Genomic DNA, 225,337 nt, shown 5'->3' with positions numbered 1-225,337 from the left:
CGCCCGGAGCTCACCGGCGAGGCGATCCGCCTGACCCGGCTGGTGCGGGGCCTCTTCGCCGTGGGCACGCCTGAACGCGCTGAGGCCACGGGACTGCTGGCGCTGATGCTGCTCACGGAAGCCAGGGCCACCGCCCGGATCTCGGCCAGCGGCGAGCTCGTGCGCCTCGACGAGCAGGACCGCGGTGCGTGGGACACGGGCATGATCGCCGAGGGACTCTCGCTCGTCGCCGACATCTCCAGCGGCCCGATCGGGCGCTACGGGCTGGCCGCGGCGATCTCCGCCGAGCACGCTTCGGCGCCGCACGCCCGCGACACCGACTGGGCCGCGATCGTCGTGCTCTAAGACAGGCTCCGGGTCGTCGACCCGAGCCCGGTGGTCGCGCTCAACCGCGCGATCGCACTCGCGGAGTACGACTCGCCCGACGTCGGCCTCGCGCTGGTGGAGCGGCTCGGCGATCAGTTGGGAGGGCACCACGCGTTCCACGCGGCGCGCGCCGAACTGCTTCGGCTCGTCGGCCGCGCGGGCGAGGCGCGCGACGCCTACGACCGGGCGATCTCGCTCGCCGGCAACGGCGCCGAGACCGCCCACCTGAGCCGCCGCCGGGATCAGCTGGTGGTACCCACAGAGAACGGAGCACGACCATGACCGAGAAGTTCCTCGTCATCCACATGACCGAGTCGACCGGAACCCCGATCCCCGAGGACGAAGACAGGCGGATGCTCGATGCCTGGGCACAAGCCGGGCGCGACAGGCTCGGGCAGGGCTCGATGGTCGGCGGCCCTGAGCAGGCGAAGTCGGTGATGGTGCGCGAAGGGCGCACCATCGTCACGGACGGCCCGTTCCCGGAGTTCAAGGAGTGGTTCGCCGGCTTCGACCTCGTCGACGGGGAGTCGGTCGAGGACGTCGCCGCCTACATGGCCCAGCACCCTTCGGCGCCGCAGGGGCGCATCCTCGTGCTCCCGCTCGTCGAGCACCCCTGGGAATAGGGCGCGCCGATCAGTCGAGCTGCTCGCCGAGCTCGAGCCAGCGCCCCTCGAGGTCGTCGATCTCCGCCTGCAGGTCGCGCAAGCGGTCGTTGAGCTTCGTGAGCCCGTCGAAGTCGCCGTGGTCGTGCGCCGCCATGTCGTCGTGCGTTGCGGCCACCTTCTTCTGCAGGTTCTCGATCTTGCGCTCGAGCGACGACAGCTCCTTCTCGAGCGCGCGGCGCTCGGCCCCTGACATCGCGGCGGCACCGGAAGTCGCGGCGCCGGCTCCGGGCGCCGACGATCCGGAGGCCGTCGACGACGCGGGGCCGGACGCTCCCGCGCCGGCCGCGTCTCGCCGGGCATCCTGCTCGGCACGCAGCGTCAGGTACTGGTCGACGCCGCCCGGGAGGTGGCGCAGCCGGGCGTCGAGGATCGCGTACTGCTGGTCGGTGACCCGCTCGAGCAGGTAGCGGTCGTGCGAGACGACGAGCAGCGTGCCCGGCCACGAGTCGAGCAGGTCCTCCATCGCCGCGAGCATGTCGGTGTCGAGGTCGTTGCTCGGCTCGTCGAGGATCAGCACGTTCGGCTCGTCGAGCAGCACGAGCAACAGCTGCAGGCGGCGCTTCTGGCCGCCCGAGAGGTCCTTGACCGGCGTCGAGAGCTCGCTCGAGCGGAAGCCGAGCCGCTCCAGCAGCTGCGACGGCGTCATCTCCTTGCCGCCGGCGACGTAGCTCGCCTTCTGCTCGGCGAGCACCTCGCGCACCCGCAGATGCGACACGGCGTCGAGCTCGGCGAGGCGCTGGTCGAGGTACGCCACGCGCACCGTCTTGCCGCGTTTGACGCGCCCGCTCGTCGGCTCGACGGTGCCGGACACGAGGCCGAGCAGCGTCGACTTGCCCGCACCGTTCTGGCCGAGGATGCCGGTGCGCTCGCCGGGGGCGATGCGCCACTCCACGTCGCGCAGCACGTCGCGGCCGTCGTAGGCGACGCCTGCGCCGAGCAGGTCGACGACGTCCTTACCGAGGCGCGCCGTCGCCATCTGCGCGAGCTCGACGGTGTCGCGCACCGGCGGCTCGTCGGCGATCAGCGTGTTGGCCGCCTCGATCCGGAACTTCGGCTTCGACGTGCGGGCCGGGGCCCCGCGGCGCAGCCACGCGAGCTCCTTGCGCATCAGGTTCTGCCGCTTCTCCTCCACGACGGCGGCCTGGCGCTGGCGCTCGACGCGCTGGAGCACGTAGGCTGCGTACCCGCCCTCGAACGGGTCGACGATTCCGTCGTGCACCTCCCACATCCGGGTGCAGACGGCGTCGAGGAACCACCTGTCGTGGGTGACGAGCAGCAGTGCGCCCTGGTTCTGGGCCCAGCGGGTGCGCAGGTGCTCGGCGAGCCAGGTGATGCCCTCGACGTCGAGGTGGTTGGTCGGCTCGTCGAGCGCGATCACGTCCCACTCGGAGACGAGCAGCTTCGCGAGAGCCACGCGGCGGCGCTGGCCTCCGGAGAGCGTGGACACGGGAGCCGCGAGGTCGAGGTCGCGCACGAGGCCGTGCAGGATGCCCCGGATGCGTGCGTCGCCGCGCCACGTGTGCTCCGCGTCGTCGCCGACGACGGCGTGCTGCACGGAGTCGCTGCCGGTGAGCTCGTCGGTCTGCGTGAGCATGCCGACGCGCAGATCGCGGCGCCGTGTCACGCGCCCCGCATCCGGTTCCGACAGCCCCGTCATGATCCGCATCAGCGTCGACTTCCCGTCGCCGTTGCGACCGACGATGCCGACGCGGTCGCCGTCGGCGAGCCCGACAGTGACGTTCTCGAGCACGACCTTGGCGGGGAACTCCTGGTGCAGGCCCTCCGCTCCGAGCAGATGCGCCATCAGGCGCCCTCGACGCTGACGCTGAGGTGGCGGAGGAGCGCGGCCAGGCGGGTGCGCTCGGTGGGGGACAGGGAGTTCAGCAAGTCGGCCTCGGCATCGATGAGTCGGGTGATGGCCGCGTCCACGCGGGTGCGGCCGGTTCTGGTCAGGGTGACGAGCACGCTGCGCCCGTCGCCGGGGGAGGCTTCGCGGCGCACGAGCCCGCGGTCGACGAGCTTGTCGATGCGGTTCGTCATGGTGCCGGAGGACACGAGCGTCTGCTGCAGCAGCTGCTTGGGGCTGAGCTGGTACGGTTCGCCCGCACGGCGCAGGGCCGAGAGCACGTCCCACTCCCACGGCTCGATGTCACTGCGGCCGAACGCGGCGCGCCGGGCGTGCTCGAGATGATGGGAGAGCCGGTCGACGCGCGAGAGCACCTCCATCGGTGAGAAATCGAGGTCGGGGCGCTCGGTGCGCCACGCGCCGACGATGCGGTCGACCTCGTCTTCTTCAGCCATCCGTCCATTATCGCCCCTGGGGGACATGGCAGACTGGACGGGCGGTCCATCCGGAACGCATTCCGCCATGGTGTAATGGCAGCACGACAGCCTTTGGAGCTGTGAGGTCTAGGTTCGAATCCTGGTGGCGGAGCGTGATGCACGACGATCTGGCGATTGTGATCCTGGCGGCAGGCCAGGGCACCCGAATGAAGTCGAAGCTCCCCAAAGTGCTTCATCCCATCGGAGGGCGACCCCTCGTCGGCCACGTCCTGCACACGGCCGATGTGCTCGAGGCGGCCGTCATCGAGATCGTGGTGCGCCACGACCGCGACCGCGTAGTCGAGGCGATCGGCGACCACCCCGGCCTCGTCGTCGTCGACCAGGACGCGGTGCCCGGTACCGGCCGCGCGGTGCAGCTCGCCGTCGACGCCCTGCCGGACGGCTTCGCGGGCGACGTGCTCGTGCTCTCGGGGGATGTGCCGCTGCTCGAGGCCGACGCGCTCGCCGCGCTCGTCGCGGCGCATCGCGACGCAGAAGCCGAGGCCACCATTCTCTCCGCGGTGCTCGACGATGCGACGGGCTACGGCCGCATCATCCGCGACGCCGACGGCACGGTGCACCGCATCGTCGAGCACAAGGACGCGTCGGACGACGAGCGCGCCGTGAGCGAGATCAACGCGGGCGTCTACGTGTTCCGAGCGGCGGCCCTGCGCGAGCACCTCCCGAACCTCTCGGCGGAGAACGCCCAGGGCGAGCTCTACGTCACCGACGTCATCCGGATGATCCGGGATGCCGGCCGCATCGTCGCCGCGAGCGCCGCACCGGATGCGCGCGTCGCGCTCGGCGTGAACGACAGGGTGCAGCTGGCCGAAGCCGGCCGCATCCTGAACGAGCGGATCGTGCGCCGCTGGCAGCGCGAGGGCGTGACGGTGCAGGACCCGGCGACCACGTGGATCGACGACACCGTGACGCTGGCGCCGGATGTCACGCTGCTGCCGAACACGCACATCCGGGGCGCGACCTCGGTCGCCGAGGACGCCGTGATCGGTCCGGACACGACCCTCGTCGACTGCGAGGTCGGCCGCGGTGCCGTCATCAAGCGCTCCGACGCGACGCTCGCAGATTTCGGCGCGGAGAGCACCGTCGGCCCGTTCGCGTACGTGCGGGCGGGAACGACGCTCGGCGACGGCGGCAAGATCGGAACCTTCGTCGAGTCGAAGAACTCCCAGATCGGCGACGGCAGCAAGGTGCCGCACCTGTCGTACATCGGCGATGCGACGATCGGCGAGCGCGCCAACATCGGCGGCGGCGCGATCACCGCGAACTACGACGACGTGAACAAGCACCGCACCGAGATCGGTGACGAGGTGCACACGGGCACGCACAACGACTTCGTCGCCCCCGTCAGGATCGGGGACGGCGCGAAGACCGGGGCAGGGGCCGTCGTCCGCAAGGACGTGCCGCCCGGTGCCCTCGCCCTGACGGTCGCGCCGCAGCGCAACGTCGAGGGCTGGGTAGAGAAGAACAGGGCGGGTACCCGTGCGGCCGAAGCGGCCGCTCGGGCCCGTCGAACGGAAGAGGCGGCCGGTGGGTCAGAAGCAGAAGCGCATTGAGCTCGACCGCGACAGGGGCATCGCGCCCGGTGTCGTGTCGAAGACGAAGAAGCGGCTGGTGGTGGTCGCGGGGCGTTCCCACCCCGCGCTCGCCGCGGCGGTAGCGGAGCACCTCGGCATCGAGGTCGCCCCGACCGAGCACCGCACCTTCGCGTCGGGCGAGATCTACACCCGCTTCGAGGTGTCGATGCGCGGCAGCGACGTGTTCCTCATCCAGTCGTTCTCCCAGAACGTCAACGAGGAGCTCATGGAGCTGCTCATCATGCTCGATGCGCTGAAGCGCGCGTCGGCCAAGCGCGTCACGGTCGTCGTGCCGTACTACCCGTACTCACGCCAGGACAAGAAGGGCCGCGGCCGCGAACCGATCTCGGCCCGCCTCGTCACCGACCTCATCGCGCAGGCGGGCGCCGACCGCATCATGAGCGTCGACCTGCACGCTTCGCAGATCCAGGGCTTCTTCAACGGCCCTGTCGACCACCTGTTCGCCAAGCCGGTGCTGCTGAATCACTTCCGCGACTCGTTCACCGATGACGAGGCCGAGACCCTGACGGTGGTCTCACCCGACATGGGCCGCGTGCGCGTCGCCGACCAGTGGTCGGAGGAGCTGGGCGCGCCGCTCGCGATCATCCACAAGCGCCGCGACCCGAAGGTCGCCAACCAGGTCGAGGTGCGCGAGATCGTCGGTCAGGTCGAGGGGCGCACGTGCCTCCTCGTCGACGACATGATCGACACCGCCGGCACGATCACGAAGGCGGCCCGCGCCCTGAAGGCGAACGGCGCGAAGAAGGTCATCGTTGGTGCGACGCACGCGATCTTCAGCGACCCCGCCGTCGAGCGGCTGCAGGACGAGGCGATCGATCGCGTCGTCGTCACGGACACGGTGCCGGTGCCCGAGGAGCGCCGCTTCCCGACCCTCACGGTGCTCTCGAGCGCGCCGTTGCTCGCCCGCGCGATCCGCGAGATCTTCGACGAGGGATCGGTCACGAGCATGTTCGACGGCGCCGCGTAGGCGCGCACCGGCCCCCGGCGACGAGGGCGTGTCCGCCTGCCGCGCAGGACGGCTGCGCCGCGGCGGGGCTGCGGCGCGTGCCGGGTGAACGGCGCCGGCGACGGTCGGCGGCCGCGGCGACGAGGGCGTGTCCGCTCAGAGCGGCTTCGCCGGAAGCCGGATCTCGAAGGTCGTGTCGCCCGGCTCGCTCCGCACCTCGATCGTTCCGTGGTGCGCTTCGACGATCGCCTTCGCGATCGCGAGCCCCAGGCCCGTGCCGCCCGTCTTCCGCGCGCGGGAGACGTCGCCGCGGGCGAACCGCGAGAACATCTCGGCCTGCAGTTCGGGTGAGATGCCGGGCCCGTTGTCGTGCACCTGCACGACGGCCCGCGTCGCGCTGCCCGAACCCTCGCGCCGCACCCGGAGCGTGACCTCCGTCCCCGCCGGGGTGTGCGTGCGGGCGTTGGCGAGCAGGTTCACGAACACCTGGCTGAGGCGGCCGGAGTCGCCCGCGACGATCAGCGGCTCCTCGTCGGCCTCGACGCTCCACACGTGTTCGGGGGCGGCCACCTGTTGGTCGCCGAGCGCGTCGACGGCCACCTGGGTGAGGTCGACCGCATCGATCTGCACCTCGCGGCCCTCGTCGAGACGCGCCAGCAGCAGCAGGTCCTCGACGAGGCCCGTCATCCGGATCGACTGCGCCTGGATGCGCTCGAGCGACTGCTCGGTCGTATCGGACAGAGTCCTGTCGCGCAGCGAGAGCTCGGAATACCCCCGGATGGATGCGAGCGGCGTGCGCAGCTCGTGGCTGGCGTCGGCGACGAAGCGCCGCATGGTCGCCTCGTTGCGCTCGCGCGCCGCGAGCGAGTGCTCGACGTGGTCGAGGAGGGTGTTCAGCGAGGCCCCCACCTGGCCGACCTCCGTCGAGGGGTCGGCCTGCTCGGGCGGCACGCGCTCGGTGATGGAGACGGCGCCCTGGTCGAGCTTCTGCCTCGACACGCGCGCGGCCGTCTCGGTGATGTCGCGCAGGGGCCGGAGTCCTCGCCGGATGACGATCGTCGTCGCGACGCCCAGCCCGATCATGCCCCCGACCGTCACGAGCGCGATCGACCACAGCATGCGAGCGAGGGTCTGACTCTCCGTCACGTTCTCGAGCCCCATCACGCCGATGGCGCTGCCGGATGAGCGCTCGATGAGCGCTTGCACGCGGAACGTCCCGAGGTCGGTGACGTTCACCGTGTGCGGGCCGCTGTCGGTGACTCCCGTGAGGATCTGCGTGATCTGCCGGCGGCTCAGCGGCTCGACCTCGTACTCGTGATCGACGTAGGCGCCCGTCGCCGTGCCCGGGTCCGTGCCGAACAGCAGCACGGTGCCAGGGGCGGCCCGAGACTCCTGCAGCTGCCCGACCGCGTCGCCCGTCGCTGCGTGCAGGCCGAACTCGGGGCCGAGCGATTTGACTGTTTCCTCGAGCCGATCGTCGAGCGTCTGGTTCAGCACCGTCGTCAGCAGCGCGCTCGTCACGAGCGAGACGACGAGCAGGATCGCGGCGACGATCGCGAACACCGTCGCCATGAGCCGCGCCTGCAGGCTCGTACGACCCGTCATGGCGACGGCGGGCGCCGTGCCGGTCGCGGGACCCGCCTCGTCGGGCGCCGGTTCCCCATCGGTGGGGAGGGGGCCGCTCGCGGGCGCTGGTCGCGCGGCATCGGGGGCGGGCGCGCTCACGATTCCTTCTGGGGAGCCTTGATCATGTATCCGGCGCCGCGCACCGTGTGGATCAGGGGCTCTGCTCCGGCGTCGATCTTCTTGCGCAGGTAGGAGATGTACAGCTCGACGACGCTGGAGCGGCCGCCGAAGTCGTAGTTCCAGACGCGATCGAGGATCTGGGCCTTGCTGAGCACGCGGCGGGGGTTGCGCATCAGGAAGCGGAGCAGCTCGAACTCAGTGGCGGTGAGTTCGATCTCGCGGCCGTCGCGGATCACCTCGTGGCTGTCCTCGTTCAGGCTGAGGTCGCCGACGCGGAGGACGGGGTCATCCTCTGCCGACTGCACCCCGGTGCGGCGCATCAGGGCGCGCAGGCGAGCGACGACCTCCTCGAGGCTGAACGGCTTCGTGACGTAGTCGTCGCCGCCAGCGGTCAGGCCGGCGACGCGGTCGGCAACGGCGTCCTTCGCCGTGAGGAAGAGGATCGGCACGTCGTCGCCCGACTGGCGCAGCCTCTGCATCACGGCCATGCCGTCGAGGTCGGGCATCATGATGTCGAGCACGATCGCGTCGGGCGCGAACTCCTGGGCGGCGCGCAGGGCGTCGAAGCCGGCGGCCTCGGTGCGCACCTCCCAGCCCTCCATCTTCAGCGCCATGGAGAGCAGGTCGGTCAGCATCTGCTCGTCGTCGACGACGAGCACGCGGACGGGGGAGCCGTCAGGGCGGACGAGGGGAGCGTGCGGATCGGTCATTCCCCCATTGTGCGCCCGAACCTATGTGGTTTCTATGCCGCGCGCTATGCGGCGGCTGTGAATGCGGCGTCGGCCGGGAGCGTCCGGGGCCCGCCCGGCCTCGGAACGCGGAACGGGCCGCTCCGGATGATCCGGAGCGGCCCGTCGAAGGCGTCGATCAGTGCGTGTCCTCGGCCTCGACCTCGGTGCGGTCGCCCGACCACAGCGTGTGGAAGGTGCCCTCCTTGTCGATGCGCTTGTACGTGTGCGCGCCGAAGAAGTCGCGCTGGCCCTGCACGAGTGCGGCCGGCAGGCGGTCGGCGCGGATGCCGTCGTAGTACGCGAGCGACGAGCTGAACGCCGGCGAGGGGATGCCGGCCTGTGCCGCCGCGACGACGACGCGGCGCCACGCCGCCTGGCCGCGCGTGAGCGCGTCCGCGAAGTACGGGGCGGCCGCGAGCACGGGCAGCTCCGGATGCTCGGCGTAGGCATCGGCGATCCGGTTCAGGAACTGGGCCCGGATGATGCAGCCGGCGCGCCAGATCTTCGAGACGGCGCCGAGGTCGATCGTCCAGTCGTACTCGGCGGCGCCGGCGCGGATCTCGTCGAAGCCCTGCGAGTAGGCGATGATCTTCGAGGCGAACAGGGCCTGGGCGACGTCCGCGATGAACGCGTCGGCGTCGTCGACGGCGAACTCGGTGTCGGGGCCGGGGAGCGCGGCCGCGACGGCGCGCTGCTCGGGGTGGCTCGACAGCGAGCGGGCGAAGGTGGCCTCGGCGATGCCGGAGACGGGGACGCCCAGGGAGAGCGCGGTCTGCACCGTCCAAGCGCCGGTGCCCTTGGCTCCCGCCTGGTCGAGGATCACGTCGACGAGCGGCTTGCCGGTGGACGCGTCGACCTGGCGGAGGACCTCGGCGGTGATCTCGATGAGGTAGCTCTCGAGCTCGCCGGTGTTCCACTCGGCGAAGATGTCGGCGATCTCGGCCGGGGTCTTGCCCGTGCCGCGGCGGATCAGGTCGTACGCCTCGGCGGTGAGCTGCATGTCGGCGTACTCGATGCCGTTGTGCACCATCTTGACGAAGTGGCCGGCGCCGTTGTGGCCGACGTGGGTCACGCAGGGCTCGCCCTCGGCGACCGCGGCGATCGACTTCAGGATCGGGCCGAGGGTCACCCACGACTCGTCGGAGCCGCCCGGCATGATCGACGGGCCGAGGAGCGCGCCCTCTTCGCCGCCGGAGATGCCGGCGCCGACGAAGTTGATGCCCGTCTCGCGGACCGCCTTCTCGCGGCGGATCGTGTCGGGGAAGTAGGCATTGCCGCCGTCGACGATGATGTCGCCGGGTTCGAACACCTTGACGAGCTCGTCGATCACAGCGTCGGTGCCGCGGCCAGCCTTCACCATGATGATTGCGGTGCGCGGCTTCGACAGGCTGGCCGCGAACTCCTCGTAGGAGAAGGCGGGCACGAAGCCGGCCTCCGGGTGATCGGCGACCAGCTGGTCGGTCTTCTCGCGGCTGCGGTTGTACACAGCAACGGTGTTGCCCTCGCGGCTGGCGAGGTTGCGGGCCAGGTTGGACCCCATGACGGCAAGGCCGACGACTCCGATATTCGCACTCATGCCCTCTAGGCTAGCGGCCCACGGGGGTGCCTCCGCGCGCAGCCGGAACAGTAGGTAATGCACCGCGCGTCATCCGGAGCCGTCTTCGGGTAGGATGGGGGTCGACCTCGGCGAGGGACGGCTACGGCCTCCGTTATCGACGCGGGTGTGTGAGCCGCCGCGCTCTCCTCACGTGTTGCGTTCGAGTCGAGAAACTTCACCCAGCGGCCGTCACATGCCGCGCATACGAGGAGCATCATGAGCGACAACATCACCCTCGCGGCGTCCGTCCGCACCGAGTTCGGCAAGGGCTACGCGCGCCGCCTGCGCGCCGCCGGCCAGATCCCCGCCGTCATCTACGGGCACGGCGAGGAGCCGACGCACGTCGCGCTGCCGGCCCACGAGACCGGCCTGATCGTGCGCCACGCGAACGCCGTCATCGACCTCGACATCGAGGGCAAGAGCCAGCTCGTGCTCGTGAAGGACGTCCAGCGCAACCCCGTGACGTGGATCATCGAGCACATGGACCTCGTCATCGTCAAGCGCGGCGAGAAGATGCAGGTCTCGGTGCCGTTCACGATCGAGGGCGAGAGCTTCGCCGGCACGATCCACACGCAGTCGGCCGCCTCCATCACGGTCGAGGCCGACGCCATGAGCATCCCGGAGCACCTCACGGTGTCGATCGAGGGCCTCGAGGACGGCGCGCTCGTGCACGCCGGCGACGTCGAGCTGCCCAAGGGCGTCACGCTCGTCGACGACGCCGACCTGCTCGTCGTCGCCATCTCGACGCCGCGCGGCGACGTCGAGGAGGAGACCGAGGGCGAGGGCGCCGAGGACGAGTCGGCCGAGGAGTCGGCCGAGTAATCCCGTTCCGAGTTCCGCGAGGGGGTGCGACGATGGTCGCGCCCCCTCGCGCTCTCTGCGGCGCACGGATCGGGGCCGCTGATCAGGCATCCGGCCGCGGCCGCGCGGCCCGTTTCGCGAAAGGAACCGCATGGCAGCCACGTGGCTGATCGTGGGGCTCGGGAACCCGGGGCCCCGATACGAACTGACCCGCCACAATGTCGGGCAGATGGTGATCGACGAGCTCGCCTCGCGGCGCGGTGAGGGGTTCTCGCAGCACAAGGCGAACGCGCGCGTCGCCGAGACCTGGCTGCGGCCGGGCGGGGCGAAGCTCGTCCTGGCGAAGCCGAACTCGTTCATGAACGTCTCGGGAGGGCCGGTGTCCTCGCTCGCGAAGTTCTTCTCCGTCGCGCCCGAGAACGTCATCGTGATCCATGACGAACTCGACATCCCCTTCGACTCGCTGAAGCTGAAGTCGGGCGGAGGACACGGCGGCCACAACGGCGTCCGAGACGTGGCGAAGGCTCTCGGTACGCCTGAGTTCGCCCGCGTGCGCGTCGGTGTCGGGCGTCCCCCGGGGCGACAGGACCCCGCTGATTGGGTGCTGTCGCCGTTCTCGGCGACCGAGCGACGGACGCTCGGCGTCCTGCTGTCCGACGCCGCCGACGCGGCGGAGCAGATCGTCGACGAGGGCCTCACCGCTGCGCAGCAGCGCGCCCACGCGCCGCGCGCCTGAGGCGCCCCGCCTCGGCCGCGCGCGCCGCGAACACGGAGAACCGCCGCACGATCCTCGTGATCGTGCGGCGGTTCTCCGTGTTCCGGGCGGAGCCGGCCGGTACTACATGCTGTCCATCGGGATCGAGCCGATGAACGTGATGCCGTAGGTGATCATGACCGGGACGAAGCCGACGACCGAGACGACGATCGCCGTGATGCCCCACGCGCGGCCGCGGTTGAGCACGGTCGCGAAGATGCCCTGGATCAGGCCCCAGAGCGCGAGGATCCCGTAGACGGCGAAGCCGGCGAAGACACCGCCCAGGTAGGGCAGGAACGCGGTGTCGTCGAACGTCGCGTACTCGTCGTACTCGTACGAGTCGCTCATGCCGTTCATGGTGGCATCACCGATGTACTGGCCGAGCGCGGAGGCCGAGGCCCCGACGATGATGCAGCCGGCGATCACGCCGACGATCGCGGCGATCGCGGCGACGATGCCGAGCGTCGGCTTGCCCTTGGGGCGGGGCTGCTTCTGGTACGGGGCGGGGTAGCCGGCCGCCGGGTAGCCCTGGCCGGGCGGGTAGCCGGGGCCGCCCTGCGCGGCGTACGGCGGCTGACCCTGCGGCGGGTATGCCGGCGGCGCGTTCTCGCCGTAGGCGGGCTGGCCGTACGCGGGCTGCTGGCCCTCGCCGGGCTGGCCGGCGGGCGGCGGGACCGGTGGGTTCGACATGGTGTCTCCTGTTCGGCGGCCGCTGCGGCGGCCGGTGCGGTGCGGCACCCGCGGTGCGGGGCAGCGGTCATCGGTGTTCGGTTGTGCAGGGGGTCAGCGGGGCGGCGCAGGGGAGAGCGCGAGCAGCGCCGTGTCGGGGGCGACGCCATCGGCCGGTGCGCCGATGGCCGATGCGACGGCGCCGAAGGTCAGCGCCGTCAGCAGCAGGGGAGCGGCCGCCGCAACGACGATCGCCCAGACGGCGGCAGTGCGGCCGACGGGGCGCCGTGCCGCGACGATGCCCTGCACGAGCGCCCAGAGGCCCAGAACCGTGCCGAGCCAGAACCCGACCTCGGCGGCGATGACGGCGGAGCGAGCGGGTGCCAGCACGGCCCAGCTCCACACGCCGGCGTCGAGCACGCCGCTCGCTCCGACGGCGGCGCCGGATGCGCGGCCGGCGAACCAGAGGGGGACGGCCGCGATCGCGAGGGCGCCGATCGCGAGGACGAGCGCGATGCGCGCGGCCGCCGCGGTACGGCGCTTGCGCTGCGGGTCGGCGATCGACGCGAAGCGCGGGTCGACGGGCGCGCTGTACGGCGCCGCGTACCCGCCCCCGTTCGTCATACCTCTCATCGTACGGAATCACCGCGCCTCGCGGGGGCGACCACCCATCGTTCGCCGGGAGGCGCGAGCATCGCGCACGCCGCCCGGCGCGGGGCAGGGGCGGCGCGGCCCGCCCTGGGTGGCCGCATGCTCCGCGCGCCGCCCGGCCGACCCCGTCGACCAGGAAGGCCTAGACTGACTCGGTGACAGTTCACGGGATTCTGCGCGCCCTGGAACGCTCCGAGAGCTACCGCGACGCGCTCGCGGAGTCGGCCGTCGACGCCGAGCTCTCGTGCGCCTCCGGCCTGGACGCGCCGCTGTTGGCCGCCCTGCTGGAGCGCCGACGCGCCGCCGGCCACCCACCGGCCCTGCTCGCGATCGCGCCGACGGGGCGTCGCGCCGACGCGCTGGGCGCCGCGCTCGCGTCGCTCATGCCGGACGCGACCGTGCTCGACTTCCCTGCATGGGAGACGCTGCCCCACGAGCGGCTCAGCCCGAGCCCCGAGACGGTGGGGCGCCGCATCACGGCGCTGCGCACCGTCGCCGCGTGGGACGGTGCGGCGCCGCTCGTGGTCGTCGCCTCGGTGCGTGCCGCGGTGCAGCCGATCGCGCCGGGCCTCGCCGACATCCCGTCGATCGAGCTCCGAGTCGGTCAGCGGGCGCTCGACCTCGACGACCTCGTCGCCGGCCTCGTCGAGCGCGCCTACGCCCGCGTCGACATGGTCACGCGCCGCGGCGAGTTCGCCGTGCGCGGCGGAATCGTCGACGTCTTCCCACCGGTCGCGGACCACCCGTACCGCATCGAACTGTTCGGCGACGAGGTCGATCAGATCCGCGCTTTCGCCGTCTCCGACCAGCGCTCGCTGCCGGAGCCCGTCGAGCGCGTCGAGCTCGTGCCGAGCAGAGAGCTGCTGCTCACCGATGCGGTGCGCGAGCGCGCGCTCGAGCTGCAGTCGTCGATGCCGGGCATCGCGCAGATGCTCGAGAAGATGGCCGAGGGCATCCCCGTCGAGGGCATGGAGTCGCTGAGCCCCGTCGTCGCGGGCCCGCTGGTGTCGCTCGCCGCGTATATGCCTCTGGGCGCATCCGTCGCCATGGTCGACCCCGAGCGCGCACTCACGCGCGCCCTGACGCTGGGGGAGACGAACCGCGAGTTCCTCGAGGCGGCCTGGGCAGCAGCGACGGGCGGCGGTGACGCGCCCGTCGACCTCGACGCCGGCGATTTCCTGCCGATCTCGCGGCTGCGCGACGACGCACGCTCCGCCGGTGGCGTCTGGTGGTCGCTCAGCCCGTTCGACACGGGCCTCGCCGAAATCGGTGCCGAGCTCGCCGAGGCGGGCGACGCCGCCGTGCCGATGGGCGGCGGCCACCGCGTGCGGGCGGACGCGGTTCCGTCGTTCCAGGGCAACGTCGACGGCGCGACGGGCCACATTGCCGATCGGGTCTCGTCCGGCTGGACGGTCGTCGTCGCCGCGGAGGGTGCGGGCCTTGTGGAGCGCGCTCGCGACGTGCTGAGCGAGCGGGGCGTCGCGGCGCGCATCGTCGATGAGCTGACGGAGGCGCCGGAGCCGGGCATCGCGACGCTCGTGCGTGCGTCGCTCGAGAACGGCTTCGAATCGGCGGAGGCGGAGCTCGCCGTCCTGACCGAGAACGAGTTCTACGGCCGCACGGTCGGCGGGGGGAACCGCGGCCAGAAGAAGCTCGCGTCCCGCAGGCGCAACGTCGTCGACCCTTTGCAGCTCAAGAAGGGCGACTACGTCGTGCACGCCACGCACGGAATCGGCCGCTTCGTAGAGATGGTCAAGCGGGAGGTCTCGTCGGGAGGCCGCAACGCCGTCAAGAGCGAGCGCGAGTACCTGGTGCTCGAGTACGCGTCGGCGAAGCGCGGCCGCCCCGCCGACAAGCTGCACGTGCCGACCGACCAGCTCGACCAGCTGTCGAAGTACGTCGGCGGCGAGGACCCGCAGCTGTCGAAGATGGGCGGCAGCGACTGGGCGCAGGCGAAGAGCAAGGCGCGCCGCGCCGTGCGGGACATCGCCGTGGAACTCGTGAAGCTGTACTCCGCGCGGATGGCGGCCAAGGGCCACGCCTTCGCACCGGACACTCCATGGCAGCGCGAACTCGAGGAGGCGTTCCCCTTCGCGGAGACGCAGGACCAGCTGCAGACGATCGACGAGATCAAGCGCGACATGGAGAGCCCGCAGCCGATGGACCGACTGCTCTCGGGCGACGTCGGCTTCGGCAAGACCGAGGTCGCCGTTCGGGCGGCGTTCAAGGCGATCCAGGACGGCAAGCAGGTCGCGATGCTCGTGCCGACCACGCTGCTCGTGAAGCAGCATTTCGAGACGTTCTCGGAGCGCTTCGCCGGCTTCCCCGTGAACGTGCGCGCCCTCAGCCGCTTCCAGACGCCGAAGCAGGCGCGCGACGTCGTCGCGGGCCTGGCCGACGGCTCGATCGATATGGTCATCGGAACGCACCGCATCCTGACCGAGGCCGTGACGTTCAAGGACCTCGGCCTCATGATCATCGACGAGGAGCAGCGCTTCGGCGTCGAGCACAAGGACGCGCTCAAGAAGCTCAAGACGAACGTCGACATCCTCGCGATGAGTGCGACTCCGATCCCGCGCACGCTCGAGATGGCGGTCACGGGCATCCGGGAGATGTCGACGCTGCAGACGCCGCCGGAGGACAGGCATCCGATCCTGTCGTACGTCGGTCCGCGCAACGACAAGCAGCTCACGGCGGCCATCCGGCGCGAGCTGCTGCGCGAGGGCCAGGTGTTCTACGTGCACAACCGCGTGCAGTCGATCCAACAGGTCGCGAGCCACCTCGCGGAGCTCGTGCCGGAGGCGCGCATCGCGGTCGCGCACGGCCGGATGGGCGAGAACCAGCTCGAGCAGGTCGTCGACGACTTCTGGGAGCGCAAGTTCGACGTGCTCGTGTGCACGACGATCATCGAGACCGGCATGGATATCACGAACGCCAACACGATCATCATCGATCGCGCGGACAAATACGGCCTCGCGCAGCTGCACCAGCTGCGCGGGCGCGTCGGCCGCGGCCGCGAGCGCGCGTACGCGTACTTCGTGTACGACGAGATGAAGCCGCTCAGCGAGACGGCCGCCGACCGGCTCGAGACGATCGCGGTGCACAACGACCTCGGCTCCGGCACGCAGGTGGCGATGAAGGACCTGGAGCTGCGCGGAGCGGGCAATCTGCTCGGAGCCGAGCAGGCGGGGCACATCGCCGGCGTCGGGTTCGACCTCTACCTCCGGATGATCGGGGAGGCGGTCGCGACCTTCCGCGGCGACGAGGTCGAGGGCCCGACGGAACTCCGGCTGGAGCTGCCCGTCGATGCGCGCGTTCCCGAGTCGTACATCGACAGCGAGCGGCTGCGCCTCGAGGCGTATCAGAAGCTCTCCGCGGCGGCCGCAGTGACGGCCGACGACGACGCGATCGACCTCGTCGTCGAGGAGCTCACCGACCGGTACGGCGAGCCGCCCGCCGAGGTGGCAGGCCTCGTGCAGGTCGCGCGCCTGCGCAGGCGCGCCTCCCGCAGCGGGCTCAGCGACGTCGTCGCGATGGGCAAGAACCTCAGGATCGCGCCTGCCGACCTGCCGGACTCGATGCAGGTGCGGCTGAAGAGGCTGTATCCGCAGTCGAAGCTGCTCGCGGGCGGCGAGGCGATGGTCGTCCCGCTCCCGACGAAGATCGCACCGGGTCAGGACGCCGCGCTGATCGCCTGGGTCGAGCAGCTGCTCGATGCGCTCTTCCCCCTCCCGAAGGCCGAGGCTCCGGATGAGGCACAGCCGGCCGCGACGTGAGCGGGCCCTCGTCGCGCCGCCCGTGCGCCCATCCGGCGCCGCGACACTCCGCTCCGCTCCGCCGTCGGCCGACCCCGTAGGATGGTTCACCGGTGTGCCGGGAAGTCTGGTCGGCGTCTCCGGCCGACCGCCGGTGGCTAGAATGCTGACCGAAAGGACCCGATGAAGCTTCTCCGCTCCGAGCGCTTCCCTGCCTTCCTGCTCCTCGGCGCCGCGGCGCTGGGCCTGATCCTCGCGAACCTGTCGTTCGGTGAGGAGATCATCGAATGGAGCCATACCGAGATCGGCCCCGAGGCACTCGGCCTGCACCTGTCGATCTCGCACTGGGTGGCCGACCTGCTGCTCGCCGTGTTCTTCTTCACGGCGTCCGTCGAACTCCAGTTCGAGCTGACCAAGGGCCAGCTGAACACCGTCAAGAAGGCAGTCAAGCCCGCCATCGCGGCCTTCGGCGGCGTGCTCGTCCCGATCATCTTCTACCTGCTGATCGCGCACGAGCGCGATACGATCAACGGCTGGCCGATCCCGACCGCGACCGATATCGCCTTCGCCCTCGGCGTCCTGGCGATGTTCGGCAAGGGCCTGCCCAAGAAGGTCCGCGTCTTCCTGCTCGCGCTCGCGATCATCGACGACATCGTCGGCATCCTGTTCATCGCCTTCCTGTTCACGAGCGACGTGAACCTGCTGAACCTCGTCATCGCGGCGGCTCTGATCGTCGCCTTCGCCGTCCTCAGCCGCATCCGGAGCGAGAAGAACAACGTTCCGGTCGTCATCCTGATGGTGATCGTCGCGCTCGCCGCGTGGTCGTTCGTCTACCTCTCGGGCGTGCACGCGACGATCGCGGGCGTGGCGCTCGGCCTCGTCATCCGGCAGTCCGAGGGCCTGCGCACCAGCCACGTGCTCGAGCCGTGGGTCAACGGCGTGATCCTGCCGATCTTCGCCTTCTTCTCCGCGCTCGTGCTCATCCCGCAGGTGCCGTTGAACGAGCTGTCGCCCGCGATGTTCGCGATCATCGTCGCGCTGCCGCTCGGCAAGCTGGTCGGGATCACGCTCTTCGGGTGGATCGCGAACTTCATCGGGCGCGACGAGAACGGCAAGCCGGAGCTCAGCGTCGCTGACATTCTGCCGGCGGCCGCGCTCGGAGGCATCGGCTTCACGGTGTCGCTGCTGCTGAGCCGGCTCGCGTTCTCGGACAACCCCGTGGTCGCCGATGAGGCCGTGCTCGGCGTGCTGATCGGCTCCGGCATCTCGCTCGTCGCTTCCGCGTTCATCGTCACGGCGCGCGCCCGCCACTACAGGCGCCTCGCCGCCCAGGGCGTCGCGATCGACGACTGACGCGCTCCGCACGCCTCCGCCGAACCCGCGCACGCTGCGTCAGGGTTCGGCGGAGGCGTTCGCGCTCGGGCGCGGGAGATCCGGCACGGCGATGAGAGGATGAGCGCGTGACGGAATCCGGCGAGGGGCTGCTGCGCGCGGCCGAGGTGATGGACAGGGTGCACGCCGAATGCGTCTGGTCGCGGGCGATGACGCACGAAGAGCTCGCGCCGTACCTCCAGGAGGAATCGGCCGAGCTGATCGACGCGATCGAGACGGGCGACAGGGCGGGGCTCCGCGAGGAGCTCGGCGACGTGCTGTGGCAGGTGCTGTTCCACTCCGCGGTCGCCGACGACTTCACGCTCGACGACGTCGCCGGTGACCTCGCCGACAAGATGGTGCGCCGCCACCCGCACGTGTTCGCGGGGGAGACCGCCGAGACGCCCGAGAGGGTGCTCGAACTGTGGGGTGCGGCGAAGGCCCTCGAGAAGCGGCGGCGGACCTCCGTGCTCGACGGCGTCTCGCACGCCATGCCCGCCCTCGCCCTCGGGCAGAAGGTGCTCGGCAAGGCAGAGCAGGTCGGTGTCGGCCTCGAGCTCGTCGAGGAGATCCAGGCGGCCGAGGCGCTCGAGGACCACGCGGAGGAGTCGCTGCTCCCCGCGAGCGAGGAGGAGCTCGGCGAGACGCTGCTCGGCCTCGTCGCGCTGGCACGTGCCCGCGGGTGGGACGCCGAGCGCGCCCTTCGTGCGCAGGTCCGCGGCGTCGAGGCCGAGATCCGCAACGCCGAGGCGTAGGCGGCGGCCCCTCAGGTACGCGTGCTTGTGGGACGTAGGCGGCGCTCTACCCGCAGATCGTCGCACCTGACCGGATGGTGCACCGCTCAGGTGCGGCCTGTTGTGGGTCGTGGGCGCTGACACCCGCACGTCGCGGCGCGTGAGGGGCGCACAGCTTCGGCCGGGGAAACTGGGTGCCCGGGCGTTCTGGGATAATCGGAGTGCTATGGCTTCCGTAAACGCCCCGCGCGGGATGCGCGACTTCCTGCCCTCCGACAAGAACCGCCGCGAGCGGGTGCTCTCGATCATCCGGGATCGCTACCGCGCGCACGGTTTCGACGAGATCGAGACCCCCGTCATGGAGGAGTACTCGCGCCTGCACGCCGGCATCGGCGGCGACAACGAGAAGCTCGCGTTCAACGTGCTGCGCCGGGGCCTGACGCCCGAGAAGGTCGCCGCGGCGGCCGACGACCAGGCGGGGCTGACCGACCTCGGCCTGCGCTACGACCTGACCGTGCCGCTGTCGCGGTTCTACGCGTCGAACCGCGGCTCGCTGCCCGGCGTGTTCCGATCGATCCAGATCGCCCCGGTCTGGCGGGCGGAGCGCCCGCAGAAGGGCCGCTACCGCCAGTTCGTGCAGTGCGACATCGACATCATCGGCGACGCCACCGCCCGCGCCGAGGTCGAGCTGCTCGCCGCCTCGCTCGACGTGTTCGACGCGCTGGGCCTCACGGGCGCCGTCATCCGGGTCAACGACCGCCGCGCGCTCGACGCGATGCTCGACGTGTTCGGCTTCGACCCGGACGAGCGCCCGGGTGTGCTCATCACGATCGACAAGCTCGACAAGATCGGCCCCGAGGGCGTCGCCGCGGAGCTGCGCGAGCGCGGGGCGTCGGCCGCGGCCGTCGACGCGTTCGAGGCGTTCCTCGGCCGCGATCGGGCTGAGCCGGACGGCTTCGGCGAGCGGCAGATCCGCGCCGCGCTCCCGGAGGGCGTTCCGGATGACGTGGTCGCGCACCTCGTCGGCATCGGTGAGGCCGTGGGCGCCGCGAGCCTCGAGTTCGACCCTTTCCTCGTGCGGGGCATGGGCTACTACACCGGCACGATCTTCGAGGTCGCGCATCCGTCGGTGTCGTACTCGCTGGGCGGGGGCGGTCGCTACGACGGCATGATCGGGCGCTTCCTCGGCCAGGAAGTGCCCGCCGTCGGCTTCTCGATCGGCTTCGAGCGCGTCGTCGACCTCGTGGAGATCGCCGAGGGCGAGGCGGCCGAGGCCGTCGTGCTCGTGCACGACAAGGACGTGCCGCTGCCCGAGCTGCTCCACGCCAAGGCGGCGCTCGTGGCGGAGGGCAAGCGCGTGCGGCTCGAACAGCGGCCGAAGAACCTCAAGAACCTGCTCGCCCAGGCCGAAGCCGACGGCTACGCGGCTTTCGCGGCGCTCCGCGCGGGCCAGGCGCTCGCCGACCTGGAGCTGAAGCCGCTCGGCTGAGCCCCCTGAGTCGAGGTTCCGGGCCGGCACGGTGCCCAGAGCCTAGGAGGATTCCTCGAGGGTAGGCTTTTTCGGCCTGGTGTTGCCTAATTTCGGGGAATCCCCTACAGCCGATGCGCCGCTCAGCGCGCGGCGCGCAGCCGGATGAGGCGGTACGTGAGCCCGAGCGCGACGACGCCCGCGCCGCCCGCGATGCTCTGCCACGGCAGGCTCGCCGCCAGCACGACGCAGAGCGCCGCGCCGAGCACCTGCAGCCACCGCGGGTAGCGGCGGGCGTCGCCCTGGCGGAACGCGGCGAGGTTGGCGACCAGGTAGTACAGCAGCACGCCGAAGGACGAGAAGCCGATCGCTCCGCGCAGGTCGACCGTCGCGACCAGGGCGATCACGACGAGAGCGACGGCGATCTCGGCGCGGTGGGGGACCTGCGTGCGCGGGGACACGGCGGCGAACCAGCGGGGCACGTCGCCGTCGCGGGCCATCGCGAGGCCCGTGCGGCCGAGCCCGGCGAACAGAGCGAGCATCGCCCCGAGCGAGGCGAGCGCGGCGCCGACGCGCACGACGGGTTCGGCCCACGCCCATCCGGCCGCGCCCACGACGTCCGCCAGAGGCGCGTGCGAAGCGGCGGCGGCCTCGGGGCCGAGCGTCCAGAGCACGACAACGGCGAGTACGGCGTAGATCACGACGGCGGCGGAGAGGGCGAAGACGATCGCGCGCGGGATCGTGCGCCGCGGGTCGCGCACTTCCTCACCCATCGTCGCGATGCGCGCGTAGCCGGCGAATGCGAAGAACAGCAGGCCGGCCGATTGCAGGATGCCGTGCCACCCGGATGCGAGCAGGCCGCCGAGAGCGGACCCACCAGCGGCCGCGGCTGAGGAATCGACGGCGCCCGTGGGCGAGGCGACGGCGAGCGCAGCCTCAGCGCTGCCGGGGGACGACGCGACGATGCCGGCGGCGACGACAACGGCGAGCACGGTGAGCACCAGGGCGACGATGACCTTCGTCGCGAGTGCCGTGCGAGTGACGCCGGCGAGGTTGATCGCGCACAGCGCGGCGACGGCGGCGATGGCGACCGGCCGCTCGAATCCGGGCGCGGCGTACGCCGCGAACGTGAGGGTCATGGCGGCGCAGCTCGCCGTCTTGCCCACGAGGAAGCACCAACCCGCGAGGAAGCCCCACCACTCGTTCAGCTCGGCCCTGCCGTAGGCGTAGCTGCCGCCCGAGACCGGATGGACGGCCGCCAGCTGCGCCGAGCTCGTCGCGTTCGCGAAGGCCACCAGCGCAGCCAGGGCGAGGCCGATCAGCATGCCGGCGCCTGCGGCGGCCGCCGCGGGGGCGAACACCGAGAACACGCCGGCGCCGACCATGGAGCCGAGCCCGATCGCGACGGCGTCACCGAGCCCGAGCCGGCGCGCGAGGGTCGTCATGCGGGCGAGTATAGGGCGCCCGGGTGGCGCGCCGGCCACGGCCGCGGCCGGAGGGGTGCCGGCGCGGTGCCCCTGGCGCCGGGATGACCACCCCGCGGTGTCAGAATTCTCACTCCGCGGTGTCAAGATTCTCGCTGCGATCGGGGATTTTAGTGCGGAATCTGCGACCTCGGTGGTGGAGTGGGAGATCGCGACCGGTCGGGATATTGGATGTACTATTCTAGTTCATATAGAATAAGAGCATGCTGATCCGGATCGATCCGACGCGCGAGGTGCCCGTCTTCGCGCAGATCGCGGCGTCGATTCGGGCCGACGTCGTCGCGGGATCGGTCGGCCCGGGCGACCGGCTGCCCTCGGCGAAGCAGGTGGCTGCCTCGCTCGGCGTGAACCTGCACACCGTGCTGCACGCCTATCAGCAGCTGCGCGAGGAGGGGCTCGTCGACATGCGCCCCGGCAGGGGAGCGGTCGTCGCGGCCGCGGCGGGCCCGGCGGCGGAGCTGCGCGACGACATCGGGCGGATCGTGGCGCGTGCCGCCTCGCTGGGCATCTCGCGCGACGCGCTCGCGAACCTGGTGCGCGATGCATCCGGAGGTGCCGGGCCGGGTGGCGCGCGCGGCGAGGCGCGGACGGGGTTCGAACCCGCGGCGCACATACGCCCACCCATCGGAGCCGCCTCGGGCGACGCCCTCGGCGCCGCGCCGGATGAGGGCGTTTTGAGAGCCGAGGGTGCGCACGCGACAGGAGGAGTGCGATGACGACGTATGAGGCGGAGCGGCGGCGGGCGGTCAGGCGCTTCCGGTGGGTGGGGCTGTACGCGCCGCTGGCGGTGTTCGTCATGCTCACGGCCGCGCAGTTCGCGATGCTGCCTGCGATGCCCGACCCCGCCGCGACGCACTGGGGCTTCACGGGCGGGCCCGACGGCTTCGGCCCGCAGTGGGTGCTCCCCGTCACGACGATCGCGGTCGGCGGCGGCATCACGCTGCTCCTCGCTCTGCTCGCGCTGTCGGGGCTCAGGACGAACTCCGGACGGGCCATGTCGTACCGGGTCATCGCCGCGGCCATCTGGTTCGAGGTCGGCCTGCTCGGCGTCGGGCAGTTCCTCACCGCGGCGATGCAGGTCGGCTACGACGACGCGCGCGACGTGCCGAACGCCGGACCGGCCCTCCTGATCGGGGCGGCGATCGGGGTCGTCGCCGGCTTCCTCGCGTGGAAGGGAGCGCTCAATGTTCCCGCGGATCCGGACGAGCGTGCCGCCGCGCCCGAGGCCGTCGACCTGGCTCCGGGCGAGCGCGCGGTCTGGATCCGCTCGGTGTCGCTATCGCGCTCGGCGCTCATCGTGCTCGGCGCGCTGGTCCTCATCACCCTGGGGATTGCGCTGACGACTGCGGTTCTCGATGTCCAGCTCACGGGCAGTCTGTCCGCGGGGGCGTGGGCCGCCATCGGGAGCGGCGTGCTCGCGACAGCGGCCGTGCTGCTCGCCGCGAGGTTCGTGGTGCGCGTCGATGCGGACGGTCTGACGGTCCGCGCGCCCCTCGGGTGGCCCCGCAAACACATCGCCGCTGGCGACATCCGCTCGGCCGAGGTGGTGCAGGTCAGCCCCATGGGGGAGTTCGGGGGCTGGGGCTGGCGCTACGGCGTCGCCGGCGCGGGCATGGGCATCGTGATGCGTGCGGGGGAGGGCATTCGGGTCACAACCAATGCTGGCAAGCTCGTCACCGTCACGGTCGACGACGCTGAGACGGCGGTGGCGCTGCTGCGGGGCCTCACCTCGGCCGCGAATCCGCGAGAGGACGGTGGTCGCGATGAGCGCTGAACAGCAGGCAGGCGCACGCCCCGGCCGGGTGCCGTGGGCCGCGGTCGTCGTCTTCTCCGTCGTCGCGACAGGGCTCGCGTGGGTCGTCGCGCTCCCGCTCTGGCTCGGGGAGCTGCCGCCGCTGCTCGCACAGGCCGTCGTGTCGGCGATGATGTTCACGCCCGCCCTGGCCGTGCTCGTCGTGGTGCTGGTGCTGAGGGCGCCGCGTCGCGGTGCCGTGCGGTTCCTGGGTCTGTGGCCGCTGCGGCCCGTCGGCCGCACGATCTGGTTCTGCGTGCTCGGCCTGCTCGCCCCGCTCGTGCTGACGTTCGCGGGCATCGCGGTCTCGGCCGCGTTCGGCTGGGTCGAGCTCGACCTCGCGGGCCTGTCGGGCTTCGTCGCCGCGAATGAGGCCGCAGGGGCCGACCTGAGCGGCATCGACCCGTGGCTCCTGGTCTCGGTGCAGCTCGTGATGGTGCCTTTCGCCGCCGTGATCCCGAACGCGATCCTGGCGTTCGGCGAGGAGATCGGGTGGCGGGGCTGGCTGCTCCCGTCGCTGCGCCCGCTCGGCGTGTGGCCCGCCCTGCTCATCACGGGCGCGGTCTGGGGCGTGTGGCATGCGCCCGTACTGCTCCTCGGGCAGAACTACGCGCGCACAGATGTCACCGGCGTGCTGTTCATGGTCGTCGCGTGCGTGCTCCTCGGCGTCTTCTTCGGGTGGCTCCGCCTGCGCACGGGATCGGTGTGGCCCGCCGTGTTCGCCCACGGCGGGCTGAACGCCGTCGGAAGCGCGACCCTGCTGTTCAGCGCCGCCGGCAGCACGCCGGACCCCGTGCTGATGGCGCCAATGGGGGTGCCGATGTGGATCGTCCTCGGCGCCGTCATCGCGGTCCTCGCGCTGTGCGGCCAGTTCCGCGCCGCACGCCTCGTCGGCTTCGCGCCGCGTCCTGCGGGCTGACACGGGGGCATCGCTCCGGTTCCGCGCGCCGTCCGGCGTTCGCAGCCGCCGGCGCGCCCCAGCGCCCGGGGTCGCGGGACACCGGAGCCCGCGGCGCGCCGCGCGGCCGTGCGCGGTCGATCCTGCCGATGACTTCCGGATGAACCTCCGCCGAACTCGCCGGGCGCCGGCGGTCGAGCGGCGACCGGATGATGGTCCCGACGCGCACTGACGCTAGGCTGGGCGCGAGCCCGGACCGCGTTCGTGCGGAACCTGCGGCCGGACCAAGACCACTTTGCGAAGGAGTCCTCCGTGGCAGAAATCGAAGCTGTAGGCGCTCGCGAGATCCTTGACTCGCGCGGCAACCCGACCGTCGAGGTGGAGGTTCTCCTCACCGACGGGATCGTGCAGCGTGCGGCTGTGCCTTCCGGCGCATCGACCGGCGCGTTCGAGGCGTACGAGCTGCGCGACGGCGACAAGGCCCGCTACGGCGGCAAGGGCGTCCTGAAGGCCGTCGACGCCGTCCTCGACGAACTCGGCCCGGCGGTCGAGGGCCTCGACGCGAGCGACCAGCGCCTCGTCGACGCGACCCTGAACCAGACCGACGGCACCACGAACAAGCAGCGCACTGGCGCCAACGCCATCCTCGGCATCAGCCTCGCCGTCGCCAAGGCGGCGGCCGACAGCGCCGACCTCCCGCTGTTCCGCTACCTCGGCGGCCCGAACGCGCACGTGCTGCCCGTTCCGGCGCTCAACGTCATCAACGGCGGTGAGCACGCCGACAACGGCATCGAGATGCAGGAGTTCTTCCTCGTGCCGCACGGCGCCGAGTCGTTCTCGGAGTCGATCCGCTGGGGTGCTGAGACGTACCAGGTGCTGAAGAAGGAGCTGCTCGCCGGCGGCTTCGCCACGGGCCTCGGCGACGAGGGCGGCTTCGCGCCGGACCTGCCGAACAACCGTGAGGCGCTCGACTTCCTGATGGCATCGATCGAGAAGGCCGGCTTCACGCCCGGCAAGGACATCGCGGTCGGCCTGGACGTCGCGTCGACCGAGTTCTTCAAGGACGGCAAGTACCACTTCGAGGGCAAGCAGATGTCCGCGGAGGAGCTGACGAAGTACTACGAGGAGCTCGTCGCGAACTACCCGCTCGTCACGATCGAGGACGCGCTGGCCGAGGACGACTGGGAGGGCTGGACCGCCCTCACCGCCGCCATCGGCGACAAGGTGCAGCTCGTCGGCGACGACCTGTTCGTCACGAACCCGGAGCGCCTCGCGCGCGGGATCGAGGCGGGCGTCGCGAACTCGCTGCTCGTCAAGGTGAACCAGATCGGAACGCTCACCGAGACGTTCGACGCGGTGTCGATGGCTCACAACGCCGGCTACACGGCGATGATGTCGCACCGCTCGGGCGAGACCGAGGACACGACGATCGCCGACCTCGCCGTCGCCGTGAACTGCGGTCAGATCAAGTCGGGCGCGCCCGCGCGCAGCGACCGCGTCGCGAAGTACAATCAGCTTCTGCGCATCGAAGAGGAGCTCGGTGAGGCGGCGGTCTTCGCCGGCAGCCGCGCCTACCCGCGCTTCAAGGCGTAACAGCTGACATCACGACGGAAGGGGGAGCAGATGGGAACATCGGCTCCCCCTTCCCGCGCGTCCGCGAGCGAGTGGCTCGGCGGCATCCGGTTCTCGGGGTTCACCGTGATCATCCTGGGCGTGATCGTGTTCGCCGCGTTCATGCTCGTGCCGACCATCTCGACCTTCGTCGACCAGCGCCAGAAGATCGCGGCGCTCGAGGATTCGGTGCGCGTCACGCAGAGCGAGATCGCCGAGCTCGAGGCGGAGCAGGAGCGCTGGGGAGACGAGGCATACATCGCCGCGCAGGCCCGGGAGCGGCTCTACTACACGAAGCCGGGCGAGGTTCCGTACCTCATCGTCAACGACCTCGACGCGTCGGAGCAGCCGCGCGACGCGGAGCCCGTCAGCGACGAGGTCGAGGAGGCTGACGACGAGTGGGCGGGGAGCCTTCTGCGCTCGCTCACCGAGGCGGGCATGGCGGAGCGTGCGGCGCCGGCCGAGTGACGCGACCCGGATGACCGGGCCGAGCGGGCGCCCGCCGCTTTCTCAGACGTTCCTTATAGCCTGAGCGGGTGACGACACCGCCTTTCGCCCCCGTGACCGCCGCCGACGTCCGCGTCGTCTCCGAGCAGCTCGGCCGCGAAGCGCGCGACGTCGTCGGCATCGCCGCGCGGTGCGCCTGCGGCAACCCGACCGTCGTATCGACGAAGCCGCGCCTGTCGAACGGAACGCCGTTCCCCACGTTCTACTACCTCACGCACCCCGCCGCGACGGCGGAGATGTCCCGGCTCGAGGCCGGTCAGGTCATGGTCGAGATGAACCAGCGGCTCGCGGACGGCGCCGAGGTGCGCGCGCAGTACGCGGCGGCGCACGAGGCCTTCCTCGCCGACCGTACGGCGTTCGGCGAGGTCCCCGAGATCGACGGCATCTCGGCCGGCGGCATGCCGACCCGCGTCAAGTGCCTGCACGCGCTCGCGGGGCACGCGCTCGCCGCGGGCGAGGGTGTGAACCCGCTCGGCGACGAGGCGCTGCGCCGCTCGGCATGGTCGCCCGAGCGCTGCGAGTGCGTCGACCCCGGCGCCGCTCTGCGCGAGGAAGGCTCCGCCGCCTGATGCGCGGCGCGCTCGCGAAGCGGGTGCCCGTGGTGATCGCGGGCGCCATCACGGCCGTGCTCCTGCTGAGCGGGGCCGCGGCGACGAGCGCGGACGACGAGGGCTCGAAGGAGCCGGACGAGAAGAAGACCGAGCAGCGGGACGGCGACGAGTCGAAGCCGGATGACGGCGAGAAGACGAAGAAGAAGGACCCGGTCCGCGCCGCCGAGTACTGGCTCGAGGACTACGGCATCAAGGATGCGTGGGAGACCACGAAGGGCGAGGGCGCGACCATCGCGGTGATCGACACGGGGATCGGCGACGGGGCCGACGAGCTCGAGGGCGCTGTCGTCGACGGCACCGATGTGTCGGGCAACGGGGCGGATGACGGGCGCACGCCGGTCGGCATCATCGACCGCGAGCACGGTTCGCTCGTCGGCTCGGTCGCCGCGGCCCGCGGCACGGCACCGGGCAAGGGCTTCGTCGGCGTCGCGCCCGAGGCCGACCTCCTGTCGATCTCCGTCGGCTTCGGAGCGTCGGCATCCGTTCCCTTCGTCGACCAGGTGCCCGAGGCGATGCGCTGGGCGGTCGACCACGGCGCCGACGTGATCAACCTGTCGTGGACGACGAACACGCTCGGCTGGGACGAATCGTGGGACGACGCGTTCCTCTACGCCTTCGAGAACGACGTCGTGGTCGTCGTCGCGGCCGGGAACCGGGGCAGCGGCACCGATTCGGTCGGCGCCCCGGCGACCATCCCCGGGGTCCTCGCCGTCGGCGGCGTCGACGAGGACGGCAAGATCAGCAAGGACGCGTCGACGCAGGGCATCACGATCGGGGTCTCCGGCCCGAGCGAACCGATGCTCGGCCTCGCCTCCGACGGAACGCTGATGTCGTGGGAGGGCACGAGCGCCGCCGCGCCCGTGGTCTCGGGCGTCGCAGCGCTCATCCGGAGTGCGCACCCGCAGCTCGATGCGGACAACGTCATCAATCGCATCGTGAAGACCGCCAGGGGCGTCGACGGGGTGGAGCTCCCTGACGCCGACTACGGCTACGGTCTCGTCGACGCGGAAGCGGCCGTCGAGGAAGACGTCGACATCGTCGGCGCGAACCCCGTCTCGGACACGACGCTTGAGGAATGGGTGAGGCTCTACCGGCGGGCCGATTCGCCGCCGGACGAGGAGCGGCCGGAGGTCGGCGAGGTCGAGCTGCCCGCACTGCCCCCCGCGGACCCCCCGACGGAGGCCGGTTCGCCGTGGCTCCCGACGCCCGAGTCCCTGCGGGAGGGGACCCTGCCGATCGTGGCGTTCACGGGCGCTGGTATTCTTTTAGCGCTGGGCCTCATTGCCGTCGTCCGACGCACTCGATCCGCGCGCTCCGAGCGCCGTATGTCCAGCAGATCCGATTGAAGGAGTTCTTCCCCCGTGCCCAAGATTCTCATCGTCGGCGGCGGCTACGCCGGTTTCTACACCGCCTGGAAACTCGAGAAGCACCTGCGCAAGGGTGAGGCGGAGATCGTCGTCGTCGACCCGCTGCCCTACATGACGTACCTGCCGTTCCTGCCCGAGGTGGCAGCCGGTTCGATCGAGCCCCGGCACTCGGTGGTGTCGCTGCGCCGCCACCTCAAGCGCACGCGGGTGATCGCGGCCAAGGTCACGGGTATCGACCACGCGAACAAGACTGCGATGATCGCGCCGAACGGCGGGGAGGCGTACGACTTCGACTACGACCAGATCGTCGTCACGGCCGGCTCGGTGTCGCGCACGTTCCCGATCCCCGGCATCGCCGACAACGCCATCGGGCTGAAGTCGATCGAGGAAGCCGTCGCCGTGCGCGACCGCCTGATCGCGAACTTCGAGCAGGCGGCGTCGCTGCCCAAGGACAGCGAGCTGCGCAAGCGCCTGCTCACGGTCGTCGTCGTCGGCGGCGGTTTCGCGGGCATCGAGACGTTCGGCGAGCTCCGCTCCGCAGCGTCGGCGCTCCTCGCGAAGTTCCCGGAGATCTCGTTCGACGAGACCCAGTTCCACCTCATCGAGGCGATGGGTCGCATCATGCCCGAGGTCTCGCTCGAGACCAGCAAGTGGGTGCTGAAGGACCTCGCCAAGCGCGGCGCGTACGTGCACCTCGACACGCAGGTCGCCGACGCGACCGACGGCGTCGTCAAGACGAACACGGGCGAGGAGTACCCGAGCGACCTGATCATCTGGACCGCGGGCGTCATGGCGAACCCGCAGGTCGTCGGCGGCAGCGACCTGCCGCGCGAACCCCGCGGCCGGATCACGACGCAGGCGGACCTGCGCGTGATCGACGCCGACGGCAACGTGCTCGAGGGTGCGTGGGCCGCAGGTGACGTGGCGGCCGTCCCCGACAAGACGGGCGGGCTGCCCGACGGCACCTGCGTGCCGAACGCACAGCACGCGGTGCGCCAGGCCAAGCGCCTCGCGAAGAACCTCGCCGCCGTGCTGCGCGGCGAGGCGACGGTGGATTACTTCCACAAGAACCTGGGCGCCGTCGCGGGTCTCGGCATCGGCACCGGCGTGTTCCAGTCGGGCAAGTTCGCGCTGAAGGGCTTCCTCGCATGGGGCGCCCACCGCGGCTACCACGGCCTGGCCATGCCGACGTGGGAGCGCAAGTGGCGCGTCCTGTGGGGCTGGTGGCACAACTTCTTCCTGGGCCGCGACCAGGTGCAGCTCCAGACGACGCAGGAGCCGCGGGCGTTCTTCGAGGCGTACGCCTCGCGCCCCAAGCCCAAGGTTGAGGAGGCGCCCGCCGCCGAGGCGCCGAAGGCCGACTCGACCGCCAAGGTCGAGGCTGAGGCGAAGTAAGCGCGCCGATCGCCGAGGGCGCCCCACCCGTTACCGTGGTGGGGCGCCCTCGGCGCATCCCCCCTTAGCCCAATCGGCAGAGGCATCCGACTTAAAATCGGCTCAGTGCGGGTTCGAGTCCCGCAGGGGGGACTCGCGGAACCGCCGGAGTCCGCCGCACGGGCGGATCGAGCCCCGGTACGGTCCGCGACGACGCCGTGCCGTGAGGAAGACGAACGAGGGGATCGGATGGCCAGGCTCCGCGCCGAACGCGTGCTGCCGCCGCGCGATGGGATCGCTGCGGCGCGCATCAGCGCGCCGGGCGGCACGCGCACGCACGCCGCTGCGGGCGACCCCGTTCCCGCCAGCGTGCGGGACTGGCTCCGCGACGTCGTCATCCCGAACACTCTCGGCCGGGAGCAGGCGATCGCGCCGCTGCGGCCCGAGTACTTCGTCGACGAGGGCGAGCTCACGACCGAGCACGGGCGGCGGGTGTCCCTCGACGACCCCGTTGCGCCCGGCGGCTTCTACTTCTTCCACAAACCGTACCCCGCGGAGCCCCGCGTGCCGTTCGAGATCGGGGTCGTGCACTCCGACCGCGACCTGCTCGTCATCGACAAGCCGCACTTCCTCGCCTCGACGCCGAACGGGCGCTTCGTACGGGAGTCCGCGGTGACCAGGCTGCGCGTCGAGCACGGCGAGGACGACCTCGTCGCGATCCATCGCCTCGACCGCGTGACCGCCGGGCTGCTGGTGCTCTCGCGCCGGCCGGCCACGCGGGGGCTGTACCAGGTGCTGTTCCAGCAGCGGCGCATCCGGAAGACCTACCGCGCCCTGGCGTGGCTCCCGGATGAGCTGCCGCTCGGGATCGAGCCGGGAGGAGCGCCCGTCGATGTCCGCAACCGCCTCGAGAAATCCGGTGGCGTGCGCGCCGTTCAGGTGGTGCCGGGCGAACCGAACGCGCTCACGTCGATCCGGATGCTGCGCGCGGGGAGCGTGGGCGGCCGCGCTGCCGGCGAGTTCGAGCTGACGCCGCACACAGGCAAGACACACCAGCTCCGCGTGCACATGAACGCGCTCGGCATGCCGCTCGTCGGCGATCCGGTCTACCCGCGCGACCTCGAGCCCGACGCCTACGACTTCTCGGAGCCGCTGCAGCTGCTGGCCGCGGAGCTGCGCTTCGACGACCCGATCACGGGCGCCCCTCGCGCGTTCGCGTCGCGGATGTCTCTCTCCGACCTCGGCTGACGGGCTGGCGGAGCCGCTCCCGCCCTCCGAAAGGACGTCGCGGCGTTCGGCGATCTCGCCGACGCCTCACGGGTCGTGCCAGGAAATCCTCCGTAGACTGGGGCCATATCCAAGGGGGTTCAATCACATGGAATGGCTCATTCCGGTCGGGATCGTCGTGGTCCTGCTGCTCGCCATCGGCATCTACCTGTGGGCGACGTACAACTCGCTCGTGCAGTTGGGCGTGCGCGTCGACGAGGCGTGGAGCGACATCACGGTGCAGCTCAAGCGCCGAGTCGACCTGATACCGAACCTGATCGAGACCGTGAAGGGCTATGCGGCGCACGAGAAGGCCGTCTTCGAGAACGTCACCCGTGCGCGCGCCGAGGCTCTGCAGGCATCGTCGCCGCAGGAAGCCGGCAAGGCCGAGGGGCAGATCGAGCAGGCGCTGAAGAGCCTGTTCGCGGTCGCCGAGGGCTACCCGCAGCTGCAGGCGAGCCAGAACTACCTCCAGCTGCAGAGCGAGCTGGTCGACACGGAGGACAAGATCCAGGCCTCGCGCCGCTTCTACAACGGCGGTGTGCGCGACCTGAACACCAAGATCAAGGTGTTCCCGAACAACATGTTCGCCCGCGGCCTCGGGTTCACGGAGCGGGAGTTCTTCGAGGTGATCGGCGGCGCCGCCATCGCCGAGCCGCCCCGCGTGCAGTTCTGAGGCACGAGAAGAACGGTCCCGACATCCAACCGGATGTCGGGACCGTTCTTCTCGGTCGCGGTCAGACCGTGCGGGTGAAGGCGTCGCGGCTGATGCCCTCCGCGGCGATCGCGGCGGCCCACTCCTTCGCGCCGTGCAGGCTGTGGTCGCGGTAATTGCCGCACTCGACGGCGCTGACGCCGGGCACGTCGTCCCACGTCGCCTCTTCGGCGATGAAGCGCAGGGCGTCCGCGAGCGCTGCCGCGACGTCCTCGACGCTCGGCTCGCCCCATGTGATGAGGTGGAAGCCCGTGCGGCACCCGAACGGCGAGCAGTCGATGACCCCCGTCAGGCGGTCACGCAGCAGGCTCGCGAGCATGTGCTCGATCGAGTGCAGGGCCGCCGTCGGGATTTCCTGTTCGTTCGGTTGCGTGAGCCGCAGATCGAAGTTCGTGATCGCGTCGCCTGCCGGTCCGTTCTCGACGGCGATGCGCCGCACGTACGGCGCGCGGACGGCGGTGTGGTCGAGCGTGAAGCTCTCGACGTCTGCCATGGGGTCTCCTCGCTTCGGTGTCGCTCGCGCTCGGACAGGGCTCCGGGCACCCTCCCATCTTCCCGCATCCGGGCGGTCGCGCATGACTGTTGCGGCATGGGACAAGCCCTAGACTGTCTGGGATGAGCGAGGGTACGCCGCGGCGCGGGTTCTGGGATCTTCTGCGCGCGCGTCCCGTGCCGCCCGAGCAGACCGCCGAGCCCGCGCGGCGCGGCGACTCGGGCGATGTTCCCGCGGGCCTGCGCATCGGCGCCGCGTACTCCTGGCGGCTGCTGCTCATCATGGCCGTCGCCGCCGTGGCCATCGCGCTGATCATCGTCTTCAAGGCGCTCGTCATCCCGATCCTGATCGCGATCCTGCTCTCGGCGCTCGTGTGGCCCGTGTACGAGCCGCTGCGCCGGCTCGTGCGGGCGCGCGCGATCGCGATCACCATCACGGTCGTCGGCCTCATCGCGATCGTCGCCGCGCTGCTGACGCTCGTGATCTGGCAGATCACGCAGGAAGCGCCCGAGGTGCGCGACGAGGCGACGCAGATGGTCGACGACGCGCACGCCTGGCTCCTCACGACGGGCTTCGTCACCGACGCCCAGATCGACGAGTTCTTCGCGGCGACCACCGACTTCATCCGAGCCCAGGCCGACTTCCTGCTCAGCGGCGCGATCAGCGTCGGCAGCACACTCGGCACGATCGTGGCCGGAGCGCTCATCGCTGTCTTCGTGCTCGTGTGCCTGCTGGCCGACGGCGAGCCGATCTGGAAGTGGACGCTCAAGCTGTTCCCGCGCACGGCGCGCCCCGCGGTCGACGCCGCCGCGCGCAACGGCTGGCACACGCTCATCAACTACGCCCGCACGCAGCTCATGGTCGCCACGATCGACGCGATCGGCATCGGCATCGGCGCGTTCCTCCTCGGGGTCCCGCTGGCATGGCCGATCGCCGTGCTCGTGTTCCTCGGAGCGTTCGTGCCGTTCGTCGGTGCGATCGTCACCGGTGCGATCGCGAGCGTGCTCGCGCTGTTCACGGGCGGCATCTGGCTGGGCCTCGCGATGCTCGCGGTCGTGCTGCTCGTGCAGCAGATCGAGAGCAACGTGCTGCAGCCTCTGCTGATGGGCTCCGCCGTCAAGGTCCACCCCATCGCCGTCGTCCTCGTCGTCACCGGCGGTTCGATGATCGGCGGCATCGCCGGTGCGCTGTTCGCCGTCCCGGTCGCCGCATTCGTCAACGTCGCCGCGATCACCATCTCGAGCGGTTCGTGGCGCACGGGTCGCGAGCCCGAGGCGGACCTGCTGTGGAGCACGGTGCCGCGCAAGATCATGAGGGTCCGAGACCCGAGAGAGGGGAAGAAGGCATGACCACCGTCGAACCGGAGCACCAGGCGGCCCAGCGGATTCCCTCGCTGGCGGAGATCGAGGAGGCCGCCGCCAGCCTCGTCGGCGTGATCGAGCACACGCCCACGCAGAACTCGCTGCACCTCACCGAGATCCTCGGCGCACCCGTGAGTCTGAAGCTCGAGAACCTGCAGCGCACCGGCTCGTTCAAGGTGCGCGGCGCGACGTACCGTCTCTCGCGCCTGACGCCGGAGGAGCGCGCCAGGGGAGTGGTCGCGGCATCGGCCGGCAACCACGCCCAGGGCGTCGCGCTCGCGGCTCAGGAGCTCGGCGTCCCGGCCACTATCTACATGCCGCTCGGCGTCCCGGTGCCGAAGCTCCTCGCGACGCGCGGCTACGGCGCCGAGGTCGTCCTCCAGGGCGAGACGGTCGCCGAGCCCCTGCGCCTCGCCGCGGAGCACGCTGAGCGCACCGGCGCGATACTGATCCACCCGTTCGACCACAGCGACATCGTGATCGGGCAGGGAACGCTCGGCCTCGAGGTGATGGACGATGTTCCGGATGTCGAGACGATCATCGTCGGCATCGGCGGCGGCGGCCTGATCGCCGGCGTCGCCGCCGCGGCCAAGGCCCGCGCGGCGGCCGAGGGGCGGCAGGTCCGCATCATCGGCGTGCAGGCCGAGAACGCGGCTCCCGTGCCGCTCTCGCTGGAGGCGGGGCACCCCGTCGAGATCACGACGAGGCCGACGATCGCGGACGGCATCCTCGTGGCGCGCCCGGGCGAGATCCCGTTCGACACCATCCGGAACTACGTCGACGAGGTCGTCACGGTCTCGGATGACGACATCGCCCGCGCCGTGCTCGCGCTGCTCGAGCGCGCGAAGGTCGTCGTCGAGCCGGCGGGCGCCGTCGGCGTCGCCGCGATCATGGCGGGCAAGATCCACTCGCACGGCAGGACCGTCGCGATCCTCTCGGGAGGCAACATCGACCCGCTCCTGCTCCAGCGCATCGTCTCTCGCGGTCTCGCGGCGTCCGGTCGCTACATGACGGTGCGCATCCCGCTGCCCGACCGCCCCGGCCAGCTCGTAATGGTCTCGCAGGTCATCGCGGGCGCCGGCGGCAACGTCACGGAGGTCCTGCACACCCGCCACGGCCAGGGCCTGCAGATCGGCGACGTCAACCTGCAGGTGTCGGTCGAACTCCGCGGCACCGAGCACCGCGAGCTCGTGCTCCAGGCGCTGCGCGACGCGGGCTTCCGCCCGGAGGTCATGCCCGACTGAGCGGCGGGCATGACGCGAGCGGCCCCGGACGTCCTGAAGGAAGTCCGGGGCCGCTCGCGTGCGGGGTCAGCCCTCGAAGGACTCTACCCTGATCACCTTGACGGGGATCTTCTTGCCGTTGGGGGCTTCGTACGACGTCTCCTCGCCCTCCTTGAGGCCGAGGATCGCGGCGCCCAGGGGGCTCTTCTCGCTGTAGACATCGAGGTCGGTGCCGCCCGCGATCTCGCGGCTGCCGAGCAGGAAGCGCTCTTCGTCGCCGAGCACCTCTGCCGTGACGACCGTGCCGGACTGCACGGTGCCGTTCAGCTCGGGCGCCTCGCCGACGACGGCGTCCTTCAGCAGGGCCTGGAGCGTGCGGATGCGCGCCTCCTGCTTGCCCTGCTCGTCCTTGGCAGCGTGGTACCCGCCGTTCTCGCGGAGGTCGCCCTCTTCGCGGGCGGCCTCGATGCGCTTGGCGATCTCCTCGCGTCCGGTCGTCGAGAGCTCCTCGAGCTCGGCGGCGAGGCGGTCGTAGGCGTCCTGGGTGAGGAAGGTGGCGTCAGACACGGCATTTTCCTTCGTGCGATCGGATGTGAAAGACGCCCCGGCAACGTGGCCGAGGCGTCGAGCGTGAGCTTCAGACGAGCTTAGAGCACCCAGCAGGACTTCACCAAACCGGTCGTGGCCTCGGCGATCGTGGGAACGAGCTCCTCCTGGCGGTGCGGCATGCGCTCCTCGGAACGGTACTCGAAGACCTTCCAGCCGACGGTGCCGAACTCCTCGTCGAGGGCCTCGACCACGCAGGCGACGTCGGTCTCGGCCGGCGCTGTGAACTGGAACGCCACGCGCGTGGTGCTCTCGTCGACGACGGTGAAGCCGAGGTCGTCGGCCTTGACCGAGTCCGCCGACGTCGTGACGGTGTTCCACGCGAAGTACCCGACGACGGCAGCGGCCACCACGACGACCGTGATCCACGCGGCTCGGATGCGGCCCCGGCGCCGCGTGCGGCCGTAGCGGTCGTCGAGCATCTGCTGAGTGGTCGTCACAAGGTTCTCCAGGCCGGCGCGGCATAGGCTGATGCCACAAGACTACGCGGCTCAGAAGGGCGCAACATGTATGTACTCCTGGCGGTCGTCACGCCAGAACCGACGCCCACGCCGACGATGACGGTGGACCCCGATTCTGTGACGCCGGGCCCGGGCGGGTTCATCGTCATCGCGCTTCTCGCGCTCGCCGTCGCGCTTCTCGCGATCGACATGATGCGCCGTGTCCGCCGCGCCCGCTACCGCGAAGAGGCCCGCCTGGCGATCGACGCAGAGGAGGCCGCCGCGCGCGACGCGGCCGCCGGCGAGGCGCCCGAAGGCGCCCGGGATGTCGACGGGCCGTCGGTCGCAGACGACACCGACTCGCGCGGCGACCGCGGCGCCTGACGCTTCCCCTCGCTTCCGGCATCGCTGCGCGGGGTCGGGGATCCGCGCCGCCGTCGGGCCCTGGCGCGCTTGTTGATCGACGATGACCCAGGCCCGTGTCGCATCGGCAGCGAGGCGGGCCTGGGTCAGCCCGTCGGCCCGTGGAAGGGCGGGTCGATCGCGAGCAACAGCGCCGCCGTCCAGTGGCACAGGAACGCCAGGACGGTGCAGACGTGGAAGATCTCGTGGAAGCCGAAGTGCCTGGGCGAGGGATTCGGCCGCTTCATCGCGTACACGACGGCGCCGCCGGAGTAGAGCACGCCGCCGACGATCACGAGCACCATGACGGCGAGATTGGCGGCCAGCAGCTGCGGCAGGTACATCACGGCCGCCCAGCCCAGCGCGAGGTAGAGCGCGACATAGAGCCATCGGGGCGCGCCGATCCAGAGCACGCGGAACAGGATGCCGAGGATCGCACCCGTCCATACGATGCTGAGCAGGATCACGCCCTGCTGTGTGGGGAGCGCGAGCACGCCGATCGGAGTGTAGGTCCCCGCGATCAGCAGCAGGATGTTGGCGTGGTCGATGCGCTTGAGCACCGACTTCGTCTTCGGCCCCCAGTCGAAGCGGTGGTACAGCGCGGAGTTGCCGAACAGCATGAGCGATGACGCCATGAACACGGCGGAGGCCCATTTCGCGGGGGCGCCCTGTGCGAGGCAGATCAGAACGATTCCGGCGGCGAGCGCCACGGGGAACGTGCCGGCATGGATCCAGCCGCGCCAGGACGGTTTGGACTCCGCGACCGGTGCGTTCGATCCCGCATCGATCAGTGGCAGCTGGGGGACGTCGCGCTTGCGATCGGAGCGGGCCATCCCAGAAGCCTACGCACCTTCGCATGCCGCGACACGTACACGGAGACAACAGTGCGCGACGAGTACGGTAGATCCGTGACGAGTCAGCGGTCGACCGAGGGGCGGGGCCTCCTCTACCGGCTCTACAACGCGCGCCTGAAGCGCCAGATCGACAGGGCGACGGTGCCTCACCACGTCGCCATGATCATCGACGGCAACCGCCGCTGGGCGAAGCAGCTGGGCTTCGACTCGGCGGCTCATGGCCATCGGGCCGGCGCGAAGAAGATGGAGGAGTTCCTCGCCTGGTGCGATGACATCGGCGTCGAGGTCGTGACGCTGTACCTGCTCTCGAACGACAACGTCGTCAAGCGCGACGAAGCCGAGCTCACGGACCTGATCGAGATCATCGCCGGTCTCGCCGGGCGGCTCTCGAAGCGCGGTGACTGGCGCGTGCAGCAGGTGGGGCGCTCGGACAATCTGCCGGAGCACCTCGTCGGCGCGCTGCGCGATGCGGAAGCACATACGGCGGACAACTCCGGCCTGCATGTGAACCTCGCCGTGGGGTACGGCGGCCGCTACGAGATCGTCGACGCGGTGCGGCAGATCATCCGGAAGCACGCGACGGACGGCGGGAGCATCGAGGATCTCTCCGACCGGCTCACGCCCGACGAGATCGGTGCACACCTCTACACGAGGGGCCAGCCGGACCCCGATCTGGTCATCCGGACGAGCGGCGAGCAGCGGCTGAGCGACTTCCTCGTCTGGCAGAGCGCGCACAGCGAGTTCTACTTCGTCGAGGCGCTCGGCCCCGACCTGCGAGAGATCGACTTCCTGCGGGCGATCCGCGACTACACGACGCGCGAACGCCGCTTCGGGAAGTAGGCGCCGCGGCGGGGAGCAGACGCCGCGGGGCGGCCGGCGGGTCTCGGCGGCCCCGCTGCAGTCGGCTCTCGACCCGCACCGTCGCGGATCCGGGTGATCCCGAGGCGCAAGCGCGGGGTGCAGCCGAGGCCGCCTGCGCTGTGCACGGTGGCGTCACGCTCCGTTCACGGAACCGTTACGCCGAACCCGCGGTTCGCGTTGCCGGAATCGCGCGAGCGGGCGTAGCGTCACAGGCAACGGGCAAGGTGCCCGTTCGGGTCGGCCTCACGGAAGCGACTCGCGGACCCACGGTCGACTCGATGAAGCCGGGATGCGGTTCCCGGGGCGGGAGTGGGTTGTGACCACGATGAGCACGCAGCAGTCCTCGCGCACGCAGGGCACTCGAGCACACGACGACGCGGCCGGTCAGCGGTTGCGGACGTACGTGCTCGACACGTCCGTCCTGCTGAGCGATCCACGTGCGCTGTTCCGTTTCGCCGAGCATTCGCTCGTCATCCCAGTCGTCGTCGTCAGCGAGCTCGAGGGCAAGCGGCACGACCCTGAGCTGGGCTACTTCGCCCGGCAGGCGCTGCGGCACCTCGACGACCTGCGGGTCGAGCACGGCAGGCTCGACTTCCCGGTCGCGGTCGGGGAGGGCACGCTCCGCGTCGAGCTGAACAACGTCGACCAGGAGGTTCTGCCCCGCGGCATCCGTCTCGCCGACAACGACAGCCGCATCCTGGCGGTCGCCTCGCACCTCCAGCAGGAGGGGCAGGACGTCACGGTCGTGTCGAAGGACCTGCCGATGCGCGTGAAGGCGGCGTCGATCGGCCTGCAGGCCGAGGAGTACCTCGCAGAGCAGGCGGTCGACTCCGGATGGACGGGCGTCGCGACGCTCGCGCTCTCGGGTGACGACATGGCTGACCTCTACGATGCCGAGCTCGGCGTCCACGAGGACGTCACGGGCCTCCCCGTGAACACGGGGCTCGTCATCCAGTCGGAGCGGGGCTCCGCTCTCGGCCGCGTGACGGGCGACGGCGAGTTCAAGCTCGTGCGCGGCGACGGCGACGTCTTCGGCCTGCACGGGCGCTCGGCCGAGCAGCGCATCGCGATCGATGTGCTGCAGGACCCGGATGTCGGCATCGTCTCGCTCGGAGGCAAGGCGGGAACCGGCAAATCGGCGCTCGCCCTGTGCGCCGGCCTCGAGAACGTGCTGGAGCGTCAGCAGCAGAAGAAGATCATCGTGTTCCGGCCGCTGTTCGCGGTCGGCGGCCAGGAGCTCGGCTACCTGCCCGGCGACCAGGGCGAGAAGATGAACCCCTGGGGCCAGGCGGTGTACGACACGCTCGGCTCCGTGGTCTCGGAGAACGTGATCGACGAGGTGATGGCCCGCGGGCTGATCGAGGTCCTGCCGCTCACGCACATCCGGGGCCGTTCCCTCCACGACTCGTACGTGATCGTCGATGAGGCGCAGTCGCTCGAGCGCAACGTGCTGCTGACCGTGCTCAGCCGCATCGGCCAGAACTCGAAGGTCGTGCTGACGCACGACGTGCAGCAGCGCGACAACCTGCGCGTCGGTCGGCACGACGGCATCGCGAGCGTCATCGAGACGCTGAAGGGCCACAGCCTGTTCGCCCACGTCACGCTGACGCGCTCGGAGCGCAGCGCGATCGCGGCGCTCGTGACCGACCTGCTCGAGACCGGCGAGCTGTCGTAGGCGCGAGAGCGCGCACAACCGAGAGACGCCTGCACGACCCGAATCCCGTTCGGGTCGTGCAGGCGTCCTGGGGTGCTCCGCTCAGCCCGGGTGTTCGGCGCTGTGCGCCTCCGACCCGGGGTCGCTCGTCGAGTGAGCGCGAGCGCTCACTCTCCTCGCTCAGCCCGGGTGCCCGATGCTACGCATCGGGACCCTCCATCGCTCGGCATGAGAGCGCGAGCGCTCTCCGCCTCGCTCAGCCCGGGTGCGTCATCGAGAGCAGGTCGAGCTTCTCGTCGAGCTGTTCCTCGGTCAGCTCGCCGCGCTCGACGTAGCCGAGGTCGATGACGGCTTCGCGGACCGTGATGCCCTTCGCGACCGAGTGCTTCGCGATCTTCGCGGCCGCTTCGTAGCCGATCAGCTTGTTCAGCGGCGTGACGATCGAGGGGCTCATGCCGGCGAGGGCCGTGACGCGCTCCTCGTTGACCTTCAGGCCGTCGACCGTCTTGTCGGCGAGGGTGCGCGAAGCGTTCGCGAGCAGGCGGATCGACTCCAGCAGCGCCGTGCCCATCACGGGGATGGCGACGTTGAGCTCGAACGCGCCGGATGCACCGGCCCAGGCGACCGTCGCGTCGTTGCCGATCACGCGGGCGGCGACCATGAGCGTGGCCTCCGGGATCACGGGGTTGACCTTGCCGGGCATGATCGACGAGCCCGGCTGCAGGTCGGGCAGGTGGATCTCGCCGAGGCCCGTGTTGGGGCCGGAGCCCATCCAGCGCAGGTCGTTGTTGATCTTCGTGAGCGAGACCGCGATGGTGCGCAGGGCGCCCGAGGCTTCGACGAGGCCGTCGCGGTTGGCCTGGGCCTCGAAGTGATCGACGGCCTCGGTCAGCGGCAGGCCCGTCTCGTTGACGAGGTTCGCGATGACCTTCTGCGGGAAGCCCTTCGGCGTGTTGATGCCGGTGCCGGTCGCCGTGCCGCCCTGGGGCACTTCGGCGACGCGCGCGATCGTGGCCTCGACGCGCTCGATGCCGAGGCGCATCTGGCGGGCGTAGCCGCCGAACTCCTGGCCGAGCGTGACGGGGGTGGCGTCCATGAGGTGTGTGCGGCCCGGCTTCACGACGGTCTTCCACGCCTCGGCCTTCGCCTCGAACGCCTGTGCGAGGTGATCGAGGGCCGGGACGAGGTCCTGCAGCAGGGCCTCGGTGACGGCGACGTGGACGGAGGTGGGGAAGACGTCGTTCGACGACTGCGACGCGTTCACGTGGTCGTTCGGGTGCACCTCGCTGCCCAGCTTCTGGGTCGCGAGCGTCGACAGCACCTCGTTCATGTTCATGTTCGAGCTGGTACCCGAACCGGTCTGGTACGTGTCGACGGGGAACTCGGCGTCGTATCCGCCCGCGACGACCTGGTCGGCCGCCCACGCGATCGCGTCGGCGATGCCGGCGTCGAGGGTGCCGAGGTCCTTGTTGGCCAGGGCGGCGGCCTTCTTGATGCGCGCGAGCGCGGCGATGTGGCGCGACTCGAGTCCCTTGCCCGAGATGGGGAAGTTCTCGACGGCGCGCTGGGTCTGGGCGCGGTACAGGGCGTCCTTGGGAACGCGCACCTCACCCATGGTGTCGTGCTCGATCCGGTACTCGGTCTCGGACATCTCTCTCCTCATATCAGGCCGCAGTCGTCGCGGCGCGAAGCGGGTCGGTGTAGGTGTTCAGGCCTCGATGCCGATGGCGACGCGCTGTTCGACGCGTCCCTCAGCGAGGCGGTAGTTCGCGCCGACGATGCCGACCGTTCCGGCGGCGACGGCGTCGCTGATCATCTCGGAGTGCCGCAGGATCTGCGCGACCGTCTGCTCGAGGTGACGGCGGCCGACGTTCTCGGCGCTGATGTTCTCGAGGGTGTTGCTCTCCGCCGCGCGCAGCTCGTGCTGCACCGCCGGCACGATCGGCGAGATCAGGCGCCAGATGTGCGGCGGCAGGGGGTCGCTGTCGGGGCCGAGGCTGTCGATCGCGGCGCGCACGGCTCCGCACTCGTCGTGGCTGAGCACGACGATGAGCGGGACGTTCAGCACGCCGACGGCATACTCGATCGACCCCATGATCGACTCGCCCGTGACCTGGCCGGCGTTGCGCACGACGAAGAGGTCGCCGAGCCCCATGTCGAAGATGATCTCGGCCGCGAGGCGCGAGTCGGAGCAGCCGAACAGCACGGCCTGCGGCTTCTGAGCGGCGGCGAGGCGGTGGCGTCGGTCGGCGTCCTGGTGCGGGTGCTCGGGCGCCCCCTCGACGAAGCGGGCGTTGCCCGCCGTCATGCGCTCCCAGGCCTGTGCCGGCGATTGCGTCGTCATTCCGCGTTCTCCTCCGCATCGTGGGCCCCGTCGGAGCCCTGTGTGATCTGATCCGACATCGCGGCGGCGACGTCGGCCGTCGTCTCCGCCGACGCCGAGCCGTACAGGAGCACGAAGCCGTCGGCGGTCGCGGCGCCGATCGCATACTCGTAACCCGCGTCGCGCTGCCCGGACCCGATCTCGTACTCGGTCCACTCGACGCCGTCGATCGTCGTCGTGCCCTCGGGCGCCGCGCCGTCGAGCTTCTGCGATGCCCACGCCTCGTCACCGCCGAAGCCTTCGAGCATCGTGACGTAGTCGCTCTCGTCCGGCGTGAGGTAGGTGACCCGCCACGTCACGACCTGCTCGGGCGTCACCTCCGCGAAGTTCACGCGCCAGTCGTCGGACAGATCGGGGACGAGCGGCTCGACGTCGTACGCATCGGCCGTATCGGCGGCGATCTGCGCGACATCGATGTCGGGCTGCTCGGCGGGGGTGCCGCGGGGCACGCCCCACACGACGACGACCACGATGAGGAGCGTGACGCCGAGGGCGATCAGCAGGTTCCGGACGGTCTGGCTGCTGCGGTACGCCGCAGACCGCGCGGCCTTCTGCGCCGCGATGTCCTCCGCCGATTGCTCGGAGAGGGGGCTGCGCGCCATCACTCCGCCTCTGCCGACTCGGGGCGTGCGGCCTCCAGCCGGCTCTTCGCGCCGCGCAGCCACTCCTCGCATCGGGCGGCGAGGGCCTCGCCGCGCTCCCACAGAGCCAGCGAATGCTCGAGCGTGGCGGCGCCCTGTTCGAGCTCCGACACGACGCGGACGAGTTCATCGCGCGCCTGCTCGAACGAGAGCGAGGCGACGTCTGCGGGGGCGGGCTGATCCGTCATCGCTTCCATCCTATTCTTCCGCCGTTCCGGTGTGTCTGAAAGGTCAGGGCGTCAGCGCCCCCGCGCATCACGGGTCGGCCCGGCCGGTGCCGTCGGCCGGCTCCGCCCCGGTCCCGTCGCCCACCGCGCCGTGCGAAACTGCGGCGATCACGCCGTGTTCGATCGTGACGACGAGCCGGGCGCCCGTGGGTGCCTGGTCGGCTTTGCGCACGATGGCGCCGTCGTCCGTCTGCGCGATCGCGTAGCCGCGCGCGAGGGTCGATGCGGGGGAGAGGGCGCGCAGCGAGGCACGCAGCTCGCCCGTTCGCGCCTCCGCCAGCTGCAGCGAGCGGCCCACGGCGTCGCGGCCGCGGGAGACCTGCAGGAAGACGTCCTGCGCGCGCTCCCGGATGATCCGCTCCGGCTCGCGCAGCGCCGGCCGTGAGCGTAGTTGCTCCAGCTGGGTGAGGTCGCTCGCGACGCGCTGCGTGAGCCGGAGCCTAGCGCGCGACCGCAGCTCGGCGATCAGGGCTCGCTGCTCGCCGACATCCGGCACGACCCGCTTGGCGGCGTCGGTGGGGGTCGATGCGCGCATGTCGGCGACGTCGTCGAGCAGGGGGTGATCGTTCTCATGGCCGATCGCGCTCACGACGGGCTTGCGCGCGGCCGCGACGGCACGCAGCAGCCGCTCGTCGCTGAAGCCGAGGAGCGTCTGCGGGTCGCCCCCGCCGCGCGCGATCACGATGACGTCGACTGCGTCGTCGGCGTCGAGGCGCTCGAGGGCGGCGAGCACCTCTGCGACCGAGCGGTCGCCCTGCACCGCCGCGTATTCGGTGCGGAACGCCACCTCCGGCCAGCGCAGCTCCGCGTTGCGGCGCACGTCGCGCTCGGCGTCGCTGCGCTCGCCCGTGACCAGGCCGATCGTGCCGGGCAGGAACGGAAGCTGCTTCTTGCGCGCGGGGTCGAACAGGCCCTCCGACTTCAGCTGCGCGCGCAGGCGCTCGAGCCGCTCGAGCTGGTCGCCCAGGCCGACGTGGCGCATCGACGACACCTGGAACGCCAGGTCGCCTCCCTTGACCCAGTAGTCGGTCTTCACGTTGGCGACCACGTGGTCGCCGACCTTCAGGTCAGCGGGCATCCGCCCGCGAACGCTCGACCAGATGCGCAGGGAGATCTGCGCGTCGGTCTCCAGGTCCTTCAGCCGCCCGAAGGTCGCGCCCGCCCGCACGTTCCACGACGTGATCTCTCCCTCGACCCAGACGGCGCCCCACCGCTCGATGAAGCCCCGGATGGTGCGGCCGAGGCGCTCGACCGACGTCGGGGCCTCGGCGGTCGAAGCGTTCGGAGCCACGCTGTCGGGCGGCGGGGCCTGCCCCGGCACCCGCTCGGCGCTGAAGGTGGTCATCTCTGCCTCTCGTCGCATCCGGCCGACGCACAACCGCCGGACATACGATGGATACGTGAGTTCCACCGCCATCTCGCTACCCGTGCCGCGCGTTCCTGCGCGCCGGGAGCGCCTCCAGGATAACGATGTGCGCGGACATAAGCGCGTGCTCCTCGCCGCCCCCCGCGGGTACTGCGCCGGGGTGGACAGGGCGGTCATCACCGTCGAGAAGGCGCTCGACCGCTACGGCGCGCCCGTGTACGTGCGCAAGCAGATCGTGCACAACATCCACGTGGTGCGCGAGCTCGAGGCCCGCGGCGCGATCTTCGTCGAGGAGGTCGACGAGGTGCCGGAGGGCGCGCACGTCGTGTTCAGCGCGCATGGCGTCTCGCCGGCCGTCGTGGACGCCGCTTCCGACCGCGGCCTCCAGGCGATCGACGCCTCGTGCCCGCTCGTGACGAAGGTGCACCGCGAGGCGAAGCGATTCGCGCGCGACGACTACCAGATCCTCCTCGTCGGCCACGAGGGCCACGAGGAGGTCGAGGGCACGGCGGGCGAGGCCCCGGACAGCGTCACGATCGTGAACAACCCGGATGAGGCCGACACGATCGAGGTCGACGACCCCTCGAAGCTCGTGTGGCTGTCGCAGACCACGCTCTCGGTCGACGAGACGATGGAGACCGTGCGGCGCCTGCGGGAGCGCTTCCCGAACCTGCAGGATCCGCCGAGCGACGACATCTGCTATGCGACGCAGAACCGCCAGGTGGCGATCAAGAAGGTCGCGGCGGATGCCGACCTCGTGATCGTCGTCGGCTCGGCCAATTCCTCGAACAGCGTGCGCCTCGTCGAGGTCGCGCTCGAGTACGGGGCGAAGGCCGCCTACCGCGTCGACTACGCGGACGAGGTCCGGCAGGAGTGGCTCGAGGGCGTCGAGACCGTCGGCATCACGTCGGGCGCGTCGGTGCCGGACGTGCTCGTGCAGCAGCTGCTCGGCGAGCTCGCCGATGCCGGATACCGCGATGTCGAGGAGGTGCGCACGGCCGAGGAGGACCTCATCTTCTCGCTGCCGAAGGAGCTCCGCGGCGAGGGCGGTGCGCGCGGCGGCCGTTCGGGGGTCGCGGCATGAGCGACCAGCGCCCGGCATACGGCGAGTACGCGACACCGGAGGAACAGCAGCGGCGGATCGCGCAGAACGCGGTGCCCGGCGCCGCGCCGGCTCAAGCCGCGCCGGCCCCAGCCCCGCCCGCTGCGCCGCGGCACGCGACGCCGCCGGCGGCAAGGCCCGATGCGCCAGCCGACGGCCGCAAGCCGTTCCTGCCCGCACTCTCCGGCCGGCGCCGCGTCGACCGCATCTTCGGCTTCGTGTTCGTGCTCTGGGGCCTGCTGTCCGTCGTGCAGACGATGCCGCAGCTGACGAACCTGGCCGCGTACATCTACGACTCGTTCGAGGTCCTCGGCGTCGACGCGGAGCTCGCCGACCCGTCCGGCGCACGGGGCTGGGGCATCGCTGCGGCCGCCGTGCTCGGTGTGGCCTGGCTGCTCACCGCGGTGTGGTCGTGGCGCCGGGCCCGCGCCGGCAGGATTTTCTTCTGGGTGCCGATCGTCGGCGCCGTGGCAGGGACGGTCGTCGTCGCCTTCCTCATCAGCGTCCCGCTCGCGGGCGACCCCGCCCTGCTGCAGTCGATCATGGATCAGATGCCGCAGCTCTGATCATCCGGCCCCGGCCGAGCGGGGCCCGGGCGTCCGGATACGAGGAAGGCTTCGGGAACCGTGCGGTTCCCGAAGCCTTCCTCGTCGGTGCGATCAGCCCTTGGTCTGGCCGAACGAGCCGAGCTGCTTGGTGGCCTCCACGACGCGGGCGGCCATGGCCGACTCGGCGACCTTGCCCCACGCGCGCGGGTCGTACTTCTTCTTGTTGCCGACCTCGCCGTCGAGCTTCAGCACCTCGTCGTAGTTGCTGAGCATGTAGCCGGCGATCGAACGCGTGAACGCGTACTGCGTGTCGGTGTCGATGTTCATCTTGATGACGCCGTTCGCGACGGCCGTCGCGATCTCGTCGTCGGTCGAGCCGCTGCCGCCGTGGAAGACGAGGTCGAGAGGCTTCGCGCCCGTGCCGAACTTCTCGGCGATGCCGGCCTGGATCTCGCCCAGGAGCTCGGGCCGCAGCTTGACGTTGCCCGGCTTGTACACACCGTGCACGTTGCCGAAGGTGAGGGCCGAGAGGTACCGGCCCTTCTCGCCGAGGCCGAGGGCCTCGACGGCCTTCGTCACATCGCCGACGGTCGTGTAGAGCGCCTCGTTGGAGCCCTCGTGCTTCACGCCGTCCTCTTCGCCGCCCACGACGCCGATCTCGACCTCGAGGATGCCGCCGATGTTCTTGACGCGGGGGAGGAGCTCGCTCGCGATCTGCACGTTCTCGTCGAGCGGCACGGCCGAGCCGTCCCACATGTGCGACTGGAAGATGGGCTCGTTGCCGGCCTTGACCTCTTCCTCACTGGCCTCGAGGAGCGGCAGCAGGAACGAGTCCAGCGCATCCTTCGGGCAGTGGTCGGTGTGCACGGCGACCGTGATGGGGTAGTTCTTCGCGACCTCGCGCACGTAGCGCGCCATGGCGATCGCTCCGGTCGCGCGGGCCTTCACGGTGTGGCCGGCGAAGTAGTCGGCGCCGCCCGTCGTGACCTGGAGGATGCCGTCGGAGCCGGCCTCGGTCAGGCCCTGGAGGACGGCGTTGATGGTCTGCGAGCTCGAGACGTTGATCGCCGGGTAGGCGAAGGCACCGGCCTTCGCGCGGTCGATCATCTCGGCGTACTGGTCGGGGGTGGCGACGGCCATGGGGCTTCCTTCGCGTTCGACGGATGGAACGCCCCCACTCTATCCAGTGGCGACCGCCGCCGTCGCGGCGCCGGTGCGTCGGACGTTCCCGGCGGCCGTACGGGACGCGAAAGAAACCGAGAACTTTCGTCGACCGAGCCCGACAAAACAGCTCTGCTGGCGCGGGAGCCGCAATAGGGTCGAAGCATGACAGGCACCGAAGACATGATCCCGCTCCGCCCCGACCGCAACATCGCGCTCGAACTCGTGCGCGCCACGGAGGCGGCGGCGATCCGCTCGGTGCCCTTCATCGGCCGCGGGCAGAAGGAGAGGGCCGACGGTGCGGCCGTCGACGCCATGCGCGCCTTCCTCTCGACCGTCGAGTTCGACGGGACCGTCGTCATCGGCGAGGGGGAGAAGGACGAGGCGCCGATGCTGTTCAACGGCGAACGCGTCGGCACGGGCAAGGGTCGCGCGTACGACATCGCGGTCGACCCGATCGACGGGACCTCCCTCACGGCGGCGGGGCGGCAGAACGCGCTCAGCATGATCGCGCTGAGCGACCGCGGAACGATGCTCGACGCGTCCAGCGTCTTCTACATGGACAAGCTCGTGACGGGGCCCGCGGGCGTTGGCGTCGTCGACATCCGGAAGCCGATCGGCGAGAACATCCGGCTCCTCGCCAAGGAGCTGGGCAAGCCCGTGGACGAGATGGTCGTGTCGGTGCTGAACCGGCCGCGCCACGAGCAGCTCATCCAGGAGATCCGCGAAGCGGGCGCCGGGACGCGCCTGATGAGCGACGGCGACGTCGCCGGCGGCATCAACGCCGCGCGCCACGGGGCCCGCATCGACATGTGCGTCGGCGTCGGCGGCAGCCCCGAGGGGATCGTCACGGCGTGCGCGATCAAGGCGCTCGGCGGCCACATCCAGGGCCGGATGTGGCCGCGCGACGACGAGGAGCGCGAGCGGGGCCTCGCGGCCGGCCTGAAGATGGATCACGTGTACGAGGCCGACGAACTGGTGAGCGGGAAGAACACGATCTTCGTCGCGACGGGCGTGACCGACGGACAGCTGGTCGCGGGCGTCGTGCGCGAGGGCGGCTATGTCATGACGGAATCGGTCGTGCTGCGCGGCCACTCGGGCACGCTGCGCCGCGTGTCTTCGGAGCACCTCGTCGAGAAGTGGCTCTGACCGCGCCCGCGTGCGCACAGACGTTCGCATCCGGATCGTGACCTGCTGCCCGGGGAAAGGGTGCAACAATGGTCGCGGCGGAGGAGGGGCCGTGCCGTGCGGTCGCCGCCGGAGCTAGGACTATGACGACTGAGAATACCGCGAGCCCGATCACCGGTGCGCAGGCTGTTGTGAGCGACGCGCAGGACCCAGCGCGTCGGCCCGACGTCCTTTTCCGCGTGCGTCGCGCACCGGGCCAGGAAGTCAGCCCCTGGTGGAACATCGGCGCTTTCGTCGTGTTCTCCGGCGCCGTGCTCGGCGTCCTCAGCTTCCTTCCCTGAACGCGCGCGGCGCGCTGTACAGCCGTCGACGCGTGTGAGAGCGGCGGACCGGACTCGGGCGCGGCGCTGTCACGGCCCCGCCCCGACACGGTCGGCGGGTCGACGGCTCAGCGTGCGTCTGCGGCCGCGTCGTCAGGGGCGATGAGCTCCGGTGCCGTGAGCCGCCGCGGCGTCTCGTCGATCGGCTCGAGCTCCGAGGCCTGTGCGAGCTTCGATTGGTCGATGCCGGGGAACTTGCGGGCCGTCGTCAGAACGCGGCCCTCGAGAGAGCCGATCAGCTTGTTGTACGCGTCGACGGTCCGCTCGATCGCGCGCCGCATGCCGTCCGCGTGGCCCGAGAGCGTGCCGAGCCGTTCGTAGAGCTCGTTGCCGAGCCGGAACAGCGTGCGCGCCTCCTCCGAAACCTCCTGCTGCGTCCACGAGTACGCGACGGTCTTCAGCACAGCCCACAGGTTCACGGGAGACGCGAGCGCGACGCGGCGCGAGAACGCGTACTCCAGCAGCGCCGGGTCGGCGCTGAGCGCGGCGGCGAGCACCGACTCGCTCGGGATGAAGCACACGACGAACTCCGGGCTCTGCTCGAGGCCCGCCCAGTACGCCTTCTTCGAGAGCGCGTCGACGTGTGCGCGCACCGCCCTGACATGCTTCGTCATGAGCTCGGTGCGGCGGTCGGCGTCGGGCCCCGCAGCGGTGTCGGGGATCGCGCTGGCGTCGAGGAAAGCGTCGAGCGGCGCTTTGGCGTCGACGGCGATCGCTTTCCCACCGGGCAGGCGCACGACCATGTCGGGCCGGCCCGACCCCGAATCCGATGACACGGGAACCTGCAGGTCGAAGTCGACGCGCTCGATCAGTCCTGCCTCCTCGACGATGCGGCGCAGCTGCGCCTCGCCCCAGGTGCCGCGCGCCGTGGTCGAGCGCAGCGCGCCCGCCAGCGACTGCGTCGTGCGGCGGAGCTGCTCGTCGGATTGGTGCGCGACACGGAGCTGCTCGGCGACCTGGCCGAACTGCTCCTGGCGCTCCTTCTCCATCGCCCCGACGCGTTGCTGCATGCGCGCAAGCGTCTCCTGCACGGGAGCGAGAGCTTGGAGCACGGCGCTCTCACGTTTCTGGCGCTCGGTCGCCTCTGCGCGCTCGGTGCGCTCGCGCTCCGCGGCGTCGCGCTGGGCCTCCTGCTGGCGCGCCACCGTGTCGCGGAGCATCTCCGATTCGGCCTGTGCCCGTGCGAGATCGGCGGTGAGCGACGCCGTTGCCTCGGTGACCTGCTGCTGCGCTCGCACCTGGGCGGACTGCAGCGCCTGCGCGTTCGCGCTCTCGGCCCGCGCCGCGCGCCCTGCGCGGGCGAACCAGCCGACGGCGGCGCCCGCGACGAGCGTGATCAGTGCGATGACGACGGTCAGTGCATCCATGCGTCCATCCTGTCGCGGGGGTGTGACATTCGTGCTCCGCCGACATCGTCCGCCGAAGGTGACCGATGGGGCCTGCGCCTCGCGCTCGGCGCGCACGCGGGTCTAGGTTCGAGCCATGAGCACCACTCAGGGGGGTCGTGCGGGCGACCGCGAGGACGCGCGCTTCTTCGGGCAGCCGCTGGCGCTGGCCCACATCTTCGGCGTCGAGATGTGGGAGCGCTTCAGCTTCTACGGCATGCAGGGCATCCTGCTCATCTACATGTACTTCTCCGTCACCGACGGCGGGTTGGGTATGGACAGGGGCGTCGCCACCGGGATCGTCGGCGCGTACGGCGGCATGGTGTACCTGTTCACGATCGTCGGGGCCTGGCTGGCCGACCGCGTGCTCGGGTCGGAGCGGGTGCTCTACTTCAGCGCGTGGGTCATCATGGCCGGCCACGTCGCTCTCGCCGTGCTGCCCAACGTGATGGGCCTGGCGGTCGGCCTGATCCTCGTGGCGATCGGGTCGGGCGGGCTCAAAGCGAACGCCACGGCCGTCGTCGGCACGCTGTACGCGCCGGAGGACATCCGCCGCGACGCCGGCTTCTCGCTCTTCTACCTCGGCATCAACCTCGGCGCGTTCCTCGGGCCGCTGATCACCGGCTTCCTGCAGGACAGCGTCGGCTTCCACTGGGGCTTCGGCGCCGCCGCGATCGGCATGGCGGCGGGGCTGGTGCAGTATTCGTTCGGACGCAGGCAGCTGCCGTCGGAGTCGCGCGCTGTCGCGAACCCGCTGCCGCCGAGCCGCTACGGGTTGGCGATCGGTGCCGCGGCGGCAGGAATCGCCCTGATCGTCGTGCTCATCCTCACCGGCGTCATCCGGGCGGACAACTTGTCCGGCATCGTGATCGCGATCACGGCGCTCGCCGCCGTCGCGTACTTCGTCGTCATCATCGGGTCGCGTGAGATCGGCCGGGACGCGCGTTCGCGCGTCGTCTCGTTCATCCCGCTGTTCGTCGTGAACGTCGGGTTCTGGTCGCTGTACCAGCAGCAGTTCACTGTGCTGACGATCTACTCCGACGAGCGCCTCGACAGGAGCATCGGCGGCTGGGAGATGCCCATCTCGTGGATCAATTCGATCGCCCCGGTGTTCGTGATCATCCTGTCGGGCACCTTCGCCGCGATCTGGACGAAGCTCGGCCGCCGTGCGCCGTCGGCGCCGGCGAAGTTCGGCATCGGCACCGCGATCATGGGCCTCGCCTTCCTGCTGTTCCTGCCGTGGGCGAACGGTGCACCGAACTCGACGCCGGTGCTCGCGATCGTGCTGATCCTCTTCGTCTTCACGCTGGGCGAGCTGTTCATCTCCCCGCCCGGCCTGTCGGTGACGACCAAGCTCGCCCCGCAGAAGTTCCACACCCAGATGGTCTCGCTGTACTTCCTGTCGGTCGCGCTCGGAACGGCCATCGCCGGGTGGCTCGCGCAGTTCTACGACCCGACCGACGAGGTGCCCTATTTCTCGGTCCTCGGCGTGATCGCCATCGTCATCGGCGCCGCGATGCTGATGTGCGTGAAGCCGGTGCTCGCACTCATGAAGGGCGTTCGCTGACCGACGCCACGACCCGACACGCGGCGCGACGCTGGCACGCGATCGCCGACGTTGTCGCAGTACGGGCATCCGGATGACGGGGAGGGGCGAGCCTGCTCCGTCGGCCTCCGGTCATGCGGGCGGTTTGTCGGCCGCCCCACGTAGACTGTGCTCCCGTGGCTTTGACTATCGGAATCGTGGGGCTGCCGAACGTCGGCAAGTCGACCCTCTTCAACGCGCTGACCAAGAACACCGTGCTCGCGGCGAACTACCCGTTCGCGACGATCGAGCCGAACGTCGGCGTCGTCGAGCTTCCGGACAAGCGCCTCGATCGGCTCACGGAGATCTTCTCGTCGCAGAAGATCCTTCCGGCGCCCGTGTCGTTCGTCGACATCGCGGGCATCGTCCGCGGGGCGAGCGAGGGTGAGGGCCTCGGCAACCAGTTCCTCGCGAACATCCGCGAAGCCGATGCGATCGCGCAGGTCGTGCGCGGGTTCACCGACGGCGACGTCGTGCACGTCGACGGCAAGGTCGACCCCGCCGGCGACATGGAGACGATCAACACCGAGCTGATCCTGGCCGACATGCAGACGTTGGAGAAGGCCGTGCCGCGCCTCGAGAAGGAGGTCAAGGGCAAGAAGGTCGACCCGGCGGTGCTCGCGGCGGCCAAGGAGGCCCAGGAGATCCTCGAGACCGGGAAGACCCTGTTCCAGGCCGGCTTCGACACGACGCCTGTCAAGGAGCTCGGCCTGCTCACGGCGAAGCCCACGCTGTTCGTATTCAACGTCGACGAAGGCGTGCTCACGGACGAGGCCCGGATGGCGGAGCTCGCCGCGCTCGTGGCCCCGGCGAAGGCGGTGTTCCTCGACGCCAAGGTCGAGTCGGAGCTGATCGACCTCGACCCGGAAGAGGCCATCGAGCTGCTGCAGTCGCTCGGCCAGGAGGAGTCGGGCCTCGACCAGCTCGCGCGCGTCGGCTTCGAGACCCTCGGCCTGCAGACGTACCTGACCGCCGGCCCGAAGGAAGCCCGCGCGTGGACGGTCCGCCAGGGCGCAACCGCGCCCCAGGCGGCCGGCGTCATCCACACCGACTTCGAGCGCGGCTTCATCAAGGCGGAGATCGTGTCGTTCGAGGACATCGACAAGTACGGCTCGATGAACGAGGCGAAGGCCGCCGGTCGCGTCCGCATGGAGGGCAAGGACTACGTCATGCAGGACGGCGACGTGGTGGAGTTCAGGTTTAACGTCTAGCGTTAATGACGTTCTTCGTTATACACTGATCTCGTGATCAGATCGTTCGGCAGCAAGGAGACCGAACGGCTGTGGGGTCGTGAGCGCGTACGGTCGATAGATCCGAGGATCCATCGAGTCGCATTACGCAAGCTTCTTCAGGTGGGATCGGCGGAAGTCCTCGAGGATCTACGCGTCCCGCCCGGCAATCGTCTCGAAGCTCCGAAGAGCGATCGAGCTGGGCAGCACAGTATCAGGATCAACGACCAATGGCGCATCTGCTTCGTGTGGACAGACGCCGGACCGGAGGAGGTGGAGATCGTTGACTACCACTGGCAAGATCGCCCCGATCCACCCGGGAGAGGTCCTCATGGAGGACTTCATCGAGGGCTTCGGGATCACTCAGAATAAGCTCGCCGTGTCCATCGGTGTCCCACCTCGGCGGATCAACGAGATCGTGCACGGCAAGCGTGGGATCACTGCGGACACCGCGTTGCGGCTGGCGAAGTACTTCGGCACGTCGGCGGAGTTCTGGATCAACCTGCAGAGCCACTACGAGCTGGATCGTGCCGGGGACCTCGCGAACGAGCAGATCGCAGCGATCAGGCCTCTTCGGTCGGCATGAGTGGCGCGGACTCGACGCTCGTCGGCTCCGAGGGCTCTCGGCTGATCATCATCCGCGGCAACTCCGGCAGTGGGAAGTCGAGTCTGGCCAAAGCCATTCGGGCGGCTCGACCACGTGGGATCGCGATCGTCGGGCACGACGCGCTGCGTCGCGAGATCCTTCACGTCCGTGATCGACCGGAAGCCCTAAGCGTCCCCTACATGGATCTGTCTGCTCGATTCGCGCTCGAGCATGGGCTGCACGTGGTCATCGAGGGGATCCTTCACTCCGAGATCTACGGTGAGATGCTCGCGCGTCTGCAGTCCGATCATCGCGGTGTGACACGCTCCTACTGCTACGAACTCGCACTGGCCGAGACGCTGAGGCGACATCGCACCAAACCTCTGGCCGAGGAGGTATCCGTCGACACGGTGGCATCCTGGTATCGCAGTGCTGACCGCGTGCGTGAACTGGACGAGGTCGTTTTTGACGAGTCAGTCAGTGCCCGTGAGTCGCTCGAGCGGGTTCTCGCGGACGTCGGGTGGAGTGCGTCCGATGCATCTGGGGCAGCATCGTCCAGTTCATCATGATGGTTGTATGTACCGGAACTCGGTCGAGTTCCGCTTCAACGTCTGACTTTTGGGTGAACCGCGGTAGGCGAGTGGTCCCCGTCGATCGAAGCGGAATCAGTCACCTCTCGCCCTGAAGCGCGGGGCGGTGCTTGCTGGCACCGCGTCGCTGGTGGTCGGTGGGTGCGCGATGGGCCTGGCCTGGGGTGTCTGGGGCGTGTTCGTGGCAGTGAGCGCTCTGACGGTGGTGGGGTCGACGGCCCCGGGCCTGCTGCTTCTGCCGCGGTCTGCGGTGACGCGGATGCTGGTCATGCAGGTGGCGTCGTGTGCGATGTGGTTCATGCTCATCGGATGGGGGCTGGTCATGCTGCTGTACCCCGAGTACACCGTCGGGTGGCGAACTCCGGGGAAGAGCGGCGGCGGCATGCGCGTGGAAGAAGTGGAGGATGCACAATGGATCGGTTGGTCCGTGCTCGGCATGGGGGTCTTCTGTGCGGCACTGATCATCACGGTCGAGATACTCCCGAGCATCCGCAGGGCACGAGCGGAGCAGTGACGTCGGGAGCGTCGTGGCCTGCCTCGTGCTGTCCGCCGATCCTGTGGCCTCGGCACCAGCGCGTGAAGACCCGGGTGCGAACCCGCCCGAGGGCGCCCGGTGCGCGAGGTGAAGGGCGCGCTCAGCCGCAGTCGCGACCGGATGGAGGCTGCTCTCCGGAACGGGTACGGCGGCCCATCGCGACCCTGGGCGTGCTCAGCTGACGGAGACGACGTGTCGGTTTCTCAGACAGGCCTGGCACCGGTGTGCAGACGTGCACCTTCGTCCGGTCGGACGAGCACCGTGATCGGTGTGCGCGTCGAGGGCCCCGGCTACGCTGTCCTGGTGCGCCACCAGCAGATCCTCGACAAGCTCGCAGTGGGAGCGGTGGCTCCGACCGCGCGAGACGAAGTGCGGATCCTGGCGCAGAAGGGCTTCTACTCGGCAAGGCACCAGGGCCTGGAAGGCGCTCAGCACGCCGACGTCGTGCCCGCCGTGAAGGAGCGGTGGCACCTCGTGCTCGACGCGGCCCGCCCGGGGGCGGACGCCTCCGAGAGCGACCGGATGAACGCCTACAAGGTCGCGATCGCCCTGGCCACCGCATTGCACGAGGTCGGATTGACCGATCCTGAGCTCACGGAGCTGGCCGTCTACGGAATCCACGAGCTGAACGACGCCGTGTGGCTGGGGGAGGACTTCCTGCGCCGAACGGACGACATGATCGCGCTGCTGCGGTCCTCCCCGGCCCCGCTCACCAGGAAGCCGACCACGCGGGAGACCATCACGTTCACCCGCGGTGGCGATCTCCTCGCGATCCGGGTGCGCAGGCGTTGGGTGGTCGGGCATGTCCACGTCGTCGATGGTCCGAACGCGCATCCGCATATCGAGCTGTACGAGCGCACCTTCGCTCGTCGGCCCGACGCTTCCGAGGTCGTGGGATCTCGCGCGTGGGGGTATGCGTATCTCGGCCGCGACCAGGCGAACGTCACCCGCCTCATCGTGTCGGGGCTGCGCCACCTGCCGGATCCGGCAGAGCAGATCCACCTCATCGCGAGCGGAGTCACGGTACCGCCGGACAACGCCCATCTGCATGACGAGCAGATCATCGGCACCCATGTCGACCTGTTCGAGCTGCTCGAGATGGCGCGATCCGTAGGCGGCGAGACGGAGCTCTGACGCCGTCGCACGCGGTTTCCGCCATCGGCGGAATTGCAACCTGCGCCGCGCGCCGCGAGGGTCGATCTCGACGGCCCGACGTGATGGTTCCAGCCGTGGAGACGTGGTGGAGTTCCGGTTCAACGTGTGACTTCTGGGAGCAAGAGATGAGCGTTGTCCCCGTGTACAGCATCGCCAAGGCCTACACGGCAGTTGCGGTGCTTCGCTCCTTCGACGTCGATGGTCAGATCGGTGAGCTGGTGCCTGATCTGCCGGAGGCCCTTCGCCCGGTGACGGTGCGGGCCCTGCTGAGCCATACCTCGGGGCTCAACGACTACTTCGGGTGGGCGGACTACCGTGCCGCGGTGGGAGCGCGCGAGGACGCATGGGAGGTCGACCGTGTTCTCGCCGGAGCGGTCGTTGATCGTGCTGGCCGGTTCCGGTACTCCAATATCGGCTTCGCGGTGCTGCGACTCGCTCTTGAGCGCGACGAATCCGCAGACTACTTCACCGCCATCGCCCGACGGGTCCTGGCCCCGCTGGGTGTGGAGGCGTTCCCCTTCGCGTCCCGGGGTGACTGGCTCGCCTGCACGCACGAGTCCATCGGCGAAGAGCTTCGCGCCTACGATCCGGGATGGGTCTTCACCGGTACCTTCGCTGCTGAGCCTGACGAAGCGGCGCGCGGAATCGCGGCCGTCATGCGTGGCGAGCTCGGGGATGATATCCCGCGCCTGATGATGCAGTCGGTCGCCGCCGACGCTCCGGCCGGGCACCCGCTGTCGCCCTCTGCCGGTTATGGCCTCGGGGTCATGACGAAGGGGCAGCCGGTGGCGGTCGTCGGACACGGCGGGCAGGGGCCGGGCTTCAACCTGTTCGCCGCCGTGAGCGCTGATGGACGCCGGTGGAGCGGACGGGTCGCGGAGGGCGAAGGGGAAGATCTAGCTCTCATCCAGGCATGCGTCGATGATGTCGAGCGGCGCAACGTCGGCGCCGTGGAGTCCCGTTACTCGAGTTGAGCTTTTGGGCATCGTAGGGGCGTCTGGCGGCATGTGAACGGGCGACGGTGCCGACGCTAGAGTTGCTGGCATGGTGGATTCTGTACGGTTGATCCGTTCGGAGGAACTCTCCGATGTTGCTGAGTACGCATATGCGGCAACCGCCCCGAAGGACGCTCGGCTGATATTCCTGGCGGGCTCCTGCCCTTTGGACGGGGCTGGGGAAACCGTCGCCGTCGGCGACTACGCGGGCCAGGCGGCTGCTTGCGTGCGAACGATGAAGGGCGCGCTGGCGGCTGCTGGCGCGACGCTCACCGATGTGATCAGCACTCGCGTTCTCGTGGCATCCTCGGAGCAAGCTGATCTCGTCGCTGCATGGGAGGTGGTGCGCGATGCGTTCGGAGCACACGACGTGCCGAGCACGCTCCTGGGTGTGACGGTCCTCGGGTACGACGACCAACTCGTAGAGATCGAGGCGGTCGCCGCGGTCGTCGACTGACCGCGTTGCAACGGTTGGTCTGTGCGGCCACGCAGCGAGGCTTCGATTCGACGTCTAGCGTTGACGACGGCATTCGTTTCGCACTCGTCATCCGCGCCAACGCGAAACGGCGCCTCTGCTTCGTCTGGAGATAGGGAGGTGCGGACAATGTCGAACTCGCCGACGAGCAATCAGCGCGACCTGATCGGGGCGGTCCACCCGGGGGAGATCCTGATGGAGGATTTCCTCGAGGGCTTCGGGATCACGCAGAACAAGCTGCCCGTGTCGATCGGTGTGGCGCCGAACCGGACCAACGAGATCGTGTACAGGAAGCGGGAGACACCGCTGACGGGGCGATCCGTCTGGCGCGATACTTCGGGACGTCCGAGGAGTTCTGGCGGAACCCGCAGACGAACGACGAGCTGCGTCTGGAGCGCCGGACGCTGCGCGACAAGGTCGCTGCGATCGCGCCGCTGAGGTCTGCGTGAGCGCAGACCTGCCTCAGACGCTTCTCCTGATCATCGACGCGCAGCAAGGCGTTGTGCCGGGTTGCTTCAATGCGAACGGCGTGACGGAACGCACCGAGCCGCCCTGGGCCCTGTTCCGGCCGTGACGTGTGCATGCATCCCACCAGCACCATGAGGTCCTCGTTCGTCATCCCGTCGCCGGAAGCGAGCTCGATCCGTGAGCGCAACTCCAATGGGCGACGTCTTGAGCCGTCGGCGCTGCGAGCCAACTGCTCGCGCTCGTCATCGGTGACAACCAGCCCGATCGGCGGGCATCGTGTACACGGCCTGCCGAGCAGGACGCTGACGAAACGAATCCACCGATCGGGGCGCTACGCGCGCGTTTCAGTCAGCGAACCGACCGTGAGCGCTTCCGCTGATCGGCGTGAAGAAGTTGATGAGGTTGCCGTCCGGGTCCCTGGCGAGCAGCGAGCGGTTTCCCCAGGGCATGTCGGTCGGCGCGTTGACGAACACGTCGACGACGCCCTGAAGATCCCGGTAGGTCGCGTCGACGTCGTCGACGAGGAAGTCCAAGGTGACGCTGCGATTCGCGCGAGCCTCGGCGGCGTTGTCTCCGAGCAGCGGCACGGTGGCGGAGCTCGCGATGGCCAGCGTGCCGGATGGCGTGCGGAGCTCGGCGAACATCGGGTGAAGCCGTTCGGCGGTGATGCCGGTGGCCGTCTCGTAGAACGTGGCGAGCGCGTCGACGTCATCGGTGATGATGCGGGTGGCTGCGAGCTGCATGGCTCTCTCCTTCTGTCATGAGTGCGGCCCAGGTTTCGGCCGCGGACATCACGGTACGACTGATACCGGGCGGGAACTGTCCTGTATATAGACGACAATGGCTGTCATGTCCGATACGACCGCTCGCGCGCTGCGGTTGATCGAGCTCCTGCAGTCCGCGCAGCAGCGCACTGTCGCCGAGTTGGCAGATCGACTCGACGTCGACGAGCGGACCATCCGCAGAGATATGGCGCGGCTCGTCGATCTGGGGCTGCCCGTGGAGACGTTGCGGGGGCGCTACGGCGGCTATCGGCTCGCGCCCGGACGTCGTGTCCTCCCGCTCATGTTCAGCGCAGAGGAGGCCGTCGCGGTCTATCTCGGGCTCGCCCGCGCGCAGGCGGCGTCGCGCGAGCCCGAGCTCGCGGCGCAGACCGCCCTGTCCAAGATCAGGCGAGCGCTGCCGATCGCCGATGCGCAACGAGTCGACGACCTGCTCAGTGCGATGACGCGCACCTCCCCGCACGGCGACACTGCTCCCGACCCCGCCGTGATGCTGACCTTGGCGGAGGCCGTCGTGCGCCGACAGGGACTCGACCTGCGCTACGTCAGCCGTGCGGGCGCCTCGTCCAGGCGTGCGGTCCACCCGTACGGCCTGGTCGCGCACTCGGATCGGTGGTATCTCGTCGCCCTCGATACGGACCAACAGGAGGAGCGGACGTTCCGGGTCGACAGGATTCGATCGGTCCGATCCCTGCGCGAGACCTTCACCCCGCCCCAGCGCCCGGATGCGGAAGCGCATCTGCTCGACCTGTTCGCAGCTGCGCAGTACCGGTGGCACGTGGTGCTGCGCATCCGAACGAGCGAGGAGCGCATCCGGGGTCACCTGCCGCGGAGCGTGGCCCGGCTCGAACTGGTGGACCGCGGCGAGACCGATGCGGGCGACGCTGGTCTGCCCTGGTATCGGGCCGAGATCCATGCCGAGAGCCTCGACTGGCTGCCGCCGGTGATCGCGGCTCTCGACTGCGAGGTGACGATCGAGGGGCCGGACGAGCTCCGAGACCGCGTCAGGGATGCAGCGGCGAGGATGCTGCACGCGACGGACGATGGGACGAGGTCGCCAAGATCATGACTCGGTGTTCCGATTCACCGTCTGATCAACGAATCGCATTGTCGCCGTAAGGTTCCGTCGGGCCGCTCGCGGGCCTGCGAACCTGATCGTTCTCGACCTAGCATGACCATGTGATGGAGCACTTCGACAGACTCGTCGCGCTGGGAGAATCGGCAGACGTGTCCGGTTGGGATTTCTCATGGCTCGACGGGCGCGCAACCGAAGAGCGGCCGCCGTGGGGCTACGCTCGGCAGCTCTCGCAGCGACTGGGTCGCGCGCACGCGAGCCTCGACATCCAAACGGGCGGGGGAGAGGTTCTCGCCGAGGCAGAGGCCTTCCCTCGTACAGCGGTGGCGACCGAGTCGTGGCCGCCCAACGTTGCGAAGGCGGCGCAGAAGCTGCATCCGCGCGGCGTCGCGGTGGTCGCTGATCCTGATGAGCCTCCCCTTCCGTTCGCCGACGACGCGTTCGATCTCGTGACGAGCAGGCATCCGGCGACGATCTGGTGGGCTGAGCTCGCGCGAGTCCTGCGCCCGGGCGGCACCTACTTCGCCCAGCACGTCGGGCCGGCGAGCGTCTTCGAGCTGATCGAGTTCTTCCTGGGGCCGCAGCCGGAAGCGCGACGCGGCCGCCGCCCCGAAGATGAGGCCGCCGATGCCGTCGCAGCGGGGCTCGACATCGTCGACCTGCGTACGGCGACGCTTCGCATCGAGATCCGTGACGTCGCGGCCGTCGTCTATCTGCTTCGGAAAGTGATCTGGTGGGTGCCGGGATTCACTGTCGAGAGGTATCGAGGGCGGCTGCGCGACCTGCATGAGCTCATCGAACGGCAGGGGCCGTTCATCGCTCATTCGACACGCCATCTCATCGAAGCACGAAAGCCGCAGTCGTGAACCGATCTGGTATCACGACTAACGAGCGCAGGGACCTGCGGTTCGCCACGCCTCACGCGGCGACGTCTCGCCGCGCACCGAGACGAATAGGGTGAGATCGGCGATCGTCGCGCCGTTCTCGCGGGCGGTCGTGCCGGCTCGGCCCGCCGATCCGCCTGACCGGCCCGGAATGTCGTACGCCATCACTCGGAACCCCGTGGGCGAGACGAGCGGGCCGAAGACCGGCCCTGCGCCCACGACCCATTCCCGGCGGATCCGTCGAGGAGCTTGGCGCCGGAAGGTGCCGCGTGCTCGCGGGATGCCTTCGCGCGTACCGGCACGCGCTCATCCGGGATCGGCTTGCGGGGTGTGAGAGTCACGCCGGTCTGGGAGTCGTGATCGGTGAACGTGGCCGTACCCGCCATCGTCGCGAAACGGCCGAGGTGCCACCAGCGTCACCCGCCGGTGACGGCCCGTCCCAGGGGTGGAGCCGCGCGATCCGACGGGACGCGCGGGCTCGGGTGCGGAGAAGCGTGAGACCTGTATGCGCACAGGCGCGTTCTGAGTGTCGAGAACGGCGGAACGGTCGGGCCCGGGGCGGGAGGGCGATGTACGGTGGCGTCATGCAGAAGATCGGCCTGATCGGCGGAATGAGCTGGGAGAGCTCGGCGCTGTACTACCGACTCCTCAACGAGCAGGTCCGTGATCGACTCGGCGGCCTGCACTCTGCCGCGTGCATCATGACCTCTGTCGATTTCGCAGAGATCGAACGGATGCAGTCGTCGGGGCAGTGGGACGCCGCGGGCGACCTGCTCGCACGGGAAGCGCGCGCGCTTCAGTCCGCGGGAGCGGACATCGTCGTGCTGTGCACGAACACGATGCACAAAGTCGCGAGGTATATCGAGGACGCACTCGATGTGCCGTTCCTCCACCTCGTCGACACCACTGCTGACGCGATTCGCTCGGCAGGCGTTTCGAAGGTTCTCCTGCTCGGCACCCGCTTCACGATGGAAGAGCCGTTCTACCGTGAGCGTATGGAAGCGCGTGGCGTGAGCGTGATCGTTCCGTCCGATCCGGATCGGGCGGTGATCAACCGCGTGATCTATGACGAGTTGGTCCTCGGCGACGTGAACGATGCGTCGCGGCGTGCGTTCCGGCGCGTCATCGCGGCTGGTGTACGCGATGGCGCAGAGGGCGTCATCCTCGGATGCACAGAGATCGAGCTGTTGATCAGCCAGGGCGACGCCGAGGTGCCGGTCTTCGCATCAACGTCCTTGCACGCGACAGCGGCCGTCGACGCAGCTTTCTCTCACGCGCGCTGAAGATCCACGTGTGCCCGATCTCGAATCGTGCGACCGGGCACGATCGTGCCGTTACGACGACATCCGGATCGCCTGGTCGGGGTCGCTTCGGATGACAGTGTTGACTCTGACACCGTGTCAGCCCGTGGGATGGAGGAGTCATGTTGAGAATCGGAGACTTCGCGAGGTTGGTCGGGGTGTCGGTGCGCATGCTGCGGCACTACGACCAGCTGGGCCTGCTGAAGCCCGCGCGCATCGACGAGTTCACCGGATATCGCTCCTACGAGGCCGCTCAGTTGGATCGGGCGAATCACCTGATTGCGATGAAGGAGCTCGGCTTCACCCTCGACGAGGTCGGGGAGCTGCTCCGCGATGAGCTCGGCGACGATCGGGTGATCGAGATGCTTCGTGAGCGCGAGAATTCGCTGACGTCGCAGATCGATGCCGACCAGCGCAGGTTGCGACGGGTTCGGGCGAGGCTCCGTTCGCTGGAGAAAGGAAGCACCATGCCCACGAACACATTCACAGAGACGAGCCTGCCCGCGGTGCGGCTCGTGCAATTGGCTGCCTCGGCGTCGTCGATGGAGGAGATCGAACCCTGGATCGGGCCCATGTTCGGGCGCGTGAACCAGGCGATCGACGACGAGGGGTTGGTCCGAACGGGGCCGGGAATCGCGCACTACACGGTGACGGAAGCGGGGGTGCTCGCCGCCGTCGGCGAACAGGTCGGCGACTCCGCTCCGCCGGAAGGCCTCGAGGCGACAGAACTCGCTTCTGCACCGCGTGCCCTCGCGATGACCTACGAGGGCGGTGGGATCGACGGGATCCAGGCGGCCTGGCAGTCGCTCGTGATCGAGGTCGAGGCGCGCGGCCTGACCCCGACCGGAGTCTGCCGGGAGGTGTATCACGAGACGCCGCTCGACCCGGATGGCGAGAAGTGGGTGATCGAGCTGCAGCAGCCCATCGAGTGATGGGCGGGCTTGGTTCGACCAATGAGATCCGGCGTAGGAACGCCGGGGCGGTCGAGCGAGTGCTCTGACTCATCGACCGACTGCCGCCGTTTCAGGTACGGTGGGCGCATCTGCGGTCGCACGACGAGTCGTGCAACGATCGGCGCGTGCTGCGTGACGCATTCTCGGGGACCGCGCCGCGTCAGGGAGACTTGGGGGGATTGCGTGGAGCAGCGCGTCAGTTTCATCACGCTCGCGGTTTCGGATGTTCGCCGGAGCCGAGAGTTCTACGTCGGCGGTTTGGGATGGAAGCCGATCTACGAGGACGATGACGTGCTGATGCTTCCCGTGGGGGAGCATCTGATCCTGTCGCTGTGGAGTGTGGACGGGTTCACTGCCGAGGTCGGCCATGCGCCGGCATCGGGAATCGCTCCGATCGCCCTTGCGCACAACGTGCCGACCGAATCGGGCGTGGATGAGGTACTGGCGCTGGCGGAGTCCCTGGGAGCGGAGACGAGCGCCGGGCAGCCACGCGAGTGGGGCGGATACTCCGGCTACTTCGCCGACCCGGACGGCTTCCGGTGGGAGATCGCGATGAACCCCGGCCCCACCGGGGACTACGTGCTGCCGTAGAACCGTCTCCGTGATTGCACTCGGTTGAGTATCGGGCGACCGTCTGAATCGCGTCCGGAACCAGGTGCGAGGATGAGACCCACGACGGACCCCTTGAGACGCGCCACATCACATTGAGTCTGGAGCACGCGGTACATGCCGGCATCACTTCTGCACCTCGGCGAGCGCAGGCCGCCCGGCAGTGCGCGCAAGCGCATCACCTGGACGATCGTCACGCTCGTGCCGCTCGGCGCGATCGCCGGGCTGCTGGCGTTCGGAGCCATCGCGAACTGGGCGTTGAGAGCGCGAGGGGAGGTCCCGGCGCCGGATCTGGGAGACACGATCTGGATGACCGTGCTCGCGACGCTGATGCGGGTGACGTTCGTCCTTTCGCTCGTGATCGGGATGGTCCGCGTTCGCGAGGACCGCGCCGTGGAACGCGAGCGCGCACGCTCCTCCAACATGCGAACATCGAGGCGTTGACGCTCGGCATCCCGTGACGGTCGCGGATGCGGCCGGGGTGTTCGATCGTGAAGAGCGCGCTGAGCGGGCCATCGAGTGCCTGCCGTACACCGGAGGCATTGCGGCGCTACCGTGTGCCGGGCACGTGTGACACGCGGCCCGCGACGTCCGCGGCGAGCACCGCCGGCCAGCGGTGCACGTCGGTGGGCGTCGATGCCACCTGCAGCGTCGCGCTCGGCATGAGCGCGACCAGCGCCTCGGCCGTCGACACCGGATGGGCGGGGTCGCCGACCCAGGCGAGCACGGTTGTCGGCTGCGTAAGCGCCGAGATCCGCTCCGGATCGGGGAGATCGCTCAGCGCGGCCCCGCGGTACACCGCCGGCAGCAGAGCCTCGGTGACGTGCGGGGCGCCGTCGGGATCGCCGACCGACGCTGGCGGGAGGGGCTGGCCCCGACCGGCGTCTATCAGGGCCTCGATGCCGTGCTCTTCGACGAGCGCCGCGGCGCGCCGGTACTCGTCGGCCTTCGCCGCGCGCGTTCCCCACGCGGTGGGCGGGAGCAGCAGCGTGAAGCCGCTGAACCGGTCCGGCTCGCGCACCGCGGCGTGCAGGAGCGTTCCGGTTCCCATCGACGGCCCGACGCCATGCACCGATTCGCCGGGAAACCAGACGTCGAGCATCCGGAGCAGGTCGTCGGCGAGCGTCGTCCAGCGGTAGTCGTCGGGGAGCGGGCGTCCGCTGGAGTGGCCATGCCCGCGCGCGTCGTAGCGGAGCAGTCGCGTGCCGGACAGGCCGCGCCCCAGATCGAGGTCGAGCACGCGGTCGCGGGAGCGGCTCGAGGTCAGGCCGTGCAGCTGGACCACGGGGCATCCGGATTCGTCGCTGAACGCCCACGCGATCCGGGCCCCCGGAACCTCGATCCTGTGCATGTATCCGCCGCCTCCGGGTCGCTGTGATGGCGCTTACGCTAACACCATGCGCCTCACCCACGTCTCGTACCTGAGCCTGCCGTTCGGCCCCCTGCTCAGTTACGAGATCGAGGCATCGCCCACAGGGCGGAAGCTGCCGCCGTCGTTCGACCAGGGCCGGCACGTCGGTTCGGGCGACCGCCCGGGCTCGTGGATGGGCCTGGCCTTCCGGCTCCCGGCACCGGTCGATCGCGACGCGCTCGCCTCGGCATGGAGGGCCGTGGTCGAGACGCACGGCACGCTCCGAACGACCTTCGGCACCAATGGCCGCGGGGAGCTCGAACTCGACGAGATCTCGGTCGGGCGCGGGCGCTGGGTCGAGCACGAGATCGGGCAGGGGCAAGCGATGAACGCCGCGCTGCAGACCGTGCTCGACGAGACCTGCCGCCCGTTCTCCCGCCCCTCGCACCGGCTCTGCCTGATCGAGACCGCCGACGGCCCGGCCGTGGTCGTGGCGGCGGATCACGCCCACGTCGACATGTGGTCGATGCTCATCATCGTGCGCGATCTGCTCGACGCGCTGCAGGAGGTGCGCAGCGGGAGGCCACCGGCCGTGAAGCCCGTGCCCTCCTTCGCCGAGCACACTCAGGCGCTCCGGGATCGCCCAGCCGCGCCGCCGGAGGTCCACGATCGATGGCACCAGGTGATCGAGGCAGGCGGGGGTGGCATGCCGCGGTTCCCGCTTCCGCTCGGCGACCCCGCGCCCCAGCCCGAGCGGGTCGAACTCCGCGACGTGCTCGACCCGGATGGGCTGGCCGCGTTCGCGGAGCGTGCCCGCGAGAGCGGGGTGTCGACCCTCGCACTCACGGTCTCGGCGATGACGCGCACGACGCGCGAGCTCGCCGACACCGACCTGCGGGCCGTGTTCCCCGTGCACAGCCGGTACGAGGCGCGCTGGCACGGCTCGGTCGGCTGGTTCATCACCAACTCCGTCCTCGAAGCCTGCGATCCCGATCCGGTCGCCTGCGCCGCGGCGATCAAGGAGGCGCTGCGCCTGGGCTCGCATCCGCTCGCCGAGATCATGGCACCGTGGGGCGGCATGCCCGAGGTGCCGGGAATGCTCGCCGTATCGTGGTTGGACACGCGCCGGCTGCCGGTGTCGATCGATTCCCACGGCCTCGATGCGCAGTACTTCAGCGCCGCGATCCGCACCGATGGCGTGATGATCTGGTTCACGACCGACCACGCCGGCATCCGCCTCCGGTGTCGGTACCCCGACACGGCCGAGGCGCGCCGGAACGTCGGCGCGTGGCTCGATGACCTCGTCCGGCGCATGCGCGGCGAGGCGGGCGGTCGCCGCCGTGTGAGCGGCTTGCGCCCGGGAGCCTCGTAGACTTCCCGGATGATGAGCATGCGGGGGACGGTCCGGCCGGACGCTCCGATCGAGCTGCGCATCGGCGGGCACACCCGGCGCGAGCTGGTCGATTCCCTGGCGTCGGCCGGCGTGAGGACGAACGCATTCGCAGAGGTGCTCCTGGCGGACCCCGCATTCGATCGCGCGGAGAGCCGAACACTTCTGGTCGCCGCCCGCGAGGTGCGTGCGCTGGGGCTTCCGGACGGCGGAACTCTGCCGGAGGTCTTCGCCGCGGCCAGCGCTGATGGCTTCGACCTCCTGCCTCTCGAAGCAGGCCCGTACGCGCGGCTGGCGCTGCTCGCGCAGGAGGCCGCTCCGGATTCGGTGCTCTCGACCGGACGCGCTCCGAGCGCGGCGATCCACGTCGCGTCGGAGCCGATCAGCGAGGACGACGAGCAGCCCAAGGGGTTCTACCTGCGCGTCGTCGACGGTGAGCCGTGGCTGCGCGGGTACCGCTGCGACAACGCCTACGCGTTCCCGCCGGAGGCTGTATTCCTCTTCGCATCCGGCCGCCGCTGACGGCGGGGTATCGCCCGCGGGAGCGATCCGTCGACGGCTCCGGGCGCCAGCACGCTCAGCGCGGCTCGCGGCCGACAGGGCTCCTGCGGCCGGCTGCGGGTGCGCACCCGTGCTCGGTCCTGCGAGGATCGGGGCATGAGACTTTCGCGACGGGTCTCCGCCAGCGTTACGGGCTCACGGCGGACGGAGCCGACGGCGTGCGCGCCCGACCCTGAACCGCGGCGGCCCGTTCGGCACGCGGCGCGGCCCGGTCGGTGACGCGGTGATGCGTCCGTCTCGGCCCCCGCGGCGCATCGGTCTGTTCGTGCTGCTCGTCGTGCCCGCTGCCGCGTGGGGGATCGGCGGCAGCGTCGTGCTCGGCGGGGTCGCCGGCCTGTGGGGGCTGCTGTGGTCCGCCGTGTGGACGCTGCTCGCGATCACCGCGTCGAATCTGCCGCTGTGGTCGGAGCGCGTGATCCGGAGGTGGTGCATCGTCGGCGCCGGCGTGAGCGCCTTTTCGCTGGCGACGATCGCGGTTCTCGCGTCGTCCGGATCCGGGAGCACGGGCGTGTGGGTCCCATTCGTGCCGGCTCTGGGGCTCTTCGTGATCGGAGCGGTTCGCCCGGGCTCCTTGGGCGAGCCGGAATGATCACTTGAACCGGGTGCGGCACGGACCAGGGAGGTGACCCGGCGGCGATGCCGTAGACGCGCCCGCCCGCGCTGCGGGACCGGGCGGTCATTCGCCCCGGAATGCGCCCGCGTGGTCGCGCGCGAAATCCGCGAAGCGGCGAGCAGGGCGCTCCAGCAGGTCGGGGACGGCCGTCGAGACCTCGGCGGCCTCGCCGCGGGCGTAGTGCGCGTAGTCCTCGAGCAGGCCGTCGACCTGCCACGTCGGGAGCAGGCCCGTGAGCATCTCGCGGAACCGCTCGGGTGAGACGTCGTCGAAGCGGATGTCGGTCTCGGCGGCTTCAGAGAGCCGTGCGGCCAGTTCCGCATGAGTGAGCGATTCGGGGCCGGTGAGGGTCTGGATGCCGAGGGGTTCCGCAGCGGTGAGCGCGAGGGCGGCGACCTCACCGATGTCGCGAACATCGACGAGGCTCACGCGCGCGTCGCCGATGGGGGCGGGGAGAGCGCCCGTGGCGCGCACGGCGCCGGCAACGGCGAGGAGGCCCTGCATGAACAGGTTGGGGCGCAGAGCGGTGACCCCGATGCCCGATCCGAACGCGTGGCGTTCGACGGCGGCGTGATAGCGCAGGAACCGGACGGGCGAATCCGCGACGGATCCGAGCTGTGACAGCAGCACGAGGTGACGGACGCCCGCTGCCGCCGCGAGGTCGACGAACTGCTTCTGCTGCGCCTCGGCCCGTTCGCTCGACGGCGTAACGAGGTACGCCGCGCGCACCCCGTCGAGGGCGGAGCGGATGCTCGCGGCGTCGTCGAGGTCCGCGCGCACGGAGAAGTCGGCCGAGGACGCCCGGCGGGACAGAGGACGGAACGCCACTCCGTTCGCGGTCAGTGCGTCGGCGACGGCTCGCCCCGTGGATCCGGTGGCGCCGGTGACGAGGATGTCGGGGGCGTCGGTCATGGATCTCTCCTTCAGTTCGTGGGGTGGCGGAGGCCGTCGGTGAGGATGCGGGACCAGTCGTCGTCGACGTCGGCGATTCCGGATGTCACGGCGAGATGGCAGAGCTGCCCGTACGCGATGAAGCGCTGCACTTCGCGGTCGTCGGCACCCGAGTGCTGTTTCGCGAACCGGACGATCCGTGCGAGTCCCGCTCTCAGCGCGTCGCCGATGGCGGGGATCGCTGCGACGGACTGCGCATGCACCTGGATGAGCAGCAGCGTCCGATCGGCGATGAGGCCAGCGTAGGCGGCGCCCAGCGCATCCAGGACCTCGGCGGGGGAACCGATCGCGTGCGCGTCGACGAGCGTGCGTTCGATGCGATCGAAGCATGCGTTCAGCGCAGCGATGAACAGCGCCTCCTTTCCGCCGAACAGCTTGAGCACGTAGGCGCTGGAGATCCCCGCCTCGCGCGCGACATCGGTCACGGTGGTCCCGCCGTATCCGCCTCGGGAGAAAGCGACGAGCGCAGCATCGATGATCTCGGGTCGGCGGGCGTCGGCAGAGGAAAGCGTTCTCGACGGCATGTGAGTGACTATACACTCACTTTTAGCGTTCGCAAGCTCGAAGGTGATGCGCTGTTCCACATCCGTATTGCGCGCGGTCGAGTCGGAGCACGTGTCGCGCGTGCACCGTTGCCGTGCCGTGTACGTCACATTCCGCGCCGAGATGCGTGCTCGCGGTAGATCTTCACCGCCGATGCGACGCGCGGGTGGCGGTCGCCCGAGAGAGCGTCCGCGATCTGCAACCCGCGCGCCACGTCAGCGTCGGTTCCCTTCTTGATGAACCACAGCGGCGCGGTGATCGCCGATCTGCGCCGCAGCGGTTCGTCGGATCGCGCGAGCTCCTCGAGTATCGCGAAGTCGGCAGCGCCGATCAGTATCGGCCAGCCGAGCACGCGCGGCGCCGCGCGATCCACCATGTCCCAGGATGTGATGGCGTCGTGATGGTCGAGGTACGCGGCGGCGAGTGTCGCACGCTCGTCGTCGGTGAGGCGTCGGCGCGCGCGGAAGTCGAGGATGCAGAACGCCGCGAGACGAGGCTCGTAGGCGGGATGAGCGAAGAGGCTCTGAAGTTCCGCCAGCGGGAGATCGGTCGCGCGCTTCGCCACCGCGAACAGGGTTCCCATCCGAACGCCGAAGACGGGCTCGTCGTCCGCGACCCGGCGACGAATCTGCTCGACCTCACCCGGCTCGGCTGCGTCGTGCAGCGCCGTGACGAGACCGCGCGCCGTCGTGAGGGGATCGCCCATGCCCCGATGCTAGCGAGGGCGCGACCGGTGCGGAACGCCGATGAGCGCCTCTCGCGCTGCACCGGTCGGTGGTCATAGACGGGGTCTACGGTGTGTCAGGGCGCGGTGGGACGCCCGCAGAGGGTCGAACGCGAGCGGTGCGGCCCACGAGCGCACAAGGATGCGGCATCCTTTGCTTGAGGCATCGCCTCCGATGCTCTCCCGGTGAAGCCGGTTCCGCGATGACGAGGAAGTGAAATGCGCCGTTCGACCGATGAAGTGCACAGATTCGAACCTCACGCGCCTGACGCGGAACTCGATGACTTGCGGGCGCGGCTCGCGGTGGCACGACTGCCCGAGACGGAAACGTCCTACCGTCCCGCACCCGATGCGCGCCGATGGGAGCAAGGCGTCCCTCTCGCCGACCTCGTCGACGTCGTGCAGTACTGGCGTTCCGAGTACGTCTGGCGCGACTTCGAGGATCGGCTGAATCGCGTCGGGCAGTACCGGACGGAGATCGACGGATTGGGGATCCATTTCCTGCACCGGCGCTCCTCGCGAGCCGATGCCACTCCACTGGTGCTCACGCACGGCTGGCCGGGCAGCGTCGCCGAGTTCGTCGACGTGATCGATGAGTTGGTGGATCCCGCAGATGCGACGGCGCCGGCCTTCCACGTCGTGGCGCCATCGCTCCCGGGCTTCGGATACAGCGACAGGCCGGCACAGACGGGGTGGGGCGTCGGGAAGATCGCGCGAGCCTGGGTCGAGCTCATGGGTCGACTCGGCTACACGAGGTTCGTCGCCCACGGCGGGGACTGGGGCGGCGTCATCACCACGGTCATCGGGGGCATGTTCCCGGACCGGGTGCTCGGCATCCACACGACGGTGGCACAGGCGCCGCCGGGGCAGACCCTGAGCGGGCTGACCGCGGCGGAGCGAGCATGGGTCGAAGAGACCGACGACTTCTGGCGATACCGGGCGGCGTACGCGAAGCAGCAGGCGACCCGACCGCAGACGATCGGATACTCACTCGCCGACTCACCCGTCGGCCTTCTCGCGTGGATCCTCGACAAGTTCGCCGAATGGACGGACACCGAAGACAGCCCGTTCGAGACCATTCCGGTCGACAAGATCCTCGACGATGTGACGCTCTACTGGTTGACGCGCACGGGCGCATCAGCCGCGCGCATCTACTTCGAGAGCCACGGCGGCGTGAACCGATTCGATCAGGCGCTCCGGGTCGACGTGCCCTCGGCGATCAGCGTGTATCCCCGCGACATCGAGAAGTGTCCTCGCGCATGGGCGGAACGAAGGTATCGCCGCATCGTCAGGTGGGGAACGCCGCAGCGCGGAGGGCATTTCCCGTCGCTCGAGGTTCCGGAGTACTTCGTGAGCGATCTGCAACGGGGCGCGGCGGCGATCCTCGCAGCCGGCGACGGCGCGTGAGCGTGCGGAGGGGTGTCGGCGACCGCGTTGCGGGGTTCCTCGGTATGGAACGCCGCGGGGCTCATCCTGAGGCAGACCGCTCGGTCGGTGTCGCCGGATCGGGGAGCACGCCGCGCGTGCGCCGGTAGACGAGGGCGACGAGCAGTGCGTCCGCGGCGATCCAGGTCGCCCAGGAGACGGCCATGTAGCCCCAGTAAGCGCCGGTCGAGGCCTCGGGCAGGGGTTCCATGAAGTTGTACTGGAGCATCTGGAACAGGTTGTTGAACAGCGCGTGCGCGAAGACGGCCGGCCAGACGCTGCCCGAGAGGTAGCGCAGGGCGCTGACGAGCACGGCGGCGAGGAGGAGATCGACAGTCTTCGAGACGACGTCGCGCGTCGCGATCTCACCGGCGTGGGCGAGCGCGACGGTGAGGGGCAGATGCCACAGGGCCCAGAGGCCACCGATCAGAGCGGTCGTCGCGAGGAAACCGCGCGGGGCGAGCAGCGTCGTCAGGTAGCCGCGCCAGGCGAGCTCCTCGCCCGCGACCGGGATCATGAACACGAGCACGACGGGCAGCGTCGCGAGCGCCGCCATCGTCGCCCCGTCGGCCCAACGCAGGTCGACCAGACCGACGGCGCCCGAGAGCAGCAGCGGCACGACGCCGACGAAGAGGAGGGCACCGAGCGCGAGCAGGCATGCCCGCAGGATCGGGGCGATGCGACCCCGGACGCGGGCCCCGGACGCGGTCCAGACGGTCCAGGTCCCGGCCGTCTTCGGGGCGGCGCGGTGACGCGATCGATGGATGGCGTGCAGTGCGATGACCGCCAGGAACGGCACCCACTGGAACACGGGGGTGAGGATCGTCAGGTATGCGGGATCGGCGCCGGCGTACACCGGGGCAGTCGCGGCCACGACGGCGACCAGGACGATGACGGCGAAAGCAGCGAGGAACGGGCCGGTGCGGGGGCGTTCGGCCGCTCGGGTCGTGCGCTGTGCGGATTCCATGGTCCCCACGGTAGGAACGGCGAAAAGACGGGGATATGGGGATAACCGGAGAAGAACCGGACGCAGCCGTGCGCCCGGATGCGGGCCGCCGCCTGCGGGTGAACGCCTGTTGAACGAAGTCGAGATCCCCGCGGGGCGGCGGATCTGCTCGATACGCTCGGAACATGGACAGCGAGTTCGCGCCCGTCGGGAGCGGCCTGCTCGTCGCGATACTCCTCCTTCTGGGCGGGATGCTGCTCTTCTTCGCGTTGTCGGCTCGACGAGGAAAGCCCGAACGGAACTACGCCACGGCCGATGGGCAGGACCTGCGGAGCGTGATCTGGACCTCCGAGGCGACGTGGCGCGCCGCGCACCGGGCGAACGCACCCTGGCTGTTCGCGGCATCGGGCGGGGCGTTCGCCGGTGGAGCGGCGATGATCGGAGCGATGATCGTTCTGGGTGCGGGAGAGGCCGCCTCGATCGTCCTGTCCGTGCTCTGTGTCGCGCTCGGGTGGGTGATCGTGTGCGGCACGTGCGCCGGGATCGCGGGGCGGGCAGCCGCGAAGCGCGCTCGCGCGCAGGAAGCGGCAGAGAGCCCGGACTGACCGGGAGCCGGCGGCGCCCGGTTCGGAGCCGGCAGAGCTCAGCCCTCCGTGCGCCGGCAGCGCATCGGGACGATCCGTGGTGCCTGGCAGATGCCCGCGTCCGAGGGAGTCTCATAGGATCTCGGTATGGCGACGATGCAGATGATGTCCGCTGCCGGTCGACGCGCTCTTGGGGCGTTGGCGCTGGCAGGAGCACTGGTGGTGACGGGCTGCAGCAGCGGCCCGTCGGCTGACTCGATCGGTGAGACCACGGCGGATGCGATCCGCGACGCCGGGACGGTGCAGTTCACGATGACCTCAGGGGAGGAGACCTTCGAAGGCGCTGCGGTGTACGAGGAAGGCGACCTGAGCGAGCTGCGCGTGGAGACGACCACGCCGGGCGAGGAACGCTCTGAATGGGTCGTCGACGGCGAGTACTGGCGCGCGCCGGGAACAGCACGCCCGGAGCGCAGCGGCAGCGTCGACCCCGAGGAGTTCGTCGCGGCATGGGATTGGGCACAGGTGCAGGAGGACATGGCGGCCGCGGCGACGAGCATCGAGGCGGTCGAAGCGCGCGAGATCGACGGCCTCGAGACCCACGGTTTCGAGCTCGTGTCCGAGGAGCGGACCGAGACGTGGTGGGTCGATGACGATGGGCGGCTGCGCGAGTATGAGTTCGAGTTCGCCGACGGTCAGTCCGGTGGAGGCACACTGTTCGGCTACGGCGACGACGTCCGCATCTTCGAACCGTAAGGTCACTGCGTGAGCGGCCGACCGGCAGGACCCAGCGGAGCGTGATCCGAGCGTCCGAGGCGATGCGGCGCGGTGCACGCCGAGCGCACGCTCTGTGGCTCTCCGCCGCCGGTCATGTCGTGCGCCGGTAGTGCGTCGCGACGGCGCCGTTGCGCAGCGGCTCCGCCGAGATCAGTTCGAGCTGTCGCGTGCGCGGGAGGCCCGCCTGGTACAGGGTCGGCCCGTGCCCGGATATCTGCGGGTGGACCATGAACCGGTACTCGTCGATCAGGCCCAGGCGGTCCAGCGCGACCGCGAGGGTGCCGCTGCCGAGGAGCACGCCATCCGGGGTCTCGTCCTTCAGGCGCTGCACTTCGGCGCTCAGATCGCCCGAGATGAGGTGGCTGTTCGTCCACGGGAAGTCGGTGCGCGTGGTCGAGACGACGTACTTCGGCTTCGTCTCGAGCGCCAGCGCCCACTCGCGCATCGACGGCGGCGCGGGCTCGGAGCCGTCGGCGACCGCCGGCCAGGAGCTCTCCATCATCTCGTAGGTCACACGACCCCACAGCATCGCCCCGCAGTCGATCAGGAGGCGGGTGTAGAAGCCGTGCGTCTCGTCATCGGCGATGCCCTCCCGGTGGTCGACGCAGCCGTCGAGGGTCACGTTGATGCTGAAGGTCAGGAGCCCCATGCGGCGAGCGTAGTCTTCGGAGCATTCCCGCGACAGGCACCCGACAGAATCGAACCCGGATGATCGGGCGCGCGTCGCGGCCGCTCGACGAGAGTGGAACGCGAAGGGAGCAGCCATGATCGAGAACCTCAATCGCCTGGTCGACGAGATCGAGCGGCGGATCGGTGACGAGATCGACGTCGACGCGCTCGCCGCCTCGATGGGTACGACGGGCTATCACGCGCGCCGGATGTTCTCGTCGCTCGCGGGCATGCCTCTGTCGGAATACGTACGGCGGCGGCGGATGACCGTCGCGGCGTCCGACGTGATCGGCGACGACGATCTGCTGACGATCGCCACGCGCTTCGGATACGGGTCGGTCGAGGCCTTCGGCCGCGCGTTCCGATCGGTGCACGGCGCCAGCCACGGCGATGTCCGCCGCGACGGCGGCCCCCTTCGCACTCAACCCACCCTCAGGTTCCGCCTGACCGTCGAAGGGAGCGCCGCAATGGACGCCAGAATCATCGAACGACCCGCCTTCCGCCTCGTCGGCCACGCCGCCCGCGTGCCGCTGATCCACGAAGGCATCAACCCGCACATCCAGCAGCACATCGCGTCGCTGCCGGTCGAAGAGCACGGCCGGCTCAAGGCGCTGAGCACGACGGAGCCGCGCGGCCTCCTGCAGGTGAGCGCGGATGTCGACCCCGACTACGCCGAGGGGAGCGAGCTGACGTACCTGCACGGCGCGGCGTGCGGTGCCGACGCGGACGTCCCCGCCGATCTCGACGCCATCGATGTCGACGCGGGCGCGTGGGTGGTGTTCCGCACATCCGGCCCGCACCCGGCCGCGCTCCAGGAGGCGTACGCGTCGTCAGCGGCGGACTGGTTCCCGTCGAACCCGTGGCGGCTGCGCGAGGGGCCGTCGATCGTCGCGATCCTCGATCGCGCGGAGGATTTCAGCACGGCCACGTGCGAGCTGTGGTTCCCGATCGAACGGGAGTGACGTCGCAGCGGTCAGGGCCGGAGCTCCGGGCCCTGGCCGCTCCCGATCGTCCTCCCTCGGGCAGCCGTGCACGCGGACACGCTGACGATCGGTGCCTCGGATCCAACGGAGAACTCGACGCCTACATGGGAACCGGCCGCGCGTCAGAGCGCCAGCCCGGCGAAGTAGTCCGCGAGGGTGTGCGTGCCGTGCGGTTCGCCGACGGAGTCGGTCTGCATGCCGTCGAGGAAGAAGCGGGTCAGCGAGCCGGCCCGCGGGCTGATCCGATCGGCCGCCCAGACGGCCGAGGACGCCAGGGGGCGGGGGACCCGCGTGTACCGCGGCTTCCTGCCCACCGCTTCGAACGCGGTCCGTACGACGTCTCGGTAGGTGAGCACCTCGGGGCCGCCGACATCCCACGTGCCGGCGGCGCCGTCGAGGCGGGAGACGCAGAAGTCCGCGAGGTCGGCGCCGTGGATGGGGGAGAGGCGCACGCTCCCGTCTCCCAGGCCGAACGCCATGCCGCGGCGTGCGAGGTCGTAGATCTCGGTCAGGTCGGAGAAGTAGCCGGACGGGTTCACGATCTGCGGCGCCACGCGGGATCGTCGCAGGGCCTCCATGAAGGCATGCTTGGCGCGGCTGACGGCGGACGTGCCGCTCGCGGCGTTCATGACGCCGACGTACAGGAACGATGACGCGCCCTGGCGCTCGGCGAGCTCCAGGTATCGGAGGTTCAGGTGGAAGTCGATCGTCCAGGGGTCGGCCTTCTGGCGGGTCACGCCGAGCGCAGAGACGACGTGATCGACACCCGACATCATCTGCGGGTCCAGGTCCTCCGCGCCGCCGGGCGCGACGACCCAATCGTCGACGAGCCCGTCGAGGGACGGCGCGCCGTATGCGCCGGGCGCGGCGGCGCGAGCCCTGTCCCGCACCACCGCGCGCACGACGTGGCCTTCGTCGTGCAGTCGCGCGACGATGTGGCGGCCGACGTATCCGGTGGCTCCGGCGACGAGAACGCGCTTCCGGCTGTCTGTCATGATGTGCTCCTTCGTGAGGGGTCGTCCGGGTCGGTGCTCGCGGCGAGTCCGCGCAGGGCGGCGATCGCCGCGTCGAGGGGAGCGTCGTCGTCCAGGGCCCTGTGCAGCAGGAGCCCGTCGAGCACGGCGGCGATGAGCGCGGCGGCGCCCGTGATGCGCTCCGCCGGCCATTGCGGTCGCTGCCGACCGAGCCATTCGGCGATGGCGGCGCGCGCGCCGCGGAGATTCTGTCGGAACGCGGCGCCCAGCTCCGGGTCCTGGCCGGCGCCGGCGATCAGCTGGGTCGCGAGTCGGATGCGCCGGTCGTCGGCGACCAGCCCTGCGATTCCGTCCTGCAGGGCGCTGATCGCCGCATCGAAGTCTCCGCTCCGCAGGATGGGCCCGATGAGCGGGCCGATCGCGTCAGCGCTCGCACGCTCCGCGAGCGCCGTGCGCAGGCCGGGGAGCCCGCCGAAGTGATAGTGGATGAGGCCCGCGTTCGATCCGGCGCGCGCTGCCGCCGCGCGGGTCGTCACGGCCTCCCAGCCGCCCTCCGCGAGCAGGTCGATGCCCGCGGTGATGAGGGCGTCCCGCGTCCGCTCGCTTCGTGCGGAACGCGGTCGATCGCCAGAATTAGTCACATGACTAATATACGCCATGTGGAGGGCGGATCGCGCGGCTCCGCCGAGGCGCCGGCGTCAGTGGACGCGGTGGTAGCTCAGGGCACCGGGAACCCTCCCCGAATCGCCGAGGTCCTCTCCGCGGGCGAACCGCCCCCAGACCTCCCGCACGCGCTTCGCCGCGGCATCGAGATCGGCCCAGCGTGCGCCTGCGACCAGATCCGCCCGTTGCCAGGTGCCCTCATCGCCGAACAGCAGGGGCAGGTCGACGGTGTGTGCGGCCCGCCACGGGTTGCCGGGCGCCGCCCACGACACCACGTAGTGATGGGCACTGCCCCCGGCGCGCGCGTGTCGGCGGGCGAAGCGCCTGCTGCCCGCACCGTAGATGATCCGCGTCAGCGCGGCCACGGCGCCTCTCGACAGCACGCGGCCGATCAGGGGCAGGCGGGCGAGTCGCTGCAACGCGGGAATGCGCGGAACGAAGAGGGTCGCCTCCTGGGCGGTGTGCCCGATCAGCACATCGACATCCGGCGCGTGCCTGTGCCATGCCGCATCGATGTCCTCCTCGGCGGGCAGCGGCGGCTGGCCGTACTGCGTGCCGAAGGGCGTCGCGCGGCGCAGGCCGAAGCCGGATGCCGCCTTCTCGACGGCCGGCTGCGCGTCGAGCACGTCCTGCATCGAATCGTCGGCCGTGATCCCTCGGGCGGCTTCGTTCATCGCCTCGACCATCGCGGCACGTCGCCGCGCAAGCGCGAACGGCGCGCTCTGGATGATCGCGCGCCGGAACAGTCCTGAGGCATCCGGGGTCGCCATCAGGTGCGCGACGGCGTCGCCGCCGGCGGACTGGCCGAACACCGTGACCCGTTCGGGGTCGCCGCCGAACGCCGCGATGTTGCGCCGCACCCATCGCAGCGCCTCGAGCTGATCGAACAGCCCGAGGTTCGCCGGTTTCCCGGCGACGCCGCCGAGGTATCCGAACAGGCCGAGCCGGTAGGTGACCGTGACCGCGATGACCCGCTGCTCCGCCACGAGCGGCGCGGGGTCCATGATCGGCACGTCGCCGGCGCCTGACGTGTACGAACCGCCGTGGAGCCACACCATCACGGGCAGTCCATCGCCAGGCCCCGCGTCCCGCGGAGCCGTCACAGACAGCCGCTGGCAGTGTTCGTCGGCTTCGAGGCCCTCGACGGAGCCGCCCAAGACGGCGTCCAGGAACGGCACGGGCCGCTGCGGGCACGCGGGCGACCAGTCGGTGGCGACGAGCGTTCCGTCTCGGTCCGCGACGGGGCGCGGCTCCTCGAAGCGGTCGCTCATCGCGTACGGGATGCCGGTCGCGCGGGCCACCGAACCGTCGATCCACCCCCGGATCGGCCCGCTCGGCGGTGTGAAGACAGCGTCAGTCGGCATGCGGAGCGTCCCTTTCCGGTCCTCGGGCTCGGGCGGGCGCGGCGCGTGCTCGTGGCCGACGCGGCCCGCCCGCGAACACTACGCCCGTCTCCTGAACCCGCTCGGCAGAGGGGGAGGAGCGGGTGCGGAAGGCTCCGAGGCGCTGTCAGTCACGTATGCAAGGCTCGAGGGTTCCCATCGCCATCAGATCCAGGAGGATCAATGAGCTCACTGTCCCAGGCCGCCGGCTCCGTGGTCGCATCGCTTCAGCTGTCGGAAGAGCTGCGGCGCATGCACGTCGCGATCACCGAGCGGAACTTGTCGGTTCCGCTGCGCGACGACTTCTACGAGCAGTGCGAGGCGCTGGAGCAGTCGGTCGGAGGGGACGAGTTCCGGCGCGCGCACCGGCGCGTTCGCCTGGCGAACGCGCTGTCGGGGTTCCTGGCCGTTCCGGTGCTGATCGTCGTCGCCGTGCTCGTCGGGATGGGGTACTTCGTCGACGGCTTCGACCCGATCGACTGGGTCGTCGGCAACCTCTGGGTGGTGACTCTGGCGGCCGCGCTCATCGTCGCCGTCCTCGTGCTGGCACTCGTGCACAGCGCAGCGCGGCGCCGGCTGCTCCGCGTCGAGTACCCGGCGCTGCTCGCCCGTATCGGCCTCTGAGCCCGGATGCTCGCGGTCGGCCGAGCACCCGGGGCCGAGGGCTCAGCCGCGGCCGCGAGCCGCGGACGTGGCGAGATCGCTCTTGGGCAGCGCCTCGCCCGACCGGAGGGCGGCGTCCCAGCCCGAGGTGTCGGTCACGGCGGCCCAGTTCGAGTGGAGCAGCGCCATGAGCGTCTCGTGCACCTGCCTCGCGGGGGCGGCGCCCGCGTCGTTGGCCAGGTCGATCGCGCCGGTCGCATCGGAGAGCACTTCGACGGCGAAGCCCAGCGGCTCGGCCTCGGCGGCGGAAGCGAGCACGCAGTTGTTGGTCATGTACCCGACGAGGGTGACGGTGTCGATGTCGCGCTCACGCAGCCAGGATGCGAGATCCGTGTCCGCGAACACGCTCGAGTACTGCTTGCTGACGCGCTTGGCCGCGTCGTCCTCGGCCGCCGCGACGGCGGGGTGATTGCGCCAGGTCGCCGACCCTGACGCGAAGACGGGCGCCTCGGCCGGCAGCTCGTGCTGGACGAGGACGACGGGTGTGCCCGTCTGCTCGGCGGCGTCGATGGCGTCCTGGATGCGCAGGATCGAGTCGCTGCGGTCGGGGTACTGGATCGGGAGCGCGCCTTCGAAGTACTCCTGCTGGGCGTCGATGACGATGAGGGCTCGGCGTGGTGCGGTCATGGGGTTCTTCTCCTGTTCGTGCGTTCGGTTCGTGCCGCCAGGGCGATGCGGCGCGCGGAATCTGCGGTGTCAGCGGTCGGAAGCGAGCGCGGTTCGAACGGCCGCGGCCGTGTGGCGGGGCGTCTGGGCAGGGCGATGCTCATGGAAGATGAACAAGTTCGGCGTGAGGCCAGCGTAGCAAAGATCTCACGGCAAAACGCGGATGATAGCGTTAGGCGTGTGAAAGGCGAGTCGGGGGCCGCAGTACCGGGGAGCGACGTGCACCCGAGTATCGCCCTGGTGAACAGCGCGACGGAATCAGTCGGCGGTCGGCGGGTCGACGCGCTCGACAGCCCTGAGAGCGTGCGGGCCTGGCTTCTCGCGCGAGACCTGATCGACTCGGATGGCGTGCTGTACGAGTACTGCCAGGGTCGCATCGTGGCGCTGCGGGAGAACCTGCGGGAGCTCTTCACGGCCAGGGTCGGTGGTGAGGAACCCCCACCCGAAACGGTCGACGCCGTTAACCGCGCTCTGACGAGCGCCCCGGGGGCGCTGCTGCTGCGCTTCGACGCTGGTCAGGGGTTCACCCGCCGTGCGGATCATCCGGCGACGCAGGTGATCGAACACGTGTCGGCCGTCGTCGCGGAGGATGCGGCCGCGCTCCTCGCTGGCGAGGACGCGTCCATCCTCGCGCAGTGCGAAGCGGATGGCTGTCGCCGCTTCTTCCTCCGTACGCACGCGCGCCGGCAATGGTGCTCGACGCGATGCGGCGACAGGGTCCGCGCCGCGAGGGCCTACGCGCGCCGACGCGCCGCGGGCAGTCGTTGAGCCTGCGCAGATCTGCGAAGCGGGCGATGCGCGCCGTGCACTTAGCCCGGGTTTCGAGGTCGAGGCGGGTCATGCGCCTTTGTCGAGCACGAGCCGAGTCGCCTCGGTCACCAGCACGGGGACGCGCTTGACCACAGCCATCCGGCGCGGGAACATCACCGCATGAGCGATTACCAGGTGGCCCAGCTGGGCGCCCTCGACGAATGGCGCGACTTCGTCGGCGGCTTCCGGCCGGAGACGACCAAGGCCGGCCGGCGCGTCGTCGACCACGAGCTGCCGCTGCGGTGGATCGGGATGACGGCGAACGCCATGGCTCCGGGGGAGGAGGCCGGGTACTGGCACGCGCATTCCCGCGACGAGGAGCTCTACGTGTTCCTCGCGGGGCGCGGGCAGATGGCGCTCGACGACGAGGTGGTCGATGTCGGGCCGGGCACGACCGTCCGCGTCGGCACGGGCGTTCGGCGCACGTGGCGATGCGCCCCGGACGGCGCTGAGCTGCTGCGCTGGCTCTGCATCCGCGCCGGGCCGAACGAACTGACGCGCGTGGCCGACGACGCGACCCCCGACCGCGAATCGCCGATGCCCTGGTGAGGCGCGGCGCACGCACCGAGGAAGGACCGCCATGGCCGAGATCGTTCTCTTCCACCACGCGCAGGGCCTCACGGAGGGCGTGCGCGCATTCGCGGGCGAGCTGATCGCGAACGGGCATACGGTGCACGTTCCCGACCTGTTCGACGGGCGGACGTTCGACACCGTTGAGGCCGGGGTCGCGCACGCCGAGAGCATCGGGTTCGACACGGTGCTCGCGCGGGGAGTCGCGGCCGCAGAGCGCCTGCCGCGTCGGATCGTCTATGCGGGTTTCTCGCTCGGCGTGATCCCGGCGCAGTGCCTGGCGCAGACGCGGGAGGGCGGAACGGGCGCGCTCTTCTTCGACGGCTGCCTGCCCGTGTCGGAGTTCGGGCCGTGGCCGGAGGGCGTCCCCGTGCAGATCCATGCGGGCGCCGACGACGAATGGTTCGGCGAAGACCTGGCATCGGCGCGCGAGCTGGCCGACTCCGTTCCGGATGCCGCGCTCTTCCTCTACGACGGCACGGAGCACCTGTTCGCGGACTCGTCGCTCGCGTCGTACGACCCGGATGCCACGGGGCAGCTGATGGGGCGGGTCGCGGCGTTCCTCGCGGTGCTCTGAGCCGATCTCGGCGTCAGGCGTCCGGTGCGTCGGCGCCCGGCCGTCCGCCCGCCGACGTGAGCTCGGCGGCGTAGGCGCGCATCGAGCGCTGGTACTGGGGGAGCGCGTCGATCTGCGCCTCGAGCGCCACGCGGAGGGCCTCGTCCTTGCGACCGGCGCTGTGCAGCGCCAGGGCCAGCACGATGCGCGGGGCGGTACCGGTGGACTCGTGGGCCGGCGCCGCGCGCAGCACCGCGATCGCCTCTTCGAGGCGGCCGAGGTTGCGCAGCGTCGAGCCGTACTGCACCGCGAGCTGGGCGTGCCTGGCGTCGTCGAGGCCGAGCGAGAGGGCCCGCTCGTACTCGGCCGCCGCTTCCGCCTCGAGGTCCTGCGAGTCGTACATGCCGGCGAGCTCGAACGCCGCCCGTCCGTCGCCCGCCGGGCAGGCGTCCGAGAGCCCGCGCATGGCGGCGACGCCCTCCTCCGTCGTGAGGGAGTCGCAGCGCTCCCAGAGGTCGGTGACCGCCGCTTCCCATTCGTCGATCGTCATTCGTCGATCTTCCCACGGCTGCCGATCGCGGAGAGCAGGCGCGACTGCCCCGGCTCCCGCCGCAGCGGGGGCCGGGGCAGTCGCCGATTCAGGCGCGTTCGACGAGGTACGCGGCGTACGCCTTGGTCGTCAGGAACGGCGAGAATGTGTTCGACAGGGCGACGTCCCGGAACACGCCGGCCGCCTCGTCGAACCTGTCGCCGTCCGAGCGCTCGACGGAGGCGAGCACGTCGTCGACGATCCCCGACACCAGCTCCTGCGTGATGGGCGTCCCCTCCTCGGTTTCGCGGTCCTGGCGGATCCACTGCCAGATCTGCGAGCGGGAGATCTCCGCGGTCGCCGCGTCCTCCATCAGCCCGTTGATCGCGACCGCGCCCTGTCCGCGCAGCCAGGCCTCGATGTACCGGATCGCGACGTCGACGTTGCCCCGAACCCCCGCGTCGGTGATCCCGCGCCCGATCGTGAGGTCGAGCAGATGGCGCTCGCGCACGTGCACGTCGTCGCGCTGACGATCGAGTTGGTGCGGGCGATCGCCGAGCACCGCATCGAACGCCGCCTGGGCGATCGGGATGAGGTCCGGATGCGCCACCCAGGTGCCGTCGAAGCCGTCGCCCGCCTCGCGCTCCTTGTCCGAGGAGACCTTCTCCACGGCGTTGTCGTTCGCGGCCGCGTCGTGCCGCGAGGGGATGAAGGCGCTCATGCCGCCGATCGCGTAGGCGCCGCGCTTGTGGCACGTCTTCACGAGGAGCTCCGTGTAGGCCCTCATGAAGCCGACCGTCATGGTCACCTCGTTGCGGTCTGGCAGCACGAACCGCGAGCCGCGGCCCCGGTACGTCTTGATGATCGAGAAGATGTAGTCCCATCGCCCGGCGTTGAGGCCCGCGCAGTGATCCCTCAGCTCGTAGAGGATCTCCTCCATCTGGAACGCGGCCGGCAGCGTCTCGATGAGCACCGTGGCGCGGATCGTGCCGTGAGCGATCGCCAAATACTGCTCGGTGAAGGTGAACACCTGGTCCCACAGCCTCGCCTCCTCGGCCTGCTCGATCTTGGGCAGGTAGAAGTACGGCCCGCGCCCGCGCCTGATCAGCTCGTGCGCGTTGTGGAAGGCGTACAGCCCGAAGTCGACGAGCGATCCGGATGCGGTCATGGTGCGGCCGTGCACGTCGGTGAACAGGAGGTGGTGCTCCTCGAGGTGCCAGCCGCGCGGGCGCATCACGATCGTCGGCGCGTCCTCATTCGTCACCGCGTAGTGCTTGCCGTTCGGCGCCGTGTGCTCGAGCTCGCCCCGGATGGCGTCGAACAGCGACAGCTGGCCGCCGATGACGTTCGCCCACGTGGGGCTGGTCGCGTCCTCCTGATCCGCGAGCCACACCTTCGCGCTCGAGTTCAGGGCATTGATCGTCATGCGCGGGTCCGTCGGCCCCGTGATCTCGACGCGGCGGTCCTCGAGGCCGGGGCCTGCGCCGGCGACGCGCCAGTCCGATCGTTCGCGGATGTGCCGGGTGTCCTCGCGGAACCGGGGGTTCATTCCCGTGCCGATCTCGTACCCGTGCGCCATCCGCGCGGCGAGGCGGTCGAAGCGCGGCCCGGCGAACAGCTGGTGCAGTTGGGCCAGGAATGCGAGCGCGTCGGGTGTGAGGATCCGCTCGTAGCGGTCGCGCATCGGGCCCGCGACGGTGATCACGGGCAGGATGCGGTCGCGTTCGTCGGAGCGTTCGGCTGTCGTGCTGATGAGGGTCATGATGTGCCTCCTGGTCTGTTCTGCGGACGGCGGAGCCGGATCCGCCGTTGGGATCTGGGTGTCGTCGTTCTTGCGGCGACGGGATTGCGAGCGGACGGCGGAGCCGGATCCGCCGTTGGGATCTGGGTCTCGTCGCTCATTCGGCGACGAGATTCAGAACTGCTGGGCCTCGGTGGAGGCAGCGAGGGCGAGGGTCGAGGCGTCCGGGTTGAGCGCCTGCGACACGTGATCGAAGTATCCGGTTCCCACTTCGCGCTGGTGCCTGGTGGCGGTGTAGCCGTCGGCCTCAGCCGCGAACTCGGCGTTCTGCAGCTCGACGTACGCGGTCATCGCGCTTTCGGCGTAGCCGCGGGCGAGCTGGAACATCGAGTGGTTGAGGGCGTGGAAACCCGCCAGGGTGATGAACTGGAATCGGTAGCCCAGCTCGGCCAGCTCCTCCTGGAAGCTCGCGATCCGGCGGTCGTCGAGCGCCGCCGACCAGTTGAAGCTCGGAGAGCAGTTGTACGCGAGCATCTTGCCCGGGTATTCGGCGTGCACCGCCGAGGCGAACTCGCGGGCGAGCTCGATGTCGGGCGTCCCGGTCTCGACCCAGAGCAGGTCGGCGTACGGGGCGTATGCGAGCCCGCGCGAGACGACGGGGTCGATGCCGCTGCGCACCCTGTAGAAGCCCTCGCTCGAGCGTTCGCCCGTGAGGAACGCGCGATCGCGCTCGTCGATATCACTGGTGAGCAGGTCGGCCGCGAGGGCATCGGTGCGCGCGATCTGGATCGTCGGGACCCCGGCGACGTCTGCCGCCAGCCGGGCGGCGTTGAGGGTGCGGATATGCTGACCGGTCGGCACGAGGACCTTGCCGCCGAGGTGCCCGCACTTCTTCTCGCTCGCGAGCTGGTCCTCCCAGTGGATTCCCGCCGCGCCGGCCTGGATCATCCCGTGCGCGAGTTCGTACGCGTTGAGCGGGCCGCCGAAGCCGGCCTCCGCATCGGCGACGATCGGTGCCAGCCAATCGCGGGAGAGGGCGCCGTCGGCCGACTCCAGCTGGTCCTGCCGCATCAGAGCGTTGTTGATCCGGCGCACGACCGCCGGCACCGAGTTCGCGGGGTACAGCGACTGGTCGGGGTAGGTCTGCCCCGAGAGGTTGGCGTCGGCCGCGACCTGCCAGCCCGACAGGTAGATGGCCTCGAGGCCCGCGCGCACCTGCTGCACCGCCTGGTTGCCGGTGAGCGCGCCGAGCGCCCTGACGTAGTCGCCGGTCGTGAGGCGTTCCCACAAGCGCTCGGCGCCGCGGCGCGCGAGAGTCGGCTCTTCCCGCACGCTGCCTCGGATCCGGATGACGTCGGCGGCCGTGTAGTCGCGGGCGACGCCGCTCCAGCGCGGGTCGGCGTCCCATTCGAGCTGCAGCTCCTCGGCGGTCTGCGTCTGCGAACCGGGGCGGTTGGAGGTGGTGGCCATCGTCGATCTCCTCACTGTGGGCGGCGGTGCCGCGGTGGCTGTTACGACCACCGTGGGTGAAGAAACGGCCCGGCGGATCATCCTGGCGAGGAGAAGATCCGCGGAAGTTCTGCAGAACGGATCGATGTGGCAGGATCTGCGCCATGGCCACTCTCGAAGACGAGACGGAAGACGGTGCCGACGCGATCGCGGTCGGCCGGCGCATCCGCGCGCTGCGCACAAGGCGCGGAATGCGCCTCGCGCAGCTGGCGGAGCAGGTGGGGCGCGCGCCGAGCCAGCTGTCGATGATCGAGAACGGCCGCAGGGAGCCGCGGCTGTCGATGCTGCGGGCGATCGCGCAGGCGCTCGAGGTCTCGCCGGAGCAGCTGTTCTCCGCCGGCGATCTCGATCCGCGCACCGAGCTTGAGGTCGCGCTCGAACGCGAGATGCGCTCGCCGCGGTTCCGAGAGCTGGGGGTCGAACCGTTCCGGATCCCGAAGGGCATGCCGGACGAGGCGCTCGCCGCGATCCTGCGGCTGTCGGGGGAGATCGACCGCCTCCGCGACGAGCGCCAGGCCACGCCCGAGGAGGCGCGCCGCGCGAACCTCGAACTGCGTCACCTGATGCGAGCGCAGGACAACTACTTCCCTGAGCTCGAGAAGACCGCGCACGAGCTCCTCACTGCGATCGATCATCCGGGCGGCCCCCTCACGCAGCGCGCCGCCGGCGACATCGCCGCGCACGTCGGCGTCACGCTGCACTACGTGCCCGATCTGCCGCAGTCCACGCGCAGCGTGCTCGATCTGCGCAACGGTCGCCTCTACCTGCCGAATCGCGCCGCGACGGACCCGAGGGGGCCCATGCTGCAGGCGCTCGCCAGCCGCGTCCTGGGGCATTCCGAACCCGCCTCCTACGCGGAGTTCCTGCGGCAGCGGGTCGAGCAGAACTACCTCGCGGGCGCGCTGCTGATCCCCGAGCGGCGCGCGGTCGCCGCGCTGGGCGAGGCGAAGCGGCGCAGGGCGATCTCGATCGAAGACCTGCGCGACGCGTACTCGGTGTCGTACGAGACGGCCGCGCACCGGTTCACGAACCTCGCGACCCGGCACCTCGGCATCCGGGTGCACTTCCTGAAGGTGCACGAGTCGGGCACGATCACCAAGGCGTACGAGAACGACGACGTGAACTTCCCGACGGATCGGCTCGGCTCGATCGAGGGGCAGATGTGCTGCCGGCGCTGGACGAGCCGCGTCGTGTTCGACGTGGACGACCGCTTCAACCCGTACTTCCAGTACACCGACACGGGCAACGGCACGTACTGGTGCACAGCGCGCGTCGAGCAGTCGAGCCAGGGCGCCCACTCGGTGAGCGTGGGGGTGCAGTTCGACGACACCAAGTGGTTCGTCGGCCGCGACACGCTCAGCCGAGGCGTGTCGCGCCACGCGGACGAGGTGTGCTGCCGGCGCCCTCCTGAGGAGCTCGCCGCGCGCTGGCGCGATGGTGCGTGGCCGAACGTCGCCACGCCGCGCACCCTGTTGGCGACGCTGCCGACCGGATCGTTCCCGGGCGTCGACGCGACTGACGTGTACGAGTTCCTCGAGCAGCACGCGCCGTCGTGAGCGCTGAAAAGCGTCAGTGAACTCTGTATAGTCAGCGTGTGCTGACCTCAACGACCCGCGCTGACGCGATGACCCGTCTCGGTCGGGCCATGGCAGACCCGACGCGATCCCGCATCCTGCTCGAGCTCCTCTCCGCGCCGGGCTACCCGGCGCGGCTCGCGCGCGAGCTCGGTCTGACACGCACGAACGTGTCGAACCATCTCGCGTGCCTGCGCGGATGCGGAATCGTCGTCGCCGAGCCCGAAGGGCGCCAGACCCGCTACGAGATCGCGGATCCGCACCTCACGGCAGCGCTCACAGCGCTCGTCGATGTCACCCTCGCCGTAGACGAGGACCAGCCGTGCATCGATCCGGACTGCGCCGTTCCCGGGCACTGCGGGATCGAGCAGTGACACGGGTAGGAGCCGATGAGCGCGCGTCGGTGCTGCGCCGTCGCATTCGGATCGTGGTGTCCGTCACGATCGCCTGGAACGTGATCGAGGCGATCGTGGCGCTCGTCGCCGGCGGCGCCGCTTCGTCCGCCGCGCTGATCGGCTTCGGGCTGGATTCGGTGGTCGAGGTGCTCTCCGCGGCCGCCGTCGCCTGGCAGTTCGCGGCGCCGGATCCGGGCACGCGCGAGCGGGCGGCGCTCCGCATCATCTCGGTATCGTTCTTCGCCCTCGCGGCCTACGTCACGGTGGACGCCGCGCTGTCGCTGCTTGGGCTGCGGGAGCCCGAGCACTCTCCGGTCGGCATCGCGATCGCTGCGCTGAGCCTCGTGGCGATGCCTTTCCTGAGCTGGTTCGAACGACGCACGGGGCGCGAACTCGGCTCGGCCTCGGCGGTCGCCGACTCCAAGCAGACGCTGATCTGCACCTATCTCTCGGCGGCGCTGCTGGTCGGGCTCGTGCTGAACAGCCTGCTCGGCTGGGCGTGGGCCGATGCCGTCGCGGCGCTGATCATCGCCGCGTTCGCCGTGCGCGAGGGCATCGAGGCCTGGAAGGGTGATGCCTGCTGCGCCGCCCCCGTCGCCGTCCTCACGGGGGAGCGGGGCTCCGAGCACTGTGAGGACGACTGCTGCTCTTCGGGATGACCGTGGGACCCCTGCAGGGGACCGTCGTATCCTCGGGGCATGGACAGCAATGAGCGCGTCGCCCGGATGCTCTTCGCGAAGGTGTATCCCCTCTACGTCGAGAAGGTCGAGAAGAAGGGGCGCAGCGAGGCCGAGCTGCGCGAGATCATCTCGTGGCTCACGGGGTTCGACGGTGCTCAGCTCGATGCGCAGATCGCGAGCGAGACGTCGTTCGCCGAGTTCTTCGCCGCAGCGGACATGCCGCCGGAATCGTCGCTCATCACGGGGGTCATCTGCGGCGTGCGCGTGCAGGAGATCGAGGACCCGCTGATGCAGAAGGTCCGCTATCTCGACAAGATCGTCGACGAGCTGGCCAAGGGCAAGGCGGTCGAGAAGATCATCCGGACGGCTTAGCACCGTCGGGCGCCGCGCCCGTCAGTCCCCGCCCGGCCGCCTCCTGGCCCGCTTCACATCGCCGCGGCGCTTCTTCGCGTCGAGCCGGCGGCGCTGAGAGCCGCGGGTCGGCTTCGTCGCCCTCCGCGGCACGTCGGGCGCGATCGCCCCGCGCAGCAGCGAGGCGAGGCGCTCCCGAGCCGCGGCGCGGTTCTGACGCTGCGAACGCTCGTCCGTGACCGCGACGGTCAGCACGGTGCCGCTCATCCGGGGCGCGAGGCGCGCGATGACGCGGGCGCGCTGAGCGTCGTCGAGCCCGGACGCGGTGGCCAGGTCGACGCTGAGCTGCACGCGGGAGTCCGTCGTGTTCACGCCCTGCCCGCCGGGGCCGGACGAGCGCGAGAACCGCTCGACGAGGTCGGCGGCGGGCACGACGAGGCCGCGGGGCGCGCCGGGGCCCGGGGCGACGTGCAGATCTCGCATGCTCCCATTGTCCCGCGCGCCGGCGGGCGAACCGGCTCGACCGCCCCCTTGGCACGCCACCCGGATGGTGCCATCCTCGGGAGAGGACGCCGCTGGCCGAACGGACGCGGCTCCGCCCGGGAGACCGAGGAGGAGACATGGCGCTCGCCGCCGTCAGGAGATACGTGCTCGCCGCGGGTGATCCCGCCGCGGCGTATGCGCGGTTCGTCGACGGCATCGGCACGTGGTGGCCCGTCGAGGAGTTCGGTGATTTCGGCGCCGGTGCGCGCGTCGACTTCGACGGCACCCGGTTCGTCGAGACGGGCGCGGACGGTCGCACGCAGTCGTGGGGAACGATCATGCACGCCGACCCGCCGCGGGAGGTGGGCTTCACCTGGCACCCGGGGCGGCCGCCCGAGAGCGCGGGCCGGATCCGCGTTGCCTTCACACCGGTCGCGGCCGGCGTGACGCTCGTCGAGCTCGAACACGACGGCTGGGAGGCGCACGACGACCCCGCTGCGGCCCGCGCCGGCTATGACGCCGGTTGGTACGGCTTGCTCGCGGCGTTCGTCGGGCCCGCGCCGAGCGACGCCGACGCGATCTGGTTCGTGCTCGAGCACACGGCCGCCGGCGGCGTCGCCGGCCGCGTCTTCGAGCATCCGGATTTCGCCCTGCACGCGGAGTTCCTCGGCACGCTCGCGGACCACGGGGCGCTCGTCGCGGCCGGCCCCCTGCCCGATGCGCCCGGCACAGGGATGACGATCGTCCGTGCGCAGGATGCCCAGACGGCGCGCGAGGTCATCGAGGCGGCGCAGCGGGAGGACGGCGCCGTCACGAGCGGCCTGCTCGAGGTGCGCATCCGCCCCTGGCACGTCGTGATGAGCGCGGGGTGAGCATCCGGCGCTCGCCCTGGCGCGGTCTGGTTGGATGGAGTCGAACCTCTAGCGGGCGCCCGCCCGCGCGGAACCTGATGACACAGCAGAACGGACCACTGTGACCCAGAACATCTTCGAGCCGGATGGCCGCGCCGTACCGTATTTCGTCGAGGGCTCGGACGACGGCCCGACCCTCGTCCTGATCCCCGGCCGCGGGCACGACGCCGAGGCTCTCGGCACGGTGTCGGCGATCCTGGAGGAGGAGGGCTTCCGGATCGTCCGGGTCGGCTACCGCGCCGACGCCGGCGACGCGACCCCCGCCGAGCTCGCGGGCGACGTGCTCGCCGTCATCGACGAGGTCGGCCTCGAGCACACGTGGGTCGGCGGCCACGGCTTCGGCGGCACCGTCGCTCGCGAGCTCGGCCTCGCGCACCACGAGCGCATCAATGGCGTGCTCCTGCTCGGCGTCGAGGACGTCGACATCGCGCTCGCGCCCGACCTTCCCGTGCTCATCTTCCAGGGATCCGACGACGACGTGACCCCGCCGGCCAACGCCGAGGCGCTGCGCCAGAAGGCACCCGAGCGCGTCAGCATCACGACGGTGCAGGGCGCCGGCCATCTCTTCCCGGCGACGCACCCGCTCGAGACGGCGGAGGACATCGCCGAGTACCTCGACTGGGACTGACCCGCCCAGTTCACGCGGCCACGGCGGAACCCGGCAGAATAGTCGGGTGCGATCGGACGAACCTCCCGCGGCCGAACGGCCGCCCGGCTGGCGCAGGCGCGAGGTCGCGGCTGGTCTCAAGGCCTCGCTCGCGGCGGGCCTCGGCATGTTCCCCCTCGGAATGGCCTTCGGCCTCCTCGTCGTGCAGTCGGGGCTGCCGTGGTGGGTCGCGCCCGGCCTGTCGGTCTTCGGCTATGCCGGCTCGCTCGAGCTGCTCCTGATCGGGCTGATGACGGCGGGCACCGCGCTGCCGACGATCGCGCTGACGACCCTGCTGGTGAACTTCCGGCACGTCTTCTACGCGTTCTCGTTCCCGCTGAAGGCCATCCGGAATCCGGTCGCGAAGGCGTACTCGGTGTACGCGCTCACGGACGAGGCCTACGCCGTCACGGCCGCGCGCCCGGAGACGTGGACGGCGCCGCGCCTGCTCGCGGTGCAGATCGCCTTCCAGTGCTACTGGGTCGGCGGCGGGCTGCTCGGGGTGCTGATCGCCTCGTTCATCCCGTTCCGGATCGAGGGGCTCGAGTTCGCGCTCTGCGCGCTGTTCATCACGCTGACGCTCGACGCCTGTCGCACCCGTGCGGAACTGCCGTCACTGCTGCTCGGCGCCGTGAGCTTCGTCACCGCGCTCCTGATCGTGCCGGGTCAGGCGCTGTTCGCGGCGATGGTGATCTTCCTGGCGCTGCTGGGCATCCGTTTCGTCGTGGCGCGGCAGAAGGGGACGATCGCGTGACACCGTCACTGTGGTACATCGTGGCCGTGTTCGCGATCATCTTCGCGATCACGCTCGCGCTCCGCGCCGTGCCGTTCCTCATCCTGAAGCCGCTGCGCGAGTCGCGCATCGTGCGCGCGCTGAGCGTGTGGATGCCCGTCGGCATCCTGGCGATCCTTGCGGGCGCGACGTTCCGATCCACGATCGTCGAGCACGCCGGCTACCTCGTGCCCGCGCTGATCGCCGCCGCCGTCACGGTCGCGGCGCACCTGCTCGGCGGCCGCCGGACCCTGCTGAGCGTCGGCCTCGGCACCGTCACCTTCGTCGTGCTGGTGAACCTTCCGATCTTCTGATTGCGGTGCCGAAGGCGCTGAGCAGGAGCAGACTGGACGTGTTCATCCACACGAAGGAGGCAGGCTGTCATGCAACAGGTCACGGTGCTCGGGACGGGCGTTCTCGGTTCGCAGATCATCTTCCAGGCCGCGTATTCGGGCAAGGACGTCGTCGCGTACGACATCAGCGACGAGATCCTCGTGAAGCTGCCCGAGCGGTGGGAGTACCTGAAGCCGCTCTACCTGCGCGACCTCCCCGACGCGACGCCTGAGAAGCTCGACGCGGCCGTGTCGCGGATCCGCGCCACGAGCGACCTCGCCGACGCGGTCTCCGACGCAGACCTCGTCATCGAGGCGGTGCCGGAGCGGCTCGACATCAAGCGCGACACATGGGCGAAGGTGTCGGCGGCCGCGCCCGGCAAGACGGTGTTCGCGACGAACTCGTCGACGCTGCTGCCCAGCGACATCGTCAGCGCCGTCGACCGGCCGGCGAAGTTCCTCGCCCTGCACTTCGCCAACGAGGTCTGGCGCAACAACACCGGTGAGGTGATGGCGCAGGAGCACACCGATCCCGACGTCTTCGAGCAGGTCGCGACGTTCGCCGAGGAGATCGGCATGGTCGCCATCCGGGTCAAGAAGGAGCAGCCCGGCTACGTGCTGAACTCGCTGCTCGTGCCGCTGCTCGACGCCGCGACCGACCTGTGGGTGCGCGGCGTGGCGGATTTCGAGACGATCGACCTGACCTGGCGCAAGGCCACGGGTGCGCCCCTCGGGCCGTTCCAGATCTACGACGTCGTCGGCATGCCGACGCCGTACAACCTGAACAAGGACAGCGACGACCCCGTCAAGCGCGAGTTCGCCGAGACGCTGAAGCGCGACTACATCGACCAGGGCCGCCTCGGCGTCGCCGTGGGCAAGGGGTTCTACGACTACGCGTGACCCCGCCGGGAACGCAGAAGGCGGCCGACTCCATCGGGAGCCGGCCGCCTTCTCGTGCATCAGTGGGCCGCGACGGGAGGGGCGTCCTCCTCGACCGGCTTCCGGATGAAGAAGGCCAGCACGATCGGCACGAGGGCGATGATGCCCGCGACGAGGAACGCCGCGTGTGTGCCCGGCGCACCCGCCTCGGCCGTCGATAGGCCCTCGGCCTCGCCGGTGTGCAGGATCGACGAGTAGATCGACACCAACAGGGCGGTGCCTGCCGCGCCCGCGACCTGCTGCATGGTGTTCAGCGCCGCAGAGCCGTGCGAGTACAGGTGGCGATCGAGCGAGCCGAGCGACGCCGAGAACAGCGGGGTGAACGAACCCGCGAGGCCGAGCGACATGATGATCTGCACGCCCACCAGCGCCCAGAACGGCGTGTTCTGGTCGACCGTGGAGTAGATGAACATCGACAGCGCGATCATGATGCTGCCGGGGATGAGCAGCGTCCGGGGGCCGCGCGCGTCGTAGATCCGGCCCATCACCGGGCCGAGCAGGCCCATGATCACGGAACCGGGCAGCAGGACGAGGCCCGATTCGAGCGAGCTGAGGCCGGCGACGGTCTGCAGGTAGAGCGGGAGCACCGCGAACGTGCCGAGCATCGAGAACGCCACGACGGCCATGATGATGACCGACAGCGTGAAGTTGCTCGAGCGGAACACGCGCAGGTCGAGCAGTGCGTCGTCCTTGCGCTGGAGTACGATCTGGCGCCAGGCGAACAGGGCGAGCGACACGATGCCGACCGCGATCATGACCCAGGGGGTCGCGCCGCCGCTGCCGCCGCCGGTGCCGCCGTGGCCGCCGCCGAGCTGGCTGAGGCCGAACACGACGCCGCCGAAGCCGAAGGCCGACAGGACGATCGACAGCACATCGATCGGCGCGTGCGTCGTCTCACCGAGGTTGGTCATCCACTTCGCGCCGAGCACGAGGGCCACGACCGCGATCGGCAGGATGATGGCGAACAGCCAGCGCCAGCTGAGGGTCTCCAGCACGGCGCCCGAGACCGTCGGGCCGAGCGCCGGCGCGAGCGACATGACGAGGCCGACGCGGCCCATCATGCGGCCGCGCGAGTGGGCGGGGACCACGTTCATCATGGTGGTCATCAGCAGCGGCATCATCACGCCCGTACCCGCGGCCTGCACGATCCGGCCGGCGAGGAGCAGCGGGAAGCCCGGTGCGACGAGGCAGAGCAGAGTGCCGAGCGTGAACGCGCTCATGGCGGCGATGAACACCTGGCGGGTCGTGAACCGCAGCAGCAGGAAGCCCGTCGTCGGGATGACGACGGCCATCGTGAGCAGGAACGCGCTCGTGAGCCACTGGCCGAGCTCCGGCGGCAGGCCGAGGTCCTCGTTCAGGTGGGGGATGGCGATCGCCATCGTCGTCTCGTTCAGGATCGCGACGAACGCGGCGACCAGGAGCAGCCAGATCACGCGCATGCCGCGCGGATCGATGCCATTGGTGTGGGCGGGAGGGACGGTGACGTTCCCGGTTGTCGGAGGGGCGGCCATGGAAGGGGCTCCTAGGGTGGTGGACGTGCCGCTCACGGTAATGAACACGGCGGGCCGTCGGCGCTGAGCGCCGAGAACGGCCGAAGGCGCTGCGGTGCGGAACCGCAGCAGATAAGACTAACCCCAGTATCGTGATGAACATTCCGAGAAGGCCGATATTCGCTGCGGCGAGACCGGATGTCACGGGGTGGTCATGCACCGGACGCGCCGGCGCAACGTGCGGGGGCGTGTCGCACCCCGCTCATCCGGGCGGGAGGCACAGCCCGCCTGTCCGATCCTGAAGTGCATCCGCGATCGGCCGTCTCCGGCATCCGGAGCCCTCGCGGCGGCCGCGCCATAGGCTGGCCCGGTGAGCATGGGCAGAGGAATGGGCGGCGCGCGCGGCATGCGCGGCGTCGACGAGCGCGCACTGCGTGAGCAGAACGCGCAGGCGCCGGAGGTGCGGGACCTCGGGCGCCGCGTCATCGCGCTGTTCACGCCGTACCGCGGCAAGATCGCCGTCACCGCGGCTCTCGTCATCGCGGGGGCGGCCGTCGCCGTTGTGCCGCCGCTCATGATCCAGAGGGTCTTCGACGAGGCGCTCTTCCCGCAGTCAGGTGTCGTCGACGTGCCCCTGCTGGCGTGGCTCGTCTGCGGAATGGTCGGACTGTATGTGCTCGGCGCCGGCATCAGCGCCGTGCAGACGTGGTTCACCTCGACGGTAGGCAATCAGGTCACGGGCGACCTGCGCGTACGGATGTTCGAGCACCTGCAGTCGATGGAGCTCGGCTTCTTCACACGGACGAAGACGGGCGCGATCCAGTCGCGGCTGCAGAACGACGTCGGCGGAGTCTCCGGCGTCCTCACCAACACCGTCACGAGCATCCTGGGCAACGCTGTCACCGTGATCGCGTCGCTCGTCGCGATGATCCTGATCGACTGGCGGCTGACGCTGATCTCGCTCGTGATCATGCCACCCCTCGTGATCGTGCAGCGTCGCGTCGGCCAGATGCGCGCCCGCATCGCCGCCGAGACGCAGCGCTCGCTGAGCGAATTGACCGCGATCACGCAGGAGACGCTGAGCGTCTCGGGCATCATGCTGTCGAAGGCGTTCAATCGGCAGCGGACGGAATCGGAGCGGTACGCGGGAGAGAATCGCAACCAGGTGCGGCTGCAGGTGCGCCAGGCGATGAGCGGGCAGGTGTTCTTCGCCGTCGTGCATGTGCTGATCGCGAGCGTGCCCGCCGCAATCTATCTGGTCGCGGGCTTCCTGCTGACAGCGGATGCCGGTTCGATCACGGCCGGGGCGATCGTCGCCTTCACGACGGTGCAGGCGCGTCTGCTGCAGCCGCTGACGAGCCTGATGCGGGTCGCTCTCGAGATCCAGACGTCGCGGGCCCTGTTCGCGCGCATCTTCGAGTACCTCGACCTGCAACCGGCGATCATGGACGCACCAGACGCGATCGCTGCGACCGACGCCGCAGGACCGCTCGGCAGCGTCGAGTTCCGCGAGGTGACGTTCCGGTACCCCGACGCCTCGCCCGATTCCCGCCCGACGCTCGACAGCGCGTCGTTCGCCGTCGACCCCGGCCAGCACGTCGCGTTCGTCGGGCCGAGCGGCGCGGGCAAGACGACGGTGCTGTACCTGGCGCCCCGGATGTACGAGGCCTCGAGCGGTGAGGTCCGCTTCGCCGGCGCGGACGTGCGCACGCTGACGCAGGAGTCGATCATCGACCATGTCGGCATCGTGTCTCAGGAGACCTACCTGTTCCACGCCACGGTCGCCGAGAACCTCCGCTACGCGAAGCCCGATGCCACCGACGAGGAGCTCGTCGACGCGTGCCGGCGTGCGAACATCCATCACGTGATCGCCTCGTTCGAGAAGGGCTACGACACCGTCGTCGGCGAACGCGGGTATCGGCTCTCGGGCGGCGAGAAGCAGCGCATCGCGATCGCCCGCGTGCTGCTGAAGGACCCGCCCGTCCTCCTCCTCGACGAGGCGACGAGCGCGCTCGACACGGTGAGCGAGCGCATCGTGCAGGAGGCGCTCGACCATGCGGCGCGCGGTCGCACGACCCTGTCGGTGGCGCACCGCCTGTCGACCGTGATCGACGCCGACGTGATCCACGTCGTCGACGCCGGGCGGATCGCGGAATCGGGCACGCACGCGGAGCTGATGGCCCGCGGCGGCCTGTACGCCGCGCTCGCCGCCGAGCAGCTCGGCCGCTGACGCCCGCCCAGGGCACCACGGCCTCCGGATCGTCCGGGAATCACCCGCCGAGGTCGCAGATTCCGCGTCAAAATCCCCGGTCAAAGGGTGAAATTTGCGACCGCGGCGATGTTTCTCGCGGGCGTCGCCGGGGCATCCGGGGCCCGGTCAGGCCGCGCTGAGCTCCGCGTCGTACCGATACAGGCGGGCGGGGCGGTGCTTGCCCGTGCGGAACTCCTCGGTCGGGATGAGGTCCTCCGACGTCTCGATGAGCCTGCGGAAGTTCGATGGATCGAGGCGGCGGCCGAGCACCAGTTCGTAGACCTCGCGCAGCTCTGTGAGCGTGAAGCGATCGGGGAGGAGGCCCGCCGCGATGCGGCTGTAGCCGACCTTGTTCCGCAGGCGCCAGACGGCGTAGTCGACGATCCGGTTGTGGTCGAAGGCGAGCTCCGGCAACCCGTCGACGTCGAACCACTCGACGTTGGGGGCGGGCGCCGCCGCCGCGCGCTGCTCCTCGACGTGGTCCTGGCGCAGCATCGCCCAGTACACGACCGAGACGACGCGCGTCGGGGAGCGGTCGACATCGCCGAACGCGTAGAGCTGCTCGAGATAGCTCGGCGTCAGCGCCGTCGTCTCCTCGAGCGTGCGGGACGCCGCGGAGTCGAGCCCCTCGGCGGCGCCGAGCCACCCGCCGGGGAGAGCCCATCGGTCGAGGAACGGCTCGCGCGTGCGCCGCACCAGCGGGAGCATCAGGGAGTCGCCCCCCGGCCCGCTCCGGATGGAGAAGATCGCGGTCGACACGGCGACGCGGATCGGCTCGGTCTCGGCGGAATTCACGCACCCGAGCCTACCGACCGGCGCCCGGATGCCCGCGCCGAGCGCGCCGGACGCCCGGTGTGCGCCGCCGAACGCGGTGCCGTAGGCTCGCGGAGAAGACACGGGGTGTCCCCACCGGGGACTGAGAACACACCCGCAGAACCTGATCTCGTTCACGCGAGCGGAGGGATGTCCATCATGACGCAGACCAGTGCGCCCGTCACCGGGGCGGAGCCGATTCCGAACGTCCTGTCGATCGCGGGCTCGGACCCGTCGGGCGGCGCCGGCATCCAGGCCGATCTGAAAGCGATCCAGGCGACGGGCGGTTACGGCATGGCCGCGCTGACGGCGCTGACGGCGCAGAACACGCAGGGCGTCACCGGCGTTCACCCCGTGCCGCCCGCGTTCGTGGTGCAGCAGCTGGACGCCGTCGCCGCGGACATCCGGATCGACGCGATCAAGATCGGGATGCTCGGCAGCGCCGACACGGCGTCGGCGGTCGCCGACTGGCTCGAGAGGCTCGACGAGCGGCCTGTGACCGTGCTCGACCCCGTCATGGTCGCGACGAGCGGCGATCGGCTGCTCGACCCGGATGCTGAGCGGACCCTCCTCCGGATCGCGGGCCTCGCCGACGTCGTCACGCCGAACCTTCCCGAGCTCGCCGTCCTCGCGGGCGAGCCGGTCGCCGACTCCTGGCGGGGTGCGCTCGCCCAGGCCCGAGCGGTCGCGGCGCGGATCGGCGCCCTCGTGCTCGCGAAGGGCGGCCACCTCGGCGGCGCTGGCTGCCCGGATGCGCTCGTCGGCGCCTCCGGGGTCGTCGCGCAGTTCGACGGCGCACGGATCGAGACGACGAGCACGCACGGCACCGGGTGCACGCTGTCGTCGGCGCTCGCGGCCATCCACGCGCGGCGGATGCGCACGCCGGGGGAGGCCGCGTCCGGCGCTCACGCCGATTGGGCGTGGTCGGTCGCGCTCGCGCGCGATGTCGTCCGAGGCGCGATCCGCGCGGCGAGCGCGCTCGATGTCGGCACGCCCGGCGGGCACGGGCCGCTCGACCACGGCTGGTCGCAGCGCGCGGGCGTCCTGCCGCCCCGCCGGTCCGCCGAGCTCGACGCCTGGTGGGAGGACATCCTCGAGATCCGCGAAGGGATCATGCGCGACGACTTCGTCAGCTCGCTAGCCGACGGCACGCTCGATCGCGAGCGATTCCGCATCTATCTCACCCAGGACGCGGTGTACCTGCGCCGCTATGCGTCCGTGATGTCGCGGGCCGCCGACCTCGCGCCGACCGCCGAGGAGCGGGAGTTCTGGCGCGCGGCGTCGCGGAGCTGCGTCGAGACGGAGATGGCGCTGCACCGCGCGCACGGGGCCGACCGCGACGCGCCGCCGTCGCCGCAGACGGCGGCGTACCTCGCCCACCTGACGGACGCGGCTGACGCCGGCGACTATGCCGTGCTCACCGCGGCGGTGCTGCCGTGCTTCTGGATCTACGACGACGTCGGGCGGCAGCTGGTCGCCGGGAACCACGATGGTCACCCGTACGGCGACTGGCTCGAGACCTACGCCGATCCGGCGTTCGCGGAGGCCGCGAGGCGGGCGCGGGAGTTCGCTCAGCGGGCGGCGCGTCGTGCCCAGGCCCCGACGCTGGCCCGCATGCGCCGGGCGTTCGACGTCGCCTCGCAGCTCGAACGCGACTTCTTCGCGCAGGCGCAGGGCGTCCGCGTCGCGGTCTAGCGAGTCAGCCGCACGGGGCCGGCGAGGGAGGCGAGCTTCTCCGGGTTGCGCACGTAGTATGCCGCCCGGATCCTCGGGCCGTCGAACCCGAACGAGACCGCGCCGTCGAGCGCGCCGTCGACCATCACGCGCAGGCCGGGGCCGCCGTTCACGGCCGCCGGCTCGAGCCGCGTGTCGGGGTACTGCGCGAGGAGCCCCTCCATGAAGCGCAGCACCCGGTCGACGCCCACGACGGGGCGGCGTGCGGCCGTGACGCGGCCGCCGCCGTCGGAGAGGAACACGACGTCGGGCGCCAGCACGTCGACGAGCGCCTGCACGTCGCCCGTCGACGCCGCGACCCTGAAGCGCTCGACGGCCTCCGCGGCCTCGCCAGGCGTCACCTCGACCCTCGGGCGCCGCGCCTCGACGTGGGCGCGCGCCCGCCGGGCGATCTGCCGCACGGCATCCGTTCGGCGATCGACCGCGCCGGCGATCTCGTCGTAGTCGAAGGCGAACACCTCGTGCAGCACGAACACGGCGCGCTCGAGCGGTCCGAGGGTCTCGAGCACGAGGAGCATCGCCGTCGAGACGCTCTCCGCGAGCACCGTGTCGTCGGCGATGTCCCGCGTCGTGAGGATCGGTTCGGGCAGCCACGGCCCGACGTAGTCCTCGCGGCGCCGGCTCACGGTGCGCACGCGGTTGAGCGCCTGCCTGGTCACGACGCGCGCGAGGTAGGCGCGCACGTCGCGCACCGACGCCCGGTCCGCGTCGTTCCAGCGGATCCACGACTCCTGCACGACGTCCTCCGCGTCGGAGACGGAGCCGAGGATCTCGTACGCGATCGTGAACAGCAGCCCCCTGTGCTGTGTGAAGCCGTCGTCGCCCATGCGCCCGACGCTACGCGGCCGCGGAACGCGTCGCGAGGGGGAGCTCGCACACGTCGGAGAAGCCCTGGCTCTCCAGCCCCACGGCCGAGTTGAACCGCGACCGCATGTTCTCGAGCGCGACGAGCTGCGTCAGCTCGACCATGGCGGGTGCGCCGAGGGCGTCGAGCAGGCGCGCCGAGAGCTCGTCCGTGACGACGGGCGGTGTGACCGTCATCGCCTCGGCGTACTCCAGAACGTCGCGCTCGAGGGGCGTGAACACGTCGCTCTCGCGCCACCGAGGCACCTCGCGCACCTTCGCGAGGTCGAGGCCCGCGTTGTGCGCCTCGAAGTAGCCGTAGTCGAGGCACCAGCTGCAGCCGATGGAGCCGGCCGCGGCCATCGTCGCGTATGACGACAGGTTCGCGTCGAGCGCGTTCCACCTGGCGGCACTGCGCTCGATGCCGAGCACGCCGTTCATCACACGGCGGTTGTGCCAGAGCACGTAGCCGTTGTCGGGGATCTCGCCCCCCGTCATCCGCTTCGCGATCGCTTTCACGACGGCGCCGTACGCGCCGGTGATGCGGGCCTTGGGGATCCGGAACCTGCTGGGCATCTGTCTCACTCCTCGCGCTGCGGGTGCGCGTGCCGCACCCTCTCGCCCATACGACACCGGCGAGGCCCCGGACGTGACACGTCGGTGCGATCCGCGTTCTGCCGCTCCCGCCGCGGTGACAGATGACGCGCGAAGATCTCGAAGAACGGCGCTTCGTCTGCGACCGGGGCGGCGGGGCGCGGCCGGGAGACAGCACCGTCAGCGCCGGGGGTATCGGCGGGCGCACCTCCTGTCGTACGCTTTCCGCAACGGCCGCCGCTGGCGGCGGACAACTGAATATCGGCCCTTGGGCCTCCGACGCCGCCTACGGCGTCCGGCGCCCAGGGTCTGCCGCGGGAGAGCCCGGATGAACCGGGCACCGAAGGAGCAAGCTCCCCGCCAATCTCTCAGGTACAGATACCGCAGCAGACCAGGCCGCTCTGAAAAGCGGATCGCGCTGCGCTCGGGCGCCGCCGGTCCCGCCGAAGGTGCAAGGCGAATACGCCGAAGCTCTCAGGCCCATGACAGAGGGGGTCCCGCACGGCGCACCCGCGTCGGGCGTGTGACCGCATTCGCACAGGGGAGCCCCGGATGACCGAAGCGCAGGAGCCGCGCCAGACGCCGCTGGCGGCCGAGCACGAGGCGCTCGGCGCGGCATTCACCGACTTCGCCGGGTGGCGGATGCCCGTCCGGTACGGCTCCGATCTCGCCGAGCACGCCGCCGTGCGGGAGGCCGCCGGCCTGTTCGACCTGTCGCACATGGGGGAGATCTTCGTGCACGGCGCCGACGCGGCGGGCTTCCTCGACTACGCGCTCGCCGGCCGGCTGTCCGCCGTGGCATCCGGCCGAGCGAAGTACACGATGATCCTCGCCGAGGACGGCGGCGTCATCGACGACCTCGTCGTCTATCGCCTCGGCGACGATCGCTTCCTCGTGATCGCGAACGCCGGCAACCGAGGAGCGGTGAGGGACGCGATGGCCGAGCGCGCCGGCGCGTTTCGGCAGGGTCCGGACGGCGCCGTCGACGTCGAGGACGTCTCGGACGACTACGCCCTCATCGCGGTGCAGGGCCCAGCGGCGCAGGCGATCGCCGAGCGCACCGAGGGCATCGAGGCGCTCGGTGCGCCGTGGGCGGAGCAGCGGGGCTACGGCTGGACCGACGCCTCGTTCGGGGGAGCGCCGCTCCTGATCGCACGCACGGGCTACACGGGCGAGGACGGCTTCGAGCTGCTCATCGAGAACGGCATGGCGAGTTCGCTCTGGCGGGCGCTCCTCGCGGCGGGCGAGGGGCACGGCCTCGTCCCCGCCGGGCTCGGCGCCCGGGACACGCTCCGGCTCGAGGCGGGCATGCCGCTGTACGGCCACGAGCTCACGCGCGACGTCGTGCCGGCGCAGGCGGGGCTGGGCCGGGTCATCCCCGAGGGCAAGACCGGCTTCGTCGGCGAGGCGGGCGCGGAACCGCGACCGGGCGCCCGCGTGCTCGTCGGGCTGTCGCTCCCCGGCCGCCGGGCGGCGCGCGCGGGCGCCCCCGTGCTGCTTGGCGGGAAGGCCGTCGGGGAGGTCACGAGCGGTGCGCTCGGCCCGACGCTCGGGCACCCCATTGCGATGGCGTACGTCGACCCAGCCGCGGCGGAAGCGTCAGCCGGGCCGAGCGCTCAGCCGGACAGAAACGCGCCGAGCGCGGGCGGCGCGCCCGCCGGCGAGCTCGCCGTCGACGTGCGCGGAACGCGCATCCCCGCAGTGATCACGCCCATGCCGTTCTACCGGAGGAAGAAATGACCGATCTCAGCGCGCTGCGATACACCAGCGAACACGAGTGGGTGCTCATCGACGGCGACATCGCGACCGTCGGCATCACGGACCACGCCGTCGAGCAGCTCGGCGACATCGTCTACGTCGACATGCCTGCCGACGATGCGACGCTCGCGGCCGGCCACGTCATGGGCGAGGTCGAATCGACCAAGTCGGTCTCCGAGCTGTACGCCCCCGTCGACGGCCAGGTCATCGAGCTCAACGGGGCGGTCGACGCCGACCCCTCGCTCGTGAACAGAGACCCGTTCGGAGACGGCTGGCTCATCCGGGTCCGCCTGTCCGGCCAGCCCCTCACCGGGCTGATGGACCGCGACGCGTACCTCGAGCTGACGGGCGGCGGCGCGTGACGGGCTTCGCGGACCGCCACATCGGGCCGGCTCCGGATGAGCGGGCCGCGTTGGCTGAGGCGATCGGCACCCGGCCGGGCCTCGTCATGGACGAGGCCCTCCCCGACGCGATCCGGGCCGCGGGCGGTGCGGCGGGCGACGGCGCGCCGATGCGCGCGGACGCTGGGGCCGATGCCGCCGAGCGCGCCGGCGGCGGGGGCGGAGCCCGCGACGGGAGGGCTCGCCGCCTCCCGCGGCACGGCGTCTCGGAGGCGCAGGCGCTCGCCGAGCTGCGCGCGCTCGCCGCGGAGAATACGGTGCTGACACCGATGATCGGGCTCGGCTACAGCGATGCGGTGACGCCCGCCGTGATCCAGCGCAACGTGTTCGAGAACCCGTCCTGGTACACCGCGTACACGCCGTACCAGCCGGAGATCTCGCAGGGGCGGTTGGAGGCGCTGCTGAACTTCCAGACGGTCGTCTCCGACCTGACCGGGCTCCCCGTCGCGGGTGCGTCGATGCTCGACGAGGCGACGGCGGCGGCCGAGGCGATGCTGCTCGCCAGGCGGGCCGTGCGGGGGCAGAGCGACGTCTTCGTGGTCGACGCCGACGCGCTGCCGCAGACGAAGGCCGTGCTCCGCGTGCGCGCCGCGGCCGTCGGCATCGAGATCGTCGAGCGCGACCTGGCCGCGGGGGAGACGCTGCCCGACGCCCCTTTCGGGGTGCTCGTGCAGTACCCCGGCGCATCCGGGCGGGTCAGCGACCCGACCCCGGCGATCGGGGCGGCGCACACCGCGGGCGCGCAGGCGATCGTCGCCGCGGACATCCTGGCGCTCGCCCTGCTGCGCTCGCCGGGGGCGTGCGGAGCCGACATCGCCGTGGGCTCGACGCAGCGCTTCGGCGTGCCGCTCGGCTTCGGCGGCCCGCACGCGGGGTACATGTCGGTGCGCCAGGGGCTCGAGCGCCAGCTGCCCGGCCGGCTCGTCGGCGTCTCCGTCGACGCGGACGGGCGCACCGCCTACCGGCTCGCGCTCCAGACGCGCGAGCAGCACATCCGGCGCGAGCGCGCGACGAGCAACATCTGCACGGCACAGGTGCTCCTCGCCGTGATGGCGGCGATGTATGCGGTGCACCACGGGCCCGACGGGCTCCGTGCGATCGCCGTGTCCGTCGCGGGGCGCGCGCACCGGATGGCGCAGGCGCTCGCCGCGGCCGGGCACGCGCACGTGCACGCCGAGTTCTTCGACACCGTCCGCGTGCGCGTGCCCGGCCGCGCCGCCGACGTCGTGGCGAACGCCCGCGACCGCGGTGTGCTCCTGCACCTCGCCGACCCCGATACGGTCGGGATCTCGGTCGGCGAGGCGACGACGGACGCCGACATCGAGGCCGTGCTCGCCGCGTTCGGCGCCGAGGACGGGGCCGGCCGGGACACGGCGGGCTCGACCGCGCTCCCGCCGGAGCTGCGGCGCGACGACGAGATCCTCGCCCACCCGGTGTTCCACGAGCACCGCTCGGAGACCGCGATGATGCGCTACCTCAAGCGACTCGCCGACCGCGACTACGCGCTCGACCGCGGGATGATCCCGCTGGGCTCCTGCACCATGAAGCTCAACGCCGCCGCCACGCTGCAGGCCTCGTCCTGGGCCGAGTTCGCGCGCATCCACCCGTTCGCTCCCGTCGACTCCGTCGCGGGGCACCTCGAGCTCATCGACCAGCTCGAGGGCTGGCTCGCCGACATCACGGGCTACGACGCCGTCTCGCTGCAGCCGAACGCCGGTTCGCAGGGGGAAATGGCCGGCCTGCTGGCGATCAGGGGGTATCACGCCTCGCGCGGCGAGAGCGGGCGGGACGTCTGCCTGATCCCGTCCTCGGCGCACGGCACGAACGCCGCCAGCGCGGTGCTGGCCGGGATGCGCGTCGTGGTCGTGGCATGCGACGAGCGCGGTGACGTCGACCTCGCCGACCTGCGGGCGAAGATCGACGAGCACGCCTCGGGCCTCGGCGCGCTGATGATCACCTACCCGTCGACGCACGGGGTCTACGAGGCCGGTGTCCTCGACATCACGGAAGCCGTGCACGACGCGGGCGGGCAGGTGTACATCGACGGCGCGAACTTGAATGCGCTCGTCGGCCGGGCGACGTTCGGCGACCTCGGCGGCGACGTGTCGCACCTCAACCTGCACAAGACGTTCGCGATCCCGCACGGCGGCGGAGGCCCGGGCGTCGGCCCTGTCGCGGCCAAGGCGCATCTCGCGCCGTTCCTGCCCTCGCACGCGTCGGCGCAGCGCCCCCGCGACGGCATCGGCCCCGTTGCGGCGGCGCCGTACGGCTCGCCCGGCATCCTGCCGATCACGTGGGCCTACATCCGGATGCTCGGGGCCGACGGCCTCGCCGCGGCGACGGATGCGGCGGTGCTGAACGCGAACTACCTCGCGAGCAGGCTCGGAGAGGCGTTCCCGATCCTGTACCGGGGGGAGCGCGGCCGGGTCGCGCACGAGTGCATCGTCGATCTGCGCCCCCTGCGCGCCGAGACCGGCGTGACGGTCGACGACGTCGCCAAGCGCCTGGTCGACTACGGCTTCCACGCGCCGACGATGTCGTTCCCCGTCGCCGGCACGCTCATGGTCGAGCCGACGGAATCGGAGGACCGCGCCGAGCTCGACCGGTTCGCCGACGCCATGATCGCGATTCGGGCGGAGGCCGCGGCGGTGGGCGCGGGGGAGTGGCCCGCCGACGACAACCCCCTCGTGAACGCCCCGCACACCGCCGAGTCGCTCACGCGCGAGTGGGCCCACCCGTACTCGCGCGCGCAAGCCGTGTTCCCTGCGGGCCCCGCGCAGCCGGCCGCGAAGTACTGGCCGCCCGTCGCCCGCGTCGACCAGGCCTACGGCGACCGCAACCTCGTCTGCGCATGTCCGCCGCCGGAAGCGTTCGTGTAGTCCGCGTCCGAACCTTCATTTCTGGCACATCTCCGGTGGTGTCTACCACCGGAGATGTGCCAGAAATGAAGAGTTGCACGTCGGTGAGCGGCGGACGCGAGCCGCTTCGGGAATGTGGATCTTCGCGTGCGGGTGGCGGCGGTGGAGCGGACGACCCGGCCGAGCACAGAGGCGCGACCCGCACGCAATCCCGCGGATATGATCGCCGGGTGAGTTTCACCTCCACGCCCACGCTGGAGAACGACAGGATCCGTCTCGAGCCGCTCGCGCTTGCCCACGCAGGAGCACTCGCGGAAGCGACTGCGGAGGGAGAGCTCTGGCGCGCCTGGTACACGTCGATTCCGGATGCAGCTGGCATGTCCGACGAGATCGAGCGCCGGCTCGCCCGGCAACGAGCCGACGACATGGCGCCATGGGCGATCGTCGACCCTGCGACCGATCGCGCGATCGGGATGACGACCTTCTGCGATGTCGACGAGTCCAACCTTCGTCTCGAGATCGGGTACACCTGGCTTGCGCGTGCTGCGCACGGCACCGGCGTCAACCCAGCCGTCAAGCTGCTGCTCCTGTCGCGTGCGTTCGATGATCTCGGCTGCATCCGAGTGCAGTTCTGCACCCACTGGCACAACCGGCAGTCGCGCGCGGCCATCGAGCGTCTCGGCGCGAAACAGGAAGGCGTGCTGCGCAGTCATCGCGTGATGCCGGACGGCCACCTCCGTGACACTGTCGTATATTCGATCCTCGACACGGAGTGGCCAGCCGTCCGCCGCGGACTCCAGGCAAGGCTCGACAGCAAGCGCTGAACGGTAGCCGTTGCTGTCCAGCGTCGAGCGCATGCGAACGCGGCTACAGGATCGCCGCGAGCATTCTCAGCAGTTCCCGTTGCGGTGCCCGCACCTCGGACAGACCAGCTCCGCGGAGGATTTGTTCCAATTGTTCCGGGCGACGAATCGCATCCCACGTCCACCGGACGAATCCGGCGGCGCTGCCTCGCAGAGCATCCTCGCGGAGTTTCTCCGCCCAGACCGCCTCCTCAGCGGCCCGCCCGTCCATCACGTACTTGGCCCGCCCGTCCGCCTCGCCGATGATTCCGCATCGCCGCCAGAAGAAGTCAACGCGATACTCCGCTCCGTCGGCGGCACGGATGCTGATCTGCAGGTCCGGGGTCTCGAAACCGAGCCACTCGATGACGAGGAGCGACAGCGTTTCGAACGCCGACTCGGGCGTCGGCGTCGCGGTCGACAGCGGCCAGCGCGCCGCGGCGCGTCCGCGCTTGCTGCTGCGCGCTTCGTTTGCGTGCAGCAGGGCGTCGGATGTGCAGTCACCGATACGCAACAAGGCGTCCGCCGCGACCCGTGCCACAGCCGGATGACGGCATCTTGCCAGATTGACGACGGTCTCGATCGGGTCAGTGACGGTCGCACGCTGCGCCGTGACGACCTCCAACCTGTCCACCAGGTGGTGCCATTGGACGTCTCCCGTGAGACGCGCATCCCCCGATCGCGGCGCGATCGCGTGGACGTGCGGCTGCGATCCGACGAGCGGTAGGCCCCAGAGCGCTGCCGCGGATTCGTTCGTCAGAACCGCGTGCGGACGCTTGAGCGCGAATGCGTGGACGCGCGCGAGGTAGCGCTCCCAAGGCGGAAGCGAATCCCAGGCGTCCGCACGTGTGTAGATCCCGCTGCGAATTCGTCGGAGATCGCCCCTGCGCAGCGCGTGGTCGAATCGCGTTCCGTTCGCGGTGCGGCGAATCAGCGGCACCGGGCACGGACACAGGGCGAGGGAAGGCCGCGAGGGAGCAATTGACGTCATGCGACGATCGTGCCGCGCTCGCAGGAAGATCTCGCGGAATGTGGGGAAGTCCCGCGACCCGCGGGGCTGTGGACGAGGACACGACGGCCTGCGTAACTCTTCATTTCTGGCACATCTCCCGTGGTGTGTGCGTGCGGAGATGTGCCAGAAATGAAGAGTTAGGGGAGGAAGGGCGCGGCGAGGGGGTAGCCGACGAACGCGATCGTGTCGATGAACGCGTGCGCGAGGACGAGCGGCATCGTGCGGCGCCACCGCAGGAAGCACCAGCCGAACACGAGGCCCATCACGACGTTGCCGAGCGCCATCGCCGGGCCCTGGTACAGGTGGTAGGCGCCGCGCAGCAGCGCGACGGCGACGAGGACGACCCACGGGCGCCGCCACAGCGCGCCGAGCCGCGTGACGAGGTAGCCGTTCAGGATGACCTCCTCGAGCAGGCCCGCGCGGGCGGCCGAGAGCAGCAGGAGCGGCACCGTCCAGAGGGCCTGGTCGAGGTCGCCGGCCTGCACCTCCACCGTCATGCCGAACATGCGACTGACGGCATACAGCCCGAGGCCGGGGATGCCGATCGCCGCGACGAGCGCGACGCCGAGCCCCGCATCTCGCCAGAAGCGCGAGAAGTCGAGGCCGATGCGGCGGAACGCGCTGCGCCCCGGCTCCCAGAGCAGGTAGATCACGAGCGCGACCAGACACAGGTCGAAGAACACGTCGAGCACGCGGTACACCGCATCCCACACCGCTTCCTCGGCCTGCTGCGGGTTCAGCGACGCGGTCTGATCGGCGAGCGGCGCGCGCAGGGCGGCCCGGATGAGCGACAGCAGCGAGTACAGCGCCGTCTGTCCGAGCGAGAGGGCGACGACGATGCCCACCTCCCAGCCGAGGCGGCGGCGGGCGTATCGAGTGTCGGGATGCACGGTATCGCTCACCCCGACAGGGTACGCGCGGCCCCGATGCGGCCTGGGCGGGCGCCGCGCCGACCTGGCGTGCGATCCATCCGGCGCGGTCGGGCTCGGAGGGGGCATGGGCTGCCTCGGGCCCCAACGCCCGAACTGAGCGAGAGCCCCAGACACACCCGGCAACGCCTGGGCAGATTGCGCAATCTGCCCAGCGGAGCGTGTAAATCCTGTGTAACGGTTCTGCAGATGGCTTTGCCGGATTCCTTGCGAGCGCATAGAGTCACGGGGCAGTCCGAGGTGCGCACCCGTTCACTTCGGACGTATCCATCCCTTCCACAAGGAGTAACTGTGAAGCGCAACAAGTTTGCCCTCGCGGGCCTCGGTGTGATCGGTGTCGGCGCTCTGGCGCTCACCGGTTGCGGCCCCGCGGAAGAAGAAGGCGGCAACGAAGCCGCTGCGGGCCCCGAGTTCGGGATTGCGTACAACGCCGACGGCGGCCACCAGGCCTGGGTCGACGCGGTCGCCAACTCGATCTCGGGCACGCTCGGCATCAACGCGGTCGGCGTTCCGTACCCGGACTTCGCCGGTCTGCGCGAAGAGGTCACGAACCGCGAGATCGACAGCGCATTCCGCACCGGCTGGCAGGCCGACTACCCGGGCCTGTACAACTTCCTCGGCCCGCTCTACGCGACCAACGCCGGCTCGAACGACGGCGACTACTCGTCGGAGGAGTTCGACTCGCTGATCGAGCAGGGCATCAGCACGACCGACCCCGCTGAGGCCAACGAGTTCTACAAGCAGGCGCAGGAGGTCCTCCTGCAGGACCTGCCCGCGATCCCGCTGTGGTACCAGAACTCCGTCGCCGGCTGGAGCGAGAACGTCGAGAACGTCGCGATCAACTGGAAGTCGGTCCCGGCCTACGAGGAGATCACGAAGTCGACGGACGGCCCCGTCACGGTCAACGGCTCGGAGCCCCAGAACCCGCTGATCCCGACCAACACGAACGAGACCGGCGGCGGCAACGTCCTCGACGCGCTCTTCACCGGCCTCGTGAACTACGAGACCGAGACCGGCGCGGTCCAGAACGACGTGGCCGAGTCGATCGATCAGGACTCGCCGACCCACCTCACGATCAAGATCCGCGAGGGCCTGGAGTTCAGCAACGGTGAGGAGATCACCGCCGACAACTTCATCAAGGCGTGGAACTACGGCGCCGCGCTCGACAACGCCCAGCTCAGCAGCTACTTCTTCGAGGACATCGAGGGCTTCAGCTGGGACGAGAACGTCGAGGAGCTGTCGGGTCTGAACCAGATCGACGACTACACCTTCGAGGTCACGCTGAACAAGCCGGCCGCCGACTTCGCTCAGCGCCTCGGCTACTCGGCGTACTACCCGCTCCCCGACGTGGCGTTCGAGGACATGGAGGCGTTCGGCGAGAACCCGATCGGCAACGGCCCGTACAAGATGGCGGAGGACGGCTGGCAGCACGACATCCAGATCGACCTCGTCAAGAACGACGCGTACGACGGCCCGCGCCCGCAGGAGAACGACGCGCTCCGCTTCGTGTTCTACGCCACGTTCGACGCGGCGTACAGCGACCTGCTCGCGAACAACCTCGACGTGCTCGACACGCTGCCCGACTCGGCGTTCGAGACCTACGAGGACGAGCTGGGCGACCGCTCGGTGAACCAGGCCTCGGCGCTGTTCCAGTCGTTCACCATCGGTGAGTACCAGGAGCACTTCGGCGCCGACGAGGAGGGCCAGCTGCGCCGCCAAGCCATCTCGATGGCGATCAACCGCGAGGAGATCACCGACGTGATCTTCCAGGGCACCCGCACCCCGGCGAGTGACTTCACGTCGCCCGTGATCGATGGCTGGACCGACGAGCTCGAGGGCGAAGAGGTCCTGGAGTACAACCCCGAGAAGGCCGTGGAGCTCTGGGAGCAGGCCAACGAGATCAGCCCCTGGGAGTAAGCTCCCTCGGACCGACCGCTGACTGATACGAGGCGGTGGCTCACAGCCACCGCCTCGTATCATGCTCGGTTGGACCAAATCATCCGATTAAGGAGGATCGAGGGTGCTGTTTTACATCCTCAAGCGGATCCTGCAGGTCATCCCCGTTTTCCTCGGGGCGACGCTGCTGATCTACTTCATGGTGTTCGCCATGCCAGGCGACCCGATTGCCGCGTTGTTCGGCGACAAGCAACCACCGCAGGCGCTGCTCGATGAGATCCGGGAGCAGTACGCCCTCGATCAGCCGTTCATCATCCAGTACTTCAACTACCTGGGCGGGATCTTCCGCCTGGACTTCGGCACGACCTTCAGCGGTCAGGACGTCGGCGAGGTGCTTGCACGCACCTTCCCCGTCACGCTCCGGCTCGCGATCGAGGCGATCGTCCTGGCGGCCGTGCTCGCCGTCGTGATCGGTTCGCTCTCGGCGTTCTTCAAGAACAGTTGGTTCGACCACACGATGCTCGTGATCGCGCTGATCTTCATCGCCGTCCCGGTGTTCGTCGTCGGCTTCTTCGCACAGTACGTCTTCGGCGTGGTGCTCGGTTGGGCGAGCCCGACCGTCGGTGAGAACAACGGCTGGCTCGGCCTGCTGCTGCCCGCCTCGACTCTCGCGGTCAGCGTGTATGCGACGAGCATGCGCCTCATGCGTTCGTCGACGATCGAGACGATCGGCCAGGACTGGGTGCGCACCGCCTACGGCAAGGGCCTCCCGCGCCGCCGCGTCATCCCCGTGCACGTGCTGCGCAACTCGTTCATCCCCATGGTGACGGATCTCGGCACGACGTTCGGGATCCTGATGGTCGGCGCGACCGTCACGGAGGGCATCTTCAACATCCCCGGCGTCGGGAACACGCTCTACCAGGCGATCCTCAAGCACGAGGCGCCGACGATCGTGTCGTTCGTGACCGTGTTCGTCGTGGTCTACGTGTTCATCAACCTGCTGATCGACCTGCTGTACGGTCTGCTCGACCCGAGGATCCGCTATGTCTCGTAACGCTCACTTCGTGGCGCCCGCGCAGGCGGCCGACCTGGTCGTGGACCAGGTCCGAGTCAGTGCGAAGCGCAGCAATCTCTGGCTCGACGCGTGGCGCGATATGCGCCGCCGACCGATGTTCTGGATCGCCGCCGCTGTCGCCCTGCTCACCGTCGTCATGGCGGCCTTCCCGTACCTGTTCACGAACGTCGCCCCGTCGGGCGGCGCGTGTCAGCTCATGAACAGCAACGGCGGCCCGGAGGCCGGCCACCCGCTCGGCTACACCCGCCAGGGCTGCGACGTCTGGTCGCGCATCGTCTTCGGCGCCCGCACCTCGGTCGTTGTGGGCCTGCTCGCGACGCTCATCGGCACGGTGATCGGCCTCGTCATGGGTTCGCTCGCCGGCTTCTACGGCGGATGGGTCGACTCGGTGCTGTCGCGCGTCGGCGACATCTTCTTCACGATCCCCTACATCATCGCGGCGATCGTCGTGATGACGGTGATTCCGCAGCAGGACCGCACGATGCTCACGCTCGCCTTCGCGATCGGCGGCTTCAGCTGGGCGAGCATCGCCCGCATCGTGCGCGCCGAAGTGCTGCGCGTGAAGCAGTCCGACTTCGTGACTGCGTCGCTGGCACTCGGGATGAGTCGGTTCAAGACCCTGCTCGTGCACGTCCTGCCGAACTCGATCGCGCCGCTCATCGTCGTCGCGACCATCGGCCTCGGCAACAACATGGTCGCGGAGTCCGTGCTGTCGTTCCTCGGCGTGGGCCTCGGCGGTGACACCGTGTCGTGGGGTGCCGATATCAGTCAGGCGCAGACGACCATCCGCACTTCGCCGATGGCGCTCGTGTGGCCGTCGACGGCGCTGACGCTGGCGGTGCTGTCATTCATCATGCTGGGCGAGACCATGCGCGACGCCCTTGACCCGAAGGCGAGGGCAGAACGATGAGCGAGAAGACTCTCCTGAGCGTCCGCGATCTGAAGATCTCGTTCGGAACAGGCAAGAAGCAGCGCGAGGTCGTGCACGGCGTCAGCTTCGACGTGCACGAGGGCGAGACGGTTGCGATCGTCGGTGAGTCGGGCTCCGGCAAGTCGACGACGGCGACCGCCATCATCGACCTGCTGCCCGGCACCGGCGCGGTCACCGGCGGCTCCGTCGCCCTCGACGGCCGCGAGCTCACCGGGCTCAAGCGCGCCGACATGGAGCGCCTGCGCGGCCGCGAGATCGGCTACGTTCCGCAGGACCCGATGTCGAACCTCAACCCCGTGTGGTCGATCGGCTTCCAGGTCAAGGAGACCGTCAAGGCCAACGGCCTGGCGCACAGCCGCAAGGACGTGCACCGGGTCGCGGTCGAGATGCTGCAGAACGCCGGCCTCGCCGACGCCGAGCGCCGGATGCACCAGTACCCGCACCAGTTCTCGGGCGGCATGCGCCAGCGAGCGCTGATCGGCATCGGCCTCGCGGCCGACCCGAAGCTGCTCATCGCCGACGAGCCGACGAGCGCGCTCGACGTGACAGTGCAGAAGGTCATCCTCGATCACCTGGCGTCGCTCACGCGCGACAAGGGCACCTCGGTGCTGTTCATCACCCACGACCTGGGGCTCGCCGCCGAGCGCGCCGACCGGATCATCGTGATGAGCCGCGGCGAGATCGTCGAGTCGGGCCCGAGCCGCGAGATCCTCGAGGCACCGCAGCACCCGTACACCCAGCGCCTCGTCGCGGCGGCCCCGAGCCTCGCGTCGAAGCGCATCCAGGCGGAGGTCTCCGAGCCGACGCCGACCACGGCGCTGCAGACCGAGGCGCCCGTCGTCGAGGTCCGCGACCTCGTCAAGGAGTACTCGATCCGCAAGGGCGGGTTCCGCAGCGAACCGTTCCGCGCCGTCGACGGCATCTCCTTCCAGATCCCGAAGGGCAAGACCCTCGCCCTGGTGGGGGAGTCGGGCTCCGGCAAGTCGACCGCCGCGAAGATGGTGCTCCAGCTCGAGAAGCCGACGAGCGGCTCCGTGCTGATCGAGGGCCGCGACACGACGGAGATGAGCCGCAAGGACGTCTTCAGCCTGCGCGGTCGGATGCAGCCGGTGTTCCAGGACCCGTACGGGTCGCTCGACCCGATGCGCTCGCTCGGCACCCTGATCGCGGAGCCGCTCAAGCTCCACGGCGTCGGCGACGCGAAGTCGCGGCAGGAGCGGGTCTATGAGCTGCTCGACCAGGTGGCGCTGCCGCGCGAGCTGGCCGACCGCTACCCGAACGAGCTCTCCGGCGGCCAGCGCCAGCGCATCGCGATCGCGCGTGCGCTCGCGCTCAAGCCATCGATCGTGGTGCTCGACGAGGCCGTGTCGGCGCTCGACGTGCTGGTGCAGGACCAGATCCTGCAGCTGCTCAGCGAACTGCAGAGCGAGCTCGACCTGACCTACCTGTTCATCACCCACGACCTCGCGGTCGTGCGCGTCGCCGCCGACCTGGTGGCCGTGATGGAGCAGGGGAGGATCGTCGAGCACGGCACGGTCGACCGCGTCTTCGACGCGCCGCAGGAGGCGTACACGCAGCGCCTGCTCGACGCGATCCCGGGGCGCGACCTCGCGCTCGGCGCCGGCTGAGCGCGCAGAGAACGATCCGGATGCCGGGCGGCCGCAGGCCGCCCGGCATCCGTCTATAGGGTGGAGACCATGCCAGCATCTTCCGGAGCCCCCGAGCGGGTCGTGTTCCGCTCCGTCGCGGGGTTGGTGTGGATGTGGGTCGCCGCTGGCGTGTGCGTCCTGCTCCTCGGCGACCTCCTCATCCGGGGCTCGCTCGAACAAGCGGGGATGGTGACGCCGTGGCTCCTCGCGCTGGTGTGGTTCGTGTACGCCTTCCTGTACGCGCCGCGGATCGTGGCCAGCCCCGACGGCGTCGAGGTGCACAACGTGCTGCGCACGACGACCCTCAGCTGGGGCGCCATCGAGTCGATCACCGCCCGCTGGCAGATCGAGTTCCGGATGGTCCCGGCCGTCGGCGGCAAACCGCTGCAGGCCTGGGGCGCTCCGACGCAGCACCGGAGGCGATCGACCAAGCGCGACCACCCCAGCGAGAGCCAGCTCGAACGCCTCCGCACGATGCTCGAGGAGGCTCCGCGCGGAGAAGCGTCGCGGTCTGCTCGGTGGGACGTGCTCGGCGTCGCGTCCGGCATCGTGATCGCCTTCTGGCTTGTCGTCGCGATCGGTTTCGCCCTCTGAGCGGGGCCGCAGGGGTCGCGTACCTGACCAGCGGCTGACCGGCGCGACACCTTGCGGCTATAGGATGGATCGTCCCGCTCTCGGGGCGATACACCACTCACGGCAAGGAACCCCATGGCGCACGCCCTCCGTACTGACCTGAGAAACGTCGCGATCGTCGCGCACGTCGACCACGGCAAGACCACGCTGGTCGATGCCATGCTCCGTCAGACGGGGTCCTTCGGCGAGCACGAGCACGTCGACGAGCGCGCGATGGACTCGAACGACCTCGAGCGCGAGAAGGGCATCACGATCCTCGCCAAGAACACGGCGATCACCTACAACGGTGAGCACACGGATCAGCCCATCACGATCAACGTCATCGACACCCCCGGCCACGCCGACTTCGGCGGCGAGGTCGAGCGCGGCCTGTCGATGGTGCACGGCGTCGTGCTCCTCGTCGACGCGAGCGAGGGCCCGCTGCCGCAGACCCGCTTCGTCCTGCGCAAGGCGCTCGAGGCGAAGCTCCCCGTGATCCTCGTGATCAACAAGACCGACCGCCCGGATGCGCGCATCGAGGAGGTCGAGGGCGAGGCCCAGGACCTGCTGCTCGGCCTCGCGGGCGACCTGGCGGACGACGTGCCCGACCTCGACGTCGACGCGCTGCTCGACGTTCCGGTCGTGTACGCCTCCGGCCGCGCCGGCGTCGCGAGCGCGACGCGCCCCGCCGACGGCGCGCTGCCCGACAGCGAGAACCTCGAGCCGCTGTTCGAGGCGATCCTGGAGCACGTCCCGGCCCCGTCGTACGACGACGAGGCACCCCTGCAGGCGTGGGTCACCAACCTCGACTCCTCGTCGTTCCTCGGCCGCCTCGCCCTGCTGCGCGTCTTCAACGGCACGCTCAAGAAGGGCCAGACCGTGGCCTGGGTGCGCAGCGACGGCACGACCCAGAACGCGCGCATCACCGAGCTGATGATGACGAAGGCGCTCGACCGCTACCCGGCCGAGTCCGCCGGCCCCGGCGATATCGCCGTGATCGCGGGCTTCGAGGACATCATGATCGGCGAGACGATCGCCGACCCGACCGACGTGCGCCCGCTGCCGCAGATCACGATCGACGAGCCCAGCATCTCGATGACGATCGGCACGAACACGTCGCCGCTCGTCGGCAAGGTCAAGGGCCACAAGCTCACCGCGCGCATGGTGAAGGACCGCCTCGATCGTGAGCTGATCGGCAACATGTCGATCCGCGTCAACGACATCGGCCGCCCCGACGCGTGGGAGGTGCAGGGCCGCGGCGAGCTGCAGCTCGCGATCCTCGTCGAGAACATGCGCCGCGAGGGCTTCGAGCTCACGGTCGGCAAGCCCCAGGTCGTCACGCGCCGCGACGAGAACGGCACGCTCACCGAGCCGTTCGAGCACCTCACGATCGACGCACCCGAGGAGTACCTCGGCGCCATCACGCAGCTCCTCGCGGCACGGAAGGGCCGCATGGAGGGCATGACCAACCACGGCACCGGCTGGATCCGGATGGAGTTCATCATCCCCAGCCGCGGCCTCATCGGCTTCCGCACGCAGTTCCTGTCGATCACGCGCGGCACCGGGATCGCCAACGCCCTGTCGCACGGCTACGGCCCGTGGGCCGGCGCCGTCGAGGCCCGTTCGCAGGGCTCGATCGTCGCCGACCGCGCCGGCGTCGTCACGCCGTTCGCCATGATCGCCCTGCAGGAGCGCATGTCGTTCTTCGTGAAGCCGACCGAAGAGGTCTACGAGGGTATGGTCGTGGGCGAGAACACCCGCGCAGACGACATGGACGTGAACATCACCAAGGAGAAGAAGCTCACGAACATGCGTTCGGCGAACGCCGACTCCTTCGAGTCGCTGACGCCGCCGCGCACGCTCTCGCTCGAGGAGAGCCTCGAGTTCGCCGCCGATGACGAGTGCGTCGAGGTGACGCCCGAGACGGTGCGCATCCGCAAGGTCGTGCTCGACGCGACCACGCGCGGCCGCGACGCCTCGCGCCGCAAGCGCCAGGACGCCAACGCCTGATCGGATCCCCGCGAAGGCCCCGACCCGCCCCGTGCGGTTCGGGGCCTTCGCGCATCCGGGTCGGTTCGCGTCGCCGCGTCCGCACCGCGGACGCGAGCCGCGCTGCGGAATCCGAGACGTCGGCGCTCCTGGCACCCGGATGGGCCGCTCAGCGCGCGCGCGTAGGCTGGCGGCATGCAGTGGGTGATGAGGGCGCTGACCTGGCTCGGCGCGGCGGTGGCGGGCGCGGTCTTCGGCATCGCAGGCACGATCTGCTACGCCTCGCTCGTCGTCACCCCCGTGATCGGTGGCGTCGCGATCCCCCTTCCCTTCGGCCTGCTGATCTCGGGCGTCGCATGCCTCGGGCTCATGCTCGCGGTGCGCCTCCTGGCCGATGACCGCATCGCGGTGCTCGCGACGGGGCTCGGGATGCTCCTCGCGCTCTTCCTCTTCTCCGGCCGCGGCCCCGGCGGCTCGGTCGTCGTGCCGCAGGCGGCTGAGGGCGCCCTGCCCCTCGGGATGATCTGGTCGTGGGCCCTCGCCGTGATCGTGCTCGTCGTCGTCGCGTGGCCCGACCTGCGCGGCGCCCGCGACGCCCATGCCCGGCGACTCGCCCAGGCGTCGGCCAGGGCGCAGCCGGAAGCCTGATGGATCCGCGGCGCGCGCATCCGCGCCGTCGCGCCTCGCGGGCGGTTCCGCGGGGCCGGCACGGCCCGGGTAAGGTGCGCCTGCATCGCGAACCCTCAGGTGCGGGCAATAGAATCGACGTGTGACTTACGTGATCGCCCTTCCCTGCGTGGACGTCAAGGACCGCGCCTGCATCGATGAGTGCCCGGTCGACTGCATCTACGAGGGCGAGCGCAGCCTCTACATCCACCCCGACGAGTGCGTCGACTGCGGCGCCTGCGAGCCCGTCTGCCCCGTCGAGGCGATCTACTACGAGGACGACCTGCCGGACGAGTGGCAGGACTACTACAAGGCCAACGTCGAGTTCTTCGACGAGATCGGCTCGCCCGGCGGCGCGGCGAAGGTCGGCGTGATCCCCAAGGACCACCCCGTCATCAGCGCGCTCCCTCCCCAGGGCGACTGAGCGGCGCGACGCCCGCCCGGAACCTCCGCCGGCGGCCGCGCCCCGGCTCGCGGCCCGCCTTCCCCGCAAAGGACACCGCATGTCGATCAACGACCTCGACGACTACCCGTGGGACGAGGTGGTGCCGTTCCGCGAGCGCGCCGCCGCGCATCCGGGCGGGATCTGCGACCTCTCGATCGGTTCGCCCGTCGACCCGACGCCGGAGATCGTGCGCGAGGCGCTCATCGCCGCCACCGATGCCCACGCGTACCCCGCGACGACGGGCACGCCGGAGCTGCGCGAAGCGATCTGCTCCTGGTACGAGCGCCGGCGCGGCGTCGTCGGCCTCGAGCCCCGCAACGTGCTGCCGACGATCGGGTCGAAGGAGCTGGTCGCGCTGCTGCCGACGCTCCTGGGCCTCGGCGCCGGCGACGTCGTCGTGCATCCGCGAGCCGCCTACCCGACCTACGCCGTCGGGGCCGCCGTCGCGGGGGCGACCGCCGTCGCATGCGACGACCCCGCAGAATGGCCGGATGACGCGAAGCTCGTCTGGATCAACACGCCGGGCAACCCCGACGGCCGCACGTGGACCGTCGAGGAGCTGCGCGCCGCCGTGGCGCGAGCGCGCGAGATCGGTGCCGTGCTCGCGAGCGACGAGTGCTACGCAGAGCTCGGCTGGGAGGGGCGGTGGGCCTCGGAGCGCATCCCGAGCGTCCTCGACCCGCGCGTCGCGGGGGATACCAGGGCGAGCCTCCTCAGCGTCTACTCGCTCAGCAAGCAGTCGAACCTCGCGGGGTACCGCGCCGCGTTCCTCGCCGGATGCGGCAGGATCGTGGATGGCCTGCTCAAGAACCGCAAGCATCTCGGCCTCATGCTGCCGGCGCCCGTCCAGCACGCCATGGCGGTCGCGCTCGGAGACGACGCGCACGTCGACGCGCAGCGGGAGCGCTATCGCGCCCGCCGCGCCGTGCTCAAGCCGGCGCTCGAGGCCGCCGGCTTCCGCATCGACAGGAGCGAGGCGGGCCTGTACCTCTGGGCGACCGAGGGGCGCGACGCCTGGGAGACCATGGGCGGGCTCGCCGACATCGGCGTGCTCGCGGGCCCCGGTGTCTTCTACGGCGAGGGGAACGCCCAACACGTCCGGTTCTCGCTGACGGCGGCCGATGACCGCATCGCGGCCGCGGCGGAGCGTCTGCGCGGCGCAGGGCGGTAGCGCCGCGCGCCGCCCGAAAGCGCTCTCCGCCGATCTCGCCGCCCTCCCGCTCCGTGGGAGAAGCGCATCGGCGAGGGGCACCCGTCGATTCTGTGCAGGCGGCGCGAGCCGCTAAGCTGTCCGGGGCCGCGACCGCGCTATCCGCGCGAGAAGGCCTGACGCGATGGACGACGTTTCGCAAGGAGAAGCCGTGACCGACGCAGCGAGCCTGCCGGACAATGCAGCACTGACCATCGGCGGCAAGACCGCCGAATTCCCCGTGTTGCAGTCCGCCGACGGCAACCCCTCGATCGATATGTCGACGCTCACGAAGCAGACGGGCTACACGTCGCTCGACTACGGCTTCGTCAACACGGCGTCGACCCGCTCGGCGATCACCTACATCGACGGCGAACAGGGCATCCTCCGCTACCGCGGCTACCCGATCGACGAGATCGCAGAGAACGCGTCGTTCCTCGAGACCGCCTGGCTGCTCCTGTACGGCGAGCTGCCGACGGCCGACGAACTCGCCGACTTCGACGAGCGCATCCGGCGCCACACACTCCTGCACGAGGACCTCAAGAACTTCTTCGACGGGCTGCCCGCCGGCGCCCACCCGATGTCGGTGCTGTCGTCGGCCGTCTCGGCGCTCGCGACGTACTACGAGGGCCAATCCGACCCGCACAACCCCGAGCACGTCGAGCTCAACACCATCCGGCTCCTCGCGAAGCTTCCCGTCATCGCGGCGTACTCGCACAAGAAGTCGATCGGGCAGGCGTTCCTGTACCCCGACAACAAGCTCGGCTATGTCGAGAACTTCCTCCGCCTGAACTTCGGCACCATGGCCGAGGACTACGAGGTCGACCCCGTCATGTCCAAGGCGCTCGAGCGCCTCCTCATCCTGCACGCCGACCACGAGCAGAACGCGTCGACCTCGACCGTCCGGCTCGTCGGCTCGACCGGCGCGACGCAGTTCGCGTCGATCGCCGCGGGCATCCAGGCGCTGTCCGGCCCGCTCCACGGCGGTGCCAACGAGGCCGTGCTGCAGATGCTGTCGCAGATCCAGGAGTCCGGCGAAGGCGTGAAGAAGTTCGTCGAGCGCGTCAAGAACAAGGAAGACGGCGTGAAGCTGATGGGCTTCGGGCACCGCGTCTACAAGAACTACGACCCCCGCGCGAAGATCGTGAAGGCGTCGGCCGACGAGGTCCTCGCGTCGCTCGGCGTCGTCGACCCGATGCTCGACCTCGCGAAGGAGCTCGAGGAGATCGCGCTCAACGACGAGTACTTCCAGGCGCGCAACCTGTACCCGAACGTCGACTTCTACACGGGAGTCATCTACAAGGCCATGGGCTTCCCGACGCGCGTTTTCACCGTGCTGTTCGCGATCGGCCGCCTGCCCGGCTGGCTCGCGCAGTGGAACGAGCAGGTCACCGACCCGAAGAGCAAGATCGGCCGCCCCCAGCAGCTGTTCACCGGCGCCACGGAGCGCCACTACCGCGCCTGATCCGCGCAGACGCCCGCCGCATCCCTCGCAGGGAGCGGCGGGCATCGTCGTCCGCGGCGCGTCCGGTTGGGCGGCGCCGGTAGGCTGTTCGCATGACGGATGAGCGTTGGATCTCCGGTGTCGGGCTCGCGACTGTTGCGGCCGATGGCACCGTTCTGGACACCTGGTACCCCGCACCCGCCGCAGGTCGGCTGGGTGATTCCTCGGCCGCGGAAGCAGACCTCGAGGCGCAGACCGGCGCCGACGACGTCCGCGGCGTGAAGACCGAGGTCGTGGCCGTCGAGATCGACCTCGACGCTGCGCCCGCCTCGACGAGCGACGCGTACCTGCGGCTGCACGCGCTGTCGCACCGCCTGGTGCAGCCGAACGGGCTCAGCCTCGACGGCATCTTCGGGCACCTGCCCAACAACGCCTGGACGAACGCCGGCCCGATGCAGCCGGAGGTCGCGGCGGCCGCCCTGCCCGCCCTGCGCCGTGCGGGCATCCAGGTGTACGCGCAGGACAAGTTCCCGCGCCTGACGGACTACGTGCTGCCGGAAGGCGTCCGCCTCGGTGACGCCTCGCGCATCCGGCTCGGCGCGCACCTCGCATCCGGCACCGTCGTGATGCACGAGGGCTTCGTGAACTTCAACGCGGGCACGCTCGGCGCCTCCATGGTCGAGGGGCGCATCTCGCAGGGCGTCGTCGTCGGCGACGGCTCCGACATCGGCGGCGGCGCATCGATCATGGGCACGCTCTCGGGCGGCGGCACGCACCGCATCTCGATCGGTCAGCGCACGCTTCTCGGGGCGAACTCGGGCCTGGGCATCTCGCTCGGCGACGACTGCGTCGTCGAAGCGGGCCTGTACGTCACGGCCGGCACCAAGGTCGCGCTCGCCGAGGGGCGCACCGTCAAGGCGGCGGAGCTCTCGGGCTCGTCCGGCCTGCTGTTCCGCCGCAACTCGCTCTCGGGAGCTGTCGAGGCCGTCGAGCGCTCCGGCGTCGGCGTCACGCTGAACGAGGCGCTGCACGCCTGAGCCGCGCCGGCGGAGCGGCCGGAGCCCACGGGCCCGGCCGCTCCGCCGCGTTCGGACGACCTGACCGAGCCCCGCTGCCGCTTCCGCCCGCGCGGCGGATCCGGGCGGCGTCTGCAAGCGCGCTCGCATGTTCCGGGCGCTGTGCGTCCGTGCGCCGTCGACCCGACGCTCGCCTGATTCCAGGGCGCGGGCGGCAACGCAATAGGCTGGGCGCATGGCGCTCGACCTCACGGCCTCCTCTGCCGACATCACCCGGTACATCTGCGACATCCCGAGCGTGTCGGGGGACGAGAAGCGCCTCGCCGACGAGATCTTCGCCGCGGTGAGCGGGCTGGACCACCTGACGGTGACGCGCAACGGCGACGCGATCGTCGCGCGGACCGAGCTCGGCAGGCCGCAGCGCGTCGCGATCGCCGGCCACATCGACACCGTGCCCATCAACGGCAATGTGCCGACGCGCGACATCGTCGAGGACGGCGAGGACGTCATCTGGGGGCGGGGCGCCGTCGACATGAAGTCCGGCCTCGCCGTGCAGATGAAGCTCGCGGCGGAGCTGACGGACCCGGCCGTCGACATCACCTGGCTGTGGTACGACCACGAGGAGGTCGAGGCGTCGAAGAACGGGCTGGGCCGGCTGCAGCGGGAGGCGCCCGAGCTGATCGCCGCCGACTTCGCGATCCTCGGCGAGCCGACGGCCGGCGAGGTCGAGGGCGGCTGCAACGGCACGATGCGCGCCGTGATCCGCACCTCCGGCACGCGGGCCCACTCGGGCCGCGCCTGGATGGGGGAGAACGCGATCCACGCGGCCGCGCCCATCCTGAAGCGCCTCGCCGACTACCGGCCCCAGACGATCGCGGTCGAAGGGCTGGAGTTCCGGGAGGGGCTCAACGCCGTGCGCATCGCCGGCGGCATCGCCGGGAACGTGATCCCCGACGCCTGCGAGGTCGAGGTCAACTTCCGGTTCGCGCCGTCGCGGTCCCTCGACGAGGCGATCGCGCACGTGCGCGAGGTGTTCGCCGGCTTCGAGATCGAGGTCACCGATGCCGCGCCCGCCGCGCGGCCCGGCCTCGACGCGCCGCTCGCGCGCGCCTTCCTCGCGGCCGTCGGCGCCGAGGCGAAGCCCAAGTATGGCTGGACCGACGTCGCTCGGTTCAGCGAGATGGGGGTGCCGGCCGTCAACTACGGCCCCGGCGAGGCCGTCCTCGCGCACCATGATGAGGAGCGGGTGCCCGTCTCGCAGATCGACAGGGTCGAGCGGGGCCTGAGAGCGTGGCTCAGCGGATCCTGACGGCTCTCGCGGCCGTTCGGCGCGTCTGGGCCGCGTTTCCCGCGTGGGCGCAGGTCGGTGCGATCTACGCCGTCGGGCGCTTCGTCACGGCCGCGCTCGTCGTGCAGGCGGCGCGGGCGGCGCCCGCCGGGGCGCAGCTGGGGGAGGTCACACCCCTGCGCGACATCGCGCTCGCATGGGACGCGCAGTGGTACTGGCTGATCGCCGAACAGGGGTATCCGGATGAACTGCCCCTCGACCCAGAGGGTGCCGTCGCGCAGAACCCGTGGGCGTTCATGCCCGTGTTCCCGTTCCTGGCGAAGTCCGTCGGCGTGCCCTTCGGCAGCTGGGGCGCGGGTGCCGCGATCGTGTCGCTCGCCGCCGGATACGCGGCGTGCCTGCTCCTGCTCAGCCTCATCCGGATGCACCAGGGCCGCAGGCAGGCGATGTGGGCCGTGACGTTCTTCTCGTTCGGGCCGCTGGCGGCACTGTTCCACATCGGATACGCCGAGACGCTGTTCCTGGCCGAGCTGTTCGCGGCGCTGCTGTGCGTGCTGCGGCGCCGCTGGGCGTGGCTCTACCTGCTCGTGCCGCTGATGGCGTTCACTCGGCCGGGGCTGCAGGCGTTCGCCCTCATGCTCGCGATCTACGGCATCCGGCGCTGGCTCCGGCGGCGCGAAGACCCGCTCCCGTCGCGCGAGATCCTGCACATCGTGACCATCGGCCTGATCGCTGCGGCACTCGGGTTCGCGTGGCAGGCGGTCGCGGGCGCTGTGACGGGCCGCGCCGGCGCGTATCTCGACACCGAGCTGGCCTGGCGTCGGTCGTGGGTCGGGACCGAGCACTTCGTGCCGGTGCAGGGCTGGTTCGAGGCGGCCGACGTGTGGTTCGCCGTGTGGGGGCTGCCGCCGGGGCTCGCCCCGTTGTCCGTCGTCGCCCTGGTCGTGGCCGCCGCCGGCCTGTTCCTGCTGCCGGCCGTGCGGCGAGTCGCGCCCGAGCTGAGGATCTGGGGTGCGAGTCACCTCGTCTACCTCCTGTTGGTGTTCTTCCCGCAGTCCAGCGTGTTCCGCCTCCTCGCGCCGCTCGCGCCCGTCGCGGCCGGGGCCGCGGCCGTGCCTGCGCGACGGGGCCGCCGCTGGATCCGCTGCGGCCTCCTCACCGCCTGTGTCGCGGGGCAGTGGGCGTGGATCTGGTTCATGTGGGGAAACGGCCAGGAGTTCTGGCAGGTGCCGTGACCGCCCCGGTCGCCGTCGTCCGGCGGGCGCGGCAGAGGCGACTCACGCAGCGCGCCGGGCCTGCGGAAGTTTCCGCGCGTTGCGCCGCGCCCCGGGAGTCCGCGCGGCGCTCGTCGGTCTCGCGGGTAAACTGGGGGCGAGACATCTAGAAAGGGAGCCCGCTATGGCAGCCATGAAGCCCAGGACTGGCGACGGACCGATGGAGGCCGTGAAGGAGGGGCGCCTCATCATCGTGCGCGTGCCGCTGGAAGGCGGCGGTCGCCTGGTCGTGTCGGTGAACGACGACGAGGCGAAGGAGCTGCACAGCGTCCTGTCCGGCGTCGTCGAGGACGCCGCCGCGGCCTGAGCCGCGTGCCTCACGGAAGGCCCCCTGGTTCTCCAGGGGGCCTTCCGTCGTATGCGGAGCGCGGGCGCGGCACCGAGCACCGGCATCGTCACCGACGCGGGGCAGAATCGATCCGGTCCTGCCCCAGTGCGAGGATCGTCCCTCGTGGGGCGGCGTCAGGCCGTCGGAACCGTTGCGAGCTGGAGGAGGCCCTCGCCCGCAGGGAAGAGCGATGCGACCACGCCGGGCGCCTCCCGCGTCTCGGACAGCAGCGTGCGGCAGCTCGCGGTGAGCTCGTCGCGGGCGACGGGGTCGGCGACGCGCCCGCCCGCGAGTACGCGGGGCACGAGCACGACGCCGCCCGGCCGCGCCAGGCGCAGCCCGTGCTCGACGTCGGCGAGCATGTTCTCGGATCCGCCGTCGACGAGGACGATGTCGTAGGCGGCCTCGTTCATCCGGGGCAGGACATCGCCGGAGCGGCCGGTGATCCAGCGCACCCTGGCCGAGGGCACGCGAGCGGCCTGGAAGGCCTCGCGCGCCGCGCCCAGGTGCTCCGGCTCGTTGTCGATCGTGGTGAGCGTCGCGCCCGGCGCCCCGTGCAGCAGCCACAGGCCCGAGACGCCGGCGCCCGTGCCGATCTCGATGATCGACTTCGAGGCGGCCGACGCGGTGACGAAGGCGAGCTGGGCGCCCACCACCGTGCTCACGGGGTTGGCGCCGAGCTCGCGCGCGTGCTGCCGCGCCCGAGCGATGTGGTCGGGTTCGACGACGTTCTCGCGCACGAATCGCGCCACCGCTGCCTGCTCGCTCATGCTCCCCAGCCTACGTCGTCGCCCGCGGCGCGCCCGTTCCCGCGCGGCACGACCCGCGCGGCGGCGCGGGTAATGTGGACGCGTGGAACTCGGCATGACATGGGACAAGCTCCTCCTGATCGGCGTCATCGCCGTTCTGGTGCTCGGCCCGGAGAAGCTGCCGTACTACGCAGAGAAGCTCGGTGCGTTCGTGAGGGGCGCGCGCGACTACGTTCGCGGCGCTCAGGAACGCGTCAAGAGCGAGATGGGCGACGACTTCGACGACGTGGACTGGCGCAAGCTCGATCCGCGTCAGTACGACCCCCGCCGCATCGTGCGCGAGGCACTCCTCGACGATCCGGCGCCGGAGCGCGTCGGCGCCGCGGCCGCGAAGCCGCAGTCCGCCGGCGGTCCGCAGCCTCAGCAGGCCCCGCGCCGCACGTTCACGACGGACGCACCGCCGCCGTACGACGACGAAGCGACCTGAGCCGTGACGCGCCGATCGCGTGCCGCGCGCCCGGATCCGCGCCGAGTGTAGGAGAAATCGCCGAGCGTAGGCAGATCCGCTCGGTTCAGGCCTATCTTCGAGGAATCCTCCTACGCTCCGAACCGTGCCTCCGGCCGCGGGCGGCGGCGTCAGCGCGGCGAGAAGGGGCGGGGCCGGGAGGCCGCGACGGCCGCCGCCAGCTCCGTGATGGCGCGCGCCGGGTCCTCGGGGGCCGCGGCCACGACGGGGTCCCCCTCGTCTCCGGCTCGGCGCAGGCCGGGGCTGAGCGGGATCGCAGCGCTGCGCGGTGGCGTCTCACCAGATGGATCAGGCATGGCCGTGTGCGCGAGCGGCCGATAGCTTCCGAATCGTCATCAGATCGACGAGGATCAGGGAGCTCTACGATGAAGATCAGACCACCAGTACGCGGTGCCGCACTCGCGCTCGGCGCGGCCGTCATCCTGTCGGGAGGGATCGTCGCGCCCGCGTACGGCGGCGGCCACGTCGGCGGGCCGCTCGGCGCGACCGAGGCTACGGAAGCCGACATGCCCACGATCGGTGGGAACCTCGGAAGTCAGCGCTATTCGGCGCTCGACGACATCGATCAGAACACGCTGGATCGACTCGCTCCGGTATGGCGGACGCACGTCTCGGCGGTCTTGCCGGCGTCAGATGACACCGGTCAGCAGACGGCGCCGATCGTCGTCGACGGGGTGATCTACCTCGACACGCCTTCCGGCGGCGTGATCGCCATCGACGGCGCGACGGGCGAGGCCGAATGGAAATGGGAGAACCACGACATCGGCATGTCGTCCACGCGGCGAGGAGTATCCGGCGGCGATGGCCGCATCTACACCCTCGCCGGCGGGAACCATGTCGTCGCGCTCGACCAGGACACGGGCGAGGAGGTTTGGTCGGTTCAGCCCGTCGGCGACAACGGCGAGGACATCGGCCGCGTCGCCAAAGCGGCGACCGTGTACTCGGACGGCATCGTGTATGTGCACGCCGCCGATGGCGACCGCGGCGCTGTCGTCGCGCTCGATGCGGCGGACGGCAGTCGTCTGTGGCACTTCTTCGGCAGTCCGACGCGTGGCGAGGTGTTCACGAACCCCGATGGCTCGACGTTCGACGCTTCCGAGACCTGGGGGCCCGCACCGGAGGAAGGCGAGGCGGACTGCGCCGAGACGGGTGGCGCGACGAGCTGGATCAGCGGATCCGTCGACCCGGAGCTCGGCCTGTACTACGCGACGTTCGGCAACCCGCGCAGCTGCGCTTCGTCGCAGGACGGCTCCGGCCGCCCCGGTGACAACCTCTTCTCGTCGACGATCGTCGCGCTGGACGCGGAGTCGGGGGAGCATCGCTGGCACTACCAGTCGATCCACCACGACGTGTGGGACATGGACAACGTCCACTCGCCGACCTTCGCCGACCTCGAGATCGGCGGGGAGGAGCGCCGCGTACTGTTCTACGGCGCGAAGTCGGGCCACCAGTTCGTGCTCGACCGGGCCACGGGCGAGCCGGTCAGACCCGTTGAAGACGCACCGATGATCACGGACGACCGCCAGCACAGTTCCCCGACGCAGCCGATCCCAGAGGCTCAGCTGCTGCCCGAGTGCATCGTCTGGCAGAAGCTCGACCCGGAGAACGTGCCAGGTGACCCGTATCGCGGCGTGCCGAACTACAACGGCTACCAACCGGACGACGACGGCGATCTCGTCTTCAACCCCGACAGCTACGTCGCGGCCGACGAAGAGCATCTGACGTACCCGGACGGTGCCGGCGACCACCGTGAGGGGTGCCTCTATGACCCGCACTGGGATCAGCCCATCCTGTCGACGACGAGCCCGAACGGCGGCGCCGACTGGTCTGCTCAGGCATACAGCCACCGCACGGGCCTCGTCTACTTCCCGTACGGCACCAACCCGGTGGCTCACTGGCGGGACGCACGCATGAACGGCCAGCGCGCGATCGGGCAGTACCAGACCGGCGGGATCCTCGCGTACGATCCGACCAACGGCAAGGTCGCCTGGCGCAACCATCTCGGCACGGATATGTCGCACGGACAGGGCCCGCTCGTCACCGCCGGAGGGCTGGTCTTCGTCGGGCAGGCCGACGGGCGCCTCCTGGCGATGGACGATGACAGCGGCGAGGTGCTGTGGGAGTTCCAGACAGGCAGCGCGATCGGCTCCCCTCCCGTGACCTACACGATCGACGGGGAGCAGTACCTGGCGGTGTTCGCGGCCGGAACCACCAATCCCTACGGCAGGTCGATCACGGCCGGCGACTCGATGTGGGCGTTCAAGCTCGACGGCGACTACGCCACGACTTCCGGCAGCCAGGAGGGACCGATCACGGCGCCGCTCCAGATCCGGAGACCGGTGCAGGGGGGCGGAGCTGTGGACGGCGACGACGTGGAGCACACGGTGCTGCTGGCCCGTGAGGACCGCACGTCCGACACGGCTGAGGCCGCGGACAGCGTCAGCCAGACGGCGATGCAGCCGACCCACCTGCGCGTCTCGGTCGGCGACACCGTGACGTTCCTCAACCCGGGCGAGGAGACGTTCCCCGAGCATCCGAACGAGCGCGTCCATTGCGCGACGCAGTTCTTCGAGGGTGAGTTCAATGCGGAGCTCGCACCGGGCGAGAGCTACGAGCACACGTTCACGCGGCCGGGGGAGTACTTCTTCAATGACTGCACCGACCCGCGACCGACGGGGAAGGTGGAGGTCGTCTTCGAAGAGACCGAGTCGGTGGAAGGAGCGCTCTCGTTCCGGCCCGGCGCGCTATCGTTCAGCGGCGACACGTTCAACGACGTGCGCGGCTCCGTTCGCGCCCACCTGGATCTGCCGGCGGGGTACGAGTTCGACGGCGGCGCTCAGCTGCTCACACCGCTCGGGCTCGCGCCGATCGAACCCACGGGCGCGAAGGCGAACGGGAACCGGATCATCCTGACCTTCGACAAGGCCGACCTCGACAACAACGTGCCGGAGGGCACTGCGCTGCTGACCGTCGAAGCGAACGTCGTGACAGGCGACGGGCTGAAGCGCATCGCCTCGAGCGCGGACGTCGCTATCGAGAAGTAGCCCGCTCAATGGCGCACAGGCGCCGCGTCCCGCCACGGGGCGCGGCGCCTGTGCGCCCGCGGGGTTCCATTCGGTGAGACGTCGCTTTGAGCCCGTGGCCAGCACCGAGAGAGTGGCAATGCGGCAGGACGCCGCGTCGACAGGGAGGTCGATCATGGGACGACGGAAGAGGGACGAGTCCATCTTCGGCCGCACGGAAACGGTCTTCTCCGTGCCCGACCGGAACGCGGGCGTGCCCGAGGACCCGCTGCCGCTGCGGCTGCTGTCGAGGCTCGAGATCGTCGTCGGTGCCGTGTGCTTCATCGGCATCCTCGTCGGCGTCATCTACCAGGTCCTCGGCCGCTACATCCCGGCGATCAGCTGGATCGGTGCGGGGGAGCTCGCGCTGCTGTCGATGGTGACGATGACCTTCGTCATGATCGGGTACCTGGTCGGCCGCAGCGGCCACGTGACGATCGAGATCTTCGACCGGCTGCTCGAGGGCGGCAGGCTGTTCGTCGCCCTCCGGGTGTTCTCCTCCGCAGTGGTGCTCGTCAGCTGCGCGTGGTTGGCGTTCGAGTCCTGGGAGAAGATCGGCGCGGAGATGGGCAGGGCGAGCGCAGCGATCGGCGTCCCGGTCGGTCTCGTCTACGTGTTCGCGCTGATCGGTTCCCTATCCGGGGCGCTCCACTCCGTGCTGAAGATCCGCTTCTCGGACCGCCCCGAGCGGCGCCTCGACGTCGACGGGATGTGATCGCCGATGGATCTCTGGCTCTACGTCCTGCTCGTCGTCGGTCTCCTGTTGCTGCGCGTTCCCGTCGCGTTCGCGATGATCCTGCCGAGCCTGCTGTACTTCACCAGCCACGGCCTCTCGGTGGGCTACGCGGCGACGTACATGTTCAACGGAGTGAACAGCTTCCCGCTGCTCGCGGTGCCCCTGTTCATCTTCATGGGGACGCTCGCGAACGGTCTCGGCATCGCGACGCGCCTGTACGACTTCGCTCGCGCGCTGCTTCCCCGGCTGCCGGGAAATCTCGCGTACGTCAACCTCGGCACGTCGCTCGGATTCAGTTGGATCAGCGGAACGGCCTTCGCGGATGCCGCATCGGTCAGCAAAGTGCAGATACCGCAGATGCTGAAGTCCGGCTATCCGTACGGCTTCTCGGCCGGTCTGACGGCGGCCGGTTCGCTGATCAGCTCGGTCATGCCGCCGTCGATCCCCGCCGTGCTCTTCGCCGCAACGGCATCGATCTCGACCGGTGCCCTGTTCGCGGGCTCGGTGTTGCCAGCCCTGTTGATCGTCGTGGGTCTTGCGGCGTACATCGGAGTGTGGGCGTTCTTCCACCGCGAGATCGCCGGAGGAGCGGAGTTCGACGGACGGATCTTCGCGAAGGCGACCGTCCGGGTGCTCGGTCCCGCGCTGCTTCCGATCATCGTGCTCGGCGGCATCTTCAGCGGTCTGTTCACCCCGACCGAGAGCGCGGGCGTCGCGGCGATCGTCACGCTCGTCCTCGGCGCCTGCTACCGCACGCTGACGTGGGACGCGTTCTGGAAGGCGACCAAGGACACGGTGATCACCTCTGCCGGTATCCTGCTGATCCTCGCCGCGTCGAACCTCCTCGGGCAGGTGCTCGCGCGCGAGCAGGTGTCGCGCACGCTGACGGACTGGCTCACGTACGCCACGGATAGCCCCGTCGTCTTCCTTCTGCTCGTGGTCGTCCTGCTGATCGGGCTGGGGCTCTTCCTCGAGCCGCCGCCAGCGATCCTCGTGATGGTCCCGATCCTGCTTCCCATCGCGGGGCAGTACGGCATCGACCCGGTCCACCTGGGCACGATCACGATCCTCAGCCTGATGATCGGCACTCTGACCCCTCCCGTCGGGGCCGTGCTGTTCGTGATCGGCTCCGTGACCAGACGTCCGATGGGGGAGCTCTTCCGAGCCGTGCTTCCGTTCCTCGTCCCCCTGCTGGCCGTGCTCGCCATCCTCGTCTTCGTCCCGCACGTCTCCACGATCGTGCCCGACCTCCTCGGCCTGTGACGCCGTCTCCGCGAAAGGAACCGACCGTGACCCGCAAGCTCTATGTGCTCAACGGCCCCAACCTCGACATGCTCGGCGTGCGTGAGCCCGCGATCTATGGGACGACGACGCTCGCCGACATCGAGCGGGAGTGCTCCCGCGTGGCGGAAGAGCTCGGGTTCGACCTGTGCTTCGCGCAGTCCAATGCGGAGCACGAGATCATCGGCTGGCTCCACGACGCATACCGTGACGGGGCCGCCGTCGTGATCAACCCAGCGGGGCTCAGCTTCCGCTCGGTCCCCGTCCTCGACGCGCTGCGAATGCTGGCCGTGCCGATCGTCGAACTCCACATCACGAATATCCACGGCAGGGACGCCGAGCATCGCCATTCCCTGATGTCGCCCGTCGCGACAACCGTGATCGCCGGCGCGGGGGCGTACGGGTACGAACTCGCGATCCGATCCGCGGACCATTCCATTCGATGAGACGTCGCTTGTCGCCTGACGGCGAGCGCACCAGAGTCAGGCCCATACCGCGCGACGATGCGCACACAGGAGGAATCATGATCACAGCACGAACCACGAAGCGTGCGGCGGTGTTCGCGGCCGCCGCGGCAACGGCACTCGTCCTGACCGGCTGCAGCGGAGACAGCGGCAGCGGCGGATCCGGCGGTGGGGGCGGCGACGTCACGCTGACGGTCTCGCTCACGCAGAATGAGCAGACGCCGAACTACTACTGCGGGGTCGAACTGCTCAAGGAGCGCCTCGAAGCCGCGGACATGGGGATCACGGTCGACCTGTATCCGTCGAGTCAGCTCGGCCCGCACGCAGACCGATTCCCGCAGGTGCAGTCGGGCGACATCGACGTCGACCTCCTCGGCGGATCGGAGCTGAGCACGACCTTCCCGGCCATCGAGGCGGTCGACGCCGCGTATGCTTTCGACGACGTCGACCACCTGTTCGACTGGATCGACAACGGCTCCCAAGAGCTGTTCGACGCGTTCCACGCGGAGACCGGCGTGAGGATCGTCGACGGCTGGTGGTTCGGCAACCGCACTTTCACGACCAAGGACGTGGCGGTGCACGACCCCGATGACCTCTCGGGCGAGCCGATCCGGTTCCCGGATTCTCCCGGGTTCCTCGCGAACGCCGAAGCCCTGGGCGTCGACAGCCCCGTCTCGGTTGCCGTGGAGGAGGTGTACACGGCCCTCCAACAGGGCATCGCGGTCGGCCAGGAGAACCCCATCGTCGCGACGCACTCGGCGAGTTACGACGAGATCCTGAACACGATCGTGCTGAACGAGCACAACGTCGGAGTGCAGTTCACGCTGGTGAGCGACAAGACGTACGAGAAGCTGGACGACGAACAGGCGGCGCTGCTCGACGAAACGCTGCACGAGATCCGCGCGGAGAACCGCACGTGCGTCGAGGACGAGACGAACGAGATCGTCGACGGCTACCGGGCGGACGACGCGTACACAGTGATCGAGAAGGATGACATCGACATCGACGCGTTCGTCACGAAGGCCGAGTCGTACTTCACTGATCACTACGACGGTGACACCCTCGCGGCGTACGAAGGGATCCGCGCGCTGGCCGGTTGAGCCCGTACGACGGGCAGGGGCGCGGAGCTTCGGCTCCGCGCCCCTGCCCGTCGCGACCGATCAGCCGTCGCTGAGCGCGCGGCCGATCGTGATCGCCGTGGCCTGGACCAGAGGCGCGACGTCCGCGGCACGGACCTCCGACGCGGCGCCGCTGACGGCCAGTGCCGCGGCTGGACGGTTTCGTGCGATGATCGCGGCGGCGACGCAGCGCAGGTCGCGGTGGGAGCACTCGCGCGTCGTCGGGGCATCGCCTGTCGCGGCGGAGTCGGCAGCAGCCGCGTACGCGAGGCCCAGGGCGGTATCCGACCGAGACAGCCGGTCTCCGACATCCACAGCGGCGGTGCCCGACCGACTCCTGGCCTCGGCGACGATGATGACGCCGTCTCCGTCGACGACGGCTACGTGCACGTCGCAGCCCGTCGCGTCCCGAAGCCGCTTGATCGCGGGTCGTGAGACTTCCCGCAGGCGGCGCGGGCCGTCGACGCTCTGGCCGAACTCGAACAGGCGCACTCCCAGGTATAGGAGCGTTCCGTCGCGGTCGAGGTATCCCTCGTCGACGAGCTCAGAGGCGATGCGCGACACAGTGGACTTCGGCAGGTTCGCCCGGCGCGCCAGTTCGGTGACGGTGAGGCCCTTGCCGTCGTGGCCGAACGCATCGAGCACGGCGGTGAGCCGGTCGAGCACGCTGACCGATTGGGTCCATTCCGCGGTGCGCATGCGTTCAGACCACGGCGAGACGGCGGGCGAGCGATACCCCGGCGGCGCGGACGAGCGGCGCGACGCGCTCTTCGCGCATGGCGTCCACAGGGCCGGCGAGGGAGAGCGCCCCCATCACTCGCCCGTGCTCCATCAGGGGGCAGGCGACGGCGAGGACGCCGGCGTATGAGTCGCCGGGATCCGTGGCGAGCGTCGCCGCGCGCACCGTGGTGAGCTCGTCGTAGAAGCGCGCGGCCGCGATGGGATCGAGACGGGCGCCGACGCGCTCGATCACGGCGGCGTCTTCGCAGAATGCGAGGAACGCCTTTCCGCTCGCGGTCGTGAGGGCGGGAGAGCGCATGCCGGCGCGAGTCGGGAGCATCGGAAGCCGGCCCGGCACGGCGGTGAGCGAGACCATGTCGGTTCCCTGTTGGACCCACACGCCCACCCGCTCCCCGGTGCGCAGCGCGAGCTCGTGCACAACCGGAGCGGCGGCGGCGGCGATGCGGCGCGGGATAGTGGCGCGTGCGCCGAGCTCGAACAGGCGCATGCCGAGGGTCACGCCGTCGGGGTCACGGGTGAGGTAGCGCTGTTCGACCAGTTCGGCGACCAACCGTGCCGTCGTCGATCGCGGTACGCGGGCGTCGGCGGCGATGCCCGCGATGGTGACGGGGCCGGACGCGCGACGAACGGCCTCGAGGATCGCGAACACGCGATCGAGCACCGACGTCGGTGCGTCCGGGTCGTCGGGCGAGCGCTGTTCCGGATCCGTCATCATCGATCCTCTCCGGGCCGCTGCGTCGCGGCTCCCCTCTATTATGTACCGTTCGGTACGTAAGAGGACGAGGGCCGGCCATGGCGAGGACGAACCCCGCCAAGGCAGGCCGGCTCAGTCGCCGAGGAACGGCGAGACGCCCATCGCGCTCTCCACGCCGTTCATCACATGGTCCTCGAAGAGGTCGGCGTTCTCCGAATCGCCAGTCCAGGCCTCGACTTCGTGGCCGAGCGTCGTGAGCCAGGCGCGGCCGCCGTCGTAGTAGTGATTCCAGCTCAAGGGGTGCGCGTCGCCGTGCCCCGGGTGCCCGCCGTCTCGATCCAGGGTGACGGTGTCCTCGCTCGCCTCCAGCAGGATGTTCACGTGGCTCGGGTACGGGTACAGGTTGTAGAACTCGTCGGTGAAGCCGAACTCGCTCGGCAGGAACTCGGTCGACACGTCATCGCGGTCGATCGTCTCGACCGTGCCATCGCGGTTCGGCCCGTGGTCGTAGAAGTTCGCGCCACCGAGGAGCCCCTCGTACCACTCCCAGTTGTACTCCGCGCCGAAGGCGTTGTGGATGCCGACGAAACCGCCGCCGCCGCGCACGTACTTCGTCAGTTCGTTCTGCTGCAGGTCGCCGAGCGTGTCACGGTTGGCGGAGAGGAAGACGACCGCCTGGTAGCCGCCGAGGCGGCGGAACTCATCCAGGTCTTCCGTCCAATCGGCCTTGATGCCGCGCTCGTCCGCCCAGGAGACGAGTTCCCGCTGTGCGACGTTGTCGTCGCCGAGCTCGGGGTTCATTCCGTCGCCGAGGGGTGCGCCGAGGTGGGCGTGGCGGGGGCCCGCGGTACGGCTCCAGATCAGGATCCGCTTCTCCTCTCCCTCCTCGAAGCCGTTGCCCCAGTCGTTGTAGCACGTCGGGTCGAGCCCTCGGCACGCGCCGTAGTCCTCGACGTCGTCCTGATAGATCTCGGCCGACGTAGCGGGCTTGCCTCCGCCGCCGTTGCCGGGGTTCGCGCTCATGACCGATGCGCCGCCGACGGCGAGCGTTGCGCCGAGCACGGCCGCGCCAGTGAGCGCGATTCCGGAGCGTACTAGCGATTTCACGATGATCTCCTTCGATCGTCTGAATGCCCGGCGGAGGGGCGCCGGCCCGATCGCGACGCTAGTGCGCGGCGGGCGGCATCGCCCGCGGCGTTCCAATCAGTGGGCGGCCGCGAGAACGGCTCAGAGGCGGCGTCAGCGCGGCGAGAAGGGGAGGGGCCGGGCCGCGAGGCCGCGTGGGCGCGCCGCGACGGCCGCCGCCAGCTCCGTGATGGCGCGCGCCGCCGGGTCCTCGGGGGCCGAGACCACGACGGGGTCCCCCTCGTCTCCGGCTCGGCGCAGGCCGGGGCTGAGCGGGATCGACGCGAGAAGCGGCACGTCGTCGGCTCCCTCCGAGAGCGCCGCGGCGACCTCCGCGCCGCCTCCCGCGCCGAAGAGGTCGAGGATCGTTCCGTCGGGCAGAGTCATCGCCGCCATGTTCTCGACGACACCGATCACGCTCTGGCCGGTCTGCCGCGCGACGAGGCCGCTGCGCACCGCGACGTCGCTGGCCGCCTGCTGCGGCGTCGTGACGACGAGCACCTCGGCATGGGGGAGGAGCTGCCCGACCGAGATCGCGATGTCGCCCGTACCCGGCGGCATGTCGAGCAGCAGGATGTCGAGGTCGCCGAAGTGCACATCGGTCAGGAACTGGTTGATCGTGCGGTGGAGCATGGGGCCTCGCCAGGCGACGGCGCCGCCGTGGTCCGAGCCGCGCTGGAGGAACATTCCGATCGAGATGGTCTTCACTCCGTGCGCGACGGGCGGGAGCATGAGGTCGTCGAGGCGGGTCGGCTGTGCCGTCTCGCCGCCGCGGCTGAGCCCCAGCAGCCCGGGGATCGAGAAGCCGTGCACGTCGGCGTCGACGAGGCCGACGCGCAGCCCCCGCTGGGCGAGCGCGACGGCGAGATTGGCGGTGAGCGTCGACTTGCCGACACCGCCCTTGCCGCTCGTCACGGCGACGACGCGGGTGAGCGAGTCCGGGCCGAACGGCATCGCCCGCCCGGGGCCGCGCAGGCGCTCGGTCAGGGCCCTGCGCTCATCCGGAGTCATCACGCCCAGCTCGAGCGCCACGTCGCCCACGCCCGGTACGCCTTCTGCCGCCTCGCGCACCTCGCGTTCGATGCGGTCGGCGGCGGGGCAGCCGACGATCGTCAGCGCGATGCCGACCGTCACGTCGTCGCCGTCCGCGGCGATGTCGCGCACCATGTCGAGGTCGGCGAGCGGACGGCGCAGCTCCGGATCCTGCACGCGGCCCACGGCCTCGCGCACGCGGTCGACGAGTGTGCTCACCCTCCCAGCGTATCGACGCGGAGCGGGGTGGGGCCTGAACCCGCGCGGAGGCGCACTCGTAGCTGACGCATAGCCTGCTCATGGGTTCCACCGCCCGGCCGTGCGGTGCCGCGTGGGACAATGACGATATGAGCATGATGGGCGGTGGGGTCCGTTCGCCGAAGGACATCGGCGAGACGGTCGCGAGCTACGACGAGTACGAGGCGGCGCAGAAGGCCGTCGGCAAGCTCATCGAGGCCGAGGTGCCGGCGCGCGAGATCTCGATCGTGTGGGCGGGCCTTCGCGCCGTCGAGATGATCACGGGGCGGCTCGGCTACGGTCGCGCCGCGTGGTCGGGCGCGCTGAACGGTGCCGTCCTCGGCCTGCTGTTCGGCGCGATCTACACGCTCGTCACCCCGCAGGCGACGCTGCAGCTGCTCGTCGGCTTCCTGCTCGTCGGTATGGCGCTCGGCATGCTGATGCGGCTGCTGACGTACCGGATGGTGCGCAGGCGCCGCGACTACTCCAGCGCGACGTCGCCCGTCGCCGACCACTACGAGGTCGCCGTGCAGGCGGCCCACATCGCGACGGCTCGCCGCGTGCTCGGCATCGAGGCGCAGCAGCGCCGGACGGAGCCCGTGCGGCCGTCGGGCCCTCTGCCCCCGCCGCAGTACGGCATCCGGCTCGACCCTGCGACGAATCAGCCGATCCCGTACCCGGAGGCACCGCCGGCCGAGCAGGCACCTGCTCAGCCGGTCGTCGCTCCCTCGCCGCGGACGGCGCCGCCCGGGCCGGTCGCGGCACCGGCTGAGCCCGCCGCGGCGCCCGACCAGCCCGCGGCGCCGGACGCGGAGCCGGCAGCGCCGGGCCGACCGCCCGCGGCTCCGGAGCAGCCCGCCCCGGCGCCGGAGCAGGACGCCGTGCCAGGTCGGGCGGCGCCGTCGGCACCCGAACCGGCCGAGGCAGCGCCCGAGGCCCCCGCGGACGCGACGGAACAGGCCGAACGCGAGGCGGCCCGACGCGAGTCGTGACCGCCCCGCCTCGGCGGCTCAGCCGAGCCGCGCCATCCAGGCCTCGACCTCGTCCGCCGTTCGCGGGATCGCGGCGGACATGTTCACGGGGCCGTCCGCGGTCATCCGGATGTCGTCCTCGATGCGCACGCCGATCCCGCGGTACTCCTCGGGGACCGTCACGTCGTCCGCCTGGAAGTACAGGCCGGGCTCGATCGTGAAGACCATTCCGGGCTCCAGGACGCCGTCGTAGTACATCTCGCGGCGCGCGGCGGCGCAGTCGTGCACGTCGATGCCCAGGTGGTGGCTGGTGCCGTGCACCATGTAGCGGCGGTGGTGGCCGCCGCGGTCGGCCTCGAGGGCCTCCTCGGCGGTCACGGGCAGCAGGCCCCACTCGGCGACCTTCGCCGCGATGACGCGCATGGCCGCGTCGTGCACCTCGCGGAACCTCACGCCGGGGCGGGCGGCGGCGAACGCGACGTCGGCGGCCTCGCGAACGGCCTCGTACACCTTGCGCTGGGTGGGCGAGAACGTGCCGTTCACGGGCAGGGTGCGGGTGATGTCGGCCGTGTACAGGCTGTCGACCTCGACGCCCGCGTCGATCAGCACGAGATCGCCGGGCACGACGGGGCCGTCGTTGCGCGTCCAGTGCAGGTAGCACGCGTGCGGGCCGGCGGCCGCGATCGTGTCGTAGCCCTCCCAGTTGCCGTCGCTGCGAGCGCGCTGATGGAAGACGCCCTCGATGATCCGCTCACCGCGGCCGTGCGCGATGGCCCTGGGCAGCTCCCGGATGATGTCGTCGAAGCCCCTGGCCGTGACGTCGACGGCCAGCTGCATCTGCGCGATCTCGTAGTCGTCCTTGACGAGCCGCAGCTCCGACACGAAGGCGTCCAGCTCGGCGTCCTCGCCGACGACGAGGTCGCCGTCGCGCGACTCGAACTCGTCCAGGGGCGCCGTCGCAACGCCGAGGTCGCCCGCGACGCCGTCGCGGTCGGGGCGCGGACCGATCCAGAACTCGCCGATCGTCGCGTCGGAGTAGAACTCGCTCGTGGTGCGATCGGCGCGCTCCCGGAAGAAGAGCGTGACGTCGTGCCCGTCGCCCGACGGCTCGAACACGAGCGCCGAGTCGGGCTCGGAATCGGCGGCCCAGCCGGTGAGGTGGGCGAATGCCGTATGGGCGCGGAAGGGGTAGTCGGTGTCGTTGGAGCGCTGCTTCAGCGATCCGGCGGGCACGACGATGCGTCGGCCCGCGAACGCCTCCGAGACGGCGGCGCGGCGGCGCGCCGCGAAAGGCGCCTGCTCGCGGGCGGGCGGCGCGATCGACGGGCGGTCGGCCCAACCGGTCGAGATCGTGTCGAGGAACCCCTGGCCGTACGGCTGCTTGCGGTTCGACGGCTTGTCGGCCCGTTCGGCCTGCTCGGCGGTCTCTGTCGTTGAGGTGTCGGTCACGTCGTCTCCCTTGTCGCTTCTGGCGTCGTCCCAGTCTCTCACCTGAGGCTGTGCCGGGCGGCCGAGCGCCGGAGACGGGCGCGGGAGGGGATCAGCCCGCGGGTTCGAGCTGCACGACCACGGGGCGGTGGTCGCTGCCCGCGTCGTCGAGGTTGGTGAGCACGATCGACCCCGTGGTGCGCCAGGCGTCGGTGTGCATCACGTGGTCGATCGGGGCGCCGAGCAGCTCGGGGACGTCCGTCGGCCACGTGCCGATGGCGCCGTTGCCCGAGCGCGACGCGGCGTCGTCGCAGTAGCCGAGGTCGTGGTCGCCGACGCCCAGACCTGCCATGTGCTCGAGCGTTGCGTTGAAGTCGCCCGCCATGATGACGTTGCCCTCGGGGCACTGATCGGCGATCCACTGCAGGTCGTTCGACCAGCGGTCCATGTACGACTGGCGCGGCGCGACGGCGTGCACGGCGACGACCGTCGGGCCGTCGCCGTCGACGGGCATCGCGACGGCGCTCGGAACGGTCGTCGTGTTGCTCGAGCCGTCCTCCGACGACTCGATGACCGAGTAGTCACCGAGATCGGGGGAGATCAGCAGGGTGGTCTCCCAGGCGTACGGGGTCGGCTGGTCCGAGTCGTTGTAGGCGACGTGGTGCACCCACATCGGCCTCCCGAGCTCGCGCATCTCGAGCGCGACCTGTTCGCCGCCGTCCTCGGTGGTCTCCGGCAGCGCGACGATGTCGGCGTCCATCGCGACGGCCGTCTGGGCGATCCGGTACGCACCGGTCGCCTCGCCCGCCGTGTTCCAGCTCATGACCCGCACGCTCGTGTCCGTCGCTTCGGGGAGCGTGTCCTCGCCGTATCCCCTGGCGCCCAGCATGACGCCCGACGAGATCGAGCCGAGGGCGGCGACGAGAGCCATCGACAGCGCGAAGCCCCGGATAGGCCGCGCGGCCGCGAGCAGCAGGAACAGCACGGTCAGGGCCGCGAGCCCGACGACGATGAGGCCCCGCATCGCGACGATCTGGGTGATCGGGAAGACCTGCTCGACGCGGAAGAAGGCGGGAAAGGTGATCACGGCGACGGCGCACGCGAACAGCACCGTGAAGAGCACCCCGAGGAATCGCACGGGGCGAGCCTACGGGCGGCACCTGGGGAAATCTCCGTAGACACCAGTGCGCGCGGTGCGAGTCCGCGGGATGAGGGTCGGGTCAGCGGAGCGATTGCCGGCCGCAGCGGGCGACGGGGGCCCTCCGGTGCCGGACCAGGGCGGGCGAACGGCGGAAGCCGCGGCGCCCCCGTGGGAGCCGCGGCTTCCGCCGTGCTGTCGGTGCCCGCGTCAGGCGCCGGTCGACGGCTCGTTCGAGCCTCCGCTGCGGCGGCGGCGCCGCCGCCGGCCGGAGCCGCCCGACTTGCCGTCGCGGTGCTCGCTGCCCGCACCGTCGTGGGTGCCCGCGCCCGCGCCGCTGTCGGCCGCGATCTCCGCCTGCTCGCCGCCGGAGCGCCTGCGCCGCCGGCGCGAACGGTTCTCGTCGCCGTCCGCCGGCGCGCCGCCCTTCTGACCGCCCTGCGGGCGGTCGCCGCCGCGACCGCGGCGCGGCCTGTCCGACTTGGGGGCGGCCGAGACGCGGCCCTTCGTCCCCTCGGGGATGTCGAGGTCGGTGTAGAAGTGGGGGCTCGACGAATAGGTCTCGACGGGCTCGGGCTGGCCGAACTCGAGCGCGCGGTTGATGAGCGCCCACTTGTGCATGTCGTCCCAGTCGACGAAGGTCACGGCCGTGCCCTCGTTGCCGGCGCGACCCGTGCGGCCGGCACGGTGCAGGTACGCCTTGTCGTCGTCCGGGATCGTGTGGTTGATCACGTGCGTGACGTCGTTCACGTCGATGCCGCGGGCGGCGACGTCGGTGGCCACCATGACGTCCTTCTTGCCGGCCTTGAACGCGGCCATCGAGCGCTCGCGCTGCTCCTGACCCATGTCGCCGTGCACGCCGCCGGCCGAGAAGCCTCGGTCGTTCAGCTCGTCGACGAGGCGCTGGGCGGCGCGCTTGGTGCGCGTGAAGATGATCGTCTTGCCCCGGCCCTCGGCCTGCAGGATGCGGCCGATCATCTCGTCCTTGTCGAGCGAGTGGGCCCGATAGATGACGTGCTTGATGTTCGCCTGAGTGAGGCCCTCATCCGGGTCGGTGGCCCGGATGTGGATCGGCTGCGACATGAAACGGCGCGCGAGGGTGAGGATCGGGCCGGGCATGGTGGCGCTGAACAGCTGGGTGTGGCGCTTGGCAGGGACCATCGAGAAGATCTTCTCGATGTCGGGCAGGAAGCCGAGGTCGAGCATCTTGTCGGCCTCGTCGAGCACGACCTCGGTCGCGTTCGAGAGGTCCAGGAGGCGCTGGTTGGCGAGGTCGATCAGGCGGCCGGGGGTGCCGACGACGATCTGGGCGCCGGCCTTGAGCTGGTCGATCTGGCCCTCGTACGCCTTGCCGCCGTAGATGGCGACGACGCTCGTCGGCCGGTTCGACGTGAGGAGGTCCATGTCCTCGTACACCTGCACCGCGAGCTCGCGGGTGGGAACGACGACGAGCGCCTTCACGCCGGGCTCGGGCTCGGCGCCGAGCCGCTGCACGACGGGAATGCCGAAGCCGAAGGTCTTGCCGGTTCCGGTCTTCGCCTGACCGATGACGTCCTGGCCGGGAAGCGACAGAGGGATCGTCTGCTCCTGGATCGGGAAAGCCTCTTCGATGCCCTTGGAGCCGAGCGCGTCGATGATGTCCTGCTCGATGTCGAGCTCTGCGAATCGTGTCACGTGAGTAATGCCTGTCCGGCGGCGATCGCCGCCTCGAAGTGAGGGCCCACGCCCTTGTCTTCCCCAGGCGCGGCGCCCCGGTCCGTGCGCCGGGGCCGCCACCAGCCTACGGCACGCCCCTGGCGATCGGCGGGAGCGCACGGCTCCGCGGCGCGCGCGGGCCCTATGCTGTCGACGTGGTGAATTGGTTCTGGAAGCGGCGGCGGCCGACGCGCGTCCTGCGGCTCCGCGCTCGTGGGGACATGGGCGACGCACAGCGCGTGGACTTCGCGGAGCTCGCCCCGGAGGCGTCGACGTTCCTCGGCCAGGCCGCGTACCTGCAGCTCGGCTACTTCGAGACTCTGGGCCGCCTGGTGCGCGCCACTCCCGGCCTCGCCGAGAAGGAGGCGATCTCGCTCGCGGCGGGGCGCGCGCTCCGCAAGCACCGCCAGCTCGTCGACGTGATCTCCGACCGGGTCGGGGAGCCGACCGAGGTGATGGAGCCGTTCCGCGAGCAGCTAGATGCGTTCCGGGGCAAGACGATCGGAGCGAGGCCAAGGGAGACGATGCTGTCGGTGCACATCACGGCCGGCATGCTCGACGACTTCTACCTCGCGCTCGCCTCGAGCTACGGGGAGACGGGGCGCCGGGTCGAGAAGATCCTCGGCGAGGCATCCGACAGGGAGCAGATCGAGGAACTGCTGCGCGAGACGATCGCGGGCGATGACGAGTGGCGCGACCTGCTGTCGATGTGGGCGCGCCGCCTCGTCGGCGACACGCTCCTGATCGCTCGCAGCGCGCTCGTGCCCGAGCGCCTCGCGTCGGACCAGGAACGCGTGGAGCCGGTCTTCACGGCGCTGATGGCCGCGCACGCGCGCCGGATGGACGCACTCGGCCTGAACGCCTGAGCGGTCGGGCGTTCGCGCGCCGCGGCCTCGGCGGTGAGGGCCTCAGGCGATGCCGGCGCGGCGGCGCTCCTCGGCGTCGTGCCGCGTGCGGCGGGACGCGAGGACGAACGTGACGGCGGCGGCCGCGGCGGCGGAAGCGACCAGCGTCACGACCCAGAGCCAGACGTTGCCCTCGCCCCATTGCGCCCAGGTCAGCCCCGAGTACGCGGCGGCGGCCACGGCCACCGCGACACCGGGCGTCAGCACCGCGCCGCGCTCGTCGCGGTGCGGCAGCAGGAAGTGCAGGCCGATGCCGATGGCCGCGGCCGCGATGAGGGCGAGCAGGATGTACACGGCGCTCAGTTCACGAAGCCGACGGGGCGCTTCGACTCGGCGCCGAGCTCGACGTAGGCGATGTTCGCGGTCGGGACGAGGTAGACCGCGCCCTTGGCGTCGGTGAGCTCGATGTGCACGGTGCCCTTGGCGAGGGCGTCGGCGATCGCCTTCTTGACAGCGTCCGCGGTGTCGGCGGACTCGAAGCTGAGCTCGCGGGCGGTGTTCGTGAGGCCGATGCGGATGTCCACGGTGGCTGCCTTTCTACGCGGTGCGCACCGGCGCGTGCCGGCGTCCCGTTCAGCCTATGGCACGCCGCGGCGCGGGCGGCCGCGCGCACGCTGAGGGCGAACGCGCGTCGGGGGGCGCCGCGCGTCGCCGTCGCGGAGGCGGAATGTCGGAGGGCATCGCTAGCGTGGGAGCGTGGACTCCTTCCAGCCGACACCCGAACAGCTCGCGGTCATCGACCTACCCGCCGGGGCATCCGGAACCGTCATCGGCGCTCCGGGCACGGGCAAGACGGCCGCTCTCGTCGAGCGCGCGGCCGGGCTGCTCGCCGGCGGCACCGCCCCCGGCGAGCTCGTGGTGCTGACGCCGACGCGGGCGTCGGCGACGCGGCTGCGCGACAGGCTCGGCGTGCGCGTCGGCGTCGCGACGCCGGGGCCGCTCGCGCGCTCCGTCGGGTCGCTCGCGTTCCAGATCGTGAGAGCCGACGCCGTTCGCCGCGGGGAAGCCTCGCCGCAGCTGCTGACGGGCGCCGACCAGGACCGCATCATCGCCGAGATCCTCGCGGGCGACGAAGAGGACGAGCTCGAGGGCAGGGGGCGCTGGCCGGCGTCCCTCGGCACGCTCGTCCGCCGGTCGCCGACGTTCCGCGCGGAGCTGCGCGCGTTCCTCAGCGACCTCACCGAGCGGGGCGTCGAGCCGGAGGTGCTCGCGTCGCTCGGCGACGACGCGTGGGCCGCCGTCGCCGAGTTCGTCCGCGACTACCGCACGGTGCTCGCCGGCATGCGCGACGCGCACAGGGACAGCTCGGAGCTCTACCGCGACGCCGCGTCCGCCCTCGCCGACGAAGCGGCAGGAGGGCTCGGCGAGATCGACGGCCTCCGCGTCGTGCTGATCGACGACGCTCAGGAGCTCACCGCGGGCGGTGTGGCGCTGGTCGAGGCGCTGCGCGTGCGCGGCGTCGCAGTCGTCGCCTTCGGCGACCCCGACATCGGGTCGGGGGCCTTCCGCGGGGCCGCGCCCGAGCTGTTCGCACGGCTCGCGGCGTCGCTCGGAGAGGTCTTCGTGCTGGGCGACGGCCATCGCTCACACCCGGCGATCGCACGGCTCGCCCGCGTCGTGACCGCCCAGATCGGCGCGGGCGGTCGCGTCGAGCACCGATCGGCGCCGGGGCCGGAGGTCGACGGGGCCGGCGTCGTCGGCCGCATCGTGGCGGCGTCGCCCTACGAGGAAGCCGACCGGATCGCGTGGGAGCTGCGCTCCTGGCACCTCGACGGCGGAACGCCGTGGCGGAGCATGGCGGTCGTCGCTCACGACACGCGCCAGATCGTCGCTCTCGAGGCCGAGCTCGCGGCGCGCGAGGTGCCGACGCGAGCGGCAGGCGTGCAGCGCCCGCTGGGCGGCGAGCGCGCCGTCCGCGAGCTGGTCGAACTCGTGCGGCTCGGGCTCCTCGCGCCCGGGGAGCGCGACGCCGACGCCCTCGTCGCGGCGCTGCGTTCGCCGTACGGCGGCTTCGACGGCGTCGCGCTGCGCCGCCTCCGCGCGCGGATGCGGCACCGCGAGCTCGCCGACGGCGGCACGACCTCGGCGAGGGAGCTGCTGGCCTCGGCCCTTGCGGCGCCCGAGCTGTTCGATTTCATCGACACGCCCGAGGCCCGCTCGGCGAAGCGCTTCGGCCAGACGCTGGCGCGGCTGCGCGAGATGGGCGACGAGGGAGCGACGATCCACGAGCTGCTCTGGGAGGCCTGGGACCGCGCCCGCACGCCCACCGGCAGGCGGCTCGACGACGCCTGGCGCGAGCTCGCGTCGTCGTCGCGCCCTCTCGCCGCCGAGACGTCGCGTGCGCTCGACGGGCTCGTCGCACTGTTCGCCGCCGCCAAGCGCTACGTGGAGCGTTCTCCGGGGGAGGGGCCGGCCGGCTTCATCCACAACATCCTCGACAGCGACGTCCCGGAGGACTCGCTGAGCGCGCCCGATCGCGGCGGTGCCGTGACGCTGCTCACGCCCGCATCGGCGCTCGGCCTCGAGTTCGATGCCGTCGTCGTGGCGGGGCTGCAGGACGGCGTCTGGCCGAACGTGCGGCTCCGCGGCGGCATGCTCGAGGCCTGGCGCCTCCCTGCCGCGCTCGAGGTCGCGGTCGGCGATCAGCCGGAAGCCGCGGGGGCGATCGATCGCCGCCGCGCCGTGCTGCACGACGAGCTGCGGCTGTTCGTCCGGGCCATCACCCGCGCCCGGTCGCGCCTGCTGCTGACGGCGGTCGGCGACGACGACCAGGCCCCGAGCCCTCTGCTCGACCTCGTGCCTGACGCGGGGGGCGACGCGGAGTTCGCGGCGGCGCGCGAACACCCCCTCACCCTGCGCGGGCTCGTCGCGGCCCACCGACGCACGCTCACGACGTCGCGCGACGGCGCGGAGCGGGCGGCCGCCGCCGGGCAGCTCGCGGTGCTCGCGCGGGAGGGAGTGCCGGGAGCGGCGCCCGCCGACTGGTACGGCACCGCGGCGCCGACGAGCGACGCTCCGCTCATCGATCCGAGCCAACGGCCCGTGCGCGTGTCGCCGTCGAGGATGCAGACGTTCGAGGACTGCGGCCTGGATTGGGCCATCCGGGTGCTCGGCGGCGACACCGACAAATCGGCGTCGACGGGCATCGGCACCATCCTGCACGCCGCACTCGAGGCGTCCCCGACGGGCGACATCGACGCGATGCGTCGCGTCGTCGACGAGCGCTGGGGCGAGCTCGAGTTCGAGGCGGCGTGGATCGAGAAGCAGAGCAGGGAGCAGGTCGAGCGCTCCCTGCAGAACCTGCACAGGTATGCGAGCGCCGCGGCGACCGACGGGGGGCGCGTCCTCGCGACCGAGGCCGACTTCCAGGTGGTGGTCCCCTTCGACCCGGAGCCGGGCGACGCCGGCGCCGACGGCGAGGCCGAACGGCCCCGGGTGATCGGCGTACCGGAGGGCGCGCGGCGCCCCGAAGAGCTCGGCCCGATCGCGCTCATCCGGGGCACGATCGACCGCGTCGAGTCCTACCCCCTCGGCCACGGCGACCACGGCGGGGCCCGCGGGCGCACGTGGGATCCGATCGCGCCGCGCAACGCATCGGCGGCCGAGCAGGTCGTCATCGCCGACCTGAAGACCGGCCGCTACGAGGCCCGCCTCGGCGACCCGAAGGTCGTCGACGACGCGCAGCTGTCGGCGTATCAGCTCGCCGTCGAGGCCGGGCTCGTGCCCGGCGCGGAACCCGGAGCGCTCGCGGGGGCACGGCTCGTCGTCGTCTCGAAGGCGACGGGCGCCGCTGCCTACCGCGTCGCACACCAACCGGCCTTCGAACCGGAGCAGCGCGATGCCTTCCTGCGCCGCGTCGTCGAAGCGGCGCGCGGAATGTCGGCGGCCGCCTTCACGGCGAACGTCGAGGCGCACTGCAACGGGTCGCATCGACCCACCCTCTGCCGGCCCCACACCGTGAAGGCGGTGAGTGCTTCGTGAGCACCCCCGAACCCCGCACCGAAGCCATGATCGGGGCGCGTACGATCGCGGCCGCCCTCGGGCTGCCGTCGCCGACCGACGCGCAGAAGGGCGTGATCGAGGCGCCGATGGCGCCGGCCCTCGTCGTCGCCGGTGCCGGCAGCGGCAAGACCGAGACGATGTCGGGCCGCGTCGTCTGGCTCGTCGCGAACGGGCTGGTCGCTCCGAGCGAGATCCTCGGTCTGACCTTCACGCGGAAGGCCGCCGGCGAGCTCGCCGAGCGGATCTCGGCGCGGCTCGAGCGCGTCGCCGAGTTCGCGGACCGCGGCCTGCTGCCGCACCTCGACGAGATCGTCGACGGATCCGACCTGGCACGCGTCCGCGCGGCCGCCGACCGCGGCGCCGGCGCGCACGGAGCCGTGCTCGACGAACTGGCCGACCGCTTCGGCACGGGGTGGGATCCGCAGTCGGGAGCCCGCCTCCGCGGCGTCCTCGACCGCCCGCGGGTGTCGACCTACAACGCGTTCGCCGACCAGATCGTGCGCGAGCACGCCGCCCGCATCGGCCGCGACCCCGAGGCCGCACTGCTGAGCGACTCGGCGTCGTGGCTCATCATCCGGGACATCGTGATGCGCGCCGACGAGGCGGGCCTCGATGAGCTCGACCAGGGCCTGACGACGATCATCGACAGCGTCAAGTCGCTCGCCGGTGACGTGCTCGACCACAGGGCCGACGCCGCGGCGGTCGCGGCCCGCGCCGCCGAGCTCGGCGAGGCCATGGCCGCCGTCGCGACGAACGCCGACGCGCGGGGGGCCGCGGCGAACCTGCGGGCGCTCGGCGTGCTGCTGACGCTCGTCGGCGAGTACGGGGCCGAGAAGTCCCGCCGCGGCGTGCTCGACTTCGCCGACCAGGTCACGGGCGCTCTCGAGATCATCGAGTCGACGCCGCAGGTCGGCCGGGAGCTGGCCGAGCAGTACCGCGTGGTGCTCCTCGACGAGTACCAGGACACGTCGGTCACGCAGACCGAACTGCTCGCCTCCGTCTTCCGCGACGGGGCCGTGATGGCGGTCGGCGACCCGAATCAGTCGATCTACGGGTGGCGCGGCGCGAGCGCCGACAACCTTCCGGCGTTCGCTCGCGATTTCGTCCGCGAGCGTTCGGCGCAGCGGTACGACCTGATGACGAGCTGGCGCAACGACAGGCGCGTGCTCGCGGCCGCGAACCGCGTGCTCGCGCCCCTGCGAGCGGAGGGCGGCTTCCGCGTCGAGCCGCTCGAGGATCGCCCCGGCGTCGGCGAGGGCCTCGTCGACGCCAGGTACGAGCTGACCGTCGACGAGGAGGCCGACGCCGTCGCCGAATGGTTCGCGGCCGCGCGCGGCGCGCACTCGGGCGAGGAACCGCACACGGGCGCGATCCTGTTCCGGGCCAAGCGCCACATGCAGAAGTTCGCCGACGCGCTCGACCGTCGCGGCGTGCCGCACCGGATCATGGGGCTCGGCGGCCTGCTGTCGACGCCAGAGGTCGTCGACGTCGTCTCGGCCCTCCGGGTCGTGCACGACCCGACGCAGGGCTCGGCCCTCATCCGGCTGCTCGTCGGCCCTCGTTTCCGCATCGGTGTCGCCGACATGGGGGCGCTCTACGACCTCGCGACGGCGCTCTCACAGCGCGATGAGGCGCTCGCACCGCTGAGCGACGACATGCGCGAGAAGATCCGCTCTTCGACGGGTGCCGACGAGCAGGTGTCGATCATCGACGCGCTCGACATGCTGCGCCAACTGCCCGACGACTACCGCCTGTTCGCGGCGATCACGCCCGAGGGTCGAGCCCGGATGAGGGAGGCCTCCGGCATGTTCGACCGGCTCCGCGCGGCGGCAGGGCAGCCGGTCGCCGAGGTCATCCGGCTGATCGAGCTCGAGCTCAGGCTCGACATCGAGCTCGCCGCGAACGAGAGCCGCGGCTCGGCGCGCACGGCGGCCACGCAGCTGCGCGCCTTCGGCGACGAGGTGCGCGGCTTCCTCGCGGCCGATGAGCACGGCACGATCGGCAGCCTGCTCGCCTGGCTCGCGCACGCCGAGGGGAGCGACGGCCTGAAGCCCCGCAGCGAACCGCCCGAGCCCGGCGTCGTGCAGCTGCTGACGATCCACGGATCCAAGGGTCTCGAATGGGACGCCGTCGCGGTCGTGAGGCTCGTCGCGGAGGAGCTCCCGAAGAAGCCGAAGTCGACGTCGGGCTGGCTCGGCTTCGGGCAGCTGCCGTACGAGTTCCGCGGCGACGCGCGCGCTCTGCCCATGCTCGACTGGGAGCCTGGCGAGGACGGCAGGGCGCTGTCGCGCGAGATCAAGGCGTTCAAGGAGCAGAACCGGGCGCACGACCTGGCGGAGGAGCGCCGGCTCGCGTACGTCGCGGTGACCCGCGCCAAGTCGCAGCTGCTGCTGTCCGGCTCGTACTGGTCGGGCGGCAGGACGCCGCGACGGCCGAGCGAGTACCTCGTCGACGTGCTCGACGAGCTCGGAATGCCGCCCATCGATGCCGAGCCCGGCGAGGAGAACCCGTACGAGGGGGAGGGGCGCACCATCAGCTGGCCGCTCGACCCGCTCGGCGCGCGGCGCGCCGCCGTCGCGTCGGCCGCCCGGCTGGCCGAAGAAGCCATCGCCGCGGATGCCGTGGCGCCCGCGGCGCCGAGCGATCGCCTCCGGCGGCTGCTCGAAGAGCGGGAGCTCCGCGAAGGCGCGGCCGCGGGGCTCCCGCCCACGCGCCTGCCCGCCTCGCGGTTCAAGGACTTCGTGACCGACTACTCGGGCACGGTGCACGAGATCGCCCGCCCCATGCCCGAGCGGCCCTATCGCCAGACCCGCCTCGGCACGCTGTTCCACCAGTGGGTCGAGCAGCGATCCGGCCTCGTCGGCTCCGGGCCGTCGCTCGACGACGCGCTGTGGGAGACCGACGACGAGTTCGGCGGCTTCGGCACGACCGCCGACGGCGCCGCCGACGGCCGAGGGCGCGGTCCCGGCGCAGCGCGGGCCGACGAGGCCGATCTCGCGCGACTGCGCGACACGTTCGAGCGGAGCGAGTGGGCGGGGCTCAAGCCGCTCGAGGTCGAGACCGAGATCGACTTCGCGATCGACCTCGGCGACGGCGAGCCGCACATCGTGATCTGCAAGCTCGACGCCGTGTATCGGCGCGGGGACCGCATCGAGATCGTCGATTGGAAGACGGGTCGCGCGCCGCGCACGGCCGAGGAGCGCGAGGAGCGGATGATCCAGCTCGCGCTGTACCGGCTCGCCTATCACCGCCGGCACGACGTGCCGCTCGACCTGATCGACGTAGCGCTCTACTACGTCGCCGACGACCTGGTGCTCCGCGAGAGCGGGGGCGCGGCGAGTGAGGAGCAGATCGTCGCCCGTTGGGCGGCCGCGCGCGCGGTCTCGTGACGCCCGCCCACCCGCACACGGGCGTCTGAGGTCCGTCCGGGTCGCAGATGACGCGCCGTTCGCGGCCCACGTGGCGCGGAATCTGAGACGGGGGCGCTGTCGGGCGACGGCCGCCGGCACGCAGCCGCGTCAGCGGTCGGAGGCGTCGGCTCCGTCGGCGAGGACGTCGCGCTCGAACTCGCCGAGCTCGACCGGCTGCGTCTCGTTCTCCGACTGCGCGACCCGGTGCTCCTCTTCGTCCGCGGCGGTCCGCTCGGGGGCGGCGTCCTCCTCGCGTGCGCCGTCGGCGTGCCAGCCTCCGGCGAACGCGAGGTCCTCGGGCGCGTATGCGTCGGTCTCCATCGAGGTCGCCGGATGCTGCTGCTCCGCGCGGCCGGGGAATCGGCCGAGCAGAGCGATCGCGTCGTCGACCCCGCCGGAGCCGTTCCGCGGCAGGTCGTCCAGCAGGCCGTAGTCGCGGACGTCCTGGGCCAGCGCGTCGAGCAGTGCGGCCGCGTCGCGGACGATGTCGTCGCGGTGGGCGTCGGCGCCGTGGAGCAGCCAGCGCGCGAACTCCATCTCGGCGTGCAGGCGCGAGCGCGCGGCGAAGGCCGGATCCGGCGCACGGTGCGACGCGTCGGCGTACGCGGCGAGCACGTGCTCCTCCGCCTCGGGCGCCGTCGAAAGCCACTTCAGGTCGACGGCCGGGTCGTCGATCGCGAGGCCGTGCCAGTCGTACACGCCCGTCACGGTCGGGGCGCCCCGCTCGTCGTCCCCGTACAGGAACGCCGCCGCACCGACGCCGCCGAGCACCACGGCCGGTTCGAACGACCAGAGCCGGTCGTCGTCGACGGCCTCGCGCCAGCGCACCGTGAGCCGCACGGGAACGTGCCCGCTCGCGGCTGCCCGATCGAGCACGCGCCCAGCGTCGGAGCGCACCTCGGCCGCCGTGCGCTCGCGAAGACCAGCGGCGCGGACGACGGAGGCCGGGAGCGCGTGGATCGCGGCGAGAGTGCGGCCGAGCGAGCGCGCGGCGCCGTCACCAGGCGGGATCGCCGCCGCGTCGATCTGGTAGCCGGGGAGCATGGTCGTGACGACGGCCCGGGAGCCGTCGAGGCCCGTCTGCCCCAGGAACTCCGGCGCGTCGACCGGGAGCATGCGGCGCACGCCCGCCGTGAGGGCGTGCAGCGCGACGACCTGCGCCGCCAGCTCCTGGTCGGCCTCGTCGTCCGAGGGGACCCGGATGACCGCCTCCCGCCCGTCCGCGAGCGTCGCGACGGCCGAGTCGTAGCGCTCGTCGCCCCCTGCCGTGAGGCGGCGGGTGCCGTCGATCTCTGCGCCGGGAACCGCCGCGGTGACCGCCGCCGCTAGAGTGAGAGGAGAGCGCGCCATGGCATTCAGGTTAGGTCGGACGCCGCAGAATGCTCCACGCCACGCCCGCAAGGAGAAGCACCGCATGTTCCAGCCCGCCCCCTCAGGACGCATCGACCGCGCGGCAGGGGAGAGGGAGCGCAGGGATGTGATCGAGCGGGCGTTCGCCGACCCGGCGACCCGGGTGCTCCTCGTGCACGGCGACGCCGCACCCCGTTCGGGGGACGGCCTCGGCTGGTTCGCGCCCTCCGACATCCGGGAGCGCGCCGAGGCACCGATCGACTGGGCGTTCCTCGGCCGGGACGCGGAGGGTTCGGCGGTGCTCGCGGCGGTCGCCGCCGGTCCGGACGCGCCGATCCCCGGCCTCGACGAGGGGTGGCTGACGCTGCGGCGCTCTGGCGAGCTGTCGCCGGAGGCGTTCGGCGCGTTCACGGCCGCGGTCAGCATCGGGCGCTTCGCCGCCGAACGCTTCTGCCCCCGTTGCGGCTCGGAGGCGCCGCTCACGACGGCCGGCTGGGCGCGCACGTGCTCCGGATGCGGTCGCGAGCTCTTCCCGCGCACCGACCCCGCGGTGATCGTCGTTCCGGAGAGCGTCGACGGCGAGCGGATCCTGCTCGGCGCGAACGCGGCCTGGAACGGCGAGATGTACTCGTGCTTCGCCGGCTTCGTCGAAGCGGGCGAGTCGCTCGAGGACGCCGTGCACCGGGAGCTGTTCGAGGAGGCGGGCGTGCGGCTGAGCGAGGTGCGCTATATCGCGTCGCAGCCGTGGCCGTACCCCCGCTCCCTGATGCTCGGCTACCGCGCGGTCGCCGAGACGGAGGACGGCGTGCGGGCCGACGGCACCGAGATCATCGACGTGCGCTGGTTCTCGCGCGACGAGATCCGCGCGGGGCTGCGGGGTGAGACCGACTTCGGGCTGCCCGGGCGCGTGTCGATCGCGCACCGCCTGATCCGGGGGTGGGCCGAGCACGAGGCCGCAGGTGCCGAGGCCTCCGTCGCGTGAGCGCCCTCGACGCACTCGATGAGCAGCAGCGCGAGGCGGCCTCGACGTTGCGCGGCCCCGTCGCGATCCTCGCGGGCGCCGGAACGGGAAAGACCCGCGCCATCACGCACCGCATCGCGCACGGCGTCGACACCGGCGCATACACGCCGAGCCGACTCCTGGCGCTGACGTTCACGACCAAGGCAGCGGGCGAGCTGCGCGGCCGGCTGCGCGCTCTCGGCGTGCAGGGCGTCGTCGCCCGCACGTTCCATGCGGCGGCGCTGAGCCAGCTGAACTACTTCTGGCCGACCGTCGCCGGCGACGTCGCACCGAAGATCATCGACAACAAGGTCCGGATGCTGGCGCACGCCGCCGACGGCCTCGGAATGCGGCTGGACACGGCAACCCTGCGCGACGTCGCCGCCCAGATCGAGTGGCGGAAGGTGACCATGCGCTCGATCGATGCGTATGCGGCGCTGGGGCGCAGCGTGGGCCGGCTCGGCACCGACGCGCTGGTCGCGCTCATGGGCGCGTACGAGTCGCTCAAGGACGAGCGCAGGCAGCTCGATTTCGAGGACGTCCTGCTGGCGTGCGCCGGCATGCTCGAGGGCGAGCCGAAGGTGGCGACGGCGGTCCGTGAGCAGTACCGCCACTTCACGGTCGACGAGTACCAGGACGTCTCGCCGCTGCAGAACCGCCTCCTCGAGCTGTGGCTCGGCAACCGCCGCGATCTCTGCGTCGTCGGCGACGCGAGCCAGACGATCTATTCGTTCACCGGCGCCGACGCGCGCTTCCTGCTCGACTTCGAACGGACGCACCAGGACGCCAAGGTCGTGCGCCTCGAGCGGAACTACCGCTCGGAGCCCGCGATCGTCGATGCGGCGAACGCCCTGATGAAGGGGAGGCCGGGGGCTCTGACCCTCGTCGCGAACGGCTCGGGGGAGGACGCGCCCGTGCCGCGCGTGGCGGCGTACGCCGATGAGACGGCAGAGGCCGAGGCGGTCGCGGCTGCGATCGAGAAGCAGATCGCGGACGGCGCCGGGCCCGACGAGATCGCCGTGCTGTACCGGATCCACGCGCAGTCCGCGACGCTGCAGCAGGCGCTCGCCGCCCGCGGCATCGCGACGACGGTGCTCGGCGGCACGCGCTTCTTCGACATGCCGGAGGTGCGGCAGGCGGTGCTCGGCCTGCGCGGCGCCGCGGTCGCGCCCGACAGCACCTCGTTCGCCGCCGACCTCGTCCCCGGGCGCACGCGGGAGGACGCCGTGCGGATCGCGAACGTGCGGGACGTCCTGCGCGGCCTCGGGCACACGGAAGAGGCGCCGGAGGCAGGTGGTGCGCTGCGCAGCGGCTGGGAGGCGCGCCAGGCGATCCTCCGGCTCGCGGAGGAGGCGCCGCGCGGGACGACTCTGCGCACGTTCGCGGATGACCTGTTGGCCAGGGCCAAGGACCAGCACGAGCCGGCGCTGAAGACCGTCACCCTCGCGACGGTCCACGCGGCGAAGGGCCTCGAGTGGCCCCACGTGCACGTCGCGGGCGCGGCCGAGGGGCTGATGCCGATCTCGTACGCGACGACCATGGAGCAGATCGATGAGGAGCGGCGCCTCGTCTACGTCGCGATCACGCGCGCGGCGCGGACCCTCTCGGTGACGTGGGCGCGCGGCTCGGGCCGCATGGAGAGGGAGCCCTCGCGCTTCCTCGGCGAGATCCTCGGCCCTCGTGCGCTCCGCGAGGGCGCCGGCTCGGCGGTGCTCCGGCCGCCGGAAGCCTAGTGAGACGTCGGCGCTGAGCCGCTCCGACTCGGTCCCTCGGCGATCCGAGGCTACGCGGCGCGCCGCGGGTGAGCGGTCGCAGCCGCTCCCGCGGCGACCGGTGCACGGCACAGGCACTCGGGATGAGGGCGATGGGACGACCAGCGGCGGGTGTGGTCACGCCCGCCCCGACCCGCGCTGCGATGTTCGATCAGCGCCGACGCGGTGACCGCCTCACCGTCCGAATGGTCGGGGCCGTCGTGCAGCAGCCGCGCGGCGAGAGCCGCCGACTCGACGGCGAGCGACATCGCCACGCGCGGGGGCTCCCGCAGCAGCAGCTGAGAGGCCAGGACAGGCCACGCGGGGTCGGCGTCCGTGCGGTGCCGGTCGAGGCACGCGAGGCAGGCCGTGGTGCCCGGTACGACCACGGGGCCGATATGCGCGCCCGCCGCGTCGAACACGATCGGCAGGTGCGGGGCGTCGGCACGAACGCACCGCGCCCCGAGGTGCGGCGGGAGCGCGTTCGCCCCGATCAGCACGATCGGCGTCGCCGGGTCGACGGGCTCCTCATCCGGTGTCAGCCAGATCGCCGGCCAGCCCTCGTCGGAGAGCGCATCGACGACCGTGCCGGCGATCTCGGGAGCGACCGCATCCGCGGTGCGGACGCCGACGCCGGAACCGTCGGGCTCGATCGTCTCGAGCACGGGCTCGAGCGCGGCCAGGAGCGACGCGAGCCCGGTCGTCGGACCGCCGACGGCGTGCGCGAGCCGCTCGGGGTGCCCGAGCAGCCATGCGGCGGACTCGCACGCCATGCCGCGCTCGAGCTGGTCGACGGCACGCTCCTGCCACGGCGCAGGGTCCTGCAGCCTCAGCGAGCCGCTCACGCCGAACTGCAGCGTGCGCGTGTCGCGCCAGAGGGGGCCGTGTCGCGGGTCGATGCGGACGAGGGACATACCGCGATTGTGCCGCCGGCGGGCACGGCGGGCCGCGTTATCCACAATCGGATCCTCGGATCCCGTCGCGGATCGACCTGGGGACGAAGCAGGGGTGGGCTCTCCCGCCCGCCCCTGCTATGCCTGCGGCTTGTCGCCGCTCCCCGGCTCGCCGTCACCGGTTCCTTCGCCATCGGGCGACCCGCCGTCGGCCTCCTCCGCGAGCAGCTGCGCGAGCGCCTGGTCCATGTCGTCCGGGGCCGGGTCCTCGCCGCGGGCGCGCGCCTCGAGCCGTGCGATCAGCGCGCTCGGGTCGTCGATGTCGCCCCCGTTCGGCATCATGTCGGGGTAGTCCCACAGCGAGTCGCGCGCCTCGACGCCGACGGCGTCGGTGACGGCGCGCCACATCGCCGCCGCCTCGCGCAGGCGGCGCGGCCGCAGTCGCAGCCCGACGAGCGCCTCGAGCGCGTCCTCCGCCGGCCCACCTGCGGCGCGCCGGCGCCGGATGACCTCGGTGAATCGGTCTCCGCCCGGCATCCGACTCGTGGCTTCGGCCGTGACGACGTCGACCCAGCCCTCGATCAGCGCGAGCTGCGTCTCCAACCGTTCGAGGGCGTGCTTCTGCGCCTCCGACTGCTCGGGCAGAAGGGCTCCCGACTCGAGGGCGGTCTTGAGCTCCTCGGGGTTCTCGGGGTCGAAGCGGGCGGCGAGGTCCTCGAGCCGCTCCACGTCGATGTCGACGCCGCGGGCGAAATCGGTGACCTGGGCGATCGCCTGCAGCCGCAGCCACTTGGCGTGCCGGAACAGGCGGGCGTGGGCCAACTCCCTGGCCGCGACGTAGAGCGCGAGCTGGTCGTCGGGGATCTCGAGGCCCCTGCCGAGGTCCTCGAAGTTCTGGGGCACGATCGCGGCCGTGCCGGCGGGCATCACGGGGATTCCGACGTCGCCGCCCGAGACGACCTCGCGCGACAGCCTGCCGATCACCTGCCCGAGCTGGGCCGCGAACATCTGCCCGCCGATCGATCGGAGCATCCGCCCCGCGCCTTCGAGCATCTGCTGCATGTCCTCGGGGGACTGGGCGCGCAGGGCCTCGATGAGGCCGTCCGCCATGCTCGTGGCCACCGGCTCGGCGAGCTCCTGCCACACCGGCAGGGTCTGCTCGACCCACTCGCCGCGCGTGATCGGCCGTGCTGGTGAAGCCAGCTCCGAGATCGTGGTGGCCTCGCTGAGCCACAGGTCGGCCAACGCGAACGCCTGGTCGAGGTCGGCCTTCGCGCCCGTCGTGATCGCGCGGCCGTCCTGGTTCGCCAGGTGCAGCGCCTGGCGCTTCGCCGCGTCCCACGCGATGCCGTCGTCGCCGGCCTGCGAGAACGCCTGTTGCATGCTGGCCATCAGCGGCTGGAACATGGCGGGGTCGATGCCGGATGCGCCGAGCTGCTCGGAGAGCCGCTTCATCTGTTCGGGGTCGATGCCGCCCGCGAAGGGGTTCTCGCCTGCACCGGCGTTCTCGAACATCCTGCGCAGGAACTCGGGCAGATCGTCGTCGTCACGGGGGGAGTCGTCGCTGGTCACGTCAGCCGCCTTTCGTGCGCCGCTGTCAGCGTGCGGAGAGGTTGTCACGTTCTACGCTAGTGCGAGCCGCCGGTCCGGCGGGGGTGTGCGGATACGCCTCCCGCGAACGGGCGGGACGAGACGAGGAGCGCGGCAGCGGTGAAGCAGACGAGAAGAGCGGTCGTCGGGACGACGTCGCTGGCCATCGCGCTCGTGGCACTGTTCGGCATGGCCTTCCTGCCCACGTCGTTCGTCGTGCAGCAGCCGGGGCCCGTCTACAACACGATCGGCACTGTCGCCAGCTCCGACGGCGAGGAGCTGCCGCTCATCGAGGTGCACGACGCCGAGACCTATGAGACCGAGGGCAGCCTCGACCTCACCACGGTCCAGGTGCTCGGGAACCGCGAGCAGACGCCGAGCTGGTTCGAGCTCGCGATCGCCTGGTTCGACCGGTCGAAGGCGGTCGTCCCCCTCGATTCCGTGTTCCCCGAGGGCGTCACGACGGAGGACCGCGAGGCGCAGAACGCGGCGATGATGGTCGATTCCCAGGCGGAGGCGACCGCCGCCGCGCTCATCGAGCTCGGCTACGACGTGCCCAGCTCGACGGAGCTGGCGGTCGCTGGCGTCACGGAGGGCGCGCCGTCCGACGGGGAGCTCGAGGCCGGAGACGTCATCACGGCGGCGAACGGCGAGCCCGTCGCCGACGCCGAGGAGCTGCGCGGCGTGATCGATGCCGGCGACGGCGCGCCGGTCGAGGTGGCCTACACCCGCGACGGCGAGGCGGGCACGGCGAGCATCCGGCCCGAGAGGGCGGAGATCGATGGCGAGGAGAGCTGGGCGATCGGCGTGATGCTGGCGCCGATGACGACCTTCGACTTCCCCGTCGACGTCACGATCCAGCTCGACGACGTCGGCGGCCCGAGCGCCGGAACGATGTTCGCCCTCGGCATCATCGACACCCTCACGGAGGGGCCGATGACGGGCGGCGAGAACATCGCGGGAACCGGGACGATCGACGCAGAGGGCGTCGTCGGGCCGATCGGAGGGATCCGGCAGAAGCTGTACGGCGCCCGCGAGGCGGGGGCCGACTGGTTCCTCGCCCCCTCCGACAACTGCGACGAGGTCGTCGGCCACGTTCCGGATGGGCTGAGCGTTTTCTCCGTATCGACGCTCGGCGACGCGGAGGATGCCGTCGCGGCGATCGCGGACGGCGACACGCGCGGCCTGCCGACCTGCTCCGCGCCGTAGCCCATCCGGTGCCCGCCTGTCAGCCGGGTCATGAGAAACGCTCATAGGATGGACGGGTGACTTCGACGACAGCGCCGACGCCCAAAAGTCCGCCGAGCCCGGTGAGGAGGGTGATCACGATCGCAGTGATCGTGATCGCCGCGCTCGTCGCGGCCTTCTTCGTGTTCGCGAGCCTGTACGCCGACGTCCTCTGGTTCGAGCAGCTCGGCTTCGCCGGCGTGATGTGGACCCAGTGGGGCGCCCGCGCCCTGATGTTCGTCATCGGCTTCGTCGCGATGGCCGTGCCGCTGTGGCTGTCGATCTCCCTCGCGCATCGGCTGCGCCCCGTCTACGCACAATTGAGCTCGCAGCTCGACCGGTACCAGGAGGTCATCGAGCCGCTGCGCCGCCTCGCGACCTGGGGCATCCCGATCTTCTTCGGCCTCTTCGCGGGATTCTCGGCGTCGTCGAGCTGGGAGACCGCGGCTCTCTGGATCAACGGCGGCGAGGTCGGCGAGGTCGACCCCGAGTTCGGCCACGACCTCGGCTTCTACATGTTCGACCTCCCGTTCTATGCGGGCGTCGTGGCCTTCGCATCGGCCGTCGTGCTGCTGAGCCTGGTGCTCACGATCGTCGTGTCGTACCTCTACGGCTCGGTCCGCATCGGGCAGGGGGAGCTGCGCATCTCCAAGGCGGCGCGCTTCCAGATCGCCATCATCGCCGCGCTCTACCTGCTCCTGCAGGGCGTCAGCCTGTGGCTCGACCGCTACGCGAAGCTCACAGAGGCGGGCGACCGCATCACGGGCCCCGGCTACGTGGGCACGCATGCCGAGATCCCCGGCCTCACGATCCTCGCGATCGTCGCGATCCTGGTCGCCGCGCTGTTCGTCGTGACGGCGTTCATCGGCCGCTGGCGGCTTCCCCTGATCGGCACGGGGCTCCTCATCGTCACGGCGCTCGTCGTGAACGTCGCCTACCCCGCGATCATCAATACGCTGCAGGTCCAGCCGAACCAGTACGCCTACGAGAGCGACTACTACCAGCGCAACGTCGACGGCACCCGCGAGGCCTACGGGATCGACGACATCGAGGTCGAGTCCTACGCGGCCGAGACGGCGACCGAGGCGGGCCAGCTCGGCGACGACCTGGCGACCACCACGTCGCTGCGCCTGATGGACCCCGCCGTGATCAGCCCGACGGTGCGGCAGCTGCAGCAGCACTTCCCGTACTACAGCTTCGAGCAGACGCTCGACGTCGACCGCTACGAGGTCGACGGCGAGACGCAGGACACCGTCGTGTCGGTTCGCGAGCTGAACCAGTCGAACCTCGACAGCCAGACCTGGCAGAACACCGCCATGGTCTACACCCACGGCTACGGCCTCGTCGCCGCGAAGGGCAACGCCCGCACGACCGACGGCTGGCCGGTGTTCCTCGAGAGCGGCATCCCGACGACGGGCATCTTCAGCGATATGGAATACGAGCCGCGCGTGTACTTCGGCGAGAACTCGCCGGAGTACTCGATCGTCGGCCAGCCGGAGGGCGAGGAGCCGCTCGAGCTCGACTACGCCCGCGGTGAGGACGGCTCGAGCGAGACCCGCACGACGTTCACGGGCGAGGGCGGCCCGAGCGTCGGGAACCTGTTCAACCAGCTGATCTACGCGCTGAAGTTCCAGTCGGAGCAGATCTTCCTCTCCGAGTACGTCAACGAGGAATCGCAGATCCTGTACGACCGCCACCCGGTGACGCGCGTCCAAAAGGTCGCGCCATACCTGACGGTCGACTCCGACCCGTATCCGACGGTCGTCGACGGCCGCGTCAAGTGGGTCGTCGACGGCTACACGACGAGCGCTGACTACCCCTACTCGACGCCCGTCGGCCTCGGCGACGCGATCAGCGACTCGAACGTGCCGCAGCCGCAGGTGCGCCTCGACGAGATCAACTACATCCGGAACTCGGTGAAGGCGACGGTCGACGCATACGACGGATCGGTCACGCTCTACGCGTGGGACGACCAGGACCCGGTGCTGCAGGCGTGGCAGAAGGTCTACCCGTCGACGCTCGAGCCGATCTCCGAGATGTCGGGCGAGCTGATGAGCCACGTGCGCTACCCGACGGACCTGTTCAAGGTGCAGCGCGAGATGCTCGGCGTCTACCACGTCGACAACGCGGCGAGTTTCTACCAGCGCGACAACGTGTGGAACACGCCGAACGACCCGCAGAACGACCAGGTCAAGCAGCCGCCGTACTACCTGACGATGCAGATGCCGACGCAGGACGATCCGTCGTACTCGCTGTACACGACGTTCATCCCGCCGGGCGAGGGCGAGGACAGCCGGAACGTGCTGCTGGGCTATCTCGCGGCTGACTCCGACGCGGGCTCGACAGCGGGCGAGGTGAGGGAGGACTACGGAACCCTTCGCCTGCTGCAGATCTCGTCGGACACGACGGTCGCCGGCCCCGGCCAGGTGCAGAACACGTTCGACTCCGATCCGTCGATCGCGGAGGAGCGCAACATCCTGCAGCTCGGTGACAGCGAGCTCGCGCTCGGCAACCTGCTGACGGTTCCCGTCGGCGGCGGGTTCCTGTACGTCCAGCCGGTCTACGTGCAGTCGACCGCAGGCACGTCGTACCCGCTGCTGCAACGCGTCTTCGTGTCCTTCGGCGACAAGCTCGCGTTCACCGACACGCTCGCCGACGGTCTCGACCAGATCTTCGGCGGCGACTCCGGCGCCGAGACGGGCGACTCCGATGTGGAGGCCGATCCGGATGAGGCAGAGGACCAGCCGACGCCCGACACGGGCGAGGCCGATCAGCCGGACGACTCCGAGCAGCCGGAGCCGGACACCGGCGGCACCGGCGTCGAGGGCACCGAGGCCTACCAGGAGGCGCTGGCCGCGGCGCAGAGCGCGCTCCAGGAGCGCAACGACGCGATCTCGTCCGGCGACCAGGTTGCGATCGCCGAGGCCAACGAGAAGCTCGGCGACGCCGTCGAGACGCTGCTCGAACTCGAGGGCGACACGCCGTAGGGCGCGTCGGAGGGGGCTCGATTCGACGACTGTTCACCCGAGTGTTAGGCTGGAAGGCGTGACGCGGGGTGGAGCAGTTCGGTAGCTCGCCGGGCTCATAACCCGGAGGCCGCAGGTTCAAATCCTGCCCCCGCAACCAATGTGAAGTCTCGGGACATCGTTCATTCGATGTCCCGAGACTTCTCTCTTTTCCGGCACCGGATGCCGCGGAGGGGGTGTCGGCTCGGCCGGGCTCCGCTGCCGGGGCGTCGAGCGGCTGCCTCACGGCGCTCCCGAAGCCTTGACAGCGATCGTCCGACCTCGCTACGGTGGCGATGAATAAGTAGGTAGTGACAACCTATTCCCTCGGAAGCTCACATCATCGACCTCAAAGGAGAGGCACCATGAACAGACGAACGATGCGCGCGGGCACACTGGTCGCGGCGGCGGGGACTGCGGCGGGGCTCCTGCTGGCCGCGAGCCCGGTGGTCGCCGACGAAGGCGAGAGCGACGGCGAATACAAGGTCCTCGTGGTCGGCGAGACGAAGGGATTCCGTCATTCGCACATTCCGCACACCATCACGGCGCTGATCGAGGCGGGCGAGGATCGCGGCTTCACCGTCGATGTGTGGGATTCGCGCGATGAGCGCACCCTCACGGAGAACCCGTTCTCCAGCACGGAGAACCTGCAGCAGTACAGCTCCATCGTGTTCGACTCGCCGGTCGATGGCACGAACGCGAACAGCCCGGCCTCGGCATCCCTGCTGAGCCCCGCTGACGTGTCCGCCCTGCAGGGGTATGTGCGCGGCGGCGGCGGGGTGCTCGGCCTGCACGCGGCCACCGACACGATGCACAACGTGCCCTGGTACACCGCGATGATGGGCGGCGGTGCGGAGTTCCTCGGTCACCCCAGGCAACAGGAAGCCACCATGGTCGTGGAGAACACCGGGAACCTGTCGGTGGCGCACCTGCCGACCGAGTGGACGCGCTATGACGAGTGGTACTCGTACACCGTCAATCCGCGCGAGAACGTCAACGTCCTGATCACCCTTGACGAGGATACGTACGAGCCGGGCGGGCTCGCGATGGGCGATGACCACCCGCTCTCGTGGTGTCAGAACTTCGAAGGAGGGCGCACCTGGTACGAGGGGGCCGGCCACGTCGATGAGGCGTACAGCGACCCGGACTTCATGGAGCACATCCTCGTCGGGCTGGAGTGGACCGCAGGCGTGATCGACGACATCGGCGGAGGCAACTGCGTCACGTTCCGCGAGGTCGACGGCATCGTCGACGGCCTTTCGGACGGTTCGCCCCGCGCGGAGAAGCTGTCCGCGCAGGTGGCGGACTACCTCGAGGCGGCGCAGGAGAAGGCGGACTCCGGTGACCACGCGGCGGCGATCCGTACGCTGACGCAGGCGAGGGGCAAGTCCCACGGCCTGCAGGACGACGTCCTGGCCGAGAAGATCGATGACCTCATCGAATGGCAGGGGGTCCTCGCGGAGAGCTGAGCCCTCCGCCCCGGCCGGGCTCCCCACCGCCCTGTTGTCCGGGCGGGTGGGGCTCGGTCGGCCCGGGGTCGGACACGCCCGCATCCGGCGCGATCCGCCGGCCGCTCACCCGCGTGCTAGGCTGGAAGGCGTGACGCGGGGTGGAGCAGTTCGGTAGCTCGCCGGGCTCATAACCCGGAGGCCGCAGGTTCAAATCCTGCCCCCGCAACCAAACGGAAGTCTCGGGACATCGTTCATCCGATGTCCCGAGACTTCTCTCTTTCCCGGGGTGGGGCGTCTCGGGAGATCGTTCCGGTTCCCGGCCCGCTGTCGGGCACATCCCGTGGGAGACGCGAGGGCGCCGGCGTGGTTAGCTGGGGGGATGACGTCTGTTGCGGTGGCGCAGTTCGCGCCGACGGCCGACAAGGCGGCGAACATCGCCGAGATCGAGCGCCTGGCCCGGGTGGGGGCCGCGCGCGGGGCCGAGGTGGTCGTCTTCCCCGAGTATGCGAGCTACTTCGTGAACCCGTACGACGCCACGTACGTCGAGAACGCCGAGCCCGTCGGCGGGCCTTTCACGACGCGGCTGATCGAGCTCGCGGGGGAGCTCGGGGCGGCCCTCGTCGCCGGACTCGTCGAGGAGGGCACGGGGTCGCGTGTGCGCAACGCCGTCGTCGCGGTCGACGGGTCGGGCGTTCTCGCGGTGTACCGCAAACAGCACCTGTACGACGCCTTCGGACAGCGCGAGAGCGAATGGATCGAACCGGGGCCCGTCGGGGGAGCGCAGACCTTCGTCACGGGAGGCATGACATTCGGGCTGATGACGTGCTACGACTTGCGGTTCCCCGAGGTCGCCCGCACGCTCGCCGACGCCGACGTCGACGCGGCCGTCGTGCCCGCCGAGTGGGTGCGCGGGCCCCTCAAGGAGCACCACTGGAATACCCTGCTGGCGGCGCGCGCGATCGAGAACACGATCTACGTCGTCGCGGCGGACCACTCGGCGCCGATCGGCATCGGCGCATCGGCCGTCATCGATCCGCAGGGCGTCACGACCGCCCAGCTCGCGCTCGGCCCGGGTATCGCCGTCGCGGAGCTCGAGGCCGAGAGGGTCGCCGAGACCCGCCGTCAGAACCCGGCGCTCGCGCTGCGGCGCTACCGAGTAATCCCGGAGTAGCCGCGCCGGTCGCGCCCCCGTGCGCCGCCGCGCCGATCGGGGCCCGTGCACTGCGCGAGGGCGTGCGCGCCCGGGCGCGCCGTCAGCCGGCGGAGAGCGCCGCGAGGCGCCGGGACGCCTCCTCGAGCACGTCGACGCGCTTGCACGCCGCGAAACGGACGAGCGTCGCATAGCGATCGCGGTTCTCGGGCGTCACGAATGCCGTCAGCGGCACGCCGACGACGCCGGCGGAGCGCGGCAGTTCGCGGCAGAAGTCCGACGCATCTCGGGCGCCGAGCGGCGCCGCGTCGGCGACGGTGAAGTACGAACCGGCCGGCTCCGAGATCTCCAGGCCGGCCGCGCGCAGGCCGGAGCCGAGGATCGCCGCCTTCGCGCCCATGTCGGTCGCCAGGCCCGCGAAGAACGCGTCCGGAAGCCGCAATCCCGCGGCGATCGCCGGCTGCAGCGGCGAGGCGGGCACATAGGTGAGGAACTGTTTGACGGTGAGCACTGCCGTGACGAGGTCGGCGGGGCCGTGCACCCAGCCGATCTTCCAACCGGTTGCGCTGAACGTCTTGCCCGCGGAAGAGATCGTCAGCGTGCGCGGCGCCGCCTCGGGGAGCGTTGCGATCGGCACGTGCGGCGCGCCGAAGCTCATGTGCTCGTAGACCTCGTCGGTCACGATGATCGCGTCGTGCTCGTCGGCCAGGCGCGCGACCTCGGCGCGGATCTCGGGGGAGAACACCGCCCCCGTCGGGTTGTGGGGGTCGTTGACCAGGATGACCCTGGTGCGGTCCGTGACGGCATCGGCCAGGGCCTGCGGGTCGGGCTGGAAGTCGGGCCACTCCAGCGGCACCGTCCTGAGCCGCGCCCCCGCGAGGGCGACGCACGCGGCGTACGAGTCGTAGTACGGCTCGAAGACGACGACCTCGTCGTCGGGGGAGTCGATGAGGGCCAGCAGCGTCGCGGCGAGCGCCTCGGTGGCACCGGCCGTCACGACGATCTCGGTCGCGGGGTCCGGCGCGAGCCCGTAGAACCGCTCCTGATGCTCGGCGATCGCGCTCAGCAGCGAGGGAACGCCCCTGCCGGGCGTGTATTGGTTCGCGCCGTCGGCGATCGCCTTCCTCGCCGCCTCGAGCACGTCGGCCGGGCCATCCTCGTCAGGGAACCCCTGGCCGAGATTCACGGCGCCGGTCTCCGCCGCGAGCTCCGTCATCTCTGCGAAGATGGTGGGAGCGATCGATCCGTCGGCGCTGAGGAGACCAGCGCCCTCGGCAGTGCGCCGCCAGGCGCCTGGCACAGAAGACATGGCCTTCACGCTACGGCATCGACTCATTCCCGCGTCTGAACCGCAGCATAGGTTGCGCATAGCTTCGGACCGCACGCTGTAGGGGAATCGTCAGAAGGAGCACCCGATGGACAACATGCACTCGAACCCGCAGCCGGCATCCGGCGCGCCGGACGAGCAGCCGCAGAACGGTGCCGTGCCGCCCCGCCCGGAGGCGTCGGGACCCGCGCAGCAGGCAGGCGCCCCGGTGCCGCCGCGACCCGAGCAGCCGGCGGCCGAGGCCGCCGCGCAGTGGTCGGCGCCGGCGGGCGACCCGCAGCAGGCCGGTTTCCTCCCGCCCCAGGCCGCCGTCGTGCCGCCAGGGCCCGTTGCCGATCGCTCCGAGACGCGGCCCCTGCCGCCGTTCGCGCACGAGCCGGCCGCCGAGGCGAGCGCCTTCGGCCCGGCCGCCGAACCCGTCAAGAAGAAGGAACGGCAGCGCACCGGGGGGATGACGGTCGCCGCACTGCTCGTCGCCGCGGCGCTGATCGGCGGCGCCGCGGGTCTCGGCGGCGCGTACGCCGGCAACGAGATCTGGGGCTCCGACGTCGCTTCCACGGCGTCCGGCAACCCCGACACCATCACCGTGAACAACCCCGGCTCGGTCAACGAAGCCACGGCGATCGCCACCGAGGTCATGCCCAGCACCGTGACGATCAGCGCATCCGCGGCGGACGGCGCCGGCAGCGGCACCGGCGCGATCCTCAGCGAGGACGGGTACGTGCTCACGAACACGCACGTCGTGACGCTGGGCGGTGCGACCTCCGACGCGGCGATCAGGGTCACGGGATCGGACGGCACGATCTACGACGCGGACATCGTCGGCACGGACCCCGTGTACGACCTCGCCGTGATCAAGCTGCGCGATGCGTCCGGGCTCACGCCGATCGAGTTCGCCGACTCCGATGAGCTGAACGTCGGGGAGACGACCGTCGCGATCGGCGCGCCGCTCGGGCTGCCGAACACCGTCACGAGCGGCATCATCAGCGCGCTCGACCGCAGCATCCAGATCCAGTCGTCGGCCGCGCCCGAATCGACCGACCAACCAAAGGGGGAGGGCGACGGCGAGGAGTCCCCGTTCTTCTTCGACCTGCCCGGTCAGGAGGAGCAGCAGACGGGCCAGGAGTCCATCTCGCTGAGCGTGATCCAGACGGACGCAGCGATCAACCCGGGGAACTCGGGCGGCCCGCTCGTGAACAGCGAGGGCCAGCTCATCGGTGTCAACGTGGCGATCGCCACGGCCGGCGGGACCTCGGAGAGCGAGTCCGGCTCGGTCGGCATCGGGTTCTCCATCCCGTCGAACGTCGCGCAGCGCGTGTCGCAGGAGATCATCGAGAACGGAGAGGCGACGCACGGCCTCCTGGGCGCCAGCGTCACCAGCGCGTCGGCGTACGAGCAGGCGACGGCCGAGGGCGCGGTGCTCGTCGAGGTGCCGGACGGCGCTGCGAAGGACGCGGGGCTCGAGCGCGGTGACATCATCACGGAGTTCAACGGCAAGCCGATCCACAACGCGACCGACCTGACGGCGCAGGTGCGCGCCGTCGCCGGCGGCAGCGAGGCGACCCTGACCTACGTGCGCGACGGGAAGTCGAACGAAGCCGAGGTCACGCTCGGCACCCTCTGACCCGGGAGGCGGCGCGCCTCGGTACGACGAAGGACGCCACCCCGCGAGCGATAGGCTCGCGGGGTGGCGTCCTTCTCCTTCCGCTCGGGCAATGCGGCCAAGCTGCTGCGGGCCCCCCTCTACGCGCTCGGACGGCTCGCGACGCTGGTCGTGCCTCGCGGCGACAGGTGGGTGTTCGGCTGCGGTGCCGGCGTCGGGGACGGTCCGCTCGAGGTCTGGCGCGCCGCGGCGGCCGATGGGACCGACGCCGTGTGGCTCGCCGCCGACGACGAGGAGGCGAGCGAGGCCGCCGCGCTCGGCATGCCGGTCGTGCGCCGCGACTCGTTCCGAGGCTTCTGGGCGACCGCCAGAGCCCGCACCGCCGTCGTCGCGTTCGGGCTCGGCGACGTGAATCCCTACGCGCTGTCCGGCGCGTTCGTGGTGCAGCTGTGGCACGGCATTCCGCTCAAGCGCATCGGGCTCGACTCCCCGGAGACGACGCGAAGCCCGATCCCGTTCGCGAGCGGCGCCGTGAGCCGTGCCCTGGCCCTGGCGTACGCCGGGTCGGCCCGCCGCATCGATGTCGTCCCCGCCTCCCACGCGCGCATCCGGGGGCGCCTCGAATCGGCGTTCGCGCTCCCGTACGGGCGGGTCGTCGTGACGGGTGAGCCCCGCGTCGACCCGCTCAGCGCAGGCGCGCCCGACCAGCGCCGCGCCGAGGCGGTCGGCGCTGTCGACGCGGCGGCAGGAAGCATCCCCGAGGGCGCAGCGCGCGTGCTGTACGCGCCGACATGGCGCGACGGCGAGGACGACCCCGGCGTCCCGACCGATGACGAGTGGCGCGACATCATCGACGTGCTCGAAAGGAACGGAGCCGTGCTCTACGTGCGCTCCCACCGCCTGGGCTCCGGCCGTTACGCTCCTCCGACGCCCTCGGCGCGCGTGCGCGACCTCGGTTCGGACCGCCTGCGCGACATCACCCCGGCGCTGCCGGCGTTCGACGTCCTCATCACCGACTACTCGTCGCTCCTGTTCGACGCGGCGCTCGTGCCCGTGCCCGCCGTGATGCTGGCGCCGGACCCCGAGGAGTACGCCGCGACGCGCGGTTTCTATGGCAACTACGAAGCCGTCGCCGGCGGCGACTACGCGCGCGACTGGCCGGGTGCCGTCGAGCAGCTCGACGCCGTCCTCGGCGATGATGCGGAGCGCGCCGCACGGATCCGCCGCGCGGCGGATCTCAGCGCGTCCGTGCACGCGTATCGTGACGGGGGGAACGCTGAGCGCCTCTACCGCACGGTGCGGGCGCGTCTCGGCGACGGCGACCGGCGCGGCAGTGCGGCTCGGTATGAGGGGAAGGGCCACGCATGACCACGGCCTCGTTCGACGTCCGCGGTTCTTCGCTGCTGATCAGCGGGGACGGGGCGCCGCCGGCGACGGCGGTCGTCGACGGCCCGCGCTCGAGCATCACGGGCCGGATCGTCGCGGACGGCACCGGATGGTGCGTCCGGTTCGATCTGCTCGCGTCGCGGTGGGGCGGCCCCGCGCTTCCGCCGCCGAGCGGCGAGTACCGCGTACGCCTGGCCTCGGCGAGCGGCGAGGAGATCGACGCGGCGGCCCCGCTCGAGCTGACGATGTTCCGGCTGTTCCGCGCCGCGCTCGGCGACGGGCTGCTGACGGTCGGTCCGCCCGTCGACCCCGCGTACGACTCCGGCGAGGGCAGCCGCGCGCTGGAGCTGCGCTACACCGGTGGCAACACGGGGGCCCGTCGCCTGGAGAACGCCGTGTTCTTCGAGAGCTTCTACGGCCGCGTGGCCGGCTGCAACCCGTTGGCGATCGACCGGGAGATCGCCCGCGTCGCGCCGGGCGTGACGCGCTACTGGAGCGTCATCGACCGATCGGTCGCGGTGCCGGACGGCGCCGTGGCCGTCGTCGACGGCAGCCCGGAGTGGTGGCGGGCGCGCGGGGCGGCGCGGCTGCTCGTGGTCAACGACTGGCTGAGGCGGCCCTTCGTGCGCCGCGACGGCCAGCAGGTCGTCCAGACGTGGCACGGCACGCCGCTGAAGCGGCTCGCGCTGCACCGGCCCGGCATCCAGCCGCGGCGGTGGGCGGCCGTCGTGCGCGAATCGCTGCGCTGGAACGTGCTCCTCGCCCAGAACCCGTACGCCGCCCGCGTGCTGCGCAAGGCGTACGCGTACATCGGCGGGCGACCGCTGCTCGACAGGCGCCTCTGGGTGGAGGGGTACCCCCGCAACGACGTGCTCACGACGGGCGATGGCGCAGCCGTGCGCGACAGGCTCGGCGTCGGCCGGGACGAGCGCGTCCTGCTGTACGCGCCGACCTGGCGCGACGATCGCGAGGAGATCGTCGACTTCATCGACCCGCAGCGCCTCGCCGCCGAGCGCGACGCCGTCGTGCTGGTCCGCGGCCACACGCGCACGCTTCTGCCCGGCCGCAACGTCTCGGGGCCGCGCGTCATCGACGTGACGGCATACCCGGACACGTCCGAGCTGCTGCTCGCCGCCGACGCCCTGATCACCGACTACTCGTCGATCATGTTCGACTTCTCGGTCACGGGGAAGCCGATGTACTTCCTGGTACCCGATTTCGAGCACTATCGTGGCCGGCTGCGCGGCTTCTACTTCGACCTCGTGCGCCGGGCGCCGGGCCCGGTCGTGCGCACGTACGACGAACTGGTCTCCGCCCTCGACGGCGACCCGGCCGAGCACGCGGAGGCGTACGACGCCTGGCGGCGGCAGTTCAATGCCCTCGACGACGGCCGCGCGTCCGAGCGCGTGGTGGCCCGGATGATCGATGCGGGGATGATCACGCCCTAGGGCCGCCTCGGCCCAGCGGCCTACGGCAGAGGGGTGTTGCGCCCCGACAGCCGGGAGGTGTCGACGGTGTCCCTGGCACCCGCGACGAAGCCGCGCAGGAAGCCGAGACCCCACGCCAGGTGCATGGAGGGCACCACCGCGGCGCTCCAGAGGCGGCCGCGGAGCCCGACGCGCTTCTGGCCGAGGGCGACCGCGGCGACCAGCAGGACGTACGCGGCGAGGGGGAGATACACGATGCTCGCCGCGATGGACCAGCCGCCCGAGAGCGCGCCCGTGAACTGCAGGGCGCCGACGACGATCCCGCACACGACGAGCGCGACGAGCGCCGGCGGCGCGAAGAAGCGCAGCGAGTTCTTCGTCCCGAAGCGCCGGACGAGCTCGCCCCGCCAGGTGCCGGTCGAGAAGAACTGGCGCACGAGGCGCGTCCAGCTGTCGCGGGGCCAGTAGGTGACCGACAGCTCGGGATCGAACCAGACGAGGTAGCCGGCGCCGCGCAGCCGCAGGTTCAGCTCCCAGTCCTCGCCGCGGCGGATCGTCTCATCGAAGAGGCCGACCTCCTCGAGCGGCGCGCGCCGAATCACCCCGAGGTACGCCGATTCGGCCTCGCCCTCGTCGCCCCCCGAATGGTAGGCACCGCCGCCGAGCCCGATGCGCGAGTTGTACGCGCGGGCGACGGCGCTCTGGAACGGCGTCGAGCCGTCGGCGCGCATCACGCCGCCGACGTTGGCGGCGCCCGTGCGGTCGAGGGTCTCCAGCGCCCGCCGGGCGTAGCCGGGGGAGAGCTCCGAGTGCGCGTCGACCCGGATGATCGTCGGGAAGCGGCTCGCCCGGATCGCGGCGTTCAGGCCGACGGGGATGTCGGCCGCGGGGTTGTCGACGAGCCGCACGCGCGGGTCGGCGCCGGCGATCTCGCGGGCGAGCTCGTTCGTTCCGTCTGAAGAAGGGCCGAGGGCGAGCACCAGCTCGATCGGCCCAGGCACGCTCTGCTCCAGCACGGTCTCGACGGCGCGCGTGAGGTACGGCTGCTCGTTCAGGACGGGCATGACGAACGAGACCCCCGCGTCGCGAGCCACGGGTGCGCAGCGCTTCGGGCTCGACGCGTCGCTCGCGCCCTGATCGTTACGCATCTGTCGATCATCCCACGCCGAACGCTCATTCTTCTCGACCTACCCTGGAATGCGTGTCTGTTCTGAGTGATGCGAAGAAGGCGGTCGGCCTCGTCCGCAAGGCCGCGACCATGCGGGTCACGTACCGCAGTGTTGCGCGCGATCTGAAGGCGCGCGGGCCGCTCGAGCGCGACCGCTTCCGCATCGCCGTCTACTTCGCCGACAGCGAGGTGAACATGTACCAGATGCGGCAGTGGTATGCGCCGCTGCGGGAGCTCGCGAAGGACCAGCCCGTCGTGGTGATCGCCAGGCACCCAGGAGGTGCGCGGGCGCTGCTCGATGACGGGGAGCTCCCCGTGACGTTCCAACCCGAGGTGCGCGGGATCGAGAAGTTCCTCGATCGCCAGGACATCCGGATCGTTCTGTACGTCAACCAGAACGCGCGGAATTTCCAGATGTTCCGCTACGGGCGCTGCTGGCACGTGTTCATCAACCACGGCGAGTCCGACAAGATGTACATGACCACGAACCAGTTCAAGGCCTACGATTACGCGCTCGTCGCAGGACAGGCGGCGCGCGACCGACTGGCGCGGACGCTGTGGGCCTACGACCTGGACGCCCGCACGATCGAGATCGGACGCCCGCAGGCCGATCACTACTCGGGAGCGACGCCGTACGCCGCCGACGATCGGAGGGTCGTGCTGTATGCGCCCACCTGGGAGGGCGACAGGCCCGCCGCGCACTACGGATCCGTCGCCACGCACGGCGAGGCCCTCGTGGGGGCCCTGCTGGGCGATGACCGCTTCCGTGTGATCTACCGTCCGCACCCCCGCAGCGGGGTCGTCGACGGAGTGTTCGGCGAGGCCAACAAGCGCATCATCGCGGCGATCGCGAAGGCCAACGCGGACGATCCGGCGGCGCAGCACGTGTACGACGACGGGCCGGAGCTCGGCTGGCAGCTCGCCGCAGCCGACGTCGCCGTCACCGACATCTCGGCGATGGTCTACGACCGGCTCGCGGCGGGTAAGCCGCTCCTGATCACGCGGCCGGCCGATGAGCGCGCCGAGGTCGACGAGGGCGGCTACCTGGGGGCGTGCGAATGGCTCGAAGCGGGCGACGCCGCCGCGATCGCGGAGCACGTCGACCGGGTGCAGCACGACCCTGAGACGTACCGGCGGCTGGAGGCGTGGTCCCGCCACTACTTCGGTGACACCTCGCCCGGCGCGCCGACGCGGCGGTTCGGCGAGGCGATCGACCGCCTGATGGGGGAGTGGGACGCCTGGAACGAGCGCGAAGCCGAGGCGAGCGGCGCCGCCTGAGATCGCGGCGCTCACACCACGAAGCGCCAGAGGTACTCGTCGTCGGTACCAGGTCGGTACCAGGCGATCGTGACGACGGCGCTCGCCGTATCGGCACGGCACAGGCAGAGCTCGATCGCATCGCCTGGCCGGAGCGTTCCGAAGTGATCGGTTCGGGCCGTGCCCGAGCGATCGGTGACGAAGCCCCGCACAGTGTCGAGGATGCGGTCGGATGCGTTCGACACCACGGGATGGCGCGGGTCGTCGCGCACGACGCGCCACGGTACGGGGTATGCGCGGCCCCGCGGGTCGATCGAGGTGACGTCCATGGCGCCGACGCTAGGGAGCCCGTGGGACGTTCCGGGCCGCCGCGGCGGTCGGCGGCCGCGAGATGTGGAGGATCCGGGCCGTTCGCGCGGTGTGGGCGAAGACGAGCGCCCCGTCCGCAGCGATCACGGGACGGGGCGCTCGGGGCGATGGGCTCACACGAACTGGTTCGCGCGCTCCAAGTCCTCGGCGAAGTCGACCTCGACGGCGTACAGGTCGGAGATGTCCATGGGCAGCACGCGGAGGCCCTCTTCGGCGATCGCGAGCTCGAGACCGCCCTCGAAGTAGTCCTGGTCGTCGACGCGGTGCAGGCAGCGCACGAGCGCCCGCTTGTCCGCGCGCGAGACGTAGTTGATGCCGACGGCCTCGCCGATGCCGTCGGCGACCTGCTTCGACAGCTTGTCGATGTGGCCCGACTCGGAGACGGTGTACTTGACCTCTTCGTCGCTCACCTTCGCGGTGTTGACCGCGACGAACGACTGGTCCGCCTCGACGTGCGCGATCGCCCGGCCGAGGACCCTGGGGTCGAACACGACGTCGCCGTTCATCCAGAGGACGCCGTGCTTGCCCGTCGCCTGGAGGGCGCGCAGGAGGCTCTTGGACGTGTTGGTCTGGTCGTAGCGCTCGTTGTAGATGTAGTCGGCGTCGGGGAAGCGGTCGACGATCTCCTCGGCACGGTAGCCGACGACGGTGGAGATGCGGGCGTCTTCGCCGAATGCTGCGCGCACGTTCTCGTGCTGCTGCTGCATGATGGAGCGGCCGTCGTTGAGGGTCGTGAGCGACTTGGGCAGTGCGCGACCGAGCCGCGTGCCCATGCCGGCGGCGAGGATGACGATCTGGGTGCTCATTGGTTCATACGCTTTCGTGTCTGTGCGTACGTCGCTGGGCGACGTTCACGGCGCGTTCCCGCACCGTTCACCGCACGGTGTCGGATCAGCCTAGCGATGAACACTGGATAACGGCAGTAAGTCGCGCGGATCGGCGCGTTCCCGGACCCGGCTCCGCGCATTCCGGGACCGGAGTCGGAATCCTTCGGCGATGCTGAGCGATCCTGTCGGGTCGGCTCGGTAGTGTGCTCGGGTGACTCCCAATCCCCGCGACGAAACCTCCACGCCGTCCGGTGCGGGCAAGCCGACCGGCGAGGCGCTTCCCCAGCGGCCGAACGGTCGTTCCTCGGAGCTGGCCATCGACACGCGAGAGAACCCGGTGGTCTCGCCTCCCGAGGCGGAGCCCGAGGACGAGCCGCAGGCGGCAGTCGCGGCATCGGACGAGAGCGCGCCCGAGCCCGCCGAGCCGCCCGCCTTCGCCGGCGAGGCTCCTGCGCTGCGCCTGTCGCGGATCACGAAGTCGTACGGCAGCACCGACGCGGTCACGGAGATCGACCTGACCGTGCCCCGCGGCGCGTTCTACGGTCTCGTCGGCCCGAACGGCGCGGGTAAGACGACGCTGCTGTCGATGATCGCGGGGCTGCTCACCCCGACCGCCGGAACCCTCGAAGTCTGCGGCGTCGACATGCGCCACGAGCCGCGTCGCGCGAAGAAGCTGATGGGGGTGCTGCCCGATCGCCTCCGCACGTTCGACCGCCTCAGCGGCCGGCAGCTCCTCTACTACATGGGGGTTCTCCGCGGCCTGGGGCCGGGCGTGATCACGGAGCGCATCGACGACCTGGCGCGCGTGCTGGATCTGACGGATGCGCTCAGCCGCGTCGTGTCCGACTATTCGGCCGGTATGACCAAGAAGGTCATGCTGGCGGCCGCGATGATCCATTCGCCGAGCCTGCTCGTGCTCGACGAGCCGTTCGAAGCGGTCGACCCCGTTTCGTCCGAGACGATCCTGGGCATCCTCAGCGACTACGTCGCCGCCGGCGGCACCGTCGTGCTCTCGAGCCACGGTATGGATCTCGTCGAGAAGGTGTGCAGCCGTGTGGCGGTGATCGTGTCGGGCCAGGTGCTCGCCGAGGGCACCGTCGACGACGTGAAGGGAGCTTCGACGCTCGAGGAGCGCTTCGTCGAGCTCTCCGGCGCCGCAGGGGACGTGGGAGGGCTCGAGTGGCTGCGCGCATCCTCCAACTGAGACTCGCCCTCCTCGCGGCCGCGTTCCGCGGCTCGCCCGGTAACGTCGCCCGTCGCGTCGTCGGCGTCGCCGTACTCGCTGCGGGCGTGGCCGCCGTGTGCGCGGGGGCGCTCAGTCTCGGCTCGGGCGACGCGAGCGTCGCCGCCGCCGTGTTCGCGCTCGTCGGCGCCGCCGCGGTCATCGGCTTCGCCGTCGGTCCGTTCCTCGCCGGTGCCGAGGACCCGCTCGACCCGCGTCGGTTCGCGGTGCTCGGGGAGCAGCCGGCCCCGCTGGCGGGGTCGCTCCTGGTCGCATCCGTCGTCAGCGTCCCCTCCGCCGCGCTGCTCGCGTTCGACGTGAGCGCGGCCGTCGCGTGGGCACAGCTCGGCGCGCCGATCGTCGTCACCGCCCTGTCGTCGCTGGTGCACCTCGTCACCTGCCTCGTGCTCGCGCGCATCTCGATGGTGCTCGCCTCCGGCGTCATGCGCACGCGGCGCACGCGCGAGCTGTCCAGCCTCTTCGTGCTCGGCCTGATCATCGTCGTGTTCCCCGTGGTCGTGTTCCTCTCGTCCCTCGAATGGGACGGCAGGGTTCCCGAGCAGATCGGGGTCGTTGCGGATGCCCTCGCGGTGACGCCGCTGGGGGCGGCTTCCGGGATCCCCGGCGTCCTCTCGGTCGGAGCGGGCGCGCTCGGGTGGATCGCGGGCGCCGTCGCCGTCGCGACGGCCGCACTCGCCGTGCTGTGGTGGTTCTGGCTCGTCCGCCGCGCACTGACGACGGTCGACAACCCCGTCGAGGTGCGCGAGCGCGGCGGCCTCGGCTGGTTCGGGCTCGCCCCCGGCATCCCCGCCGGCGCTATCGCCGCGCGCAGCATCATCTACTGGTTCAGCGACGTGCGGTACATCGCGAACCTCATCATCATCCCGATTGCGGGTCTCCTGCCGATCATCCCCCTGCTCGTCGCCGGAGTCCCGCCTGAGGTGACGGCGCTGGTGCCCGTTCCCATCATGGCGCTGTTCTTCGGCTGGGTCGCCCACAACGACACCGCCTACGACTCGTCCGCCATCTGGATCCACATCGTCGCGGGCGTCGACGGCTTCTCGGACAGGCTCGGCCGCACGATCCCCGTCCTGCTGACCGCGATCCCGGTGCTCGCCGTGACGATCCCCGTGTCGGTCGCGCTGTACGGCCGATGGGCGATCCTGCCCGGCATGGTCGGAGCGGCCGCGTCGCTGTTCCTGTGCGGGCTGGGCCTGTCGTGCATCTCTTCCGCCGTTGCGCCCTACGCCGTGCCGACGCCCGGCGACGGGCCCTTCCAGCAGCCGCAGCGGACGGGGTCCATCGGAATCTGGTCGCAGGGCCTCGTGATGGGGATCGCGCTCGTCCTCAGCCTGCCGACGCTGTGGTACCTCTGGCTCGCGCTCAGCGAGGACGTCTCGTTCGCGCTGACGGCGCAGTGGGTCGGCCTCGGCTCGGGCATCGCGGTTCTCGCGCTCGGCGTGCTCATCGGCGGCGCGATCTTCCAGCGCCGCGAATCGATGATCATGGAGTTCGCCGGCACGACATGATGGGCGCCGCGGGCGCTCATCATGTCGTCGACTGATGGCGTGCGCCTTCGGCGCGCGCGTGTGTGCCCGGCTTCGCCGGGCGGCTCGGGAGCGGGGCGGGTGAGCGGGCGTTGTGGGCGCTCATGATGTCGTCGACTGGTGGCGTGCGCCTTCGGCGCGCGCGTGTGCCCGGCTTCGCCGGGCGGCTCGGGAGCGGGAGCGCGGATGTCTGTGGACAGCGCCCGCGAGAGCCGGAACGGGAATACAATCAGGTCTATGAGTACGCCGCTTGACACGCCGGACCACGGCGGGACCGCGACCCTCGATCGTGAGCTCGAGAAACTGCTCGAGGAGGAGCTGCACGAGCCAGGGGACCACGAGCGGTTCTCGCACTACGTGCAGAAGGACAAGATCCTCGAGTCCGCGATGACGGGCAAGCCCGTCCGCGCCCTGTGCGGCAAGAAGTGGACGCCGGGCCGTGACCCCGAGAAGTTCCCCGTCTGCCCCGAGTGCAAGAAGATCTACGAGCAGCTCAAGAAGTAGCCCGCGCGGGCGGCGAGCCCTACGGCTGTTCGACGTACGTCGTCGGGATCGCGGGGTCGGACTTGCTGAGCGCGAGACCGCGCACCGGCAGCTCGGAGCGCGCCGAGAGATGGTGCGCGCGGGCCGCGGCGACGCCCTCAGGGCCCTCGAACGAGTCGTCGACCTCACCGGACGACACCAGCAGCGTCTGCAGCCGCCGAACGCCGTCCTGCGGGAGGGCGGGGATGTCGTCGAAGCCGGCCCCGATGTGCACGAGCTCCTCGGCCGCGGAGCCCCCGTCGATCCGCCGAGCCGCGGCTTTGAGCCCGCCCTGCGATCCCTTGCCCGTCGCTCGCTTGGCCACGGGGACCCATCCGCCTCCCGCGCTCTCGCGAGCGACCAGTTTGTAGACCATCCCCGCCGTGGGGTATCCGGAACCGGTCACCACGGACGTGCCGACGCCGTACGCGTCGACGGGGGAGGCGGCGAGGGCCGCGATCGCGAACTCGTCGAGATCGCTCGTCACCGTGATCCGGGCGGACGTCGCCCCGAGCGAGTCGAGCAGGTCCCGCACCTCGCCCGCGACGATCGGCAGGTCGCCCGAGTCGATGCGCACACCGCCCAGCGCGGCGCCCCGTTCCTCGGCGAGCCGCACCGCCGTTCGAACACCCTGCTCGATGTCGTAGGTGTCGACGAGGAGCGTCGTGTCGGAGCCGAGCGCGTCGAGCTGCGCGCGGAACGCGTCCTCCTCGCTGTCGTGCAGGAGGGTCCACGCGTGCGCGGCGGTGCCCATCGTGGGAACGCCCCAGCTCCTGCCGGCCTCGAGGTTGCTCGTCGCGCCGAAACCCGCGATGTGGGCGGCGCGGCTGGCCGCGACCGCCGAGCGCTCGGCCGAGCGCCTCGCCCCCATCTCCGCGAGCGGGCGGCCGCCGGCCGCGATCGACATCCGGGCCGCCGCCGTCGCGATCGCCGAGTCGTGGTTCAGGATGCTGAGCGTGATGGTCTCGAGGATCACGGCGTCGGCGAACGTGCCGGAGACCGTGAGGATCGGCGAGCCGGGGAAGTAGAGCTCGCCCTCCCGGTAGCCGTGGATCGAACCGGAGAAGCGGTACCCCTCGAGGTATCGGAGCGTCTCGGCGCCGACGATGTTCTCGTCGCGGAGGAAGCGCAGCTCGTCGTCGCCGAAGCGGAAGTCGCGCAGCTGCGAGAGGAGGCGCCCGGTGCCGGCGACCACGCCGAACCTGCGCCCGCCTGACAGGCGCCTCGCGAACACCTCGAAGACGCACCTGCGGTGCGCGGTGCCGTCGCGCAGCGCTGCGTCGAGCATCGTCAGCTCGTAGCGGTCCGTGAACAATGCGGTCGAAGGGCTCACCCGCCCGACTCTACCGGGCGCGCGTCCGCCGGGATCCCTCCGCGAAGCGCGTCGTTCCCGCGCGCTCAGGCACCATCCGGCGTCGACGGGAGGCCGCTCGCGTAGGCTGGGGTCTTGTGAATGACGCGCCGATCGGAATCTTCGACTCCGGAGTGGGCGGGCTCACCGTCGCACGTGCGATCGGCGACCAGCTGCCGCGCGAATCGGTGCTCTACATCGGCGACACCCTGCATTCGCCGTACGGCCCCAAGCCCATCGCGGACGTGCGCCGCTATTCGCTCGAGGTGCTCGACACACTCGTCGACCAGGGCGTGAAGATGCTCGTGATCGCCTGCAACACCGCCTCCGCCGCCGTCCTGCGCGACGCGCGCGAACGGTACGACGTCCCGGTCGTCGAGGTGATCGGCCCCGCGGTGCGCACCGCGATCGCGACGAGTCGCAGCGGCCGGATCGGCGTGATCGGCACGGCGGGGACGATCGGGTCCGGCGCCTACCAGGACATGCTCGCGATCGCGCCGGGCGTCGAGGTCTTCACGGGCGCGTGCCCTCGTTTCGTCGAGTTCGTCGAGGCGGGGGTCACCGACAGCGAGGAGCTCCTGGACGTCGCGGAGGAGTACCTGGCGCCGCTGCGGGAGGCGCGCGTCGACACGCTCGTGCTCGGCTGCACGCACTACCCGTTCCTCAAGGGCGCGATCAGCTACGTGATGGGGCCGGATGTCGCGCTCGTCTCGAGCGACAGCGAGACCGCCAAAGACGTATACCGGGAACTGCTCGGGCGCGGGCTGATGGCGAGCGCGGGCGCCCTGCCCACGCGCGCATACGAGGCGACCGGCGCCGACACGGCGTCGTTCACCGCGCTCGCGAACCGGCTGCTCGGCAGCGAGGTGCGCGACGTCCGATTGGTGCGAACGGGCGCGATCGACCTGCCCACCCTCTGAACCACCGGATGTATGCCGCATGCGGCATCCGGAACCTACGAATCAGGAGATGCGATGACCGACATCACGCGCGCGGACGGCCGCGCCCTCGACGAGCTGCGCCCCGTCACGATCGAGCGCGGCTGGAGCGCGCAGGCGGAGGGCTCGGCGCTGATCTCGTTCGGGAACACGAAGGTGCTGTGCACGGCATCGTTCACGAACGGCGTTCCGCGCTGGCTGACCGGCAAGGGCACCGGCTGGGTCACGGCGGAGTACGCCATGCTGCCGCGGGCGACGAACGACCGTTCGACGCGCGAGAGCGTGAAGGGCAAGCTCGGCGGCCGCACCCACGAGATCTCGCGCCTCATCGGCCGTGCCCTGCGCGCCGTCGTCGACACCAGAGCCCTCGGCGAGAACACAATCGTGCTCGATTGCGACGTGCTGCAGGCCGACGGCGGCACGCGCACGGCGTCGATCACGGGCGCCTACGTCGCGCTCGTCGACGCGATCGAGTGGGGCCGTGAGAAGGGCTTCATCGCGAAGAAGGCCCGGCCCCTCAGCGACAGCATCAGCGCGATCTCGGTGGGGATCATCGACGGCGAGCCGATGCTCGACCTCCCCTACGTCGAGGACTCCCGCGCCGAGACCGACATGAACATCGTGATGACGGGAGCGGGGAAGTTCGTCGAGGTGCAGGGCACCGCTGAGGGCGCGCCGTTCGACAAGTCCGAGCTCGACCGCCTGCTCGACCTCGGTGCCAAGGGCTGCGCCGACCTGACGCGCCTGCAGGCGGAGGCTCTGGGCCGATGAGCCGCGTCGTCCTCGCCACCCACAACCGGCACAAGGTCGCGGAGTTCGCGGGCATCGTCTCCCGCGTGCGCCCCGATCTCGAGGTCGTCGGCTACGACGGGCCCGAGCCCGTCGAGGACGGCGTGACCTTCGCCCAGAACGCCCTCATCAAGGCTCGCGCGGCGGCCGCCCACACCGGGCTCCCCGCGCTGGCCGACGACTCGGGCGTCTGCGTCGACGTGCTCGGCGGTTCGCCCGGAGTGTTCTCGGCGTACTGGGCCGGTCACAGGAAGGACGACGCGGCGAACCTCGCGCTGCTGCTCGATCAGCTCTTCGACGTCGCAGGCCCTTACCGCGGAGCCCACTACAACTCGACGATCGCGCTCGTCGTACCGGGCGGCGACGAGCGCACCGTCGAAGGCATCTGGCCGGGGCGGCTCGCGACCGAGCCGCGCGGCGAAGGCGGCTTCGGGTACGACCCGGTCTTCGTTCCGGATGACGATGCCGCCGGTCGTACCGCTGCCGAGCTGACGGCCGAGGAGAAGAACGCCGTCTCGCACCGCGCCCGCGCCTTCGAGGCGCTCGCGCCCCTGCTCGCCGCGCTCTGACCCCGCGCGCCGCCCTCATCCGGCTGCGCTCCGCTCGCGTCACCGCGTGCGGAGCGCAGCGTCGGGGCCGGCGCGCGACAGCGCGAGGCGGACGGCGCCGGGGCCGCGCGCCTCACGGCACGAGGAAGAGCGCGTCGAGCAGGCCCGGATTGTGCGCGTGCACGAGCACGGCGAACACGACGGCGTCGAACAGCAGGTGCACCGTGACGACGTATGCGAGGGAACGCGTGCGCAGGAAGATGATGCCCTGCAGCAGCGCGAACGGGATCGTCAGCACGGGCCCCCATGCCCGGTAGCCGAGCTCCCACAGGAACGACACGAACACCACGGCCTGCAGGACGTTCGCCGTCGCGTCCGGCAGGTGCCGGCGCAGCAGCGCGAAGACCGTGCAGATGAAGAACAGCTCGTCCCAGATGCCCACGGCGCCGACGCCGACGAACAGCCGCGCGATCAGGTCGGGGGTGTCGACGACGGGCCAGTTGAGGTAGACGCCGCTCGTGATGAAGTAGAACGGCAGGATGAGCCAGCCGAGCACGAGCACGCCGACGAGCCATCCCCATTGCATCGGGCTCCAACGCGCGCCCGAACGCCACGGGAAGCGGATGGCGCGGTCGCGGAAGACGAACCGCGAGACGAGGTAGGGGACGGCGACCGCGCCGCCGAGCGCCACGGCGAAGCGCGCGATCGCCGCGTTGTCGAGCTCCGCCTCCAGCGGAATGGCGCTGACGATCAGCATTCCCGCGACGATCAGCGCGAGGTCCCGCGTGAGACCCGGCGCGTCGTCGGGCCCCGCCGCGCGCAGCGCGGGACCGCTCGTCCGCCGCTCGGCGAGACCGGCGGCGGCAAGGCCGGCGAAGGCCAGCGCGACCCCGAGCCAGGTGATCTCGAGCACGAAGAATGCCGGCGCGGCGAGGCAGACGAGCGCTGCCGGAAGGAGCGCGGTGCGCCAGGGGAGCGGTGACGTCCGAGAGGTCTCGTCTCTCACGTCGCCGCCCATGGCGACAGCCTATCGGCGGCGACTCGACGCCTCGCCCCGCCCCGCCCCGCCTCGACCCGCCCCGCAGGGAGCGGGAGCCGATCTTGCGAGCGAAGCGAGCACGATCGCCTCCCGCGACCGAGGACTCCGAAAGGCGACGACGGGATGTGGCCGCCCTTCGGCGGTCACATCCCGTGCGGGAGCCGATCTTGCGAGCGAAGCGAACAAGATCGCCTCCCGCGACCGAGGACTCCGAAGATCGACGACGAGAAGCGGCCGCCCCTTGGGCGGCCACTTCTCGTGCGGGCGGCGGGACTCGAACCCGCACGCCGTGAGGCACAAGGACCTAAACCTTGCGTGTCTGCCAGTTCCACCACGCCCGCGCGGCCTCCATTCTAGGTGTGCGGGGAAGCCGCGCCGCGCCGCCGCCGCCCGGCGCCCCCTGTGGATAACTTCGGCGGCGGCGCGCGGATGTCGGTAGAACGGAACGCGTGAGCGCCGTTCCCGCCGACCTGACCGACCGAATCCGGTCCCGTCTGCGCGCAGAGAGCATCGATCCGGCGCGCGACGACGACGCGACCGTGCGCCTCGTGCGCGGCGAGATGCGGCGGCACAACGACATGGCCTCAGCCCGCGGCTTCGCCCCGATCGACGACGAGGCCGCGTGCGAGCGCGAGGTGCTCGCGACGCTGACCGGGTACGGCGTGCTCGACGCGTACCTCAGCGACGACACGGTCGAGGAGCTCTGGATCAACGGGCCGGACCGTGTGTTCGTCGCCAGGGGCGGTCGCAGCGAGCGCCTCGCGCTCCGCGTGGAGGAGCGGGAGATCCGCGACCTGGTCGAACGGATGCTGCACTCGGCGGGCCGCAGGGTCGACCTGAGCCAACCCGTCGTCGATGCGTCGCTGCCCGACGGCTCGCGCCTGCACGTCGTGATCCCGGATGTCGCCAGGCGCAGCTGGTTGGTGAACATCCGGCGCTTCCTGCCCTCGCACCGGAGGCTCGGCGACCTCGTCGCGGCCGGCTCGCTCGACGAGGGCGCGGCCGAGCTGCTGCGCGGCGCCATGGCGTCGGGGCGCAGCGTCGTCGTCTCCGGCGCGACGCACGCGGGGAAGACGACGATGCTCGGTGCGCTGCTGGCGGCGTCGCCGCCGGAGCACCGCATCGTCACAGTCGAGGAGACCTTCGAGCTCGCCGTCGACGCGCCCGATCTGGTGGCGATGCAGGGGCGGCAGCCGAGCCTCGAGGGCACGGGGGAGATCACCCTGCGCCGGCTGGTGCGCGAGGCCCTCCGGATGCGGCCCGACCGGATCGTCGTCGGGGAGGTGCGCGATGCCGAGGCGCTCGACCTCGTGCTGGCGCTGAACACGGGCGTGCCGTGTGCCGCGACGGTGCACGCGAACTCGGCGGCGGATGCGCTCGCGAAGCTCGCGATGCTGCCGCTGCTGGCCGGTCGCAACATCGATCGCGGCTTCATCGCCCCGGCGATCGCCCGCAGCGTCGACCTCGTCGTGCACTGCGAGCGGCTGCCGAGCGGCGGTCGGCGCGTGGCCGAGATCGCGGCGCCGACCGGCGAGCACGACGAGGCGGCGATCGCCACCGAGACAGTGTGGCGCCCCGGCGCGTTCCTCAGATCCGCCGGGGAACGCGCGGCGCAGCGAGAGGCGGCGGCGCTGTGACGATTCTGCTGGGCGTGCTGCTGGCGGCCGGAGTCCTCCTCACGGCTTCGCCGTGGCTGTGGCCGGCCTCGGCACGGCGGGAGGCGCCTCGGGTGACGGGCGCGTCGGCCCAGCTGCTCGCCGCGGCGGGCTTCCCGGATGCCGCACCGCGAGTGCTCGTCGTCGGATGCGCCTCGGCCGGCGCCGTGGCGGGGGCGAGCGCATGGCTGGCGGCCCAGATCCCCGTGCTCGTGGGCCTGGCATGCATCGCGGGCGCCGCCGCGCCGATCGCCTGGCTCCGCGGCCGTCGTTCGGCGCTCATCCGGGCCAGGCGCTCGCTGTGGCCCGACGTCTGCGACCTCCTCGTCGCGAGCGTGCGCGCGGGGATGGCGCTCCCGGACGCCGTCGCGAGCCTGGCGCAGTCGGCGCCCGCCGAACTGCGGCCGTCGTTCTCGCGCTTCGCTCGCGACATGGCGGCGTCCGGCAGCTTCGGGTCGAGCATCGACCGGTTGAAGCGCTCGCTGGCCGACCCGCTGGCCGACCGCATCATCGAGACGCTCCGGATGTCGCGGGAGGTCGGCGGCACCGAGCTGGTCCCGGTTCTGCGGGCGCTGGCGGCATCGGTGAGGGCGGAATCGGCGCTGCGCGGCGAGGTCGAATCCCGGCAGTCCTGGACGAAGGGCGCCGCCGTGCTCGGGGTCGTCGCGCCCTGGGCGATCCTCGGCATGCTCGCGATTCGCCCGGAGGGGGCGGCGGCGTACTCGAGCGGGCTCGGCGTCGTCGTGATCGTCACGGGCGCCGTCGTATCGGTCGTCGCGTACCGGTTGATGATCCGGGTCGGGCGCCTGCCGGAGCCGAAGCGCTGGTTCGCATGAGCGGCGCCTCGGACATCGCGCTCGCCGTCCTGCTCGGCGGTGCGCTCGGCGCGGGGCTCTGGACCGTGCTCGCCGCGATGCCGCGCTGGGGAGCCGTTCCTCTGGAGCGCCGCATCGCACCGTACATCCGGGACGTCACGGATCCGGCGGGGACGACCGCCGCGGGCAGCGCCAGCGACCCCGGTTCGGCGATCGCGGGCGCCGGGGGCGCGCTCTGGCGCGCTGCGCGGCTCAGGGCGACGGCGCTGCTCGGCGGGACGGCGGCCGTCGCCAGGCGGCTCGAGCGCGCGGGCCTCGGCTCCGATGCGGCGGCCTTCCGCGGGCGCCAACTGGCGTGGGGGCTCGCCGGAGCGCTGGCAGGAGGCGTGCTGCTCGTCGCCGTCGCGATGGCGGGCCGCTTCGCCCCGCCAGCCGCACTTGTGCCGCTCCTCGGCGCGGCCGCGGGGGCGCTGGGCTGCGACGCCGCGCTCACCTCCCGGGCGAAGGCCAGGGCGCGCCGCATCGCCGACGAACTGCCGACGGTGCTGGAGTTCCTGGCGCTCTGCCTCGCGGCGGGCGAGGGCATCCTCGACAGCATCCGGCGCGTCGCCGACGTCGGCACGGGCGAGCTGACGGGGGAGCTGCGGCGGGTCGTCGTCGAGGTCGGGACGGGCGAGCCGCTCGCCGGCGCGCTCACCGGAATGGCGCGCCGCGTCGACGTGCCAGCACTCAGCCGCGCGACGGATCACCTCGTGGCCGCCCTGGAGAGGGGCGCACCGCTCGCACAGGCCCTCCAAGCGCAGGCGGGCGACGCGCGCGAGGAAGCGAAGCGCACGCTGATCGAACAGGCGGGCAAGCGGGAGATCTGGATGCTCGTCGTCCTGGTCTTCGCGATCCTGCCGCTCAGCGTGGTGTTCGCGCTGCTGCCCGGCATCACGATGCTCAACGTGGGGCTGTGACGGACCCGGACGGAAGACCGATGACAGGAGAAGAGGAGAACAGGCATGAACGGGAAGAGACGAGCACGGGGCCTCGCGGCCGACGAAGAGGGCGACGTGCCGGGGTGGGTGCTCATCACGCTGATGACCGCCGGCCTGGTCGTCACGGTATGGATGCTCGCCGGGCCGGCGCTGTCGGCGCTGTTCGAGCGCGCCATCTCGAGCGTCGGCGTCATCTGACTTGGCGCCGGCGGGCAGGGGAGGCGTCCGCCGCGGTACGGCGCCGTGCCGGCCGTGCGCCGTCGCCGGGCGTCGCGGCGGACCACCGCGGCTCCGCGCCCGTGGAGTTCATCCTGGTCGGCGCCCTGCTCACGTTGCTCACGGTCGCCGTGCTCCAGCTGGGCTTCGCCGTGTACACGCGCAACGTCGTGCAGGATGCGGCCGTCGACGCCGCCTACCGGGCCGCGCTCGCCGATGCTCGGCCGGGCGAGGCGGCGACGCGTGCGGACGAACTGATCGCGCGCGCCGTCGGTGACGGATACGCCAGGGAGGTCTCGGTCACGAGCGGTGCCGTCGCGGGAGTCGACTCGGTCGTCGTCACGATCAGCGCCGCTCTGCCGCTCGCGGGGCCGTTCGGGCTCTCGGGCGCCCTGGAGGTGACGGCGCATGCACCGCGCGAGTCGCTCGGGTGAGCGCGTGGGCGTGCGGAAGCCCATCTGCCGCATCGGAATCCGCGGAGGGATGCTCCGCGCGGACGAGGGCGGTTCGGCCGCCCTCGAGTTCATCGCGGTCGGGGTGCTGCTGCTCGTGCCGATCGCGTACCTCGTGATCGCCCTCGGCACCGTTCAGTCGCACGCACTCGGCGCGGAGGCGGCCGCGCGCTTCGCGGCTCGCACGATCGCGAACGACTCGGCATCGACGCCGGGCGAGACCGCGGCGGCCGTTGCGAGCCAGTACGGCATCGACTCCGACGCGCTCGACATCGGTGTGAGCTGTGCACCCGCCGCATCTAGGTGCCCCGAAGCGGGCGCCGTCGTGACGGTCACGGTGCGCGCGGAGGCGGAGCTGCCGTTCGTCCCGCCCGTGCTCGGCCTCGACCGGATCGCGCGCGTCCCGATCGAGGCGACGGCGGCGCACAAGGTCTCGCGGTTCGGGGGAGCGGGGTGAGCGCGTCGCCCGCCCGCCGCATCCGACGGCACGGGGGCGCCCGCGGCACAGGGCACGCGCCACGGGGGCGCGGGCTCGCCGGGGACGAGGACGGGAGCACGCTGCTCCTCACGCTCGGCTACGCGCTGTTGGCGCTCGCGCTCATCCTGGTGTGCGCGAACGCGACGTCGATGTACCTGGCGCAGAAGCGGCTGGACGCGCTCGCCGACGCCGCGGCGCTCGCCGGGGCGGACGGCTTCGAGATCGAGCTCCGCGGGGACGATCCGATCGCGACCCTGCGCGACGACGAGGTGCGCGAGCAGGCCGAGTCCGTGGTGGTCGTCGCGGGCGGGGGCGCGGCGCTCGTCGCTGCGGGCACGCCGGACGGCGCGTCGGCCCGCGTCACGGTCGCCGACCGCTGGCACCCGGTCCTGCTGAGCCCGTTCGTGCCGGACGGCGTGGAGCTGACCGCGACGGCGACGAGCCGGACGGCGCTGAACTGAACTGCTCAGCCGCGCGGCGGTCCTGGAGCGTAGCGCGGCACCCAGCGGAGGAACGCGAGCGCGCCGAGGAGGCCGACGGCACCGACGATGCCGGTCGCGACCGACAGCGACGCGAGCGCGGTGACGCCCGAGATGAGCAGCGGCGTCGACGCCCCGCCAGCATCGGTGATCGTGCGCCAGGAGCCGAGGAACGCGGCCGGCTCGCGCTCCGGCGCGATGTCGGCACCGATCGTGAGCAGGATGCCGCTGGAGAGACCGTTCCCGACGCCGAGCACGATCGCGCACACGCCGAACCACAGCGCCGCGTCCTCGAGCCCGTGCGTGAACGACAGCAGCAGGAGCGACGCGCCCATCAGGCCGAGCGCGGGCAACGTGGAGGCGAGGCGCCCGAAGCGGTCCGTGATCTGGCCGCTGACGTAGAAGAGGGCGAAGTCGATCGCACCGGAGACGCCGACCACGAGCGCGATCGTCTGGGAATCGAGCCCGAGCGAGACTCCCCACAGGGGAAGGATCGCGGGGCGCGCCGCGCGCACCGCGGCGAGGCTGGCCGCGGCCAGGCCGAGCCGGGAGAGGACCTCGCGGTTGCGCCGCATCGTGCGCCAGACGCCGACGCGCTCGGCCGTCGGGATCGAGCCGGTCACGGCTTCGCCCGTGTCTTCCACCACCTCCTCCCTGGCCGCGCTCTCCTGGCGGATGAGGGTTCGCTCCGGGTCCGGACCGAACGCGACGAGGAGGCCGACGAGCACGAGGACGGCGGCGAAGAACCAGATCGCGGCTCGCTCGTCGTGGAAGACGCCCAGGAGAGCGGCCGCGACGAACGGGCCGGTGAACGCCCCGAGGCGGAAGGCCCCGCCGAGCGCCGCGAGCGCGCGGGAGCGCACGGAATACGGAACGCGGGTCGTCATGAACGTGTGTCGCGCGAGCGCGAACGCCGCGGCGAAGAGCCCGACGAGGAGGGCACCGAGCGCGAGCAGGCCCCAGAACTCCGCGAACAGCATCACGGCGCACGCGACGAGCGAGCCCGCGGCTGCGATGATCATCGTAGTGCGCTCGCCCACTCGGGAGACGAGCCAACCAGCGGGGATGTTCCCGCACAGCTGCCCGACGACGATGCCGGCGGGAACGAGCGCCGCGACCGAGAGGGATGCGCCGAGATGCACCGCGAGGATCGGCAGCAGCGGCAGAACCGCGCCCTGGCCGAAGGAGTAGAGCGCCGTCGGGCCGTAGATCATCGGGCCGAAGCGCAGCAGCACGGTGCGTGCGTCCGGACCGGGGGACGACGGGGGCGCGGCAGTCACTCGGATCAGCCTACTCCGCTGCACGCACGGGTCACCACGCCGATCGGCGGTAGGCTGAGGAGGCCATGATTGAACTTGACCTGTCCGCCGACATCCAGGCGCTGCGCACGACGTTCGCGAACATCCGAGAGGTGGTGAACCCCGAGGGCCTGCGCGACAAGATCGCCGCCCTCGAGGAGCAGGCCGCCGATCCGGAGCTCTGGAGCGACCAGGAGAATGCGCAGAAGGTGACGAGCGCCCTCAGCCACGCGAAGGCGCAGCTCGCGAAGGTCGAGAAAGCCGAGGGGCGCATCGACGACCTCGAGGTCATGGTCGAGCTCGCGATCGAGATGGACGACCAGGACACGGCCGACGAGGCGCGCACCGAACTGGCCGCGCTGGAGAAGTCGATCGGTGACCTCGAGGTGCAGACCCTGCTCGACGGCGAGTTCGACGAACGAGGCGCCGTCGTGACGATCCGATCCGGCGCGGGCGGCGACGACGCCACCGACTTCGCAGAGATGCTCATGCGCATGTACCTCCGCTGGGCGGAGCGCCGCGGCTACCCCGTCAAGGTGCTCGACACCTCGTACGCCGAGGGCGCCGGCATCAAGTCGACGACGTTCGAGATCGACTCGCCCTTCGCCTACGGCACGCTGTCGGTCGAGGCCGGCACCCATCGCCTCGCGCGCATCAGCCCGTTCGGCTCGGCCGACAAGCGTCAGACGTCGTTCGCGGCCGTCGAGGTGATCCCGGTGATGGAGGAGGCCCAGGAGGTCGACATCCCCGAGAACGACCTGCGCATCGATGTCTTCCGCTCGTCGGGCCCCGGCGGCCAGTCGGTGAACACGACCGACTCCGCCGTGCGCATCACGCACATCCCGACCGGCATCGTCATCTCGATGCAGAACGAGAAGTCGCAGATCCAGAACCGCGCGGCCGCCATGCGCCTGCTGCAGACGCGCCTGCTGCTGCTGCAGAAGGAGCAGGAGGCCGCGAAGAAGAAGGAGCTCGCCGGCACCATCACCGCGAGCTGGGGAGACCAGATGCGCTCCTACTTCCTCTACGGCCAGCAGCTGGTAAAGGACCTCCGCACTGGTTACGAGTCGGGCAACCCGACGACGGTCTTCGACGGCGACCTCGACGGCTTCATCAACGCGGGCATCCGCTGGCGCAAGCGCCCCACCGAGGACTGACGCGGAGCCGCGCTTTCTCTCAACGGAGAACCATGAACGTCCGCACCCCATCATCCGGGGTGCGGACGTTCTGTTTGTGCGCTCTCAACGTGACCAACGCTGGTGAGTCGGCGTAGGACGGGATGCTCCGCAGGCTGGCATCGGGTTTGGCGGGAGCGAGCGCAGCGAGCGGGGGCGGGGCCCCGGCGCGCGAGGCTCTGCCTGACGCGAAGCGGCAGGCAGAGGAGCGCTGGGGATCCTGCGGAGCGTCCCGTCCGGAGCCGACGGACGCAACCAGCTGTTGCAGCGGAAGGCCCTTGCTCTCAGCCAAGAGAGCAAGGGCCTTCCGCTTTGCCGACAGGACGTTACTTGTTCTCGCCGTCCGTCACCTCGTGCTGGTGGCGGAAGTGCGGGTTGTCCGTCGGGTCGTCGCCGTACTCGGCCAGGGCGTGCGCCTGGTGCTCCTCGGCGTGCTCGAGCTCCGTCTGCGTGATCGGCGCGAGGCGGTCCTCGAAGAACCAGCGCGACAGGGCCGCGCGGAACTTCTGGCTGCCCGTGATCCTGCCCTCGTCGTTCGGGCGCACGATCAGCGGCTCGTACTCCGAGTCGGGGATGAGCTTCCAGCGCTCGTACACGTCGACCGGCTTGTGGACCTCACGGAACTCGCCGCCGGGGAGGCGCACGATGCGGCCCGACTCGTAGCCGTGCAGGAGGATCTCGCGGTCCTTCTTGAGCAGCGCGATGCAGATGCGCTTCGTGATCCAGTACACGACGATCGTGCCGAGGATGAGCGCGGCCTGAAGGCCGTGGATGACGCCCTCCATCGTGAGCTTGAAGTGCGTCGCGATGATGTCGGACGAAGCCGCCGCCCAGAGGACCGCGTAGAACCAGACGCCGGCGGCACCGATGGCGGTGCGGGTCGGGGCGTGGCGCGGGCGCTGAGCGATGTGGTGCTCGCGCTTGTCGCCCGTGACCCAGGCCTCGATGAACGGGTACACCGCGACGAGCACGATGAAGACCACCAGCACGATCAGCGGCAGCATGACGCCCATCGGGATCGTGTAGTTGCCGATGACCCAGTCGAGGTGCGGGGGAGCGAGGCGCAGTGCGCCGTCGGCGAAGCCGATGTACCAGTCGGGCTGGGTACCGGCGGACACCGGCGACGGGTCGTACGCGCCGTAGTTCCAGATCGGGTTGATCTGCACCATCGAGGCGATCAGGACGATCGCACCGAAGACGATGAAGAAGAAGCCGCCCATCTTCGCCATGTACACCGGCATCATCGGGTAGCCGACGACGTTGTTGTTCGTGCGGCCGGGGCCCGCGAACTGGGTGTGCTTGTTGATGATCATGAGCATGAGGTGGAGGACCACCAGCGCGATCAGGATCAGCGGCAGGATCAGGATGTGCAGCGAGTAGAGGCGTCCGACGATCGCGTCACCGGGGAACTCGCCGCCGAAGAGCAGGAACGAGGTCCAGGTGCCGATCAGCGGGATGCCCTTGATCATGCCGTCGATGATGCGGAGGCCGTTGCCCGAGAGGACGTCGTCGGGGAGCGAGTAGCCCGTGAACCCGAGGCCCATCGCCAGGACGAACATGACGAAGCCGATGACCCAGTTGAGCTCGCGCGGCTTGCGGAAGGCACCCGTGAAGAACACGCGCAGCATGTGGACGCCGATGCCCGCGACGAAGACGAGCGCGCCCCAGTGGTGGATCTGGCGGACCAGCAGCCCGCCGCGCAGGTCGAAGCTGATGTGCAGCGTCGACTCCATCGCGGCCGACATCTCCATGCCGTTCATCAGCGGGTATGCGCCGTGATAGACGGTCTCGGCCATCGAGGCCTCGAAGAAGAACGTGAGGAACGTGCCCGAGAGGAGCACGACGACGAACGACCACAGCGCGATCTCGCCGAGCATGAACGACCAGTGGTCGGGGAAGACCTTGCGCCCGAGCGCCTTCACGAGGCCGGAGAGGCTCGTGCGCTCGTCGAGGTAATTGGCGACTCCGCCGACGAACTTGCCGCCCAGCGGCTTCTCGTCAGGCTTCTGGGTCTCGTCCTGAACGGTTGCGGTACTCAATGGCGCTCCCAGAAGCTCGGGCCGACAGGCTCTTCGAAGTCGCTGCGCGCGACGAGGTAGCCCTCGTCGTCGACGGTGATGGGCAGCTGAGGCAGCGGGCGCGAAGCAGGGCCGAAGATGACCTTCGCCTCGTCCGTCACGTCGAACTGCGACTGGTGGCAGGGGCAGAGGAGATGGTGGGTCTGCTGCTCGTACAGGGCGACGGGGCAGCCGACGTGCGTGCAGACCTTGGAGTACGCGACGATGCCGTCGTACGACCAGTCCTTGCGCGACTCGCGCTCGTGGAGCTGCTCGGGCAGCAGGCGGACCATGAGGACCATGGCCTTGGCCTTCTCGTTGAGCATGCCGTCGTGGTGGCTGAGCTCGCTGAGACCCTCGGGGATGACGTGGAACGCGGAGCCCAGCGTGACCTCGGAAGCCTTGATCGGCGTGCCGCCCGGGTCGCGCGTCAGGCGCGTGCCCTTCTCCCACATCGTGGTGTTGAGCAGAGCGACGGGGTCACCGGCGAGCGGGTCCTCTTCGGACGAGTGCGGTGCGAGGCCGCGGAACAGCGTCAGGCCCGGCAGGATCGACGCGCCGAGTGCGACGAACAGCGAGTTCCGGATCATCTTGCGGCGCCCGAAGCCGGACTCCTCGTTGGCGATGCGGAACGACTCGATGGTGGCCTCGCGAGTCTCCTCCGTGCCGCGCGTGGCGTGCCGCTCCTCGACGTACTCGTGGTCGGCCATCAGGGCCTTCGACCAGTGGATCGCCGCGACGCCGATCGACAGCAGCGCGAGTGCGATGCCGAGGCCGATGTACATGTTGTTGTGGCGGATCGAGGTCATCTGCTGGTCCTCGATCGGGAACAGCATGTACGCGGCGATCGCCCAGAGGCTTCCGGCCACCGACAGGTAGAACAAGCCGTACACGACGCGCGCTGCGCGCTTCTCGGCCTTCGGGTCCTTGTCCGTCATCCGCTGCCGGTGGGGCGGCATCCCCGGGTTCTGGGGTGCGTCGGAGACATTGACGGCCAGGCCGGCGGCGGGCTGGTAGGCCGCCACCTCCTGTGTCTCACCGTCGTGTGCCATGGTGCTCCTCGTAGATTCGTTCGTCATATGAGCCTCAGTTGGACTTCGCCGTGATCCACACGACAACGGCGATCAGCCCGCCGATGCCGAAGATCCACACGAAGAGGCCCTCGGACACCGGGCCGAGCGAGCCGAGCGTGAAGCCGCCGGGCGCCTGGGCCTCCTGCTGGTACAGCAGGGCCGAGATGATGTCGCGCTTGTCCTCGGGCGTGAGGTTCATGTCGTTGAACACCGGCATGTTCTGCGGGCCCGTGACCATGGCCGCGTAGATGTGCAGGGCGCTCGTGTCCTGGATGTCCGGCGCGAACTTGCCCTCGGTGAGCGCACCGCCGGCGGCCGCGACGTTGTGGCACATCGCGCAGTTGATGCGGAACAGCTCGGCGCCGTGCGCCACGTCGCCCTCGCCGTCGAGCACCTCGTCGGCGGGGTACTGGGGGCCGGGAGCGACCGACTGCACGTAGGAGGCGACCGCGAGGATCTGCTCCTCCGTGAACTGCGGCTCCTTCATCTCGGCCTGGGGGCCCTGCATCTGCAGCGGCATCCGGCCGGTCGACATCTGGAACTCGACGGCGAGCTCGCCGACACCGGCGAGCGAGGGCCCGTTGGCGGTGCCCTCGAGGTCGAGGCCGTGACAGGTCGCGCAGTTGGCCTGGAACAGCTTCTGGCCGTCCTCGACCGTCAGGGTGGTCTCCGCCTGTGCGGTCTCGGTGGTGGCGGCGACGGCGGCGGAGGCGCCGGCGTAGATGCCGCCGGAGAGGAGCAGGCCGATGCCGAGGAGTGCGACGGTCGCGAGCGGGCTGCGTCGGCCGGCCTTGCGGCTCTTGGTGAACAGTGCCATGTGTTGCTTCAGCTTTCCGCTCTTTTTACTTGAGGAAGTAGATGACCAGGAACAGCGCGATCCAGACCACGTCGACGAAGTGCCAGTAGTAGGACACGACGATGGCCGTCGTCTCCTCCTTCTGGCGGAACTTCTTCACGGCGTAGACACGCCCGATCGTGAGGAGGAACGCGATGAGTCCGCCGGTGACGTGCAGGGCGTGGAAGCCGGTCGTCAGGAAGAAGGCGGCCGCGTACGAGTTGGAGCTGATCGTGAGCCCCTCCGCCGCGAGCTGCGCGTACTCCCACACCTGGCCGGAGACGAACACGGCCCCCAGCGCGAAGGTGATCCAGTACCACTCGACCATGCCCAGCTTCTTGCGGCCGTTCACCTCGTCGCGGAACGGGCGGCCGTTCTCGGCGGCGAAGACGCCCATCTGGCAGGTCACACTCGAGAGGACCAGGATGATCGTGTTGACGAGCGCGAACGGCACGTTCAGGAGGCCGGCGCCTTCTTCCCACAGCCCGGGGCTGGTGCTGCGGAGCGTGAAGTAGATCGCGAACAGGCCGGCGAAGAACATGACTTCGCTGCCGAGCCAGACGATCGTGCCGACCACGACCGGTTCAGGTCGCTTCACTTTCAGTGCCGGGGCATAGGTAGCTGGGGATGTCACGAGTCCATTATGGCCGATGAAACACCGTGCTGTGGGCAGGACTCCGCCCCGATCGTAGTGAGGGGAACCTTAGTTCGGGCCGCCGGTCGCCTGTGAATCCCGCCCATTAGGCTGTTCCCATGGCGGATGAGATTGTGTGGCCGGATGTCCTGACGACCGTCCTCGAGGGGCGCGACCTCAGCGTGTCAGAGGCGGAATGGGCCATGCGGCAGGTGATGCAGGGGGCGGTGACCCCCGCACAACTCGGCGGCTTCCTCCTGGCGCTGCGCGCGAAGGGCGAGTCGGTGCCCGAGATCATCGGGTTCCGCGACGCGATCCTCGACGCCGCCGTGCCGCTCCCCGTCGACCCGAACGTGCTCGACATCGTCGGCACGGGCGGCGACCGCATCGGCACGGTCAACATCTCGTCGACCGCCGCCATGATCATCGCGGCGACGGGCATTCCCGTCGTGAAGCACGGGAACCGAGCGGTGAGCTCGAAGTCAGGCGCGAGCGACGTGCTCAGCGAGCTCGGCATCGACCTGCGGCTCCCGCCGGAGGCGGTCGCCGGCGTTCTCGACCGCGCGGGCATCACGTTCGCCTGGGCGGCGGCGTTCCACCCCGGCTTCAAGCACGCGAGCCCCGTCCGCGCCGAGCTCGGCGTGCCGACGGTGTTCAACTTCCTCGGCCCGCTCGTCAATCCCGCCCGCGCCGAGGCCAACGCGGTCGGTGTCGCGAATCCGGATGTCGTGCCCCTGATCTCCGGCGTCTTCCGGACGAGGGGCGCGACGGCGCTCGTCTTCCGCGGCGAGGACGGGCTCGACGAACTGACGACGACCGGCTACAGCCGCATCTGGCAGATCTCCAACGGCGACGAGCACGCGTTCGACGTGCATCCGCGCGACCTCGGGATGCCCACCGCGACGCTGGACGACATCCGCGGGGGCGACGCCGCCCACAACGCGGGGGTGCTGCGCCGCACGCTCGCGGGGGAGCGCGGCGCGGTCCGCGACATCGTGCTGCTGAACGCGGCGGCGGGCATCGTCGCGTTCCGCCTGTCGCAGGACCCGTCGCAGGCGCAGCGGAACATGATCGAGCGGCTGAACGAGGCCAGGGACGAGGCGGCGGCCGCGATCGATGACGGCCGCGCCGAGGCACGGCTGACCGCGTGGGTGGAGGCGTCCGCCGCGGCTGGCGCCGAATGACGGCCCGCAGGGCGTTCCCCTGGCTCGTCGTCGCGGGGATCCTCGCGGTCGCGCTGTGCCTGCGCGCACCGATCCTGGGAGTCTCGCCTGTCCTGCGCGACATCGTCGCCGATCTCGGACTCGACTCGACATCCGGTTCGATGCTGATGACCGTCGCGGTGGCGATGTTCGCCGTCGCGACGCCCGTCGCATCGCTCGTCATCCGCAGGGCGGGCCCCGAGCTCGCCGTCATCGTCTGCCTCGCCGGCGTGATCGCGGGAACGCTCATCCGGATGCTCCCGAGCTTCACCGCGATGCTCATCGGCATGGCGGTCATGGGCGTCACGATCACGATCGGCAACGTCGTGGTCCCGGTGATCATCCGTCGCGACGTGCCGGAGCGGCATGTCGCGACGGTCACGGCGGCCTACGCCGCGGTGATCAACGTCGGCGCGCTGCTGGTCACGCTCACGACGGCGCCGCTCGCGGAGGCGATGGGCTGGCCCGCGGCGCTGGCCGCGTCGATCGTCCTGCCGATCGCCGCGCTCGCCCTCTGGATCGTCCACATGCTCCGCGACCGCGAGCCCGGCGCGACCTGGGCGGAGCAGGGCGTCAGGTCGCGACATGCGTCGGGCTCCGGCGCGACGGAGTCGATCTCTCTCACCGGCCCGGTTCCCGTGATGGGGCGCAGGGGCGGCGCGCTGCGCAACCCCGTCGTGTGGCTGCTGACGTTGACGTTCGCCGGTCAGTCGGCCGGGTACTACGCGCTGTCGACCTGGCTCCCCGCGATCGCCGCCGACCTCACGGACTCGAGCGCGTCGAAGGCCGGCGCGCTCGCCTCGCTGTTCCAGGCGACGGCGATCGCCGGAGCATTCCTGGTGCCGCTGCTGGCGAGGTTCTTCCCGATCGTGGTCCCGGCGATGACGGTCGCCGCCGGATGGATCACGATCTCCCTCGGCCTGCTGCTCGCCCCGGAGCTCTATGTGCTGTGGGCCTCGATCGGCGGCGTCGCGCAGGCCGGCGGGTTCGTCGTCGTGTTCACGGTGCTGGTCCGCGCGGTCCGATCCGACCGGGAGGCGGCGACGGCCTCGGCCGTCGTGCAGGGCTTCGCGTACGTGGCGGGCACGCTCGGCGCGCCCGTCGCGGCGTTCCTGCACGACGCCACGGGGGCCTGGACGGCCCCGCTCGTGTTCACCCTCGCCCTCGCCGCGCTGTTCACGGCGTCCCTCGCCGCGGCGCTCGTGGTGCTTGCGCGGCGCTGAGCCCTACGGGAGCGGGTCGTCGTCCGTCAGCTCCTCGTGCACGCGCCGGAGGTCCTCCAGCAGGGAACCGACGAGGATCCAGTTGTCGGCGCTCGGCTTCGGGACGCGCATCGGCCGGGTCAGCGCAGGCATCGATTCGGTCGGCGGGGCATCGGGGGCCTGGTCCGCCCGACGCACGAAGAAGCGCACGTCGTGGGCCGCGCGCCTGAGCTGCTCGGCGATCCCGAGCGCGACGGGGTCTTCGGCGAGGCCGTCGTCGTACCGGTCGTAGAGCGCCCTGGTCATGCCGACGACCTGCGTCACGACGGGCGAGAAGCGGTCGCGCAGGGCGACGATGTCGTCGAGCGCCCCTCGGTGCCTGCCGCCGCGCGGGTTGAGTGTGAGCGATTCGCGCGCTGACTCGATCGCGGCGTCCGCAGCGTCGCGCATCGGGCGCATCAGGCGCGCCGTGACCATCATCTCCGCCAGCTGTGCCGGCGTGCGGGTGTGGTCGAGCGCGTCCGCGAGCCGGTCGAGGGTCGCCGCGACCTCGGCGCCCAGCGCCTCGACGGCCTCCTTGGCGGGAGCGATCGTGACGGGCGGCACCAGCAGCAGGTTCACGACGAAGCCGAGCGCCGCGCCGATGATGGTCTCGATCACGCGGTCGAACGCGTAGTCGGGGGTCGCTTGGCCCATCGCGACGACGAGCAGGGCGCTGATCGCGACCTGATTGGTCGTGCCCGCCGTCATCCGGACCGCCCATGCGACCGCGAGCCCGAGCACGATCGAGAGGACGAGCGCCCAGACGGCGTCGGGAACGAACAGCGCCACGGCGCTGGCCACGAGCACACCGACGATGACGCCGGCGCTGCGCTCGATCGCCTTGAGGTACGACTGGTTCAGGCTCGGCTGCACGACCAGGAGCGCCGCGATCGCGGCGAACACAGGAGGCGGGCCGACCGGAATCAGCCACCCGCAGATGAGCCACGCCGCGACCATGGCGACCGCCGTCTTCGCGAGCTGCAGAACCGGAGCGCGGCGCTTCGCCCGCACGGCCGAGAGGACCTCCATGCTGTCAGCGTACGGCGCGACCGGCGGCTGCCGGCACCCGCGCGCGAGCGCCGCGCCGGTGCGCCGCGGCGGCCGCCGTCGGGCGGACGCGGGCGAGGAACCGCCGCCGGTCAGGCAACTCCGCCGCTCGGCGCATACGCTGAAGCCATGTCACGACCAGACGACGCCCTGTCATGGGACGGCGATGACGACCCGACGCTCAGCGTCGGCCCCGACGCAGAGCCGTCCGCACCGGAGGCGAGCGAGCCGGTCGGAGCTGGCGCTCCGCCGGAGCCGACGCCGCGCGCCGCGGAAGAGGAGCCCGCCGCGGGGGAGGACTCCTCGGCGCCGGCCGACGAGGAGGCGGTGCCGTCCGCAGGGCCGCGCCGGATGGGCGACGTCGCGCTGGTCGCGGTGGGCCTGCTCGGCGGGGTCTACGCACTGTGGACCGTCGGCTGGGTGCTGGGAACCATGCGGCTCCAGGTGCTCCAGGGTCAGGACGCGATGTTCCTCGGCAGCATGGCGCTGGGCATCGCGGCGCCGGCCGTCTGGTTCGTCGCCGCCTGGGTGCTGACCGCGGGGCGCGCGACGTGGGTGCGCTTCGCCTGGCTGATCGCCGGCGTCATCATCCTCGTGCCGTGGCCGTTCGTGATGGTGGGGGTGATCGGGCGATGAGCGGTGGCAGCACCGCGACGCGCGGCACTCCCGGCTGGCTGGTCGCCGCCGTCGCCGGCCTGTTCGGCCTGTTCTACGCCTTCGCCGTGTGGAACGGCGTCGGCCAGCTCATCACACAGGTGAGCTTCTTCTCCGAGGCGGGCCTGTCGCTGTCGGCGACCGGATGGGCCGTGTGGCTGCTGACGATCATGCTGCCGATCGCGGTCTTCGCCGCGGGCGTCGCCATCGGTCGGAGCCGAGGCATCGGGCGGCTCGCGCTGCTCCTCTTCGCGGGCCTGGCCGTCGTCGCCGTGTTCTGGCTCGACGTGATCGCCTACGCCACGGCGAACCAGTCGGCGTTCGTCGCCGTCTGAGCGCGGCCCGCGGCCCGACCGCGAGCGCGGCGCGCAGACTGCTCAGCCGGAGCGGCGGATGGCCGCCGTCTGCGCAGTGTGACGCCGTGTGCCGGCACCGCGGGCGGCAGATTCGTCACGTCGTCGGGGCGGCGATAGGCTGGGCGCAGATCGCGTCGGCGATGGAGCGCGACGCGGCGATATCCACCGCGCCCTCGCGCAAAGCATCGAAGGATCCCACGTGTCGAAGCCCGTCGTCCTGATCGCCGAACAGCTCTCGCCCGCCACAGTCGACGCCCTCGGGCCCGACTTCGACATCCGGCGGGTCGACGGCACCGATAGGCCGGCGCTGTTCGACGCGCTCGGCGAGGCGCACGCCGTGCTCGTCCGGTCGGCGACCAAGGTCGACGCGGAGGCGCTCACGCACGCCCCGCGCCTGAAGGTGATCGCCCGCGCGGGTGTCGGCCTCGACAACGTCGACATCAAGGCGGCGACCCAGGCGGGCGTCATGGTCGTCAATGCACCGACCTCGAACATCATCTCGGCGGCGGAGCTCACCTGCGGCCACATCGTGAGCCTCGCCCGCCACATCCCGGCCGCCCGAGCGTCGCTCGGCGCAGGGGAGTGGAAGCGCAGCAGCTTCACCGGCACCGAGCTGTTCGAGAAGACACTCGGTGTCGTCGGGCTCGGCCGCATCGGCGCCCTCGTTGCCGCCCGCATGCAGGGCTTCGGGATGCGGGTCGTGGCCTACGACCCCTACGTCACGGCCGCGCGTGCGCAGCAGCTGGGCGTCGAGCTGCTCAGCCTCGAGGAGCTCGTGCGCCAGGTCGACTTCCTCACGATCCACATGCCGAAGACGCCCGAGACGACGGGCATGATCGGCGAGGCCGAGCTGAAGGCCATGAAGCCGACCGCTTACGTCGTCAACGTCGCTCGCGGCGGCCTGATCGACGAGGAGGCGCTCGCGGCGGCCCTCGCGGCCGGAGAGATCGCCGGCGCGGGCCTCGACGTGTTCACGAGCGAGCCGCCCGCCGACACATCGCTGACGGGCCTGCCCAACGTCGTCGCCACGCCGCACCTCGGTGCCTCGACGGGTGAGGCCCAGGAGAAGGCGGGCATCTCGGTCGCAAAATCGGTCAAGCTGGCCCTCGAGGGCGACCTCGTGCCGGATGCGGTGAACGTCGCCGGCGGTGCCATCGACCCGTTCGTGCGCCCCGGCATCGACCTCGTCGAGAAGCTCGGCCAGATCTTCGGCGGCCTCGCATCCGCCGGCCTGCAGTCGCTCGAGGTCGAGGTGCGGGGCGAGCTCGCCGACTACGACGTCAGCGTCTACCGCCTCGCGGCGCTCAAGGGCATCCTGCGCAACGTCGTCAGCGAGTCGGTGTCGTACGTGAACGCGCCGGTCATCGCCGAGCAGCGGGGCATCGAGACCCGGATGATCGTCGAGGCCGACAGCCCCGAGTACCGCAACATCACGATCCTGCGGGGCACCCTCACCGACGGCACGACGCTCGAGGTCGCGGGCACGCTCGCCGGGACGCGTATGGTGCAGAAGATCGTCCGGATCAACCACTACGAGATCGAGGTGCCGATCGAGAGCAACCACGTGGTGATCCGCTACCAGGACGGCCCGGGCATGGTCGCGATCTACGGCGCCAAGCTCGGCGACGCCGGCATCAACATCGAGGGCATGCAGGTCGCCCGCGAGGTCGACGGCCAGGCGATCGCGGTCATCACGGTGAGCCAGCGCGTCCCCGAGGACGTCCTGGCCGACCTGGGCGAGGCCATCGGCGCCAGCATCGTGCGCCAGATCGAGCTCGTCGAGGACTGACGGCTCACCGGCGGCCCCGTCTGCGGGCGGGGCCGCTCCCATACCCACACGCCGGCGCGTCCGGCATCGTCGAAGGAGGAGCGCGATGTCGCGCGTCATCAAGCTTGCAGTGATCCCTGGCGACGGGATCGGGCCGGAGGTCGTCGCCGAGGCCGAGAAGGTGCTCGACGCGGCGACCGCCGGTTCCGGCGTGTCGTTCGAGAGGACCCGATTCTCGCTCGGCGCCCAGCGCTACCTCGACACGGGCGATACGCTGACGGACGAGGACCTCGCGTCCATCGCCTCGCACGATGCGATCCTTCTCGGCGCTGTCGGCGGCCAACCGGGCGACCCCCGCCTTCGCGACGCGAACATCGAGCGCGGGCTCCTGCTGAAGCTGCGCTTCGCGCTCGACCACTACGTCAACCTCCGCCCCTCGAAGCTCTACCCCGGCCAGCCCGGTCCGCTCGCCGCCCCCGGCGAGATCGATTTCGTCGTCGTGCGCGAGGGGACGGAGGGCCCGTATGTCGGCAACGGCGGGGCGATCCGCCAGGGCACGCCCGCCGAGGTCGCGAACGAGACGAGCGTCAACACGGCGTTCGGCGTCGAGCGCGTCGTCCGCTACGCGTTCGAGGCGGCGCGCAAGCGGCGCGGCGCGCTGACGCTGGTGCACAAGACGAACGTGCTGGTGAACGCGGGGTCGCTCTGGCGCCGGCTCGTCGACGAGGTCGGCGAGGAGTACCCGGACGTGGCCGTAGACTATCTGCACGTCGACGCGGCCACGATCTTCCTGGTCACGAACCCGAGCCGTTTCGACGTCATCGTCACCGACAACCTCTTCGGGGACATCCTGACCGACCTCGCCGGCGCCGTGACGGGCGGCATCGGGCTCGCCGCATCCGGGAACATCAATCCGGCGGGCGCGTTCCCCTCGATGTTCGAGCCGGTGCACGGCTCCGCGCCGGACATCGCGGGCACGGGCGCCGCCGACCCCACGGCCGCGATCGGTTCGGTCGCCCTCCTGCTGGACCACCTCGGGCTCACCGAGGAGGCGGCTCGGGTCGCGTCGGCGATCGAGGCCGACATCGCGGCGCGGCGCGAGGGCACGGGCAGCCGCACGACCTCGGACATCGGCGACGACATCGCCGCCTCGGTGCGGGCGTAACCTTGATCCCGGCGGGCTCTCCACCGCCCCACGCACGTTAGGAACCACCATGGCTGAAACCACCGCACTGCCCGACTTCCTGGTGCAGAAGAACCTCGCGGGCAAGAGCCCTGCCGAGCGCGAGGAGCTGCTAGTCGACCCGGGCTTCGGCACGGTCTTCACCGATCACATGGTCGATGTGTGCTGGTCCGAGCGGGGCGGATGGCACAACGCCAGGGTGCGCCCGTACGGCCCGATCACGCTCGACCCGGCGGCGGCGGTCCTGCACTACGCGCAGGAGGTCTTCGAGGGCATGAAGGCCTACCGCCACGCCGGAGGCGGCATCTACACCTTCCGCCCCGAGCTGAACGCGCGCCGGATGAACCGGAGCGCGCGCCGCCTGTCGATGCCGGAGATCCCCGAGGAGCTGTTCCTGCGCGCGCTCCGCGAGCTCATCGCGGTCGACGGCGCGTGGGTACCGTCGAACCCCGACCAGACGCTCTACCTGCGGCCGTACATGTACGCGAAGGAGGCGTTCCTCGGCGTCCGGCCCGCGAAGAAGTACGACTTCCGCGTGATCGGCAGCCCGTCCGGCGCATACTTCTCGGGCGGCGTGAAGCCCGTCTCGATCTGGCTGAGCGAGAACTACGCCCGCGCGGCCAAGGGCGGCACGGGCGCAGCGAAGACGGGCGGCAACTACGCGTCCAGCCTGCTCCCGCAGTCCGAGGCGATCGCGCAGGGGTGCGACCAGGTCGTGTTCCTCGACTCCGGCGGCAACGTCGAGGAGCTCGGCGGCATGAACGTCGTGTTCGTGAAGGCCGACGGGACCCTCGTCACGCCCGACTCGGAGAGCATCCTGGACGGCGTCACGCGCAACTCGCTCCTGACGCTCGCCGAGGAGCGAGGGCACAAGGTCGAGCGCCGCGGAGTATCGCTCGAGGAATGGCGCGACGGCGTCGCTTCGGGCGACATCGCCGAGGTGTTCGCGTGCGGCACGGCGGCGGTCGTCACCCCGATCGGCACGCTGAAGGGCGCAGGCTTCGTCGACGAGCAGCCGTCGGGCGAGCTGGGCCTCTCGCTGCGCGAGGAGCTCACCGACATCCAGTACGGGCGCCGCGAGGACTCCCACAACTGGCTCTACCGCCTGGACGCATAACCGATTGAGCTGCCGCCCCGATCGGGGGAGTTCCGCCGTTGCCGGCGCAATGGCACGACGCCCCGGTCGGGGCGCTCGCGCGCCTGCGTGCGGCCGATAGGGTGGGCGTGTGAAGATCGCTCGGTTCAGCCACCATGACGCCATCCGGTACGGAGTCCTCGACGACGACGAGCTCGTCGTGCTCTCGGGGGATCCGATGTTCGCCGGCTTCGAGACCACAGGGGAGCGCGTGCCGCTCGGCGACGCCGTGCTGCTCGCGCCCGTGATCCCGCGGTCGAAGGTCGTCTGCGTCGGGCGGAACTACCGCGCCCACGCGGCCGAGCTCGGCAACGACGTGCCGGCCGAGCCGCTCCTGTTCCTCAAGCCGAACACCTCGGTGATCGGGCCGGGCGACGTCATCGTGCGCCCGCCGCAGAGCCAGAGCACGCACTTCGAGGGGGAGCTCGCGGTCGTGGTCGGCCGCATCGCCAAGAACGTGAAGGCGGCGGACGCGCTCGACTACGTGTTCGGATACACCGCCGCGAACGACGTCACGGCGCGCGACCTCCAGAACAGCGACGGTCAGTGGGCGAGGGCCAAGGGCTTCGACACGTTCTGCCCGCTCGGGCCGGTGATCGAGACGGACTTCGATGTCGAAGCCGGCGAGGTCATCACGCGCGTGAACGGCGAGGTCGCCCAGCAGGGCCCCTTCACCGATATGGTCTTCGGCGTCGCCGAGCTGATCGAGTACATCTCCGCGGCGTTCACGCTGCTGCCCGGCGACGTCATCCTGACCGGAACGCCGGAAGGCGTGGGGCCGTTCGTCGCCGGCGACGCCGTCGAGGTCGAGATCCCCGGCATCGGGACCCTGCGCAACGCGGCGCGCGACGCGGGCTGAGGGGGAGCGGATGACGGGCGCGAACGGGCAGGGCACGCCGCAGGAGCCGTCACCGTACGCGCCCCCGCAGGCGAGCGCGTACTACGCGCCTCCCGGCGCGCACCCCCGGCCGGCCGCGAAGCCGCCGAGCCGCTGGATGGCGATGACGGCGCTGAGCATCGTGATCCCGGCGGCGCTGCTCCGCTTCGTCCCGTTCGTCGGCGGGCTGTTCATCGTGCCGGTCCTCGTCGCGATGGTCTTCGCCGTCCTCGCCCTCGTGATCCAGAAGAGCGCGGTCGGGATGAGCGTCGCCGCTCTCGTGATCGGCGTCGTCGGCCTGATCGTTCCGGTCGTGCTGACGGTCCTGCGCCTGAGCGCGTTGGGGCTGACGATCTTCGGCGTGCTCCAGGAGGGCGGCTGGCAGCCGTGACGCGCGGCCGGTCCCGCGGCATCGAGCACGGGGCGCTCGGGAACTAGAATCGTTCCGATGGCTACCGTTGACCCCCGCACCACCACCGCAACCGGCTCCGACGTCCGCGTGCGCTTCTGCCCCTCGCCGACCGGAACGCCGCACGTCGGCCTCATCCGGACCGCCCTGTTCAACTGGGGCTACGCCAGGCACACGGGCGGCAAGCTGATCTTCCGCATCGAGGACACGGACGCCGCCCGCGACTCGCAGGAGAGCTACGACCAGCTCCTCGAGGCGCTGCGCTGGCTCAAGATCGACTGGGACGAGGGCATCGAGGTCGGCGGGCCCCACGCGCCGTACCGCCAGAGCGAGCGCCACGACCTGCACCGCGACGTGCTCGATGCGCTCATCGAGAAGGGACTCGTGTACGAGAGCTACTCGACGTCCGACGAGATCGACGCGCGCAACGAGGCCAACGGCCGCCCGAAGCAGCAGGGCTACGACAACTTCGACCGCGACCTCACGGACGAGCAGAGGTCCGCGTTCCGCGCCGAGGGGCGCCAGCCGGCGCTGCGCCTGAAGGTGCCGGACGAGGACATCACGTACGTCGACCTCGTGCGCGGTGAGATCACCTTCCCGGCCGGCTCGTTCCCCGACTTCGTGATCGTGCGCCCGAACGGCGTGCCGCTGTACACGTTCGTCAACCCCGTCGACGACGCGCTGATGGGGATCACCCACGTCCTGCGCGGCGAGGACCTGATGCCGTCGACCGGCCGCCAGATCGTGCTGTACCGCGCTCTCATCGAGGCCGGCGTCGCCGAGTTCATCCCGCGCTTCGGGCACATGCCGCTCGTGCTGGGGGAGGGCAACAAGAAGCTCTCGAAGCGCGACCCGCGCGCCGACCTCTTCCTGCAGCGCGAGAAGGGCTTCACGCACGAGGGCCTGCTCAACTACCTCGCGCTCCTCGGCTGGTCGATCGCGCCCGATCGCGACGTCTTCACGCTCGACGAGTTCACTGCCGCTTTCGACATCGCCGATGTGAACCCGAACCCCGCCCGCTTCGACCAGAAGAAGGCGGAGTCGATCAACGGCGACCACATCCGGATGCTCGCGGAGGACGATTTCGCCGAGCGCATCCTGCCGTACCTGGTCGCCGATGGTGTGGTCTCGGCGGAGCCGACCGATGCCGAGCGCGCGCTCGTGGCGAAGGCGGCGCCGCTGATCCAGTCGCGGCTCCCGCTCCTGGGCGAGGCGCCGGGGCTCGTGGGCTTCCTGTTCGCCGACGAGGTCGCGTACGACGATGACGCCGTGGCGAAGCTCGGCGAGAACGCCGTCGAGGTGCTGCGCGCCTCGGCCGCCGCGCTCGAGGGCGTCGACGGGTTCGCGACCGAGGCGATCCAGGACGCGCTCGCCGCCGCCCTGGTCGACGGCCTCGAGCTGAAGCCCCGCGTCGCATACGGCCCGCCGCGCGTCGCGATCTCGGGTCGCCGCGTCTCGCCGCCGCTGTTCGAGTCGATGGAGCTGCTCGGCAAGGAGGAGTCGATCCACCGACTCGTCGCGCTGGCCGACCGGCTCGAGGCGGCGTAGCCGCATCCGGCGGCGTGTCCGGCCCGCTCGCCGCGGGCCTGACACGCGCGGGCGACAGGGCTGAGCGGCTCGGTTTGGCGGTCCGCGCGGCGTCGGGTAAGCTGGATACTCGTTGCGGGGAAGCCCCCGGGACACCATGGGGTATGGTGTAATTGGCAACACAGCGGTTTCTGGTACCGCCATTCTTGGTTCGAGTCCAGGTACCCCAGCAGAGAAGAACCCCCGGCCACGTGCCGGGGGTTCTGCGTTTCCGCTCCGCGCCGCCTCATCGCGCCGCGCGGCGCCCGGCTCCTCCGTGCGGGCTCGCCCTCAGAGGTCGAGCGAATCGCCGGGCTCGAGCACGAAGAACTCGCCGCCGCCCTGCTCCGTCGCCCACTGCAGGCGCGAGCGGTGCATGCTCCTGCCGATCTCCGACAGCGTCATGTCGTGCACCCCGAACGCGCGCCGGGGGCGCACCTCGAGCACGAAGTCCATCGCCTCGCCGATCTTCAGCCAGGGAGCGCCCAGCGGTGCGGCGAGGGCATCGACGGCGACGCCTGCGGGCACGGCGTAGGAATCGCCGGGGTAGTACAGCCGGTCGTCGACGAGAACGCCGACGTTCTCGACGGGCGGGAGCGATTCGTGGATGACGGCGTGGTCGCCGCCGAAGAAGCGCAGCGCGAAGCCCCCGGCGCCGACCTCGTCGCCGGGCGAGACGACCGTGATCCCGTACCCGGGCGCCGCTGCGGCGACTCCCGCCGGCGCGAACACCGGGACACCCGGTGCGGCCCTCAGGATCTCGTCGAGGTGGCCGGGCGTCCAGTGATCCGGATGCTCATGGGTGATCACGACGGCCACCACGTTGTCGAGGTCGCCGAGAGGGGCCGTGAACGAACCGGGATCGAGGATCAGTGTCTTGCCGCCGTCATCGATCCGGAGGGCGGCGTGTTCGTGCTTCGTGACGCGCATGCCTGAAGTCAACTCCTTCCGGCCGCGCTCAGCAAACCCTTCGTGCGGGCGGCGGGCCGCCCCGGTCGCCGGCGCGCCGGCGCACCCCGCCGCCCCGACGTCAGGCGGACGTGATCACGTCGGCGGGGTCGAAGATGCGCTTCCCCAGGGCCTCCTGCGCCGACCGGTAGCCCTCGGGCGTCAGGCCCGAGCGCTCCAGGGCGGCAGCTCGCGCGGGGTAGCCGAAGACGTCGCGCAGCTCGCCGTTCTCGAGCGCCGCCAGGCTCTCGTGCCGCGCCTGGGACCCCGGGTGCACGAAGCCGTGCGGTTCGTACTGGAACAGGTTCCAGCTCCACGCGACCGTGCGTCCGCGCGTGAAGCCCGCCCAGGGCCCTCGTTCGATCCGTTCGCCCGCGTCGGGTGACGAGAGCGCTGCCCGAACCCGTGCCCACCCGTGGGCCCGCCGCTCCTCGGAGGCGCGCCTGGCATTGCGCGCGCTCGCGTCCGCGCTCTCGCCCAGCTCGGCCACGACCTCCGCGAGGGAGAGCGACTCCTCACCCGCGCCGGTGTGCCGGACGAAGCCGCTCGGGACCAGCGACACGAGACGGTTCCAGCGGGCCCGCGCCTCGACGCGCTCGTTCGTGCTGCGCCCCGGGTCGGGGTCCCTCAGCCCCAGGGCGCGCCACCACGCGGCGACGTCGGAACCGCCGGGACGCGACGAGTCGTGGCTGTTCTCGCCATCGGGCCGACCGTTCGGCCGGCGGGGCTCGTGATCAGTGCTCATGGGATCTCCTTCTCGAGGAAGGGCCCGCGCAACCGCGTCGGGCGACGCGGACCCATCGACTTGCCCGCACGCGGATGCGCGGGGCCGGTTCTTCCCCTGGGGCACCCCGCTCGACGGAGGAGGGTTGCCGTGCAACCGGCCAGGTACCGATGGCTGCAGCTCGTGAACCTGGGATGGACTGTATCAGGAGCCGGCGACGTTCCGCAGCGGCCGGTGCCGGCGCGTGCCGGGCGCAGCGGATTACCGCTATCGTGTGAGCGTCGAGGGCGGCACGGACGCGCAGCGCGGTGCCGTCGCATCGCCGCCCGCGTTTCCCGCGGGTCCGCCGGACGCACGAAGGAGAACGCAGATGTCAGAAGTCACGATTCCCGAGCCCGTCGCGTCGTTCATCGACGCGGTCAACCGCCACGACGAGGCGGCGTTCCTCGACGCCTTCGCGCCGGGCGGCTCGGTCGACGATTGGGGGCGCGTCTTCGCGGGGCGCGACGAGATCAAGGCCTGGAGCGACGACGAGTTCATCGGCGCGCACGGCACGCTCTCCGTCGAGGAGGTCGAGGCGGCCGATGGCGTCGTCACGGTCGTCGGCGATTGGCGCTCCACCCACGCGAACGGGCGCTCCGAGTTCGTCTTCGACGTCGACGGCGACCGGCTGTCCCGGATGACGATCCGCGAGGGCTGACGCGAGCTGAGCGCGAACGCCGGAGCGCCCTGGCCCGAATGGGCCAGGGCGCTCGTCTCGCTGCTGCGGTCAGTCCTGCGCGGCGCGGCGGCGCAGGTGCGCCACCGTCAGCGCGCCGCCGCCGAGCAGCAGGGCGGCCGCGCCGAGGGCGATCGGCAGCACCGGGCTCTCGGCACCCGTCACGGCGAGCTCGCCGTCGGACGCAGCTGCGTCCGCACCGGTCGAGGCGTCGTCCTCGTCGTCCGAAACGGCCTCCTCCTGCTGGTCGTCGCGCTGGTCGTCCTGCTGGTCGTCGCGCTGGTCATCCTGCTGGTCGTCGCGCTGGTCGTCCTGCTGGTCGTCGCGCTGGTCGTCCTGCTCGCCGTCCGTGCCGTCGTCCTCACCCGGAACCTCGGGCTCATCCGGCTGCTCGGCGTCGTCGACGACCCAGGCCTCGTTCAGCAGCCACGAGGGCAGCGAGGTGTTGTCGAGGTAGTGGCCGCGCACGTAGTCGAGGTCGGTTCCGAGCGCGGTCACCTGCTCGGCGCCGGCGCCCTTGTAGAAGAAGGGCACCAGCATGTTCGTGTGGTTGTCGCTGTTCCACGTGTGCGCGGCGGAGACGCCGTCGACCTCGGTCGCGAGGGGCTGAACCTCGGCATCAGCGGTCGCGGTCGCAGCGATCGCGGCATCCGAGGCCGCTTCGTCGGTGGCTCCGGTCGTCTCCTCACCCGACGGGAGCTGCACCTCCGGCTCGGTCGCATCCGCGGCCTTCGCGCCCGTCAGCTCGTCGGCGTCCTCGACCTGCGGCTCACTCTCCTCGGCGGTCTCGTCGCGAGCGGGCTCGGTCTCGTCCTCGGCCCCCGCCGTCTCCTGCTCCTCGGCGCCGCCGGGCACGATCGGGCTGAAGTCGCCCTCGAGGTGGCCGTAGAGGTAGCCGGTCTCGTGGTCGGCGGTGACGATCATGAGGGTCTCGTCCCAGCTCGAGTTCTCCTCGATCCATTCGATCGCCGTGTCAACGGCGTCGTCGAAGTCGCGGGTCTCCTCGAGGTTGCGCTCGGAGTCATTGGCGTGGCCGGTCCAGTCGATCGCGCCGCCCTCGACCATGAGCGAGAAGCCCTCGGCGTTGTTGTCCAGCACGTTCAGCGCGCCGGCCGTCATCGTCGGGAGGTCGGTGACGTCGTTCAGCGGGGCGCCCTCGCTGCGCGCCTGCTGCAGGGTCGAGGCGACCTGGGGCACGCCGAAGACCTTCTCGGGCGTCTCGCCGCTCGTGAGCGCCGCGAAGCCCTCGTTCGTCTCGATGAACTCGCGGTCGGTCACCCCGTTCGAGACGGCGCTCCAGTCCGCCTCCGAGACGTACGAGAAGTCACCCTCGGCGACCGGCTCGTTGTCGTCGCTGTAGAACGGGTGGCCGGCGCCCATGACGACCTCGAGGTCGCCCGTGATCTGCTCGTGGGCGATCTCCTGGTAGTTGTTGCGCGTCTCGTTGTGCGCCGAGAACGCGGCGGGCGTCGCGTGCGAGTATGGGACCGACGAGACGACGCCCGCCGACTTGCCCAGCTCGTGCGCGCGCTGCGAAAGGTTCTCGAGCTCCGCGCCGTCAGCGTCGACGCCGAGGCCGCCGTTGTACGTCTTGTGACCCGTGGCCATCGCGGTGCCCGCGGCGGCCGAGTCCGTCGGGCTCTGCTTGTTCCACTCGAAGTCGGTCCACGACTGAGCGGGGTCGTACGCGGGGCCGTCGATCCAGTTCGTCGACATGCCGAGGTGCTGCCACGCCTGCCAGCCGTCGGCCGGCGTCGTGTTGTGCCCCGAGTGGTTGACCTTGTTGTCGCCGCCGCGCTGCACCTGCCAGTGCACCTCGCCCGTGTCTTCGGCGTTCATCAGGTCGATGTGGTTGTAGCCCATGCCGTCGCCGATCATGATGATGACGTTCTTGGGGGCGGGGGCGGTTTCCTCGGCAGTTGCCGCTGCGGGGGCTGCGAGGGCGCAGCCGCCCACGAGCGCGAGGGCGAACGTGCCGGTGAGCACCGGCTTCGTGCTTCGCGAGAGCTTCAAGGGGATCCCTCTCATCGTTGGTCTTCCTGCGGACCCGCCCGACGCTATGGGCGCTGGGTGTCGCGCCGGCGTCGTCGCAGTGAATGCTCTCAGCGCCGAGGTGAACGCCATGGAATATCGGAACGAAGGTCGCGTGAAGCGCGGCGCGCCTATCGGCTCGGAGCTCGGGCGATTGAGCGGCGACCGGATGGAGTCGCGGGGTGGCATATATGCGACGGCGTGAAAGCTTAGGCATTCGTGCCGTGGCACTCGCACGATCGATGGATGGCCGAAACGCATTCCGCCGCCTCTGCCGAGGTCGGGCGCCGCATCGCGGCCGCGCGCACGCGCGCCGGCGTGAGCGCACGTGCGCTCGCGGAGTGCGCGGACATGGATCTCACGAACTACCAGCGCATCGAGCGGGGCAGGGGGAACCCGACGCTGTCGACCCTGCTGCAGATCGCGACGGCGCTCGAGGTCGACGTCGGCGCCCTGATCACAGGTCTGACGGCGGCGCAGCTGCAGAACGGCCGGCAGCCCTACGGCTACAGCGAGCTGCCACGGCGGCGCCGCGGCCCTCGCGTCGAGTACTGATGCGGGGCGGGGCTGCGCGGCGCGGCGGTCGTCACATCACGTCGCCGATGTAGCTGTACTTCACGAAGGTCTCCGGCGCGTACCCCGCGTCGATGAGCAGGCCCTGCACCGCCGTGAGCATGTACTTCGAGTCCCAACCCATGTACAGGTACGCGCCCTCGCCGAGCTCGTCCCAATGCCCGTTCCACGCCATCGCGGGGTAGATCGGGCCGCCCTGGCGGTCGCTGTAGTCGACCAGGACCTGTCGGTCCTCGGCCCAGAGCCGCTTGAAGACGCGGTTGAAGAGGTACTTGACGTCGTAGACCTCCCAGTGCTCGCCGCGGAACTCGACGTAGTCGAACTCCCGCTCCCAGCCGCGGGGCCAGCCGCGCCGCAGCTTCGCGTCGAGCACGGGGGTGAGGCCGTCGTCGTCGATCAGCACGACGGCGGGGCGCTTCCAGATGTCGAGGAACTCCGCGACGAGGCGCTCGGTGCGAGCCGAGACCGCCGCCGTCGACCACGCGTCCGCCGCGGCCAGATCGGCCGAGATCCGGACACCGCTGCGCGCGTAGACCGCGTCGCGCTTGTCCGCGAACGTCGTGGCAGCGAAGGCGCCCTCCGCGAGCTCGTCCTCGACGAGCGTGAGGTTGCCGAGAGTGGGGGCGAGGGCGCGGAAGCTGTTCTGCTCGTCCTCGGTCAGGTCGGTCCATGCGCGCTCGCCGTCGCCGGACCAATCGTCGGCGGGGGCGAGGGGGAAGATGTGGTCGACGCCCGCGGTCGAGATGTCATCGACGCCGGCGAGGCGCCCGAGGACGTACTCGGGGTGGGGGAGCTCGCCGTACTTGAGCGACACGCGCACGCGCTCGTCCGACGGCGTGATGCGGGCGATCGCCCTGACGAGGGCGTCGTGGGACTCATCGCGCGCGCGGCACATCCGTGCCACGAGCCGGTCGAGCGGAAGCCCGATGATCTGGCGCCGCAGCAGCAGCGACTGCACGTGCTCGAGCACGGCGATCAGCTCCTCGCGGCCGATCGCCCCCGCGCGGTGCGCGCGGTACTCGCGCATCACGAGGGGGAACATGCCCTTGCCGAACACGCCGACGTATCCGAGGTGCCTCGCGATCTCGGCGTCCGGTTCCCGCGCCGGTTCGAGCAGCGTGCGGTAGACCTCGGCGTACTCCCGCCACTCGGCCGCCTGGGCCCGCAGGCCGGGCAGCTCCAGGCGGGGGAAGGAGCGCTGGAACGCGTCGTACACGCTGCGCTCGCCCTCGATCAGCACCTCGCGTCCCGTGAGCATGATGAGGTAGTGCCGCCAGAAGGTGCCGATCTGCTCGCCCGTCGCCTCCTCGATCGGGAGCCAGAACTGTTCCTCGATCTCGGTCTGCTCGGCGTGCGTCAGGCCCATGAGGACGTAGTTGTGGATCAGCTCGTGGTCGCGCAGAGGGGCACCGGTCGAGTTCAGGCTCTCGAACGTCTGCTGTGCGTTCGCGTCGGCGCCGAGGGTGATCGCGACGTGCTCCAGCTTGCGCAGGCCGCGCCAGATCCGCGGTGCCTCATCCGGTTGGATCTGGCTGCGGAAGAACGCGTAGTTGTCATCGAAGCGCGACTCGCGCATGGCGTCGTCGGGCGAGCGGCGGTCGAGGACGACGCTCTCGAACACGTCGGCCCATTCCCTGTGGGGGCGCAGCTTCGTGCGGTCGGGGTCGTCGGCGCGGACCAGCACGCGCTCGAGCTCGGCGGCCAGGGCGGGGTCCGTGTCGCGCACGGTGTGGTGCAGCGCGGCGATCAGCAGCATCAGCGTCGTGGTGCGCTGCTGGCCGTCGATGAGCACGAGCGCCGCCTCGTCCGGGTTCGAGTTGTGCGACGACAGGATCGAGCCGATGAAGTGCGTGTGCGCGTCGTCGTGCTCCGAGACGGCCCGGATGTCCGAGAGCAGCTGCTCGCAGCCGCCGATGTCCCAGCGGTACTGCCGCTGATACACGGGGACGACGATCGTGGTGCCCGGGTCCGCGAGCCAGGCGACCGTGTTCACGGCCGTGGCATCGACGTTGGTCGCGGAAGTCTTTGAACCGGTCGTGTTGCTCATCGCCATCAATCCTACCGGGGTAGGCTTGCCTTACCTGGGCCTGTAAAAACGTCGCTGGCCCTCCTACGAAAGGCATGTGCACAACATGGGTTACATCAAGTCCGAACTGCTCGAAGAGACCGGCTTCGTCGTCCTCGACCCGTACCAGGGCGAGATCGATCCGAAGGAATGGCTCGACATCGAGTACGTCGACTGGAAGTCGTCGGGCGACACCCGTTTCGCCCCGATCGCGAGCGCCAAGGGCGAGATCGAGTGCAACGGCTTCTGGAACCACAAGCCGCCGCGCACCGACAAGGACGGCGTCTGGATCGACTCGCAGGTCGAGATCGCGCCGACGCTCACTGCCCGCGCCAAGGAGCCGGGCGCGAACGTCGGCCGCTGCCGCATCATCGAGCTGCAGCCGAACACGTACGCCGACTGCCTGTACAACCTGCACCAGGACGACAACAACCGCCTGAACCCGGATGGCACAGGCTGGGTCGTCCGCTCGTTCTTCCAGCTCACGGATGACGTCGACAGCTTCTTCGTCCTGCGCGACAACCGCACCGACCCGAGCGTCGAGTACCGGCTGCAGCTGCGCGCGGGCACGCAGCTCGTGATCGACACGCAGCGCCTGTGGCACGCGGCCACCCACGTCGGCAACGACCCTCGCTACTGCCTGATCAACTCGTGGGAGTCCGGCCCCGAGCTCGACGCGTACCTCGAGAAGTACAACGCCACCAAGGAGTACGAGCAGTTCTACGTTCCGCAGGACGTGCTCGACGCCGGCCAGGCCGAGCAGGAGCGCCGCCTCGCCGCCCGCGCCGCCTACTACGCGGCCAAGGGGCAGAAGGAGAAGGTGGCGATGAGTGAGGCGTGAGCCTCCTCGCACCATCGGGGCGCCTCGGCCGAACGGTCGGGGCGCCCCCCGCGCATCCGGGCGGCGGTCGCGCTCGGCGCGTCCGATTTGCGGTCATCCGGATGAACGTGGCATAGTATCCAGGTTGCCTCGCGAGCTGTCGGGTGGCGACGCGCGACTGGCCCCATCGTATAGCGGCCTAGTACTCCGCCCTCTCACGGCGGCAACGCGGGTTCGAATCCCGCTGGGGTCACCAGTCGAAGAGCCCGGTTCATCCGAACCGGGCTCTTCTCGTTCCCTCTGCGGGTCGCGTCGCCGAGCGCGGTGCCCGCGGCGGGTGGGACGGGCGACACGCGCGGAGGCCGGCGGTGATTTGTTCGGCGCATGCGCCGCGTGGCATAATCTTCTAGTTGCCGATCGCGAGACCGGCGACAGAAACTCAAGACTGGCCCCATCGTATAGCGGCCTAGTACTCCGCCCTCTCACGGCGGCAACGCGGGTTCGAATCCCGCTGGGGTCACCAGTCGAAAAGCCCGGTTCTCCTGAGCCGGGCTTCTTCGTACCCCGCGAGAACCGGTGTGCGCGGCCTCACCGCCGCCACCCGGTAAGCTTGCGGAGCGAAAGGGAGTATCCCGCAAACGCGCGTTCGTCATCACGTGCCCGGCTCCGGGCTCCGGGCGCGCACCGCCCGTCGGGGCGGGGGAGAGACTTTCGGATCCTGGACACCCATCATCCGAAAGGCACCGCCCTTGCTCGAAATCCCGCTCGCCTTCGAGATCATCTCTCTCGTCGTGCTCACGCTGATCCTGGTCGGCGACCTCCTCCTGATCATCAAGCGCCCCCACATTCCCTCGACGAAGGAATCCGGGCTCTGGGTCGCGTTCTACGTCACGCTCGCGCTGATCTTCGCGCTCGTGCTGTTCTTCGTCGCGGGCGGCGAGGCCTCCCGCGACTTCGTCATCGGCTGGGCGATGGAGTACAGCCTGTCGATCGACAACCTGTTCGTGTTCGTGCTGCTGATGTCGCAGTTCTCGGTCCCCCGGCGGCACCAGCAGCAGGTGCTGATGGTCGGCATCATCATCGCTCTCATCCTGCGCGCGATCTTCATCGTCGTGCTGGGCGCCGCGGCCAACGCGCTGAGCCCGATCTTCTACGTCTTCGGCGCCTTCCTCATCTACACGGCGATCAAGCAGTCGCTGCCCGACGCGCATCAGGACGAGGCGGACAAGGAGAACTTCATCCTCCGCGTCCTGCGCCGCTTCATGAACGTCAGCGACAACTACGACGGTTCGAAGCTGCGCACGATGGAGAACGGCAAGAAGGTCTGGACGCCGATGATCATCGTCTTCGTGGCGATCGGCATGACCGACCTGATGTTCGCGATCGACTCCGTTCCCGCGATCCTGTCGATCACGACCAACACCTACATCGTCTTCACCGCGAACCTGTTCGCCCTGATGGGCCTGCGCCAGCTGTACTTCCTGATGGGCGACATGCTCGACAAGCTGCGCTACCTGCACTACGGCGTCGCGTTCATCCTGGGCTTCATCGGCGTCAAGCTCATCCTGCACGCGATGCACGACAACGAACTGCCGTTCATCAACGGCGGCGAGCACATCGAGTGGGTGCCCGAGATCAGCAACTGGTTCTCGCTCGGCGTGATCATCGCGTCGATGACCGTCGCCACGGTGCTCAGTCTCATCGCGAACGCCCGCGAGAAGAAGCGCCAGGAGGTCGAGTCCGGCACGGAGTAGTCCGCCGCACGCACCGGACGACCACGGGGTGCGATTCTGCCAAGCCGGCGGGGTCGCACCCCCTCGCGCACCTGGCGCATTGCACGCCGGCGCGGGGTGCCGCGCGCAGAGTGCTACCCTGGGGGTATGCGAGCGACTCTCCTTCTTCGTCGCCGCGGCGGGTCTACGTCCTAGGGCCACCTCGTCGCGGAGTCCCGATGCGCCCGCACGACTGACGAGACCCTGAGGACCACCGAGCGATGACCGCTGACACTTCCATTCCGTCGATCCCCGACAACCCGCGCACCCTGGCCGAGAAGGTCTGGGCCGACCACCTGGTGTCGAAGGGCGAGGACGGGCAGCCCGACCTGATCTACATCGACCTCCACATCATGCACGAGGTCACCAGCCCGCAGGCGTTCGACGGCCTGCGCGCCGAGGGGCGTCCCGTGCGCCGCCCCGACCTCACGATCGCGACGGAGGATCACAACACCCCGACGATCGACATCGACAAGCCGATCGCCGATGAGACGAGCCGCACGCAGATCGACACCCTCCGCAGGAACGCCGAGGAGTTCGGCATCCGCCTGCACCCGCTGGGCGACGCGGAGCAGGGCATCGTGCACGTCGTCGGCCCGCAGTTGGGCCTCACGGTACCCGGCAGCACCGTCGTCTGCGGCGACAGCCACACGTCGACGCACGGCGCATTCGGCTCGATGGCCTTCGGCATCGGGACGAGCGAGGTCGAGCACGTGCTGGCCACGCAGACGCTGCCGCTGAAGCCGTTCAAGACGATGGCGATCAACGTCGAGGGGGAGCTGCGCCCCGGCGTCACGGCGAAGGACATCATCCTCGCCGTGATCGCGAAGATCGGCACGGGCGGCGGCCAGGGCTACGTGCTCGAGTACCGCGGCAGCGCCATCCGCGCGCTCTCGATGGAGGGGCGGATGACGATCTGCAACATGTCGATCGAGGCCGGCGCGCGCGCCGGTATGGTCGCGCCCGACGAGAAGACCTTCGCGTACGTCGAGGGTCGCCCGCACGCGCCGCAGGGCGAGGAGTGGGACAGAGCCGTCGCATACTGGAAGACGCTGCCCACCGACGAGGGCGCGACGTTCGACGCCGAGGCCCTCATCGACGCGAACGAGCTCGAGCCGTTCGTGACGTGGGGGACCAACCCCGGCCAGGGCGTGCCGCTGAGCGAGAACGTGCCCGACCCCGCTTCTCTCGCCGACCCGACGGCGAGGGCCGCGGCCGAGCGCGCGATCGAGTACATGGACCTCGTGCCGGGCACCCCGATGAAGGACGTCCGCGTCGACACGGTGTTCATGGGCTCCTGCACGAACAGCCGCATCGAGGACCTGCGTGCCTTCGCATCCGTGATCGCGGGCCGCACCAAGGCTGAGGGCGTCCGCGTCATGGTCGTTCCCGGATCCGCCAGGGTTCGGCTGGAGGCCGAGGCGGAGGGCATCGACAAGATCGTCACGGACTTCGGCGGCGAGTGGCGCTTCGCCGGCTGCTCGATGTGCCTGGGGATGAACCCCGATCAGCTGGCGCCCGGCGAGCGCAGCGCGTCGACCAGCAACCGCAACTTCGAGGGCCGCCAGGGCAAGGGCGGGCGCACGCACCTCGTGTCCCCGCTCGTGGCAGGGGCGACGGCCGTGCGCGGCACGCTGTCGAGCCCTTCCGATCTCGAACCGATCGCGGAACCTGCCCTGACGGGCGCGGAGGCATAGACGTCATGGAGAAGTTCACCACCCACACCGGAATCGCCGCTCCGCTGAAGCGCTCGAACGTCGATACCGACCAGATCATCCCCGCCGTGTTCCTGAAGCGCGTCACCAAGACGGGCTTCGAGGACGCGCTGTTCTCGGCCTGGCGGCAGGACGACGGCTTCGTCCTGAACCAGCCCGCCTTCCAGGGCGCGTCCGTGCTCGTCGCCGGCACGGACTTCGGCACGGGGTCGAGCCGCGAGCACGCCGTCTGGGCGCTGCGCGACTTCGGCTTCAAGGTCGTGCTCTCGCCGAAGTTCGCCGACATCTTCCGCGGCAACTCCGGCAAGCAGGGCCTCGTCGCCGGGGTCATCACGGAGGACGTCAAGGAGGAGCTCTGGCGTCGGATCGATGCGGACCCCGGGAGCAGCATCACGGTCAGCCTGGTGGACCGCACCGTGACACACGGCGACTTCACGGCCGGCTTCGAGATCGACGATTACACTAGGTGGAGGCTCCTCGAGGGGCTCGACGACATCGGACTCACCCTGCGTGAGGCCGACGCGATCGAGGCGTTCGAGGCCCGCCGCGAATCGTGGCGGCCCACGACCCTGCCGGTCAGGTGAGCCAGGAGCAGACCCGCTCCACACAGTAGGGGCAAGCCGGCTCCTGACGGCGGCCAGCCGCCGTCGCGACGAAGTGAGGCTAATAGATGACGCTTCTGGGAACCACGGGCACGACCCTCCAGGACACATCCGTCGACACGATCGAGATCCGGGGCGGCAGGCCGCTCCGGGGTCAGGTCGACGTCCGCGGCGCGAAGAACCTGGCGACGAAGGCCATGGTGGCGTCTCTGCTCGGCGAGACTCCCAGCACGCTCCGCGACGTCCCGGCGATCCGCGACGTCGAGGTGGTCCGCTCGCTGCTCGAGGTGCACGGCGTGACCGTGACCGAGGGCGACGAGCAGGCATCGCTCGTCCTCGACCCGGCCGATGCCGAGTCGGCGGGCTTCGAGGAGATCGACGCGCACTCCGGGTCGAGCCGCATCCCGATCCTGTTCTGCGGCCCCCTCCTGCACCTGCTCGGGCAGGCGTTCATCCCGGATCTCGGCGGCTGCCGCATCGGCGACCGGCCGATCGACTTCCACCTCGACGCCCTGCGCAAGTTCGGTGCCGTCGTCGACAAGCAGCCCAACGGCATCCGGCTCTCGGCGCCCGACGGGCTCCGCGGCGCGAGCATCGAGCTGCCCTACCCGAGCGTCGGCGCCACGGAGCAGGTGCTGCTGACGGCCGTCAAGGCCAAGGGCGTCACCGAACTGCGCAACGCGGCGATCGAGCCCGAGATCATGGACCTGATCGGCGTCCTGCAGAAGATGGGCGCGATCATCTCCTACGAGCCGAACCGCGTCATCTTCATCGAGGGCGTCGAGCAGCTGCGCGGCTACGACCACCGCAGCCTGTTCGACCGCAACGAGGCCGTTTCGTGGGCGTGCGCCGCGCTCGTCACCGACGGCGAGATCTTCGTCAAGGGCGCGCGCCAGTACGAGCTGCTCACGTTCCTCAACGTGTACCGCAAGGTCGGCGGCGACTTCGACATCACCGACGACGGCATCACGTTCCGCCGCGGCACTACGCCGCTCAAGGCGGTCACGGTCGAGACCGACGTGCACCCCGGCTTCATGACCGACTGGCAGCAGCCCCTGATCGTGGCGCTGACGCAGGCTGAGGGCACGTCGATCGTGCACGAGACCGTCTACGAGAACCGCTTCGGCTTCACCGACGCGCTCGTGAAGATGGGGGCTGACATCGTCGTGCACAAGGACGGCATCGACGCGCCGGATCGTCGCGTCGCCCGCCGCCCGCTCGAGCAGGCGGCCGTGATCAACGGCCCGACGCCGCTCAAGGGGATCGATATGGTCGTTCCCGACCTCCGCGGCGGGTACAGCCATGTGATCGCGGCGCTCGCGGCCGAGGGCACCTCGCGCGTGACCGGCATCCGACTGATCAGCAGGGGTTACGAGATGTTCCTCGACAAGCTGACCGCTCTGGGCGCCGACTTCGACGTCGTGGGCTGAGCCGTGTCCCGCGCACTCCGCGCGTCGCGCGAGAAGACCCGGCCGAGCGTTTTCTGGCTCCTCGCGGCCGCCGTCGTGCCGCTCGTGGCCTGGTTCGCCAAGTTCGACATCCGTGGCGGTGAGAAACTGCCGCGCGAAGGTGCCTACGTACTCGCGCCGAACCATCACAGCGAGATCGACCCGCTCACGGTCGCGGTCGCGACGTGGAAGCTCGGCAGGGCGCCGCGTTTCCTCGCGAAGGAGAGCCTGTTCCGCGTGCCCGTGCTCGGCGCGGCGATGCGGGCCACCAAGATGATCCCGGTCGCCCGCGGCGGGCGCGGGTCGGAGGCGCTGAAGCAGGCCGAGATCCTCGTGCAGCACGCCACGGGGGTGATCGTCTACCCCGAGGGCACGCTCACGCGCGACCCCGATCTGTGGCCGATGCGCGGCAAGTCGGGGGCCGTGCGGATCGCGATGGCGGGCGGCCTTCCCGTCATCCCCATGGCGCACTGGGGCGAGCAGCAGTTCATGCCCCGCTACGGCAAGCTCAAGCTCTTCCCTCCCCGGCGGCGCGTGCAGGTGCTGATCGGCGACCCTATCGATCTCTCCGACCTGCAGCAGACGGGCGAGCGCAACCCGAAGGCCGAGCGGGCGGCGATCGACGAGGCGACGAACCGCGTGATGGACGCCATCACCGCGCTGCTCGCAGAACTGCGCGGTGAGGAGGCGCCCGCCGAACGCTGGGATCCGGCGAAGCACGGGCAGAACGAGACGGGCCGGATATGACGGCCCGCGTCGTCGTCCTCGGCGCCGGCAGCTGGGGCACCACCTTCGGCAAGGTCCTCGCGGACGGCGGCTCGCAGGTGACGATGTGGGCGCGCCGACCGGAGCTCGCCCACGAGATCGACGAGGCCAAGCGCAACTCGCAGTACCTGCCCGGCATCAACCTTCCGCGCGGCATCCGGGCCACGAGCGACCTCGCGCGCGCCGTCGCCGGGGCCGACCAGATCTACGTATCGGTGCCGAGCAGGACGGCGCGCGACGCGCTCAAGCAGGTGCGCCCCGTCATCCGCGGCTCGGACGCGCCGATCGTGAGCCTGATGAAGGGGGTCGAGAAGCGCTCCGGCCTCCGGATGAGCCAGGTGATCGAGGAGGCCGTCGGATGCGATCCCGACCGCATTGCGGTCGCGAGCGGCCCGAACCTCGCCCTCGAGATCGCCCGCGAGCAGCCGACGGCGGCCGTCGTCGCATCGGCGAGCGAGGCCACGGCGGCCTCGGTCGCGAGCGTCGCGGCGAACCGCTACTTCGGCACCTTCGTGAACACGGACGTCCCCGGCACGGAGTTCGGGGGAGTGCTGAAGAACCTCATCGCACTGGCGATCGGCATCGTCGACGGCGTCGGCTACGGCGAGAACACGAAGGCCTCGATCATCACGCGCGGCCTCGTCGAGATGACGGACTTCGCGGTCGCCTACGGTGGCCAACCGGGCACACTGCAGGGCCTCGCCGGGCTCGGCGACCTGATCGCGACCTGCCAGTCGCCGCTGAGCCGCAACAACACGGCGGGGCGGCTGCTCGGCCAGGGCTACACGCTGAGCGACGTCGTCGCCCACATGGAGCAGACGGCGGAGGGCCTCGGATCGGTCGGGCCGATCCTGAAGCTCGCCAGGGCGAAAGGCGTCGACATGCCGATCGCGCATCAGGTGAAGATGGTGCTCGATGGCACGATGGACCCGGCGCAGATCGCGCCCCACCTCACTTCCGATGGAGCCCCCCAGGGCGAAGGGACTCACAATGGCCAGGACGACCGTGGCGGTGCTCTTCGGAGGGCGTTCCAGCGAGCACTCGATCTCTTCCGCGACGGCGGGGGGAGTGCTCGGCGCGATCGACCGTGAGCGCTTCGACGTCATCCCCGTCGGAATCACGCGCGACGGCGTCTTCGTGCTCGAGCAGGACGACCCCTCGCGTTTCGCGCTCGACGCGCAGAGGCTGCCGGAAGTGGTGGACAACGGCACTCGCGTGATCTGGCCGCTGCCGGGCGAGGGCCGCGCGCTCCGGGTGCGGCGCGCCGACGGCACGGAGTCGTCGCTCGGCGACGTCGACGTCGTCCTACCGATCCTGCATGGCGTGCACGGGGAGGACGGCACGATCCAGGGCTTCTTCGACACCCTCGAGATCCCGTACGCGGGCGGCGGCGTCGTCGATTCGGCCATGGCCATGGACAAGGACATCACCAAGGTCGTCCTGAGCGCGGCGGGAATCCCCGTCTCGCCGGGCTTCACGGTGCGCGCGCGCCGGTGGGCCCACGACGAGGCCGGGGTGCGCGCCGAAGCCGCGGAGCTCGGCTACCCCGTCTTCGTGAAGCCGGCCCGCGCCGGGTCGAGCGTGGGCGTGTCGAAGGCGCACGACCCGGACGAACTGGCCGGCGCCATGCGCACGGCCCTCGCCGAGGACGACAAGGTGCTGCTGGAGACCGCGATCGTCGGCCGAGAGATCGAGGTCGCCGTGCTCGAGGGTCGGAACGGCGGCGAACCGCGCGTGTCGCTGCCGGGCGAGATCGTGCTCACGACCCGCGAGTTCTACGACTTCGAGGGCAAGTACCTCGGCGGCGACGGCGCGGAGGTCGTCTGCCCCGCCGACCTGACCGACGAGCAGACCGAGCGCATCCGAGACGTCGGCGCTCGAGTGTTCGAAGCACTCGGCTCCCGCGGCTTGGCCCGCGTCGACGTCTTCCTGACCGAGGCGGGCGACGTGCTCGTGAACGAGCCCAACACGATGCCCGGATTCACGCCGATCTCGATGTACCCGAAGTGCTGGATCGCCTCGGGCCTGAGCTATGCCGACCTGATCACGGAACTCATCGACCTGGGCCTCTCCCGCCCCTGAGCACGATCGGCACCCATCGCTATCTCAGTCGTGGCGAGAGAAGGGGCGATCAGGCCGCAACAACTGAGATAGCGGTCCGGTGAGCCGGGAGGGGGGAGTCAGCCGCCGCTTGTGGTCGGGGCGTCCTCGTCCGGGACCACCGTGGCCTCATCGGCGGTCGTGCACCTGCCGTCCTGCGGCAACTGCTGCGCCGCGGCGGACACGGCGTTGAGCGCGTCGTCACCCGTCACGATCTCGGTGTTGACGTACACCTGGGCGGCCGGCGTGCGGCCGTAGGTCGTCATCCGGAGGTTCGGGAACTCGGTGTCGTCGACGATCCAGTCGACGCCGCCGAACGTGACGCACTGCAGCGTGCTCGGCGCGGGCGGTTCGAGCCCGCAGGAGAAGATGGCGTTCGTCCCGGAGTCGTCGCCCCACGCGGCGGTGGCCTGCGCGTCGGTCCACACGCGCGATTGGTCCGCGATGGCGTCGGGCATGCGCACCGACACCTCTGCGCAGACCGGGTCGTTCGCGTCGGCGGCCGGGTCGAGGTGGATCGTGTCGGTGCAGCCGGCGAGCACGGCGGCCGCACCGGCCGCGGCGAGCACGAGGGAGGCGGCGCGGCGGATCACGCACCCAGCGTATGCGCGCGCCGCCGGGAGCCGCCTGAGACGCGGGTGCGCGCCCGGTCCGGTGCTCCGGCACGCGGCAGGGCCGTCGAGCCGCGCGGGCTCGGGCCCTGCTCCCCGCGCTGGCGCGACCGCTCCTCGATCCGGCGCGCTGATGCGCGGCGGAGGCCCGCGCCGCTGGCCGGGGCGACCGGCGCGGGGCCGTCGGGCGCATAGGCTCGTGGGGTGAGCAGCACCGTGGGCGACATGACCGAGGGTGAGATCCTGCGGAGGATCCTGGCCAGGACAGGCGAAGCGCGCGCCGCGGTGATCGGGCCGGGCGACGACGCCGCCGTGCTGCGCGCATCGGGCGACACGGTCGCGACGACCGACACGCTCGTGCACGGGCCGGACTTCCGGCTGGCGTGGTCGAGCGGCTACGACCTCGGCTGGAAGGCCGCCGCCGTCAACCTCGCTGATGTCGCGGCTATGGGAGCCGAGCCGACGGCGCTGCTGGTCGCGCTCGCGATGCCCAACGCCACCGAGATCGGCTTCGTCGAGGCGCTCGCCGACGGCCTGCGCGACGCGTGCGAGGCCCTCGCGCCCGGATGCGCCGTGGTCGGGGGAGACCTCACCGCCTCGGCGACCCTGACGATCGCGGTCACGGCGCTCGGGGACCTCGCGGGGCGGGAGCCGGTGCTGCGCTCGGGCGCCCGCGTCGGCGACATCGTCGCGATCGCCGGGGAGCTCGGGCTCGCGGGCACCGGCCTCCGGATCCTGTTCGACCGCTTCCGCGACGGGGCGGGGGAGCCTCTGCCCGTCGACCCCGCCGACCTCCGCCCCGGGGAGCGCGCTCTGCTCGACGCCCAGCTGCGGCCGGCGCCGCCCCTGGCGCTGGGGGCGACGGCCGCCCGCTCGGGCGCGCACGCCATGATGGACGTCTCGGACGGCCTCGCGCTCGACGCCTCGCGCATGGCGAGGGCATCCGGCGTCTCGCTCGATCTCGATCCGCAGGCGCTGGGCCCCGACATCGACGTCGCCATGACGGGCGGCGAGGACCACGCGCTGCTCGCGACGTTCCCGCGCGGCCCGCTGCCGCCGGGCTTCCGGGAGATCGGGCGCGTCGTCGCCGGGGACGGCGGGGTCCTGCTCGGCGGTGCGCCGTTCGAGGGGCGCGGCGGGTGGGACCCGTATGCCGACTGGGACACCCACGCCGGCTGACGCTCGGTGGTGCGCTATCGGTCGGGCTCGCCCCAGTGCAGCGCCGTGTCGCCGAAGGCCTTCTCCCGCAGGGGGCGCAGGCCTGCGGCCGCCCAGTCCGGCGCGCCCGAACGGGCCGCGCGCTCGACGATGACGAGCGCGTCGTCGACGAGCAGGGGTGCCAGAAGCGCGAGATCGGCGGTCAGCGCGTCGCCCGGCAGATCGTACGGCGGGTCGAGGAAGACCAGGTCGTAGCGCGCCCCCGCACCGCGGAGGAACGGCTGCACCGCGGAGGCGTGGACGCGTGCCTCGCGCCCCGACGCCTTCGCGACGCGTGCGGCATTGCGCCGCACGAGCGCCGCCGACTTGGGAGCGCGCTCGACGAGGTCCGCCGATGCGGCGCCCCTGCTGAGGGCCTCGAGCCCGAGCGCACCCGAGCCGGCGTACAGGTCGAGCACGGCCGTTCCGTCGAGCATCCCGGTCGGCTCGAGGGCACCGAACAGCGACTCCCGCACGCGCTCGCTCGTCGGGCGCGTGCCGGTGCCCGGCACCTCCAGCCGCACGCCGCCCGCGGCTCCCGCGATGATCCTCGTCACCTTCACAGTCTCCCATCCGTCGGCGGCCGGCGACGTTCGGGGCGGGGTGTCGCCACCCGCCGCTCGTCGCCGCCTCCGCTCCGAGCGCGGCGCGCACGCCGGCGGGCGGAAACGTCGGTGCCCGTCAATAAACTCGTGGGCATGGCCCTCACGCTCGACACCCCGCTGGCGGAGGCGCTGCCCGAGAAGCGGGCGGCGTCGCTGAAGCGGTCCTTCGGCATGGCGACCGTCGGCGACCTGATCACGCACTACCCGCGGCGGTACCAGATGCGCGGCGAGCTCACGCCGATCACGGGCCTCACGGAGGGCGAGACGGTGACGATCGTCGCCGAGGTCCGCCACGCGTCGACGCGGCGCATGCGGAACCGCTCCGGGAGCCTGCTCGAGGTCTCCATCAGCGACGGCCGCGGCGAGGCGAAGCTCACGTTCTTCAACCAGGCCTGGCGGCAGAAGGACCTCACGCCGGGCCGCCGCGGCATGTTCTCCGGCAAGGTCGGCCACTTCCAACAGCAGGTCCAGCTCGCGAACCCCGAGTACGAGCTGTTCGACGACTCCGGTGACGCCGACGTCGACGCGGCCGAATGGGCACGGACGCCGATCGCGATCTATCCGGCGACGGCGAAGGATGCCTCGTGGGACATCGCGCGGGCCATCCGGCCCGTGCTCGACGGGCTCGGCGACATCGGCGACCCGCTCTCGCCCGAGCTGCGCGAGCGCGAGGAGCTGCTGCCGTACCGCCGCGCGCTCGAGCTCATCCACCGGCCCACCGCCCTCGAAGACGCTGAGGAGGCCAAGCACACGCTCCGGATGCACGAGGCGATCGTGCTGCAGCTCGCGCTGGCGCAGCAGCGGCGGGCCGTGCACGAGATGCCCGGCACGCCCAGGCACTCCGCCCCCGGCGGGTTCCTCGAGCGCTTCGATGCGGTGCTTCCGTTCGAGCGCACGCCCGACCAGGTCGCCGTGGGCGCCGAGATCGCGGCCGACATCACGGCCGATCACCCCATGAACCGGCTCGTGCAGGGCGAGGTCGGCTCGGGCAAGACGCTCGTCGCCCTGCGCGCGATGCTGCAGACGGCCGAATCGGGCGGCCAGGCGGCCCTGATCGCGCCGACCGAGGTGCTCGCCGCACAGCACCTGCGCTCGATCGCGAAGATGCTCGGGCCGGAGCTGCAGGCCGAGCTGATGCCGACGCTGCTGACCGGGCAGATGGGAGCGGCCGAGCGGCGGCGGGCGGCGCTCCGCGTCGCGTCGGGGCAGGCGCTCATCGTGGTCGGCACGCACGCGCTGCTGAGCGACAAGACGACGTTCGCCGATCTCGGGCTCGTGGTCGTCGACGAGCAGCACCGCTTCGGCGTCGAACAGCGAGAGGCCCTGCGCGCGAAGGGGCGCACGCCGCACATGCTCGTGCTGACGGCGACGCCGATCCCTCGCACCGTCGCCATGACGGTGTTCGGCGACCTCGACGTGTCGACGATCCGCACGATGCCCGCCGGCCGTGCCGGCATCGAGACCTTCGTCGCGCCGCTCCACGACCATCCGTCGTGGTGGTTCCGCGTCTGGCAGCGCGCGGGCGAGGAAGTGCGCAAGGGCCATCAGGTCTTCGCCGTGTGCCCCGCGATCGACGTCGACGACGCGACGGGCAGGGCCGTCGAGGAGGAACCGGACGCCTTCGCTGACGACGCCCCGGAGGAGAGCGCGCGCAAGGGGCCGAAGTGGGGCGTCCTGCAGCTCGCCGCGGCCATCTCCACGCATCCGGACGTCCAGGGCCTGAGGCTCGAGATCCTGCACGGCCGGATGACGAGCGAGGAGAAGGACGCGGCGATGCGCGCCTTCGCCGGCGGCGACATCGACATCCTCGTCGCCACGACCGTCATCGAGGTGGGCGTCGACGTGCCGAACGCCTCGACCATGATCATCGTCGAGGCCGATCGCTTCGGCGTCTCCCAACTGCACCAACTGCGCGGCCGCGTCGGCCGAGGCGAGGTGCTGGGCCTCTGCCTCCTCGTCACCGATGCGGAGCAGGGGTCGCCGGCGCGCGAGCGCGTCGATGCCGTCGCGGCGACGCTCGACGGCTTCGAGCTCGCCGAGAAGGACGTCGAGCTGCGCGGGGAGGGCGACGTGCTCGGCGCGACGCAGTCCGGGCTGCGCAGCTCCCTGAAGCTGCTGCGCGTCGTCAAGGACATCGCGCTGATCGGACGGGCGCGCGAGGTCGCTGAGCGCGTCATCCTGGCAGACCCCGAGCTCGTCGATCATCCGGGCCTCGCCGAGGCCCTCGCGCGCCGGGTCGGCGAGCGCGAACGCGCCGCGATGTCGAAGGCGTAGTCGCGCACCCGTGCCATAGGCTGGGCGCATGAGCAACCGCGTCGCCGTCGTCCCCGGATCCTTCGACCCGCCGACCCAGGGGCACATCGACGTGATCCGCCGTGCGGCGGGCCTGTTCGACGAGCTGCACGTGCTGGTGGTGCACAACCCCGACAAGGACGCCATGCTCCCGATCGCCCAGCGGCTCGAGCTGCTGCAGGAATCGATCACCGAGGCGGGCATCGGGGGGAACGTCGTCGTCGGGTCGTGGAGCGTGGGCCTGCTCGTCGACTACGCGGAGGAGGTCGGCGCGAGCGTGCTCGTGAAGGGCATCCGCTCTCAGGGCGATGTCACGTACGAGACGCCGATGGCGGTCGTGAACAACCACCTCTCGGGCATCGAGACGGTCTTCCTGCTCGCCGACCCCGCCAACTCGGTCGTCTCCAGCTCTCTGGTGCGCCAGGTCGCGGATCTCGGCGGCGACGTCTCGCCGTACGTCCCCGGCCCCGTCGCCAGGTACCTCGAGAAGGCCGGCCCCACCGACTTCTGACGCGCCGGGCGGAGAACGCCGCTGATCAGCGGTCGTGGAGCCGGTGCCGAGTAGACTCGGGGGCGTGAAATCCCACAAATCCGGGCCTTTCGTTCTGCCCGTCCGCGATCTCATCCGCAAGCCGGGCGAGATGCGCGAGCACGCCCTGTCGATCCCCGCGCCCGAGCGCTGGGGCGAGGGCATCGTCTCGATCCCGCAGGGGGGCGAGCTCGCGGTCGAGGCTCGGCTCGAGTCGGTGCACGAGGGCATCCTCGTCTCCGGAACCGTCGACGCGACGTACGAGGGGGAGTGTGGGCGGTGCCTCCGCGAGATCTCCCAGCCTGTCGAAGTCGAGTTCCAAGAGCTTTTCGAGTACCCTGGGGAGGAAGCGGCTGATTACGAGGTTCAAGACGACCACGTGGATCTTGAAACTCTGATCAGGGACGCAACCGTCCTGTCGCTTCCCTTTCAGCCGGTGTGTCAGCCGGATTGCCCCGGCCTTGATCCGGTCACGGGCGAGCCGATGACTCAGAGCGCCGGTGAGAGGCCCGAGCCCGTCGATCCTCGGTGGGCCGGGCTCCAGGAGTTCGCCGAGCAGTTTGGATCGGAACCCACGGGTGCCGATTCCCGGAAAGAAGAGAGTTAGTCATGGCAGGTAACCCCCCGAAGCGCCGCGTTTCCCGCTCGAACACGCGTTCGCGCCGTTCGCAGTGGAAGGCCGAGGCCCCCACGCTGGTCAAGACCGTCGAGAACGGCAAGACCGTCTACAGTCGGCCGCACCAGGCCAAGGTCGTCACCGACTCGCAGGGCACCGAGCTGTTCCTCGAGTACAAGGGCCGCAAGGTCGCTGACGCGTAATCCGACTGTGGCGACACAGGTCGTTTCCGAGACCGACGACATCCGGTCTCTCACCGAGAAGCGGGGGGGGGGGATGGAAGCCCCGCGGGTGGGGGGGGGGGGCAAGCCCCCCGCGGGGCGGGG

216 protein-coding genes, 8 tRNA genes, 2 pseudogenes and 3 riboswitches (1 of these 229 running past the window's edge) are annotated in these 225,337 nt (G+C 70.7%); of the genes and pseudogenes, 153 read left to right on the top strand and 73 right to left on the bottom strand.

Going from position 1 to position 225,337, the window contains the following annotated elements; all coding sequences use genetic code 11:
• The 3 genes in view from C0010_RS02980 to C0010_RS02975 are tightly spaced (at most 30 nt apart) and all read left to right on the top strand, a layout consistent with a single transcriptional unit that may run on beyond the window.
• Positions 1–345, top strand: partial view of an RNA polymerase sigma factor gene (locus C0010_RS02980; protein ID WP_324999451.1) — the 3' portion only. The gene continues 630 nt to the left of window position 1, outside the view; only the last 345 of its 975 coding nucleotides appear in the window; its start codon lies beyond the left edge, outside the window; it ends in the stop codon at positions 343–345.
• Between the two features lie 30 nt (positions 346–375).
• Complete coding sequence (locus tag C0010_RS15390; protein ID WP_324999450.1) at positions 376–648, top strand: hypothetical protein; 273 nt, start codon at positions 376–378, stop codon at positions 646–648.
• Entirely contained in the window at positions 645–989 is a 345-nt protein-coding gene (locus C0010_RS02975; protein WP_105565515.1) for a YciI family protein, read from the top strand. Before C0010_RS15390 ends, C0010_RS02975 begins: the two co-directional genes overlap by 4 nt.
• A gap of 10 nt (positions 990–999) precedes the next feature.
• Here C0010_RS02975 and C0010_RS02970 read toward each other — a convergent pair whose 3' ends face one another.
• A complete protein-coding gene (locus C0010_RS02970; RefSeq protein ID WP_105565514.1) occupies positions 1,000–2,835 on the bottom strand; it encodes an ABC-F family ATP-binding cassette domain-containing protein in 1,836 nt (611 codons plus the stop codon).
• Positions 2,835–3,332: a MarR family winged helix-turn-helix transcriptional regulator gene (locus C0010_RS02965; RefSeq protein ID WP_105565513.1), complete on the bottom strand. Its 498-nt coding sequence runs from the start codon at positions 3,330–3,332 to the stop codon at positions 2,835–2,837. Before C0010_RS02965 ends, C0010_RS02970 begins: the two co-directional genes overlap by 1 nt.
• Positions 3,333–3,393: 61 nt before the next feature.
• On the opposite strand from C0010_RS02965, the gene C0010_RS02960 reads away from it, so the two are divergent.
• The 3 genes from C0010_RS02960 to C0010_RS02950 all read left to right on the top strand — a co-directional run bounded on the left by C0010_RS02960 (position 3,394) and on the right by C0010_RS02950 (position 5,936).
• A tRNA-Gln gene (locus tag C0010_RS02960) sits at positions 3,394–3,465 on the top strand.
• Positions 3,466–3,469: 4 nt separating this feature from the next.
• Complete coding sequence (gene glmU, locus C0010_RS02955) at positions 3,470–4,927, top strand: bifunctional UDP-N-acetylglucosamine diphosphorylase/glucosamine-1-phosphate N-acetyltransferase GlmU (RefSeq protein WP_105565512.1); 1,458 nt, start codon at positions 3,470–3,472, stop codon at positions 4,925–4,927.
• A gap of 34 nt (positions 4,928–4,961) precedes the next feature.
• Positions 4,962–5,936 carry a ribose-phosphate diphosphokinase gene (locus C0010_RS02950; protein ID WP_232531699.1) on the top strand — a complete coding sequence of 325 codons (975 nt, stop codon included), beginning with the start codon at positions 4,962–4,964 and terminating at the stop codon, positions 5,934–5,936.
• 135 nt (positions 5,937–6,071) lie between these two features.
• On the opposite strand, the gene C0010_RS02945 is transcribed toward C0010_RS02950, so the two are convergent.
• The 3 genes from C0010_RS02945 to gndA all read right to left on the bottom strand — a co-directional run bounded on the left by C0010_RS02945 (position 6,072) and on the right by gndA (position 9,968).
• Positions 6,072–7,640 carry a sensor histidine kinase gene (locus tag C0010_RS02945; RefSeq protein WP_324999446.1) on the bottom strand — a complete coding sequence of 523 codons (1,569 nt, stop codon included), beginning with the start codon at positions 7,638–7,640 and terminating at the stop codon, positions 6,072–6,074.
• Positions 7,637–8,371, bottom strand: coding sequence for a response regulator transcription factor (locus tag C0010_RS02940; RefSeq protein WP_105565510.1), 735 nt, complete (start codon positions 8,369–8,371; stop codon positions 7,637–7,639). The genes C0010_RS02945 and C0010_RS02940 overlap by 4 nt, the downstream gene beginning before the upstream one ends.
• Positions 8,372–8,528: 157 nt before the next feature.
• The gene (gene gndA, locus C0010_RS02935; RefSeq protein WP_105565509.1) at positions 8,529–9,968 is read right to left on the bottom strand and encodes an NADP-dependent phosphogluconate dehydrogenase; all 1,440 of its coding nucleotides are present in this window, start codon (positions 9,966–9,968) and stop codon (positions 8,529–8,531) included.
• 237 nt (positions 9,969–10,205) lie between these two features.
• On the opposite strand from gndA, the gene C0010_RS02930 reads away from it, so the two are divergent.
• Both C0010_RS02930 and pth read left to right on the top strand, forming a co-directional pair.
• Complete coding sequence (locus tag C0010_RS02930) at positions 10,206–10,811, top strand: 50S ribosomal protein L25/general stress protein Ctc (protein ID WP_105565508.1); 606 nt, start codon at positions 10,206–10,208, stop codon at positions 10,809–10,811.
• Positions 10,812–10,941: 130 nt separating this feature from the next.
• Entirely contained in the window at positions 10,942–11,526 is a 585-nt protein-coding gene (gene pth, locus C0010_RS02925; RefSeq protein WP_105565507.1) for an aminoacyl-tRNA hydrolase, read from the top strand.
• A 102-nt stretch (positions 11,527–11,628) separates the two neighbouring features.
• On the opposite strand, the gene C0010_RS02920 is transcribed toward pth, so the two are convergent.
• Positions 11,629–12,234, bottom strand: a complete 606-nt coding sequence (locus C0010_RS02920) for a hypothetical protein (protein WP_105565506.1) — start codon at positions 12,232–12,234, stop codon at positions 11,629–11,631.
• Between the two features lie 93 nt (positions 12,235–12,327).
• Positions 12,328–12,837 (bottom strand): hypothetical protein, encoded by a 510-nt coding sequence (locus C0010_RS02915; protein ID WP_105565505.1) that lies wholly within the window; start codon positions 12,835–12,837, stop codon positions 12,328–12,330.
• Positions 12,838–13,019: 182 nt separating this feature from the next.
• On the opposite strand from C0010_RS02915, the gene mfd reads away from it, so the two are divergent.
• From mfd to hisS, 4 genes are all read left to right on the top strand, one after another.
• A complete protein-coding gene (gene mfd / locus C0010_RS02910; RefSeq protein WP_174150218.1) occupies positions 13,020–16,640 on the top strand; it encodes a transcription-repair coupling factor in 3,621 nt (1,206 codons plus the stop codon).
• 162 nt (positions 16,641–16,802) lie between these two features.
• Positions 16,803–17,972 (top strand): Na+/H+ antiporter NhaA, encoded by a 1,170-nt coding sequence (locus C0010_RS02905; RefSeq protein WP_105565504.1) that lies wholly within the window; start codon positions 16,803–16,805, stop codon positions 17,970–17,972.
• Between the two features lie 149 nt (positions 17,973–18,121).
• Positions 18,122–18,745 (top strand): nucleoside triphosphate pyrophosphohydrolase, encoded by a 624-nt coding sequence (locus tag C0010_RS02900; RefSeq protein WP_105565586.1) that lies wholly within the window; start codon positions 18,122–18,124, stop codon positions 18,743–18,745.
• Positions 18,746–18,950: 205 nt separating this feature from the next.
• On the top strand, positions 18,951–20,213 hold the full coding sequence (gene hisS, locus C0010_RS02895; protein WP_105565503.1) for a histidine--tRNA ligase: 1,263 nt from the start codon (positions 18,951–18,953) through the stop codon (positions 20,211–20,213).
• Positions 20,214–20,335: 122 nt separating this feature from the next.
• Here the strand turns inward: hisS and C0010_RS02890 are convergent, their stop codons facing one another.
• Positions 20,336–21,637 carry an APC family permease gene (locus C0010_RS02890; protein ID WP_105565502.1) on the bottom strand — a complete coding sequence of 434 codons (1,302 nt, stop codon included), beginning with the start codon at positions 21,635–21,637 and terminating at the stop codon, positions 20,336–20,338.
• 242 nt (positions 21,638–21,879) lie between these two features.
• Here C0010_RS02890 and C0010_RS02885 point away from each other — a divergent pair, with 242 nt between their 5' ends.
• The 11 genes from C0010_RS02885 (at position 21,880) to C0010_RS02835 (ending at position 31,778) form a co-directional block, all read left to right on the top strand.
• Positions 21,880–22,392, top strand: a complete 513-nt coding sequence (locus C0010_RS02885) for a GntR family transcriptional regulator (protein WP_105565501.1) — start codon at positions 21,880–21,882, stop codon at positions 22,390–22,392.
• Positions 22,389–23,450: a DUF1648 domain-containing protein gene (locus C0010_RS02880; protein ID WP_105565500.1), complete on the top strand. Its 1,062-nt coding sequence runs from the start codon at positions 22,389–22,391 to the stop codon at positions 23,448–23,450. Before C0010_RS02885 ends, C0010_RS02880 begins: the two co-directional genes overlap by 4 nt.
• Positions 23,440–24,387, top strand: coding sequence for a CPBP family intramembrane glutamic endopeptidase (locus C0010_RS02875; RefSeq protein ID WP_105565585.1), 948 nt, complete (start codon positions 23,440–23,442; stop codon positions 24,385–24,387). Before C0010_RS02880 ends, C0010_RS02875 begins: the two co-directional genes overlap by 11 nt.
• A gap of 291 nt (positions 24,388–24,678) precedes the next feature.
• Complete coding sequence (eno, locus tag C0010_RS02870) at positions 24,679–25,959, top strand: phosphopyruvate hydratase (RefSeq protein WP_105565499.1); 1,281 nt, start codon at positions 24,679–24,681, stop codon at positions 25,957–25,959.
• A 30-nt stretch (positions 25,960–25,989) separates the two neighbouring features.
• Positions 25,990–26,445, top strand: coding sequence for an FtsB family cell division protein (locus C0010_RS02865; protein ID WP_105565498.1), 456 nt, complete (start codon positions 25,990–25,992; stop codon positions 26,443–26,445).
• Positions 26,446–26,513: 68 nt separating this feature from the next.
• Positions 26,514–27,053 (top strand): DUF501 domain-containing protein, encoded by a 540-nt coding sequence (locus tag C0010_RS02860; RefSeq protein WP_105565497.1) that lies wholly within the window; start codon positions 26,514–26,516, stop codon positions 27,051–27,053.
• Positions 27,053–28,441, top strand: a complete 1,389-nt coding sequence (locus C0010_RS02855) for a S8 family peptidase (RefSeq protein ID WP_232531684.1) — start codon at positions 27,053–27,055, stop codon at positions 28,439–28,441. The genes C0010_RS02860 and C0010_RS02855 overlap by 1 nt, the downstream gene beginning before the upstream one ends.
• A 15-nt stretch (positions 28,442–28,456) precedes the next feature.
• Positions 28,457–29,857, top strand: coding sequence for an NAD(P)/FAD-dependent oxidoreductase (locus C0010_RS02850; RefSeq protein ID WP_105565495.1), 1,401 nt, complete (start codon positions 28,457–28,459; stop codon positions 29,855–29,857).
• Between the two features lie 58 nt (positions 29,858–29,915).
• Positions 29,916–29,989, top strand: a tRNA-Leu gene (locus C0010_RS02845).
• A gap of 96 nt (positions 29,990–30,085) precedes the next feature.
• Positions 30,086–31,084 (top strand): pseudouridine synthase, encoded by a 999-nt coding sequence (locus C0010_RS02840; protein ID WP_105565494.1) that lies wholly within the window; start codon positions 30,086–30,088, stop codon positions 31,082–31,084.
• Positions 31,085–31,211: 127 nt separating this feature from the next.
• Complete coding sequence (locus C0010_RS02835) at positions 31,212–31,778, top strand: LemA family protein (protein ID WP_105565493.1); 567 nt, start codon at positions 31,212–31,214, stop codon at positions 31,776–31,778.
• Between the two features lie 61 nt (positions 31,779–31,839).
• On the opposite strand, the gene C0010_RS02830 is transcribed toward C0010_RS02835, so the two are convergent.
• Positions 31,840–32,310, bottom strand: a complete 471-nt coding sequence (locus C0010_RS02830) for an S-ribosylhomocysteine lyase (protein WP_105565492.1) — start codon at positions 32,308–32,310, stop codon at positions 31,840–31,842.
• Between the two features lie 122 nt (positions 32,311–32,432).
• Here C0010_RS02830 and C0010_RS02825 point away from each other — a divergent pair, with 122 nt between their 5' ends.
• Positions 32,433–33,659, top strand: a complete 1,227-nt coding sequence (locus C0010_RS02825) for an AI-2E family transporter (RefSeq protein ID WP_174150220.1) — start codon at positions 32,433–32,435, stop codon at positions 33,657–33,659.
• A complete protein-coding gene (gene ilvA / locus C0010_RS02820; protein ID WP_105565491.1) occupies positions 33,656–34,915 on the top strand; it encodes a threonine ammonia-lyase in 1,260 nt (419 codons plus the stop codon). Before C0010_RS02825 ends, ilvA begins: the two co-directional genes overlap by 4 nt.
• A gap of 66 nt (positions 34,916–34,981) precedes the next feature.
• Here ilvA and greA read toward each other — a convergent pair whose 3' ends face one another.
• Positions 34,982–35,461 (bottom strand): transcription elongation factor GreA, encoded by a 480-nt coding sequence (gene greA / locus C0010_RS02815; RefSeq protein ID WP_105565490.1) that lies wholly within the window; start codon positions 35,459–35,461, stop codon positions 34,982–34,984.
• An 80-nt stretch (positions 35,462–35,541) separates the two neighbouring features.
• On the bottom strand, positions 35,542–35,940 hold the full coding sequence (locus C0010_RS02810) for a DUF4307 domain-containing protein (protein ID WP_232531683.1): 399 nt from the start codon (positions 35,938–35,940) through the stop codon (positions 35,542–35,544).
• Between the two features lie 66 nt (positions 35,941–36,006).
• Between C0010_RS02810 and C0010_RS02805 the strand changes: the two genes are divergently transcribed.
• On the top strand, positions 36,007–36,324 hold the full coding sequence (locus C0010_RS02805; protein ID WP_105565489.1) for a hypothetical protein: 318 nt from the start codon (positions 36,007–36,009) through the stop codon (positions 36,322–36,324).
• A gap of 125 nt (positions 36,325–36,449) precedes the next feature.
• Here the strand turns inward: C0010_RS02805 and trhA are convergent, their stop codons facing one another.
• The gene (gene trhA, locus C0010_RS02800; RefSeq protein ID WP_105565488.1) at positions 36,450–37,175 is read right to left on the bottom strand and encodes a PAQR family membrane homeostasis protein TrhA; all 726 of its coding nucleotides are present in this window, start codon (positions 37,173–37,175) and stop codon (positions 36,450–36,452) included.
• A 75-nt stretch (positions 37,176–37,250) separates the two neighbouring features.
• Here trhA and C0010_RS02795 point away from each other — a divergent pair, with 75 nt between their 5' ends.
• Positions 37,251–38,036 (top strand): isoprenyl transferase, encoded by a 786-nt coding sequence (locus tag C0010_RS02795; RefSeq protein ID WP_105565487.1) that lies wholly within the window; start codon positions 37,251–37,253, stop codon positions 38,034–38,036.
• Between the two features lie 346 nt (positions 38,037–38,382).
• On the top strand, positions 38,383–39,732 hold the full coding sequence (locus C0010_RS02790; protein WP_105565582.1) for a PhoH family protein: 1,350 nt from the start codon (positions 38,383–38,385) through the stop codon (positions 39,730–39,732).
• A 235-nt stretch (positions 39,733–39,967) separates the two neighbouring features.
• On the opposite strand, the gene C0010_RS02785 is transcribed toward C0010_RS02790, so the two are convergent.
• The 5 genes from C0010_RS02785 to xseA are packed head-to-tail and all read right to left on the bottom strand — an operon-like array spanning position 39,968 to position 44,307.
• Positions 39,968–41,362 (bottom strand): class II fumarate hydratase, encoded by a 1,395-nt coding sequence (locus C0010_RS02785; protein WP_105565486.1) that lies wholly within the window; start codon positions 41,360–41,362, stop codon positions 39,968–39,970.
• A 57-nt stretch (positions 41,363–41,419) separates the two neighbouring features.
• Positions 41,420–42,055, bottom strand: a complete 636-nt coding sequence (locus C0010_RS02780; RefSeq protein WP_105565485.1) for a carbonic anhydrase — start codon at positions 42,053–42,055, stop codon at positions 41,420–41,422.
• Complete coding sequence (locus C0010_RS02775; RefSeq protein ID WP_158685236.1) at positions 42,052–42,696, bottom strand: DUF4245 family protein; 645 nt, start codon at positions 42,694–42,696, stop codon at positions 42,052–42,054. The genes C0010_RS02780 and C0010_RS02775 overlap by 4 nt, the downstream gene beginning before the upstream one ends.
• On the bottom strand, positions 42,696–42,932 hold the full coding sequence (locus tag C0010_RS02770; protein WP_105565483.1) for an exodeoxyribonuclease VII small subunit: 237 nt from the start codon (positions 42,930–42,932) through the stop codon (positions 42,696–42,698). The genes C0010_RS02775 and C0010_RS02770 overlap by 1 nt, the downstream gene beginning before the upstream one ends.
• Before the next feature lie 58 nt (positions 42,933–42,990).
• Positions 42,991–44,307: an exodeoxyribonuclease VII large subunit gene (gene xseA / locus C0010_RS02765; protein ID WP_105565482.1), complete on the bottom strand. Its 1,317-nt coding sequence runs from the start codon at positions 44,305–44,307 to the stop codon at positions 42,991–42,993.
• 82 nt (positions 44,308–44,389) lie between these two features.
• Between xseA and C0010_RS02760 the strand changes: the two genes are divergently transcribed.
• Positions 44,390–45,412, top strand: a complete 1,023-nt coding sequence (locus tag C0010_RS02760) for a 4-hydroxy-3-methylbut-2-enyl diphosphate reductase (protein WP_105565481.1) — start codon at positions 44,390–44,392, stop codon at positions 45,410–45,412.
• Positions 45,409–45,996 carry a DUF6264 family protein gene (locus tag C0010_RS02755; protein WP_105565480.1) on the top strand — a complete coding sequence of 196 codons (588 nt, stop codon included), beginning with the start codon at positions 45,409–45,411 and terminating at the stop codon, positions 45,994–45,996. The genes C0010_RS02760 and C0010_RS02755 overlap by 4 nt, the downstream gene beginning before the upstream one ends.
• A 93-nt stretch (positions 45,997–46,089) precedes the next feature.
• Here the strand turns inward: C0010_RS02755 and fbaA are convergent, their stop codons facing one another.
• Positions 46,090–47,118 (bottom strand): class II fructose-bisphosphate aldolase, encoded by a 1,029-nt coding sequence (gene fbaA / locus C0010_RS02750; RefSeq protein ID WP_105565479.1) that lies wholly within the window; start codon positions 47,116–47,118, stop codon positions 46,090–46,092.
• A gap of 186 nt (positions 47,119–47,304) precedes the next feature.
• On the opposite strand from fbaA, the gene glpX reads away from it, so the two are divergent.
• Entirely contained in the window at positions 47,305–48,288 is a 984-nt protein-coding gene (gene glpX / locus C0010_RS02745) for a class II fructose-bisphosphatase (protein ID WP_105565478.1), read from the top strand.
• 122 nt (positions 48,289–48,410) lie between these two features.
• The gene (locus tag C0010_RS02740; RefSeq protein ID WP_105565581.1) at positions 48,411–48,608 is read left to right on the top strand and encodes a UDP-N-acetylmuramyl pentapeptide phosphotransferase; all 198 of its coding nucleotides are present in this window, start codon (positions 48,411–48,413) and stop codon (positions 48,606–48,608) included.
• A gap of 107 nt (positions 48,609–48,715) precedes the next feature.
• Here the strand turns inward: C0010_RS02740 and rmuC are convergent, their stop codons facing one another.
• Complete coding sequence (gene rmuC, locus C0010_RS02735) at positions 48,716–50,014, bottom strand: DNA recombination protein RmuC (protein ID WP_105565477.1); 1,299 nt, start codon at positions 50,012–50,014, stop codon at positions 48,716–48,718.
• A 115-nt stretch (positions 50,015–50,129) separates the two neighbouring features.
• Between rmuC and C0010_RS02730 the strand changes: the two genes are divergently transcribed.
• The 11 genes and pseudogenes from C0010_RS02730 (at position 50,130) to C0010_RS15345 (ending at position 57,756) form a co-directional block, all read left to right on the top strand.
• Complete coding sequence (locus tag C0010_RS02730) at positions 50,130–51,599, top strand: peptide MFS transporter (protein ID WP_105565476.1); 1,470 nt, start codon at positions 50,130–50,132, stop codon at positions 51,597–51,599.
• Between the two features lie 155 nt (positions 51,600–51,754).
• Positions 51,755–52,828, top strand: a complete 1,074-nt coding sequence (ychF, locus tag C0010_RS02725) for a redox-regulated ATPase YchF (RefSeq protein WP_105565475.1) — start codon at positions 51,755–51,757, stop codon at positions 52,826–52,828.
• 33 nt (positions 52,829–52,861) lie between these two features.
• Positions 52,862–53,140, top strand: a pseudogene (locus C0010_RS02720) (type II toxin-antitoxin system RelE/ParE family toxin); the annotation flags it as partial.
• Positions 53,130–53,432 carry a HigA family addiction module antitoxin gene (locus tag C0010_RS02715; RefSeq protein ID WP_105565474.1) on the top strand — a complete coding sequence of 101 codons (303 nt, stop codon included), beginning with the start codon at positions 53,130–53,132 and terminating at the stop codon, positions 53,430–53,432. The pseudogene C0010_RS02720 and the gene C0010_RS02715, both read left to right, overlap by 11 nt.
• Positions 53,429–54,001 carry a P-loop NTPase family protein gene (locus tag C0010_RS02710; RefSeq protein ID WP_105565473.1) on the top strand — a complete coding sequence of 191 codons (573 nt, stop codon included), beginning with the start codon at positions 53,429–53,431 and terminating at the stop codon, positions 53,999–54,001. The genes C0010_RS02715 and C0010_RS02710 overlap by 4 nt, the downstream gene beginning before the upstream one ends.
• Positions 54,002–54,128: 127 nt before the next feature.
• The gene (locus C0010_RS02705) at positions 54,129–54,536 is read left to right on the top strand and encodes a hypothetical protein (RefSeq protein ID WP_105565472.1); all 408 of its coding nucleotides are present in this window, start codon (positions 54,129–54,131) and stop codon (positions 54,534–54,536) included.
• Positions 54,537–54,818: 282 nt separating this feature from the next.
• Positions 54,819–55,691, top strand: coding sequence for a hypothetical protein (locus tag C0010_RS02700; RefSeq protein ID WP_105565471.1), 873 nt, complete (start codon positions 54,819–54,821; stop codon positions 55,689–55,691).
• A 161-nt stretch (positions 55,692–55,852) separates the two neighbouring features.
• Positions 55,853–56,686: a serine hydrolase domain-containing protein gene (locus C0010_RS02695; RefSeq protein ID WP_158685616.1), complete on the top strand. Its 834-nt coding sequence runs from the start codon at positions 55,853–55,855 to the stop codon at positions 56,684–56,686.
• 70 nt (positions 56,687–56,756) lie between these two features.
• Complete coding sequence (locus C0010_RS02690) at positions 56,757–57,164, top strand: RidA family protein (protein WP_105565469.1); 408 nt, start codon at positions 56,757–56,759, stop codon at positions 57,162–57,164.
• Positions 57,165–57,311: 147 nt separating this feature from the next.
• A pseudogene (locus C0010_RS02685) lies at positions 57,312–57,631 on the top strand (HigA family addiction module antitoxin).
• Positions 57,628–57,756 (top strand): hypothetical protein, encoded by a 129-nt coding sequence (locus C0010_RS15345; protein WP_267893841.1) that lies wholly within the window; start codon positions 57,628–57,630, stop codon positions 57,754–57,756. Before C0010_RS02685 ends, C0010_RS15345 begins: the two are co-directional and overlap by 4 nt.
• Positions 57,757–57,994: 238 nt before the next feature.
• On the opposite strand, the gene C0010_RS02680 is transcribed toward C0010_RS15345, so the two are convergent.
• Complete coding sequence (locus tag C0010_RS02680) at positions 57,995–58,393, bottom strand: VOC family protein (RefSeq protein WP_105565468.1); 399 nt, start codon at positions 58,391–58,393, stop codon at positions 57,995–57,997.
• Between the two features lie 106 nt (positions 58,394–58,499).
• On the opposite strand from C0010_RS02680, the gene C0010_RS02675 reads away from it, so the two are divergent.
• From C0010_RS02675 to C0010_RS02645, 6 genes are all read left to right on the top strand, one after another.
• The gene (locus C0010_RS02675) at positions 58,500–59,501 is read left to right on the top strand and encodes a helix-turn-helix transcriptional regulator (RefSeq protein ID WP_105565580.1); all 1,002 of its coding nucleotides are present in this window, start codon (positions 58,500–58,502) and stop codon (positions 59,499–59,501) included.
• Between the two features lie 113 nt (positions 59,502–59,614).
• On the top strand, positions 59,615–60,373 hold the full coding sequence (locus C0010_RS02670; protein WP_198410781.1) for a class I SAM-dependent methyltransferase: 759 nt from the start codon (positions 59,615–59,617) through the stop codon (positions 60,371–60,373).
• Between the two features lie 602 nt (positions 60,374–60,975).
• Positions 60,976–61,674 (top strand): aspartate/glutamate racemase family protein, encoded by a 699-nt coding sequence (locus C0010_RS02660; protein WP_105565579.1) that lies wholly within the window; start codon positions 60,976–60,978, stop codon positions 61,672–61,674.
• 140 nt (positions 61,675–61,814) lie between these two features.
• Positions 61,815–62,624: a MerR family transcriptional regulator gene (locus C0010_RS02655; RefSeq protein WP_105565465.1), complete on the top strand. Its 810-nt coding sequence runs from the start codon at positions 61,815–61,817 to the stop codon at positions 62,622–62,624.
• 204 nt (positions 62,625–62,828) lie between these two features.
• Positions 62,829–63,236, top strand: a complete 408-nt coding sequence (locus tag C0010_RS02650) for a VOC family protein (protein ID WP_105565464.1) — start codon at positions 62,829–62,831, stop codon at positions 63,234–63,236.
• Positions 63,237–63,371: 135 nt separating this feature from the next.
• Positions 63,372–63,698: a hypothetical protein gene (locus tag C0010_RS02645; RefSeq protein ID WP_105565463.1), complete on the top strand. Its 327-nt coding sequence runs from the start codon at positions 63,372–63,374 to the stop codon at positions 63,696–63,698.
• A 106-nt stretch (positions 63,699–63,804) separates the two neighbouring features.
• Here C0010_RS02645 and C0010_RS02640 read toward each other — a convergent pair whose 3' ends face one another.
• Entirely contained in the window at positions 63,805–64,605 is an 801-nt protein-coding gene (locus tag C0010_RS02640; protein ID WP_105565462.1) for an alpha/beta fold hydrolase, read from the bottom strand.
• 46 nt (positions 64,606–64,651) lie between these two features.
• Here C0010_RS02640 and C0010_RS02635 point away from each other — a divergent pair, with 46 nt between their 5' ends.
• The 3 genes from C0010_RS02635 (at position 64,652) to C0010_RS02625 (ending at position 67,145) form a co-directional block, all read left to right on the top strand.
• Entirely contained in the window at positions 64,652–65,977 is a 1,326-nt protein-coding gene (locus C0010_RS02635; protein WP_105565461.1) for a condensation domain-containing protein, read from the top strand.
• Between the two features lie 9 nt (positions 65,978–65,986).
• Positions 65,987–66,517, top strand: a complete 531-nt coding sequence (locus C0010_RS02630) for a hypothetical protein (RefSeq protein WP_232531681.1) — start codon at positions 65,987–65,989, stop codon at positions 66,515–66,517.
• Positions 66,518–66,782: 265 nt separating this feature from the next.
• Positions 66,783–67,145 (top strand): hypothetical protein, encoded by a 363-nt coding sequence (locus C0010_RS02625; RefSeq protein WP_105565459.1) that lies wholly within the window; start codon positions 66,783–66,785, stop codon positions 67,143–67,145.
• Positions 67,146–67,232: 87 nt separating this feature from the next.
• Here C0010_RS02625 and C0010_RS02620 read toward each other — a convergent pair whose 3' ends face one another.
• From C0010_RS02620 to C0010_RS02610, 3 genes are all read right to left on the bottom strand, one after another.
• A complete protein-coding gene (locus tag C0010_RS02620) occupies positions 67,233–68,081 on the bottom strand; it encodes an NmrA family NAD(P)-binding protein (protein ID WP_105565458.1) in 849 nt (282 codons plus the stop codon).
• Positions 68,082–68,092: 11 nt separating this feature from the next.
• Positions 68,093–68,644, bottom strand: coding sequence for a TetR/AcrR family transcriptional regulator (locus tag C0010_RS02615; protein WP_105565457.1), 552 nt, complete (start codon positions 68,642–68,644; stop codon positions 68,093–68,095).
• 125 nt (positions 68,645–68,769) lie between these two features.
• Positions 68,770–69,369, bottom strand: a complete 600-nt coding sequence (locus tag C0010_RS02610; protein ID WP_105565456.1) for a DNA alkylation repair protein — start codon at positions 69,367–69,369, stop codon at positions 68,770–68,772.
• A gap of 237 nt (positions 69,370–69,606) precedes the next feature.
• Here C0010_RS02610 and C0010_RS02605 point away from each other — a divergent pair, with 237 nt between their 5' ends.
• A complete protein-coding gene (locus C0010_RS02605; protein ID WP_105565455.1) occupies positions 69,607–70,794 on the top strand; it encodes an epoxide hydrolase family protein in 1,188 nt (395 codons plus the stop codon).
• Positions 70,795–70,855: 61 nt separating this feature from the next.
• Here C0010_RS02605 and C0010_RS14860 read toward each other — a convergent pair whose 3' ends face one another.
• Positions 70,856–71,779, bottom strand: coding sequence for a CPBP family intramembrane glutamic endopeptidase (locus C0010_RS14860; RefSeq protein WP_158685233.1), 924 nt, complete (start codon positions 71,777–71,779; stop codon positions 70,856–70,858).
• A gap of 164 nt (positions 71,780–71,943) precedes the next feature.
• Between C0010_RS14860 and C0010_RS14855 the strand changes: the two genes are divergently transcribed.
• Both C0010_RS14855 and C0010_RS02595 read left to right on the top strand, forming a co-directional pair.
• Positions 71,944–72,363, top strand: coding sequence for a hypothetical protein (locus tag C0010_RS14855; RefSeq protein WP_158685232.1), 420 nt, complete (start codon positions 71,944–71,946; stop codon positions 72,361–72,363).
• 126 nt (positions 72,364–72,489) lie between these two features.
• Positions 72,490–73,095 carry a hypothetical protein gene (locus C0010_RS02595; RefSeq protein WP_158685231.1) on the top strand — a complete coding sequence of 202 codons (606 nt, stop codon included), beginning with the start codon at positions 72,490–72,492 and terminating at the stop codon, positions 73,093–73,095.
• 112 nt (positions 73,096–73,207) lie between these two features.
• Here C0010_RS02595 and C0010_RS02590 read toward each other — a convergent pair whose 3' ends face one another.
• Positions 73,208–73,765 carry a dihydrofolate reductase family protein gene (locus tag C0010_RS02590; protein ID WP_105565452.1) on the bottom strand — a complete coding sequence of 186 codons (558 nt, stop codon included), beginning with the start codon at positions 73,763–73,765 and terminating at the stop codon, positions 73,208–73,210.
• Positions 73,766–73,880: 115 nt separating this feature from the next.
• Between C0010_RS02590 and C0010_RS02585 the strand changes: the two genes are divergently transcribed.
• Positions 73,881–74,747 (top strand): AraC family transcriptional regulator, encoded by an 867-nt coding sequence (locus C0010_RS02585; protein ID WP_105565451.1) that lies wholly within the window; start codon positions 73,881–73,883, stop codon positions 74,745–74,747.
• A gap of 143 nt (positions 74,748–74,890) precedes the next feature.
• On the opposite strand, the gene C0010_RS02580 is transcribed toward C0010_RS02585, so the two are convergent.
• The 3 genes from C0010_RS02580 to C0010_RS02570 are packed head-to-tail and all read right to left on the bottom strand — an operon-like array spanning position 74,891 to position 77,769.
• Complete coding sequence (locus C0010_RS02580; protein WP_105565450.1) at positions 74,891–75,763, bottom strand: SDR family oxidoreductase; 873 nt, start codon at positions 75,761–75,763, stop codon at positions 74,891–74,893.
• Positions 75,760–76,383 carry a TetR/AcrR family transcriptional regulator gene (locus C0010_RS02575; protein WP_198410782.1) on the bottom strand — a complete coding sequence of 208 codons (624 nt, stop codon included), beginning with the start codon at positions 76,381–76,383 and terminating at the stop codon, positions 75,760–75,762. Before C0010_RS02575 ends, C0010_RS02580 begins: the two co-directional genes overlap by 4 nt.
• A 57-nt stretch (positions 76,384–76,440) precedes the next feature.
• Positions 76,441–77,769, bottom strand: a complete 1,329-nt coding sequence (locus C0010_RS02570; RefSeq protein WP_105565448.1) for a carboxylesterase family protein — start codon at positions 77,767–77,769, stop codon at positions 76,441–76,443.
• A 201-nt stretch (positions 77,770–77,970) separates the two neighbouring features.
• Between C0010_RS02570 and C0010_RS02565 the strand changes: the two genes are divergently transcribed.
• On the top strand, positions 77,971–78,411 hold the full coding sequence (locus C0010_RS02565) for a DUF6097 family protein (protein WP_105565447.1): 441 nt from the start codon (positions 77,971–77,973) through the stop codon (positions 78,409–78,411).
• Between the two features lie 42 nt (positions 78,412–78,453).
• Here C0010_RS02565 and C0010_RS02560 read toward each other — a convergent pair whose 3' ends face one another.
• Positions 78,454–79,077, bottom strand: coding sequence for an isochorismatase family protein (locus tag C0010_RS02560; protein ID WP_105565446.1), 624 nt, complete (start codon positions 79,075–79,077; stop codon positions 78,454–78,456).
• 141 nt (positions 79,078–79,218) lie between these two features.
• On the opposite strand from C0010_RS02560, the gene C0010_RS02555 reads away from it, so the two are divergent.
• The 3 genes from C0010_RS02555 to C0010_RS02545 all read left to right on the top strand — a co-directional run bounded on the left by C0010_RS02555 (position 79,219) and on the right by C0010_RS02545 (position 81,073).
• Positions 79,219–79,884, top strand: a complete 666-nt coding sequence (locus C0010_RS02555; RefSeq protein WP_105565578.1) for a CGNR zinc finger domain-containing protein — start codon at positions 79,219–79,221, stop codon at positions 79,882–79,884.
• Between the two features lie 162 nt (positions 79,885–80,046).
• Positions 80,047–80,475: a cupin domain-containing protein gene (locus C0010_RS02550; RefSeq protein ID WP_105565445.1), complete on the top strand. Its 429-nt coding sequence runs from the start codon at positions 80,047–80,049 to the stop codon at positions 80,473–80,475.
• A 31-nt stretch (positions 80,476–80,506) separates the two neighbouring features.
• A complete protein-coding gene (locus C0010_RS02545) occupies positions 80,507–81,073 on the top strand; it encodes a dienelactone hydrolase family protein (RefSeq protein WP_105565444.1) in 567 nt (188 codons plus the stop codon).
• Positions 81,074–81,086: 13 nt separating this feature from the next.
• Here C0010_RS02545 and C0010_RS02540 read toward each other — a convergent pair whose 3' ends face one another.
• From C0010_RS02540 to aceA, 3 genes are all read right to left on the bottom strand, one after another.
• A complete protein-coding gene (locus C0010_RS02540) occupies positions 81,087–81,602 on the bottom strand; it encodes a tetratricopeptide repeat protein (protein WP_105565443.1) in 516 nt (171 codons plus the stop codon).
• An 88-nt stretch (positions 81,603–81,690) separates the two neighbouring features.
• Positions 81,691–83,343 carry a malate synthase A gene (gene aceB / locus C0010_RS02535; RefSeq protein ID WP_105565442.1) on the bottom strand — a complete coding sequence of 551 codons (1,653 nt, stop codon included), beginning with the start codon at positions 83,341–83,343 and terminating at the stop codon, positions 81,691–81,693.
• Positions 83,344–83,496: 153 nt separating this feature from the next.
• Entirely contained in the window at positions 83,497–84,792 is a 1,296-nt protein-coding gene (aceA, locus tag C0010_RS02530; RefSeq protein WP_105565441.1) for an isocitrate lyase, read from the bottom strand.
• 143 nt (positions 84,793–84,935) lie between these two features.
• Here aceA and C0010_RS02525 point away from each other — a divergent pair, with 143 nt between their 5' ends.
• Genes C0010_RS02525 through C0010_RS02510 form a run of 4 tightly spaced genes read left to right on the top strand, consistent with a single transcriptional unit; the run spans position 84,936 to position 87,852 of the window.
• Positions 84,936–86,387 (top strand): helix-turn-helix domain-containing protein, encoded by a 1,452-nt coding sequence (locus tag C0010_RS02525; protein ID WP_105565440.1) that lies wholly within the window; start codon positions 84,936–84,938, stop codon positions 86,385–86,387.
• A 38-nt stretch (positions 86,388–86,425) separates the two neighbouring features.
• Positions 86,426–86,779: a Cd(II)/Pb(II)-sensing metalloregulatory transcriptional regulator CmtR gene (cmtR, locus tag C0010_RS02520; protein WP_105565439.1), complete on the top strand. Its 354-nt coding sequence runs from the start codon at positions 86,426–86,428 to the stop codon at positions 86,777–86,779.
• Positions 86,776–87,459, top strand: coding sequence for a cation transporter (locus tag C0010_RS02515; RefSeq protein ID WP_105565438.1), 684 nt, complete (start codon positions 86,776–86,778; stop codon positions 87,457–87,459). Before cmtR ends, C0010_RS02515 begins: the two co-directional genes overlap by 4 nt.
• 39 nt (positions 87,460–87,498) lie before the next feature.
• Positions 87,499–87,852 carry a DUF2200 domain-containing protein gene (locus C0010_RS02510; RefSeq protein WP_105565437.1) on the top strand — a complete coding sequence of 118 codons (354 nt, stop codon included), beginning with the start codon at positions 87,499–87,501 and terminating at the stop codon, positions 87,850–87,852.
• A gap of 21 nt (positions 87,853–87,873) precedes the next feature.
• Here C0010_RS02510 and arfB read toward each other — a convergent pair whose 3' ends face one another.
• Positions 87,874–88,314, bottom strand: coding sequence for an alternative ribosome rescue aminoacyl-tRNA hydrolase ArfB (gene arfB, locus C0010_RS02505; protein ID WP_105565436.1), 441 nt, complete (start codon positions 88,312–88,314; stop codon positions 87,874–87,876).
• Positions 88,315–88,451: 137 nt separating this feature from the next.
• On the opposite strand from arfB, the gene C0010_RS02500 reads away from it, so the two are divergent.
• The 5 genes from C0010_RS02500 to C0010_RS02480 all read left to right on the top strand — a co-directional run bounded on the left by C0010_RS02500 (position 88,452) and on the right by C0010_RS02480 (position 91,875).
• Entirely contained in the window at positions 88,452–89,186 is a 735-nt protein-coding gene (locus tag C0010_RS02500; RefSeq protein WP_105565435.1) for an SRPBCC domain-containing protein, read from the top strand.
• Positions 89,187–89,286: 100 nt separating this feature from the next.
• Positions 89,287–89,853: an alpha/beta fold hydrolase gene (locus C0010_RS02495; protein ID WP_105565434.1), complete on the top strand. Its 567-nt coding sequence runs from the start codon at positions 89,287–89,289 to the stop codon at positions 89,851–89,853.
• Between the two features lie 46 nt (positions 89,854–89,899).
• Complete coding sequence (locus C0010_RS02490) at positions 89,900–90,625, top strand: AzlC family ABC transporter permease (protein ID WP_269777853.1); 726 nt, start codon at positions 89,900–89,902, stop codon at positions 90,623–90,625.
• Positions 90,622–90,957 carry a branched-chain amino acid transporter permease gene (locus C0010_RS02485; protein WP_105565433.1) on the top strand — a complete coding sequence of 112 codons (336 nt, stop codon included), beginning with the start codon at positions 90,622–90,624 and terminating at the stop codon, positions 90,955–90,957. The genes C0010_RS02490 and C0010_RS02485 overlap by 4 nt, the downstream gene beginning before the upstream one ends.
• A 69-nt stretch (positions 90,958–91,026) precedes the next feature.
• Positions 91,027–91,875, top strand: a complete 849-nt coding sequence (locus C0010_RS02480; protein WP_105565432.1) for a 3-hydroxyacyl-CoA dehydrogenase — start codon at positions 91,027–91,029, stop codon at positions 91,873–91,875.
• A 59-nt stretch (positions 91,876–91,934) separates the two neighbouring features.
• On the opposite strand, the gene C0010_RS02475 is transcribed toward C0010_RS02480, so the two are convergent.
• Positions 91,935–93,425 carry an MDR family MFS transporter gene (locus C0010_RS02475; protein WP_105565431.1) on the bottom strand — a complete coding sequence of 497 codons (1,491 nt, stop codon included), beginning with the start codon at positions 93,423–93,425 and terminating at the stop codon, positions 91,935–91,937.
• Between the two features lie 355 nt (positions 93,426–93,780).
• Here C0010_RS02475 and C0010_RS02470 point away from each other — a divergent pair, with 355 nt between their 5' ends.
• Positions 93,781–95,634, top strand: a complete 1,854-nt coding sequence (locus C0010_RS02470) for an ABC transporter ATP-binding protein (protein ID WP_105565430.1) — start codon at positions 93,781–93,783, stop codon at positions 95,632–95,634.
• A 147-nt stretch (positions 95,635–95,781) separates the two neighbouring features.
• Here the strand turns inward: C0010_RS02470 and C0010_RS02465 are convergent, their stop codons facing one another.
• Entirely contained in the window at positions 95,782–96,414 is a 633-nt protein-coding gene (locus C0010_RS02465) for an NUDIX hydrolase (protein ID WP_105565576.1), read from the bottom strand.
• Positions 96,415–96,541: 127 nt separating this feature from the next.
• A riboswitch (TPP riboswitch) is annotated at positions 96,542–96,636 on the top strand.
• Here C0010_RS02465 and thiD point away from each other — a divergent pair.
• Positions 96,628–98,163, top strand: a complete 1,536-nt coding sequence (gene thiD, locus C0010_RS02460) for a bifunctional hydroxymethylpyrimidine kinase/phosphomethylpyrimidine kinase (protein ID WP_105565575.1) — start codon at positions 96,628–96,630, stop codon at positions 98,161–98,163. Its footprint overlaps the riboswitch before it by 9 nt.
• Here the strand turns inward: thiD and C0010_RS02455 are convergent.
• Together C0010_RS02455 and C0010_RS02450 are read right to left on the bottom strand one after the other, a co-directional pair.
• Positions 98,160–99,029 carry an RNA polymerase sigma-70 factor gene (locus C0010_RS02455; protein ID WP_105565429.1) on the bottom strand — a complete coding sequence of 290 codons (870 nt, stop codon included), beginning with the start codon at positions 99,027–99,029 and terminating at the stop codon, positions 98,160–98,162. The genes thiD and C0010_RS02455 overlap by 4 nt on opposite strands.
• Positions 99,030–99,039: 10 nt before the next feature.
• On the bottom strand, positions 99,040–99,621 hold the full coding sequence (locus C0010_RS02450; protein WP_105565428.1) for a carboxymuconolactone decarboxylase family protein: 582 nt from the start codon (positions 99,619–99,621) through the stop codon (positions 99,040–99,042).
• Between the two features lie 323 nt (positions 99,622–99,944).
• Positions 99,945–100,033, top strand: a riboswitch (glycine riboswitch).
• Between the two features lie 158 nt (positions 100,034–100,191).
• Between C0010_RS02450 and gcvT the strand changes: the two genes are divergently transcribed.
• The 4 genes from gcvT (at position 100,192) to C0010_RS02430 (ending at position 105,480) form a co-directional block, all read left to right on the top strand.
• Positions 100,192–101,379: a glycine cleavage system aminomethyltransferase GcvT gene (gene gcvT / locus C0010_RS02445; protein ID WP_105565427.1), complete on the top strand. Its 1,188-nt coding sequence runs from the start codon at positions 100,192–100,194 to the stop codon at positions 101,377–101,379.
• On the top strand, positions 101,376–101,759 hold the full coding sequence (gene gcvH / locus C0010_RS02440; protein WP_105565426.1) for a glycine cleavage system protein GcvH: 384 nt from the start codon (positions 101,376–101,378) through the stop codon (positions 101,757–101,759). Before gcvT ends, gcvH begins: the two co-directional genes overlap by 4 nt.
• Positions 101,756–104,677, top strand: a complete 2,922-nt coding sequence (gene gcvP, locus C0010_RS02435; RefSeq protein WP_174150227.1) for an aminomethyl-transferring glycine dehydrogenase — start codon at positions 101,756–101,758, stop codon at positions 104,675–104,677. The genes gcvH and gcvP overlap by 4 nt, the downstream gene beginning before the upstream one ends.
• A gap of 209 nt (positions 104,678–104,886) precedes the next feature.
• On the top strand, positions 104,887–105,480 hold the full coding sequence (locus C0010_RS02430) for a GNAT family N-acetyltransferase (RefSeq protein WP_232531679.1): 594 nt from the start codon (positions 104,887–104,889) through the stop codon (positions 105,478–105,480).
• A gap of 43 nt (positions 105,481–105,523) precedes the next feature.
• Here the strand turns inward: C0010_RS02430 and C0010_RS14850 are convergent, their stop codons facing one another.
• Both C0010_RS14850 and C0010_RS02420 read right to left on the bottom strand, forming a co-directional pair.
• Positions 105,524–106,489 carry a hypothetical protein gene (locus tag C0010_RS14850; protein WP_158685230.1) on the bottom strand — a complete coding sequence of 322 codons (966 nt, stop codon included), beginning with the start codon at positions 106,487–106,489 and terminating at the stop codon, positions 105,524–105,526.
• A 158-nt stretch (positions 106,490–106,647) separates the two neighbouring features.
• Positions 106,648–107,412 (bottom strand): CPBP family intramembrane glutamic endopeptidase, encoded by a 765-nt coding sequence (locus C0010_RS02420; protein ID WP_232531678.1) that lies wholly within the window; start codon positions 107,410–107,412, stop codon positions 106,648–106,650.
• A 318-nt stretch (positions 107,413–107,730) separates the two neighbouring features.
• Between C0010_RS02420 and C0010_RS02415 the strand changes: the two genes are divergently transcribed.
• The 14 genes from C0010_RS02415 to C0010_RS02350 all read left to right on the top strand — a co-directional run bounded on the left by C0010_RS02415 (position 107,731) and on the right by C0010_RS02350 (position 123,220).
• Positions 107,731–109,356: an ABC transporter substrate-binding protein gene (locus tag C0010_RS02415; protein WP_232531677.1), complete on the top strand. Its 1,626-nt coding sequence runs from the start codon at positions 107,731–107,733 to the stop codon at positions 109,354–109,356.
• A gap of 103 nt (positions 109,357–109,459) precedes the next feature.
• Complete coding sequence (locus C0010_RS02410; protein ID WP_105565421.1) at positions 109,460–110,389, top strand: ABC transporter permease; 930 nt, start codon at positions 109,460–109,462, stop codon at positions 110,387–110,389.
• Positions 110,379–111,320, top strand: coding sequence for an ABC transporter permease (locus C0010_RS02405; RefSeq protein ID WP_105565420.1), 942 nt, complete (start codon positions 110,379–110,381; stop codon positions 111,318–111,320). Before C0010_RS02410 ends, C0010_RS02405 begins: the two co-directional genes overlap by 11 nt.
• Positions 111,317–112,969, top strand: coding sequence for a dipeptide ABC transporter ATP-binding protein (locus C0010_RS02400; RefSeq protein ID WP_105565419.1), 1,653 nt, complete (start codon positions 111,317–111,319; stop codon positions 112,967–112,969). The genes C0010_RS02405 and C0010_RS02400 overlap by 4 nt, the downstream gene beginning before the upstream one ends.
• Before the next feature lie 69 nt (positions 112,970–113,038).
• Positions 113,039–113,584: a PH domain-containing protein gene (locus C0010_RS02395; RefSeq protein ID WP_105565418.1), complete on the top strand. Its 546-nt coding sequence runs from the start codon at positions 113,039–113,041 to the stop codon at positions 113,582–113,584.
• Positions 113,585–113,698: 114 nt separating this feature from the next.
• A complete protein-coding gene (gene typA / locus C0010_RS02390) occupies positions 113,699–115,612 on the top strand; it encodes a translational GTPase TypA (RefSeq protein WP_105565417.1) in 1,914 nt (637 codons plus the stop codon).
• Positions 115,613–115,786: 174 nt separating this feature from the next.
• Entirely contained in the window at positions 115,787–116,239 is a 453-nt protein-coding gene (locus tag C0010_RS02385; protein WP_198410783.1) for a histidinol dehydrogenase, read from the top strand.
• 121 nt (positions 116,240–116,360) lie between these two features.
• On the top strand, positions 116,361–116,681 hold the full coding sequence (gene fdxA / locus C0010_RS02380) for a ferredoxin (protein WP_105565416.1): 321 nt from the start codon (positions 116,361–116,363) through the stop codon (positions 116,679–116,681).
• A 79-nt stretch (positions 116,682–116,760) separates the two neighbouring features.
• Entirely contained in the window at positions 116,761–117,873 is a 1,113-nt protein-coding gene (gene dapC, locus C0010_RS02375) for a succinyldiaminopimelate transaminase (protein WP_105565415.1), read from the top strand.
• A 190-nt stretch (positions 117,874–118,063) separates the two neighbouring features.
• Positions 118,064–119,356, top strand: a complete 1,293-nt coding sequence (locus C0010_RS02370) for a citrate synthase (RefSeq protein WP_232531676.1) — start codon at positions 118,064–118,066, stop codon at positions 119,354–119,356.
• Positions 119,357–119,448: 92 nt separating this feature from the next.
• The gene (gene dapD, locus C0010_RS02365; RefSeq protein WP_105565413.1) at positions 119,449–120,372 is read left to right on the top strand and encodes a 2,3,4,5-tetrahydropyridine-2,6-dicarboxylate N-succinyltransferase; all 924 of its coding nucleotides are present in this window, start codon (positions 119,449–119,451) and stop codon (positions 120,370–120,372) included.
• A gap of 214 nt (positions 120,373–120,586) precedes the next feature.
• Entirely contained in the window at positions 120,587–121,660 is a 1,074-nt protein-coding gene (dapE, locus tag C0010_RS02360) for a succinyl-diaminopimelate desuccinylase (protein WP_105565412.1), read from the top strand.
• Positions 121,642–122,874 carry a hypothetical protein gene (locus tag C0010_RS02355; protein ID WP_232531675.1) on the top strand — a complete coding sequence of 411 codons (1,233 nt, stop codon included), beginning with the start codon at positions 121,642–121,644 and terminating at the stop codon, positions 122,872–122,874. Before dapE ends, C0010_RS02355 begins: the two co-directional genes overlap by 19 nt.
• Before the next feature lie 163 nt (positions 122,875–123,037).
• On the top strand, positions 123,038–123,220 hold the full coding sequence (locus C0010_RS02350; protein WP_105565411.1) for a DUF3117 domain-containing protein: 183 nt from the start codon (positions 123,038–123,040) through the stop codon (positions 123,218–123,220).
• 155 nt (positions 123,221–123,375) lie between these two features.
• Here the strand turns inward: C0010_RS02350 and C0010_RS02345 are convergent, their stop codons facing one another.
• Positions 123,376–124,011: an O-methyltransferase gene (locus C0010_RS02345; protein WP_105565410.1), complete on the bottom strand. Its 636-nt coding sequence runs from the start codon at positions 124,009–124,011 to the stop codon at positions 123,376–123,378.
• A 94-nt stretch (positions 124,012–124,105) separates the two neighbouring features.
• Between C0010_RS02345 and C0010_RS02340 the strand changes: the two genes are divergently transcribed.
• Positions 124,106–124,477: a twin-arginine translocase TatA/TatE family subunit gene (locus C0010_RS02340; protein WP_105565409.1), complete on the top strand. Its 372-nt coding sequence runs from the start codon at positions 124,106–124,108 to the stop codon at positions 124,475–124,477.
• A gap of 149 nt (positions 124,478–124,626) precedes the next feature.
• Here the strand turns inward: C0010_RS02340 and C0010_RS14845 are convergent, their stop codons facing one another.
• Positions 124,627–124,812 carry a hypothetical protein gene (locus C0010_RS14845; RefSeq protein ID WP_158685229.1) on the bottom strand — a complete coding sequence of 62 codons (186 nt, stop codon included), beginning with the start codon at positions 124,810–124,812 and terminating at the stop codon, positions 124,627–124,629.
• Positions 124,813–124,881: 69 nt separating this feature from the next.
• Here C0010_RS14845 and C0010_RS02335 point away from each other — a divergent pair, with 69 nt between their 5' ends.
• From C0010_RS02335 to dctP, 5 genes are all read left to right on the top strand, one after another.
• Positions 124,882–127,560 carry an outer membrane protein assembly factor BamB family protein gene (locus C0010_RS02335; RefSeq protein WP_105565408.1) on the top strand — a complete coding sequence of 893 codons (2,679 nt, stop codon included), beginning with the start codon at positions 124,882–124,884 and terminating at the stop codon, positions 127,558–127,560.
• 154 nt (positions 127,561–127,714) lie between these two features.
• Positions 127,715–128,293 carry a TRAP transporter small permease gene (locus C0010_RS02330; RefSeq protein WP_158685228.1) on the top strand — a complete coding sequence of 193 codons (579 nt, stop codon included), beginning with the start codon at positions 127,715–127,717 and terminating at the stop codon, positions 128,291–128,293.
• Positions 128,294–128,299: 6 nt separating this feature from the next.
• Positions 128,300–129,577 carry a TRAP transporter large permease gene (locus C0010_RS02325; protein WP_105565406.1) on the top strand — a complete coding sequence of 426 codons (1,278 nt, stop codon included), beginning with the start codon at positions 128,300–128,302 and terminating at the stop codon, positions 129,575–129,577.
• A 26-nt stretch (positions 129,578–129,603) separates the two neighbouring features.
• Positions 129,604–130,041 carry a type II 3-dehydroquinate dehydratase gene (locus tag C0010_RS02320; RefSeq protein WP_105565405.1) on the top strand — a complete coding sequence of 146 codons (438 nt, stop codon included), beginning with the start codon at positions 129,604–129,606 and terminating at the stop codon, positions 130,039–130,041.
• Positions 130,042–130,118: 77 nt separating this feature from the next.
• On the top strand, positions 130,119–131,159 hold the full coding sequence (gene dctP, locus C0010_RS15215) for a TRAP transporter substrate-binding protein DctP (protein WP_158685226.1): 1,041 nt from the start codon (positions 130,119–130,121) through the stop codon (positions 131,157–131,159).
• Between the two features lie 60 nt (positions 131,160–131,219).
• Here dctP and C0010_RS02310 read toward each other — a convergent pair whose 3' ends face one another.
• The 4 genes from C0010_RS02310 to C0010_RS02295 all read right to left on the bottom strand — a co-directional run bounded on the left by C0010_RS02310 (position 131,220) and on the right by C0010_RS02295 (position 134,988).
• Positions 131,220–131,876 carry an IclR family transcriptional regulator gene (locus C0010_RS02310; protein ID WP_105565403.1) on the bottom strand — a complete coding sequence of 219 codons (657 nt, stop codon included), beginning with the start codon at positions 131,874–131,876 and terminating at the stop codon, positions 131,220–131,222.
• A 4-nt stretch (positions 131,877–131,880) separates the two neighbouring features.
• Positions 131,881–132,630 (bottom strand): IclR family transcriptional regulator, encoded by a 750-nt coding sequence (locus C0010_RS02305; protein ID WP_158685224.1) that lies wholly within the window; start codon positions 132,628–132,630, stop codon positions 131,881–131,883.
• Positions 132,631–132,744: 114 nt separating this feature from the next.
• A complete protein-coding gene (locus C0010_RS02300) occupies positions 132,745–133,719 on the bottom strand; it encodes a ThuA domain-containing protein (protein ID WP_232531674.1) in 975 nt (324 codons plus the stop codon).
• Between the two features lie 132 nt (positions 133,720–133,851).
• A complete protein-coding gene (locus tag C0010_RS02295; protein WP_232531673.1) occupies positions 133,852–134,988 on the bottom strand; it encodes an Mrp/NBP35 family ATP-binding protein in 1,137 nt (378 codons plus the stop codon).
• 128 nt (positions 134,989–135,116) lie between these two features.
• Here C0010_RS02295 and C0010_RS02290 point away from each other — a divergent pair, with 128 nt between their 5' ends.
• Entirely contained in the window at positions 135,117–135,998 is an 882-nt protein-coding gene (locus C0010_RS02290) for a YflT domain-containing protein (RefSeq protein ID WP_105565401.1), read from the top strand.
• An 18-nt stretch (positions 135,999–136,016) separates the two neighbouring features.
• On the opposite strand, the gene C0010_RS02285 is transcribed toward C0010_RS02290, so the two are convergent.
• From C0010_RS02285 to C0010_RS02275, 3 genes are all read right to left on the bottom strand, one after another.
• The gene (locus tag C0010_RS02285) at positions 136,017–137,426 is read right to left on the bottom strand and encodes an aminopeptidase P family protein (protein WP_105565400.1); all 1,410 of its coding nucleotides are present in this window, start codon (positions 137,424–137,426) and stop codon (positions 136,017–136,019) included.
• Between the two features lie 91 nt (positions 137,427–137,517).
• Positions 137,518–138,543 (bottom strand): endonuclease/exonuclease/phosphatase family protein, encoded by a 1,026-nt coding sequence (locus tag C0010_RS02280; protein WP_105565399.1) that lies wholly within the window; start codon positions 138,541–138,543, stop codon positions 137,518–137,520.
• Positions 138,544–138,753: 210 nt separating this feature from the next.
• On the bottom strand, positions 138,754–140,217 hold the full coding sequence (locus C0010_RS02275; RefSeq protein ID WP_105565398.1) for a DEAD/DEAH box helicase: 1,464 nt from the start codon (positions 140,215–140,217) through the stop codon (positions 138,754–138,756).
• Positions 140,218–140,393: 176 nt separating this feature from the next.
• On the opposite strand from C0010_RS02275, the gene C0010_RS02270 reads away from it, so the two are divergent.
• On the top strand, positions 140,394–141,104 hold the full coding sequence (locus C0010_RS02270; RefSeq protein ID WP_105565397.1) for a ferritin-like fold-containing protein: 711 nt from the start codon (positions 140,394–140,396) through the stop codon (positions 141,102–141,104).
• A gap of 42 nt (positions 141,105–141,146) precedes the next feature.
• Here the strand turns inward: C0010_RS02270 and C0010_RS02265 are convergent, their stop codons facing one another.
• Positions 141,147–141,437 (bottom strand): hypothetical protein, encoded by a 291-nt coding sequence (locus tag C0010_RS02265; RefSeq protein ID WP_105565396.1) that lies wholly within the window; start codon positions 141,435–141,437, stop codon positions 141,147–141,149.
• Between the two features lie 5 nt (positions 141,438–141,442).
• Positions 141,443–141,667 carry a DUF3107 domain-containing protein gene (locus tag C0010_RS02260; protein WP_105565395.1) on the bottom strand — a complete coding sequence of 75 codons (225 nt, stop codon included), beginning with the start codon at positions 141,665–141,667 and terminating at the stop codon, positions 141,443–141,445.
• Between the two features lie 172 nt (positions 141,668–141,839).
• Between C0010_RS02260 and C0010_RS02255 the strand changes: the two genes are divergently transcribed.
• Together C0010_RS02255 and C0010_RS02250 are read left to right on the top strand one after the other, a co-directional pair.
• Positions 141,840–145,124, top strand: a complete 3,285-nt coding sequence (locus C0010_RS02255; RefSeq protein WP_105565394.1) for an ATP-dependent helicase — start codon at positions 141,840–141,842, stop codon at positions 145,122–145,124.
• A gap of 26 nt (positions 145,125–145,150) precedes the next feature.
• The gene (locus C0010_RS02250; RefSeq protein ID WP_105565393.1) at positions 145,151–148,534 is read left to right on the top strand and encodes a UvrD-helicase domain-containing protein; all 3,384 of its coding nucleotides are present in this window, start codon (positions 145,151–145,153) and stop codon (positions 148,532–148,534) included.
• Between the two features lie 129 nt (positions 148,535–148,663).
• On the opposite strand, the gene C0010_RS02245 is transcribed toward C0010_RS02250, so the two are convergent.
• Entirely contained in the window at positions 148,664–149,905 is a 1,242-nt protein-coding gene (locus C0010_RS02245) for a protein kinase family protein (protein WP_105565392.1), read from the bottom strand.
• A gap of 64 nt (positions 149,906–149,969) precedes the next feature.
• Here C0010_RS02245 and nudC point away from each other — a divergent pair, with 64 nt between their 5' ends.
• Together nudC and C0010_RS02235 are read left to right on the top strand one after the other, a co-directional pair.
• On the top strand, positions 149,970–150,887 hold the full coding sequence (gene nudC, locus C0010_RS02240; RefSeq protein ID WP_105565391.1) for an NAD(+) diphosphatase: 918 nt from the start codon (positions 149,970–149,972) through the stop codon (positions 150,885–150,887).
• The gene (locus tag C0010_RS02235; protein ID WP_105565390.1) at positions 150,884–152,638 is read left to right on the top strand and encodes an ATP-dependent helicase; all 1,755 of its coding nucleotides are present in this window, start codon (positions 150,884–150,886) and stop codon (positions 152,636–152,638) included. Before nudC ends, C0010_RS02235 begins: the two co-directional genes overlap by 4 nt.
• A 50-nt stretch (positions 152,639–152,688) precedes the next feature.
• Here C0010_RS02235 and C0010_RS02230 read toward each other — a convergent pair whose 3' ends face one another.
• Positions 152,689–153,570: a hypothetical protein gene (locus C0010_RS02230; protein WP_105565389.1), complete on the bottom strand. Its 882-nt coding sequence runs from the start codon at positions 153,568–153,570 to the stop codon at positions 152,689–152,691.
• A gap of 117 nt (positions 153,571–153,687) precedes the next feature.
• Positions 153,688–155,064, bottom strand: coding sequence for a zinc-dependent metalloprotease (locus C0010_RS02225; protein WP_105565571.1), 1,377 nt, complete (start codon positions 155,062–155,064; stop codon positions 153,688–153,690).
• Between the two features lie 195 nt (positions 155,065–155,259).
• On the opposite strand from C0010_RS02225, the gene C0010_RS02220 reads away from it, so the two are divergent.
• The 6 genes from C0010_RS02220 to C0010_RS02195 all read left to right on the top strand — a co-directional run bounded on the left by C0010_RS02220 (position 155,260) and on the right by C0010_RS02195 (position 161,993).
• A complete protein-coding gene (locus C0010_RS02220) occupies positions 155,260–156,348 on the top strand; it encodes a YlbL family protein (RefSeq protein ID WP_232531672.1) in 1,089 nt (362 codons plus the stop codon).
• Positions 156,349–156,404: 56 nt separating this feature from the next.
• Complete coding sequence (locus C0010_RS02215) at positions 156,405–159,353, top strand: UPF0182 family membrane protein (protein WP_105565388.1); 2,949 nt, start codon at positions 156,405–156,407, stop codon at positions 159,351–159,353.
• 62 nt (positions 159,354–159,415) lie between these two features.
• A tRNA-Met gene (locus tag C0010_RS02210) sits at positions 159,416–159,492 on the top strand.
• Positions 159,493–159,736: 244 nt separating this feature from the next.
• Positions 159,737–160,840, top strand: coding sequence for a ThuA domain-containing protein (locus C0010_RS02205; RefSeq protein ID WP_105565387.1), 1,104 nt, complete (start codon positions 159,737–159,739; stop codon positions 160,838–160,840).
• A 134-nt stretch (positions 160,841–160,974) separates the two neighbouring features.
• Positions 160,975–161,051: transfer RNA gene (locus C0010_RS02200), tRNA-Met, on the top strand.
• Between the two features lie 150 nt (positions 161,052–161,201).
• Positions 161,202–161,993: a carbon-nitrogen hydrolase family protein gene (locus tag C0010_RS02195; RefSeq protein WP_105565386.1), complete on the top strand. Its 792-nt coding sequence runs from the start codon at positions 161,202–161,204 to the stop codon at positions 161,991–161,993.
• An 82-nt stretch (positions 161,994–162,075) separates the two neighbouring features.
• Here the strand turns inward: C0010_RS02195 and C0010_RS02190 are convergent, their stop codons facing one another.
• Complete coding sequence (locus C0010_RS02190) at positions 162,076–163,281, bottom strand: aminotransferase class I/II-fold pyridoxal phosphate-dependent enzyme (protein ID WP_105565385.1); 1,206 nt, start codon at positions 163,279–163,281, stop codon at positions 162,076–162,078.
• A 106-nt stretch (positions 163,282–163,387) separates the two neighbouring features.
• Here C0010_RS02190 and C0010_RS02185 point away from each other — a divergent pair, with 106 nt between their 5' ends.
• From C0010_RS02185 to C0010_RS02175, 3 genes are all read left to right on the top strand, one after another.
• Complete coding sequence (locus C0010_RS02185; protein WP_105565384.1) at positions 163,388–164,923, top strand: S1C family serine protease; 1,536 nt, start codon at positions 163,388–163,390, stop codon at positions 164,921–164,923.
• Positions 164,924–164,986: 63 nt separating this feature from the next.
• Positions 164,987–166,270 carry a CDP-glycerol glycerophosphotransferase family protein gene (locus tag C0010_RS02180; protein WP_105565383.1) on the top strand — a complete coding sequence of 428 codons (1,284 nt, stop codon included), beginning with the start codon at positions 164,987–164,989 and terminating at the stop codon, positions 166,268–166,270.
• Positions 166,267–167,736, top strand: a complete 1,470-nt coding sequence (locus tag C0010_RS02175; protein WP_105565382.1) for a CDP-glycerol glycerophosphotransferase family protein — start codon at positions 166,267–166,269, stop codon at positions 167,734–167,736. Before C0010_RS02180 ends, C0010_RS02175 begins: the two co-directional genes overlap by 4 nt.
• Positions 167,737–167,756: 20 nt before the next feature.
• Here the strand turns inward: C0010_RS02175 and C0010_RS02170 are convergent, their stop codons facing one another.
• On the bottom strand, positions 167,757–168,863 hold the full coding sequence (locus tag C0010_RS02170) for a glycosyltransferase family 2 protein (protein ID WP_105565381.1): 1,107 nt from the start codon (positions 168,861–168,863) through the stop codon (positions 167,757–167,759).
• A gap of 53 nt (positions 168,864–168,916) precedes the next feature.
• On the opposite strand from C0010_RS02170, the gene C0010_RS02165 reads away from it, so the two are divergent.
• Entirely contained in the window at positions 168,917–170,161 is a 1,245-nt protein-coding gene (locus C0010_RS02165; RefSeq protein WP_232531671.1) for a CDP-glycerol glycerophosphotransferase family protein, read from the top strand.
• A gap of 11 nt (positions 170,162–170,172) precedes the next feature.
• Here C0010_RS02165 and C0010_RS02160 read toward each other — a convergent pair whose 3' ends face one another.
• Positions 170,173–170,469, bottom strand: a complete 297-nt coding sequence (locus tag C0010_RS02160) for a hypothetical protein (protein ID WP_105565380.1) — start codon at positions 170,467–170,469, stop codon at positions 170,173–170,175.
• 153 nt (positions 170,470–170,622) lie between these two features.
• Positions 170,623–171,315 (bottom strand): phosphocholine cytidylyltransferase family protein, encoded by a 693-nt coding sequence (locus C0010_RS02155; RefSeq protein ID WP_105565379.1) that lies wholly within the window; start codon positions 171,313–171,315, stop codon positions 170,623–170,625.
• Positions 171,316–171,547: 232 nt separating this feature from the next.
• Between C0010_RS02155 and C0010_RS02150 the strand changes: the two genes are divergently transcribed.
• The 3 genes from C0010_RS02150 to C0010_RS02140 all read left to right on the top strand — a co-directional run bounded on the left by C0010_RS02150 (position 171,548) and on the right by C0010_RS02140 (position 174,609).
• Positions 171,548–172,540, top strand: a complete 993-nt coding sequence (locus tag C0010_RS02150; protein WP_174150231.1) for an ABC transporter ATP-binding protein — start codon at positions 171,548–171,550, stop codon at positions 172,538–172,540.
• Positions 172,516–174,087 (top strand): hypothetical protein, encoded by a 1,572-nt coding sequence (locus tag C0010_RS02145; protein ID WP_105565378.1) that lies wholly within the window; start codon positions 172,516–172,518, stop codon positions 174,085–174,087. Before C0010_RS02150 ends, C0010_RS02145 begins: the two co-directional genes overlap by 25 nt.
• Before the next feature lie 255 nt (positions 174,088–174,342).
• Positions 174,343–174,609, top strand: coding sequence for a DUF3039 domain-containing protein (locus C0010_RS02140; RefSeq protein WP_105565377.1), 267 nt, complete (start codon positions 174,343–174,345; stop codon positions 174,607–174,609).
• Positions 174,610–174,628: 19 nt separating this feature from the next.
• On the opposite strand, the gene C0010_RS02135 is transcribed toward C0010_RS02140, so the two are convergent.
• A complete protein-coding gene (locus tag C0010_RS02135; protein ID WP_105565376.1) occupies positions 174,629–175,960 on the bottom strand; it encodes a nicotinate phosphoribosyltransferase in 1,332 nt (443 codons plus the stop codon).
• Positions 175,961–176,076: 116 nt separating this feature from the next.
• Between C0010_RS02135 and murI the strand changes: the two genes are divergently transcribed.
• From murI to rdgB, 3 genes are read left to right on the top strand one after another with little or no spacing between them, the layout of a single operon-like run.
• Positions 176,077–176,898 (top strand): glutamate racemase, encoded by an 822-nt coding sequence (murI, locus tag C0010_RS02130; protein ID WP_105565375.1) that lies wholly within the window; start codon positions 176,077–176,079, stop codon positions 176,896–176,898.
• A 54-nt stretch (positions 176,899–176,952) separates the two neighbouring features.
• Positions 176,953–177,687, top strand: coding sequence for a ribonuclease PH (gene rph / locus C0010_RS02125; protein WP_105565374.1), 735 nt, complete (start codon positions 176,953–176,955; stop codon positions 177,685–177,687).
• Positions 177,684–178,274, top strand: coding sequence for an RdgB/HAM1 family non-canonical purine NTP pyrophosphatase (rdgB, locus tag C0010_RS02120; RefSeq protein WP_105565373.1), 591 nt, complete (start codon positions 177,684–177,686; stop codon positions 178,272–178,274). The genes rph and rdgB overlap by 4 nt, the downstream gene beginning before the upstream one ends.
• A gap of 112 nt (positions 178,275–178,386) precedes the next feature.
• On the opposite strand, the gene C0010_RS02115 is transcribed toward rdgB, so the two are convergent.
• Both C0010_RS02115 and C0010_RS02110 read right to left on the bottom strand, forming a co-directional pair.
• Entirely contained in the window at positions 178,387–179,271 is an 885-nt protein-coding gene (locus C0010_RS02115; protein ID WP_158685222.1) for a CPBP family intramembrane glutamic endopeptidase, read from the bottom strand.
• 280 nt (positions 179,272–179,551) lie between these two features.
• Positions 179,552–179,633: transfer RNA gene (locus C0010_RS02110), tRNA-Leu, on the bottom strand.
• Positions 179,634–179,741: 108 nt separating this feature from the next.
• Between C0010_RS02110 and C0010_RS02105 the strand changes: the two genes are divergently transcribed.
• The 7 genes from C0010_RS02105 (at position 179,742) to C0010_RS02080 (ending at position 184,349) form a co-directional block, all read left to right on the top strand.
• Positions 179,742–180,929, top strand: a complete 1,188-nt coding sequence (locus tag C0010_RS02105; RefSeq protein WP_232531670.1) for a CpaF family protein — start codon at positions 179,742–179,744, stop codon at positions 180,927–180,929.
• Positions 180,926–181,783 (top strand): type II secretion system F family protein, encoded by an 858-nt coding sequence (locus C0010_RS02100; RefSeq protein ID WP_105565372.1) that lies wholly within the window; start codon positions 180,926–180,928, stop codon positions 181,781–181,783. The genes C0010_RS02105 and C0010_RS02100 overlap by 4 nt, the downstream gene beginning before the upstream one ends.
• Positions 181,780–182,721, top strand: coding sequence for a type II secretion system F family protein (locus C0010_RS02095; protein WP_105565371.1), 942 nt, complete (start codon positions 181,780–181,782; stop codon positions 182,719–182,721). Before C0010_RS02100 ends, C0010_RS02095 begins: the two co-directional genes overlap by 4 nt.
• Positions 182,722–182,766: 45 nt before the next feature.
• On the top strand, positions 182,767–182,940 hold the full coding sequence (locus C0010_RS15100; RefSeq protein ID WP_174150233.1) for a hypothetical protein: 174 nt from the start codon (positions 182,767–182,769) through the stop codon (positions 182,938–182,940).
• A 101-nt stretch (positions 182,941–183,041) separates the two neighbouring features.
• The gene (locus tag C0010_RS02090) at positions 183,042–183,392 is read left to right on the top strand and encodes a TadE/TadG family type IV pilus assembly protein (protein ID WP_232531669.1); all 351 of its coding nucleotides are present in this window, start codon (positions 183,042–183,044) and stop codon (positions 183,390–183,392) included.
• 49 nt (positions 183,393–183,441) lie between these two features.
• Positions 183,442–183,867 (top strand): TadE family protein, encoded by a 426-nt coding sequence (locus C0010_RS02085; protein ID WP_105565566.1) that lies wholly within the window; start codon positions 183,442–183,444, stop codon positions 183,865–183,867.
• Positions 183,864–184,349, top strand: coding sequence for a pilus assembly protein TadG-related protein (locus tag C0010_RS02080; protein WP_232531668.1), 486 nt, complete (start codon positions 183,864–183,866; stop codon positions 184,347–184,349). Before C0010_RS02085 ends, C0010_RS02080 begins: the two co-directional genes overlap by 4 nt.
• A gap of 5 nt (positions 184,350–184,354) precedes the next feature.
• Here the strand turns inward: C0010_RS02080 and C0010_RS02075 are convergent, their stop codons facing one another.
• Positions 184,355–185,647 (bottom strand): MFS transporter, encoded by a 1,293-nt coding sequence (locus tag C0010_RS02075; protein WP_408631062.1) that lies wholly within the window; start codon positions 185,645–185,647, stop codon positions 184,355–184,357.
• Between the two features lie 65 nt (positions 185,648–185,712).
• Between C0010_RS02075 and prfB the strand changes: the two genes are divergently transcribed.
• A complete protein-coding gene (prfB, locus tag C0010_RS02070; protein WP_105565369.1) occupies positions 185,713–186,822 on the top strand; it encodes a peptide chain release factor 2 in 1,110 nt (369 codons plus the stop codon).
• Between the two features lie 344 nt (positions 186,823–187,166).
• Here prfB and qcrB read toward each other — a convergent pair whose 3' ends face one another.
• The 4 genes from qcrB to ctaE are packed head-to-tail and all read right to left on the bottom strand — an operon-like array spanning position 187,167 to position 191,439.
• Entirely contained in the window at positions 187,167–188,879 is a 1,713-nt protein-coding gene (qcrB, locus tag C0010_RS02065; protein WP_105565368.1) for a cytochrome bc1 complex cytochrome b subunit, read from the bottom strand.
• Entirely contained in the window at positions 188,876–189,949 is a 1,074-nt protein-coding gene (gene qcrA, locus C0010_RS02060) for a cytochrome bc1 complex Rieske iron-sulfur subunit (protein ID WP_105565367.1), read from the bottom strand. The genes qcrB and qcrA overlap by 4 nt, the downstream gene beginning before the upstream one ends.
• A gap of 34 nt (positions 189,950–189,983) precedes the next feature.
• The gene (gene qcrC / locus C0010_RS02055; protein WP_105565366.1) at positions 189,984–190,787 is read right to left on the bottom strand and encodes a cytochrome bc1 complex diheme cytochrome c subunit; all 804 of its coding nucleotides are present in this window, start codon (positions 190,785–190,787) and stop codon (positions 189,984–189,986) included.
• Positions 190,788–190,812: 25 nt separating this feature from the next.
• On the bottom strand, positions 190,813–191,439 hold the full coding sequence (gene ctaE / locus C0010_RS02050; RefSeq protein ID WP_267893842.1) for an aa3-type cytochrome oxidase subunit III: 627 nt from the start codon (positions 191,437–191,439) through the stop codon (positions 190,813–190,815).
• Between the two features lie 119 nt (positions 191,440–191,558).
• Here ctaE and trpD point away from each other — a divergent pair, with 119 nt between their 5' ends.
• Entirely contained in the window at positions 191,559–192,623 is a 1,065-nt protein-coding gene (trpD, locus tag C0010_RS02045; protein WP_105565364.1) for an anthranilate phosphoribosyltransferase, read from the top strand.
• A complete protein-coding gene (locus C0010_RS02040) occupies positions 192,620–193,864 on the top strand; it encodes an MFS transporter (RefSeq protein WP_105565363.1) in 1,245 nt (414 codons plus the stop codon). Before trpD ends, C0010_RS02040 begins: the two co-directional genes overlap by 4 nt.
• Before the next feature lie 3 nt (positions 193,865–193,867).
• Here C0010_RS02040 and C0010_RS02035 read toward each other — a convergent pair whose 3' ends face one another.
• Complete coding sequence (locus C0010_RS02035; protein WP_105565362.1) at positions 193,868–194,914, bottom strand: FUSC family protein; 1,047 nt, start codon at positions 194,912–194,914, stop codon at positions 193,868–193,870.
• Between the two features lie 147 nt (positions 194,915–195,061).
• On the opposite strand from C0010_RS02035, the gene C0010_RS02030 reads away from it, so the two are divergent.
• The 9 genes from C0010_RS02030 to C0010_RS01990 all read left to right on the top strand — a co-directional run bounded on the left by C0010_RS02030 (position 195,062) and on the right by C0010_RS01990 (position 203,071).
• Positions 195,062–195,568 carry a DNA polymerase III subunit gamma/tau gene (locus C0010_RS02030; RefSeq protein ID WP_105565361.1) on the top strand — a complete coding sequence of 169 codons (507 nt, stop codon included), beginning with the start codon at positions 195,062–195,064 and terminating at the stop codon, positions 195,566–195,568.
• Positions 195,565–195,921 (top strand): hypothetical protein, encoded by a 357-nt coding sequence (locus tag C0010_RS02025; protein ID WP_105565360.1) that lies wholly within the window; start codon positions 195,565–195,567, stop codon positions 195,919–195,921. Before C0010_RS02030 ends, C0010_RS02025 begins: the two co-directional genes overlap by 4 nt.
• Positions 195,922–196,141: 220 nt before the next feature.
• On the top strand, positions 196,142–197,731 hold the full coding sequence (serA, locus tag C0010_RS02020; RefSeq protein WP_105565359.1) for a phosphoglycerate dehydrogenase: 1,590 nt from the start codon (positions 196,142–196,144) through the stop codon (positions 197,729–197,731).
• Positions 197,732–197,816: 85 nt separating this feature from the next.
• Entirely contained in the window at positions 197,817–198,875 is a 1,059-nt protein-coding gene (locus C0010_RS02015) for a 3-isopropylmalate dehydrogenase (RefSeq protein WP_105565358.1), read from the top strand.
• Positions 198,876–198,924: 49 nt separating this feature from the next.
• Positions 198,925–200,010 carry a branched-chain amino acid aminotransferase gene (locus tag C0010_RS02010; protein ID WP_105565357.1) on the top strand — a complete coding sequence of 362 codons (1,086 nt, stop codon included), beginning with the start codon at positions 198,925–198,927 and terminating at the stop codon, positions 200,008–200,010.
• Positions 200,011–200,119: 109 nt separating this feature from the next.
• Entirely contained in the window at positions 200,120–200,887 is a 768-nt protein-coding gene (locus C0010_RS02005) for a fumarylacetoacetate hydrolase family protein (protein ID WP_105565356.1), read from the top strand.
• 10 nt (positions 200,888–200,897) lie between these two features.
• Entirely contained in the window at positions 200,898–201,296 is a 399-nt protein-coding gene (locus C0010_RS02000; RefSeq protein WP_105565355.1) for a hypothetical protein, read from the top strand.
• Between the two features lie 57 nt (positions 201,297–201,353).
• Positions 201,354–202,862, top strand: a complete 1,509-nt coding sequence (gene gltX / locus C0010_RS01995) for a glutamate--tRNA ligase (protein WP_105565354.1) — start codon at positions 201,354–201,356, stop codon at positions 202,860–202,862.
• A gap of 137 nt (positions 202,863–202,999) precedes the next feature.
• A tRNA-Gln gene (locus tag C0010_RS01990) sits at positions 203,000–203,071 on the top strand.
• Positions 203,072–203,171: 100 nt separating this feature from the next.
• On the opposite strand, the gene C0010_RS01985 is transcribed toward C0010_RS01990, so the two are convergent.
• Together C0010_RS01985 and C0010_RS01980 are read right to left on the bottom strand one after the other, a co-directional pair.
• Positions 203,172–203,810: an MBL fold metallo-hydrolase gene (locus C0010_RS01985; protein WP_105565353.1), complete on the bottom strand. Its 639-nt coding sequence runs from the start codon at positions 203,808–203,810 to the stop codon at positions 203,172–203,174.
• Positions 203,811–203,910: 100 nt separating this feature from the next.
• Complete coding sequence (locus C0010_RS01980; RefSeq protein WP_105565352.1) at positions 203,911–204,573, bottom strand: hypothetical protein; 663 nt, start codon at positions 204,571–204,573, stop codon at positions 203,911–203,913.
• A gap of 51 nt (positions 204,574–204,624) precedes the next feature.
• A riboswitch (SAM riboswitch) is annotated at positions 204,625–204,741 on the bottom strand.
• A gap of 181 nt (positions 204,742–204,922) precedes the next feature.
• Here C0010_RS01980 and C0010_RS01975 point away from each other — a divergent pair.
• A complete protein-coding gene (locus C0010_RS01975; RefSeq protein WP_105565351.1) occupies positions 204,923–205,252 on the top strand; it encodes a nuclear transport factor 2 family protein in 330 nt (109 codons plus the stop codon).
• Between the two features lie 69 nt (positions 205,253–205,321).
• Here C0010_RS01975 and C0010_RS01970 read toward each other — a convergent pair whose 3' ends face one another.
• Complete coding sequence (locus C0010_RS01970) at positions 205,322–207,283, bottom strand: alkaline phosphatase (RefSeq protein ID WP_158685219.1); 1,962 nt, start codon at positions 207,281–207,283, stop codon at positions 205,322–205,324.
• A gap of 264 nt (positions 207,284–207,547) precedes the next feature.
• Between C0010_RS01970 and C0010_RS01965 the strand changes: the two genes are divergently transcribed.
• A complete protein-coding gene (locus tag C0010_RS01965) occupies positions 207,548–207,856 on the top strand; it encodes a helix-turn-helix domain-containing protein (RefSeq protein WP_105565349.1) in 309 nt (102 codons plus the stop codon).
• A 31-nt stretch (positions 207,857–207,887) separates the two neighbouring features.
• Here the strand turns inward: C0010_RS01965 and C0010_RS01960 are convergent, their stop codons facing one another.
• Positions 207,888–209,921 carry a DUF262 domain-containing protein gene (locus tag C0010_RS01960; protein WP_105565563.1) on the bottom strand — a complete coding sequence of 678 codons (2,034 nt, stop codon included), beginning with the start codon at positions 209,919–209,921 and terminating at the stop codon, positions 207,888–207,890.
• A gap of 85 nt (positions 209,922–210,006) precedes the next feature.
• Here C0010_RS01960 and C0010_RS01955 point away from each other — a divergent pair, with 85 nt between their 5' ends.
• From C0010_RS01955 to C0010_RS01910, 10 genes are all read left to right on the top strand, one after another.
• A complete protein-coding gene (locus C0010_RS01955; RefSeq protein WP_105565562.1) occupies positions 210,007–210,780 on the top strand; it encodes a hypothetical protein in 774 nt (257 codons plus the stop codon).
• Between the two features lie 159 nt (positions 210,781–210,939).
• Positions 210,940–211,015 (top strand) — tRNA-Glu (locus C0010_RS01950).
• Between the two features lie 191 nt (positions 211,016–211,206).
• Positions 211,207–211,282, top strand: a tRNA-Glu gene (locus C0010_RS01945).
• Between the two features lie 226 nt (positions 211,283–211,508).
• Positions 211,509–212,513, top strand: a complete 1,005-nt coding sequence (locus C0010_RS01940) for a TerC/Alx family metal homeostasis membrane protein (RefSeq protein WP_232531667.1) — start codon at positions 211,509–211,511, stop codon at positions 212,511–212,513.
• Between the two features lie 239 nt (positions 212,514–212,752).
• Complete coding sequence (leuC, locus tag C0010_RS01935) at positions 212,753–214,228, top strand: 3-isopropylmalate dehydratase large subunit (protein ID WP_105565348.1); 1,476 nt, start codon at positions 212,753–212,755, stop codon at positions 214,226–214,228.
• A 5-nt stretch (positions 214,229–214,233) separates the two neighbouring features.
• A complete protein-coding gene (gene leuD, locus C0010_RS01930; protein ID WP_105565347.1) occupies positions 214,234–214,830 on the top strand; it encodes a 3-isopropylmalate dehydratase small subunit in 597 nt (198 codons plus the stop codon).
• A gap of 86 nt (positions 214,831–214,916) precedes the next feature.
• Positions 214,917–216,278, top strand: coding sequence for a UDP-N-acetylglucosamine 1-carboxyvinyltransferase (gene murA, locus C0010_RS01925; protein ID WP_105565346.1), 1,362 nt, complete (start codon positions 214,917–214,919; stop codon positions 216,276–216,278).
• A 3-nt stretch (positions 216,279–216,281) separates the two neighbouring features.
• Positions 216,282–217,043: a lysophospholipid acyltransferase family protein gene (locus C0010_RS01920; protein WP_105565345.1), complete on the top strand. Its 762-nt coding sequence runs from the start codon at positions 216,282–216,284 to the stop codon at positions 217,041–217,043.
• Positions 217,040–218,152 carry an NAD(P)H-dependent glycerol-3-phosphate dehydrogenase gene (locus C0010_RS01915; protein WP_105565344.1) on the top strand — a complete coding sequence of 371 codons (1,113 nt, stop codon included), beginning with the start codon at positions 217,040–217,042 and terminating at the stop codon, positions 218,150–218,152. The genes C0010_RS01920 and C0010_RS01915 overlap by 4 nt, the downstream gene beginning before the upstream one ends.
• Positions 218,052–219,143: a D-alanine--D-alanine ligase family protein gene (locus C0010_RS01910; protein WP_105565343.1), complete on the top strand. Its 1,092-nt coding sequence runs from the start codon at positions 218,052–218,054 to the stop codon at positions 219,141–219,143. Before C0010_RS01915 ends, C0010_RS01910 begins: the two co-directional genes overlap by 101 nt.
• Before the next feature lie 98 nt (positions 219,144–219,241).
• On the opposite strand, the gene C0010_RS01905 is transcribed toward C0010_RS01910, so the two are convergent.
• A complete protein-coding gene (locus C0010_RS01905; protein ID WP_232531666.1) occupies positions 219,242–219,754 on the bottom strand; it encodes a DUF3515 family protein in 513 nt (170 codons plus the stop codon).
• A gap of 243 nt (positions 219,755–219,997) precedes the next feature.
• Here C0010_RS01905 and thiL point away from each other — a divergent pair, with 243 nt between their 5' ends.
• Positions 219,998–220,951, top strand: coding sequence for a thiamine-phosphate kinase (gene thiL, locus C0010_RS01900; RefSeq protein ID WP_105565559.1), 954 nt, complete (start codon positions 219,998–220,000; stop codon positions 220,949–220,951).
• Positions 220,952–220,965: 14 nt separating this feature from the next.
• Here the strand turns inward: thiL and rsmD are convergent, their stop codons facing one another.
• A complete protein-coding gene (rsmD, locus tag C0010_RS01895) occupies positions 220,966–221,526 on the bottom strand; it encodes a 16S rRNA (guanine(966)-N(2))-methyltransferase RsmD (RefSeq protein ID WP_174150235.1) in 561 nt (186 codons plus the stop codon).
• Positions 221,527–221,667: 141 nt separating this feature from the next.
• Here rsmD and C0010_RS01890 point away from each other — a divergent pair, with 141 nt between their 5' ends.
• The 4 genes from C0010_RS01890 to rpmF all read left to right on the top strand — a co-directional run bounded on the left by C0010_RS01890 (position 221,668) and on the right by rpmF (position 225,214).
• The gene (locus C0010_RS01890) at positions 221,668–223,848 is read left to right on the top strand and encodes an ATP-dependent DNA helicase RecG (RefSeq protein WP_105565341.1); all 2,181 of its coding nucleotides are present in this window, start codon (positions 221,668–221,670) and stop codon (positions 223,846–223,848) included.
• Positions 223,849–223,876: 28 nt separating this feature from the next.
• Positions 223,877–224,377, top strand: coding sequence for a pantetheine-phosphate adenylyltransferase (gene coaD / locus C0010_RS01885; RefSeq protein ID WP_105565340.1), 501 nt, complete (start codon positions 223,877–223,879; stop codon positions 224,375–224,377).
• Positions 224,378–224,507: 130 nt separating this feature from the next.
• A complete protein-coding gene (locus C0010_RS01880; RefSeq protein WP_105565558.1) occupies positions 224,508–225,002 on the top strand; it encodes a YceD family protein in 495 nt (164 codons plus the stop codon).
• Between the two features lie 2 nt (positions 225,003–225,004).
• Complete coding sequence (gene rpmF, locus C0010_RS01875) at positions 225,005–225,214, top strand: 50S ribosomal protein L32 (protein WP_105565339.1); 210 nt, start codon at positions 225,005–225,007, stop codon at positions 225,212–225,214.
• Positions 225,215–225,337: the final 123 nt, after the last annotated feature.

It is taken from the genome of Microbacterium halophytorum (assembly GCF_002970975.1).
Taxonomy (GTDB): Bacteria; Actinomycetota; Actinomycetes; order Actinomycetales; family Microbacteriaceae; genus Microbacterium; species Microbacterium halophytorum.
Note: the sequence above shows the minus strand (reverse complement) of the source record. Positions and strands in the feature narration are given on the sequence as shown.

Excerpts from the sequence above, each read along its gene's own strand:
- C0010_RS02975 (WP_105565515.1), top strand. The coding sequence starts at position 645 with ATGACCGAGAAGTTCCTCGTCATCCACATGACCGAGTCGACCGGAACC.
- C0010_RS02970 (WP_105565514.1), bottom strand. The coding sequence starts at position 2,835 with ATGGCGCATCTGCTCGGAGCGGAGGGCCTGCACCAGGAGTTCCCCGCC.
- C0010_RS02965 (WP_105565513.1), bottom strand. The coding sequence starts at position 3,332 with ATGGCTGAAGAAGACGAGGTCGACCGCATCGTCGGCGCGTGGCGCACC.
- glmU (WP_105565512.1), top strand. The coding sequence starts at position 3,470 with ATGCACGACGATCTGGCGATTGTGATCCTGGCGGCAGGCCAGGGCACC.
- C0010_RS02940 (WP_105565510.1), bottom strand. The coding sequence starts at position 8,371 with ATGACCGATCCGCACGCTCCCCTCGTCCGCCCTGACGGCTCCCCCGTC.
- gndA (WP_105565509.1), bottom strand. The coding sequence starts at position 9,968 with ATGAGTGCGAATATCGGAGTCGTCGGCCTTGCCGTCATGGGGTCCAAC.
- C0010_RS02930 (WP_105565508.1), top strand. The coding sequence starts at position 10,206 with ATGAGCGACAACATCACCCTCGCGGCGTCCGTCCGCACCGAGTTCGGC.
- pth (WP_105565507.1), top strand. The coding sequence starts at position 10,942 with ATGGCAGCCACGTGGCTGATCGTGGGGCTCGGGAACCCGGGGCCCCGA.
- C0010_RS02920 (WP_105565506.1), bottom strand. The coding sequence starts at position 12,234 with ATGTCGAACCCACCGGTCCCGCCGCCCGCCGGCCAGCCCGGCGAGGGC.
- C0010_RS02915 (WP_105565505.1), bottom strand. The coding sequence starts at position 12,837 with ATGACGAACGGGGGCGGGTACGCGGCGCCGTACAGCGCGCCCGTCGAC.
- C0010_RS02905 (WP_105565504.1), top strand. The coding sequence starts at position 16,803 with ATGAAGCTTCTCCGCTCCGAGCGCTTCCCTGCCTTCCTGCTCCTCGGC.
- C0010_RS02900 (WP_105565586.1), top strand. The coding sequence starts at position 18,122 with ATGGACAGGGTGCACGCCGAATGCGTCTGGTCGCGGGCGATGACGCAC.
- hisS (WP_105565503.1), top strand. The coding sequence starts at position 18,951 with ATGGCTTCCGTAAACGCCCCGCGCGGGATGCGCGACTTCCTGCCCTCC.
- C0010_RS02890 (WP_105565502.1), bottom strand. The coding sequence starts at position 21,637 with ATGACGACCCTCGCGCGCCGGCTCGGGCTCGGTGACGCCGTCGCGATC.
- C0010_RS02885 (WP_105565501.1), top strand. The coding sequence starts at position 21,880 with ATGCTGATCCGGATCGATCCGACGCGCGAGGTGCCCGTCTTCGCGCAG.
- C0010_RS02880 (WP_105565500.1), top strand. The coding sequence starts at position 22,389 with ATGACGACGTATGAGGCGGAGCGGCGGCGGGCGGTCAGGCGCTTCCGG.
- C0010_RS02875 (WP_105565585.1), top strand. The coding sequence starts at position 23,440 with ATGAGCGCTGAACAGCAGGCAGGCGCACGCCCCGGCCGGGTGCCGTGG.
- C0010_RS02865 (WP_105565498.1), top strand. The coding sequence starts at position 25,990 with ATGGGAACATCGGCTCCCCCTTCCCGCGCGTCCGCGAGCGAGTGGCTC.
- C0010_RS02855 (WP_232531684.1), top strand. The coding sequence starts at position 27,053 with ATGCGCGGCGCGCTCGCGAAGCGGGTGCCCGTGGTGATCGCGGGCGCC.
- C0010_RS02840 (WP_105565494.1), top strand. The coding sequence starts at position 30,086 with ATGGCCAGGCTCCGCGCCGAACGCGTGCTGCCGCCGCGCGATGGGATC.
- C0010_RS02835 (WP_105565493.1), top strand. The coding sequence starts at position 31,212 with ATGGAATGGCTCATTCCGGTCGGGATCGTCGTGGTCCTGCTGCTCGCC.
- C0010_RS02830 (WP_105565492.1), bottom strand. The coding sequence starts at position 32,310 with ATGGCAGACGTCGAGAGCTTCACGCTCGACCACACCGCCGTCCGCGCG.
- C0010_RS02825 (WP_174150220.1), top strand. The coding sequence starts at position 32,433 with ATGAGCGAGGGTACGCCGCGGCGCGGGTTCTGGGATCTTCTGCGCGCG.
- ilvA (WP_105565491.1), top strand. The coding sequence starts at position 33,656 with ATGACCACCGTCGAACCGGAGCACCAGGCGGCCCAGCGGATTCCCTCG.
- C0010_RS02805 (WP_105565489.1), top strand. The coding sequence starts at position 36,007 with ATGTATGTACTCCTGGCGGTCGTCACGCCAGAACCGACGCCCACGCCG.
- trhA (WP_105565488.1), bottom strand. The coding sequence starts at position 37,175 with ATGGCCCGCTCCGATCGCAAGCGCGACGTCCCCCAGCTGCCACTGATC.
- C0010_RS02790 (WP_105565582.1), top strand. The coding sequence starts at position 38,383 with ATGAGCACGCAGCAGTCCTCGCGCACGCAGGGCACTCGAGCACACGAC.
- C0010_RS02785 (WP_105565486.1), bottom strand. The coding sequence starts at position 41,362 with ATGTCCGAGACCGAGTACCGGATCGAGCACGACACCATGGGTGAGGTG.
- C0010_RS02780 (WP_105565485.1), bottom strand. The coding sequence starts at position 42,055 with ATGACGACGCAATCGCCGGCACAGGCCTGGGAGCGCATGACGGCGGGC.
- C0010_RS02775 (WP_158685236.1), bottom strand. The coding sequence starts at position 42,696 with ATGGCGCGCAGCCCCCTCTCCGAGCAATCGGCGGAGGACATCGCGGCG.
- C0010_RS02770 (WP_105565483.1), bottom strand. The coding sequence starts at position 42,932 with ATGGAAGCGATGACGGATCAGCCCGCCCCCGCAGACGTCGCCTCGCTC.
- xseA (WP_105565482.1), bottom strand. The coding sequence starts at position 44,307 with ATGACCACCTTCAGCGCCGAGCGGGTGCCGGGGCAGGCCCCGCCGCCC.
- C0010_RS02755 (WP_105565480.1), top strand. The coding sequence starts at position 45,409 with ATGAGCGACCAGCGCCCGGCATACGGCGAGTACGCGACACCGGAGGAA.
- fbaA (WP_105565479.1), bottom strand. The coding sequence starts at position 47,118 with ATGGCCGTCGCCACCCCCGACCAGTACGCCGAGATGATCGACCGCGCG.
- glpX (WP_105565478.1), top strand. The coding sequence starts at position 47,305 with ATGACAGGCACCGAAGACATGATCCCGCTCCGCCCCGACCGCAACATC.
- C0010_RS02740 (WP_105565581.1), top strand. The coding sequence starts at position 48,411 with ATGACGACTGAGAATACCGCGAGCCCGATCACCGGTGCGCAGGCTGTT.
- rmuC (WP_105565477.1), bottom strand. The coding sequence starts at position 50,014 with ATGGATGCACTGACCGTCGTCATCGCACTGATCACGCTCGTCGCGGGC.
- C0010_RS02730 (WP_105565476.1), top strand. The coding sequence starts at position 50,130 with ATGAGCACCACTCAGGGGGGTCGTGCGGGCGACCGCGAGGACGCGCGC.
- C0010_RS02710 (WP_105565473.1), top strand. The coding sequence starts at position 53,429 with ATGAGTGGCGCGGACTCGACGCTCGTCGGCTCCGAGGGCTCTCGGCTG.
- C0010_RS02690 (WP_105565469.1), top strand. The coding sequence starts at position 56,757 with ATGGTGGATTCTGTACGGTTGATCCGTTCGGAGGAACTCTCCGATGTT.
- C0010_RS02680 (WP_105565468.1), bottom strand. The coding sequence starts at position 58,393 with ATGCAGCTCGCAGCCACCCGCATCATCACCGATGACGTCGACGCGCTC.
- C0010_RS02675 (WP_105565580.1), top strand. The coding sequence starts at position 58,500 with ATGTCCGATACGACCGCTCGCGCGCTGCGGTTGATCGAGCTCCTGCAG.
- C0010_RS02670 (WP_198410781.1), top strand. The coding sequence starts at position 59,615 with ATGGAGCACTTCGACAGACTCGTCGCGCTGGGAGAATCGGCAGACGTG.
- C0010_RS02660 (WP_105565579.1), top strand. The coding sequence starts at position 60,976 with ATGCAGAAGATCGGCCTGATCGGCGGAATGAGCTGGGAGAGCTCGGCG.
- C0010_RS02655 (WP_105565465.1), top strand. The coding sequence starts at position 61,815 with ATGTTGAGAATCGGAGACTTCGCGAGGTTGGTCGGGGTGTCGGTGCGC.
- C0010_RS02645 (WP_105565463.1), top strand. The coding sequence starts at position 63,372 with ATGCCGGCATCACTTCTGCACCTCGGCGAGCGCAGGCCGCCCGGCAGT.
- C0010_RS02640 (WP_105565462.1), bottom strand. The coding sequence starts at position 64,605 with ATGCACAGGATCGAGGTTCCGGGGGCCCGGATCGCGTGGGCGTTCAGC.
- C0010_RS02635 (WP_105565461.1), top strand. The coding sequence starts at position 64,652 with ATGCGCCTCACCCACGTCTCGTACCTGAGCCTGCCGTTCGGCCCCCTG.
- C0010_RS02630 (WP_232531681.1), top strand. The coding sequence starts at position 65,987 with ATGATGAGCATGCGGGGGACGGTCCGGCCGGACGCTCCGATCGAGCTG.
- C0010_RS02625 (WP_105565459.1), top strand. The coding sequence starts at position 66,783 with ATGCGTCCGTCTCGGCCCCCGCGGCGCATCGGTCTGTTCGTGCTGCTC.
- C0010_RS02620 (WP_105565458.1), bottom strand. The coding sequence starts at position 68,081 with ATGACCGACGCCCCCGACATCCTCGTCACCGGCGCCACCGGATCCACG.
- C0010_RS02615 (WP_105565457.1), bottom strand. The coding sequence starts at position 68,644 with ATGCCGTCGAGAACGCTTTCCTCTGCCGACGCCCGCCGACCCGAGATC.
- C0010_RS02610 (WP_105565456.1), bottom strand. The coding sequence starts at position 69,369 with ATGGGCGATCCCCTCACGACGGCGCGCGGTCTCGTCACGGCGCTGCAC.
- C0010_RS02605 (WP_105565455.1), top strand. The coding sequence starts at position 69,607 with ATGCGCCGTTCGACCGATGAAGTGCACAGATTCGAACCTCACGCGCCT.
- C0010_RS14860 (WP_158685233.1), bottom strand. The coding sequence starts at position 71,779 with ATGGAATCCGCACAGCGCACGACCCGAGCGGCCGAACGCCCCCGCACC.
- C0010_RS14855 (WP_158685232.1), top strand. The coding sequence starts at position 71,944 with ATGGACAGCGAGTTCGCGCCCGTCGGGAGCGGCCTGCTCGTCGCGATA.
- C0010_RS02595 (WP_158685231.1), top strand. The coding sequence starts at position 72,490 with ATGGCGACGATGCAGATGATGTCCGCTGCCGGTCGACGCGCTCTTGGG.
- C0010_RS02590 (WP_105565452.1), bottom strand. The coding sequence starts at position 73,765 with ATGGGGCTCCTGACCTTCAGCATCAACGTGACCCTCGACGGCTGCGTC.
- C0010_RS02585 (WP_105565451.1), top strand. The coding sequence starts at position 73,881 with ATGATCGAGAACCTCAATCGCCTGGTCGACGAGATCGAGCGGCGGATC.
- C0010_RS02580 (WP_105565450.1), bottom strand. The coding sequence starts at position 75,763 with ATGACAGACAGCCGGAAGCGCGTTCTCGTCGCCGGAGCCACCGGATAC.
- C0010_RS02570 (WP_105565448.1), bottom strand. The coding sequence starts at position 77,769 with ATGCCGACTGACGCTGTCTTCACACCGCCGAGCGGGCCGATCCGGGGG.
- C0010_RS02565 (WP_105565447.1), top strand. The coding sequence starts at position 77,971 with ATGAGCTCACTGTCCCAGGCCGCCGGCTCCGTGGTCGCATCGCTTCAG.
- C0010_RS02560 (WP_105565446.1), bottom strand. The coding sequence starts at position 79,077 with ATGACCGCACCACGCCGAGCCCTCATCGTCATCGACGCCCAGCAGGAG.
- C0010_RS02555 (WP_105565578.1), top strand. The coding sequence starts at position 79,219 with ATGGAAGATGAACAAGTTCGGCGTGAGGCCAGCGTAGCAAAGATCTCA.
- C0010_RS02550 (WP_105565445.1), top strand. The coding sequence starts at position 80,047 with ATGAGCGATTACCAGGTGGCCCAGCTGGGCGCCCTCGACGAATGGCGC.
- C0010_RS02545 (WP_105565444.1), top strand. The coding sequence starts at position 80,507 with ATGGCCGAGATCGTTCTCTTCCACCACGCGCAGGGCCTCACGGAGGGC.
- C0010_RS02540 (WP_105565443.1), bottom strand. The coding sequence starts at position 81,602 with ATGACGATCGACGAATGGGAAGCGGCGGTCACCGACCTCTGGGAGCGC.
- aceB (WP_105565442.1), bottom strand. The coding sequence starts at position 83,343 with ATGACCCTCATCAGCACGACAGCCGAACGCTCCGACGAACGCGACCGC.
- aceA (WP_105565441.1), bottom strand. The coding sequence starts at position 84,792 with ATGGCCACCACCTCCAACCGCCCCGGTTCGCAGACGCAGACCGCCGAG.
- C0010_RS02525 (WP_105565440.1), top strand. The coding sequence starts at position 84,936 with ATGGCCACTCTCGAAGACGAGACGGAAGACGGTGCCGACGCGATCGCG.
- C0010_RS02510 (WP_105565437.1), top strand. The coding sequence starts at position 87,499 with ATGGACAGCAATGAGCGCGTCGCCCGGATGCTCTTCGCGAAGGTGTAT.
- arfB (WP_105565436.1), bottom strand. The coding sequence starts at position 88,314 with ATGCGAGATCTGCACGTCGCCCCGGGCCCCGGCGCGCCCCGCGGCCTC.
- C0010_RS02500 (WP_105565435.1), top strand. The coding sequence starts at position 88,452 with ATGGCGCTCGCCGCCGTCAGGAGATACGTGCTCGCCGCGGGTGATCCC.
- C0010_RS02480 (WP_105565432.1), top strand. The coding sequence starts at position 91,027 with ATGCAACAGGTCACGGTGCTCGGGACGGGCGTTCTCGGTTCGCAGATC.
- C0010_RS02475 (WP_105565431.1), bottom strand. The coding sequence starts at position 93,425 with ATGGCCGCCCCTCCGACAACCGGGAACGTCACCGTCCCTCCCGCCCAC.
- C0010_RS02470 (WP_105565430.1), top strand. The coding sequence starts at position 93,781 with ATGGGCAGAGGAATGGGCGGCGCGCGCGGCATGCGCGGCGTCGACGAG.
- thiD (WP_105565575.1), top strand. The coding sequence starts at position 96,628 with ATGACGCAGACCAGTGCGCCCGTCACCGGGGCGGAGCCGATTCCGAAC.
- C0010_RS02455 (WP_105565429.1), bottom strand. The coding sequence starts at position 99,029 with ATGGGCGACGACGGCTTCACACAGCACAGGGGGCTGCTGTTCACGATC.
- C0010_RS02450 (WP_105565428.1), bottom strand. The coding sequence starts at position 99,621 with ATGCCCAGCAGGTTCCGGATCCCCAAGGCCCGCATCACCGGCGCGTAC.
- gcvT (WP_105565427.1), top strand. The coding sequence starts at position 100,192 with ATGACCGAAGCGCAGGAGCCGCGCCAGACGCCGCTGGCGGCCGAGCAC.
- gcvH (WP_105565426.1), top strand. The coding sequence starts at position 101,376 with ATGACCGATCTCAGCGCGCTGCGATACACCAGCGAACACGAGTGGGTG.
- C0010_RS14850 (WP_158685230.1), bottom strand. The coding sequence starts at position 106,489 with ATGACGTCAATTGCTCCCTCGCGGCCTTCCCTCGCCCTGTGTCCGTGC.
- C0010_RS02405 (WP_105565420.1), top strand. The coding sequence starts at position 110,379 with ATGTCTCGTAACGCTCACTTCGTGGCGCCCGCGCAGGCGGCCGACCTG.
- C0010_RS02400 (WP_105565419.1), top strand. The coding sequence starts at position 111,317 with ATGAGCGAGAAGACTCTCCTGAGCGTCCGCGATCTGAAGATCTCGTTC.
- C0010_RS02395 (WP_105565418.1), top strand. The coding sequence starts at position 113,039 with ATGCCAGCATCTTCCGGAGCCCCCGAGCGGGTCGTGTTCCGCTCCGTC.
- typA (WP_105565417.1), top strand. The coding sequence starts at position 113,699 with ATGGCGCACGCCCTCCGTACTGACCTGAGAAACGTCGCGATCGTCGCG.
- C0010_RS02385 (WP_198410783.1), top strand. The coding sequence starts at position 115,787 with ATGCAGTGGGTGATGAGGGCGCTGACCTGGCTCGGCGCGGCGGTGGCG.
- dapC (WP_105565415.1), top strand. The coding sequence starts at position 116,761 with ATGTCGATCAACGACCTCGACGACTACCCGTGGGACGAGGTGGTGCCG.
- dapD (WP_105565413.1), top strand. The coding sequence starts at position 119,449 with ATGACGGATGAGCGTTGGATCTCCGGTGTCGGGCTCGCGACTGTTGCG.
- dapE (WP_105565412.1), top strand. The coding sequence starts at position 120,587 with ATGGCGCTCGACCTCACGGCCTCCTCTGCCGACATCACCCGGTACATC.
- C0010_RS02350 (WP_105565411.1), top strand. The coding sequence starts at position 123,038 with ATGGCAGCCATGAAGCCCAGGACTGGCGACGGACCGATGGAGGCCGTG.
- C0010_RS02345 (WP_105565410.1), bottom strand. The coding sequence starts at position 124,011 with ATGAGCGAGCAGGCAGCGGTGGCGCGATTCGTGCGCGAGAACGTCGTC.
- C0010_RS02340 (WP_105565409.1), top strand. The coding sequence starts at position 124,106 with ATGACATGGGACAAGCTCCTCCTGATCGGCGTCATCGCCGTTCTGGTG.
- C0010_RS14845 (WP_158685229.1), bottom strand. The coding sequence starts at position 124,812 with ATGCCTGATCCATCTGGTGAGACGCCACCGCGCAGCGCTGCGATCCCG.
- C0010_RS02335 (WP_105565408.1), top strand. The coding sequence starts at position 124,882 with ATGAAGATCAGACCACCAGTACGCGGTGCCGCACTCGCGCTCGGCGCG.
- C0010_RS02330 (WP_158685228.1), top strand. The coding sequence starts at position 127,715 with ATGGGACGACGGAAGAGGGACGAGTCCATCTTCGGCCGCACGGAAACG.
- C0010_RS02325 (WP_105565406.1), top strand. The coding sequence starts at position 128,300 with ATGGATCTCTGGCTCTACGTCCTGCTCGTCGTCGGTCTCCTGTTGCTG.
- dctP (WP_158685226.1), top strand. The coding sequence starts at position 130,119 with ATGATCACAGCACGAACCACGAAGCGTGCGGCGGTGTTCGCGGCCGCC.
- C0010_RS02310 (WP_105565403.1), bottom strand. The coding sequence starts at position 131,876 with ATGCGCACCGCGGAATGGACCCAATCGGTCAGCGTGCTCGACCGGCTC.
- C0010_RS02305 (WP_158685224.1), bottom strand. The coding sequence starts at position 132,630 with ATGACGGATCCGGAACAGCGCTCGCCCGACGACCCGGACGCACCGACG.
- C0010_RS02290 (WP_105565401.1), top strand. The coding sequence starts at position 135,117 with ATGAGCATGATGGGCGGTGGGGTCCGTTCGCCGAAGGACATCGGCGAG.
- C0010_RS02250 (WP_105565393.1), top strand. The coding sequence starts at position 145,151 with ATGATCGGGGCGCGTACGATCGCGGCCGCCCTCGGGCTGCCGTCGCCG.
- C0010_RS02245 (WP_105565392.1), bottom strand. The coding sequence starts at position 149,905 with ATGGCGCGCTCTCCTCTCACTCTAGCGGCGGCGGTCACCGCGGCGGTT.
- nudC (WP_105565391.1), top strand. The coding sequence starts at position 149,970 with ATGTTCCAGCCCGCCCCCTCAGGACGCATCGACCGCGCGGCAGGGGAG.
- C0010_RS02230 (WP_105565389.1), bottom strand. The coding sequence starts at position 153,570 with ATGTCCCTCGTCCGCATCGACCCGCGACACGGCCCCCTCTGGCGCGAC.
- C0010_RS02225 (WP_105565571.1), bottom strand. The coding sequence starts at position 155,064 with ATGTTCGAGAACGCCGGTGCAGGCGAGAACCCCTTCGCGGGCGGCATC.
- C0010_RS02205 (WP_105565387.1), top strand. The coding sequence starts at position 159,737 with ATGAACAGACGAACGATGCGCGCGGGCACACTGGTCGCGGCGGCGGGG.
- C0010_RS02195 (WP_105565386.1), top strand. The coding sequence starts at position 161,202 with ATGACGTCTGTTGCGGTGGCGCAGTTCGCGCCGACGGCCGACAAGGCG.
- C0010_RS02190 (WP_105565385.1), bottom strand. The coding sequence starts at position 163,281 with ATGTCTTCTGTGCCAGGCGCCTGGCGGCGCACTGCCGAGGGCGCTGGT.
- C0010_RS02185 (WP_105565384.1), top strand. The coding sequence starts at position 163,388 with ATGGACAACATGCACTCGAACCCGCAGCCGGCATCCGGCGCGCCGGAC.
- C0010_RS02175 (WP_105565382.1), top strand. The coding sequence starts at position 166,267 with ATGACCACGGCCTCGTTCGACGTCCGCGGTTCTTCGCTGCTGATCAGC.
- C0010_RS02170 (WP_105565381.1), bottom strand. The coding sequence starts at position 168,863 with ATGCGTAACGATCAGGGCGCGAGCGACGCGTCGAGCCCGAAGCGCTGC.
- C0010_RS02160 (WP_105565380.1), bottom strand. The coding sequence starts at position 170,469 with ATGGACGTCACCTCGATCGACCCGCGGGGCCGCGCATACCCCGTACCG.
- C0010_RS02155 (WP_105565379.1), bottom strand. The coding sequence starts at position 171,315 with ATGAGCACCCAGATCGTCATCCTCGCCGCCGGCATGGGCACGCGGCTC.
- C0010_RS02140 (WP_105565377.1), top strand. The coding sequence starts at position 174,343 with ATGAGTACGCCGCTTGACACGCCGGACCACGGCGGGACCGCGACCCTC.
- rph (WP_105565374.1), top strand. The coding sequence starts at position 176,953 with ATGACCGACATCACGCGCGCGGACGGCCGCGCCCTCGACGAGCTGCGC.
- rdgB (WP_105565373.1), top strand. The coding sequence starts at position 177,684 with ATGAGCCGCGTCGTCCTCGCCACCCACAACCGGCACAAGGTCGCGGAG.
- C0010_RS02115 (WP_158685222.1), bottom strand. The coding sequence starts at position 179,271 with ATGGGCGGCGACGTGAGAGACGAGACCTCTCGGACGTCACCGCTCCCC.
- C0010_RS02095 (WP_105565371.1), top strand. The coding sequence starts at position 181,780 with ATGAGCGGCGCCTCGGACATCGCGCTCGCCGTCCTGCTCGGCGGTGCG.
- C0010_RS15100 (WP_174150233.1), top strand. The coding sequence starts at position 182,767 with ATGAACGGGAAGAGACGAGCACGGGGCCTCGCGGCCGACGAAGAGGGC.
- C0010_RS02085 (WP_105565566.1), top strand. The coding sequence starts at position 183,442 with ATGCTCCGCGCGGACGAGGGCGGTTCGGCCGCCCTCGAGTTCATCGCG.
- prfB (WP_105565369.1), top strand. The coding sequence starts at position 185,713 with ATGATTGAACTTGACCTGTCCGCCGACATCCAGGCGCTGCGCACGACG.
- qcrA (WP_105565367.1), bottom strand. The coding sequence starts at position 189,949 with ATGGCACACGACGGTGAGACACAGGAGGTGGCGGCCTACCAGCCCGCC.
- qcrC (WP_105565366.1), bottom strand. The coding sequence starts at position 190,787 with ATGGCACTGTTCACCAAGAGCCGCAAGGCCGGCCGACGCAGCCCGCTC.
- trpD (WP_105565364.1), top strand. The coding sequence starts at position 191,559 with ATGGCGGATGAGATTGTGTGGCCGGATGTCCTGACGACCGTCCTCGAG.
- C0010_RS02040 (WP_105565363.1), top strand. The coding sequence starts at position 192,620 with ATGACGGCCCGCAGGGCGTTCCCCTGGCTCGTCGTCGCGGGGATCCTC.
- C0010_RS02035 (WP_105565362.1), bottom strand. The coding sequence starts at position 194,914 with ATGGAGGTCCTCTCGGCCGTGCGGGCGAAGCGCCGCGCTCCGGTTCTG.
- C0010_RS02030 (WP_105565361.1), top strand. The coding sequence starts at position 195,062 with ATGTCACGACCAGACGACGCCCTGTCATGGGACGGCGATGACGACCCG.
- C0010_RS02025 (WP_105565360.1), top strand. The coding sequence starts at position 195,565 with ATGAGCGGTGGCAGCACCGCGACGCGCGGCACTCCCGGCTGGCTGGTC.
- C0010_RS02015 (WP_105565358.1), top strand. The coding sequence starts at position 197,817 with ATGTCGCGCGTCATCAAGCTTGCAGTGATCCCTGGCGACGGGATCGGG.
- C0010_RS02010 (WP_105565357.1), top strand. The coding sequence starts at position 198,925 with ATGGCTGAAACCACCGCACTGCCCGACTTCCTGGTGCAGAAGAACCTC.
- C0010_RS02000 (WP_105565355.1), top strand. The coding sequence starts at position 200,898 with ATGACGGGCGCGAACGGGCAGGGCACGCCGCAGGAGCCGTCACCGTAC.
- gltX (WP_105565354.1), top strand. The coding sequence starts at position 201,354 with ATGGCTACCGTTGACCCCCGCACCACCACCGCAACCGGCTCCGACGTC.
- C0010_RS01985 (WP_105565353.1), bottom strand. The coding sequence starts at position 203,810 with ATGCGCGTCACGAAGCACGAACACGCCGCCCTCCGGATCGATGACGGC.
- C0010_RS01980 (WP_105565352.1), bottom strand. The coding sequence starts at position 204,573 with ATGAGCACTGATCACGAGCCCCGCCGGCCGAACGGTCGGCCCGATGGC.
- C0010_RS01975 (WP_105565351.1), top strand. The coding sequence starts at position 204,923 with ATGTCAGAAGTCACGATTCCCGAGCCCGTCGCGTCGTTCATCGACGCG.
- C0010_RS01965 (WP_105565349.1), top strand. The coding sequence starts at position 207,548 with ATGGCCGAAACGCATTCCGCCGCCTCTGCCGAGGTCGGGCGCCGCATC.
- C0010_RS01960 (WP_105565563.1), bottom strand. The coding sequence starts at position 209,921 with ATGAGCAACACGACCGGTTCAAAGACTTCCGCGACCAACGTCGATGCC.
- C0010_RS01955 (WP_105565562.1), top strand. The coding sequence starts at position 210,007 with ATGGGTTACATCAAGTCCGAACTGCTCGAAGAGACCGGCTTCGTCGTC.
- leuC (WP_105565348.1), top strand. The coding sequence starts at position 212,753 with ATGACCGCTGACACTTCCATTCCGTCGATCCCCGACAACCCGCGCACC.
- leuD (WP_105565347.1), top strand. The coding sequence starts at position 214,234 with ATGGAGAAGTTCACCACCCACACCGGAATCGCCGCTCCGCTGAAGCGC.
- murA (WP_105565346.1), top strand. The coding sequence starts at position 214,917 with ATGACGCTTCTGGGAACCACGGGCACGACCCTCCAGGACACATCCGTC.
- C0010_RS01915 (WP_105565344.1), top strand. The coding sequence starts at position 217,040 with ATGACGGCCCGCGTCGTCGTCCTCGGCGCCGGCAGCTGGGGCACCACC.
- C0010_RS01910 (WP_105565343.1), top strand. The coding sequence starts at position 218,052 with ATGGCCAGGACGACCGTGGCGGTGCTCTTCGGAGGGCGTTCCAGCGAG.
- thiL (WP_105565559.1), top strand. The coding sequence starts at position 219,998 with ATGACCGAGGGTGAGATCCTGCGGAGGATCCTGGCCAGGACAGGCGAA.
- C0010_RS01890 (WP_105565341.1), top strand. The coding sequence starts at position 221,668 with ATGGCCCTCACGCTCGACACCCCGCTGGCGGAGGCGCTGCCCGAGAAG.
- coaD (WP_105565340.1), top strand. The coding sequence starts at position 223,877 with ATGAGCAACCGCGTCGCCGTCGTCCCCGGATCCTTCGACCCGCCGACC.
- C0010_RS01880 (WP_105565558.1), top strand. The coding sequence starts at position 224,508 with ATGCGCGAGCACGCCCTGTCGATCCCCGCGCCCGAGCGCTGGGGCGAG.
- rpmF (WP_105565339.1), top strand. The coding sequence starts at position 225,005 with ATGGCAGGTAACCCCCCGAAGCGCCGCGTTTCCCGCTCGAACACGCGT.